Genomic DNA, 230,686 nt, shown 5'->3' with positions numbered 1-230,686 from the left:
TATTTTTACTGTTTGCGATGGTGTTTGTTTTTGCGGGGCTGGTCATTTGGCTGTGTCCGAAACCCAAAGGAGATGTCAGCGGAATGCCATCTCACTAGACACAAAAAAGCATCTCTTCGGAGGTGCTTTTTTTAGCTCTATTAAAAAATAGAGCGAGTCTATAAATGGTAGATTTTGCCTGTATTTCACTAAATAAAGCATGCCAGAATCGGGCAGATCAAATATAAAAGCGTGTAATATCAAGCAAGGAGGCTTAATACAGGGCACAGGAAAAAACGCTCTTAAACATTCAATATTATAAAACCTTATTTTTATCAAAGATTAAAAAAACTTAATACCTGAAAACAAAGAAGCTTGCATGGCAATTGCATGGATAGGCAGGCGTATATATTGGAGTTATCACGTGAATAAAAGATATTCATTTTTGTTCAGTAGTTTATTAGCAGTCGGTTTATTACAAGGATGTGGAGATGATTCTTCAGATCAGCCCAAGGACGATTCAAATACAACCCTACCCAATTTAATAGTTGATAATGACCCCACCAGTTGTAGCAAACTGGCACAGGACGGTTCAAGCGTGGTGGTCGGTTCAAACCAAAATGGTGACCCAGCAGCGCCTGAGGGTGCATCGGGTTATAGACTCGGTAACACGGTTAAATACGCAGATAAATATATGGTGGTGGCAAACACGCCACTTGCGGTAAAAGCGGGTTGTGATGTTTTAAGAGCAGGCGGTAGTGCAGTCGATGCTGCCGTTGCGGTACAAGCGGTGTTAGGTTTAGTAGAACCTCAATCGAGCACCATTGCTGGTAGTGGTTTTATGATGTATTACGACGCCAAAACCAAAAAAGTCACTGCCTACGATGGCCGTGAAACTGCACCAGCCGCAGCCAATGAATATTATTTAATTCGCCAAGATATATATGACCCAAATTCACCAGCACCTGTACCAAGTGCTCGCCGTAGCGGTCGCTCGATTGGTGTGCCGGGAGTGATGCGTTTGCTTGAACAAGCTCAACAAGAACATGGCAAACTCAAATGGGACCAGCTTTTTGGTGAGGCGATTGGTTTGGCTGATAACGGTTTCCGTATTCCGGGCCGCTTGGCAGATGCAATTGCAAGCAATGCAAACAGCTTAGCGCTTGATGCAAATGCAATGGCAACCTATTTCTACACAGATGGTTCACCTCGTAAAGTGGGCGAGACCATGACCAATAAAGCCTATGCAAAAACCCTAGAAGCCCTTGCCACACAAGGCGCAAATGCATTACACACTGGTCCAATTGCCCAAGCGATTGTGGAAAAAGCTGCACAACCATTTGGCGATGACCCAGCAAAAACTCCAATTACTCCAAGCTTGATGACCTTGCAGGATTTGTCGAACTATCAGGTTAAAAAACGCGACCCGATTTGTACGACGTATCGTGACCGTTACTATGTTTGTACCATGCCGCCTCCATCTTCGGGAGGGATTGCAGTTGCGCAAACACTAGGTATTTTAGAAAACTTTGATATGTCGCTTTACCCACCTAAGAACCCTGAAAATGAGGGTGGTGTGCCAGATGTAATGGGCGTGCATTTAGTGTCTGAGGCAGAGCGTTTGGCCTACGCCGACCGCGATAAATATGTGGCAGATACCGACTTTGTCGCTTTACCAGCGCAGGGTATTGCTAGCTTTATTGATAAAAACTACCTGAAACAACGTGCAGCACTAATTAACCCGAACCAAAGTATGGGCGTTGCACCAGCGGGTAATTTCAACCCAGCTTCGGGAGTCGACACAACTGTTGAACACGGTACAACTCAGTTCACGATTGTAGATGCCTACGGCAATGTGGTTTCAATGACATCGACTGTTGAATCGAGCATGGGTTCATTCCACATGGTAGATGGTTTCTTGCTATCGAACCAGTTAACTGACTTTAGCGCCAACCCGCTAGACAGCACGGGAGCACTGGTTGCCAACCGTGTAGAAGGGGGCAAACGCCCACGCAGTACCATGGCACCAACTTTAGTGTTTAAAGGCACCACGCCAGATGAGTTTTATATGGCAACAGGTTCACCAGGCGGCGGCACGATCATTCAATATGTAGTTAAAACTTTGGTGGGGGCATTGGACTGGAACTTAAACGCTCAGCAGGCGACCTCGCTTGTTAACTTTGGCGCGACCAATAGCAAAAACACCAATGTGGATAGCTCGAATGTACAGCTTTCTTTGCTTGATTTGATTGAAGGCTTAAAAGCAAAAGGGCATGGCGTTGCGAACACTGCGCAAACCAGTGGTATTTCAACGATTATGAAAGTAAATATAAATAATCAAAGTAAATACGCAGGTGGAGTAGACCCACGCCGTGAAGGTATTGTGTTAGGCAATGGTGCTTTATAGACCAAACTTTAAAAAAGCTGTCATTTTGGCAGCTTTTTTATGCGGCCCTTGAAAAAAACAAAAGACACTCAATTATGTAAATATGTTCATCAGTAGCAGACTGTTGATAAAATGCACAGTATTTTATTTTAGTTATGCTATGATGTTCAGACATTCATGGGGATGTTATTGGCTTCGACGCTGGTGATGAAACTCATAGATGCATGCCGAGAGCGCATTTTCTCTCGTAAATCAAATTTGCATATTTTAGTCGCAAACGACGAAACTTACGCTCTAGCTGCCTAAGGGCAGTTTGTCCGCTTCCTAGAATACTTGTGGTTTAGGAACCCGACCGTAGCGCACGCACACAAGTCCGTATAGAGTCAAGCCTCGGGGCTTTATACCAAACTTAGAGGATCGCAACTTGTACCCTGTTCGTCGGGTCACTTGGTGTTAAAACAATAGACGATATCTAAGCATGTAGTATTCTCGAGCGTAATGCTGGCGGACGCGGGTTCAACTCCCGCCATCTCCACCAAATACTTAGATCAAAGTTAATCACATATGATTAGAGTTGATCAAAAAGCCTTAAATCTTAATGATTTAGGGCTTTTTTAATGCCTTGGATTTAATCATTCTTGATTCAGCTTAATCATTGATAATCAAACTTTATCACTATAAGCTGTTATACAATTGTTATACGGTATAACACTATGCTTTCGGATGCCCAAGTAAAGTCATTAAAACCTAAAGAATCTAGATATTCAGTTGCAGATGGGGAAGGGTTAAACATTTCTGTCTTTCCAAACGGGAAAAAGAAATGGGTTCTGTCATACCGTCAAAACGGAAAGCAAAATCAAAAAATGCTTGGTGAATATCCCATTATGGGATGTAAGGAAGCTCGTCTACAAGCAAGACAATTAAAATTAGAATATCAGGGCAAGGTTGCCAATTCTCCACCAGTCCATAAAGTAGTTGAGGAATGGTTGAGTATCATGAAATCTCAGTGGACCAGCAAAAAATACTATGACACAGTCGAATATCGACTTGCATATCTAACCGAAGACTTTAAAAATCTTCCAATTAATGAAGTTGAAAGAAAGCACATATCGAAGAAAATTAAAGAAATTGTTGCAAAAGGTACTTTAGAGACAGCCAGTCGTGCATTAAGACTTGGCAAGCAGGTATTTGATTTTGCAATTGCTTCAGATTATTCAGATCGTAATCCATGTACATTGGTGGAAGATGTAATTCCAGAATATGAATCTGACAGCCATCCTTGTTTACCTGCAAGCGAGATGCCTGAATTTTTTAGACGCATGCATGCAAGCCATTCAAGTTCCATAGTTAAAATGGCGATGCTGCTAGTTTGTTATACAGGAACGCGTATAACAGAATTATTAAAAGCTAGATGGGATTCTGGCGAGCTAGATTTTGAAAATAAGGTTTGGATTATTCCAGCTGATCGCATGAAAAGAAGAAAGGAATTAATGGTTCCATTAGTGCCGCAGATTTATGCACTATTTAAGGAACTCGAAAGCGTAAAAACTGATGATGGTTATATATTTAAAAAACGTGGAAAGCCTTATGAGTATATGACCTCTGAGTCGGTACTTACCATGATTAAAAGAATGGGCTATGAAGATAAAATGGTTACCCATGGTTTTCGTTCACTTTTTTCGACCCATGCAAATGAAAGTAAATTATTCCGTGGTGAGGTGATCGATTATCAGATCGCACATGTGAATAAATCAACCAAGGCCGACAAGACAAGTAAAATTTATAACCGTGCTGAATATTGGGATGAGCGAGTAGAGCTTATGACTTGGTATGCAAATGAGGTTGAAGGATGGATAAAAGGCGCTTATTTAGCGCCTTGAATTGCAGTTTTAATTTTAGCTACGGATTGAGAAGTCCATCCTTTATAAGTTTTGGACTCTCGATCTGGCGGGAAATCCTCCAAATAATATTTTTTAAATGTATTTGGAGCCATACCGAGCTCTTTAGCTAGTTGTCTTAAAGAATACCAAGACATTTAAACCTCCTTACATTCTACGTTTGGCTTAGCCCACCAAAGAACAGGGCCATTTTCTGAATCAAATGCTGCAATTAAAAATAGTCCTTGTTCTGGTGGTTCTGGCTTCCAGTTGGGCCAAACGACTGCATCTTCCGGTATATTTGGTATTTCATCGTAATCTAATAGTTGAGTTTCAATTTCAACTCTAAGATTCACCTGAAGTTGTGCCCACTGTTCTCTTGTATAGGCTTCTGCTCCTTCTTCAATGGTGTCAAACAATTCAATATCTGGATGAAACCAATTGAAAAGGTTTTCAGGTGGTTCTATTGGCTGGATCTGATATTTAAAACCCGTCTCACTAGATCCATAAAATTGTTTTGCTTCATCAAAGCTTTTGGTTACAAGAGGGGCAGATCCTTTCTTGTAGCAATTCACAATTTCATCAAATTTAAAAACACGTTCAGCTGTCTTCAAATCAAAGCATTGATACATTGCTTGGGTGAACCAGCTTTCTACATAAAATAGATTTTTAATATGGTCCTTACGGGTACCGTGCCATTTCTGGACTTTAATAACATCATCGAAAATTTCTAAGAAAAAGTTATTACCTTCCTTCTCATGCATTTTTCTATAACGCTCTACAGCTCTATCTGCTAATTCTTTAGAAGCTGCTGGTGTTTGTTTAAGAGGGCTGTCACCTTCAGGCCGCATTGCAACGGCCCACAATGTTGATTTACTCATTTGCAGCTCCCGATTCGCATGTCTCAATTAAATTTCGAGTTTCTGCATTAAATACATTTAAATACTTATCACCATGTACTAGTGCTAAATGCAGAAACTTAAACAAAAAGAATGCTTGTTCATCTTCAGCTTTTTTATTAATTTCAAAGCCAAGTTTTCTGTAAATCTGAGCTGTACGAATAAATTGAAAACATTGCATTCCTAAAATTTCGTTTATTTCCTTTGTAGCTACTTTTGGGAATAAGACAAAATCCGTAAATTCATGATCATTTTTAAATGTGGCCAATTCAATTAAATTACTTAAGAATTGATTTAGGTCTGAAGGGGATCCTGACTGCTGGAATCGCTCAACCTCATTCTTAATCAATTCAACTTTTTCACGTTGTTTATATGCACGTTCAGTCCAGCTGGTGACAGATTTATATGCATAAGCAAAATCACTTTGTGACTCTTTTAAATCGGCTGTTAGAACTTTAATTTGTTGCTGGAGCTCAGCCACAATTTCTGGATAAACTTCACGTTTGCCATTTGCTGACATTGGACTAATTACATAGTCTTCTTCTAATTTATCCATAATTGGAACGGCACGGTTATAACTGAGGTTAAATGCACGTTGAATATGTGACGTGCTAGCTTTGTTATGATTCCTAACGAAATCTACAACTGATTTATATAATTCCATATCCATTTTTAAGCCCTCAAATATTCTTCTTTAGTCCACTCAACAAACTCTTTATAAAGCTGCTGGGCGGGTCTATTTAACCGGTTGTTGTAGTCGATTGTTATGCGGCGCCAAGCTACAGGAACGGCATAATGTTTCGTTAAAAGCATTGCTTGGTTTACTCCCTGCTGGACTATTACAAAGCCCAGCAAGTGCAAGTAGTTCGTAAAACCAAGTAAGTGCTTGTTATTCACTTTCTTGAACTGATCTTTCATATTAGAAGTTGTCTCCTAACAGATAATCAGGCTCAGCCTCTTGAGGTGCTGTAGATGTAGGATTCTCTAACTCGAAGCGGCGTTTTCTCACATACCCCATAAGCTTCGGTTGAATTTCTAGAGCACGGCTTGCCACATCAATTTCCAGCGCATCCAATGTCGTAAGGTCTGGTGCATTCTGGATCTGAACCATTAGAGATGGCGGTTCAGTCTCTACAGGCTTTTCATCCGCAAGTTCTGTTAAACGCTTATGAGTAGCTTTGAGCAAAGGGTCCATTTGTTTATCAGACCAAGTGCGGGTGTATCGATAAACTGCGTTTACTTCTGCTGGTGTTTTTGACTCTTTTACACGCTGTAGAAGTGTCTCAAGTGTCTTTTGATATTCCGTATCTTCGGTTTCTTCCTTTACATCAGGTTCAGTTATTGGTGTTTTTTCTGAATTATTTGTTGTTGAAGTTTTCACATTTGAAGATTCAATAACACTTTCAGTAAGTGCTTCATCTTCATCAGTTGGCTTATTCAGAAGTTTCAGCATATCTTCAGCAAACTCACCACCACTGACTTTGATAATCGCGCAACAATGAGCAAATGCATTATCAAAACTTGAGTGAACTTGGCCATGCTGGAGCATACGCAATTGTCCTTTTGAACCATTCCACTTAAACTGCTGTACACCTAATTCAACTGTTGGGTTTGGATAAGAGCAAGTAGAACCTTTTTCTGGAGCTTCTTTTAATGGTTCTGGTATTTCAAACTCGCCAATAAAAATCGTTCTAGGCTTAATTTGAAATTCAAATTTATCAAATACATCAAAACCAAAATCATAAGGGTTAAAAGGTTCCCAGCCATTACGTTCTGTATTATTTACTAAAAGTAATTCACCATTAGCCCAAGCAAGTTTTGCTTCGATTTTATTAAGTATTTTCATGCTGTCATCCCCGTTTTAGCCAATGTTTCAATGTCTTGTTTAACTGCTGTTAGTTTTGCTGCTTCAATTTGAGTAAGGGCATCAATGCCTAGATGCTCACAAACTGATTTCACGTCTAAACCACACTCATCAATGAATGCCTGTAATTCATCACGCTGTTCATTTGAAATTCCTTTAAACTCAGGTGGGTTCTTCCATTTCTTCTTCTCTTGATCGAAAGTGCAGTTCATTTCACGAGCACGTAACTGAATTGCATGCCACATAGGTAGGGCATATTTGTGTTCTCTATCGAGAGATTCAGTAAGCTGGTTTAGATCACCGGCGTGATTTGCCTCAGTACAAGATTGTTTAAAGTTACTCAAATCTGCCTGAGCTTTAATTTCAGCAGCTTGTACTGGTGTCAGAGTGTTAATGTGTTCTTTAGCTTGTTTAAGTAGATCAGCTAAGAAAGTAGGGGAGCTGCTTAACTCAGGTACGGGTACTTGACCAGTACAGATTTCGGCACCGCTTGATGTTGTCATTACCGCACCCAATCGACCTGAGTTTTTAGCGTGGTGAGTTGGAGTAGGATTGAAAAGAATAGTACGAATAGTATCGCCATTCTCATCAGTGGCAGAGTGGAGATAGCCCATTACGTCAGCCATGCGGTAAAGTAAATTACGGTTTTTACCGGCTAAATCTGGTCGATATACTTTTAGCTTTTCTTTACCCGCTTCCTCTTCTATAGCATGGGCAATAAACACCACATCTTTACCAAGGCTCTGCCATTTGCGAACCAAAGTCATAAACTTGTTACCAGCTAATCCTTGCGCTTTAAGGGTTAGAGTTTGGTCACGTTGTCTATTATCAGGATTTTTTAACAATTGATCTTTGATAGCATCAAGCATAGCCCCAACGGTATCAGCAACAATTGTTTGATAGTTGTCGTAAAAACTGTCCTTTAAGTTCTCAAGATCTAACCATGTGTCAATGCGTACAATGGTGCCTCTGCGAAGCTCAGGCGCTACACGATGCTGACCTTTGTCAAAGTCAAAAATTACAGGCTTGTTAGCTGTATGAGCGATGGAACTTTTACCAAGACCAGGGTCTGTATATAGGTAACAAATAACGCTTTGAACCAATAGCGTTTGTTCAGGTGTAAAAACTTCAATAGCCATAATATTTTTGCTCCTAGCGACTACCAGTAAAGCCGCGAGTACGTTTATAGTTTTTGCGGTCAGTTGAAGGAATGTGTGAGTCACCTAGATCCTTAGCTAGTTGTTTAGTGCGCTCGAAGCTAATTACTTGGGTAAGTACTTCCCATACTTTTGGATATTCAGTTTTGAACTTCTCGACATCCAAAGGCGTCTTAACTTCTTTGATGATTTTGTACAGCACAGTGCCATTTGCATTTGACGCATAAACTTGCCAGCCGATGCGAACCGAATACAAACCAGTGTTGTCACGGCCTAAGTAGGACTTGTACCCATCTGGGTGATGCTTAACTTTTTGCATGATTAAGCCACTCCCATAGATTCTTGATAGATCCAAATTTTAGGATTGCTATCAAGTTTTGCAGAAAATACCCCTGTGCCTTTGGTGCGAATAATCACGCTAAGATCATAAGCACATTGCTTTTCAGTGATTTGATGGCCTTTAGTGCCCAAGCGTCTCACAACTTGCCATGTATAAGGTCGGTGGCCTTCTTTATTGATCTCGATCACTGTTTCTAAAACGGCTTGTTGGCGTTGAGATAGATTTAGAGTTGAATTAGCCATGATTAAGCCTCCTCGATCCAATGGTTACGATCGATGTAGCCCACCAACAAAATATTTATATTTTTATGGTCATCGCGATTGGTGAAGTCGTTCCAAGGCTTTCCGCTTAGGTCTGTTACTGACTCAATAGCAAGGTTGGTAATTTCAGCAGCTGTAAAGTCAGATCCTGCTACGCCGTAGTTGTCAGGAACGCCTTCATAATCAAAAGTGACCTTTAACTTAAAGCCGTCAATGCGTATTACGCCTTCGCCTGAGTGCTCACCAGTTTTCTTAGCAGCTAAAAGTTCATATTCAGAAGCAACCATTTGCTTGCTTTCATATGAGTAATTTGAAGGGACGCTAGAATTAGCGCTACGGTATTCACAAGAACCAAGGGCTACAAGAACAGCAATAGCTGTAACGCCTGTTACCTTATGCTTGTGTGGAATTGCTTTTGCATTCATAATTGATCTCGCAGTTTGCAAAGCACATCGGAAGGTAGAAGAGTCGATGTGCTTTTTTTGTTGCCTGTGAGAAAAATATACCTGTAAGGTAAAATAAAGTAAATACCTGTGAGGTGAAATTAATTGATTATTTTTTTACTTGCTAGGTGTATTTAATGTAAAGGCCATAAAAAACCCACCAATTGGTGGGCTTAAATAATGGTTTATTAAAATAATTAATGAGCTTTTGGATGCTGCTGTGTGTGTTGGCTAGGAGGCACAATATCGGTAATAGCTGTAATACTTTCGACTTCATCCATATCAAAAGTTAAGCGTTCACCGCCGTTTACAGCTAATAGATTTAAAACATTATTATGAATGCCAATAAATTCTTTAATTGTGCATCTACCATCTTTTAAGCAAACTTGCACAAATTCAGTCGGCGTTAATTCTGCATCTGGGTCACATACTACATACCAGCCATTACGGATAGCAGGGTACATTGAATCTCCAGTTCCTTTAATTGCATATGATCGATCACCAGCAGTGTGAGTCGGAACGTACCCATCGCCAGCGTTTCCATCATACCCCATGTCTGTAAAATAACCGTCCATGCCCATCTTGCTGTATGCCTTAACTGGAACCCATCTTTTTGAAATAACTAATGGTTTTTCGATAACATTTGAGAAAAGTACAGCATCTTCACTGTCAGGAATATTATATTTTTTCTTAAATGCTTCTATGTCGAGTTGCTTAAAACTAGCAGTACCATCTAATTGGTGTGCATTTTCATTTTGAATGTCAGATTGATCAAGGTACCCACGAGGTTTATTAAAAGCTTCTTCTATTTTTAAAGCGGTTTCATCACCAATATTCTTTGTTGGATTCTTTCCAATGTATTGGCTTACCAATCCATAAGACATATCAATCTTTTCGGCGAATTCAGAACGAGTTAGTCCCGATTCCTTCATTAATTTTCTTGTATTACCAAGCCTAATTTCATGAATAGTCTTTAGTTCACTCATTTTTTCAATTCACCTCTAGCGCTGAACTCAAAATACCTAATAGGTAGAAAAAATAAATACCCTAACAGGTTGTATTTTATTTACCTTGTGGGTATATTTATTAAATATATTTACCAGTGAGGTGTATTTATGCTTACTCTTCATAGCTATTGGAGAGGATTAAGTGAGAGTGACCGTATTAAATTCTGCGAGAAGGCAGAAGTCACATATGGATATATGGAAACTCATTTAATCCATGCTCGCAAAAAACCAAGAATGGAAACAATCCAAAAAATGGTTGAAGCAAGTAATCAAAAACTAACTCACAAAAGCCTGTTTGATTTCTTTTTAGGAACATCAAAAACAGCTTAAAAACAAAGTTAGGCAAGTATTAATCGAAAGTTTCAAAAAAGAAATGTGAAGTAAATGAAGGATTTCACAATGCAAGAAATGACTCTAAGCCGAGATGCACAAATAGCACTATGGCAAATGGTAAATAAAACGCCCAATTGCACAGCAAAAGAAATTGCTCAAGCAATAGGTGACTCACATAACACGGTTTGTAATTACGGCAATCAAAACATGCCAGCCTATTTACCGAGCTTAAAAAAGCTTGAAGCTATGATTTTTTTCACACAAAACCCCGCATTGCTAAAGGTTTGGGCTCATGAGCTGGGCTTTGCTTTGGTTCCAGTTGGATGCAGCAGCTCTAAGCATCATGAGTTATCAATTTTTGAAGCAATGATGCAGCACAACATTAAAAACGGAAAAGCAAATCGTGTGGTTTATGAAGCATATGAAGACGGAATTATTACGCCGTTGGAATATGAAGAAATACACCATCTAACGCAAAACCTTATTGAGCTTATCACCGCCGTTGATCAGGCAGCTTTAAAACAAATGAAAAAATGTACAGCGGAATTAGGAAATGAAAAAGCCTGATGGTCGAGATCAGGCTTTTCAATTCAATTACTGGCTAGAGGAATCGAATATGCAAACTAATTTATCAAATCAAACTACTAAAGACAATCTGCAAGAGCAGAAACGTCAGCAAATTATTCAATCTTGGTATGAACCAGCTCTTAGAACTTTAGAAGGATTGCTTGAAGTACGTAAGCAGAATTTGCGAGACCAAAAACGTGATGAAAATAATGCAGCAGTAAAACGTGATGAGTTTATGTATGCACTTTCGGTGCAGCACAGAATGCCAATTTTCCATGCAGGTCAAATCATCTCAAGTTTATATCGGGCTAAACGGATTCGGTATTTAGGTAGTACTTTCATTCAGTTGAATGAAGGCGGTGATGCATGAATACATTTGTTGATATTGCACGCTCATTTAAGACTCAATTTGATTTAAATTTCTCTGAAAAAATCATCGTAGATTTCTTTGCGGGCGGTGGCGGTGCCAGCACAGGTTTAGAGATGGGGCTAAACAGGCCTGTTCATGTAGCTGTTAATCATAACCCTAAAGCTATTTCTATGCATGAGGCTAATCACCCACATGCTAAGCATTATGTGCAAGATGTCTTCGTAGTAGATCCAGTTGAAATATGCGATGGGTATCAAGTGGGATGGTTTCATGCAAGCCCAGACTGTACACATCATTCGCAAGCTGCTGGTGGTCAACCACGTAAAAAAGAAATACGCGACCTTTCATGGGTAGTTCTTAAGTTCGCTGGCAAGGTTAAACCTGACGTTATTAGTTTGGAAAATGTTGAGCAGATACTAAATTGGGGCCCACTTATTGCTAAACGCGACAAGGCCACAGGACGAGTTATTACTTTAGAAAAAATTGAAGTGAACGGTAGAAAGGTACATCGAGTTGCAGAACCTGGTGAACATGTACCAAGAGATAATCAGTTCTTAGTTCCAGATCCAAGAAAGAAAGGAAGAACTTGGAAACACTTTGTTCATAGCCTTGAGCGGCTTGGTTATGTTGTGGAATGGAAAAAGATTATAGCTGCCGACTATAGCGCTCCAACAATTCGCAAACGCTTATTTATGGTTGCTCGTTGTGATGGGCAAGAAATAGTTTGGCCTGAAGCTACGCATGCTAAAAAACCTAAACGTGGTCAAAAAAAATGGCGTGAAGCAGCTGAGTGCATTGATTTTAGTGATTTGGGCAATTCTATTTTTGATCGTCCAAAACCTCTTGTTGATGCGACTTTGAGACGAGTGGCACGAGGTATGAAAAAACTCGTTCTTGATGCCAAAAAGCCTTACATCGTTAAGAATGCAGTGCCATTTATAGGCAGAGATTTTAATACTAGTTTTGGTCATGCAATCGATGAGCCATTGGGTACAACAACTGCTGGATATGGTGGACATAGTTCACTTATCAGTCCAATCATAGCGCCTTTTTTAACAGAGTTTGCAAATGCATCACATCAAAGAAATTGGGGTATTTTCGAGCCTTTAACAACGATCTGCGCGCAAGTTAAGGGCGGTCATCATGGCTTGGTATCTGCTGTTTTCACTCAAGCTTATTATGGTGAAAAAAGTGAAACAGACCACCGAGCTAATTCTTTAAATAGCCCTTTAAATACTATTACTACAGAAAATCGCCACAGTTTAGTAAGTGCGACTTTAAGTAAAGAAAATCTCAATGATGCGCTGCGTGTTGCGGCGTTCTTAATCAATTACTACGGAAACGGCGATGCTCGTGACATTACGGCTCCCATAGACACCCTAACAACTAAAGACCGACTAGCTCTTGTAACTGTATGGGTTAAAGGCGAACCATGGGTAATTGTTGATATAAAAATGCGCATGCTTTACCCACGTGAATTGTACATAGCCCAAGGCTTTCCACAATCTTACATCATCGATCGTGGTCATGACGGCAAGCCCTTAACTAAAACAGAACAAGTCCATATGTGTGGCAACAGTGTTTCACCAGAGCCTATGGCTGCTATTGCCAGAGCAAATAATCCATTTATTACGAAACTAATGAAGGGGGCCGCATGAGCTTAGATGCCACTGTGTGGGCGTGGAGAGTAGAACTCCCCCAAATTAAAGGAGGTAGTAAGAAGCCAATGAAGCGCTTAGTACTACTTTCATTAGCGGATAGAGCTGGTGAAGACCATTGCTGCTATCCAAGTGTCTCACGACTATCTAAAGATACGGGTATGGACCGTAAAACGATTTTTAAAGTGATAGCAGAGTTAATCGAAGACGGTTTAATTGAGGATTCTGGCAAGCGTGAAGGGTCTACCAAACAGGTAATTGTTTATCGCTTAATCGGTGTTAAAGGCAGAGAAGAAACTGGCGAAATTAAAAGCAAACAGTACCAAAAACGGAACTCTTTAAAAGAGAGTGATAACAGTACCAAAAACGGAACAGTTCCAAAAAAGGAACAGTACCAATTTTCCGGGCAAAGAGTACCGTTTTTCCGTGGAAACAGTACCAAAAACGGTACACAGAATCTATCAATGAATCTTTCAATAGAATCTAAAAATAAAAAATCATGGCTTTGCTTTAAAAAACTTCGTGAAGAAATTTTACTTTCTGACAAGTCTGTAGATTTTGATCAACTCGTAATGGAGTCATGGTACCACCGAGAACTTAGAGCATTTGAACTCAACAATGCGTCAAAGAATCTTTGTGATGATCTTTTGATTTTCCATTTTGCTGATTGGTTACTGAATGCAAGAGCTAAATACGAACGCCGTCAAAATTCATCACAACCGGCTAAATCATTTTCTGGTGAACAAAAAAATTCAACTGGTTTAAGTCAAAAGCAGATTGCTGTCTTCGCTGACAAGCTTTCTAAACATCCTGAGTTTTCTAGCAAGTATGCCGAAGGTAACGAAAGCTATGAACAACTTGCAGCACGGATCGCAGTAAAACTCGCAGATCCTGCACAACAACAAAAATGGATGCCTTACCTCATTCAAGTTGGATTTCAACAAGGCAAAGGAGCAGCAGCATGAATAAATTCGAGATTTTGGGATGGGGTTTACTAATTTCGTTTGTAACAGCAGCGCTATGCGGTGCAGTGGCTTTGTGGTGGTTGGCGCGTAAGGAAGTAGATGAGGTGAAACAATGATTAAGGCAGAAGTTATTGTGGATGGCGACTGGTTAAAAATTGGCAATCGCAGTATTCGAATGAACCAATATCTTGACTGGGTTGTTCTGTTAGATGGGGTAGCAGAAAAACAATTTCGCTTACTTGAAGACGCTATAAAACATTGTTTGGAGCAAAAATATGATTGGTCTGTAATTCCTGCACACGTCAACTTTATGGCAACAGATGAGGATGGGATGGCATGTGGTTGGTTGGTTGAACCTCATATTGTTGGTAATGCATGGCGAAACCAATCTCATCTTTCAGCGTTTTTTAACTTAACAAAACGCCAAAACCCCTTCAGAGGTGATTGGAAAGACTCACTTGAGAAACGTCCTGATTACTTAGAGCCAGTGCTTAAGGGTGGTGCTTGATGTCATCAATGAGCCTTGCCGATTACAAACGTCTTTATGCAAAACCACGTAGCAAACCTAAGCGCCGTGTTTCAGTAAAAAAAGAACGAGTTGTAAGTGAAGGCGAGGCAACGCTTGTACAACATTTAAAAACACACAAGATCAGTTTTGAGCAGGAATACAAATTCCATCCAACACGTAAATGGAGAGCAGATTTTTTAATAACGGGTACAAAGATTTTGATTGAGGTAGAAGGCGGGGTCTGGAGCGGAGGTCGCCATACAAGAGGGAAAGGGTACATCGGGGATATGGAGAAATATAACTCTGCGTCAATGATGGGTTTTACAGTTTTACGGTTTTGCACAGAACAAGTTATGTCTGGAATAGCAATACAGCAAATTGAAATATTAATGAAGGGTAAATAGGAAGGCGATTATGTTAGTTGAAAAGTTTGATTTTATTGAGTTACTTCGCCTTGCTATTGCTCAAGGCAAAGCTGAAGGTAAGAAAATTTCTAAAGATGTTGTTTTAGGTGAATTAGCACTTTTATCACCAGCTGCAAAACTTTGGGCAACGGTTTTAGTTGAAAAGGTAGATTTTGAACGAATTGCAATTATTACCCCAGCCCAAAAACAAACAGAAACTTTTTATAGTAAGTATAATTTTAACTTTGAAACCGAGCGCCGTATTGAAGATATACCCGGTAAGGTTGAGTTCCTTCGCGGAGAGATTAAATCTGGTAATTTTTTCCGAGCGCGAAATAAATTAGCGGTAAAAATTCATGAAGAAATGGTAGAGAAAAAATTTACACCTACTAATGCTCAAGGTGATCTTACTAATCTGGCAAAAGGTATGGCTGAGATTATTTTGCGTGGCCATGTTTTTGTTAAGGCTATGTGTGGAGCATGCCAAGGAATAGGAAAACTTGAAACTTTTAATTCAAAGGGTTTTCCTGATGGGGCAAGGTTTTGTGAAAAATGTAATGGTTCTGGTAAGCGACCATATACGTTAAATGAAAAAATGAAAATTGCAGGTATTGTTGCCACCAAGACTGCATATATAAAAAGCTATCAGAAGTTTGAGTTATTTGGAGAATCTATTGTTGCAGAATGGGAAAATGAAATTAGATCGCGTATTTCACGCTCGTTTTGTTTTGAACTTCCTGATACACAAGTAACTTTTGCTTGACAGTTGGGTATACACTTAAGTATAAAGATTTCTAAAATGGGCGAAATGTAAAGTAATCGCCAGAAAGATTTTAAAAGCTCGCCAAAGGTGGGCTTTTTTATTGGCCAAAGAAAAACTCGGTTCCTAACGGATACCGAGTTTTTTTATATCGCAAGACTGGGAACGACATACTGCGGGAACAGTATGCCGATCTCTCGACAGACATAGACTGTCAAAAGCAAGCCCAGCTATCGTGCACACGATCGGTGAAGGCTACCAAAAATGTAAGCTTTTGCACAGGAAATTTTTTATGAAATCAAAACCAATAATTCCATGGCAGGGTGGTAAAAGCCGTTTAGCTAAGGATTTGTTGAGTCGATTCCCTGAACATTCATGTTATGTGGAATTATTTTGCGGTGGTGCTGCATTGTTCTTTTTAAGAGAAGATCCGGCAAAGACAGAGGTTATAAACGATTTAAATGGTGAGTTGGTAAATCTCTATCGAGTTGTTCAGAACCATCTTGAGGAATTTGTACGGCAATTTAAATGGTGTATTTCGAGCCGCCAAATATTTGAATGGGAAAATTTAAAAGTACCAGACACATTAACTGATATACAAAGAGCTGCAAGATTTTATTATCTTCAGCAGCATGCTTTTGGTGGTAGAGTTTCTGGTCAAAGTTTTGGATATGGTACAACAGGACGTTCATTTAACCTTTTAAGGATTGAAGAATTTTTAAGTTCTGCCCATTTGCGTTTAAATGGCGTTTATATTGAGAATCAATCTTGGGATAAGTGCTTTGATCGGTATGACAGGGAACACACTTTCTTTTATGCGGATCCACCTTACCTTGATACTGCTGGATATGGTGTGGATTTTTCGATTGATCAATATGAGCTGCTTTCTGAGAAGATGAATAATTGCAAAGGGAAGGTGATGCTGTCAATTAATGACCATGAAAAGATTCGTGAGATCTTTAAGGGTTTTAATTTTGCAGTTACTTCAATTAATTACTCTGTTTGTCGTGACGTGGCAGCAAAGAGTAAAAAAAGCAATGAACTAATAATTATGAATTATTAGTTTTGTTTTGCCATGATTATTGTGGCGCAAATGGCCCCGCTAAATATCGATTATTGGCGGGGCTTTTTCTTTTTGGAGCATGTATGACTGAATTTCAAAAAATCACTTATGAGATTGGACAGCTTCAAATAGAGCTTAATCATTTGGGAAGCTGTACAACGAAAGGATTATCTCAAGAACAGATCGCTCAAATAGATGAGCGATTTTTTTTGACCTTAGCAAAGCAAAACAAATTAATTGCTCGCCTAAACAATAAGCCTGAGGGCTTCTTTTAAGGAGCTTAGGGCATGGATGGGAAAGATTATTTTTGGCTTACAAGAAAAAAAGAACCTAAAACCAAACCTAAGAGTAGACCACTTCCTAAAGCTACCCAAAAGTACTTAGAGGCAGAGGAAGAATTTACTGAAACTTTAGATAATCTGGAAATTAAATATGAAAAGAAATTCCAGTTTAAATCTACAAAGCATTGGCGTTTTGATTTTCATTTAATCGAACATCGAATTTTAGTGGAAATTGCTGGCGGCCCTTGGTCGGGTGGACGTAAGGGTAAGCTTAAAAACAAAGCTTGGAGTCTTGATCGTTACGATGTGGCTGAAGAGATGGGATACACAGTAATTCGCATAGAGACGGCTTCTAGATGTCGCATTGATGAGTCTGGGCCTTTGCAGTTGCGGACTGAATACGCTAGTCAGTGGCTAAAAAATTTAAAGAGGCAAATATTTAATGGATCAGATCAGACCATTTCCTCCAACTGATTTTATAGACCAAGCAGATGAAGAGGAAGCGATACGCATAGTACCTGCGCCGGATTTAAAAAACTGGGTAGTTGCTAATTTTCTTACGCTTGGTGGACCTTTACATAATCCAGATCATGACCATATTGCTGAGCTCATTCATGACAATGAGAAGTTCTTAGCTTTTGCATGGGCATCAACTGCTTATACAAAAGCTAAGCGCATGGTGCTCGGCCAATGTGAAAAGGTTATGTTTCAACAAGGCGGCTGGAAGAAAGCCCGTCAAGAGCAGCAAATGCGTGATTGGTTCGGTTTCGTTCCAATTTACTTAATCACAATCGATGCAAGCTTTTGTGAAAAGGCAAACGATAGCGAGTTTTGTGCATTGCTTGAACATGAGCTATATCACATTGGTGTAGAGCGAGACTCGGACGGTGAGATTATTTACAGTGATCATACTGGCCTACCTAAGCACTATTTAGCTGGGCATGATGTGGAAGAGTTTATCGGTGTTGTGAAGCGCTGGGGCGCAAATGAAAAGGTTAAGCGATTAATTGAAGTCGCTAAAAACCCGCCGTTTGTTTCTGATTTAGATATTTCTAAATGCTGTGGAAACTGTGTAATTACCTGAGCCTTGAGGCTCTTTTTTTTGGCTATTTAGGTTGACGTAGGTTGACAGGATTGAGGATATGGCGGCTCTAAAAAAGGAGGTAAAACTCTTTATAGTTCGCTCACTTGCCGTATTTAATACACCCACAGAAACTGCTGAGCTCGTCAACCAAGAATACGGGATAAAAGTTACTAAACAGCAGTGTGAGAAATACGACCCAACTAAACGGGCAGGTGAGAACCTAAGCGAAGAGTTAAGAAAAGATTTTGAAAAGACTCGCGAAATGTTTTTGGGTAAGCCTGAGGCAATCCCAATTGCAAACTTAGCGGTGCGTTTACAGCGTTATGAAAGCCAATATCAAAAGCACAGTAGAAACCGTGTAGCAGCTCTAAGCATTCTTAAACAAGCTGCTGAGGACATGGGCGGCAAGTACACGAATAAAACTGAAATTACAGGCGCTGGCGGTGGTCCATTACAAAGCGAAAATATTACCTATGTGACTGCTACCGATGAGCAGGTAAGGCAGGCGATAGATGAACTCGAGAACGAATATTGATCCTGTTAAAACCAAAGCTAAGCGGATTAAGTGTGAGAAAGAACATTTATTTTTCACCCGTGCCTTTTTCTTGCCACGTATGGGCTTTAAGTTTTCGGTCAATTGGCATCATGAATATATTGCCGACAAGATTGACGAGGTAATTGCTGGAAAGGTTAAGAACCTAGTTATTAACGTTCCACCGGGTAGTGGTAAAACTGAATTACTTACAAACCTTATTTCTCGTGGGGTAGCGCGTAATCCTCGTTCACGCTTTTTGTATTTGTCTTTCTCACAGTCACTTGTTGAGGATGTATCAGCTACAGCAAGAAACATTGTTAAGTCAGAAGACTTTCAGAGTTTATGGCCTGTAAAGATCTCTACCAGTACGGACGCTAAATCTAGTTGGAAAACTACAGTCGATGGATATGATGCTGGACATGTTTATTCTGCCTCTATGGGCGGGCAGGTCACAGGTCGCCGTGCCGGTACATTAGCCAATGAAGGTTTTACCGGAGCAATCATTCTTGATGACCCATTAAAGCCTGAGGATGCATTTAGCCAGACAGCAAGACGCAAAGCTAACCGTAAGATTCTAAACACGGTCAACTCACGTAAAGCTAAATCTGATACCCCCATTATTCTGATAATGCAGCGTTTGCACGTTGAGGATCCAACTAACTTTGTGATGACCGGCAATGTGCCTGGTGTATGGGAACAGATCAGTATTCCCGCGCTTATCGATGATGAGTACATCAGTAAGTTGCCTGAAAAAATACAGAGCAAAATTCCACGTAATGTTGAGCGAGATGCGAAAGGCCGTCAAAGCTATTGGCCATTAAAAGAATCGTTACTTTCATTGCTGCAGTTGGAGAAAGGCGGCGAAGATAAAGACGGCGCCACAGTGTCACGCTATACATTTGCAAGCCAATACATGCAAAACCCTAAAAAGCTAGGTGGCGATCTTGTTAAGGCGGAATGGTTCCCACGTTATCTAGATCTACCAGTTCTTAAGTGGCGGGCGATTTGGGCAGATACGGCGCAAAAGACAAAAGAGCATAACGATTATTCTGTGTTTATATGTGCTGGTCTTGGATATGACAATAATCTTTACATCATTGACGTGAAGCGCGGCAAATGGGAAGCACCAGAGCTTTTAAAAGAGGCTAAAGCTTTTATTAATAAGCATAAGGATGGCAATACTAAGATCGGCAAACTTCGCTATATGGCCGTAGAAGATAAGGCGAGTGGTACCGGATTAATTCAATCCATATCTAAGCAGACCACTTTACCAATACGAGCGATTCAGCGAAGTACAGACAAACTTACACGAACTATGGATGTGGTGTTCTACGTTGAAGAGCGCCGTGTCTGGCTGCCATCAGAAGCACCATGGCTTTTGAACTACATTGAAGAAATTGAAGGGCTCACCGCCGATTGGACACATGACCATGACGACCAATGGGACCCAACCATTGATGCAATTAACGATTCATTAGCAAGCAAGCCAACTGTATTTGATTAGAGGAAATTATGGCTGAAGATAAAAAGTCCGATGCAATTGGCGATGCAGGGGCGTATACAAACTTTGTCTCAAATCTTGGTACCGAACGTGACAAGGCATCACACGGTTCTTTCGTTAAGAAGATAATTCCTGATGAGCAATTAGAAGCCGTGTATCAACACTGGTTGGCTAAGCGAATCGTCAACCGCCCAGCAAGTGACATGCTCCGAGCGGGTTGGTTTTACGAAGGGATTCAAGATAATGATTTATTGAAGCTTAAAGAAGCGTGTAAGGCTTTTAACTTAGATAGGGTGCTATTATCTAGTTTAGTCCTTTCTCGCTTATATGGCGTTTGCTATGTGCTTCTAGGAACTGTGGACGGCGGTGACTTGGATCAACCGTTTGATTTAAACAAGTTAGGCATTGGTCGTTTAGAGTTTTTCACGGTGCTGAAGAAAAAGCAGATTGAAGCCGATACTTCAAAATACTTGCCACCAAGTGAAGCAGGCGGTCTTTTAAAGCAACCTGAATTTTACAAGCTAAAACTTGATGGAAAGTCTAACCAACGGATCCACCACACACGCTTAATTAAATTTGCCCATGCTGATGTAGTCAATGAAGAGCCTCAAAGTATTTTGCAGGAAGTCTATGAGGATCTGCTAGATCATGCAGCTGTGAAGAAGGCCACTGCTAGCCTAGTTCATGAATCTAAAATTGATGTGATTAGAACCCCGCATTTGGTTGATAAGATCAAAGAGGATCTAAAAGGTGTAGCAGAACGTTTTCTTAGTGTCGGGTTGCTTAAAGGTCTAAACGGCATGATCGTTTTAGATAAAGAGGAGGAGTACGACTCTAAATCTTATAGCTTTGGTGGTTTACCTGACCTTATGCGTGAATATTCGATACAAACTTCTGGAGCGGCCGAAATGCCATATACGGTGTTATTCGGTCAATCACCTGCGGGTATGAACGCAACAGGCGAGCATGACACAAGGAACTATTACGACAGTATTGCAACTAAGCAAGTCTGGTCATTAAAACCTTTCATGTTAAAGCTTCTAAGAGTAATTGTTCAAACTACGTTTGGTCGTCAGATTCCAAGCTTAGACGTTGTATTTAACCCGTTATGGCAGTTAGACGGTAAGGTTCGTGCTGAGGTTGAGAAGGCTAATGCAGAACGTGACGATAAATATCTTCAAATGGGTGTCATTACAGAGCCACAGATAGCAAAACAACTTGTTATTGATGGCGTTTATTCAGTAATTGATGAAGAGCATATCAAAGGGCTTGAGACAATGGTGAAGCTTAATGACAACGATAATTCAGATCCTGAAGCCACACCTCCAGCAGGCGAAGAAGCGTAAGAAAGGTCGTAAAGCTTCTAAGCCTAGAGATGTACACGTAAATCGCCGTGTTGAGCTTTATTACACACGGCAATTACTGGCTATTTCAAAATACTGTCAGGAACAAACAAAGGACTTAGTTATTCCCACAGTAGGCCAGAATATCGGTGATGCATGGTTCTCGGACATGATGACGGCGTTTAGGGATAAGCTCACAAAATATGTTGTTGAGATTTCCCGACCATTGGCCACAAAGGTTGTGACTGATACCCAAAAGGAAGTAGACAAGCAAATTGCAGAACATACCAAATCAATTATTGGTGTGGATCTAACGCCGTTCTATCGAGCTGCTGATATTCAGGACGAGGTAGATCTAAACATCACAGCAAATGTCAGCTTGATTAAGTCTATCCCGCAGCAATACGCCGATAAGCTTGAAGTATTAATTACCAACGCTTTGCAGACTGGCCAAACAAATGAAGAGTTGGCCAAAGCTATTAAGCAACTAGGGTTATCTACTGATTATCGGGCTCGTCTTATTGCTAGTGATCAGATGGGCAAGATTAACGGCCAAATTAACCAAGCTCGACAGCTTTCAATGGGTGTCGAGACATACACATGGCAAACGGCTAAAGATGAGCGTGTGCGGCCAGACCACCAACATAAACAGGGTAAAACATTTAGATGGGATTCACCACCAGACGGTGGACATCCCGGTCAGCCTATCCGATGCCGGTGCACGGCTTTACCCAACTATGAGGATATTTTAATTGACTAATTCAAACGAGAAGTGCTGGAAGTGTGGGAAAGTCCATGGCACAAATGATGGCAGTGGTTACCAGCCTTGTCGCAATACGGACAGAAGACCAACACCACCAATCGTGTGCACACCTCCAAGAGTCAAAGTAGATGGTGTAGAAAGCTCTAATAAATTGACACCTGAGCAAATTAACCAGATCCGAGAACTTACATTGAAAAAAGTTTTTCTGTCAGTTCTTTTAATTTCAATTCCTATTCTGCTTTGGAAACTAGACGATATAATTATGGCAATTAAAGCCTGAAAGCTTCTATGAAGGATTGAATAATGGGACGTAAGAAGAAATATTCAAAAAAACGCTTTTATCGCCGTTTGAATGCAAAGCAACAAACTATTCAAGAATTTAATAAATTTGAATCTTTTATGATTGATTTAGGCAAAGGGATTGATAAAACAGTTCACTCAATTAAGGAAATGGTGAGGGGTACATTTCTCGCAATAGGTGAAATGTCTACTCAGCAACTTCAAGACCTTGAACATAAATTGAAAACTGAAAGGAAGTAAAGATAGGGCAAATAGACTAAATATTTTAACTTCACGCAAACCACCTTCGGGTGGTTTTTTATTGAGCGCAATTTATGAAAAACATTTACCGCTTCAAGGTAGGTGACTTTGCTCCGAGTGAATCCACACGCTCATTTACCCCAGAAGGTTATTTGAAATGTGTAAATGTTCGCTTGGGAAAAGCACCTCAAGTACGTCAGTACTATGCGTATGAGTTCCCAAACTTAGAAGGCTTTTCAGCAGATCAGACTATTAACGTCTATACATCCGCAGAAGAACTATTTAAGCCGGCAGCGATTAAAAGTTGGGATGGTGCTGATGCTACAGATTATCACCCACCCAAGAATGAAATTAATGCAGCCAACTGGAAGGACTATCACATTGGCTATTGTGAGAACGTCCGCCAAGAAGGCGAATATCTAGTGGGTGACTTGCTCATTAAAGATAAAGACAGCATTGATTTAATCCAAAACAATGAGCGATTAGAAATGTCGCTCGGTTATGCAGCCACATTAATTTTAGAACAGGGCACTGCGCCAGATGGCACGGTGTACCAAGCAAAATTTATTAACTTTATTGGCAATCACGTAGCACTTGTTAAATACGGGCGCTGTGGTGGTGATTGCCGCATCGGTGACGAAAAGCAAACTCCACCAGAGGGGAAAACAATGGAAGTAATTGTAAACGGTATGCGTTTTGACATTGGCGATAACAAGCCTTTTGCGGATGCATTGAAGATCCAGCAAGAGCAGCTCGAAAATTTAAAAGCTGCAAAGCTAAAAGTTGGTGATAAGCAATTTTCAATCGGTGATGAACTTAACGCAGTTCAAGCAGTTGTAGATCAATTGCATACCGATAAAACCACGCTTGAGCAGAAAGTCGGTGATTTAGAAAAAAACCAGATGACGCCTGAAAAACTTGAACAAGCTGCTGCCGAACGTACAGCTGTCATTGCCGATGCTAAAGCATTGGTGCCAACAGTTAAAACCGAAGGCTGCACATGTGAGCAAATCAAGCGCGATGTAATTGCGGCTAAAGCAGGTGATGCATTGGTAACTGCCTTATTAGGTAGCGTATCGGTAGGCGATGCTAAGCCTGATCAGATCGATACAACTTTCCGCGCTTTGTCTGCTGTGAAGTCGACTACGCCAAGTAATGCAGTCGGTGACGCATTAAATCAACAGCAACAACAGCAACAAAATAATCAGGATCCTAAAGAAAATACTGGTTATGACAAGTCTGCTGCATACAAAACAATTTAAGGGGAACTTGAATCATGGTTCAGCAATTAAATGCGGTAGTCGGTCAGCGTGGCCGTTTAACTGCCAAAGAAGTTGTACTGTCATTACCGCTTTCAGGCACAACTTTAGTCAATGACGGAGATGTGGTTGTCCGCACGACTGATGGCAAATCTGTAACGGCAGTTACTGGTGCTACACCAACACGTTTTGGTGTGGTTGTACGCCACGGCGTTGGCAAGACTGGCAAAACAGCAGCTGGGAAAGAAGCTTATAAGGCTGCTGACATGTTGCCAGTAATGTTTGACGGTGCGATTTGGGTTAAACCTACAGCGCCTATCACAGACATTACCGCTGCTGTTTATGTGAAAACTGCAAACGGTACTACAGCGGCGCCGTTGGGTTCACTTTCAAGTGCTGCTACTGACGGAACATTACTACCTGGTGCAGCATGGGAAACTGTGACTGGTGCCGATGGTTTAGCCCTCCTTAATCTACATGGAGCTTAATAGAACATGAGCAAATTAGTAAAAATGAAAGCACGCTTAACGCCGATTTCATACGCCATTCAGGCACAGGTAGGTGATGCGTTCAATATGGATGCATTGGCACAGCTTTTCATTAAGATTGAAGAGCAAAACGAAATCACTCCACAGCTTCAACAAGTTCTAGACTATGCCAAATTCATTCCAGTAACAGATGTGAAGGCTGCATATGGTGGCGGTGAAATCCTGTCACGTAAAAAAGGTGTTGGTATTGGTAAGGACCATTCAGGCACTGGTGATGACATCCCGCTTGCAGAAGTGGAATATGACACTGTCCAGTTACCTGTGAGAGTCGGCACGATTGGTTACCAATATTCAATTGTAGAGTTGGCGACAGCTCAGACAATGAACCTTGCACTTGAAGCCGACAAAGTTCAGGCTGCAAACTTGGCTGCTGAAAAACACATGTCGAATGTGGCTTGGTATGGCTACACCACAGCGAATGCAAGTGGTCAGCTCACTCAGGTAAATGGCTTTCTCAACCAGACTGGTGTAACGGTAGTGACGGCTCAATACAACTGGGCTACTGCAACAATCGAACAAGTCCTTTCAGACTTTAATAAATCGCTTGCAGATGCAGCAAATCAGTTTGATGGTGATGCATCGATTGAACCTGATACCTACATCCTTGCATCGAATCAATATTCGGATCTTTCCAACCGTATTGTCGCTGATTCTGGTGGAAAGACTTTCCTTGACTGGGTAACGGAAAAGAATATTTTCGCTACTCAAGGCAAGCCATTAACCATCCGTGGTTCTGGTCGTGGTAATGGCAAAGGTACAGCAGGTGCTGACCGTTCCATCATCTATCGTCGTGATCCGTCATGCATCCAGTTTAAAGGCAGCAGCGTTGAATTTTTGACGGCGCAACCAAAAGGCTTAGATGTGCTTGTGCCGGGTCACTACAAATACCAAGGCGTTTGGCTGAAGCGTGTTGACTCGCTTCGTTACTTGGACCATGCATAAGGAATAAAACCACATGGCTAAATATTCATACACATACAGCGGCTCTAATGCCGCTTTTGTTTTTGCAGGTGTTGCAACTTTGCCAGCAGGAATCGCCGTAGCACTTGAAGCAGCTCAGCATAAGGAACTTCAAAAGAATAAGTTTGCCAAGCATCTTGTTGAATCTGGTGAGCTTGAAATTCAAGAAATTCCAGATGAAGAAACAAAAGCAGCTGGTAGAACTGGTGGCAAAGGCGGCAAACAAAACAATGCGGCAGATGACCAACAAAAGGCTACTGATGAAGCAGCTTTGGCCGCCGTGAAAGCTGAATTAACAGCGCTTGAAGTAACGTTCAGTGAAGATGAAACTTTTGAGCAGCTACAGGCGAAGTTAGATCAGGCTAAGGAATAAGGTGGACCTATGGACGTACAAACGTTTCGCCAGAAGTTCTCGACTGACTCGAGTTTAATGTCTTTGCCAGATGAGAGAATTCAGGATGCATTAGAAGAAGCTGATCTGGTTGTATCTCAAATTGAGTTTGGGTCATTAAAGGAACGTGCTGTAGGTCTATATGCAGCACACATTCTTAAAGTTGGTACTGCAAGTGGCAATGGTGCTGCTTTTGGTACTGCATCGAGCATGACAATTGCGGGCCAAAGTGTGAGTTATTCACGATCATCGAAAGAAGCTTTCTATGATCTAAGTATGTATGGCCAGCGCTACCTTTCGTTAAAAAATTCCATTCCAATCGATGATGAAGGCACAAACCCTAATCGCTTAGGCGTTGGTGTTTTTGTTGTATAGGAGAATCCCATGCCTTTTAAATATCAGGCACCCCAAGGTTATAAACCAACAAAGGTTGTTATTGCTGGTCATAACCTAGATATCAATAACGGCGTTTTAGAATCTGAGGATGACATTATCCATATTTTAAAACCCTTAGGTTTTGAGCGTTACGTTGAAGTTGTTGAGCCTAAGAAATCGACAGCCTCTGCTAAAGAGTAAATAAGATATGAGCGATTTTCGTGTTGATAAGCAGGTCAACTTTGATGAGATGAATAATCGCGTTAGGTTTGAAATAAGACGCACGATTAACGCTCTTACTTTGCGCTTACAGCGGATTGTTCAGGAAGATATGTTGAGTGGCCAACGGCTGAACGTACAGTCTGGCCGCTTGCGTGGATCCGTTTCATCTAAAGTGGATGAGGATAAAGATTCGATAGAGGGAACGGTGGGAGCTGGTGGTGCGTTGGTACCTTATGGACCTGCACATGAGTTTGGTTTAAATGGTTCTTTGGGGGTTAAAGCCCATTTAAGAACTATTAAGCAGGCTTTTGGCCGACCTATATCACCGGTTCAAGTCAATATTAAGGCTCACTCACGGAATGTTCGTTTTAAAGAATTACGCTTCATGCGTGATTCACTGGATATTGTGGCCAAGATTGTGCCGAAAAATATTGATGCAGCAATTGAGCGAGGTTTAGCAGGTGAATAGTGAAGCAATCTATCAAGCGTTATTTGATCGGTTAAGTACAAACGTAGAAGGATTGGTTACGGTAAGTCGCCGTTTACGTCATTTTAACCATGTAACACCAGAACAGCGCCCAGCCATGTTTATTACACAAGGCAATCAACAAGAAGTACCGGAACATGGTTTAAATTCAAAAGTTGAACTAGCCGCCGAGGTTTATCTTTACATCCATGAGGCTGATAGAGATAAACCACCATCATCCCAGATGAATGTTTTCATCGATCGTGTACGTGCAGCTATTCAGCCAGACCATCCAGATGTTAATGAATGTCAAACCTTAGGAGGTTTGGTAGAGCATTGCTGGATCGAGGGCACAGTAGAAGTATATGAAGCAGTAGAAAACATGCTGGATGATCAGGCGATTGCAATTATCCCTATCCGGATCCTCACAACCAATTAACAAAACTTTCATTTAATGACCGCCTCTATGGCGGTTTTGTCATTTTAGAGAGGTCAAAATAAATGGCTCAATATTTATTTGGTGCCGGCAAGATCTTTGCTACACCGATTCAAGATGTTTTTGGGCAACCGATTAGCAACCCTACACCTGTAGAAGTAGGGGTTTTACAGTCGGTAGGTGTCGATATTAGTTTCGACTTAAAAGAACTTTTTGGTCGTGGACAATTCGCCGTAGATGCTGCACGTGGTAAAGGCTCAATTAAAGGTAAAGCATCATTCGGGCGAATTAATGGAACCTTACTAAATTCTATTTTCTTCGGTGGCGTTGTTGCTGAAGGTGGAATCGAGACAGTATCCCAAACAATTAATGGCGAAACTATTCTAGCGGGTGGATTGGTTACACCTGTAGTTCCTAATGCTGGCACATTTGTTAAGGATTTAGGTGTCACAGATGGAAAGGCTATTCCACTAAAGCGGGTAGCCTCAGCGCCAAAAACAGGAGAATACAGCGTTGATAACGCTACAGGTGCATATACTTTTGCGACTGCCGATGTTGGCAAGATTGTATTCATTAGCTTCCGATATTCCGCAACAGTAGCAGGTGGCAAGTCAATCACTGTGTCTAACTTAGATATGGGCTATACACCTGAATTTGCCTTGGATCTTCAGCGAGATTACAAGGGTAAATTCATGCACATGAATTTCTACCGCTGCACCAGTAACAAGCTTGGGTTCAGCTCAAAACAGGATGATTACGATATTCCTGAGTTTGAATTCCAGCCTATGGCTGATGATCTTAACCGTGTTTTTAAAATCGATTTATCGGAGTAATAGCAAATGCAATTTAAGCAAGTTGAAAACCCACGTGGATCTACAATTATTATTGATGGTCAGCCATTTGTATTTGCTCCATTGTCACTTGGTGCGGTTGAAAAGTTATTGCCCGCTCTTCAAGCATTTAACCCGGATGATGTTGGCACTGTGATTGATGTTGCGTTTAAGTCGCTTAAGCGAAATTACCCGGATATCACACGTGATGATGTGGCAGAGATGATTTATATGGATCAACTCACTGAGGTTATGGAAGCTGTAATGTCTGTGTCTGGTCTTAAAGGGAATGATGACAGCGCAGCAGGTGGCTCGGGGGAATAGATTGGGAGGAGTTGTACACGCATTTAGTGCTGACAATGGGTAAAGATTACGACTATGTACGTGATGAAATGGATCTGCCCAGATTAAGAGCATTAAGTGCGTATCAGCAAAGTAACCCTCCCGCACATATAGGAATACAACGCTTGTGCCGCATCTTGGAAGCATTCGCGGGAATTGAAGAGACAAACCCAGCAATAACCGTTTCAGATGATGAGGAGGACGATATGCTAGAAGTTTTAGAAAGTTTCCCGCAGGGTGGTTAAGGCCACCCTATTTGCATTATTTGTAAGCGTTGGTTAAAGTTTGTTAATTAAAACTTTATAAGGATAAATCAGTGGCTTTAACTAATTGCAAAGAGTGTGGGGCACAAGTTAGCACTCAAGCTAAAAATTGTCCAAGTTGTGGGGCTAAAGTTAAAAAGCGCTCAATTTTAAAATGGATTTTTTTAGGCTTTGTCATTCTTTTTATTATTGGGATTATTGCTGGTGGTGGTGAGGGGTCTTCTTCATCAAATAGCACTAGAGAATTGTCGCCTAAAGAAGATGCTCTTAAAAACACTGTTCTTGATTATGATTGGTCAAAAGGTGGATTTGACAGTGTCATGTTAGTTGATTTTAAAATCAAAAATAATAGCAAGTATGACATTAAGGATATAACTGTAGAGTGTGAGCACTATTCAAATAGTAAGACAAAAATCGATAGCAACAGCCGTGTAATTTATGAAATTGTAAAAGCAGGACAAACTAAAACAGTTAAAGAATTCAATATGGGATTCATTCACTCTCAAGCTGCATCTTCAAGCTGTGGAATATCTGATTTAGTCGTAATTCAATAAATAGTCTTCAAAAAAGCCCCGTAATCACGGGGTTTTTTATTTCTTTAAATTTACCTTGCATCGGCAAGGTTTTTTTATGCCTAAGAGGTGTGTATGGCAAATAATAACCGTGTCGAGGTGCATATTGGTGCCAAAACTTCCGAGTTAAAGGAAGGGATGCAAGATGCTGAAAAAATAGTTTCAGATGCTTCCAAGAAAATTGAAAGCACTGGAAATAATATCGACTTTAAACTTGATCTATCAAATATGAGATCAGAGTTAAATGGTTTTGCTTCAGGCCTTTCAGAGAAATTTAAAACTGTAGGGAACGATATTAAAAGCTCCCTTACCAGTGGTTTATCTTTAGTTAAAGGTGGTTTCTTTCTTGGAATAGGTCAAGAAATAGCGAGAAGTGCAGCAGAGGCTGTGGCAGCGATACCGGATCTAGTGTCCGCCGTTGGTAAGGCATCCAAAGAATTAGAAATTCAATCTCGGTTGGCGAATGCGAATACTACAGAGTTTCAAGAGTGGGCCTTTGCATCAAAAAAGGTAAATGTAGAGCAAGATAAACTTTCGGACATCATGAAAGATGTAAACGATAAGTTTGGTGATTTTATGCAAACGGGCGGCGGAGAAATGGCCGACTTCTTTGAAAAGATTGCTCCAAAAGTTAACGTCACTGCTAAAGAGTTTCAGGGTTTATCAGGTCCTCAGATCCTTGAAAAGTATTATCAAACATTGCAAAAAGCGAATGTTTCGCAAGCTGAAATGACTTTCTACATGGAAGCCATTGCGAATGATGCAACTTTATTAGCGCCATTACTGGATAACAATGGACAAAAATTAAAAGAGTATGCAAGACAAGCGCATGATTTAGGCGTAATCATGAGTGATGATGCAATTGCGGCTACTAAAGAGTTTAATTCGGCTCTTGAGACAGTCCAAGCAACCTTACAAGGTGTACTCACTCGTATAGCAGCGCAAGCTGCTCCAGCATTAACTGATTTAGCAAATCAATTTTTGACATTTGCAGTAGATTCCAAAGATGCCATTGATGATTCTATTAAATCAATTATTGGTATTTTTGAAAGTCTCTTTTCTATTCTGAGTGAGCAGTTCACCACCATTGCAGGAATCTGGAATGATTTAACTGGAAACATTGGAGACGATGCAAATACACAGATAAGTTTCATGGATGCTATTTCTGTAGCATTGCGAGCACTGGGCGTTGTGGTTACTGGATTTCAAGTTGGGGTTCAATCGGCTTTTGCAATTATTCGCGCCGTTGTTGTGACAGTTTGCCAAGCCCTTATTATTGCATTTAATGGTCTAATGGCTGGCTTTGATATGGTGCGCAATACCATTCAATTCGGTTTAGATGTTCTTCAAGTTAAGTTTCAAACTTTTGGTAGTGTCGTTAATAACATTCTTCATTTTAACTTTTCTGGTGCCAAGGCTGCTTGGGAAGGTGGGTTATCTCAACTTGGTGGTATTACTGAACGTTATACCAACCAAATGAAAGGTCGAATGAATGATCTGAAGAACTCTTGGAATAATGGAGCAACCACGGCGGCCAACTCTCTTGTCACAGCAGGTAAGCGGATCCTTGATGTAACAACAGCGGGTAATCAAAAGATTACTAATTATGTATATAAGGATCCAACTACCCAACTCGGCCCACCTAAGCCACCAAAATTAGCTTTAGGGTCTGCACCACCAAGCACAAACAAGGGTATTGGCACTGGCGTTAAGGATGATAAAGGAAAATCTAAATCGTCGGCAAAATCTAAAGCTGAGCAAGAGGCTAAAGAGCGTCAACGTCAAGCTGAGCAGGCAGCTAAAGCGCTTGCTGATATTCGGTATAAATATGCATCCGAAGAAAAGAAAGTCGCCTTAGATCTACAAAAGGCATTAGATGAGATTGAAAAATCTAAGATGACTGCCGATGAAAAAGCTGCTGCAAAAGTTAAGGCTGAAAAGGATGCTTCAGACAAGATCATTGCTATCCGTTCAAAAGAGTTTGAGGAATACAAAAAAGCTCGTGAAGAACAGATCGACAATTATCAACAGCAAGCACAGCGCCTTTATGAAATCGAGGTGGCACGGATCCAAGCTGAATATGATGCCAAGAAAATTTCAAATGTTCGCAAAGTTCAATTAGAGAAACAGCTCGAAGATCAATTACGTGAAATTAAGCGGCAAGGTCTATTAGAGCGTCTGGCACTTGAGAACGAGCAAACAGGCGTTACTGGCAAACAGGGTAATCAAAACCAAATCACAAACAATATTTCTGATTTAGAGACAGATCAGAAAGTTGCTGACACTAAGTCTATGGGCTTAATTAGTGATGCGGAAATGAAAGACTTTGAAGCTAAGTTCGGCGGGTTCACTTCTCGGCTTGCAAACCTTTGGGATCAGGGCATTCAGTCTTTAATGAATGGCACATTGACATGGAGCAACGCAACTAAAGCGGTATTAGCTGATATGGGTGCATTTGCCTTGCAATCGGCTACTAAAGAGCTACAAGGTTGGCTCAGAATCCAAGCAATTAAGTTAGCTAGAAAGCTTGGTTTCGTTGGTGCTGAAACGGCGGCTGAGGCTTCGGGTCAAGCGGCTCAAACGGGAGCAACAATTGCAGGAGAAGCAACACGTACCAGTGTTACTGCTGCGGGTGGTTTAGCTCGATTGGGCTTAAAAGCAGCTGAAGCAATCAAGGGAATCATGATGTCGGCATGGGAGGCCATGGCGGGCGCATTTAAAGCTATGGTGGCTATTCCATACATTGGTCCAATTCTGGCCGTAGGTGCGGGTGCTGCTGCCTTTGGCTTGGTTGCTGGTTTAGCAGGCAAGATCAAATCTGCTCGAGGCGGTTACGACATTCCATCCGGTGTAAATCCAGTTACCCAGCTGCATGAAGACGAAATGGTTTTACCTTCTCAACATGCAAATACTATTCGTGAAATGGGTAAGGCAATGCGTAGTGGGGCAAGTTTTGGAGCAGCTGCTGCAGCTGAAGGCGGAGGCGCTGGACCGACCATTAGTATTAGTGCAGTTGATGCAAAAAGCATTGAACGATTATTAAAGAGAAATGGCCGTGCCGTTGCTGGTGGTTTGCAAAGCTATGCACGTGGATTCGGTAAGAATGGAAAATAAGGGGGTGTAAGTGTCTAACGTTTTATTTCCAGAATTACCCGGTCTTGAGTGGGATACCTCATTAACTCCCATGTTCAATACCAAGATCATGACTTCAATTAATGGCCGAGAGCTCCGTGCGAGCTTTCAGGCCGCGCCGAAATATGAAATCTCGTTGTCTTACGCTTTCTTGCGTGAAAATAAAGGCAGAAAGGAACTTCAGCAGCTTCAAGGGTTTTATCTTGAACGCCGTGGGGCATTTGATTCATTTCTTTATAAGATGCCTGAGGATAATGAATTTAATTGCACGTTTGTTGGGGATGGCTCCACAACTTCATTTCAGCTTTACAAAGATATGTATACAAGCCAATTGCCTCTAGGAAATACACAAGAGCAGATTATTGGTGAAGTTGATCCCAACATGTGGAATCAAACACCGGTTAAAACAATGTGGAATACAAACCAAGAAAAGCTTATGTGGAATAACGCATCTGCTCAGATAACGGGTGACGGTAAATATGTCCTTTCACAGCCGATCGAGGAAGGTGTAGAGGTAACTGTAACGGGTATTTTTTACTATCGATGTCGTTTTAAAGATGACACACAGCAGTATGTCAACTTCATGCATAAACTTTGGAAGGCTGGAAAGGTCGAATTAATCGGATCCTTAGGAAATAAGATATGAGACAAGCTTCACCGCAACTTATCGCCTTGTTAGATGCTGATCAGTTCATCATGGCCGATTTGTACACCATAACGACCATACAGGGCATTGAGTATCGTTATACAAGCTATGACGTTAATTTAACTGTGCAGGGCAAGGAATTTCGTTCTGATGGGCCAATCATTAGCCGCGAAGGAATTAGCCTCTCACTTGGGATTGAAGTAGATAATCTATCTATCACAATTGAGACTAATGAAAGTACTAAATTTGGCGATGTGCCTGTAGCTCAGGCTTTTCACAACGGCATATTAGACGGCGCACGTTTTAAGTTAGAACGTATATTTATGGATATGTATACACCAACTGATACCAGTGCCGGTACTTTAGTACTGTTTGAGGGAAGGATTGTTGAGCCTGAACTTGATCGTTATGTAATTAATGCCAGTGTAGTTTCAGATGTAGATAATTTAAAACTTCAAATGCCTAGAAATTTATATACGCCCGGCTGTTTAAATACATTATTTGATAGCGCATGTGGCTTATTAAGTGCTGATTTTGCAGTTAATACGACAATTGCAGCAAATAGTACGCCTAGCCAAATACTTTGTGATTTAAGTCAACCTCAAGGCTGGTTTACCCAAGGGGTTGTGGAGTTTTTAGAAGGAGTAAATATTGGGATTAAAAGAACCGTACGATTGCATGAAGCAGGTTCTTTACTCCTAACTTTACCACTTTTAGAAATGCCTGAAATTGGTGAAGCAATCCGTGTTTATCCGGGGTGTGATAAGAGACTTGATACTTGTACTAACCGATTTAATAACCGTGCTCGGTTCCGTGGTGCGCCGTTTGTACCAGTACCAGAAACCTCAATTTAACAATTTTATATTCAATCAAAGCCCTGCATTTAGCAGGGCTTTTTATTTGGGAAATATATTATGGCTGTTCCTGACAAAGACGCCTTAATTGGGCCTACGGTTACTGAGGCGCAATTTAAAACCAATCTTGGTGCTATTGTTGATTTCATTAAACCTATTGAAACTCAAAGCCCCACCTATGCAACTACTGCATTATTGACAGCTTCAAGACCAGTTGAAAACCAAAGTTATGCAAAAGCATTAGATACAGGTAAAGTCTGGTATTGGAATAAGCCAGCAGGCTCACCAGTCGGTAATTATTGGACGATTACAACCTTAAGTGATCTGGATCAAGCAAAATTTTATACCGATAGCTTTGATTCCTTAAGATTCAATAAGGGGAAAGTTTTTCCATTTAAAGCCATGTCACGTAATGGAATTACAAGTGATCCTTCTACAGTCTGGAATAATTTCATCCTAGATGTTCGTGTAAATAATGCTGATCCTGCAAAGTACTACCAGATTGCTTACCAGCAGAATGGCGCATTAATTAACAACAAGAATGAATACAACTGGATCATTTACGAGTTTGACAAAGCTACTTATGAAACAAATGCTGCTGCTGTTCTCTTAGTAGACTACACAGCCGCGGGACAAGCTCAACTTGTAAAAAACGGTACTATTCAAACTGTAAATATCAAGTCCACCTTTAAACCCGAATTAAGTTTCAAAATTACTTGTGATACTTCTGCACTTCCTGCTGGTAATGTTCCGATTAACTCAACAGGGCAAGGTAGTCTTGCATGGTCTTATATTATTGACCCATCATGCTATGTGTTTGCTGATGACAACCTCCTAACAAAAGCAAAAGCACCACGTGATTGGTTAATAAATAAAGGGCAATACTATCCTTTTGTGCAATCGGCCTTTAACGGCTCAACAAGTGCAGTACCAACATTATTTTTAAATGTTTTCAAAGATTTTGAAGTAATTAATGCGGCATCAGGTTATTTCTATCAATTGGCGTATTACACCAATGGTTACGCTACACCTGGTCCAGAGCGTTGGATCGTTTATAAACGCCCGCGTACTGGCTATACCGATGCAGGTGCTACGCAAACCCAAATCGTTGATTTAACTATCCCACAAGAGACTCTTGTCAAAAGTGGCGGCATTGAGAAAATACGTCTCGTAAGCTCAGGACAAGAATTATTTGATGTAACAGTAGATACAAGTAAGCTTCCAGCATATGGCTTGTTTATTAGTGTTGCAAATGCAACTGATGCTGGTTATAGCTGGTATATGGCACCGACCAATTATCGAAAAAAGGTTACTTCGGATGCTACTGTAACCAGTTTCAATGCTTATATAAGTTATATCGCCAGCACTAAAACATTTAGCTATAGATATCGTTCAAAAGATAGAAATTACGAAATTGTTTTCGGGCCTAACGGTGCAAATCTTTTGCCTAACTTCAAGTCTATTGGATCCTCAACAGCAAATGATTTAACAGGTACTTTCAGCACGATTCATTCGTTTACCACTGATTGGCTGCCTTCTTTAGTTTTTTACGCTGTTAATAATCCAGATGATAGCAATCATGATCATTTTACAGGTGGTAATCATGCTTCAGGTGGTCAGGCTACTGGGGATCCAACTGCAACAAATGAACTGTATACAATTTTAGTTGATGGCAATGTCTTGAATATGGCTCAAGATTTTAGCGGAGCATGTAAAACGATAGATGTAAAGCTTGTTCATAAGCTGATGGCAAGCAATACGAAAACCACTAAACGTTTTTGTCTGAAGCAGATATTTGATCTTCATTTTGAAGGTTCAAATGTGGATGTTCATTGCAAGCTTAAAGCCCTCGAAGACATCATGTTGCGCTCTGATTATGGTCCTCAACTAACTACCCAAGGATTTCAGACAACTCAATTAATGCTTAATGCTCAACTGACAAATCGAATAAATTATGATGTGTCTGCTACTTCAGGTAAACGAGAAGATTTTCCTAATGCATGGGCGTTAATTTTAAAAGGAACTGGCGGGCTTTTAGCAAGCTGGATTGATCGTAATTATGGTTATGGAAATCCTAATTTCTGTGCGCCTGAGCAAGCACTAATAAGAGGTGGTACTGGTACTAACCACAAATTTTATCAATGTGCATTTCGTTCTATGTACGCTGAAGAGCAGAGAACAGATAACGGGGTAACTTATCCTCCATTCCCTGCATTGCTATTAACTCCTAGCAGTGAGGATTATAAGTGGCGCGGTGGTTATACGATACAGTCAGATAACAGCGACTCTATCTATGACTCTGTTTTGCGTTTGAATGAAATGACCTCAGTAATTAATGGGGTGGACTATTACTAAGCTCATGAAAAACCTAGAAGCAGTTGAAGAGGCGCTTACATGGCTCGGCACACCTTATCACCATCAAGGGCGTGTAAAAGGTGTAGGTGTGGACTGCGGTACATTGATTTGTGAGGTCTACGAGAAAGTAGGGCTCATGGATCATTTGGACCCAAGGCCATATCCACCTGATTGGCACTTGCATCAGATGGGGCAACGTTATTTAGAACTCATCTTAGGTGTATGTGAACAGATAGAAGGACCGCCTCAACCGGGCGACATTGTTTTATATCAATTTGGCAAGTGCATTAGTCATGGTGCAATTGTCATCGAATGGCCACAGGTCATTCACAGTTATCTCCATCAGGGAGTGATTATCCAAGATGGAACCAAAGGAAGTTTAGCCCGCCGTATAGCGGGCTTTTTTCGTATGAAGAGGCTTAAATAAATGGGTGGATTATTTGGCGGTACCACGATTAGTACTACTGATACCCGTATTAACTCAATGCGAATCCAGCAATCAGCGTACGGGCTTTGTCAGCCTCTGGTGTATGGCAAAACTCGCGTAGCTGCCAATATGTTTTGGTACGGTGATTTTCTAGCAACGCCTCACACTACGGTTGAGAAATCAGGCGGCAAAGGGGGAAGCACTAAAACTAGTAACACTACTTTTAGTTATAGTGCTTCGCTTATGCTGGGGTTATGTGAGAATCAGATTAAAAAGATTGGTTTGATTTGGGTTGATAAAGACCAGTACATACCAAAGCAAGAAGGATCTATTACCCTAGATCCAATCGACCAGCTAAAGTTTGAATTATATGATGGGAATAATAACCCTCCGTGGGGTTGGTTAGTTTCAAAGCATCCAGATCAGGCAATTAACTATCCATTTTTGGGATATGTTGCATGTGCTAATTATGAGATGGGAAATAGTGCCAGCCTTTCAAATCATAACTTTGAGGTGATTAGCACTATTACATTGTCAGAAACTATTGATGATGCTAATCCGGCTGATGTAATTGAGGACTTTATTACACATCCGCGGCACGGCGCAGCGCCTAATTTAAATATGGCTGATTTAGAAGAGTTCCGCACGTATTGCCGTGCAGCAAATCTTTTAATTAGCCCAGCATTTACTGAACAACGCCCAGCATATGAAATAATCAATGAGATTGTCGAGGCTGTAAATTGTGCTGTGGTTCCAAGTCCAGACGGATTAAAGATCCGTTCTTTTGGCGACTCTGCAATTACAGGAAACGGCGTTACTTTTACTCCGGATCTCACACCGGTTTATCACTTAACTGATGATGATTTCATTAGTGATGATGAGCCGGTACGAGTTCGACGTAGCCGTGATACTGATGCTTATAATCATGTGCAGATTGAATACATCAATCGATACAACCAGTACAACACAGAAACGACTGAGGCCAAGGACCAAGCAAACATTGAGATGTTTGGTTTACGTACGGAAGATCCAGTAGAAAGCCATTACTTTTGTGAGCCAAAAATAGCACGTCATGCGGCACAACTTCGTTTACAACGATTGCTTTATGTGCGTAATGAATATGAATTTACTTTGGGCTGGAAGTATTGCAGGTTAGAGCCAATGGATATTGTCACCATTACTGATGAAGCATTGGGCTTAAATCAATTTCCTGTACGTATTACACGTATTGAGGAAGATGAATTCGGTGAATTAACTATTACGGCTGAGGAACTTGCTGTGGGTTCAAGATCTGCCATTGAATACGATTCACAAGCATCTAATGGTTATCAAGGCGGTAACGAAGAACCAGGTAATGTGAATGCTCCAGCTATCTTTGAGCCTCCATTAGATTTAACTGATGGCAAGAATCAAGTATGGGTTGCGGTGTCAGGTGGGATTAATTGGGGCGGCTGTAATGTTTGGGCCAGTCTGGACAATACGACTTATGAAATGCTCGGCACTATTTACGGATCCGCACGATACGGGCAACTTGTAACGGCTATCGATGCAGATGATACAGCCTTGCAAGTTGAGCTAAATACAGCAAGTCGTATCTTCAGCGGTACATCACAAGATGCTCAAGCCGATCAAACCCTTTGTAAAGTTGGCGACGAGTATTTTAATTATCAAGTGGCCACATTAAACGGATCCGGTCTTTATACCTTAAGTGATGTTCTGCGTGGACGTTTTGACGATGCACAGATTCATAACGCTGGTGAGCCTTTTGTACGCCTTGATCGGGCAATTTTTGTATATCCATACAACGAAAATCTTGTGGGTAAACAGATCTTCTTAAAGTTCACTAGCTTTAATGGCCTTGAGCGCAAAGAACAGACATTAGATGAAGTAACAGCTTATAGCTATACCTTGTCGGGTGGGCGTCCTGCCGGTGTGAAAGGTCTATCGCTGCAATCGCCGTTTGTTGGTACCTCGTTTAAAGTTCAATGGCAAAGTTCAACCGGTGCAGATGGTTATCGGGTGCAAGTCTGGTCGAATGGCGCAATGATTCGTCAAGTAGATACAACGAATACGGAATATAGCTATTCGATTGAAGACGCTAAAACGGATGGTATTGGCCGAGCTTATACAATACGTGTAGCAAGTAAGAACGGCGACCAGTTCAGCACCTATGCTGAATTAAGTATTAGTAATCCGGTACCGCCAGTACTTCTAAATGTTTATACAGCTGCAACGGTAGATTCTATTACGGTGAATTGGGTGCCTAGTGAGGTACCAGACCTGAAAGATTATGCGGTATGGCTTAGCACGATTTCTAATTTTGATCCTACACAAACGCCGCCTACGTGGACCGGCACAGATTTAACAACTACTTTTGGAGGCTTACAACCAACAACTCCTTATTACATTCGTGTCGCTGTACGGGATGTATGGGAAAACACAGTCTGGAACTATACAAATCAGATTACTCAAAGTACTTCTGAAGGTTAATTTAAATTACTTATTTAGCACCCAATCGGGTGCTTTTTTTTGCCTACGATCTGGAGGAAGGCATGCATGAACGATCAAACAAATAGTGTAGTAGAAGCTGCTGCAAGTACGGCGGCTGCTACTGCAACAAAATTTACTTATGGCTATGTAGTAGGAGGCAGCTTGATCGGTGTAATAGGCAAAATTGATTGGGCCGTTGTCTTTTCAATCTTAATCGGTATAGCAACCTACCTAACAAATCTTTATTTCAAAAAAAGAGATGAGAAGCGTAAGGACGAGATTCATGCGCTTCAAACGAAGCAATATGAGCTGACTAAAAAACGTTTAAAAGGGGATAGCGATGAGCAGTGAACAAACAAGAGCTTATCTTTCATTTGCTCTTGTAGCATTAATGTTTGTATTGGTGATTGCCTTGTTTTTTGTGGAAATGCCACGTGAGAACAGCACTCAAATCAATACAGCCTTAGGTTTTATTGCGGGGGCAATGTCTATGGCTTGTGGTTATTACTTTGGTAGTTCCGAGCTAGAAAAGAAAAAGAAAACCGAAGAAACCAAGCAACTGTAATTTACTCAAACATAAAACCGCCTTCGGGCGGTTTTTTACATTTATAGGAAAGCAAAATGAACATTGAGCAATATCTTGATGATTTGATTAAACGTGAAGGCGGCTATGTTAATAATCCAGCAGATCGAGGAGGGGCAACAAAGTACGGCATTACCGAAGCAGTAGCACGAAAAAACGGCTTTAAGGGCAACATGAAAGATTTACCGCTTGATGTGGCCAAAGCCATTTATAAAAAACAGTATTGGACAGCTCCACGTTTTGACCAGGTGAATTCTATTTCTTCTGCTGTGGCTGAAGAACTTTTAGATACTGGTGTGAATTGTGGTACCGGCTTTACTAAGCCTCTTTTACAACGTGCTTTGAATTTGCTGAATAATCAGGGGAAAGGTGGTTGGCCAGATCTTACGGTAGATGGAATTTATGGCCCAGCTAGCCTAAATGCTTTAAAAATCTATTTGGCCAAGCGCGGGAAAGAAGGCGAAAAAGTACTGGTGCGAGTACTTAATATCATGCAAGGCCAGCGTTACATTGAAATTTGTGAACGTAATCCTAGCCAAGAGCAATTCTTTTATGGATGGATTGCTAACCGTATTTCACTATGAAGGCTTTGGTTTTTCTGTGCATTCTGTTATCAGGATGCACAGCTCATACTATAAATAGTAATGTGAATATTGGTATTTGTGTGAAAGCCCTTTGATGAGGGCTTCATTTAAGAAAAATCAGTTTTTTTATCAGGATTAATAATCCATTCAATTGTTAATTCATCTCTATCATCACTACGAGATATATCTTTAACATCCACAATCCTAATTAAAGCATAATATCCATTATTATTTTTCAAAACTGCAATCTCATTTTCCTTTAATGTTCTTGTTCTTGATGTGAAATCGAACGCTTCTGCATTTCTAATTTCCTTAAAAGAAGATACATTGTCTGCTAAGGCGATTGCATCTATGGAGATCTGATCGCTATATAAATGAATTGCTTCACCACTTGCTTTAGTCCATTGTGTAGCAAAGATTAGTTGATCTTTACCAATAGTAAAAATTCCATTATTTGATGAATAATTAAATGAATCTCGCCCTCTTAATCGCCTATTGCCATAATTAGGTACAGGCCATACCAAACTTGTTAAAGCCGCAACACCACCAAAAAGAACAACTAATGGTTCAAGCCTTCCACAATCTAGAATGAACCAAAAAACACTTAAGACAAGAAACATTACTGTACAAAATACACTTATTCGATATTGCCAAACAGTTAACTTATAGATCATATTTTAGCCATGTTGGTTAGAAAATAATTGATAAATATTAGAGATGTTTTTTAATTGATTTTATCTCTAAAATTGCATTTTTTTGAATTGATTTAATTTGCTCCAACGCCTTAATTATTTCTTGAATTGCTAAATCGATTTCATTCTGAATTTTATTTTCGGAAATATCTTCAAATTTATTATCTCGCAATAAGTTATTTATTGAATATCTTAAATCAAAACTCATATTTAGGTTTCTAATGATATTTTGATAAACTTCTTTAAATTCTGAGTTATCTAACAAGCTGAATTTATTAGCATTAGTCCAAGTGTTGAATCCGCTTTCATAAAATGATTCATGATGATATTCAATCAGCTCTATAAAAACTTCGAGATGGGTACCACTACTAAACATTGTTTTATATTGCGAACTATAAACTTTACTATGATACTTAAGTGAACTTAGATATCTGTTAGAGATTTCTTCCAAAATATCTAAGCGGTTTAAATATTCCAATAAGATATTACTTTTAAAATTATGATCGTGCTCTTCTCGCCAATCATTGAATAAATATGCTGCGATTCCAGCTGCCCCTAATGTGGCAATAGCACCAAAGATACTTCCAGTAGTTGAAAGGCTATCTTGTATAGCCTTTGAATTTCCCCAGTAGAAATATAAAATTCCAAAAATACAAATAAGTAGTAATAGCAATATTAACCCTATAATAAAAATACTTATGGAAATGGCACTTTTATTCATCAATCACCAACCGTTCCTAAAATAGGAATCATCTGTGGCCCAGTCATCCGAGCCTTACTAATAATCTCGACAAGTTCATCATAAGTTAAATTAAAAGAATCTTCACTATCAAAAACATAGACCATATTTTTACCATCATATTCTGGCGGTGTTGGTGGAACAAAACGCTTAGGAATAAGTGTTTGTGTTAATTGCTCATCAGTTAGTCTGGTAAAGTTCATTTTTACTTCCTTCAATAAATTACTTAACAATTGTTAGCTGATCCCACATAAATGGGTTTTTAGTGAGTTTATCTCTCGACATCGACCAAGTTCGACCGGGTATATAACAAGGACCAACACCGAGCTTTTTCTTTCCGAATTTTGTGTGCACGTTATCCAGTGTTTGCATCAATTTTTCTTTCTTCTCTATGGTTTCAAAGTCTGTGAGCAGGTCATAGGTATGGCCAGCCTTAGGTTCTAAGCCTGTTAATATGACACCGCATTTTTTATACTTGATGCCTTCTTTAAAGATATCTGACACCATTTTAACTGCTGCTTGTACAAAGTCAGTTGCGCAATCCGTTGGTTCAGAAAATGCGCCTGTAATAGACTTATTATAAAATGGCGCACTTTCATCAAATGGGCTTGATTGGACAAATACAAGTAGACAACCACATAGTGATTCTTCATCACGCAACCGTTTACATGCTTCTTGTGCATGCATTGCTATAGCTTCTTTCAAATCATCTAGCTCAGTTACTTTTGCTCCAAAGGAACATGATTTAATAATTTGTTTTTTTGAGGGCGGCGTGTCTTCAATTTCAATGCATGAGATGCCCTGCAACTCATTAATCGTTCTAGCCATTACAATAGAAAATTGCCGTTGCATTTCCCGCGCTTCAGTACAAGCTAGATCTAATACTGATTTAACTCCCATTGAATGCAACTTCTTTGCATGTTTACGGCCAACTCCCCAAACTTCTGAAACATCGATAAGTGAGAAGTAATATTCTTTATTGCACGGATCCATATTTACGAGATCGCAAACACTGTTAAATCCCGCATTCTTTTTAGCTATATGGTTAGCTATCTTTGATTCAGTTTTACTTCTACCGATACCAACACATACAGGAAGGCCTAGCCATTTCCACAATTGCTGGCGCATTTGCTGGCCAACCTTCTCTAAATCAAAGTTTCTTTCATAAGCGGTGAAATCAACAAAGCACTCATCAATAGAATATGGCTCAACTTCTTCCTCTGTTACGTATGAAGCAAGGATCTTATGAAAGCGCCGTGACATTTCGGCATACATTACATAATTGCTTGATAGCACCACTACGTTATGTTTTTGGACTATGTCCTTAATTTGGAATAACGGCACACCCATTTTTATATTTAGGGCTTTGGATTCGTGGCTGCGCGCCACCGCGCACCCATCGTTATTGCTGAGAACAATGACAGGCTTATTGTTCAAACTTGGATCAAAGACTCTCTCACATGAGACATACATATTATTTACGTCTATTAGAAAAAAGACTTTATTCTCATGTTTCATGATCTATTTCTTATCATTTTAATGATACAAGTCACAACACCCCAAATTATTAATTCTTGGCTATCCTGCAAGTAAATATTTTTATAATCTGGATTTTCAGCTTTGAGCCATTTCTTAGACTCTTCAATCATTAAGCGCTTAACAGTAAAATCATTATCAATAAGTGCAACAACAATATCCCCGTGTTTAGCATCAAGGCTCCGATCGACAATTAGTTCGTCATCAATATCAATGCCTGCATTTAACATAGATAGCGAAGCAACTTTCACAATAAACGTAGCGGTTTCATTTTTTATTAAGTGCTCGTTCATATCGAGCGCTTTGTCTATATAGTCTTGTGCAGGAGAGGGGAAGCCAGCGGAAATTTTTTCTAGAGCGTAAGGGACAAGCAGGTGAGTTGAGGGCACAACTTGCTTGATTAACAAGGCTTCAGATAAAACAGCGCCTTGTGTGAGGTACGGTTTTATCTGGATGATGGATGGTGCAATTTCGCTCATAGAATATCCCCTAACTTGAATTTGTAACACATTCAAGATGATATGCTAGAGCTGGTTTAAATTTCAAATTTAAAAAGTTGTGGATAAATAATAACTAGTCGTAACTTGTCGCGTTGATCGATGCATTTGGTCGGAAAATCAACGGCGCTAATTTGCACTTTTTTTTGGTTTGGGGAGGTAGTCAGCAGTAAATTCACCGATCGGCATTTCAAAGAAAAATTGGTGCGCGTCTTCTTTTTTACAATTTAACCAATCTTCTCTGCACTCATTAGGAATAACAATAATCGACCGTTTCTCATCTTCTGGTTTATGGAACTGACTCATGAAAGGGTGATTATCTGCATTGATAGTCAGCATAGACATAGATCTAACTTGTTGGCCATCAATCACAGTTGAATCGTAAATAGCTGCAACAGTAAATGGTAAGCCATCCTCTCGATAAATTCCCCATCTTTCCGCTTTGCCATTCACATACTTAGGCTCATAAATTTTTTCTACAGGTATTAACGCAAACTGACTTTTAGCCCATGCATGTCTAAAGCTTGGCTTTTTATCTACAGTTTCTGTTCTAGCGTTGTATGTGAACTTGGAAAACTTAAAATCATGGTTCCATGGTGGAATCATACCAAACTTTACTTGCCGCCATTCAATGTGGCCATCTTTAGAAAAAATAAGAGGGCAGTCGTAACCAGGATAAACATCGGCTTTATAGTCGAATGTAGGTTCGAAGAGATCTAGTAGGTGTACTCGGTCTTTACTAATAGGTTCATAGTTTGCACACATAGACTTTCCCCCTTTTTATTCCATCTTAGTAGTTTTTATGATCAATGGCTATTTTTGAAACTTAAGTAAAGTCATTTGAGAGTTGTTTAAAATGTTTTATATTAGCTCCAGAGTTCAACTCCTATAGTCGGACTTGAACAAAAAAGAAACTGTTGTTAATCATACTTAATCAAAATTAAATGTTATACGTGAGTTATACCAGCATGTTATACAATAAGAAACTAACTATAAAATCAATAATTTAAAATATCTGTTCAACTCCCGCCATCTCCACCAAGATTCGTGAAAAGCCCTGAAGCGAAAGTTTCGGGGTTTTTTATGTCTTATAGAATTATTACTATAATTAGTTTTCTAATAATTAATGAATATTGAAAGATTATTGCCCTAAGAGTTAAAAGTTAGCTAGTATTTATTTAGAAATTCTATGGTCTAAAGAGTTTAAATTGAAATATTTATTTCTAAGCAAATTAAATCAATAGAAGCTTATACATCTTTTAGGTATACTTACAAAAATTAACTCTTGGAAAAAATACTATTTAAAAACTAATTATGAGTATCCAAGGCACTCCTAGGTAATAGAGATAATTAATTAAAGTTGTATGAATCCTTTTTTAGCTTGGACTGGTGGAAAGCGGTGGTTAGGAAAAGTTGCTCCAGAACTTTTTAACATTGATTTTAGTGGGAAATATATTGAGCCATTTTTAGGTGGCGCTAGTTTTTTTTATGCTTTACAGCCAAAGAAAAGTATATTAGGAGACACTAATAAAGATCTAATTATTACTTATAGAGCTGTAAGAGATCATCATTTAGAAGTAGTAAACTTATTAAAAAATCATCATAAGAAACATTGTAAAGAATATTATTATTTAATACGAGATCAAATTTTTGATAATGAAGTAGAAATTGCAGCTCAATTTATTTATTTAAATAGAACCTGTTTTAACAGTATTTATAGAGTAAATTTAAAGGGAAAATTTAATGTACCTATTGGTACTAAAACGAATGTAATACAAGATCAAGATAGATGGGAAGAATGGTCTAAAAGCCTAAAAAATGCTGAGTTAGTATGTGGGGATTTTGAAAATCTTATTAATAAAGCCAAAAAAAATGATCTACTTTTTTTGGACCCTCCTTATACTGTTAGACACAATAATAATGGCTTTATAAAATACAATGAAGTTCTATTCTCATGGGCAGATCAAGAAAGATTAGCAAAGGCTGCAGAAAACGCTCAAAAAAAGGGTGTAAAAATTATAATTACAAATGCTAATCATGAATCTATAAGAGAATTATATAGTTCTTCTTTCAATATTAAAGAAATATCTAGATATAGTAGTATTGCCGCAAATGGTACTAATCGTAATAAATATGAAGAGTTAATAATTACATGTAATATATGAGGTTACTATGCATGACTTTCTAACAAAAACACGTTTTTCGGGAAATCCACTATCAATTTTAAATCAGTTTTTAGATGAAGAAAAAACTAAAGAATTGGTTAGTAGTACAGATAATTGGAAGTTTGCTGGTTATGTTATTGATATAGGATTTAATACAGTAAGAATTATTACAAGTGATCCATATAAAAAAGCAATTGGTGGAATGCCAAGGGGATCTTTTTTGATTATGGTTCCTGAGGATTTAGAAGGTATTGCTCCTCATTTTTCATTACTCAGAGTTTCGGGAGTAGCCCCAACACCATTAACTAATAGTGTTCAACAGACCTACTTTGAATTACATAAAAAGAGTATGCCTGAATTAGATAGATGGACAGTAAGTGAATTGCAATGGGGAAGCATTGATTGTGACTTATTAGGTATGTTTTATCCAAATCCTGATGATGCAAAAAAAATTGAATTTTCAGGTGATATTAACGCTGTAGTTTCTGCACATCGTTATCGTGTTTTTGCTCCTGATGAAAGGATATTAAATATTATTATCAATGGAATGGTTAAGTCTGAGCTTAACCAATCAATTGGTAAACTTAGACTTACTGAGTGCCGTTTACCTTTTAATAATGCTAAGTCAAATCTTGAAGATGTATCAGTCCAAATTTCTTTAAAAGATTTTCTTGGAGCTAGGACTGCTATGTTTGGTAAAACACGTTTGGGTAAATCAAACGTAGTTAAGATTATTGCTAATGCAACTATTGAAGCTTTAGCAAGTCAATCAGAATACAAATGTGGACAATTAATTTTTGATATAAACGGTGAATATGCTAATACAAATCATCAAAATATTTCCCTTCGAGAAATGCATAGTGAGCATTGCCAAGTCTATGCTTTAATTCAGAAGGATGAAACTCCATCAAAACCATTACGTTTAAATTTTTATACAGACCCATCTGAAGGAATGAGGGTATTAGGTAGTTTATTACAAGCTGAAGGTAACTTAAGTGGCTATGTTAAATCATTTGCCAATTTAGAACTACCTACTTTCGAACTCTGTAATAATATGGGTTTTGGAGAAAAAATTAGAGCATATCGTAAAATACAATTGTTTTGGTCTATTCTGAATCAATCAGCTTTTCAAGCTAATGAAGGAGAATTAAAAGCATTAATTCCATTTGTAGCAAATGGACCAAATGGATTTGACCCAGGCTTTACTGATGATGTCCGTTTTAAAGTTTATAGTTTTATTGATGCTGAATCTGGGACAAGTGATGGAGTTCCAGCAAGACCTAAAACACTGAGTCAAATGAAGCGAGAATATGCTTCAATAGCGAAATATGTTCTTAACTCTAAAGATCCTTTGCTTTCTACTTCAGGCCAAAAAAATGAGTTATTTGATGGTGATGACGTTGTTATGTTGACCTTTCTGAATCCTAATACAGGGCGAGGAACTCAATGGATTACAGATTATAAGAAATACCACTCACCAGATGCTCAAAATTTGATTAAACAAATTATTGATGACTTAAATGGATCTAAAACAGTAATTTTAGATTTAGGAAGTGCTGATGATAAGGTTAGAAAATACTTTTCTAATATGATTTCAACAGCAGTATTTCAAGAGCAAGAACGTAAATTTACAAGTAATAGTCTTAAATCTCACTTTGTGAATTTATTTTTTGAAGAAGCGCATAACCTTTTTCCTAGAACTGTAAAGGATAATACGGATGTTTATAGCCGATTTGCAAAAGAAGGGGCTAAATTCCATATTGGGATGATTTATTCAACGCAAAGTCCTAGTACTATTAGTCAAGAGTTATTGGCTCAAACTGAAAATTTTTTTGTAGGTCATTTATCTTCACAGGATGAAGCAAAATCCTTGGGCAAAGTAAATGTTTATTATGATGGAGTCCAAGAAGATATACTTTCATCTAAAACACCTGGCTATATGAGAATGTTAACTCAATCTCATAGATTTGTTGTACCCGTTCAGGTTAAGCATTTTGGAAGTTGAGGTTAGATTATGTATCAGACAGAAACAGCTTCTAAATTAGGTCATTTAGATGTATTGAAAAGTGAACATGTAAAAAAACTTATAGAAGAATTTGAGGCAATAAAAGCAGAAGAGATTTATTCTGAGGACAACTTGGGGTGGAAAAATTTAGAACATAAACCTTCACCTTTCAAGCTTATCTATTGTGTAGATGGATCAATTGCTTCTGTAGTAGGAGTGGGTGCAGTTAAAAAAGAATTAGCTTTTGTTAAAACTGCTCTTTTTGCTTTAGATGAATCAAGTCTAGAACATATAGATAAAAAATATCCGCACCCATTGCAGATGAAAAAGTTAATGCAAAACTCTGCTCATCTTCATTCAACTGTTTTCCCATTAAAAAATATTCGTTTAAAAGATATTAGTTTATATGACTCTGTTAGAAGAATAGTATTTGAATCATTTAATGATCCATCTCAACATGGACATATATATGAAACGTATAAGTGGTTAATATATAAGAAATGGGATCCTCGTCAGCAAAGTTATTCCCCTTCATTTCAATGTCCTTATTTGAACTGTCTGGGACAAATAACAGGTATCCCATATAATCAAGATAAAATGAATTGTCCTCATTGTCAGGGTGAAGTATTCTCTACTGATGTAATAGGCTTTCATATGGAAATGAATGAATTTTCAGCTCCTGACAGTTTAGCTACAAGTTATATGTTAATTCATGAAACTATTACATTATTCAGTGCAATTCGATTCTTTTGGGAACATGATAGAGATCAATTGTCTCATATACTCTTTATTAAAGATGGCCCTTTAAGTTTGAGAAGCCAATATTCAAAATTAGTTCCTAATATTAGAGAATTTTTGAAATTTGCCGTGGATGAAAACTCACCAATTTATATGATGGGACAAGAAAAAACAGGAGCATTTGATGATTTCTTTCAAAGTATTGAAAGAAATTTAGAACCAAAAGAGCCATCCCAAAAGTTTTCATCTTATAAGCCACTAACTCATAAATATATTCGTGAATCAGTACAATGTGCCCCATTCCGTGAAAATGAATATGGTTTAAAAACTAATTTTGGAGAGAAGGTACTAGTAAAAATTGATAGTAAAACAGCAGTCGTTTTGAATATACCGCCTTATGAGTATAAAACTAGTGAAGATGAAGATTATATCAACTTCCCTAGATCATCGGATTTGATAGGGTTAGAAAAGATTATAGAGGGGTTACATTCTTTAGTAACTGTTAAATATAAAAATGCTTTATTACCTATTGTATTAGCTAACGGTATTGCCAGTTTGTCAAGTTATCCAAGTGCAAGTGTCCTTAACTTATTTGCTTTTCAAGGAAGACAGATAGGATAAAATAATTTATAAATTAAAAGCATATTCTTTAATATGCTTTTAATAAGTTTTATGAGTATCTTTTTTGTTCACGAAAGAATTATAATAAGCTTAAATTAACTTATGTATTAAGAGAAATGGCAACAATACAAAAAAATTTAGAAATGGTAAATTTTGTCTGTAAGTTTGGAGATGCAGATTTACTTGATTTATTTGATGAAGTCGTTTACCCAGCCTTTTTTAATTTAAATAATAAAAGAAAATTTAGAGGTAGTGAGTATTACTTTAAAAATGTTGAGTTGTTAGATTTAGGGAAAGACCCTCTAGGTACAAAGAATCTTATAGCTATCGCGGGGCGCTTTATTAAGAATACAGAGTTATCGCGTGAACAGTATGAAAATGATAAAGGTGAGCTAATTAGAGATACTCAAGGAATGCCTTCAGCTCCATCCGCTATATTTGTTTTAATGCTAAATAGCCATAGACTTTTATATGTAGCAGAAACTAAATTTGCACCTAATTTGAATACTTTTAAGGCTACAGTAGATTCATTTTTTAGATCAGAAAAAAATAAGTATAATAAAAAATTAGATCGAGATGAGCAGGCAAAATTTAAAGTAAGATTTGGTTCCCCTGAGATAACAATTACACCGCTTAGTACAGAAAAAAATGTATTTGATCATTTGAGACAATTTGAAAAAATTAAAAAAGTTAAAGTGACTTTAAATGATCGAAATTCAGAGTTCAATGCTAGTAAAATGTTTGATGATATTCATCTAGCAACTAAGAAAATGAATTCAACTACATCAGTTGAATTTAAGAACCTAAAAGAAGGATTAGATAAAGAGGAAACTCCTAAGGAAATTGCTGCTGCTCTAAAACAAGATAATCAGGTAGTTAAAGTGGAAGGTATTACTCAAGATGGAGAGAATTTAACCTTAAGTAACGAGGATTTTAAACTTCAAAAGAAAATTAACCTTGTACAAGAAAATGTAAAGAAAACAGTGTCTAATATGGTAGCAGCTTTTAAAAATGTAGTTAAAAGTGGCGATGTCACAGTTAAAAAAACAGATACTAAAACACAAACTATTTTGGACAAAATAGAGCCAAAAAGTATTACAATAGTTAAAAATGAAGAAGAAACTGGTTAATGGATTTTTTTAAAGAAAGAAATCTCTGGCAAATTTATAGAGAATCGAGAGTAATTCCAATAAGTAACATTAACAAGTATATAACGTTGTTAGTGTTATTGATTGCTATTCTAAATGGTATAACACTTTCTACGAGTGAATTGTATGAAGTTATAAAATCAACTTCTGGATCTTTATTTGGAGTAATATTAACGACATTAGGTTTTTTAGTGGCTGGGTATGCAATTTTTTGTACAGTTTTACCACTAGAGCTCCAAAAGCAGATGATGGATGCTATCGATAAAGAGACTAATTTAACCTATATTAAAAAATTCCATTTTTTATTCTTACGTGTATTTTTTTATTTTGTAGTATTCAGTGGAATATTATTTGTTATTAATTTTTTTCAAGGATCTTCAGGGTTGATTTTTAAATTAACGAGTAAAGATTGTGTATTCTTTTCTATAAATTTTATAGGTTATTGCTTTATTATTAGTTTTACTATTTTTTTATTAACAGAGCTAATGTCTTTCATTTTTAATATTTTTGAATCCGTTCGTTCCGCATTAAATTGGGAAAAAATTATTGATGATAAGATTGATGATAAAATTGATGATTCAAAATAATAAGATTTTAAAAATAATAATTTAAAAAATTTACCTTACCAAGTTTTTATATTTCATTTAAATTTAACATAGCTCTTACTTCATCTATTGAAAATGCAGGTTTACGTTGATGAATGATAAAATGGCAATTAGGACAGACAGGAGCCATATCTTTTATTGGATCAACAATATATTTTTTTCCAATAGAGCTAATCTCAACCAAATGATGGACATGAATACAATTTTTACCAACGGAACCATAAGTTTTTTCAAAATCAAAATTGCATACAACACATTGGTAACCATAAAATTCTAAGCATTTTTTTCTTGCTTCTTTATTACGCTCATAAGCATTCACTACGATTTTTTTAACTGTACCTTCAGTTAAATTATCAAAGTTATCTTCCTCATATTCTTCAGCGAAAATAACAGGGCTTTCTTTTAATTTCCAAATACTTCGTCCAGCTATATCTGGTTTTTCAATAATCCCGTCACCAGCTAATTCTTGGCGTGCCCAACGAATTTCATTCTGATATAACGCTCGACCATTACGTTTTATGGACATTTCTTTATTGGTGAGTTCCCATAAAGTAGCGAATTCGGAGTATACCTCTTTAACTTCCATAGGACCTTTACTAGAAAGTAGATCAACCAACTGTGTTTTTATAACTTTGCGATGCGGTATAGGCATGTCACTCTCAATAAATCTATTTTTGAAATTTGATAGAAATTAATTGTCAATGAATATTAAAGATATTTTTAATTGATAGGTAGTGTTAGTTATACTTATAAACTATATTCTTACTTTATTTAATACTTTGATTATCTCTAGGTATCCTTGCATACCGAAATTTAATTCTGTATAGGTTTAAAGTAGAAATTATTGCAACACAAGTTAAAATAGAAATTCTAAGCACCCATAAGTTTTGGAGTGTTATTGAAAGTATGTGGGGACATACTCTGAAATTTGGGGAAATTTCAAAAGATGATTACTCCGCTGGGGAGCGGTTTAAGAAAAAGGGTAATTATCGATTCTTAAATAATTTATAAGATTTGGTTAGATCAAATGAACAACTTAATAACGAGATATTTAAATAATCTGGGGCAGTGGCATGAAGTTGCACTGACAATGACTAAAGCGATAGTTGCAATAGGGGTGTTGTGCTTAGTTGTGTATCTTTTAACAATTAGCTATATCCCTTCGGAAATCAGCTTTGGCGATACACTTATTTTTTTACTGATTTTTGCCGCGTTCTCCATTGCTTATACTGTATTAGGGTTTATGCTATTTTTCTTTGGCACATCATTAGCTCCAGTGACATATCTTGTCTTAAGTTGGGTTGATAAGTATTTACCACCTCATATTAGAATTGGGAAAAAACTTCCTTTTCCAAAAATTAATATTATTACGTTAATTGGCTCTCTTTATCTTTTATACGTTATTCACGGCATATTTTTATTGCATTGGAAAGTCAATTTATATATAGGAATTACCGTATTTTTTATCGCCTTTGCGTATTATCCTTTTTACATGAATCGGCAGAAGATTAAAGAATTTAATATAAAATTTGAAAATCTAGCAGATATTGTTGATGATCCTGATGCTAGTGAAAATCTTAAAGCATTCGCAAGAAAAAAATTAAAGAGATTAGAAACGCATATTAAAGATAGCTTAGAAATAGCTTTTTTTATTAGCTTAACTCCGCTTGTACCCCTGATTCTTATTGGTGATGTTGGTAAAATATTCCTAAATTATACTATGCAAAATACTGGGGTACGAATAGAAAAGGCAACCTTATATATTAAAGAACCTTATGCAAATTTAATTGAATTGCCAAAAACAACAACTAAGGAGCTGAATCAGTATAAAACCTTTATTTTTAAAGATGTTAAAGTGTTATTTCAAGGCATTGGTAAAAGCACTTTAGTTTCTTATACGGTAAAGGGTATGGAAAAGCAGTTAGTAATTCCGAATGAATATATTACTGTAGAGCGAAGCAAGAAAATTGAAGAGTAATTAAATTATAAAAAATAAGAAATAGTTAGAATTATGAAAGCAAGGATATAAACAATTGCTATTGTTGTTCTAGCCATAGCGTTTGCATCACTACTTTTTTCCGTAAGTGGGGGAAAAAGTGGTAATGCTGCATTTTTTAAAATAAAGAATATTAAGGCGTACCCTGCAATAAGTGAAAATACATATTCAAATCCCAACTTTCCCTTAAAGTAAGCAATTAAAGCCATTATTAACATGAATAGGGCTAAGCTCATTAAAAGATATCTCTTAGAGGGAGAGTCTTTTATAAAGAAATCTTCAATTGACATAGGAATGGCTCGCTTTGAAATATTAAATTTTAGATGGACAATTTTTTTTAAATCAACTGATTAATTTTTTTGAGCATTCTTTCTATGTAAAAATAATAGACTAAATTTTTTGATTAACATAGATACTTCAAGACAAATGGTAGGAACTAATCCTTAGAAAAGGACGTAATGAAATCATTCCCCCCAAGGCCCCCGTGCCACAACAGAACTTTAATTTTTTGCGCTGATTTAAAGTCATCTACCATTGCGACACAGAGATAAGGGAGCTAAGCCAAACGCTTAGCCCATGTCGTTTTTATCGCACCGCCGCATCACACTAAAAAAAGTAGGGGCAAAGTCCTGTGGGAGAGCAGGACTTTGCAAACTGACATGTTCTAGACGTTGCATAAGCTTATGCGAATACACTTGTTCAAGTCGTTGGTAAATACAGTCGCAACTGGCTTGGGTGTGCCCACCAGACAGGCAAATTTCTTCAAAATCCTGCTGAGTGTGAATGTCGCAGCCAGAAACGCCGTAATCGCCTATTAAAAGGCTTAAAGCCAAAATAGGTTTATAAAGTTTCATATTATTCTCGTGATAATTTTCACTAAGTTATTAATAAAAAATAAGCCGCATATATTTAAAGTATTAAAATCATTTAAAAAGGGAATAGTTAACCCGCCTGAAATACAGGAAAATAAAATGATTAAAATTTTAAAATAAAATTATTTATAAATTTAAAATATTTTAGGTGAGAGAAAGCCTAAATTTTAAATAAATAAAATTACGAGAGAGGATAGGGGATTAATATAAAAAAGGTCATGGTCAACTCCTAGAATTTATGGAGCTCTACCACCAAAGATCACCGTCAATTGATTATGGTGGTAGAACGAAAGGGGGTTAGCAGACTGGGATCCAAGGAACCAGCACGCGCGAGCGCGTCCCCCTCCCGTCCTACCGCAAAGAAAAGGGACGCAAGGGTCTAACGACTTATAGTGGAACTATAACCCGCCATGGATCTACGGTCTGCTAAAACCGACTGGCAATGTAGGCCAGCGGGACCATAATAATCATAAGTTTTTAACAGGTCAATTCAATTTAAATAAAATATTATAAAAAATTAAAATATAAATTTATATTTTAATTAAACTCAAAAGTTTATCGATTTAAATCGGTGAATTAATAAATATAATAAAGTTAAACTAAACGTTTAACCTGTTCTTAAAATGTATAACGGTAATTAATAAATACTCGATGCTGGTCCCAATATTTTCGAGACATACCATTTATTTTTTCACCTAGGTTTGCATTTTCAAACTTTGATTCATAATGCAAAAATGAATAACGCACATCTAAGTTTTTCACCCACGGCAAGGCATAACTCACCGTAAAGTCAAAGTAACGCTCTTTACCTTCAATATCACTGCTGATGTTACTTTGGTGAGCGCCAAAGCCATAAATATACTTCGCTTCGGTTTTTAAACCTTTGACGTAGTCTTTCCAGTTATATTTCAGGCGAAGGGCAACAGCGGTTTCATCGTTATTGGTAAAGTCAGGGCCAATGGTCGCAGAGGTCGGAAACGGGTTAGTGCCGTGGTCTTGCGTCAAAACCGAGTTGCGGGCGGAGTGCACGGCAAAGTTATCCTCAATCCAAAAACCATCAAACTTTGAAACGGCAATGCCGCCTTCAAGATTATTCTTGGCCACATTTACATCGACAAAATAACCATTCCCACGGTTGTTAATGTCTTGGCCTTTGACACAGTCCAGCTCGGTTTCGGCACCGCATTTAAACAGCTTGCCATCATCACGCGAGAAAAAAGCACCCGTGTTGAATGTCCATACAAGGCCATGCAAGGGCAACTTATATTGAGCAATCGCCCCATACTTTTTTAAATAATCTTTGCTATTTAAATACTCGGCATTCAGGCTCCAGTTTTTGTACTGATACTTGGCACCAAGCAAACCGACATAATCAATTCGCTCGTCATTCTCAGTCACCAGTTTTTCAAAAGAGTCCATGCTGCGCGGTTTCCAGCGGTCATAGTAAGCCATGTAAGTCTGTAGCTGATCATTCAATTGAAACTGACCACTCCCACCCGAAAAAGTATCGGGCACTGCGCGGTTATTGGTGCTTTTAAGTAATAGTGAATCGTGCAATTGGCGACCTAATTTAATTTCACCTTTGTCGCCGAGTTTTGCCTTGATGTAGAGCTGCCCTAAAGTCGCAAAGTTTTGATCGAGCTTGCCATTATTTTCAACCTCTAAAAGCTGAGCGCTAGGCTTGCCAGAGTCAAATAACTTGGTAACTGCATAGAGTGAGCCATCTACTCCAAGCCAGTCCCAAAGGTAAGGTGACTGATAATTTAACTCAAGTCCTAAGGCACTTTGTTCATATTCACTCGACGAAGGTGAAGGGTTAGCAAGCGTAGGGTGGACAGTGCCTTCATCGTTCCAATAACGGGTGTTGAGTTTTAATTCTAACTTGCCAAATTCTTGAGGAAGCTCTGCATACGCATTGCTCACACTGCCTAAACCAATACAGCCCCATAGCAAATATTTATTCATTCTAAATTCCTTTTTTAAGCATGAATAAGCCCTTTGCCTAACGCTGGGTTAGGCAAGCTTTTTATGAAATGGATGAATTAAGGAGAGAGTTTTTCGAGTACTTGGCCTTTGGTTTCAATGGCAAACAAGAAGGTCACAAGGCCACCAATGAGCGCCACAACAGCCAGCACACTAAACACATATTGAATGCCATAGCCACCAACAACGAGACCCACCATAACAGGCCCAATCGCAGAGCCAGCACGGAGCCAAGCGGTACTAAATCCAATGCCCATGGCGCGTAGGCGAGTAGGGTAAAGTTCGGCAGCGTAAAGGTATAAAGAGAATGAAATAGTCTGCAAAATGGCATAGCTAATTGTTGCGAAAATTACAACTTCCATCGCCGATTTTGCGCCTAAAACCGAGAGGCTCATGAGTGGAATGATCGCCAAGAAAAACGCTGCACTGTACCAAGGACGGCGGCCGACTTTATCAATCATTAACGCACAGATAATAGAGGCAATCACACCCACGCCTGAGGTAATCCAGCCATAACCCAAACTGGTTTGCAGCGATAGACCAAAGTGTTGTTTGTAGAGAGATGGCAGCCAAGTCACCATGGCATTGTTCACCATATACACGCAAAACCACATGCCCCACAGGGTAAAGGTACGTTTGCGGTAAATGCCACGGAACAGCTCGCGCCAGTCGGTTTTTGCCATGCCTTGCGGGTTAATTTCTTTAACCACAGGTTCAGGCAAAGTTTTACCGCTTTTGATGGCACCATCTTCAAAGCTTTTGACGACTTTATCTGCTTCTTTAAAACGACCTTTGGAAGCAAGCCAGCGTGGTGACTCAGGCAAGAAAAACCGTAAAGGAATCACCAGTAATGATGGAATTAAGCCCACAATAAACATGACTTTCCAGCCGTAAATTGGCATCAGGAAAAATGCTGCCATGCCTGCAAACATAAGACCAAGTGGGAACAAAACTTCATAGAGCAAGAAAAACTTACCGCGCTTTTCTGCACCAATAAACTCATTAATATAGGCACTTGCAACAGGCACTTCGCCACCTGTTCCAACGCCTTGTAAGAAACGGAAAATTAACAGTGACATTCCGCTCCACGCAAACAAACAGGAAATGTCCATTGCCACAAACAGTAAAATGGTAAAAGACAGCACTTTTAAACGACCGACTTTTTCGGCAAGAGAACCAAAAAAGATCGCACCGACCAGTTGCCCGACATAGCCCGCGGCAATGATCGCGCCGACATAGGCAGGAGTCAGGTGCCATTCGGTAATCAGTTGGGGTAAAGCAAAGGCAATCGCAAGAACAGTATAAGCGTCAAAAAAGGTCGCGATACCAATGGTAATACGCATAAATTGCAATCGACCAGTGACGGGTAGCCGTTCAAGTCGTGCAATAATTTCCGCATTTTTTTGATGATGACTAATTTGTTCTACATCCGCTAGATTTGTCATCTTCTATCTCCTTATTACTACATTCCTCGTAGTTTTTTTGTTCTATTTCGCACTACCTGTTCACCACAGTTTGCATGCTTTTTATTATTGTTTTTAAGAGACATGCCCGATGTTTGGCCTCAGGCAGCGTACAGGAAAAAAAGGCTAGCGTACATGCTAGCCCGAATAGAATTTAAGCAACGGCTTGGGTTAAATCGACCTTGCCAATTCCAGCTTGACGCATCGCATCATGAATTTCTTGCTCAGCACCATCTGCCAGTGGAAGCAGTGGCGAACGCACAGTAGCATGATCCAAAATGCCGCGAGCAACCAATGCATGTTTAAGCGCGACGGTGCCTTCCATGTGTGAACCGCGGTGATAAACATTGCGAGTCACTGGTAATAATTGGTCGTGAATAGCACGAGCTTTAGCGTAATCTTTGGCCTTACCTGCTTTAATCATTTCAATTAACAGTTCAGGGGCAATATTGCCGTAGCCAACCAAAGCGCCGTCTACATCAAACATGGTGTGAAGCAAATATTCATCGTGGCAGGTCAACACCTGTAAGTCTGGACGTTCACGGCGAATAATCGGAATTTCGACATCCCAGCGGCGCATGTTACGCACACCATTTTTCATGGCAAATACGCCTGGCTGTGCAGAAATATCGAGTAGAGTTTCTAGGTCGTAAGTGGCCTTCGTTGCATCTGGATATTGGAATAAAATAGATGGCAAACCACTTTCTTCATAAATTGCTTTATAGCGGTCTTGCGGTGCGCCTTTTTGATAGCCAAAACGCAACCAGCCATGTGAAGGGTAAATCAAACCTGCCGAAGCACCAGCGCTGACTGCACGTTTTGCTTCTTCTGCTGCAACCGAAGTACCTTCGAGTGTAATCCCTGCGATTACCGGAATTTTGTCATCTACCGATTTAACAAAGCTTTCGATAACCTGCATTTGTTCTTTTTGCGACAAGAATGTTCCTTCACCTGCATGCCCAAGAACAACCAAGCCTTTCACACCATCAATGCTGCCTAACCATGAACCTAAACGTTGAATTGCATTATGGTCTACTTGTCCGTCACGGGTAAAAGGAGTCACAGGTGCTGGGGTTAATCCACGTAAATCTAAACTCATAATCGTACTTCCTATACAGTGTAATTAAATATTCTCTGGTTCTTAATCTGACTTAAATCGTGTTGTAGAGAACATGATTGGAGTATAGAAATAGGTGAGCTATGTAGGAATTACCAATTCTTGAATTTCAGTTATACTGAAAATGTATGGCTCAAAATGCTACCTATTTACGATTTAGGAAGAATCGATGAATTATGAATTATGGAAAATATTTTTAGACGCGGTGGAACTCGGTAGCTTAAGCAAAGTCGCGATGCTACATAACACCAACCAACCGCAAATTAGTCGGCAAATGAACGAGCTTGAAGCCCAATGTGGTGGTCGATTGTTTAACCGAACTGGACGTGGCGTAGAACTCACCGACTTAGGCCAGCATTTACTTCCTAAAATTCGTTCATGGCTGAACGTAACCGACCAACTGAATAATGAAATTTTGCATTCGACCGATACCCCGATCGGGACGGTTCGGATTGCCAGTTTACCGTCTACTGCTCATCCATTGTTATCAACCCTCTATAAAGTGCTTCAAGAGAAATATCCCTTAATTAAACTTTCGGTGCGTGAAGGGCAAGGGGTGCATTTAGAAAAATGGCTTGAAGATGGCAGTGTCGATTTAGCCATTCTCTACCGGTTTAACCCGACACCTAAACAGGGCGATGTTTACCTTACCCAAGCCGATACCTATTTGGTCGGCTGTGAAGGAGATACGCTCACTCAGGCCAATGAAGTCGAATTTAAAGAAGTCAGTGAGTTACCTCTGGTCACGTTTTGTAGACCAAGTAACTGGCGCAATTTTTTAGACCACATGGCTTATGAAAATGGGGTAGAGCTAAATATTGTGTTTGAAGCCGACTCAATTAGTTTACAAACCCATTTGGTTTCCGAGTCTCGCATGTATACCATGCTGGGGCCGCAAGCGTTAAAGAAGGCCAGCCAATACACCCCAATTCAAGCTGCAAAAATTATTAACCCCGAGCTAAAGCGCTATATTTCTTTGTCTATTTCTAAGCACGGCTATTTAACGCCTGCGTGTAAGGCGGTGATGGAAGAAATTAGAAATCTTTCCAATTTGCTTTAAGAGAAGTGCAGCAAAGCGAGCTGGCAATTAATTCAATTTATTAAACAGTGATTTAAGTTTTACTTGAATTATTGCTTGACTTGTTTAAATGATAATTATTATCATTTGTGGGTTCCTTGTTTTGAGTCCAATTGCTGTGAACAAAACTTCTTTGCTTGTAGATCAGTTATATAGAAGTCACCAAAGCTGGCTTCACCAATGGTTGAGACAAAAATTAGGTAATACTGATCAGGCCGCAGATCTGGTTCAGGACACATTTATTAAACTGCTACAAACGCGTGATGAGTTATTCGGCATTAAGGAACCGCGTGCCTATTTGACGTCGATTGCTAAAAACCTGCTGATTGACCAAGTACGCCGTAAACGCATTGAACAAGCCTATTTAGATGGCTTGAGTCAAATGGAATATATGCTTGAAGCGGTGGCTTCACCCGAAGACCAGATGCAAATTATTCAAGCGATTAACCAGCTTTGCAAAGCACTAGAAGGGGTTTCTGAAAAAGCACAGCAAGCTTTTATTTTGCATTACCTCGAAGGCTATACCCATAAAGAAATTGCCGAGCGTTTAAATGTGTCGACCAAAATGATTCAAAAATATTTGGCGAGCTGTTTAATTCAGTGCTACCAAAACCGACAAGACATGGACGCTTGCATTTAAATGGCCATGGACAAAAGCAAACATCACCAACTGGTTGAAGAAGCCGCGCGTTGGATTGTTCAACTGAGTTCGGATGATGAAAGCTCACGAAAAACCGCCAAGCAAAAATTTGAAGTGTGGAAAAAAACTAGTGAGCAACACCGCCAAGTGGCTGCCGATATTGAACAGTGTATTGGATCAATTCAAAAACTTTCCCAAACCAGCGGACATAAAAAAGTCACTAAAGTTGCCCTTAAAGCTGGCCTAAGCTCAGGCAAAGCCTATAAACATTTGCGCGCAGGAACAGCTTTTTCTGTTGTGTTTGTTGCCATGAGTGGGGCATTATTTTATTTAACCGATACTACAGTGGCCTATGTGACTGCCGATATTCAAGGGCAATCAGGGCAGTGGACCACGCAAACCTTACCAGATGGTTCACGTTTAATTTTACGTGGTAAAAGCGCAGTTAATCTTGATTTTAAAACCAACCAGCGAGTGGTTGAGTTGGTGCAAGGTCAAATTTATGTCGATGTTGCCAAAGATAAGACCAGACCATTTTTGGTTAAAACCAGTCATGGACAAATTCAGGCACTCGGCACAGCTTTTAGTGTCAGTTATGATCCTTCGGCAACCGAGCTCAACATGTTGCACTCAAAAGTAAAAGTAGAAGCCACGCAAGTTAAAACCACCCAATTGCATGCGATTCGTCAGGCCATTGTTGAAGCAGGGCAAGCCATTAAAATGGACAAAAATGGTGTACAAAAACTGCCTGCACTGAATGTTTATAACGAACAACAAAAATGGCAAAAGCATCAGCTTATGGTAGAAAACCTGCCATTAAATCAAGTGCTACAAGAGCTAGACCGCAACTACAAAGGCAAAATTATTTTTAATGATGCGGCACTGCAACATGTGCGAGTCAATGCTGTGTTGCCTTTAGACCAAACCACAGAATCACTTAAGCTTTTGGCTACGGTTTTTCCTGACCTGAAAATTAAGCAAATTACGCCGTTTGTGGTTATGGTTTCTTTAAAATAATAAAAAATTAAATTTATTTTCGATTTTAGGTTCCACTTTTTTGAAAGTCGTTCGTCATAGTAAGTAGAAGCAATAAATATGGATCATTTTAACCAGTTGTATTGAATGATTCTTATTACTATTTACTGGGGCGGGCAAATGAAAAAAGCGGGAACGGGGCAAAAGCGGAATCGATCGATTTTTCGATTCTCAACACTGGCATTTGCCATACATGCTGTGTCGATGGGTGGGTTAGTTACACTCTCTTTGCAGCAGGCCTATGCAGAAACAGCTGGAGTTAAAAGCTATAACATTCCTGCAGGCCGTCTTGCTAACGTACTGAATCAGTTTGCCGAACAATCGGGTACTTCAATTGCAATGGATGCTCAGCAACTCCAAGGGTTGCATAGCCTAGGCTTAAAAGGCAATTTTGCTGTCGAGCAAGGTTTTGAGCAGCTTTTAAAATCAACCGAATTTAATGCTGTAAAAGTTGGGCAGGGCTACACACTCAGCAAAAAATCTACACCACGGGTAAGTTCATCTAAGGTTCAGGCCGCTAGCCTGCCGCCAAGTAGTGCCGTAATTGAAGAAGACGCATCGGTACGACTCACGCCAATTGTGGTGTACGGCAAAGAAGACCGTGACACAGAAGGCTATAACAAAGTTTATGACGCAAACCGTTCTTCGGTCTATGCGGGGAAAGACTATGTTGAGCGATTTAAAGGAACCAACCCAGCCGATGTTTTACAAGGCATGGTGGGAGTCTATAGCGGCGATGCCCGCAACAGTGGCGCACTCGACCCAAGTGTACGTGGTGTGCAGGGTGTTGGTCGTGTGCCTTTAACCATTGATGGCACCGAACAGTCGATTGCCGTATGGCGTGGCTACAACGGGGTAAACAACCGAAACTATATCGACCCCAATCTCATTGCGGGCATTGAAGTCATTAAAGGCCCATCTTTAGAGCGCAATACCACAACTTCTGTTGGCGGCGGTGTAGTCGTTAAAACGCTAGAGGCCGATGACATTGTTCGTCCGGGTAAGTCTTTTGGTGCCGAGTTAAAAGTAGAAGGTTCAACCAACTCAATCGATCCGTCTTTGCCAGACATGAGCAAAGTGGGCCAAAACTACGATGACACAACGCCTTGGATCGACATGAATGGGGCTAAATATGACCCCGATATTTATAAAAAGAACCGGACTAGAAGTGATAACTCTCATTTTTCGGGCGATGACTTGGCGGGCCGACTGGCAATTGCCACCAAGCAAGATAAATTCGATTTACTGGCTGTTTATGCAGTACGTGAACGCGGCAATTATTTTTCGGGGACACATGGCTCGGGCTACTATAAACGAGCTACGCCAGACAGCAGCCTCGATTTTATTCCTTACTTTGCCTATGCCTATCAACCGGGTGATGAAGTTCCCAACACCTCAAGTCATATGGAGTCGTGGTTATTAAAAGGGACCTATCGCCCAACCGATAGCCAGACTCTTAAACTGACTTACCGAGATACCAAAAATATTTTTGGTGAAATTATGCCATCTCGAATTGTTTGGGGTATTACGCCTGACTTGGGTGTTCCGCAGTGGCCCTTAAGCAATATTCACTCTAAAGCTTATAGCCTCGAATATAAGTTTAAGCCTGAGAATAATCGCTGGATTGATTTCTATGCCAACATTTGGCAAACCGACACCGAAAGCCAGACCTACACACGTGGGGGGTGGCCAACCACAATCGATTTTCGAGATAACACCATTATTAACACGGCAATAAGCCATTCTGACAATACGCGTAAAGGCATTACGGTCAGTAATAAAACTCGTTTGTTAGACCAGCTTGATTTGACGCTCGGTGGAAGTTTCTTAAAAGAAAAGCTGACGTCTGATGATGTGTATGGCGAATATGGCCCAAGTTATTCGCTTTATCAGGCACTGCCACGAGCAGGGCGTCGTGAGGAAAAAACGTTCGACTTTAACTTTAATTATAGACCGCTGTCTTGGTTAAGTTTTGATGCGGGCATGCGTTATCGTTCGTATTGGGCTGTTGATGACTTTTTAAATAAGTCTTTGCAGAGCGAAATTGACCCGAGTTTAAATCCGCTGTTTACCAAAAAAAGTAGGCTTAAAGAATATACCTTTGAATATCAGACCATGCCTGAGAGTTACACCTCGACTCAGCAGCGTTTAATCAATGTTTTAAAACAGCGCTATGCCACAAAAAATCCTGATTGGGATGGGCAGCTCGACACTGTGCCTGCATCAGAGAGCACGTTGTATAACATGATCTGGTCACAGAAAAATACACTGAGCTGGAAAGCCGATGCGAATGGGCAATTGTCGCTTGCAGATAATCCGTTAAACCAGCTCAATGCCTCTGGCCAAAAGTACGTCGTAACTGGCGGTAACTTTATGTCGGTGGTAGACCAAGTTCCGGTTGAGTCTGCCGACAAAGTTAAAGATAGTGGCTGGGCACCGCAATTAGGCGCCTCAATTCACCTTACGCCAAACAGCAGAATTTACGCACGCTATGCAGAGGAATATCGCTTACCAAGTTTGTTTGAAAGCACTGTCGGTTTTTCTGCCATGTTGCCATATCAAACAATCAAACCTGAACACGCTTTTAACTACGAAGTGGGTTATGTCTATGACATGCGTGATTGGTTTAGCACAGCGCGCAATGCTGACATTAAGCTCGCCTATTACTACAACAAAACCAAAAATGTGATTGAGCGTGACCAGAACCTTATTTTTACCAATATGGATGAGCAAAAGCTGTCAGGTCTAGAGTTACAAAGCCGTTTTGATAATGGTGGTTTCTTCACAGACTTGAGCGTGGCTTATAACTTAAAAAATGAAGTGTGTGACACCAATAGTGCCATTAACAAAATGATTTTAGGCGGTACGGTTCAAACCGAGCAGGGCCTTGAGTTCCGCGAACCGTATCAGCGCTGCGTCGATGACGGTTTCCCAAATGGCTACTTGGTGACTATGGCCACTCCTGAACTGAGTTTCCACGGTTTGCTTGGCGCACGCTTTTTTGATGAAAAGTTAGAGCTCGGTGCACGTGCAACATTCTATAAAGCTTATGAAAGCCCGCTACGCAAAAACAATGATGCTAGCGTCAATAAAGGTTATTACCTCAATGTGCCTTTGGCTTGGGATGACACGTGGATTTTTGATGCCTATGCGCGTTATCAGGTCGATAACTACAACACGGTTGAATTTGTCGGCAGTAATCTTTCTAACCAGTTTTATATCGATCCTTTAACTCGTAGTGCCATGGCCGCACCCGGCCGAACGATGAAAATTAGCTGGACCACTAAATTTTAAACAGAATTTGATTCCCTCTACACATACATAAAAGGGGAGTCAGGTAACGGTAAATAATAAGATTGAATGATTATTATTTACAAAAAACCGAGTAGGTTTGCAGCTGGGCCTACTCAATAAACTAAAAATAGCGAAATCGTTATTTTAAATTAAACAATAACTTAGTTTTAAAAAAGATGGAGTAACAACAAATGAAAATCTCTCAATTGTTCTTGGGTCTCGTTGCTTGTTCAACTGCATTTGCTTATGCAGGAATTGATGGTATTTCGAGTAATGAAAGTAACATCAAAATCGGTGCTGCTGCCAATGCAAACCATCCGGGTGGTGTAGCAGCGGTGTCGGTTCAAGCTGCCGGTGCACCATATAACGCTTTTACAGGTTTTAGTTCGTTAAAAGGTTTGGCTCAGGCTTTTGCTGCGCAGGGAACGAGTAATACCAATGTAACGGTTGGCAGCAAAACCTTTAATATTTCGCATATTCCAGTGTCTGCAATGCCACCTTCACACAGTGCCTTAGGTAATTTTAACTTTGGTCAGGTGGGCACACAGGAAGTCTATTTTGGTGAATGGTGGAAAGCGGGCGACACACCGGCAAGCGCGAGCCATACCGTTTACTACGCGGGTGATAACACCAATACCACGGTTCCAACCGCAGGTACTGCAACTTATACCGTTGCAGGGATTAATGGTTCTGGAAGCAATCTGTTAAGTGGTACGTTCACGGCAAATTATGGCGCGGGTACACTTGAAGGAACGCTTACCGGAACAGGTACGGCTGTTTCATCATTAAGCCTAGATGGTGTGGCATTTAACCCGGGTACTGCTGCGTTTGCAGGTTTGGCAACGGCTAACGGTACGGCTGGTGTCGACAACTCTGGTGTAGTTCAAGGTCAATTCTTCGGTGCAAATGCTTCGGCTTTAGCGGGTATTGCCCAGTTTGATAACGTGTCTTACAACACTGCATTTGGCGGTGCTAAAAATTAATGAATGCAAAAGGAATCTACATACGTAGGTTCCTTTTGTTTTTTGGGCTTTTGCTTGGTTGCTTCAGGTTTATTGTTTTATGAAACGAACGCTTTTGTGCTGTCTGACATTGTTGAGTTGTCCATTTTTATATGCCGACGAAGACACACAGCTTCGTCTCAATCAAAGCTTGGACCAAACGCTTTTACAAGAACAGCGCCAGTTTCACGAGCAGGGAACCATTCGTAGTACCGAGCAATTACCAAAACTTCAAATTAATGGACAAGAATATAGTGTTGAGCAAAATCCGAATGATCTTGCCAAGGCGTTATATTTGGCAGTCATGCAAAAACAGTGGCTCAAAGCCACGGTTTATTTAGAACATTATAAAAAATATGTTGGCTACGATCGGGCTTTAACCGACTTTGCCGAAGGGGCAGTTGCACGTTCTCAGGGTCAACTGAAATTGGCTGAACAAAAATTTCAAAGCAGCCTAAAACAACAACCTCATAATTTAATTTGTGAACTTGAGTTAGCGCGCGTGCTGTTTGAACAACAGAAGAATAAGGAAGCAGCACGCCTTTTTATTTCCATTCAAAACCAACTGAAACAAAGTGACCCTGCGGTAATCCCATCTGGGGTTTTAACAACAGTGAATACCTTTGTTCAAGCATTAAAAAAACGAGACTCTTGGCAAGGCTCGGTTTCAGCGGGTTATACCTATGTCAGTAATTTAAATAGTTCGTCTGAACAGAGCAAAACATGGACACTTTATGGCAGAGATAGTGAAGGTAATATTATCCCAGTTAGGGAAGTTACTCGTGGAACTCCTAAAGCTGAGTCGGCAACGGGTTTAGATTACGAAGCCAGTCTGATTAAACGCTATGCGATTAAGGGGCATCATGGCGTGGCTTTACGTGCGCTGGCGTTTGGACAGTCCTATAACGACCACGCGGCATTTAATGAATCTACCATCAACATTAATGCAGGCTACAGCTACTTTGACTTAAAAAATCAAATTGGGGTGAGTCCGCTTTTTGAACATAAACGTTATGGCAATGATGGTCTTTACAATGCCTGGGGTGCGCGTGCCGAGTGGATGCATTTTATCTCTGCAGATAAAGCTTTCAAGCTTGAAGCTGAGAGTAAAGATTTAAATTATCAGAAATATAAAACCCTAGATGGGGTAGAAAGCTCAGCTTTTGCTACTTTCTGGAAGATTTTTCCAGACCAGTGGACTGTTTTTGGTGGTTTAGATGTAGTCGACCATTCGACCCAAGAAAAATATATGGCTGCCTACCAGCAGCAAGGTATGCGGTTGGGCTTAAGCAAATCTTGGAGTACAGGATTTAACACTACTTTGCTGAGTTCTTACCGTTGGCGTCAGTTTGATAAATATGCGGAAACTTTCTTAGCACGCCGTCATGATTTTGAACAGAACTATACTTTTGTTGTGCAAATGCCGCGCTTTGAGTTTTATGGCATGACGCCTAATTTAACCTACCGCTATAACCATAATAAAAGTAATGTCGATTGGCTGTATTCCTACGATAAACACAACATTAGCCTCAAGCTTGAGCATCGTTTTTAGGGAATAAGTCATGAAATCAAAATCTTTATTCCCTACACATAAGCCGATGTTTATGTTGCCTTTACCACAAGGGCCGAAGCATTTTTATAAGTGCTTAACTGTAGTCGTGGTGATTGGTCTGCATGTGTTTGTTGTCTGGATGCTGAGTCATTTAATTGAACCTTATACTTTTCAAGCATCGCCAAAAGTAGATGCTTTAAAAGTAAGTTTTGTGTCATTGGCACCTGCTAAAAAGCCATCACCTGACCAGACTGAAAGTAAGCCTATCGAAAAAAGTTTAGCGCCGAAATCTACGTTAAATAGTTCGGTATCCTCTATACCTGAAAAATCAAAAAACTCGCCTACAAATGTTCAAACATTAGTGTCAAAAACTGCCTCTAAAGAGGTCATGCAAAATAATTTAAATGACAAACAGCAAGCACAACCAAAAACGACTTTAAACAATCTAGCTTCGTCTCAAGCAGCGCAGCCTACAGAACGGCGAGCGACTCATAACGATAAAAAACTGAGTTCGACAGACCTTGAACAAACGCAAACTGAGCATTTGCTAAGCAGCAATAGCGAAACCAAAAGTGGCGGCGTCAAAACACCCGCAATGCAGCAAGAATATTCCAAAGCACCGAGCACTCAAGTTGAACACGATGATGTTGTTCAGGTGAGTAGCGTGGATGTACTGAGTTTTGGCGGGCTTGACTACGATGACCGCGAGTTAAAACAACAAAATCGTTTGGTTGAGCTTCGGATTCGCATTAATGAAAAAGGGCAGCCGATTGACATCCAATTACGTCAAAGTTCAGGCATTGCCAGCCTTGATAAGCGGGTCATGCAAGCTACACGTAAATCCAGATTTAAACCCCACAAAATTAATGGTCGCGCCGTGACCATTGTTGTGGATTTTCCAGTCCAACTCAAACTCAATCGGGGCCGTTAACCGATGAGCGATATCTATTTTGCAGGAGAAAGATGATGAACTCATCTACAGAACAAATCATTAACAACAGCTTGTCTTTACGTTTGAAACAAGAAACTGCTGCTGAACACGAACGTATGCATCAATTAATGTCACAGGCAAAGGTATTTTCAAGTAAAGAAAAATACGCGCAATTTACGTTGTCTCAATATTACTTTCAGCGTGAAATTGAACATCTTTTTGAAAAAGAGGGGGTGGCAGGACTGATTCCGGACCTCGACATTCGTGGCCGCTCAAAACAAGCACTTGCCGATTTAAATGATTTGGGTATTCAACCCAATGAACAGCAATTACACAGTGAAAACGTACAGCTACCCGAAGCTTTAGGCTGGATTTATGTGTCTGAAGGTTCAACTTTAGGGGCTGCATTTTTATTTAAACAAGCTCAAAAGCATTTGGGTTTTTCTGAAACGTTTGCTGCGCGTAATTTAGCTGCCTATCCCGAAGGGCGCGCTAAAGTCTGGAAACGTTTTGTACAAGCACTTGATGAAACAGGCTTTGACCAAACCCAGCAAGACCGAGTTGTTCAAGGGGCGTTAGATGCCTTTGGATATTTTGGTCAAGCGCTTGATCAGCTTGATGAATTGAAATAATAAAAAGTGGATAAAGGGAATACCCGATATGGACAAACTCAATCAAGTAAATGCAATCGTAAAACATGAGCAGTCGCTAGCACCTGCTCAACCAGTCAGTAAGCTTGCCCGTTCTGTTTGGGCGCGTTGGGTGTTTATTGGTTTGGCTTGGTTGTGTATTGCGCTTGGCGTATTGGGTATTTTTATTCCGGGTTTACCCACCGTTGATTTTATAATTTTGGCTGTTTTCTTTGCAGCTCGAGGTTCTGAAAAACTTTATCAATGGTTTCGAAATCATCGTTATATCGGTCCACTCATTCGCGAGTGGCAAGAACATCGGCGGATTCCTAAAAAAGCAAAATACATCTCGACGTTGAGTATGAGTTTGGCTGCGGGACTGATGATTTGGACCATTCCGCATCCGTGGTTTGTCTATCCGGCAATTTTATGTATGGCAGGGGTATTGGTGTGGATGTGGCTTAAAAAATGAAAGAATTATGATTGGCACTGTTGCATAGTACGCTTCATGGTTTTTACAAAATCACGCGGTACTTCAGGGCTTTGTAAACTTAAACTGCCAAGTTTATGCATGAGTTTAGGGGAATATTGACGCTCTAAACGATGATAAATACATGTACAACTTGCACGGCTATGACCTGCTGCCATACATTTTAAATAGAAATCACGTTGAGCATTATTTTTTTGACCCGCGAAGGCAATAGATGCAAATAATAATCCACCTAGAAAAACTGAAAAATTATAAAGTGACATATATCTACTCTTGGTTGTTGTTTTTCATTATCCATATCTTGGCATAACTTTTTCAGGTTCAAAACCAATTGATATCAACTTGCGGCTTCATCATAGTTATAACAGTTTTAGAGGTCAAATTGATTTGAAGTTGAGAACCGTTTATTGTTTTAAAAACACTCAATTTTAATTGTTGCCATTTTAAAGACAGTGTTACGACATTACGCACCCTATTTTTTTACATCGTTTTTTGCTTTCATAAACACTTTAGTATTACTCATTTTTAAATCATTTATATACAACTTACTTGTTTTAAAACTCTAATTTAACAGGATATTTTATATGGCAGATACCCCAATTCAAAAAGAGACAGAAAGTACCTGGGCAATATGTCGAGATCCTGTTTTGTTGACCATGGTGGGTGGGGCAATTGATACCATTGGTTTTATTGCGCTGTTTGGTTTTTTTACCGCTCATGTTACGGGAAACTTAGTATTGGCAGGCGCTGCATGGGTTAAAGGCGGCGCTGGCATATGGATTAAGCTTGCTGCTATTCCGCTATTTATTTTGACGGTGGTGATCACGAAACTGTTAATTGACCGTAGTCAGATTAAGCACAAAACACTGTCTTATTTATTTTTATTTGAAGCTATTTTTCTATGTGCCTTTATGGTTGCAGGACTTTACTTTGAGCCATTTAAAAATCCAGATGCATTAACAGTTGCAGTAACAGGCGGGTTGGGTTTAATTGCTTTGGCTATTCGTAATACTTCCAGCAAAACCCTCATTAAAAATATTAGCCCAAGCACCATGATGACAGGTAACACTACCCAGCTTGGTATTGATATTGCCAACTTACTTAAAAACAATAATGCAGCCAATCGGGCAAGTTTTCTAAAAAGTGCCAGTATCGTGATTGGATTTGTGATTGGTGCTTTCTTGGGAGCGATTCTCTATGTCTATTTTGACTTCTGGAGTGTAGCGCCATTTATCTTACCTATTTTGTATTTCTCTTATTTAGCTTCACAGCAAAAGTTCAACCAAGCTTGATTAGAAAAAAATAACAAATTAGCCTGAATTAAAATGAGTTCAGGCTTTTTTTCGTAATAAAGGAAAATGGAAGCTGAGCCGAAATTGTTCGTTCACTGCTTTACAGGCATAATGACCAGATGGGGAATACATTCGATTAAGGAATGCACAATGACAAAGTCTTATCATTATTCAATCATAACAATAATGGCTTTGCTCAGTGGCTGTCAGGTCATTAATTTAAAAGAAAGTAATTTAAGTAACGCTTTAAAAAGTAAGAATGAAAGTATTCTGACCGACGGAACCTTAAGCCATCAAACCCAAAATTTGCTGTATTTAGTTAAAAAAGACGAAAAATCTTGTCTGCAAAATTTTGATGATTGTTTAAATAAAATTCAAAGCTTGTCTGAAAATAGCAGTCGAGAAGAACGCTATGCTGCGCTCAGTGAAATTTATTTAGCCAAGGCTTTAGACGTCGGACGTAATAGCCAATGTAATGTCATTAATAAAAGTAACAGTTGCATTGAGCAAGAGTTGGCGCTGTTTGATAAAAGCTTGCGCTATAGTTATGTCTATTTATTTGACTCTGAAGAGTCGCCATTCGATCGGGTATTTGACCATCGCCAAAATCAGGTGCGTATTTTTTATAACGTGGCTTTATCGAAGCTCATGACCACATATTTTAATCATTTAAATACGCATCGTTTTCCACCGTTGCTTAAAGCAGATGGGCATGAGTACCACGTCAATTTTGACCACGCGTTAGATGTACAAAAAATTGAAGTCGATACTTTTCGCTCAAGCTATAACATGAACTTTTCTGGCTTTAATACCGTTAACCGTAAGGATGGTTTAGGGGCAGAGTTTATTGTCGGGCGTAAAGAAAATGATGTAAATCACGGCTTCATTTTAGACCCTGATGCTTTTTACGCTCACCAGAATAATCCGAACATCCATTTACCGCGCTTCTTTCCAGTCACTGCGATTGCTTACCCAAAACAAAAAGCCACAGCAGATCAGGTCATTGCAGGAGCAGATTTAGAAATTGCCATGTTCGATCCATATCGACAAGATCGTGTAAAGGTTGAAGGTGTGGACTATCCGCTTACTGCAAACTATTCGGCGCCTTATGGGCTTTGGTTGTCGAAATATAATTTAGGTGCAGCAGGTTATTGGTCCTTAATTAATAAAGAAACCAATTTGATCATGCCGCATTTATATATGCTGGAACCCTTTAACCCGAATAAAAAAATCATTGTATTTATTCATGGCTTGGCAAGTAGCCCAGAGGCGTGGGTGAGTCTAACCAATGACATTATGGGCGATGCCGAATTAAGGAATAACTATCAAGTCTGGCAGGTGTTTTATTCAACGAATATGCCGATTTTTGAAAGTCGTTTTCAGATTTATTCTTTGCTGAATCAAGCTTTTCAAAATGTTGCTAAAGACAGCTACGCTGCACACGATGCAGTGCTGGTTGGACATAGTATGGGCGGAGTGATTAGCCGCCTATTGGTAAGTGATGCTGATGTTTCAGAGCAAGCCATGCAAAAAATGAATGAAGCCCAGCTAAACCGTTTAAAAGAAAATCCTGTGGTGCTAGAGCGTTTTCAATTCAAAGCTTTGCCTTATTTTAAGCGGGTTGTTTTTGTTTCGGCACCGCATCATGGCACTGACTACGCTGACCGATGGTTTACCCAAATTGCCCGCCGTATTATTCGTTTGCCAGCTGATTTCTTTATTGCAGTTGAAATGAGAGATGAGAAAAATACAAAACTCAGAAAAGGCTTAATTGAAAATGGGGCGAGTAATTTAAGTCGTTCTTCTAGCTTTATGCAGCTTACGCAAGCCATTCAGCCATCGTCCAGCGTGGTCTATCACTCGATTATGGGGAACATAAATGGCACGACTGATAAGTTAAAAAGCAGTGATGGGATTGTGCCGTATCAAAGTTCGCATTTAGGTGGTGAACAGTCGGAACTAATTATTAAGGGCGGACATTCGATTCAAACTACCCCAGAAGCGATTTTAGAATTACGGCGTATTTTAAGATTGCATTTAAAACAGTCACAACCTTCAAAATAGAAATTTTTGATTTAGAAAACCACTGCTGAAACGACTCAACAGTGGTTGAAATGATTAATTAAGCTGATTTTGTTTGAGCGATTTTTTATGCTCAAAATAGCTGATTGAAAAAATAATCAAGCCGACCAAATACAACACACCAGACAAAAGCAGTAAGTCTAAACCTGCCGCATAGAGTAACCAAAGTGCATAGATTGAAGCGACACTTGCAATGGCAATATGCGGCGTGCGTTTATGGCGAATGGATTCTTTAAGATAAAAAGCCGACACCAGAAAATAAGGCAGCAAAATCATCACCGATGAAATTAATAGAAGCTGGGTATAATTTTTATTGAAAAAATACACTGCAATCAATGCACCTTGCACGACAATCGTAGTCAGCCAAAGTGATGAAATGGGTACATTATTTTGATTATTCTTTAAAAATAATTTCGGGAATGCACCATTTTTTGCAGCTAAATATGGAATTTCAGTGGCGAATAACGTCCAGCTTAAATAAGACGAAGAAACTGAAATAATAAGCCCGATGGTAATAACAATCGTGCCCGGTAAACCGATCAGTTGCTGCAAAATGGTTGCCATTGATGGGTTGTGCATGCCAGCAAGCGCCTCACGACTTACCACGCCATAAGCCAATACTGTGACCATGACATAAAAACTTAATGCCAGTAACACACCTAAAATGGTCGCTTTACCAATGTCATGACGTTTTTTCGCACGCGATGATAAAACCACAGCACCTTCAATACCGGTAAATACCCAAAGGGTAATGAGCATCAGGTCTTTTACTTGCTGCCAAAGCGGAACTTTTAAAGAGAAGTCATTTAAGTTGAGTTTGAACAAATCAAATTTAAAGGCAATAAAGGTAAAGAAGATAAAAACCACCATTGGAATGATTTTGGCAATGGTTGCCAGTAAATTCACAATCGCAGCTTCTTTAATGCCTCGACTCACTAACCAGTGCACCAGCCATACAAAAATGCTTGAGCCAATCAGAGAGTAGAGCGTATTGCCTTCACCAAAAATAATATGGTCTTTGCTATCGGTAAACATGCCGACGCCTGAAAAGGCAATCACTACATAGCCGACAATACCAATGGTGGTACATAACCAATAGCCCCAAGCCGAGCAAAACCCGATTAGGTCTCCAAAACCTTCCCGTGCATAGTTATAAATACCGCCGTCAAGATCTGGTCGTTGACGCGTTAAATGCAAGAGCGTGAGGGCCAAGAAAATAATGCCGACCCCGGTAATGAGCCATGCAACAAGAAGGGCAGAGCCGTTAGCGACTTGAGCCATATTTTGCGGGAGGCTAAATACGCCTGACCCCACCATAGAACTAAAGACCAGTGCTGTAAGAGACAATAGTCCAATTTTGGCAGCAGACATGGTATTTATTCTTTAAAAAATTGAGAAAGTTCAGCAATGTGTTCTGGACCAATGCCACAACAACCGCCGACTAGACTTGCACCTGCTTTTTGCCATTGTTTAGCAAAACCAAGATAAGCTGGAGCATCTAAGTCTTTACGAATTTCATCCAGACCATCGTTGGCAGTAGCGCTTTCATCTTGCGGTGGAAAAGCATTGGCATAGGCACCAATCTGCACCGACTCTGGAATGAGTCCTTTAATTTCTTTAATCGCTTGCAAGATCACTTCAGGCTGACAGCAGTTAAACAACACTGCTTTGGCATTAGATTGTTTGATGAAATCAGCCACTTGTTGCATGTTTTCGCCTGAACGAAGTAATGCTTGTTCTTGTTTAATCTCATCTTGCAACGTAAATGACACCCAATAGTCTTTACCATCTTGTGGTAATAACGCATGTACTGTTTCAACTTCTTTTAAGCAAGATTGGGTTTCAGCGAGCCAAAAATCAACCTCTGGTGCCAATGTGTTAATGATCGGCTCAGCAAGGTTTTTAGCTTGTTCAGGTTGGAACAAGTCTGCACGGTAAGAGCCAAATAACGGCGGTAAGCAACCTGCGATTTTGACATTTTTGCCGCTTTCTTTAACTGCATTTTTTGCTTGTTCAATAGCAACTTGAATTAAACGCACGCCGTCAGTTTCAAAGCGTTCTTGGCCAATATGAAAAGGCACAACAGCGTAGTTGTTAGTGGTAATAACTTCTGAACCAGCATTAATAAAATCGAGATGTACTTCTTTTACTGTTTCTGGTGCTTCAATGAGTGCAAGCGCAGACCACTCTGGTTGACGAAACGGAGCGCCACGACGGGCCAATTCACGGCCTAAACCGCCATCTAAAATCTTCATAAATTACAACATAAAGGGAGAAAAAATATTTGATTAATCTAGCGCGTAGATGAGCCGTGTACAATCGCGAATATGCTCGATATATTTCTAAATAAATTAGATTGTTATGAATATTTTTTCTTAAAAGGAATTCTGTATATGATGTTCAGTTTTACTGATGAACTTCATGTGAAAAAGAGTGTGTATTTATTTGAAAATATAGAATAAAAAACGATCTTATAACGCGCCAAATTGTTGCCAACTTTCACCTGTGTGCTGGGTTTGATAATAGGCTTGAAGTTGTTCAAGCTGCGTAAAGTGTATGCTGCACCAAATCAATAAACTGATTAATAATAAAAGCTTACATGAGCTTCGAGTCTTGTTTTGAGAAATAAAAGCAAGCACAGCAAAAAACAGCACAGGTAAAAATATAAAGAATTGAGCAGGGGAGAAAAATAAATGAGCAGTACTGAAATATAATGCGGCTGCACTCATCAGCACATTTAAAACCGAGCATAACTTTTGATATTTACCGAGCTTAAATGCATAAGCAGTCAGAGCAAGTAACACCGCTGAGCTGACATAAATGGCTGTACCGCCAATCATCCACATATAAAACCCGCTTACCAAAAGATAAGCCAGCAGCAAAAAAAGCACGAGCTTAAAACAAAATGACAAGAGGCGAGGTGATGATTTTAAAGGCGTCATAGCGAATCTAAATATCTCAGCTGAGGTCTTAAAAAACAAAAGGACGAATCGAAATTCATCCTTTTGATATTTATTTATACATCGTCAAACTTAATTTGCTTTTGCAACTGGGGCAGTAGCAGTTTCATCGTTTGCAGCTTTGAACGGAGATGTATAGTTCAAGCCAAGTGTAGAACTTGTGTACTGACGAACTTTGTCGAGTAACACAGGATCTTTGCTTAAGTCTTGTTTATAAGAGACTACAATTTCATGAAGCTTCTGGTTCCACTTACCTTCAGTTTGCTGAGGGAAAGCTTTTTCAAGCAAGTTAAGCATGATGTATGGAGAAGTCGAAGCACCCGGAGACGCACCTAACAATGCAGTTACAGCACCATCTTTAGACGCAAAGATTTCTGTACCGAATTGAAGCGTTGCTGGTTTACCTGGTTCTTTCTTGATGATCTGAACACGTTGACCACCTTGGCTTAAACGCCAGTCTTCAGCTTTCGCATCTGGGTAGTATTTACGAAGTTCATTTAGACGGTCTTGGTCTGACATCATGACTTGGCTAACCAAGTATTTAACAAGATCAAGGTTTTCCAAGCCAACAGTCGTCATTGGTAAAACGTTGTTTTTGTTTGTTGATGCAAGTAAATCAAGCTGAGAACCATTTTTCAGGAACTTGTTTGAATATGTTGCAAATGGTCCAAACAATACATATTTTTTACCGTCGATATAACGTGTATCAATATGTGGTACAGACATTGGAGGAGCACCAAGTTCAGCACGGCCATAAACTTTTGCTGTGTGCTGAGCAGTAATTGCTGGGTTATCAGTAATTAAGAACTCACCACCAACAGGGAAGCCAGCATATTGTTTCGCTTCTGGTAAACCAGTAAGTTGCAATAATTTAACTGCTGCACCACCTGCACCAATAAATACAAAACGTGTTTTAACGTGGTCTACTTTACCAGTTTTCAAATTTTTGAAAGACACAGTCCAAGTTTTGTCATCATTTTGGCTGATGCCAGTCACTTCGGTTGAAGTCTGTAATTTGAAATTCGGGTTTTGATCTAAACGATTCACTAATTGTTTAGTGATAGAACCATAGTTTACGTCAGAGCCAACATCCATACGGGTTGCTGCAACTTTTTGACTAGGGTCACGATCGTTCATGACTAAAGGAGCCCATTGTTTAATCACAGCTGGGTCTTCAGTAAATTTCATGCCTTTGAACAGCGGGCTTTGGATCATGGCAGCATAACGCTTTTCTAAGAATTGAACGTTATCGCCCCAAACGAAAGCAATGTGTGGAACTGGATTAATGAATGATTTAGGTTCAGCTAAAACGCCTTGTTTTACCTGATATGACCAGAACTGTTTTGCTACTTCAAACTGAGAAGCAACTTTTTCAGCTTTGGCAATTTCCATCTTACCGTTTTTCTCTTCGGTATAGTTCATTTCCATAAAGCCAGAGTGGCCTGTTCCGGCATTGTTAAAGCCGTTTGAACTTTCTTGAGCAACTTGGTCAAGACGTTCATACATACGAATTTGCCAGTTTGGTTCAAGCTCGGTGAAATAAGTACCAAGAGTAGCACTCATGATGCCGCCGCCAACAAGGACAGCATCAACAACCGGCTCATCTTTTGCAGTTTCGACTTGTTTTGACGCAGTTGGTCTAAACAAGAAAACAATACCTGCAATTAAAATAAGAATGATTAATACCAGAAGGTATTTCAAAAACTTTTTCATGTAAGGGGGACCTTAAAATAAGTTATTTGAGTCACTTAAGGAGTGAGGAAACCTAGACAGCGTATCCAGACAAAAAGGATATAAATGCGAAACTGAATTCTCAAAATTAGAGAACTTCGAAAAAAATAAAAATTACTTGGGATTATCGCAAACACTCTATATTTTAGACTAATTTTGCATTGACAAGACAATTTTTATAATAAATGGGGTTCATCAAAATCATAAATATGATTTATATTTAATCAAATTGAGCTTTTGAAAGAGAGTTTAAGTTAATTATTTTGTTTTAAGTATTTGAAGTTAAAATAATAATATTAATTTGGTTAAAGTTGGATCATTTGAAGAATATTTGCCTATAAAAATAGATTAAATTTTATTTCATCCCATATTGATGTAAATAAGCTCCTTACACATGCTTATTTCCTGTCATACATAGTTCTTATTAATATTGGCTCAATGAATATGAAATTAAGGGCATATCTCTGCATAAGAAATATGCCCTTTAAGATTTTATGAGGCTACATAGAAAGGTGCAGTTGAACGTGGTAATGAGTCACGTCCACGAATCTGGTCTGCAATTTTCTCGGCAATCATAATGGTGGTTGCATTTAAGTTACCGGTAATAATCAGCGGCATAATTGAGGCATCAACTACGCGCAAACCATTCATACCATGTACGCGACCTTGACCATCTACGACAGCCATTTCGTCTTCGCCCATCTTACAGCTACAAGATGGATGGTAAGCAGTTTCTGCGTGGTTACGAACAAAGTCATCAAGCTCTGCATCAGTTTGCAAATGTTTGCCCGGGCTAATTTCTTCACCACGATATGGATCAAGCGCAGGTTGCTGCATGATTTCACGAGTGATACGAATCGCATCACGGAACTCACGCCAGTCTTGTTCCGTCGACATATAGTTGAACAAGATACTTGGATGCTCAAACGGATCTTTTGATTTCAGTCTAATACGGCCACGTGAAGGTGAGCGCATTGAACCTACGTGTGCTTGGAAACCATGCTCTTTCACTGCATTACTGCCGTTGTAGTTAATAGCAACTGGCAAGAAATGGTACTGAATGTTTGGCCATTTGAACTCATCTGAACTACGGATAAATCCACCTGCTTCAAACTGGTTACTTGCGCCAATACCTGTACCGTTAAATAACCACTCGGCACCAATGGCAGGTTGGTTATACCATTTCAAGGCAGGGTATAAAGAAACGGGTTGCTTACATTTATATTGCAAGTACATTTCTAAGTGGTCTTGCAGGTTTTCACCTACACCCGGTAAATCATGAACGACATCAATGTCCATTGATTTTAAGAAATTGCTTTCGCCAACACCTGAGCGCTGTAAAATTTGAGGTGAAGCAATTGCGCCTGCACACAGTAACACTTCGCGTTTAGCCAGAGCACGTTGTAAGTTGTTTTGATCAGCGCCAATAATGTATTCAACACCAATCGCTTGTTTTTGATTAAACAAGATTTTATTGGTCGTAGCATGAGTCAAAATAGTCAGGTTTGGACGACCTTTTGCCATATCCAAATAACCACGTGCGGTACTTGAACGGCGACCTTTTGGAGTAACCGTACGGTCCATTGGCCCAAAGCCTTCTTGTTGATAACCATTTAAGTCATCAGTACGTGGATAACCTGCCTGTACACCAGCTTCAACCATGGCATGGAACAATACATTATTGCCATTTTTCGGGGTAGCAACGGACACAGGGCCATTGCCACCATGGTAGTCATTTTCACCAATGTCACGGGTTTCGGCTTTTTTGTAGTAAGGCAAGCAGTCGGCATAAGACCAGTTTTCAAGGCCTTTATGAGTTGCCCATTGTTCTAAATCCATTGCGTTACCACGGATATAGCACATACCATTAATTAAAGATGAGCCACCTAAACCTTTACCACGACCACATTCCATACGACGGTTATTCATGTGCGGTTCAGGGTCGGTTAAATAAGCCCAGTTATAGCGACGACCTTGAAGAGGGTAGGCCAAAGCTGCCGGCATTTGTGTACGGAAATCCAAGCGATAATCCGGGCCACCAGCTTCTAAGAGTAAAACGGTGGTATCTTTGTCTTCAGTCAGACGCGCAGCAAGTACATTTCCGGCAGATCCTGCGCCAATAATAATGTAATCATATTCTTTAATATTCATAACTATCCTTTTTTTACTAACAGTTTGCCTGAGCAATCTATAAAGACTGCTCGGCATATGTGATTTAGGTTGAAGTGTTTAGAGCGATTGAGGCATTAAAAGATGCTTTGATAATCGCCAAGTTCAACTTGAATAGATTTGATACGGGTATAGTGCCCAAGTGTGGTCAAGCCATTTTCTCGGCCCACGCCAGATTGTTTGTAGCCACCCACTGGCATTTCGGCAGGTGATTCGCCCCACGTGTTAATCCAGCAAATACCAGCTTCAATTTGGTGAATAATGCGATGAGCGCGGCTAATGTCTTGCGTAACAACACCGGCAGCTAAACCAAAGGTCGTGTCGTTAGCACGACGGATGACTTCTTCTTCGGTTTCATAGCTTAAAATGCTCATGACAGGCCCAAAAATTTCTTCTTGAACAATCGCCATTTGGTCGGTGCAGTCGCTAAATACAGTCGGTAGTACATAAGCACCATTGGCAAGTTCGCCTTCTGTTGCGCGGCCACCGCCAATTAACACTTTAGCGCCTTGTTGTTTGCCTGACTCAATGAAAGACAAAACTTTTTCCATGTGAGGGAAGCTAGTGAGAGGTCCGAAGTTCGTGTCTTCAGCCATTGGGTCGCCAATGCGAATACGTTTTACGCGCTCTACAACCGCTTTTTCAAAGTCGGCTAGAAGTGATTTTGGAACGAATACGCGCGTACCGTTGGTACATACCTGACCTGAGCTAAAGAAGTTCGCCATGACTGCAATATCTGCAGCACGGTTAAGGTCGGCATCTTCACAAATAATTAGTGGCGATTTACCACCAAGTTCCATGGTCACTTCTTTAAGCGTAGAGCCAGCCGCGCTTGCCATAACTTTTTTGCCAGTTTCCACACCGCCAGTGAATGAGATTTTTTCAATCACAGGATGTTCAGTGAGCCATTGACCGATTTCACGACCCGCACCTTGCACCACGTTAAATACGCCGTCTGGTACGCCAGCTTCTGTATAGATTTCTGCAAGTTTAAATGCAGTAAGTGGGGTGGTTTCGCTTGGTTTGAAAATCATGGCATTACCCGCAGCAAGGGCAGGGGCAGATTTCCATAAAGCAATTTGAATTGGATAGTTCCAAGCACCAATACCAGCAACCACACCTAAAGGTTCACGGCGTGTATAAAAGAAACTTGATTCGCGAAGCGGAACTTGTTCACCTTGAATGGCTGTTGCAAGTCCTGCGTAGTATTCGAGTACATCTGCGCCAGTCACGATGTCGACTGTAGATGTTTCGCTAAAAGCTTTACCTGTGTCGAGTGTTTCAAGACGGGCAAGCTCATCATTTCGTTCACGAAGAATGTCGACAGCACGACGTAAAATACGTGAACGCTCCATGGCAGTCATGGCAGCCCAGATTTTTTGTCCTTGTTGGGCACTTTGTACAGCAGCTTCAATATCTTGTTCAGAAGCTTGTTGAAGAGTCGCGATTGTCTCGCCGTTGGCAGGGTTAATACTATTAAATGTTTTTCCACTGGTTGCGTTAACGTAGCGTCCATGGATATACAGTTGATGAACTTGTGCATCACTCATTTTGTCTCTCCTGCAAAGGCTTGTTCGCAAATTGAACTTGCGTTTGTACATAATCGTAAGCAATGGAACGGGCAAGGTTGCTGTCAAATTCGTTATGACGGCTTAAACTGCCTCGTAACCATAATCCATCAATCAATGCTGCCAACCCTCTAGCGGCAACACTGGCCTGTTGTTCATTCATTAACTTGAGGAAATAAAACTTCAAGTTAGAGTACAGGCGGTGATCATTAATCTTTTGCAAGCGGCTTAAGTCTGGTACATGCATACTTGCTGACCAAAAGTCTAACCAGACCCGCATTGCTTTTTCATTAACCTGACTAATGTCAAAGTTCGAGTCGATAATGGCCTTAATTTGGCTCTCTGGATGCGAATCTGCTTCTGCTCTGTACTGTTCGGTTTTACGACGCAGAACATTTAACATTTCTTGCATACAGGTATTTATCAACCCTTGTTTGTCGCCAAAATAATGGCTGACAATGCCGGTCGACAGCTCGGCTTTTTTTGCAATTTGAGCAATGGTGGTATTGGATAACCCCACTTCATAAATCACGTCGAGTGCGGCATTCATAATTTCTTCACGTCGCACGTGCTCTGGTTTTACTCTGCGTTTTGTCATGTTTTTCCACATCAGCACTTTTAGCGGTGCTTTAAATTCAGCATGTTAACTTGCAGAGCATCATAGCACTTTTTTTATCATACTTGTTATTGATTGAACGTTCAATCAATAACAAGTATGATATGTAAAAATCAATGAATTTTTGAAGATTAGCACGAGGAATAAAGCGCTAAAATCAAAAGTTCTTAAGGATAGGATGATGCGCATAAGTACATTACTTATCACGTTATTTTGAGAAAATACACCGATTGCAAGGAGCAATAAGATGGTGTTGAAAAGTGATAAATATTCTTCAGACCATATTCGGTTAAATCGTTTTGTATTTTGGAGTTCAGCCATCAGTATTGGCATTTTTGGCCTACTTTTTGTGCTGTTTCCAGAAAAAAGTCAGTTTTGGCTGACCTATGTACAAGAGCAGGTAAATCACTTTTTTGGGTGGTATTACATGTTGGTTATTGTGCTGTGTTTGGGCTTTGTCGCTTGGCTCGCTTTTTCAAAAGTAGGGCAGATTCCTTTAGGAAAAGACGACGACAAACCTGAGTTTAGTTATTTGGCTTGGACTTCAATGTTGTTCTCGGCAGGGATTGGTATTGCACTACTTTATTATGGTGTGGCTGAACCTGTTGACCATTTTCTAAGACCGCCTGAAGGTGAGTCAGGAACCATTCAGGCAGCCCGAAATGCGATGACTTATAGCTTTTTGCATTGGGGCATCCATGGCTGGGTACTCTATGCATTGCTCGGCGTCACTTTAGGTTATTTTGCTTTCAGACAAAATTTACCTCTAGCTTTGCGTTCAGCGCTTTACCCAATTTTTGGCGAGCGAGTCCATGGGTTAGTTGGTGATTTCGTCGATGGTTTTGGAATTTTAGCGACGGTTATTTCCTTGGTCACCAACTTGGGAATCGGAGCATTGGTGCTGGTATCAGGCATTTGTTATTTACTTCCGCAAATTCCTAATAACTCAGTGACCTTAATTGCTGCTGTTCTCATCATGATGAGTGTTGCCACGATCACGACAGTGGTTGGCATTGAAAAAGGTTTGGCGTGGTTATCACGTATTAATTTACGTCTGCTGTATGCCTTGCTTTTATTTGTATTTTTAACAGGTCCTACAAACCATTTATTAAATGGTCTTGTACAGAATATGGGAGATTATCTAAGCAATTTTATTGGTAAAAGCTTTGATATGTATTTATACAATCAAAAAGCCAGTGGCTGGCTAGGTTCGTGGACCGTATTTTATTGGGCTTGGTGGATTGCATGGGCACCTTTTGTCGGCATGTTTATTGCGCGTATTTCAAAAGGACGTACGATTCGCGAGGTTGTTTTAGGTGTATGCCTGATTCCTCTCGGTTTTACACTGGCTTGGATCTCGGTTTTTGGAAATACTGCCATTTACTTTATCTTGAACCAGAAACAGAAAGTTTTGGGCGATATGGTTTTAACTGATCCGGCATTGTCTTTATTTAAGTTACTCGAATATCTGCCGTTTAATCCGTATGTTGCTGGCATTGTTGTTGTAATTTGTTTCGTTTTATTTTTGACACCAGTTGGCTCTGGTACACTAATGATCGCTAATTTGTCCTCAAAAGGGGGCACCAATGATAGTGATTCACCAATCTGGTTACGCGTTTTTTGGTCTGTGGTAATTACCATTGTAAGTATTGGCTTGCTTTTAGCCGGTAGTTTTAACTCCATGCAAAGTGCTGTGGTGTTATGTGGTTTACCATTTTCAGTGATTATTTTGCTCTATATGTTTGGTTTAGCCAAAGCGTTAAAGCAAGATGATTTTGACCCTCAATTAGTGAAAAAACAGTTAGCTGTTTCAAAAGACATTTCGGTTCCGTCGAATTGTGACCAGAATAAAGTGACTGAGGTTTTATAACCCCAACCAATCACATCTATATATTATTTTTTGCGTTTAAAGTCGTCTTTTCATTGTTTTAAATAAGAGTGAAAAGACGAAATTAAATATTTTGTTTTTATTTTATTCCTTGAGGATTGTATGGCAACAGATAATCCAAGAGCAGTTGATGATTTAACATTATCTAAATCTAAAAAAGACCCGCTCAATCGTGTGGTTTTTTATTTTTCAGCTGTACTTATTTTAATTTTTTCTCTCGTCACGTTTTTGTTCAATGATTTTGCAAATAGAGTCATGAACGCCGTACTTCAGTGGGTAACCTCAACCTTTGGTTGGTATTATCTGCTTGCCGCAACGTTATATATGGTTTTCGTGATTTTTATTGCCTGTTCAAGATATGGCAGTATTAAATTAGGACCTAAGCATTCAAAACCTGAGTTTAGTTTACTCAGTTGGTCTGCGATGCTGTTTTCGGCTGGTATCGGTATCGATCTGATGTTCTTCTCGGTCGCTGAACCATTATCTCATTATATGCAACCTCCAGTCGGAGCAGGTCAAACCTATGAGGCAGCACGCCAAAGTATGGTTTGGACCTTATTCCACTATGGCTTAACCGGTTGGTGTATGTATGCCTTGATTGGCATGTCATTGGGATACTTTAGCTATCGTTATAACTTACCACTTACCATTCGTTCTGCACTTTACCCAATTTTTGGGAACAGAATTAATGGGGCAATTGGGCATAGTGTTGATACGGCTGCCGTCATCGGGACAATTTTTGGTATTGCAACGACCTGCGGGATTGGAGTAGTACAGCTGAATTATGGCCTACATGTGTTATTGGGGTTACCAGAAAATATCTGGATGCAATTTATCCTGATTGCTGTCGCGGTCGGTATTAGTGTTATTTCAGTGACATCTGGGGTCAATAAAGGCCTACGGATTTTATCTGAAATCAATATTTATGTTTCGGTTGGATTATTGCTGTTTATTTTATTCTTAGGAAATACTGAGTTTTTACTCAATGCCCTTGTCCAAAATATTGGTGACTATTTAACTCGTTTCCCTGCTTTAGCGTTACAAAGTTTTGCTTTTGAACAGCCTAAAGAGTGGATGAGCAGTTGGACTTTCTTCTTCTGGGCATGGTGGATTGCGTGGTCTCCATTTGTAGGACTCTTTCTGGCACGTATCTCAAGAGGACGTACCATTCGTGAGTTTGTATGCGGTACCTTAATTATTCCGCTTCTATTTACACTCACATGGTTATCCATTTTTGGTAATAGTGCACTGCACAGCGTTATTTTTGAAGGCAACCAAACCTTAGCAGCGACTGTGTTAGCAAATCCGGCTCACGGTTTTTATGACCTGTTAGCGCAATATCCGGGCTTTACCTTTATCGCTTCAATTGCCACCGTAACAGGGCTTTTGTTCTACGTGACTTCTGCCGATTCGGGAGCGCTGGTTTTAGGTAATTTCACGACTAAACTTACGAATATCGATAATGATGCTCCGCGTTGGTTAAGCGTATTTTGGGCAGTGGCAATTGGTTTATTAACGCTTGCTATGCTCATGACCAACGGAATTACTGCTTTGCAAAACGCGACCATCATTATGGGACTACCTTTTAGTTTTGTAATGTTCCTTGTGATGGCAGGGCTCTATAAGTCACTGAGGCTTGAAGATTACCGGCAAGCCAGTCGAAGTATGAATGCAGCTCCGGTAGTAGGCAATGTCGATATTCTGAATTGGAAACAGCGTTTAACTCGAGTGATGCATCATCCGGGAACCACTGAAACTCAACGCATGCTAGATGCAGTTTGTCTACCGGCTGTTCAGGCCGTTGCAGGTGAACTTATTAAGCAGGGCATGAATGTAGATGTGCAGCAAACGCCGCTTGAAGATGAAGAAACGCTTTTCCATCTGGATTTCACTATTCATTTGGAAGAAGAACAAAACTTTGTTTACCAGATCTGGCCTGTACGCTATAGCGCACCGAACTTCAGTCAACGTGTAAAACGAGGTAAACAGTTCTATTACCGTCTTGAAACCTATCTTTATGATGGCTCTCAAGATAACGATCTGGTCGGTTATAGTAAAGAACAGGTTATTAATGACATTTTAGATAAATATGAAAGACATATGACGTTCTTACATATTAATCGTATTAGCCCAGGGAATCGTCCATTGTTCCCAGATCCACAAGCTTAAGAGGAAAATGCATGGCTTCTCCTTATCTACATTCTTTTGCTTTATTTTTCTCGTTGCTCAATCCATTTCTAATGAGCATCTACATGATTGGCCTGATCCGTCATTCAGAAGCCAAGGTGTTTAATAAAGCACTGATTCAGGGAAGTTTGATTGCTTTTGTCGTGTTCATGCTATTTGCATGGGGCGGCGAAACAATTTTTAGTAAATATCTGAATGTACGTTTTGAAGCCTTTCAGATATTTGGAGGCCTTATCTTTTTGGTGATTGGCTATCGCTATGTTTTTCAGGGTGCCGATACGATTGGTGAAATGCGCGGTGCACCAGAGCATCTGGCTGGTACCATTGCCATGCCATTTATGATTGGTCCGGGCACCATTAGTGCTGCTGTGGTTACAGGTATTGAAATGTCAATTGGTGAGGCAGCCTTAGTGATTGCCTTCACCTTATTTTTAACCTGTAGTATTTTGATTTTGATGAAATTTTCACATGATCATTTACGCTATAAACATGCCAAGCATATTGACCGCTACTTTGATATTGTCGGTCGTTTATCTGCTTTATTAATCGGTACGATCGCCATTGATATGATCATTAATGGTGTGACTGGCGTTATTACTAAAGTATAGCGAGCGACTTATAACATCGTGCTATGCCATTAAGCGTGGAATAAAATGGCATAGCATCTTCTAAAAAAACTAAGATAAATAAAAAAAGCTTTAAAAATAATGCCTTAAAAATTTAAATTTTAAAAAACAATCAAAGATATTAAAAAATACAATGCTATGTTGTGGATTTAAGCATGTTTTTTTTGTGAATTATCAACCATAATGTTTACTGAGCTTGTTTTAAGACACAGAGTTTAGCTATGCCTACATTAGATGAAATAACCACAGCAACTGATGATCAGTCTGAATTGACGATGTCAGTTTTGATGACGCCTGATATGGCAAATTTTTCAGGTAATGTTCATGGTGGTACGATTCTAAAATTACTAGACCAAGTCGCTTACGCTTGTGCAAGTCGTTATTCGGGTGGCTACGTGGTGACTTTATCTGTAGATAAGGTAAATTTTAAAGAACCTATTTATGTGGGTGAGCTGGTAACCTTCTTGGCAAGTGTTAACCATGTAGGCCGTACTTCAATGGAAGTCGGAATACGTGTTGAAGCCCAAAATATTCAGAAGCGCACAGTACGCCATACCAATAGCTGTTATTTCACTATGGTTGCTGTTGATGAACAGGGCAAGCCATGTGAAGTTCCTCATTTGAAACTTGATACAGAGTGGAAGCGTTGCCGCTTTGAAGCAGCTGAGCACCGTAAGGTTTTACGTCTACAAGAAAACCATAACCCATCTTGTAGCATGTATAAAAAATCTTCTTAAAAAAAAGGATCGAACCGCAGCATGGTTCGATCCTTTTTCTTCTTTACTAAAATTCAGCGTCCATATTTCATTTCAGTAAAATTATCTCTGAGCTTGGAGGAGAGTGCTGAGAGAATTAACGAGTTGCAGGAGCAGCCTCAGAAGCAGAACCTACAGCATCAGATGCAGCATTTGCAGTGTTTGCTTGTTCTTGAGTTGAAACAACAACTTTTTCTTCACCAGCAGTGTTATGTGCTTGGTCGTGCTTAGAAGCAGCGAAAGTTGAAGCAGCAGTTAAAGCAAGTGTAGTAGCGAGTAAAGTTTTAGCTAATTTCATTTTATGGCATCCTTAAATTTCATTTAAAAATAAATTAAACCTAATCGTTCGTACCTACATGAAACCTGTATGGCTGAATGACTAAGCTAGGACACATGCTAAGCCGAGGTTTGGATTACATCAATTAACTTAACAATCTATTACGCCTATCTTAACAATATGAAATATACGGGCCGTTTATGTGCGGAATCTGTAAAATTAAAGGGCTTAATTACACCTTAAAATGTGTAAAAATATTTCTTATCGAATGAAAAAAGATCAATTGTGTTACGTAAAACTTACACTTTGGCATGAATTGTGAATACGCATAAATAGAATATTCCGTTTGAATTTTAATTATCAAAAGTTAATTTAGATTTTGAGTGAGATGTATATCACATATTAAGTGTTTTGGCCTGATAATTGAAAAGTATATCTTCAAAGTGAAAAATCATTTTCATGGGATTTAAACAGTGATATACCTTTCTTAGTTTTGAAACCTTGTTGATTTGAGTCGCTTGTGAAATTTATTGCCCAAAAAACTGTTCCTACCCATATTATTTCCGGTTTTTTAGGGGCAGGGAAAACCACATTATTACAGCATTTATTAAGTCAAAAGCCTAAAGATGAAGTCTGGGCTGTATTAATGAATGAGTTTGGGCAAATTGGAGTAGACCAACAACTCTTACCTCAAGATGAAGGCTATGCAGTCAAAGAATTATTAGGTGGTTGCTTGTGTTGTAGCAGTCAATTGCCTATGCATATTGCTTTAGCTCGTTTATTGAGTGAACAAAAGCCAGATAGACTCTTTATTGAACCGACAGGACTTGGGCATCCTTCACAGTTATTTGACCAACTGACCGAGCCGCATTGGCAAAGTAGTTTAGCCATGAGAGCACTAATTACTGTTGTTGATGGTAGCCGTTTGCACGATACAAATTGGGTTAAACAAAACCTTTATGAAGATCAGTTAAAAGCTGCCCAGATTGTGGTGGTGTCACATACTGATGTGATGACTTTTGAAGATGATCAGGCGCTTGAGTTATTAAAAGAAGAATACAAGCCTTATAACCAAGAGTGGATTAAAACTGAAAATGGTCAGTTAGCTTTAAATAAAATTGATGTAGCTGCTCGTTTAACTGAGCGATCTATACAGCCTTTACTTAAACTTCAAAAGCAAATGACTGAAACCGAGGTTAAGAAGGAAATTCAGCAATTACCTTATCATTATGTCGAGTCGGCACAAGGCTATATTGTGGCAGGTTGGAAATTACCTAAACGCTGGAAATTCGATTTTTATAATTTGCTAGATTTATTATGCGCGCAGCAAGACTGGCTTCGAATTAAGGGAATTTTTAACACAGATCAAGGTTGGAAAGTTTTTAACTTTAATCCTGATCAGTTTAATTATAAGTCTGGTGAAGAGGGTATTGATAACCGTATTGAAATCATTAGCGCACATCATCACGATTGGTTGGCTTTTGAAACGGCGTTACTTGCTTGTCAGCTTGAAAAATAGAGAACATTAAACCAAAGACGATTTAATGTTCTCATAATGGATTTAAGGTTTTGTATCTAACACTGCTTTGGCTTGAGCATGGTCAATATCTTTTTCCCAGTGTGCAATCACTACAGCAGCAACACAGTTACCGATTAAGTTGGTACAGGCACGAATAATGCCAATGAACCAATCTACGGACAGTAGAAGTACTAAGCCAATCGCAGGAAGGCTTGGAATAACTGACAGTGTTGCTGCAAGAATAACTAAAGCCGAGCCGGGAATACCGTGGGCGCCTTTAGAAGTGATGAGTGAAACCAGCAAAATAGCCAATAGGTCGTGAGTGGATAAATCAATATTGCAGGCTTGTGCAATAAAGATCACCCCTAAAGTTAAGTAAATTGAAAACCCATCTAAGTTAAAAGAGTAACCCGTAGGAATGACCAGACCTACCGTTGAATCTTTAATTCCCAGATTTCTGAGTTTTTTCATAATTTGGGGTAAAACAGAGTCAGAAGATGCTGTACCCAAAACAATCGCTAACTCATCTTTAAAATAAGCCACAAATTTGAAGATGTTGAGACCGGCAAGTTTTAAAATTGAACCTAAGACAACCACAACAAATAAAATGCAGGTCGCATAAAACAGTAAAACCAAATAGCCCAATTGTAGAAGTGAATCTAAACCAAATTTGGCGGTGGTATAGGCCACTGAACCGAATACACCAATCGGCGCTAAACGAATAATCAGACCCATAATTTTAAAGAAGACTTCTGAAAAAGCTTCAAGCGCCTGACGTACGAGCTCTGCCAAATGTTTAGGAATTAAAAGTAGTGATACACCAAATAAAATAGCGATGAGTAAAACTTGTAAAATATCGCCGTTTGCAAAAGCGGCAGTGAATGTTTTCGGAATAATATTGAGTAGAAATTCCGAACCTGTGTGCATTTCATGGGCGCGTTCGGTATAGGTGCTTAAATCTTTTGCATCTAAATGGCTAATATCGATGTTCATACCGACGCCCGGTTTAAATACATAAGCCACAATAATGCCTAAAACTAAAGCAATACTGGTGACCACTTCAAAATAGAGAATGGTTTTTGCACCGACTTTGCCCATTTTTTTGATGTCATTTGCACCATAGATTCCCAGTACAACGACACAAAACACAATGGGTGCAATCAGCATTTTAATCAAAGAAATAAAACCATCGCCCAATGGCTTTAAAGATAGGGAGAAATCATGAAAACCAGCCCCAACTGCAACTCCTAAAAAGAGAGCACAAAGAACCTGTAAAAATAAACTACGTTTAAGCTTCTGCCACATAAGTCATCAATTTTAGCAAGAGGAGAATATTTCTCTTTCAAGCAAAAAGCCGGCCAACTCTAAAGCAAGCAGAGCGTTTTGGAAGAATATGCAAATTTCCAATTACTATGCGGTGGATTGCTTAGTTTTTTTATAATTTTTACCTAAAATCGAGTATCCTTAGCGCCAAATTTTGGAACATATTAATCATGGCGCTTAAAGCAACAATTTATAAGGCAGACTTGAATATTGCCAATATGGATGACCATATTTATGGTGATTATCAACTGACGCTTGCCTTGCATCCTTCGGAAACTTTAGAACGTTTAATGGTTCGTTTGATGGCTTTTGCCCGTTTCGCAAGTGATGAACTTGAGTTTACTAAAGACCTTTTTGAAACTGACGAGCCAGCGTTATGGCAAAAAGATTTAACTGGTCAATTAGAAACTTGGATTGAAGTCGGTTTGCCGTCTGAAGATAAAGTTAAAAAAGCCAGTGCGCGTTGTAAAACGGTTGCGGTTGTTGTTTATGGTACACAAGTCGAAGACTGGTGGAAGCGAAACAGTAAAATTAAAACCTTAAGTAACGTTCAGGTGTGGCAAATTGCCCCTCAAAGTACAGCCGAGCTTGAACAGCTCTGTGAACGTACGATGCAACTACAATTAAATGTGATGGACAACGAGTGGACACTTTTAGGTGAAAAGGGTCAGGCAAATGTTGTTTGGACACAGTTACAGTAATTTAGAAAAGCGCAACAAATTCTACAGATTCAGTTGGTACACTAAGTACTAATTGCGATTTTAGAAATTCAGTTTAAGGGTTAAACCATGTCAAATGAATTAGAAATTATCGATTTAAAAGTAGGTGAAGGCAAAGAAGCAGTTAAAGGTGCTTTGATTACAACTCACTATACAGGTTGGTTAGAAGACGGTACTAAATTCGACTCTTCAATTGACCGCGGTAACTATTTTGAATGCGTGATTGGAACAGGTCGTGTAATTAAAGGCTGGGACCAAGGCATTATGGGAATGAAAGTTGGCGGAAAGCGTAAGTTAATCGTGCCTGCTCATTTAGCTTATGGCGAGCGTAAAATGGGTAAGATTATTCCAGCGAATTCTAATTTAATTTTTGAAATTGAATTATTTGATGTCAAAACTCGTGACTAGTGAAAAACTGAAAGCCCTTTAGGGGGCTTTCTTGTTTATATGAGCTTTAAATATAAATACATTATTAATTTATATTTTAGCTTTTTGAATATTTAAGATTATTTTCAGATTATTTGATTATAAATGCTGACTGAAAAACTGTTCATTTGTGAGCAGTGTGATATTAAGACCAACTTTCAAAAAGTTTGTGCCCTAACATCAAATTTCACATAAGTAATCTATATTGTTATTGAGACGCTATTTCATGATTATCCGCTTTGCATCTCCTTTGTTGAACATATCACTTGGCTTGGCCTTGGCAGGTTTGTCAGGCATGGCATTAGCCAAACCACCTAAACTGGACGCTTCAACACTCACGGTGATTGGTTATCATGAAATTACCGATACTAAAAATGCGTTAATTCCTCAATATGCAGTGACGACTCAACAATTTACACAGCATGTCGAGTGGCTACAAAAAAACGGGTTCCATTTTATTACGGTTGATCAGTTGATCCGTGCTCATCAGGGCAAATTCCAACTGCCTACAAAACCAGTTTTATTAACTGTAGATGACGGTTATCAGTCTTTTTATCAAAATGCTTATCCAGTTCTTAAAGCTAAAAAAATTCCGGTTGTTTTGGCTGTAGTGGGTTCATGGTTAGAGCCAAAAGCTGGCCAAAAAGTAGATTTTTCAGGGGAAGAAATTCCACGTGATAAAATCTTAAGCTGGAATGAACTTAAAGAGATGCAAGATAGTGGTTTTGTAGAAATTGCGAACCATAGCTATCATTTGCATCGTGGTATTACAGGTAACCCGCAAGGCAACTCTGAACCTGCTGCGACCACACGTTTTTATGATGTTAAAACACAAACATATGAGAACGATAAACAATATGAAGCACGAATTTATGACGACCTGAAAAAGAATAATGATTTATTAAAAGCGCATGGCTTACGTTCGCCACGTGTTATGGTGTGGCCATATGGTCGCTATAATATGCAAACTGTCCAAATTGCAAAAAAATTGGGTATGCCAGTGACCATTACACTTGATGATGGGGCAGACCATGCAAAACAATCTCTACAAAATATGAGCCGTATTTTGGTTGAAGGCGGAATGACAACTGATGATTTGGCTCAAGAAATTAAAAACCGTGAATTAAATTTAACGGATAATAATCGTCCGCAAAAAATCATGCATGTCGATCTGGACTATATTTATGATCCAGACCCGAAACAACAAGAGCGCAATTTAGGTCACTTGTTAGATCGAATTAATGGCATGGGTGTAAATACAATTTATTTACAAGCATTTTCAGATCCAGATGCGAATGGTTCTGCGGATATGGTTTATTTCCCAAACCGCCATATTCCAATGCGTGCAGACTTGTTTAACCGTGTTGCATGGCAAATTCAAACGCGTACTTCTGTAAGCCGTATTTATGCGTGGATGCCGTTATTGGCGTGGGAACTACCAAAAACTGATCCTGTTTCTAAGGACTTGGTGGTAACTCAGCAGGAAAAAGCGGGTGAACACCTTAATATGGGTTATATCCGTTTAAGTCCGTTCTCAGCAGATGCACGCCAAACTATTCGTGAAATTTATCAGGATTTAGCTAAATCAACGCCGTTTAACGGACTTTTATTCCATGACGACGTCACCTTATCTGATTATGAAGATGCAAGCCCTGATGCTTTAAAGGCTTATGCAAAACAAGGTTTACCAACAGATTTAGCAAAAATCCGTGATAACGATCAAGACTTGCAGAAATGGACTGCATATAAGACAAAATATTTAGATGATTTTGCAATGCAACTCGTTGATGACGTGAGACAATATGAACCGTTCTTGGTGACTGCACGTAATTTATATGCGCAAGTGGCTTTAAAACCATATGCAGAAAACTGGTATTCACAATCGCTTGAAGAGTCATTAAAGCATTATGATTTTACAGCTATTATGGCAATGCCTTATATGGAGCAGGTCGATAATTCAGATCAGTTCTATAAAGACATGATTGATCGCGTGAAACAATATCCTAATGGCCTCAAGAAAACTGTTTTTGAATTACAGGCCACCGACTGGCGTAAAAATGAAAAGGTACCTTCAACTGAAATGGCAGTAACAATTCATTCACTGTATCAGCAAGGAGTAATGCATGTCGGATATTACCCTGATGACCCAATCAAAGATCACCCGGATGTTGACGTAATGCATAAAGCATTTGCTGAAAAATCATCTCGTCTTGTGCCGTAGTCGAGGCTGAAACATGACAATCTTTGCTGCAATATGGTCGCATGCCTTAAAATTCGTTTTTTACTATCCATTATTCATGTCGTATTTATGGATGATGGGTGCGATCATTTTCTATTGGAGAGAACGTCAGGCTCCGCCTTACGATCAACCAGCTCCATTGGAAAGTTATCCAAAAGTCGCTGTATTAGTTCCTTGTTTTAATGAAGGGGATAATGCAGAAGAAACCATTAGCCATGCTTTAAAACTGGACTATCCTCATTTTGAAGTCATCGCGATTAATGATGGCAGCTCAGATAATACAGGTGAAGTACTTGACCGCTTAGCAGAACAACATGAAAAATTGCGTGTTGTTCATTTGGCGCAAAACCAAGGTAAAGCCATGGGGTTGCAAGCCGGAAGCTTAATGACCGATGCCGAGTTTTTAATTGGTATTGATGGTGATGCTTTACTTGATCCACATGCAGCAAAGTGGATGATTCGACATTTCCTTGAAAATCCAACGGTTGCAGCTGTTACTGGAAACCCTCGTATCCGTACTCGCTCAACTTTGTTAGGGCGTATTCAGGTTGGCGAGTTTTCTTCGATTGTGGGCATGATTAAACGTGCACAGCGTACCTTCGGTCGCTTGTTTACCGTGTCGGGTGTAATTACGGCTTTCCGTAAAAGTGCCGTTCACCAAGTCGATTATTGGTCACCAAATATGTTGACTGAAGATATCGATATTACTTGGAAGTTACAGCGTGCAGGTTGGGATATTGAGTTTGAACCGAATGCTTTGGTTTGGATTTTAATGCCTGAAACCCTCAATGGGTTATGGAAACAACGTTTACGTTGGGCAATGGGTGGTGCACAAGTATTAATTAAAAATATTGATGTGTTCACTAAACCAAAATTGAATTTTTTATGGCCGTTAATGTTTGAGCTTTGCTTAACTTTAGTCTGGTCATATTTAATGCTAGCGATGGCTTTGTTATGGTTGGTACATTTTATTTTACCAGTCCCTGCATTAGCTGTTGTGAGCTCCCCATTTTTACCGTATGGTACCGGTATTTTATTGGGGGCAACCTGTCTAATTCAGTTTGCTTTAAGCAAATGGATGGATAGTCGTTATGAACCGCATCTAGGAAAAAACTATTTCTGGATGATCTGGTATCCATTGGTCTTTTGGCTAATCACTATTTCAGCAACCATTGTGGCATTTCCAAAAGTCTTACGACGTGGAGATGAGAAACGAGCACGTTGGGTGAGCCCGGATCGGGGCATTCGCTAGAATGAAATGCAAGAGTCATGAGATTTTAAAGATCGTGCTGTATTGATGTCTGGGGAAAAACCACAGCACTTCGTTAGGTAAAGAGAGAAATGAAGACAGATTCGTTGATTATTGATTTACGCCGTCAATTACCATGGCATAAACGCTATGCTTCTACAACAAGCACAGCCATGATGTGGGCGGTTTGGTTGTTGTTGTGGCGTCCGTTCGTGTTTGTATGGCTATTGGTTGAACTACAAAAAACTCATTTGGTACACCGTTTATTTAGTGCCTTTGGTGTAGGAATTGAACATGGCCTTACCGCATTAATTGCTTGTGCAATTTGCTTATTGTTATGGAGCCATTTGCTACCTGAGCGCCGTGTCGGTGGCAGTGCACTTAAAGCAAAACAGACTGATGATTATGCGCGCTACTTCGATTTACCTGAACATGAAATTGAGCAGGGACGTAGCCAAAAAATTACAGTCGTTCACCACGATGAACTAGGTAAAATCGTGAGAGTTGAATAACGATTAGCCATAAAATAAAGCCCACTTTAAGTGGGCTTTATTTTTTTAAGAATTAAGAAGTCCAAGAATACGTTGCTTAACTTGATCGATGTAAAAATCATCATGAGTGACACGGTACATCAATATCGCTCCCTCATAATCAGCAATACTTTGTTTTGCTAAAATCTCAGCTCGATCTTGAGCAATGCAACAAGCAAAAATAGACTGAATAGCCAGTTGCCAGTCCTGAAAAATACTACGTATTTTGGCTAAAATTTCAGGTGAACCATACGCCGCTTCCATTGAAATTACCCCAATCAGACAACCATTCACGCCTTGGGTAAAAAACTGAACAGCACGTTTATGCATTTGCTCAAAACGTTCAATGGCTGAGAGTTCTGAACTTGCAGTCGTTCCAAATAAAGAATGGATTAAATATTGATGAGTACCATTTAACACCTCAAGCAAAAGCGCTTCTTTATTTGGATAATAATAATAAAAAGAAGCTTTGGTGAGGCCGCAAGCCTTTGCCAGCATATCCATGCTCGTTCCTGCATATCCATAAGTTTTGAACTGCCAAGCGCAGTGCTTAAGCAGATCTTCTTTAGTCAGTTTTTGCGGTCTCATTTCACATTATCCAAAACATAAAGCGGTTTTATAAAAAACCATCAAAAGTGGTGCGGATTTTATTCCAGATGTGTTCAGCATCTTTTTTAAAGTAGCCCATGTGGCCAATGGTTTTCATAGCAACATCTTGAGGTTGAAGACTGACGTATGAGACTTGAGCTTGTCGATAATGTTGCATAAATGCGCGACATGAAGCAGGTAAAGCCCAATCATCATCTAGGGCAGAGACTGCATAAATTGGCACTTTGACAGCAGCATATTGTTCAATTAAGTGTTGTTGTTCTGGATCAGCAAAAAAATACTTAGGGTTTTTACACCATTTACGCCACTGTTTATAAACATTGAGGGGCAAATCAGAACCCATATTAAATTTGCTCCAAGGCAAATAACCTGTCACGGCAACAATAGGTGGAAACACAATATTCCAGACCACCTGAACTTTAAAACGTTCTTTCAGTGGCATGTAGCCGTGCCAACCTGCACCTGTACCAAAGGTGTAACAGGCCAATAATTTATCATGATTAGGTAGTAGACCTAGCGCATGGCCACCATAGGAATGACCAACCATGAAAAGAGGTAATGGCTCTTTTGATAGATATTCAATTGCGCCTGCTAAATCGAGTTTGCCCCAATCTAAATAAGACATATCAAATCCTTTCAAAGATTTTGGACTCGATTTTCCTACCCCTCGATAGTCAAATGTGAATATCTGATAGCCAAATTGCATCATATATTCAGCGAAGCGACGGTAAAACTCATGTGGCACACCCGTTGCTCCCGCAACGACAATATTTGCTTTAGCTGGTGTCGTTGCAAAGTAACGTGTGCCCTTGAGTTGATAGCCATCTAAAGCTGGGAATTGTACAGTTTGGCTAAGCTGTTCATTGATTTGAGTTGCTGATTGCATTGCTTTTCTCTTTATTTTTCTAGCGTGAAGAAATTTTATTTACCTTTAAAAACAGGCGGTCTTTTTTGCAACATGGCAAACACACCTTCTTGAACATCTTCTGTGGTGAGTAAAGGTTGAAGATGGCCCTGTAATTGGCTAAAAGCAGTTTCATAACCTTCATTAATGGCTTCACGGGCAGAGGCGAGAGTGGCTTTTACAGCAAGTGGTGCAGCTTGAGCAATATGTTCAGCCAGTTCTATAGCACGGTTGAGCTCCGTACCTTCCGGGCATATCTCTGTAATCAGGTTCATATCAAAGGCGGCTTTTGAATCAAAAGAGTCACCGGTGAGTAAATAGCGCATGGCTTTGGCCCAACCTGCGGCTTGAGTAAAGCGTGCTGTAGCTCCACCAAAAGGTAAGATGCCGCGCTGAACTTCCATCTGTGCAAACTGAGTATTTTCACTTGCTAAGGCAATGTCTGCATTCAGAAATAGTTCGATACCAGCGGTGTAGCAATAACCTTGTACCGCAACAATTAAAGGTTTACTCAGTTTTCGTCCCACTGTACCCCAAGGGTTCACTTCTTCATCACTAAAATCAAAAACACCTGTAGCGAGCTTGGGTTGTAACTCAACTAGATCTAATCCGGCCGTAAAATGGTCGCCATGAGCAAAGATAATTGCACAGCGAAGAGCATCATTATTTTCATATTCGGTAAGCGCCAGCGATAAATCTTTAATCAGGTGGCTATCAAAGGCATTACGTTTTGCTGCCCGATCTAGACCAATTAAAAAAATATGTCCGCGAGTTTCACGACTGACTTTTCCTTCTTGATTTGACATTTTTCCGATGTCCTTTGTTTATTTTTAATAAGTTTTTAAACGTTCGTTTAAAAAGTGTCAAATACAATTTGTTGACTATTCCGTAAACAAAAAATAGAAGGGCGATTAAAATAAAACTAAGTTTTTATTATTAAGTTTAATGTAAGGATGAGGGAGAGAATAACCTGATGAGTGCTCTCGATCAGGTTATAAATATTATGTTGGACGACGTGAGTACATCAATAGCCCTAGGCATAACAAGGTTAAGCCTAAAATAAGATGTGAGCTGAGCTGCTCATGGTTGAACCATGTTCCCCAAAATGTGGCTAATACTGGGGTGATAATGGTAATAAGTAGCACAGTCGTTGGTTGTAGTATTTTGATGAGTTGATAATAGAAAATCATGGCAAGCACAGATGAAAAAACCGCGCTATAGAGCACTGCTAAAGAAATTTTCAGACTTGGAAATTCAGTTGGAAGATGCGACCAAAAGAAAGGTAACAAGCATACATAACCGACCCATGAGACAAGAGTAGCGCCTGTCATTTGTGTAATGGGTGGAATATGCGCTCCGACAGATTTCACGGCAAACGTCGACAAGACATAAAACAGCATCGCGATCAGTTCTAATACAATACCGATGCGGTTGAGCTGAAAACCTGATGAAGACAGCCCTAAAGTAAAACTCATTCCGACAAGAGCAATACCGAGTCCAAGCCATTGCCACACTGAAAAACGTTCGCGTCTTAATAAAAAGGAGCTAATCAGTCCGGACACTAACGGAGAGGTGCCGTAAATAATTGAAATAATGGCAGAGGGGACTTTATCTGCACCCATATAGCAAAACGCCATAGATCCAAATAAGCCAATGGCTCCAGCACAATAACTTAAAACAGCTTTTTTGCTAAAGATGAGCTTTAAACGAAAAAATCTTAGACACAGCAAGGCGATTGGAATCGCCAAACTGAATCGAATAAATAATCCCCATGCCCAGTGAATTTCTTGTACTGTCCAGACGGCCGCGAGTGGAGTAAGTGACCAAATAATGACGACAGCAATAAATTGGCCGGCTGTAGCAAGGCGAGTCGGAGATGACGATAATGCTACAACCGGCTGAATCTGCGGGGTGGATATACTCTGTTGTTCAAATAATGGCTTCATATAAAGCTCCAGAAAGTTTGGTTTTTGTGTTTTAAAAGGACATAAAAAAAGCCGCGTTTTATGGCGGCTTGTGATGAAAATCAGAGGATATATTACAAATTAAATATCTCGATTTTCGTATCTAAAGCGCCAAATTGTCCAAAATAAGGACGTCGCCAATTGACCACATAGAACTTAATCTCTGCGGCGTATGATTGACGCGCTAGACAACAATGGGGTTTAGATAAAAACATGATAAGTATATTAAAATATAGATGATATTTTTATAACATATAAATGGAAAAGTACAAATTAGATTCAAGCATGAGACATGGTTTTTTTGATTACTTTAAATTAGTAGTTTGCTTAGCTTCATATTTTTCCCATAATACCTCGTCAAATTGATCTCAATAAGCAGCTTATGTCACCTCTAGAAATCTTTGCGGTCTTAATTAGTCTCATTGGAGTTGGATTAACCGTCATCCGTAATATGTGGTGTTGGCTGTTTAATTTCTTTGCCTTTGTTTTATATGCCTATTTGTTTTACGAATTTAAATTATATGGCGAAACAATTTTGCAGTTCTTTTTTATGATCGTAAATTTTTATGGCTTTTACTATTGGTTCAAAGGAAAGCAGCAAGATCACGACATTCGAATTGAACCTATTGCTGTTCAAACCGCTATCATCCAAATGATTATTGCTGCGGTAGGTGGCTTACTGTTTGGTCTAGTTCTTAAAAACTTTACTGATGCAGCAGTACCGATGCTTGACTCACAGCTAGCAGCATTTAGTTTACTTGCAACGTATTGGACCAGCCGAAAGCATATTGCGACTTGGGTACTTTGGGTATTTGTCGATATTATTTATGTGGGCATGTTTATCTATAAAGATTTATTTTTAACAGCTGCTTTATATGCAGCATTTGTTTTGATGGCCGCTTATGGCTGGTATCAATGGGAAAAGGTTAAAAAGAAACAGAATTTATCTTCTGAGCCGGTTTAATTTGGAGAATGGTCATGTTGTTGAGCTTAGATGGTTATAAACAGCAACAGTTTGATCAAATTGCCGCAAAAATAATGGCCGAGCCAAAAGAGTATTGTGAATTTAATTCAGTCTCAGATTTTTATAATGCTGCATGGCTTAAGGATTTTCCACAAGGCAGCCAGATTTCTGCCACTGGCTTAGATGACGGTGCTGAAGAGTTTTATGCGGTTGTTCAATTTAAACAGCAGTATTTAAAATTTGATATTAAAGAAAGCGTTTCGGCACTGATTTTTCAAGATATGAATGGGAAAGTATCTAAGCGTAATTTTTAATTTAAGAAATAAAATCACAAAAAAAGCGACTTAACGTCGCTTTTTTTTTAATAAATAAATTTGGAAATTTTATTTGCTGTTTCAACAACGAGGCTTGCGATATCTTCTTTAAATGTTTTTTCATCGTAAGTAGTAATTGGGCAACTCACAGAGATAACAGCGACCATTTTACCGTTTGATTGTTTAAAAATAGGCGCAGCACAGGCTGCCATATCATGATTGTAATGACCCCAGCTCACCATGGTTTTTTGGGTTTTTACATAGACTAATCTTTGTAATAGGGTTTTTAAATTGGTTGGAGTCAGTTCAGAAAAACTATCCCAATCATCAAAGTTACGGTAACGCTGACGTACTTCAGTTTCAGGTAAATCAGACAATAACATTTGACCAATGACGGTTGCATGAGCAGGCCAGCGAGTCCCTAAGCTAATGTTGCTCGTGAAGGTTCCCATCGACTGAATGTTATTTACAAAGACAATATGAGTGCCTTCTAAAATTGAAAGGTGTACCGCAAGTTTGGTTTGGTCACGTAGTTCTTTCATTAATGGGGTCGATAAATCGAGTAATGAAAGTTTAGATAAACTGTTAAACCCAAGCTCCATGACTTTGGAATCGAGAGCATACGTTTTTTGAGATGCTTTTCTTAAATAGCCACAAGATTCGAGTGTATAGATCAGACGAAATGCACTAGAACGGTTCACTTCTAAAATTTCAGCAATTTCTGTAATGGTCATTTCTTGCGCTTGTTGGTTAAATGCTTGCAAAATAGCTAAACCCCGTACAAGTCCGGGTACTAAATAACGATCATCATTTTTTGTTGTTTCTGATTCTTGCGAATCTTCTTCAATTGCTATGCTCATTCGTGTCATTTTCCTATAAATAAAACATGATTCAATTTGGGGCATGCTGCTTTATTTTATAACTATTGTAATTGTTAAAAATGCATAAAACAATTTTTATATTCAAAACTTTGTTTCTTGTTTGAAACGTAACAAAATATTTAAAATTAATTAAGTAAATGAATTTTATATTTATTTTTACTTTGACAAAAAATGATCAAGGGTATTATGCTTAGCCTGTGTTTTGAAAATCAAATTATGTTTTGTATATAAAACAAAATGAGGACGCAAGGTATGAGTTGGATCTCAGTTTGTCAGCAGGGTGACGTTAGCGAAGATGAGCCGAAAGCCATCGAAATTGAAGGGAAAAAAATAGGCGTATTTTTCGTCGACGAAAATTACTTTGCTATCGAAAATGTTTGCCCTCATGCGTATGCCTTATTAACCGAAGGATTTATCGAAGATCAAACTGTTGAATGTCCATTGCATGAAGCAATTTTTGACATTCAAACAGGTGAGCTAAAAAGTGGACCCGGGTGTAGAAACCTATGTACTTACCCAGTTCGTGTTGAAGGACAGGATATTCAAATTCAACTCTAGTCCTCACATGTACAAGGAAGCAGAACAATGAAGACATTTAATGAAAAGTTGGCAAGCTGGATTCATGCAACGCCGGCAACCGAAGCAGGTATCAACAATATTCAAATTCCTGGTCAATCTGAATTGTTGGTTTGGCAAACACGTTATAAAGAACCAACGCTCTATGAACAAGATTTTGTAAAGAACTTGATTCAGGCATTTTCTGCGGGCGCAACAGAGTTAGATGACGTTGTTTCTGCACTTAATCAACAGGGTTTCCGCTGTGAATCTGGTGATGAATGGACTTCTGCAAGCTTTACAGAAGAAATGCAACGTTTAGGTTATTGATTCAGGGAAGAATAAAATGAACGCAATCGTATCAACTTCACAAAGCGCTGAAGAATATTTAGAACTTGGTTTACGTGACCAATGGCATCCGGTTTTAGCAAGTTGGGAAGTCGCTGCTAATCCAGTCGGTATTACCCGTTTAGGCGAAAATATTGTGGTTTGGCGTGATGCCGAAGGTCAGGTTCATGCACTTGAAGATCGCTGTCCACACCGCGGTGCTCGTCTTTCCCTTGGTTGGAACTTAGGCGACCGAGTGGCTTGCTGGTATCACGGTGTTGAAGTTCGTGCTGATGGTGTAGTTGCTGATGTGCCAGCGGTTCATGAATGTCCAATGACTGGAACTAAATGTTTAAAGAACTACCCAGTAATTGAGCAACATGGCGCAATCTTCATCTGGTTTGGTATCGATGCAAATGAACAACCAGCGCCGCTTGAGTTTCCAGAGCAACTTGCAAGCGAAGAGTGGAGTGCATTCCTTTGCCAAGCAGACTGGAAAGTAAACCATCAGTATGCAATTGATAACGTGATGGATCCAATGCATGGTAGTTATTTACATGCAACATCGCACTCGATGGCAGATGGTGATCGTACCGCAGAGATGAAACACCGTACGACCGATAATGGCTTTGTTTTTGAAAAAGAAGGTCAATTAGGTGTGAACTTCGACTGGGTTGAATATGGTTCAACAGGTGCGAGTTGGTTACGACTTTCAATTCCATACCGTAAGCAATTTGGCCCAGGTGGCGAATTCTGGATTGTGGGTTATGCAACGCCAATTGATGCCAATAATACTCGCGTATTTTTCTGGCGCTGTCGTAAGGTAAGTGGCTGGCAACGTAATGTATGGCGCTTCTTATATCGCAATCATTTAGAACAGTTGCACTGGGATGTATTGGAACAAGACCGAATTATTTTAGAAAACCTTGCACCAAATGCGCGTGAAAAAGAGTTCCTCTATCAACACGATGTTGGTCTTGCACGTTTACGCCGTTTAATGAAAAAAGAAGCTGAAAAGCAATTAAAGAAAATTGCTGCGCTAAATGCATCAAACCGTATCGAGATGCAGGAAGAAGCTCATGGCTAATGTAGCGTTGTTGCAAGGCAAAAAAGTTTTAGTGACTGGTGCTGCGCGTGGTTTAGGCCGAGATTTTGCTCAAGCCATTGCCGAGGCCGGTGCTGAAGTTGTGATGGCAGATATTTTGTCTGATTTGGTGCAACAAGAAGCACAAGCTTTACAGAAACAAGGGCTAAACGTTCATGCTGTCACCGTTGACCTTGCCAATGCAGACTCTATTGAAAATGCGGTTGCAAAAAGCGTGGAAGTATTACAAGGACTAGATGGCCTTGTGAACTGTGCGGCACTTGCAACCAATGTTGGTGGAAAAAATATGATTGATTACGATCCTGAACTTTGGGATCGGGTCATGAATATTAATGTGAAAGGCACATGGCTGATTAGTAAGGCATGCGTTCCCCATTTAAAGCAATCTGTTGCTGGCAAAATTATTAATGTTGCATCAGATACTGCTTTATGGGGTGCACCGAACCTAATGGCTTATGTTGCAAGCAAAGGTGCAATTGTTGCCATGACACGTTCAATGGCAAGAGAGTTGGGGCAGTCTAATATCTGTGTCAACACATTGTCTCCGGGGTTAACTTTGGTTGAAGCAACCGAGTATGTGCCTCAAGAACGTCACGATTTATATGTCAACGGAAGAGCGATTCAACGTCAGCAACTTCCACAAGATTTAAATGGAACAGCATTGTATCTACTGTCGGATTTGTCCTCTTTTGTGACAGGTCAAAATATTCCGGTCAATGGCGGTTTTGTCTTTAACTAAGGAGTAGTCAAATGATTACAGGGATCGAGATTTTAAAGTTTGGAGTTGAAGATAGAGCCGCTTCAAACAAGTTTTTGGCAGATTTTGGTTTAAGTCAAAGTGCTTCCGATATTGAAGGCACAGATTTATACCAAACCCAAAATGGCAGCAAGATTTATCTATTTAATTGTGATGATGACCGTTTGCCAGTTGCTATTGAGCAAGGTTCAACTTTACGTGAAGTCACTTGGGGTGTTGATAGTGCTCAAGACCTTGAAGACTTGGCAGCTCGTTTGGCTGATGTAGAAGGTTTTAAACGTTCTGAAAATACGGTTCAGTGTCTTGACCCAAATGGTATGACTATCCGTTTTGAACAAAGTTTTGTGAAAGATGTTCAAGAACTTAAAACGGAAGGAATTAACCAATACGGCAACATTCAACGTGTGAATGCAGCAAGTCCTGTCTATGAAAAAGGTCAACCTGTTGCGATTGGACACGTGGTGTTCTTTACACCAGATTTGGCAAAAACTGAAAATTTCTATATTGAAAAAGTAGGCTTTCATTTATCGGATGCCTATAAAAATCGCGGTGCATTCTTACGTTGTCGCGGTAAAGGTTATCACCATGATTTATTCTTGCTCAGTGTTCCAAATAAACCTGCTGGCTTAAATCACGTTGCGTTTGTAGTACGTGATATCCATGAGGTGATTGGGGGCGGTTTAAATATGAATCGTTCGGAATGGTCAACTTTTATTGGACCTGGACGTCACCCAATTTCTTCTGCTTATTTCTGGTACGTCAACTCACCATTGGGTGGTGCATTTGAGTACTACACTAACGATGACTATTTGACAGAAGAATGGCAGCCACGTGTAGAAGAACATCGTCTAGAGCTTTTCACCGAATGGGCGATTGAAGGTGGTCTTGATGACACAACCCGCCGTCAGGTGAAGCCTGTTTAACAGGTTTGGCTTTACAAGGAAGATGGCTATGGAAAAGATCGTAATTGTAGGTGCCGGACAGGCAGCGGGTTGGGCAGTAAGTACCTTACGTCAAAATGGTTATGTGGGCGAAATTCACGTGGTTTCAAATGAAGATCAAGTGTTTTATGAGCGTCCACCACTGTCTAAGCAAGTACTTTCAAAAGAAGCAACTTATGAAAGTTTAAATCTGTTCTCTCCTGAGCAGGTTCAAGAGTTCAAGGTTCAATGGCATAAACCGGAAATTGCGACAAAAGTCGACCGTGAGCAAAAACAGGTTCATTTAGAAAGTGGCCAAGTTTTGCCGTATGACAAATTGTTGATTGCAACCGGAAGCCGTGCACGTGTACCGGTCAATACATGGCAGTTCATTCCAAATGTTGTGACCTTACGCAATGTGCAAGACTGTGAACGTTTGGCTGAAATTTTAAAGAATGCAAAAAATGTCGCTGTGATTGGCGGTGGCTGGATTGGTTTAGAAATTGCAGCAACTGCACGTAAGCAAGGTAAAGATGTTCATATTTTTGAATATGGCGACCGTTTATGTGCAAGAAGTGTGAGTCTGGAAGTGTCTGCATTTTTAAAAAATATACATGAAGCCCAAGGTACACAAATTCATTTAGACAGCAAGAGCCTTCATTTGGTTGAAGCGCCTAATCAGAAAGTTGAAGTGGTGAATCACCCACAAAATAGTCAGTTATTTGACTGTGTTGTGGTAGGTGCGGGCGCTGATATTGCCAAAGAGTTAGGTGTACACGCTGGTCTCGATGTGAAAGATGGCATTGTGGTGAATTGTTTTGGGCAAACTTCAGATCAAAACATTTATGCCGCAGGTGATGTTGCGATTCATCCGGGCTTGGGTTATTGCATTCAGTCTTGGGCGAATGCGCAAAATCAGGCGATTGCCGCAGCGAAATCAATGCTCGGAATTGAAACTGAATATAGCGATATTCCATGGCTTTGGTCTGATCAATATCACTTTAACATCCAGATTTTAGGTACTTATCAGCCTGAAAAAACAAAGGAAGTGGTCATTCGCCAAGGCGGTGAAGATCAGGTGAGCTATTTATATCTGGACCATGAAAATCGTTTGCTCAACATGATTGCCATTAATGACTCGAAGCTAGTCAAACTGGCAAAACGTTGGATGCAAGCCAACACCGTTTTAGATCCAAAACTATTAGCAGATGCTGAATTTAATGTCATGAAGTTAAAACCGTAAACATTAAATCTGGTTCTCATTACCAAATCGAAGGAATGACACATGAGTAATGAAGAAAAAAGTGGATTGAAGCATTGGGTACCTGCTTTTGTCCTTATGGTGTGTGTGGTACTGGCATTTTTCGACAAGATTAGTATTGCGGTTTTATTTTCAGATCCTCATTTTCAAAGTGCAATGGGAATTGCTGAAGATAAGGCCAAGCTTGGATGGCTCATGACAAGTTTCTTGCTTGCTTATGGTTTTTCATCAGTCTTTCTAAGCTTTTTGGGTGACATTTTTAACCCCAAGAAAATGCTGTTCTGGAGCGTGACCTCTTGGGGTTTACTCATGTTTTGCATGGGCTTCACCACCAGTTATTCAGGCATGTTGATTTTACGTGTACTGCTCGGTTTAGCAGAAGGTCCCTTATTTGCCTTGGCATACACCATTGTTAAACAGACTTACACAGACCATCAGCAAGCACGTGCTTCTACCATGTTCTTACTTGGAACACCGATTGGTGCATTCCTTGGGTTCCCGATTACTGCAAATGTTTTAGCGCACCATGACTGGCACACCACGTTTTTTGTGATGGCTGGTTTAACAGTCATTGCCATTTTCAGCATTGTTTTTGGTTTACGTAACTTGCAGCTCAAGAAAACTGTCGAAATTGATGGTGAGAGTAAACGTACCAATTTCAAAGGCCACATTGCTAACACTAAATTGCTGCTCAGCAACAGCGCATTCTGGTTGGTGTGTCTCTTTAACATTGCGTTGATGACGTATTTGTGGGGCTTAAACAGCTGGGTTCCTTCTTACTTAATGCAAGACAAAGGATTCAATCTCAAAGAGTTTGGGATGTATTCAAGCTTTCCGTTCATTGCCATGTTAATTGGCGAAATTATCGGTGCGTTTTTATCTGACAAGTTAGGCCGCCGTGCAATTCAAGTATTTAGCGGTTTATTACTCGCGGGCATCTTCATGTATGTGATGGTCATTATGACTGAGCCACTATTGATTATTGCTGCCATGTCTTTAAGTGCTATGGCGTGGGGCTTTGGAGTAGCGGCGGTATTTGCTCTGCTTGCAAGAGTGACGACCTCAAATGTAGGGGCGACTGCGGGTGGAATATTTAACGGTTTAGGTAATTTTGCAAGTGCAATTGCGCCTGTTCTTATCGGTTACATCGTGATGCAAACACATAGTTTTAATTTAGGAATTACCTTCTTGGCTGCAGTCGCTGTCATTGGATCGTTGTTCTTAGTTCCTCTTTTAAAACGTTATTAATTCACTGTATAGGAGTTTAAAAAATGACTACACAACAATTCGAATCGTGGGCACAACCAGAAAATGCTTCTTTAGAAGATTGGTTAAACACGCGTATTGCTCGCTTTGAGACACGTAAATATGACTTTGAGGCTTTGAAGTTCCAAGCTGATTACGACCCGAAATATCGCCGTGCACAAATGCGTTACATGGGTACCGGTGCAACAGGTGTTGCAAATGACGGTAACACCGTTCCAGCAGAAAACTTCACGTTTTCAACCATGGTTCTGCCACCACAGTGTGAAGGTCCTTTGCACATTCATCACGATGTTGAAGAAGTGTTCTTTATGCTTCGCGGCGAAATTGATTTGTTCATTGAGCACAACGGCGAAAAATTTGAGACTCGTTTAAAAGAGCGTGACCTGATTTCAATTCCACCGGGTATTTACCGTGGTTTGTTTAACCCAGGTCAAGAAGATGCCTTGATGTGTGTGATGTTAGGAACAGGTAAACCAACCATTCCGAACTATCCACCAGAGCATCCATTGTCTCAAATCAAACGTTAATTGTTTGATGAAGTGAATAAAAGGAAAGAATTGAAAATGATGACACTCATTGAAAAGTTAGCAGAATTTCCGGTGAAAACCGTCACTGTTCAAGGCCAGCAGCAAGCCTATCGGGAAGCCGGTCAGGGCGAGTACCTTGTGCTGCTGCACGGCATTAGTTCAGGTTCTGCTTCATGGGTGAACCAACTTGAAGTGTTGTCTCATCATTTTCATGTCATTGCCTGGGACGCGCCGGGCTATGGCAAATCAGATGAACTTTTAACTGATCAACCCGATGCTACTGATTATGCAAAGCGTTTGGTTGAATTGTTCGATGTTTTAAAAATTGAAAAAGCAATTGTGGTTGGACACTCATTAGGTGCCTTACAGGCGAGTGCATTCGCTGCACTTTACCCAGAGCGAGTGGAACACTTGGTTGTCGCTAACTTAGCGCAAGGTTACCAGCGCCACGATGAACAAACACAAATTCAGGTTTTTGAAAAAAGACCAAAAATGTTGAAAGAACTTGGTGCTAAAGGCATGGCCGAAAGCCGTGGACCTCATTTGATTTATAAACAAGAGCCACAAGCCTTAGCCTTAGTTTCAGAGGTGATGCAACAGTTGACCCTACAGGGTTTCACACATGCATCGTACTTACTGGCATATGACGAAATACGTAATTATTTAACCCATTTAAAAGTCCCATGCACAGTGATTGCAGGGCAGCAAGATCAAATCACTCCTGCGTTAGGTATACAAGAGCTTGCTCAGGAATTGCAGTTGGAACAGCGCTTCATCATAGAAGATGCAGGACATTTAAGTTATGTCGACCAACCGCAAGCATTTAACCAAATTATGTTGACGATTCAGGAACAATCGTAAGAGAGATTAAGGATTATGAGCTTCCAAGTTGAAGGAAAAGTTGCAGTTGTTACCGGTGGCTCATCTGGGATTGGGCTGGCTGCTGTTGAAATACTGGTTGCAGAGGGTGCAAAAGTTGCTTGGTGTGGTCGCGATGAAGAACGTTTAAATGCTTCTAAGCACTATATTTTAGAAAAATTTCCACATGCCAATATTTTTACCAAAGCATGTAATGTTTTGAAAAAAGAAGAAGTTCAGCAATTTGCCAAAGACGTCAAACTCAATTTGGGCAATGTGGACATGCTCATTAACAATGCTGGGCAAGGTCGTGTTTCAAATTTTGAAAATACGCAAGATGAAGACTGGATGAAAGAAATTGAGCTGAAATATTTCAGTGTTTTACATCCGGTAAGAGCTTTTCTTGACGACTTAAAACAGTCGGCAAATGCGTCTATTACCAATGTGAACTCATTACTGGCATTGCAACCTGAACCGCACATGATTGCGACTTCATCTGCACGCGCTGCACTTTTGAACTTAACCCATTCTTTGGCACATGAGTTTACTCAATATGGTGTTCGCGTGAACTCGATTTTACTCGGTATGGTCGAATCTGCGCAGTGGAAACGCCGTTATGAAACCCGTTCAGATTTAAATCTGTCATGGGAGGAGTGGACAGGCAATATTGCAAAAAATCGCGGTATTCCAATGCAGCGTTTAGGCCGCCCAGAAGAGCCTGCACGTGCTTTAGTTTTCTTGGCATCACCATTGGCATCTTACACCACAGGTTCAGCAATAGATGTCTCGGGTGGTTTTAACAAACATTTATAAATATTAGGTGCTGTCATGAAAAAGTTGATGATGATTGGTTTTGGCGCAATGGCGGCAGAAGTGTATGCCCACTTGCCTCAAGATCTGCAACTCAAATGGATTGTCGTGCCATCTCGCAGTATTGAAAAAGTGCAGTCACAAGTGTCTTCCGAGATTCAGGTGATTTCAGATATTGAGCAATGTGATGGTGAGCCTGACTATGTTATTGAGGTGGCAGGTCAAGCAGCCGTGAAAGAGCATGCTCAAAAAGTTTTAGCGAAAGGCTGGACCATTGGTCTGATTTCGGTGGGTACTTTGGCTGATAACGAGTTTTTGATTCAGCTTAAGCAAACTGCTGAAAAAAATGATGCCCATCTGCATTTACTGGCAGGGGCTATCGCAGGCATTGACGGTATTTCTGCGGCCAAAGAAGGTGGTTTGCAAAAAGTCACTTACAAAGGCTGTAAGAGTCCAAAAAGCTGGAAGGGTAGTTATGCAGAGCAATTGGTCGATTTAGATCATGTTGCTGAGGCTACAGTTTTTTTCACAGGAACTGCCCGTGAAGCTGCGACCAAATTTCCAGCCAATGCCAACGTTGCAGCAACCATTGCACTTGCAGGGCTTGGTATGGATGAAACCATGGTTGAGTTAACTGTTGATCCAACCATCAACAAAAATAAACACACCATTGTGGCAGAAGGTGGCTTTGGGCAAATGACCATTGAACTGGTGGGCGTGCCGTTAGCAAGTAACCCAAAAACATCAACTTTGGCTGCGCTTAGCGTGATTCGTGCTTGTCGCAACAGTGTAGAAGCAATACAGATTTAAGAAGGATTTGATCATGGCAAAGGAAATTTATATTGCAGGTGAATGGCGATTAGGCCGTGGTGCAGTCATTCAAAGCCTGTTTCCGGCAGATCAGTCGGTAAACGCTGAGCTTTCAACAGCAACGCTTGAAGATGTAAATGAAGCAATTGAGAAAGCAGATCAGGCTTGGCGTCAACCAAGCTGGAGAAACAGCTTGCCGCATGAGCGCGCACGTATTCTCTACAAAGTTGCAGACATTATTGAAGCACGTGTAGATGAGTTAGCGAAATTACAAACACGTGATAATGGTAAGCCTTTAACCGAAACTCGTGGCTTGGTGATGAGCGCGGCGGCAACTGCACGTTATGTTGCTGCGGCATGTGAAACATTGAACGATGAGCTCACCACTCAACGTGCTCCAGACTTTATGACCATGAGCGTGCATGAACCTGTAGGTGTTGTGGCAGCCATTACCCCTTGGAACTCTCCAATTGCGAGTGAAGTTCAAAAGCTTGCTCCAGCTTTGGCAGCAGGAAATGCCGTGGTTTTAAAACCAGCAGAAGCAACTTCACTGATTGCTTTAGAGCTTGCCAAGATTTTTGAAGAAGCTGGCTTACCAAAAGGCTTACTCAGTGTGTTAGTTGGTCGCGGTTCTGTGATTGGTGACGCAATTGCTCAACATCCATTGGTTCGCAAAATCTCTTTTACAGGTGGAACAACCACGGGTCGTCATTTGGCACACATTGCCGCAGATAAACTCATTACCACTTCGCTTGAGTTAGGTGGAAAGTCACCAACCATCGTTTTACCAGATGCTGATGTAGAACTTGCTGCTAAAGGTGTTGCGTACGGTATTTTTAGCTCAGCAGGCCAAGCGTGTATCGCAGGTTCTCGCTTGTTTATTCATAGCAGTCTTTACGATCAGTTTTTAACGCGTTTGGTTGAAATTACCAAAGGCTTACGTGTGGGCCATCCGGAACAGGCTGGTGTGCATTTAGGGCCACTGGTCAATGACAAACATTTGCAGTCAGTTGACCGCTATGTGCAGCTTGCTAAAAGCGAAGGTGGTCAGGTTCTGATTGGTGGTGAAGCGCTTACCACTGGTGACTATGCCAAAGGAAGTTATTACTTACCGACCATTATTACGGGCTTAAATAACAGTGCTCAAACCTGTCAGGAAGAAATTTTTGGCCCTGTTTTAGTGGTTATGAAATATGACAACGAGCAAGATTTAATTTCCCAAGCCAATGACAGTTGTTTTGGCCTTGCCGCAGGCATCTGGACTGAAAGCTATCGCAAAGCTTGGCGCATCGCACGTGCGTTAGAGGTTGGAACGGTATGGATTAATACCTACAAAAAATTCTCGATTAGTGCGCCGTTTGGTGGCTTTAAAGATAGTGGAATCGGGCGCGAAAAAGGCCGTTTGGGCATTTTATCGTACATGCAACAAAAGAGTATTTATATGGGGCTGAATGAACAGCCTAACCCTTGGTGCGATTAATAAATTCAAGGACTGAAAAACAAATTTTGAGGAACAGACATGACTGAACGTGTAAATGTAGGCGAAGCAATCGCAAGAGTTTTAGAAGCGCACCAAGTTGATAGTATTTATGGTGTTATTTCCATCCACAATTTACCTATTGCCGATGCAGTAGGGCGCCGTGAAAAAATGCGCTTTGTTGCAGCACGTGGTGAAGCGGGTGCGGTTACTATGGCAGATGCACACTCACGCTTTAAAGGCTTAGGTGTAGCGTTGACCAGTACAGGCGCTGGTGCAGGTAATGCGGTAGGTTCATTGATAGAAGCAATGAATGCTGGTAGTCCTGTATTGCATTTAACTGGTCAAGTTGAGCGTGAATATCTCGACCGTGATGCAAGCTTCATCCATGAAACCAAAGACCAACTTACATTCTTACGTGCATCAAGCAAAGCAGCGTTCCGTATTACCAGTCCAGACAATGCAGTTGGTGTGATACGTGAAGCAATCCGTGTAGCAACCACGGTTCCAATGGGACCAGTAAGTGTAGAGTTACCAATTGATGTACAAGCAGCAGAAATCGATTTGCCACTTAATCTTGGTCCAGTGAAAGCACTTGAGTTGCCACAGGCAGAGCAAGCTGAAATTGATCTTCTTGTCAGTGAAATCAAAAAAGCAAAACGTCCGATTTTCTGGATTGGCGGTGGAACTTTAAATAGCGTTGCCGAAGTTAAAGCCATTGCAGATTTAGGTATTCCAGTAGTGTCGTCTACGCACGGCCGCGGTGTTTTGGCAGATGATCATCCACGTAGTTTAGGTGCTTTCCATAACTCAGCAGGTGTTGAGCAGTTATTAAAAGATGCTGACTTAATGGTTGTGATGGGTTCACGTTTACGTAGTAATGAAACAAAAACTTATTCGGTTGAATTCCCTGAAAATATTATTCAGGTTGATGCAAATCCAGTGGCTCAGCAACGTAATTACAAAATCCGAAACTTCATTTGTGGTGATGCCAAAGATGTCTTAACACGTGTGTTAGAGCAGCTTCAAGGAACTTCAAAAGTTGATGCCAATTACGATGCTGCTGTAGTGGCAGCAAAACAGGCTGCAATTGATGCACTGCGTAAGCAAATCGATCAGTACGCTTTAATTTGTGATCACTTGCGTGCAGCTTTACCTCAAGACGGCATTTTTGTACGTGACATCACCATGTCAGGTAGCACATGGGGCAGTCGTTTATTCCCTGTACAAGCACCAAATCAAAACATTCACTCACTCGCGGGTGCAATTGGTTTAGGCCTTGCAACTGCAATCGGTGCTTCGGTTGCTAACCCTGACAAAAAAGTGATTGGTCTAGTCGGTGATGGTGGCTTAATGCTGGGCATTGGTGAAATTGCAACTATGGTGCAAGAAAACACCAACATGGTCTTAATGATTATGAATGACGGTGGTTATGGCGTAATGCGTGGCATTCAAAATAACTACTTTGGTGGTCGCCAGTATTTCAATGAATTGCATACACCTGACTACAAACTCCTTGGCGAATCAATGGGTGTGAAGAGCTGGAAAGTGGGTAGCGCAGATGAGTTTAAAACGGTTATTCAAGAGGCTATTGCTTTTGCAGGACCAACCGTGATTGAGCTCGATATGAACTCGATTGGACCATTAAACTTCGCGGGTCCACCGCAAAAGAAACTGTATTAACCAGTTTGGATGGTTTAGTACATATGCGATGGGAGCTGCTAAGCCATCCTTTTTTTAGATAAATTTTTTTGTCTAAAAAACAATAAAAACGAAGTTTTACAGGTAAAACAAATAAAGTTCCAGCAGGACGCTGGAACTCAATCAAGGATGTAGAGATGAAAAAGACTTCATTGATCATGGCATTCATTGCACCGCTTACGCTGGGGGTAAGCGTCAATGCATTTGCAAAAGATTCATTGCTTGAATGGAAAAGTGATGATGGCACCGACTCATTAAAGTTAGGTGGGGTGGTTCGGTTAAATCAGCGCTATGAAGATTGGGAAGGACCGAACCGTGGTTTTGGTAAGCTCCATTTTGATATTTTCAGGGTTGATCTCAAAGGTAAATTTGATGATGCCTATATCAATGCCAGCTATATGTTTCAAGACCAACAGAAAACGTCCATTGAAAAAGCATATGTCGGCTATAACCTAGATGCGAATAACAGCATTGAAGCAGGTTTGGTTTATAAGCCTTTTACGATTTATCCTTATCCGCAAAATGGCTGGACCTATCACATTCCATTCTTTTTAGGTTATGGCAACAATATTGCACCGGGGATTAACTGGAATTATCACGACAAAGACTGGGATTTAAAACTCGGGTATTACCCGCAAATGTTAGAGACGAATTTGCGTTATTCACCTGAAAGTGCAACTTATGATGACTTGGCAGGAAATGCATTTCCATCTCAAAAAGCCTATCAAAATGAAAAACGCAATCAGGTGAATACCCGCATTGTTCGCAAGTTAGAAACTGATTTCGGTAAGCAAGAGTTCGGTGTATCGGGTGCAATTGCTCAGCTACATAATGATATTACCGACAAAGACGGCAAATATTATGCAGTCGGTTTGCACACCGAAAACAACTACAAACGCTTTAATTTACAAAGCTCGGTCATTCATTATCAATACGATGCTAAAAATCCAGATGGTGTAAATAGTGATATGACTTTAATGGGGGCGAATGGACTTACACCTGCTTATTTCATTGCTTCGGAAGGGACGATTGCCAGTTTAAATCTTGCCTATACTTTGCCTGTCACCAATATGGGTAAGCTAAAAGCCATTAAGTTTTATAATGACTATAGTTACCTTGATAAAAAACGTGATGATTGGTCCGACTCGCAAATGAACACCACAGGTATGATGTTTATTGCTTCACCATTTATGGTTTGGGCGGATTATACGTGGGGTAAAAACTCCAACATTATTGGGGGGGCAACCAACTCAACAGGTTATACCTCTGCAACCTCGCCAAACAGCGATAAATGGTTATACCGTATTAACTTTAATATCGGCTTTACTTTCTAAACTAAGCAGCAATAAAAAACCACGCAATCGGCGTGGTTTTTTATTTAATAATTTAAAGCTTTTAATATCTGTTTTTTTCAAACTTATTCCAAAATACAAAAGCAGTCACAAAGGCTAAAATTGTTAGCGCGAAAATATAATACATCGCACCAATATCACTATATTGACTGAGCCAATGCACTAAAGGCAGTGTCATACCACCAACAATCGCATAAGACAAATTATAAGAAAATGAAATGCCCGAGAAACGCACAGGCGCGGGAAACATTTTGACCATACTGCTCGACACCATGCCAACAGTACCAGAGCATAGACCCAACAACATATATAAGCCAAAAATGGTTGAATGGGCGGCATGTCCTAAACTGTTATAAAAAACTGCTGCTGTAAGTGCAACGGCAAGCGCACCGACCATCATGACTTTGCCACAGCCAAAACGGTCAGCAAAATAGCCTGCCAAAATACAGCCGACCATTTGCATGACAATGGCGGCACTTTGCATTTCAAAAGTCTGTGCGCGTTCAAAGCCAAATGAACCAATCAATAAATTTGGCATGGCTAAAATCACTACCACCACGCAGCCCGTTAAAAACCACGTAAATAACATGCCAATTGCAACGGCTGTTTTATGCGTTTTTAATACTTGTTTTACAGGCATTTCTTTTGAAATTTCTTTACGTGCCTGCATGGCTTTAAACACTGGAGTTTCTTTTAAATAAGTCCGTAAATAAAGTGCGACTAGACCAAAAATACCACCTGCAATGAAAGGAATACGCCATGCCCAGTCGTGAATCTGTCCTTCACTAAAATTCAGTGAAATCCATAAAGACATCAGCGCGCCTAGTAAAATTCCTAAAGACAGTCCGGCAGTTAGTAAACCATTTGCCAGTCCAATTTTTCTTTCGGGTACATGTTCTGACACAAAGGTCCATGCAGCTGGAATTTCACCCCCAATCGCAATCCCTTGCACTACACGCATAAGTAGTAAAAGTAGGGGGGCTAAATACCCAATATTTTCAAAGGTCGGCAATATCCCGATAAACAGAGTAGGTAGCGCCATTAGCAAAATAGAAAGTGAAAACAGTTTTTTACGCCCGACTAAGTCACCAAAATGGGCCATAACAACTCCGCCTAATGGCCTAAAAAAGTAACCTGCTGCAAAAATACCGTAAGTGTTAAGCATGGCCCAAAATGGGCTGAGTGTGCTGGGGAAAAAGAGGTCAGAAATGATTTTGGCGTAAAACACATAAATCACGAAATCGTAAAACTCTAAAGCACCGCCCAATGAAGAAAGGGCAAGAGTTCGTTTATCTTCTTTATTAAGATAGTTCGCATCCTGCAAAGTTAAGTCCTGATCCATTTTTTACTTAATTGTTGTAATTGAAGTTTGGATATTAATGGAAAAGTGAAGTAAAAGTAAATGGAGGAAATTTGTTCTATGAAGAGGTGTAGATTTTCATCACTCAAATAAAAAAGCTTTAAAACAAAAAACGCATTAGATGAAACAAAAACAGATGTAGGAATGACTTTTCTTTTGAGCTGTTCAGCGACACAATAAAACTTGTCATAGCCAGTTTAATGAGAGATTCAAAGAATGAGTGTAGTTTTACCAGTCGCAAAGCGTGGTGAAGATATCTTAAAACTGATTGCGGCTCCTGTCTCGGCAAATGAGTTAAACAGTGATTGGCTTTATCAGCTTGCTGCCGCTATGCAAGCAACTATGCTTGAACGTAATGGAGTAGGGATTGCCGCACCGCAAGTTTATATCTCTAAACGCGTCATTATTGTGGCTTCTCGGCCGAACCCACGCTATCCCGACGCACCTGAAATGGATGCTGTGGTGATGGTTAATCCTGAAATTTTAGAGTTCTCAAATGAAACGCTTTTGGGTGAAGAAGGCTGCTTAAGTGTGCCAGATGAGCGTGGACAAGTTGAACGTGCAGAAATGGTTAAGGTGAAATATTTAACACTTCAGGGTGAAGCCGTTGAAACAGTTTTCCATGGTTTTCCGGCTCGAATTGTTCAACATGAAGTCGATCATTTAAATGGAGTTCTATTTGTAGAAAGAATAATCTAATCTTCTATTTAAAGTTTTTAAAAACGTATAATGAGCTTGAAATAAATAAGCCATCGGAATTACAATACTTATATCGTGATTTTTATTTCACTAAAAAATTATAATTTTAATATTATCAGCAGGTTGTGCTGAAAAAATGATCGAAAGTGTAAATCTCCTCATTTAAGGTTACTGACCATGAAAACCCCTCTCCCAGATTATTTGGCAAATGTGATAGAAGCCTGTGAGGTAGATAATAGCGGACATCTAGCTGACTATATTCCAGAGTTAGCAAATGCAAATCCAGATCGATTAGCTTTGGCCATGTCTACGGTAGATGGCGAAATTTATTCGATTGGAGATGATGATGTTGAATTCACCATTCAATCGATTTCTAAACCGTTCGTATATGCCTATGTTTTACAACAGCTTGGCATTGATGCAGTACTTGCGAAAGTAGGGGTAGAGCCTTCGGGGGAAGCCTTCAATGAAATTTCATTGGGTAAAGACGGACGTCCGAAAAACCCGATGATTAACTCTGGCGCAATTACTGTACATTCCTTGATTCAGGTCAAGCATGGTTTACATAGCGCAGAAATTCTACGCCGTTTTATGAGCGAGCTTGCAGGGCGTGAATTAAGTTTTGATGAGTCTGTCTATGATTCGGAAGTCAAAACTGCCTACCGTAATCTTTCGATCGGTTATATGTTGCGAACTGTCGGAATTTTAGAGACTGACCCTGTCGATATTGTGAATGGTTACATTCGCCAATGTGCGATCATGGTTACAGTTAAAGACTTGGTACGTATGGGCAGTGTACTTGCCAACGGTGGGGTCGACCCTAAAACCGGAAAGCGCCTATTGAATCGATCTGTCGTTAGACAAGTGCTCAGTGTCATGATGAGCTGTGGCATGTATGATGCCGCGGGTGACTGGTTGTCGACTGTTGGTATTCCTGCTAAAAGTGGTGTAGCAGGCGGTATTTTAGGTGTGCTGCCAGGTCAGGTCAGTATTGCTGCTTTTTCTCCTCGTTTAGATGAGCATGGTCATAGTATTCGAGGCATCGATATTTTAGAACGGTTATCCCGTGACATGGGATTACATCTCATGGAAGGTACACCTTCTGCACAAACGATTGTACAAAGCCATTACCGTACAGGAAAAGATGCTTCATTAAGTGTATATGTGCTTCGCGGTGTATTGAAATTTACCGAAGCTGAAATGTTGTTGCGCATTTTACAAGATGAGACAACTGACCAAAGCACAATCGTCATTGATTTAACCCAGATTTCACTTATCCACGATGTGGGTAAACGTATGTTCTTAGAAGGCGTAGATCGTTTGATTGATGATGGCCATACTCTTGTTTTAGTGGATCCTGAACAACGATTAGATCATGCGAGAACTGGTAAAGATCGTGAGCTTCATGTCTATCACGATTTTGATGATTTGCTCGAAAAGCATGACCTACCTGCAAAAAAAAAGACTTATAGCGACATCGCAGAACTTCTAAACTGCTGAGGTGTTTTTCCTAGATGTCGCTTAAACATCGCACTGAACGCGCTGGGGTTGTTGTACCCCAGTGATTCAGAAATTCGAACAATAGATTCACCATTCGCAATTTTACTTAAGGCAAGTGCAATATGCATTTGCTGGACCCACGCCCGATAAGACAGTCCAGTTTCTTTTTGGAACATACGCATTAGGGTTCTAGAACTCGCACCAATCTCATCAGCCCAATCTGTTAAGTCTTTTGAATGGTCAGGAGTATGTAATAACTCTTGGCAAATTTTTAATAGTCGCTTGTCTTTCGGCCAAGGAATTTGAATAGGCAACAAATTGGCCCGATGGATTTCTTCAAAAATCAAAATTTGTAAAGAACGGGAAAGCTCTTGAGACGTCGCAGTATTTGGCGTGTCTTCTCGTTCAATTTCATTTAAACGAATCAAAAGCTCATGCAACAGGTTGCTTACCCGAATAATAAAGCAATGCTGACCCATTAGAGCTGCTGCATTTACTTCAACTAACGCCGTATTTAACTTCACGTGACTTAGTGAAATCACACTGTGCTCAACATGAGCAGGAATCCATAAAGCACACATGGGCGGTACAATCCAGACATTGTTCGGTGTAAACACCTGAATATTTCCTGTGGATGCATACAAAAACTGCGCACGTGTATGTGTATGAGTAGGGGTGATTTCTCGATAAGAATGCTCAGAAGATAGTCCAATCACAAGTTCAGACAAATCAGACTGAATAAGAGAATCGGACATAAACTATCCTAAAAATTGTCACTTATACAATGATTATTGGAAGATAACTTTATAAGCGACAATTTACAATAAGCATCTTACTTAGAATATTGGAGTTTTTCAGGTATGACGTCTTCAATACAATTGAAAGATGGTATTGCCAATACCGTTGCACATGATCAGCCTCAAGGAATGATTATTAAAATTGTAGGCGCCGTGGCGGTCGCACATTTACTGAATGATTTGATTCAAGCAGTGCTACCCGCTATTTATCCAATGCTAAAAGCAAACTTTTCGCTGAGTTTTGCTCAAGTTGGCCTGATCTCATTTGTATATCAAATTACAGGTTCACTGCTTCAGCCTTGGATTGGACTTTATACCGATAAACATCCAAAACCGTATCTTCTACCACTCGGAATGATGGTCACATTCTGTGGCATTATCTTGTTGGCATTTTCACCAAGCTTTGCTGTGTTGTTATGTGCATCTGCACTTATTGGAGTAGGCTCTGCAACTTTTCACCCTGAAGCTTCACGGGTGGCACGAATGGCATCGGGTGGGCGCTTCGGTACGGCACAGTCGACTTTTCAGGTGGGTGGAAATACAGGTACTGCCATTGGCCCATTATTAGCAGCGTTATTGATTGTTCCATTTGGGCAGCATGCAGTTGCGGGCTTAGTAATATTTGCACTTTTAGCGATTTGGGTTTTATTTGGCGTAAGCCGCTGGACGGTGAGTCATGCTAAAAATCAGGTAGCTACACGTGCAAATCAAGCACAAAGTAAATTGCATGGCCGTAAGCTGATCATTGCTTTGAGCACAATTAGTTTATTGATGTTTGCTAAATTTACCTACATTGCCAGCATTAGTAACTACTTTACTTTTTATCTTATTCAAAAGTTCCATATCAGCATCCAGACCGCTCAATTGCATTTGTTTGCATTCTTAGCTGCTGTTGCTTTAGGTACATTTGCTGGTGGCCCAATTGGTGACAAAATTGGTCGTAAAGCTGTTATTTGGGTTTCATTTGTGGGTATGGCGCCGTTTGCATTAATGATGCCGTATGCAAACTTATTTTGGACAACAGTTTTCTCAATTATTGCAGGTTTGGTGTTGTCGTCTGCTTTTGCTGCAATGGTGGTTTACGCACAAGAAGCTGTTCCGGGCCGTGTGGGTATGATTGCAGGTTTAATGTTTGGTCTTATGTTTGGGGTAAGTGGTATTGCCGCAGCAGGGTTGGGACATTTAGCTGATATTAACGGCATTGAATGGGTATTTGGTTTATGTTCATTCCTGCCATTACTTGGGTTTGCCACCGCATTTTTACCAAACACAAAAGTTAAATAAAGGAAAAGACTCTCAGTTATATTCAGCTGAGAGTCTTTTTTAGATAAATATAGTGTCAATTCAAAAGACTATTTTTGAATACCAAACTTAAATACGGTGACACTGTTATAAGTTTGATTTGGGTTCAAACGTGTAGAAGGGAAAGATGGTTGATTCGGACTATCTGGAAAATGCTGCGTTTCTAATGCTAGCGCATCTGCTTGTCGATAGAGTACGCCATTTGCCCCAGCAATATTTCCCAGTAAATGATTGGCTGTATACATTTGAACGCTTGGTTCAGTAGTCAAGACTTGCAGTGTCCGTTTAGATTTTGGGTCAAAAACATGAGCAGCAAGATTTAACTTTCCTTGAGACTTTTGATTAAGTACCCAAGTTTGGTCATAGCCATATCCATAGGCCAATTGCTGATGATTCGCTCGAATATCTTTCACAATTGCTTTAGGCGTTCGAAAATCAAAAGGTGTACCTGCAACCGAAGCTATTTCACCTGTGGGTAAAGAGTTTTGATCGGTTACCAATATACGGTCTGCATTAAGTTGTACAACATGATCGAGCACACCATAAGGGTTATTGCCAGCGCCTGATAAGTTGAAATAACTGTGGTTGGTGAGATTGACGACTGTCGGTTGATCAGTTTTAGCTTTATATTCGATCTGGAATTCATTTTGATCTGAAAGACTGTAGATCACTTCTACATCTAATTTCCCCGGAAAACCTTGATCACCATTTGGACTGGTTAACTTAAGAGAAGCTTTAACGGTTTCACCTTTAGAAACCAAGGGCTTAACTTGCCAAACACGTTTATCAAAACCCGGATTACCGCTATGTAATGAATTCGGTCCATTATTTTTTTCAAGATTATATGTTTTTCCATCTAAGCTAAATTTAGCATTGCCAATACGATTCGCATAACGGCCAATTAACCCACCAAAATGAATGCCTTCCTTAGTATCAGTAACTTCATAGCCTTTTAGGTCATCGAAGCCTAAAACAATATTATTTTGTTTACCTTGTGCATCGGGAGTCAAAATCTGGGTAATTACCCCACCAAAACTAATAAAAGAAACCGAGACTCCTTTGTTATTGCTCATGGTGTATAGATCAACTTTTTGACCATCTTGAGTTGTGCCGTAGGGTTTTACGTTTAATGTTGCTGCATTTGTAATTTGCGCAAAGCTATAAAGGGTGAAACTTAAAATTACTAATTTTTTCATGCTTATACTCTATTTTTTAATCGTAGGATTGGATGAATATAAGATTGATTTTTCGTCTTTTTAAAGAGTTTTTTATTATATATAGTGTTAATGATGATTAGCGCTGTTAACTCTAATTATTGAACAAACTGGCACTAATCCTATTAATAAAACTCAACGGTAAGCTATTTTATGAATCATCCCGACTCGGTTTTAAAATTTTCACTTGGTCTTAATGGCTTGTCATTTGACATAGATAATCAAAATATTCAACTCGAACAGGGCTTGGGGTTTGTTGATTCAAAAAGTATCGGCCATGGTGTTATTGATGAACTTGCTATCGAAAAGATGATTTATTTTATTGAAGAAATCATCGAGTCAAAGCCACTCAGAAATCTAAAGATAAGTGGTGTAGCTGTTACGTCTGATGCCGCTATGACACACCTCAGTCAGTTATTTTTTAGTGCAAAAAAGAAAATCAGCCGTATTGAGCTTGAGCATGGATTCAATGATTTTATTGAGCGTTTGAGCTATTACATAAACCAAGTAGCTCCAGATCAGCTTTATATTTTTACTTACTTTGTATTTGTTCGAGAGATGATGCATCACTTAAGAGTTGAGGAAATTCAGATCCTTTAAGAAATGACTTTCTCAATCCGCCAACTCATCATAAATCCAGTTTAAAAAAAGCTCAATTTTAGGAATAAATTGATGCGTTCGCGGATACACCAAATGATGAGCAGAAATAGGAATCGATAGCTCATCTGCAAAAACTCTAACCAACTTTCCAGAGTCCAAATAATTTTGAGTAAGCAAATTACTTTCTAAAACAAAACCTAGCCCATGTGTGGCTGCTTCAAGTGACATATAAGAGCGATCAAAACTCAAAGTATAAGGAAATTCAGGAATGCTTAAACCCTGATGGGCAAACCATTGTGGCCAAGTAACCAAGGTTGAGCGCGATAAAATCAGTTCTTTTTTTAATAAATCTTGAGGTTTATTTACTGGACTGCGTTCAAGTAGTTTGGGGGATGCAAGTACTTCTAGCTTTTCATTACGAATCGTTCTGATTTCTACCCCTGTCCAGTTGGGCAAACCATGACGAATATCAATATCGATCTTATCGCGAGTAAAGTGCAAATTTTCATAAGAACACGAAAGATTGACCTGAATCATTGGAAATTTTTCTTTAAATGATTCAAGGCGAGGCAGTAACCAGAGCAAACCAAAACTTGGAGATGAGTGAATATATAGACTGTCTTTAGGACTTTTATCGGCAGCTTTTTCAGTCGCTAACATTAGGTTATGCAAAATGGTCGTAACGTCTTGAAAATAGCGTTCGCCAGAAGGGGTAAGCGTCACACCACGAGCACCACGAATAAATAAATTCTGCCCAATCATTTCTTCAAGCTTAGCAATTTGGTGACTTACTGCCGAAGGCGTGAGATTCAAATGCTCGGCTGCCTTGGCAACATTGCCGAAACGGGCGGTTTGTTCAAAAGCCTGTAATGTTTTAATTGAGGGCATCTGGTTGAAATTGTTTTCACTACTATCCATGAAATGATCCGTTTTTATCCATAAACCTTATTTAAAAATAGCATAGGCATGAATTTTTTTCATGTCTTGTTGAATTCGAGCTGATTGCTGGGTTTTGTGAAAAAAGAGATTCTAAGTCAGAACTCAGGATATAAAGCGTAAAAGAGGATTGAACATGTTACTACAAGGAAAAGTGGCATTAATTACCGGTGCAGCATCAGAGCGTGGAATTGGGCGAGCAACCGCAGAAATCTTTGCACAACAAGGTGCCAAAGTCATTATTGTTGATTTAGATATTACTCAAAGCCAAAACGCTGCAAAGGCACTTGGTGAAGGACATTTAGGTCTTGCTGCAAATGTTGCAAATGAAGAACAGGTCAAAGCAGCTGTTGAACAAGCACTAGAGCACTATGGCAAGATTGATATTTTAATTAACAATGCTGGCATTACTCAGCCAGTTAAAACCCTTGATATTCAGCGCAATGACTATGATCGTATTTTAGACGTCAGCCTGCGTGGAACACTGATTATGTCTCAAGCTGTTATTCCATCCATGAAAGCAAATGGAGGTGGAAGCATTGTGTGCTTATCTTCAGTTTCAGCTCAACGCGGCGGTGGTATTTTTGGCGGGCCACATTATAGCGCTGCTAAAGCAGGCGTGTTAGGTCTGGCAAAAGCGATGGCTCGTGAGTTTGGTGGTGACCAGATTCGTGTAAATTCTCTTACGCCGGGTCTAATCCATACTGATATTACTGGCGGTTTAATGAATGATGAACGTCGTCATGACATTCTTGCAGGTATTCCACTTGGCCGTTTAGGTAAAGCGCAAGATGTTGCAAATGCAGCATTATTTTTGGCAAGTGATCTGTCAGCTTACTTAACTGGCGTAACACTCGATGTAAATGGTGGCATGCTGATTCATTAACGCTTGTCATTTAAAAACTAAAAATAGAATGATGGTCACAAGAGGATACTGTGGCCAAATGTAAAGGGATTCGCATGATGGATACAGTATTTTCATCTGAAGTAGATACAACGGTTCGTAAATCGGCGTATCGAAAAATTGCATTTCGGCTTATGCCATTTTTAATGCTTTGTTATTTTTGTGCCTATTTAGATCGGGTAAATGTGGGTTTTGCCAAGCTCCAAATGATGAGCGATTTACAGTTTAGTGAAGCTGTATATGGGCTAGGCGCAGGGATTTTCTTTATTGGTTATTTTCTTTGTGAAGTACCAAGTAACATCGTACTTCACAAGGTAGGCGCAAGACGTTGGATTGCCCGTATCATGATTACATGGGGCATTTTGTCTGGCTGTTTTGCCTTTGTTCAAACCGAATGGCAATTTTACACCTTACGTTTTTTGCTTGGTGTTGCTGAAGCTGGTTTGGCTCCGGGATTATTACTCTACCTCACTTACTGGTTCCCGTCTTACCGCCGTGCACGCATGACTGTACTTTGGTTTATCGCGATTCCAATTTCAGGAATGATTGGTGGGCCACTTTCAGGCTTAATCATGGACCGAATGAGCGGTGTACATGGTTGGTTTGGCTGGCAATGGATGTTCCTTATTGAAGCCATTCCTACTGTGCTCGTGGGTCTATTGGTACTCGCTGTTTTAAAAGATTCAGTTCAAGACGCCAACTGGTTAACTCAAGACGAAAAAAACTTGGTGAAGCAAGAGCTTGCTCAAGATAACCAGCACAAAGAAGGTCATGCTAGTGTCAAAGAGTTTATTGCGGATAAACGGTTATGGTTACTCGCAGGCATCTATTTTTGTGTAGTGATGGGCCAATACGCCATTACCTTTTGGTTACCAACTCTTATTCGCAACTCAGGCATTAGTGATAACTGGCATATCGGTTTGCTCACCAGCCTGCCTTATATGTGCGCGATTGTAGTTATGATTTTGGCAGGACGTAGTGGTGACCATTTCCAAGAACGCCGTTGGCACTTAATTATTCCAATGTGTGCAGGCGCTATAGCACTCACATTTGCGACCTTATTCGCTTCAAATCTAACCCTCTCTTTAATTTGCCTTTGCATCGCAGCCTCAGGTGTGCTGACGGCATCCTCTTTATTTTGGATGTTACCGACCAACTTCTTGGGTGGTGTTTCTGCAGCGGCAGGTATTGCAGCCGTCAATAGCTTCGCCAACCTCGCAGGCTTCTGCTCACCTTATTTAATTGGTTGGGTCACCACCAACACATGTTCAAATGCAATCGGCATGTTCTTAATCACAGCAGTATTAATTTTCGGTGCCAGCTTGGTTCTGCGTGTTCCGGCAAAATTGGTCAACCGTTAATAAGGAATAGTAAATGACAATGTTAAATATTAATAAAGCAGGCCAAATTGCCGAGTTGCAACAACGTGCCTACCACATTCGCCAACATGCTTTACGCATGGGGCAAGTACAAGGCCAAGGCTATGTTGGACAAGCTTTGGGTGCAGCAGATCTACTGGCAGTATCTTATTTCCATGCGATGAAATATCAGCCAGAAAACCCTGAATGGGAAGGCCGTGACCGTTTTTATCTCTCTATTGGGCACTATGCGATTGCACTTTATGCAGCCTTAATTGAAGCAAAAATTATCCCGCTTGAAGAACTTGAAACCTATGGTGCAGATGATAGTCGTCTACCGATGTCGGGCATGGCTTCATATACACCGGGCATGGAAATTACAGGTGGTTCATTGGGGCATGGTCTTGGAATTGCGGTCGGTGCATGTTTAGGACTGAAACAGAAAAAGTCGGATGCTTTTGTTTATAACTTACTGTCCGATGGAGAGCTAAATGAAGGCTCAACATGGGAGGCAGTGATGTCTGCTTCTCATTGGAAACTAGATAACTTGATTGCCATTATTGATGTGAATAATCAGCAGGCAGATGGGCACTCCAGCGAAATTTTAGCGTTTGAACCCATTGTAGACCGTTGGCAATCATTCGGTTGGTACACCCAACGCGTAGATGGCAACAACATGGAAGCTCTGCTTGAGGCATTCGATCAGGCACGAAACTATAAGGGAACATGCCCACGTGTCATTATTTGTGACACCAAAATGGGTAAAGGGGTGTCGTTCTTGGAAAGCCGCGAAAAAACACACTTCATTCGTGTTGATGAACATGAATGGGACGACGCTTTAAATATTTTGACCCACTACGGACAGTAAGGAGTACACCATGAGCCAGTTAGCTAATCCTCCTAAGAAAAAACTAACCACTTCGGCAATGATTGCTTCTATTGCTGCTGAGGGCCAACCGACCAAACCAGCACCATTTGGACATGCACTGAATGCCTTGGCAAAAGAGCGTGATGATATTGTGGGCTTATCAGCAGATTTATCAAAATATACAGACCTGCATATTTTTGCTAAAGAAAATCCAGACAAGTTTTTCCAAATGGGCATGGCAGAACAACTTTTGATGAGCGCAGCAGCAGGACTTGCTCGTGAAGGATTTGTTCCCTTTGCGACCACCTATGCTGTGTTTGCATCACGGCGTGCCTATGACTTTATTTGTATGGCGATTGCGGAAGATAATCTGAATGTCAAAATTGTGGCGGCACTTCCGGGCTTAACCACAGGCTACGGCCCAAGCCATCAGGCGACTGACGATATTGCGATTTTTCGTGCAATGCCGAACCTAATGATCATTGACCCTTGTGATGCCTTAGAAATCGAACAAGCGATTCCACAGATTGCTGCTCATAATGGGCCCGTATATATGCGTTTATTGCGTGGACAAGTTCCATTAGTGCTCGATAAATACAATTACCAGTTTAAATTAGATAAGGCACAGGTGATTAAACCGGGTAAAGATTTACTTATCATTTCGACTGGCTTATTGACCATGCGTGCACTTGAGGCAGCCGAAGAGCTTGAAAAAGAGGGCATTGAGGTTTCAGTGTTACATGTGCCTACAATTAAACCTTTAGATGAACAAACTATTTTGGATGAAGTCGCTAAATGTGGCCGACCTGTTTTAACTGCCGAAAATCACTCAGTCATTGGTGGGTTAGGGGAAGCTGTCGGGTCCTTACTTTTAAGAAATGGTCAACATCCTCGTTTTGACATGATTGGTTTGCCAGATGCATTTTTAGATGCAGGGGCATTACCCACTTTGCATGATCGATATGGTATTTCAACTGAAGCAGTTAAAGAGAAGATTAAGTCACATTTGAAGTAGAAATATTTATTAAGTCTCTCAGCTCTAGAAATGTTGGGAGACTTTTTTGAAGTTTTACGAAAGTATATAAGGGGAGATTTTTATAATTATTAGGTAAAGTAATTGATATTTAATAAAATTTTTACAATACTTGTCATTGGGTTCTAAGTTCAGCATTCATTTAATAGTCTAAATTTAATAACTTTTAATACTTTAAGAAATATATAACTAAGTTTTATAGCAGTGATTTTTTTTTAATGGTATAAAACAATTATCTCGATAAATTGTAGTGCTATTTTTATGGATATTTTTGATTTTATTAATAATTATAAAAATCACCCAGTATTATTTATAGGTACAGGCTTTAGTCTCCGATATTTAAGTAATTCATATTCTTGGGAAGGTTTGTTAAAAAAAATTGCATTTGAATTAAAAGGAAATAATGAATTTTTCCATGATTTAAAAGGTCAAGTATATGATAGACGTTCAGGTACTTATGATTTTATGAGGTTAGCTTCATTATTACAGGAAGAATTTAATAATCAGATATCCGCTGATCGCAATGGTAAATTTAAAGAAATTAATGATGAATATTATAATAAAAGTGATGAAGGAATCACATCGGATAAGTTTAAAATATATATTTCAAAATTATTAAATGAGCTTAACATAAAAGAAGAAAAGAGAGAGGAATTAGAAGTTTTTAATTTACTGTCAAAAAATATATCTTCTATTATTACAACTAATTATGATAATTTGATTGAGGTTGTTACAGAGTTTGATCCTTTAGTAGGCAATAATATTTTACTTAGTAATCCGTATGGTTCAGTGTACAAAATTCATGGTAGTGTAGAAAATCCAGAAGAACTAGTCTTTACATCTGACGATTATTCAGAATTTGATCAAAGATATGATTTGATTCGTGCACAATTAATATCTTTATTTGTGCATAATCCTATAGTCTTTATAGGGTATAGTGTCAATGATGTTAATATTAAAAAAATTCTAAGTACTATTTATAAATATGTTCAACTCAACTCTACTCAAGCGGAATTGATAAGAAATAATTTTTTATTGGTTGAATATCAAGAAGGTTCTGATTCATTAGAAATACTAGATCATGATATTGATGTTGATGGAAATACTTTAAGAATTAATAAACTTAAAACAGATAATTACATTGAGTTATATCGTGCATTAGAATCTTTAAGCTTGCCTGTATCTACATATGAGATTAGACGTGTACTTGATAATGTTAAAGATATTACTTCGGGAGGAACAATAAAAGTAAGTATTGCTGATGATATTGATCAACTAAAAAACTCAGAAAGAATTTTAGCAATTTCTCCAAAATCTAAGCCAACTATTGAATATACATATACAGATTCTTCACAGTTGATTATTGATTACTTTGAAATTATTGATAATAAAAGTGAAAATCTAGTTAAGCTTATTGATGAATTTCCTGTTTCAAGGACTCATTGGTTTCCTATTTTTGGATTTGCAAATATAGTTCCCGATTTATTTAAGGCCGAAACATTGAAAACACAGCAACGAACTAAACTTGCGAATAATTTTAAAACAAATATGAGTAGATTCGATAGTCTTGGTTTAAAAAATATTAATGAAGTATTAATAGCTGAAAATATTCCTGAGAGTTATAAAATAGAGTATATTTTTTATAAAATATATAATAATTCTTTTGATTTAGATGATTTAAAAGAATACCTATTAAAAATAAATGGAGATTTAGATTCTAATTATAAAAAATTGTTATGCCTATATGATTTTAAAAAATATGAGAATTAATAAAAATCCCCTCAATTGAGGGGATTTAATATTGTTACTTAAGCTTAAACAATCGAATCATCTAAATTCGGTCCTAACCAACGCTTCGCTTCATCAAGTGTCCAACCTTTACGTTTTGCATAATCTTCAAGTTGGTCTTGAGAGATTTTGCCTACGTTAAAGTATTCACTTTGTGGATGAGAATAATAGAAACCACTTACTGAAGATGGTGGCATCATTGCAAAGTGTTCAGTTAGTTTAGTACCGATTTTGTCGGTAGAGCCTAACCAATCAAATAACACTGCCTTTTCAGAGTGCTCAGGGCAAGCAGGGTAGCCCGGTGCAGGGCGAATACCGACGTATTTCTCTTTAATCAGTTCTTCATTGCTGAGCTGTTCATCAGCTTTATAGCCCCAGAACTCTTTACGAATGCGTTCATGTAAGTGTTCGGCAAAAGCTTCAGCAAAGCGGTCAGCTAATGACTGCACTAAAATTGCAGAGTAGTCATCACCTTTGGCTTTGTATTCATTTGCCAATTCTTCTGCACCAAAAATCGATACAGTGAATCCGCCTAAGTAGTCCTGCTGCTCACGGTCAGCGCGAATGTAATCTGCCAAAGACAAGTTTGGTTTACCTGTGACTTTGTCAGATTGCTGACGTAAATGCTCAAAGGTATGTGTAACCTTTTGACCCGCTTCATCAAATACGCTGACGGTGTCCGCATCAGTGCGCTGAGCAGGGAACATACCAAATACAGCACGTGCGTCAAAAAGGTTGTTGTCGATAATATCTTTCAACATTGCTTGAGCTTGGTTATACAGATCAGTTGCCGCTTCACCAACCACTTCATCTTCTAAAATTTTCGGGAACTTACCTGCCAAGCTCCAAGAAATGAAGAATGGTGTCCAGTCAAAATAATCTACGAGTGTTGCAAGTGGGTAATTTGTTAAGACCTGTGTTCCCAAAAGATTTGGTTTTGGTGGCACGTAGCTTTCATCAATTTTAAAACCATTCTCAACCGACTCTTTATAAGTCAATTTTGCAGCTTTTGGCTGTTTATTGGCTAAGCGCTCACGGATTTTGGCATATTCAGCCCGGTGCTCTGCAATAAAGTTTCCACGCATTTCTTTTGAAAGAAGGGTAGTTGCGACACCCACAGCACGTGAAGCATCGGCAACATAAATCACTGCATCGTTTTGGTATTGAGGGTCAATTTTTACTGCTGTATGTGCTTTTGAAGTTGTTGCACCACCAATCAATAAAGGAATGTTAAAGCCTTTACGCTGCATTTCTTTCGCAACAAACACCATTTCATCTAAAGATGGCGTAATCAGACCTGATAATCCAATGATGTCACATTTTTCATCAATTGCAGTTTGCAAGATTTTCTCGCAAGGCACCATCACGCCAAGGTCAACAATATCGTAACCATTACAGCCCAGTACCACGCCTACAATATTTTTACCAATATCGTGTACGTCGCCCTTAACAGTTGCCATCAGGACTTTACCTTTAGATTGGCTACCTGTTTTCTCAGCTTCAATGTACGGGTTGAGCCAAGCTACAGCTTGCTTCATAACTCGTGCAGATTTCACAACCTGAGGTAAGAACATTTTGCCTGAACCGAACAAGTCACCAACAACGTTCATGCCGTCCATCAAAGCGCCTTCGATTACATCTAAAGGACGTTTGGCTTTTAGGCGAGCTTCTTCTGTGTCTTCGTCAATGTATGTGGTAATACCTTTGACTAATGCATATTCAAGACGTTTCTCTACAGGTTCGTTACGCCATTCAAGGTTTTCTGCTTCGCGCTGCGCACCACTATGACCACGGAACTTTTCAGCGACTTCAAGTAGTTTTTCAGTAGCAAGTTGACCAGATTCACCTTGGTTCTGGTTTAAAACAACATCTTCAACTGCATCTTTGAGTTCTTTAGGAATATCGTCATAAATTGCCATTTGTCCGGCATTTACAATCCCCATAGTCATGCCTTGTTTAATGGCATGATATAAGAACACAGAGTGAATCGCTTCACGAACAGGCTCATTACCGCGGAACGAGAATGAAACGTTCGATACACCACCAGAAATCATGGCGTGAGGTAAGTTTTGTTTAATCCAACCTGTGGCTTCAATAAAATCGACGCCATAGTTATTGTGTTCTTCAATACCTGTTGCCACTGCAAACACGTTCGGGTCAAAAATAATATCTTCAGCAGGGAAGCCAACATCGTTAACCAAAACGTCATAAGAACGTTTACAGATTTCGCGTTTACGCTCAGCAGTGTCGGCCTGACCAGTTTCATCAAAGGCCATCACAATAATTGCAGCACCATATTGGCGACACAGGCGAGCTTTTTCGACAAACTCGTCATAACCTTCTTTTAACGAAATCGAGTTAACGACAGGTTTACCTTGTACGCATTTTAAGCCTGCTTCAATGATTTCCCATTTCGATGAGTCAATCATGATAGGCACACGTGAAATATCTGGCTCAGATGCCACAAGGTTTAGGAAATGTACCATCGCATTTTGCGAATCGAGCATCCCTTCATCCATGTTAATGTCGATAATCTGAGCGCCAGCTTCCACTTGTTGCTGTGCAACTTCTAAAGCTTCGGCAAAGTTTTCTTCACGAATTAAGCGTAAGAATTTTTTTGAACCAGTAACGTTGGTACGTTCACCGACGTTAACGAACAATGAGTCATCATAAATATTAAATGGTTCTAAACCACTTAAGCGACAAGCTGGCTTAGTTTCAGGAATTTGACGTGGTGCAATGTCTTTTACAGCATTGGCAATAGCACGGATATGGTCTGGCGTCGTACCACAGCAACCGCCGGTAATATTGATCAAACCACTTTCTGCAAATTCTTTTAAGAAGGCAGCAGTTTGTTCTGGTGTTTCATCATATTCACCAAAAGCGTTTGGTAAGCCAGCATTTGGATGAGCAGAAATGAACGTATCAGCAACATCAGACACGGTTTTAACGTGAGGACGCATAGCATCTGCACCAAGGGCACAGTTGAAACCAATTGAGAGTAAGTCACCATGGCGTACAGAGTTCCAGAACGCTTCAGCAGTTTGACCTGTTAAAGTACGACCTGAAGCATCGGTAATAGTCCCTGAAATCATGAGTGGTAATTCATGACCAATTTGCTTAAAGACTTCTTTCACCGCAAAAATTGCAGCTTTACAGTTTAATGTATCAAAAACGGTTTCAATCAGAATGATATCTGCACCGCCTTCAATCAGCGCATGAGTTGCCTCAATATAGTTTTCTTTTAGCTCATCAAAAGTGATGTTACGAAAGGCAGGGTCATTTACATTAGGTGAAATTGAACAGGTACGCGATGTTGGACCGAGTACACCTGCTACAAAACGCGGTTTATCTGGAGTCGAATATTTTTCACAAGCTGCTTTAGCTAAACGTGCTGCTTCACGGTTAATCTCTGGAACAAGATCTTCCATGTGGTAGTCAGACATTGAAACACGCGTGCCGTTAAAGCTGTTGGTTTCAATAATGTCTGCGCCTGCATCAAGATAAGCTTCATGAATACCTTGAATGATTTCGGGTTGAGTCAGCACAAGAAGGTCATTGTTACCTTTTAGGTCTTGTGCCCAATCGGCAAAACGCTCACCACGGTAGTCAGCTTCTTCTAATTTATGGCGTTGAATCATGGTACCCATCGCACCATCAATAATCAGAATGCGTTTGGCAAGAAGCGCTTTTAGGGTGGCAAGCGTAGACATAAAAAACCCCGATATCGTACAAATTTAAAAATGCGGCGCTATTGTAACAGAATAGTTGCACAATTGATGAGCTATAACGACCCACCATTCACTTGTAATAGATTCATTAAAAAACGGCTTTTATGACAAATAGAGACTGTTTTTTCATCAAATATTCATAAAATGATCATGATATTGAAATATTTCATCGCCAATATTCCTTTTTATGACAATTATGCTGTTTAAAAAATAAGCATTCGGGTAATTTTTTATATATTTTTGCTTTAAAAATAGTCATAAATAAGGAAGATATAAATTGATTTAAATTATTGTATTTTAATAAAAAAATAAATTTCATAGAGGAAAGGTGCATCAAATGAGGTCAAAATATGAAAAATTGACTTCATCAGGCGCCGCTTTGTCATATAATTGTCATAATTTAATTTAAGAATACAGAGGATTTTTTTATCCTCTTACCGTCTGCATGAATTCTAATCTACCCCCTGTTTCGGATTCAAAACTTGCGGCAAACCTGCAAGTCAAATCGACGAATGTACATGTCCCGACACCTAAGTTTTTTATGCCGGTGTTTCTGACGATTATTGTTGCAACACTTATTTATATTGGATTTCAGGTGAGTGCTGATTTAGCACATGTACCACCTTTGAGTCTTTATTCGGTTATCCTTTTATCTACTGCACTCTTGATTGCTTTAGGCTTTGAGTTTGTAAATGGCTTCCACGATACTGCAAATGCAGTAGCAACAGTGATTTACACCAATGCTTTACCTGCACCAGTTGCAGTCATGTGGGCAGGTTTTTGTAATTTTCTTGGGGTAATGGTTGCAAGCGGCGCAGTCGCTTACGGCATTATTGCATTGTTGCCTGTTGAACTGATTATGAACATGGGTAGCGGTGCAGGTTTCGCAATGGTTTTTGCGCTTCTAATTGCTGCGATTCTCTGGAACTTAGGTACTTGGTTCTTGGGTATTCCTGCTTCTAGTTCTCATACCTTGATTGGTTCAATCTTGGGCGTAGGCATTATGAACCATCTGTTGAGTGCATCGACTGGCGTAACGACCAGCGGTGTTGATATGGATCAGGTGATTAAAGTCGGTAAGGCATTATTATTTTCGCCTTTAATTGGTTTTGCTTTTGCAGCGATTGTATTCTTATTGGTTAAAACTGTTTTTAAACGCCAATTAGAATTATTCCAGCCGCCAGAAGGTAATAAACCACCACCAGCAATCATTCGTGCAATTTTAATCTTTACCTGTACAGGTGTAAGTTTTGCACATGGTTCTAATGACGGTCAAAAAGGTATGGGTCTCATCATGCTGATTTTGGTTGGTCTGGTGCCGTTGGCTTATTCATTAAATAAAAACCTTGATACACAACAAGTTCAATCATTCCATCAGCTTTCTTCTCAAACTGCCGTATTTTTGAATCAAAATCAGCCAGAATTAACTGATGAAAAAGCACGTCTTATTCTGACTAAATACATTCAAACTAAACAGCAAACTCCAGAAGTAGTGCCTGCATTGGCAAGCATGACTGACCACTTGGGTGAGCGTGTTTCTAGCTATAGCAACTTAAAAGATATTCCAGAAGCTGCAATTAGCGAAATTCGTAATGACATGTATTTAAGCACCACTTCGTTTAAGCGCTTGGATAAAGCAAATGCATTACCAAAAATGGATCAATCACAAGAAAAACTTGTGAAAGAATACCGTAGTAGCTTAGATTCATTCTTACAATACATTCCAACTTGGGTGAAAGTAGCAGTTGCTTTGGCACTTGGCTTAGGCACCATGGTTGGCTGGAAACGTATTGTTGTGACTGTAGGTGAGCGTATTGGTAAGCATCATATGACTTATGGTCAGGGGATGTCTGCTGAGCTTGTAGCAATGAGTACAATTGCAGCTGCTGACGGTTTAGGTATGCCGGTTTCAACAACACACGTTTTAAACAGTGCTGTTGCGGGTACCATGGTTGCGAATAAATCAGGCTTAAACTTCAATACAGTGAAAACAATTTTATCTGCATGGGTATTTACACTTCCTGCAACAATCTGTTTATCAGGCGGTTTGTACTGGTTATTCTTGCAGTTTGTATAAACGCATTTAAAACATTAAAGCCACTGTAAACAGTGGCTTTTTTATTTGTTTCTTTTAAAGTTCAGTCTATTTTCATGTACATTCAATTATAAATTAACAAGTCGTTATAAGGCGTCAAACAGCTTTAAAAGCTGAGCTTAAACTTTTTATATCAGGATAGATTATGGATGCGGTTCAAATAGATCAGCTAAAACAACAATTTCCACTTATTGAGACACTGCAAGCCTATAAAGAGACATTTTGGTTTACACCTCATCGCTATCCTTTAACAGAAGCTTTAGAAAAAGTTGGACTCACAGTAGACGATGTAAGTGACGCGGAAGCAAGGCTAGCGCGTTTCGCACCTTATTTAGCAAAGGTATTTCCTGAAACTCAAGCACAACATGGAAAAATTGAATCAGATATTGTTGAAATTCCGAAAATGCAGCAAGCACTTTCTTCAACAGAACAAGTGCTACTGAGTGGAGCATTCTGGCTAAAAAAAGATAGTCATTTACCTATTTCAGGTTCAATTAAAGCCCGTGGTGGTATTTATGAAGTCTTGGCTCACGCCGAAAAATTGGCAATTGAGGCAGGGCTTCTTAAGTTGGAAGACGATTACACTAAACTCGACCAAGACGCATTTCGCACGTTTTTTTCTAAGTATCAAATTGCAGTAGGTTCTACAGGCAACCTTGGGCTTTCAATTGGCATTATGAGCGCCAAACTGGGTTTTAGAGTCACAGTCCATATGTCTGCCGATGCGAGACAGTGGAAGAAAGACAAACTGCGTTCACTGGGCGTCAACGTGGTGGAATATGCTAGTGACTATGGCGTAGCGGTTGAAGAGGGACGAAAAGCCGCAGAACAAGATCCACACTGCTTTTTTATTGATGATGAAAACTCGAGAACATTATTTTTAGGCTATGCCGTTGCAGGAATCCGCTTAAAACAGCAATTTGAGCAAAAACAAATTAAAGTTGATGCTGAACACCCATTATTTGTTTATTTGCCTTGTGGCGTCGGTGGTGGCCCAGGTGGCGTGAGTTTTGGGTTGAAACTGGCTTTTGGTGAGCACGTACATTGTATTTTTGCTGAACCAACCCATTCGCCTTGCATGTTACTTGGTGTGCACACAGGCTTGCATGATCAGATTTCAGTAAATGATATTGGCATCGATAATGTTACCGCCGCAGATGGACTTGCAGTAGGGCGTGCTTCAGGTTTTGTTGGACGTGCTATGCAACAGTTAATTGATGGCTATTACACCATTCATGATGAACGTTTGTATGAACTCATAGCACTTCTGAATCAAACTGAAAATATTAAGTTTGAGCCTTCAGCAGTGGCAGGCATGATGGGGCCGTATTATGTCCAGACTAACCCTGATTATTTGGCTGTACATCAACTATCAGCTGAGCAGTTACAGCAGGCAACCCATGTAATATGGGCGACAGGAGGCGGTATGGTGCCGCCTGATGAAATGCAAAAATATCTATCACATTTTCAAAATAAATAGATAAACACAGAAAAAAGCCCAATTATAGAATTGGGCTTCAATCAAATTATTTTTTAGAGGATTTTCCAAAAGGTAGTTTTTCGGTTGCAAAGCCATAGATTGCAGCAAAAGGCAGGGCAGTTCTTGCTAAATAAGCAACACGCCACAATCCACCGTGGTTGGCACCTTCCATCATAAGTTCAAGCGGATGGTCTAGCTCAGTTTCAGGATTTGCTACAGAAGATTCATTTCTTAAGTCATGAATCCAGATTGCAGCCATAATTGCATTGGTAGTTTCAGGGCTAAATGCTTCTACATCAAAAAGTTCTGCACCATTAAAGGCTGCTTTCAACAATGGATTTTTAGTCACAGAATGAGTCGTTGTTGATGGTGCAATATTAATGCTCACGTGTTGTCCTTGATGGCGGGCCAAAATAGCACGCCATTGTTGAATGCGTTTTGCCAAAGCATAGTTTGGCCCTTGTTCAACAACTAGACAGTCGGCAATGCCATAAGTTTTTCCATTTTCACAAGCAATTAAGTCTTGATAAGGTGCTTGGAAAAAACGATTTAAGGAAAGTGTAGAAACACCTTTCACTGCCAATTTTTGTAGTTTTGTGCGTGATTTAAATTTTTGTTGAGCAGCTTTTGCTACTTCTTTAGGAACTGCATAAACATCGGTTGGCGTACACATAAACATAAGGCTCGTATCAGACTTATGTTCGCTCACAAATTGCATGATGCTATCCATTGCCATGGACACGCGAACATGCTTTTCACCATCTAAATAGGCGATTGCGGCCAAATCTAACTTTTGTGGAAACTGCACTAGCCACTGTGCAATTTCTGGTAATTGAGTCAATAAATTTGCACCCAATTTATCCTTTAGTTCAGAAGCTTTTGCTGAGGAAGCAATTTGTTCAACGCTTGGAGCAATGAGTGTTGCGTTTCCTTGTTGAATCGTATTTAAAATTTTGCCCCAGACACGTGGGTTTGGTAAGTCGACAGCAATAATATTCGCTTTCCATTTGGCTAACCAAGGTAGAGGACCAGCTTCTGAAGCCGCACCAAACAACACCATGGTACGGTCAGATAAATCAAACCATTCTGGATGAGCAGTAGCTTCACGCAAAGCTTTTGCATGGCTTGGTTCAATAATACCAGCCTCTTCCCAACGTTGAATTTGGTCTAGTAAGCTTTGTCCACTGAGCTTTTGCCCTTTGTAAGGAACATACCACTCTGGGGCTGCAACACTTTCACCTTTAAGTTTTACTGTATGAAGGGGTGTAGATGAAGCAATATGAACCGCATCTTTTAAAAGGTAATGCTTACTATCACGATAGTAGTCAAAAAGGTGGTGAGCTTTATGCAAGCCCTGCTTAGCAATAGTAATTGGGTTGCTACTATTTGAGATGCCTTGCTTAACAAGCGCTTTAAAATAAATAGGGTAGTTTTTTCGCCAGTTTTTTTCATTCAACACTTGTTGCGCGGTTTTATTATCTACAACAGATAAAGCCTCTGACAAAATCTCTTGGCCTGTAAGAGATGTGCTTTGTTTTTTTGTTGAGGCGTGTACTGGAAATTGTAGACCTTCGACTTGACTTGTGCTGGACATAAAATATCTCGTTATAAGACTGGGTTAATATACAGATGTATACATTATCTATGCCAATGAAAGGAAACGAGTGGCAATAACTGACAAAATAATATTGAATATTTATGTGATGAAACTTGAAAGAGCAATTTTTTATGATAAATCCATCTCATTTTGACCTTAATTTTTTTTCACATTTTTTAGAACATTTTTATAGACTTACGTTACATAAATGATTATTTTGTATGAAGCAAATACATCAGTTTTAACCTGAAGGTAAAATGTTCAAAATGTATCAATAATACAGATGCAGAAATGATTAAAAACTAGACTTTTTTCTTAAAGGATAAGAGAAGTCAGACGGAATAAGAAAGAATTGGGGTGAAACTAGATAGAAGACAACGTAAGATTGTCTTTTAAAAATCTTGGGGATATGGTGATTTTTTTACACCATAATTTTCTAGTTTCATCCCATCTATTTTTGGGTTGGAACCCACTATTTTTGTACTCAGCTTATCATTCAATTAAACTCTATTTCTTTAACGTAACTTCAAAATTACTTTAAGAATGAGTGTTTCTAACAGCGTCCTTTTTTAGCTTGTCCTGGTGGGCAAAAGTCTCCGGGATGATTGTGATAAGGTGAATCTGGATCAATCACAATACTACCTTCCCGTGTATGAACTGCACAGGCTGATAATGACATTGTGAAAATTGCTGCTACACAAAGAAATAATGCTTTCATCATGTTCTCACTTTTTTATCATTCTCCTTTGTACTATAGAAATATATTGATTATTTTTCGACCTACTTTTCGTTAAAAATATATTTACTAATTCTAATCAAAAGAAACTAATCAGATCTTAAAATTGTTCGAAAGCCAACGTGGGTTGCTGCTAAATCAAAGTCTTGCGGATAACGACTACTGTTTCGATAACGCGAACAATAATTTTGAGCACATAGAAAAGATCCGCCTTTAATTACATATTGTGTACTCGCAATTTGTTGTTGTCTTAAATCAGAATAATTTCCCATATGTTGGTCATGAGCACCTTGATAAGGAGAGGATGTCCATTCCCATACATTTCCAATCGTATCAAATAGTTTGAAATTATTTGCCGCAAAACATCCAACGGGTGCTACATCTTTAAAGTGATCTTGATTTAGGTTTTGAAAAGGGAATTCACCTTGCCAGTAATTTGATTGTGGATGTTGATGTTCATCGGTAGGCGCTTGATGTAAGGGCGTATCAGTTTTTGAGTTGGCTTTAGCTGCATATTCCCATTCTAGTTCTGTTGGTAAATCATGTCCGAGCCAGACTGCATAATGTTCAGCATCGTTTTTACTTACATATCGCACAGGCTCATTAGGATTGGCTAAGGCACCTTTACTGCCATTTGGCGTTTTCCATGTATATCCTGATTTTAACTGCCACCATTGCTGTGGATGTTGAGGGTCTGGTGAAAAAACAGCAGCCTGCTTTTGTTTTTCGGCATCGGTAATATAGCCCGTTGCTTTTATGAAGCTCGCAAATTGAGCAACCGTAACTTCTGTTTGATCAATCCAGAATCCTTTGACTTCTCTTTGTTTTTTTCCAAAATTAAGTTCATCGGGATAGGCTTTCTCAGAACCAAAATTAAAATGCCCATCGGTAATTAAAACCATGCCAGCTGTAGGTTGTTTGAGCCAACCTTGGGGTAGTCCAGTATAGTTTTTACACTTTTCAATAGAACCTAGGTCAGCTAAAGACGTTGGCTGTTGAGGTGAGGGTGCTGATTCAGAAACTTTTGAAGATTGGTTACAGCCTGTCATAAAAGACAGGCTGATTGTGGTAACTAAAAATAGTTTTAATCTCATTTGGCGTTATATTCCTGCACACCATTTTTCTCAGTATATTTTTGATAAACCGATAACAACTCTTGCACTTTTGCTGGGTAAAGTTGTGCAACATTGTGCTTTTCTCCACGATCAGTGGCAATGTTATACAACTCCCAAGTTCCTGTGCCTAACTCAGGGCGCCCTTGAACTGCAATTTTCCATTCACCTTGTTTTGCATATTTGCTGCCATGTAATTCATCGGCAAAACTAAAATTTGCAGGGCGAATGGTAGTGGTTTTATTTTCAAGTAAAGGCTTCCATGAAATCCCTGATGGTGTATTAATGGTACGACCATTGTATTGGCCTTGAGGTACTGGAATATGAGCATATTCTAATAGGGTTGGGAAAACATCGAGTACAGATGCAAAGCTATTATTGGTTTCTTCTGCTTTTTTCTGATTTGGTAATTTCACAATAGCAGGGGCAGTGGTTGCACCTTCACCAGCTGTATCTTTCCATAAATGAAATGGTGCCGCGCTGACCTCGGCCCAACGTGGTCCAATATAGTGATATGAAGTTGGTGTTCCCACATTTGCTACAGAGTTATCAAAACCAGATTCACTACCATATCCGCCACGTACAAAACCTTCAGCACCGTTATCGGAAACAAAGAAAATTAAAGTGTTGTCATAAAGATTATTTTGTTTGAGGTATTGAATAATGCGGCCGACGTTAGCATCGAGGTTTTCTACCATGCCTGCATAGATTTCCATTTTACGGGCTTCTAGTGCCTTTTGTTCAGTTGTTAACTCATCCCATTTTCCATATTTTTGTGGGGCATTTTGAGTTGCAATTAGTTCTGCTGCCTCAAAGTTTGCAGGGATAATTCCAAGCTGTTTTTGCTTAGCAATACGTGCGTTACGAATAGCATCGTAACCAACATCATAAACACCGCGATATTTTTCACGGTATTCAGCAGGTGCTTGAATTGGCCAGTGAGGCGCCGTATAGGCAGCATAAGCAAAGAACGGTTTGCCACTATTTTTGCCTGATTCTAAGTAGCTGAGTAATTTATCGGTAAAATAATTTGTCGAGAAAAAGTCATCAGGCAAAGCTGAAACAGGAATAATTTGGCCATCTTCTGTATAAGTTGAATTTCGTTTAAACGCACTTGGCGCTTGCTTAAAGTGGTGATCTAAACCTTGTAATAAAGTAAATGAATGATCAAAACCTTTTGCATGTGCATTTGTTTCTGGAGTTAGCCCTAAATGCCATTTACCGCTGATGTACGTGCGGTAACCATTATCTTTAAGTACTTGTGCAATCGATAGAGAACGTTCATTTAAATATCCCTCGTAGCCTGGTTGTCCTTTTAAATGTTCCGGTGTGAGTTCAGCCATAGCCCCAATACCAGCTAAATGATGATCAGTACCAGAAATGAGCTGAGAGCGTGTTGGAGAGCAGGTCGGGGCAGTATGATAATCCGTTAAAAGGCGGCCTTCTTGAGCCAAACTATCAATATTAGGGGTGTGAATTTCACCACCAAAAGCCCCTAAATCTGAATAGCCTAAGTCATCAGCCATAATAAATAAGATATTCGGTTGCTTAGGTGTGGTTGCTACATTTTCTTGATTATCGTTGTCATTACATCCAGCTAAAGATAAGCTAAATAAAGCAATGGAAAGGCTAGATAAAATTGCTTTGTACGTCATTGTATCATCTGAATTATTAAAAGAATTGGCACGAGTTTAATCAGATGGTTTTTGCAATCAAAACAAAGAAATGATCAAAGATAATCAGAAAAAAGACTGAGAATTTATAGTGATAAATTAATGAGAAAAAAAGAAAAGCCCACAAAGGGCCTTTCTTTAATTTATTTTGTTTAGAAAGGAAGGCGAGTCAGTTGGTCTAAGAAATGCGGAATAACTTTTGGTTCAAGTAAAATTGTTACGATGATTCCGTAAGCCGCACCCCATAAATGAGCACTATGGTTAATATGGCTATTACCGCGCTTACCAGCCCAAATACTGTATGCCACATATAAAATTGCAAAAATAATAGCGGGCACAGGAATAAAAAATACGAAAATCAGCTTCCACGGCTGGAATAGGATATAAGCAAATAACACTGCCGAAACAGCACCTGAGGCGCCTAGGCTGGCCCAATTCGCATCATTTTTATGCTGTAAATAGCTTGGTAAAATCGCGAAGATTAAGCCACCTAAATAGAACAACACAAAACCCATGTCGTAGAAATATTGGCGATAAAAACTTTCAATAATACTGCCAAAGAAGAACAGGGTAATCATGTTGAAAAGTAGATGTGTTCCATCGGCATGGATAAAGCCATGAGTAATGAAGCGATCAATCTGTCCACGTTGCATTGCAGGTGGCCAAAAAATCAGCCGGTTCATCACGTTTTGGTTGCTAAAAGCAATTAAAGAGATAATGACCGTAATAATAATAAGAGTAACTGTATGGTTAAATGGCAAATGCAACATAAGAAATATTTAAAAAATGATCAATACTGGCTCAATAATGCCATTAAAAACTTAAGTTGAAACCCTGTTGTGTATAAATCCGACAAATTTAGTTGATTTTTTTTAAATCCACCTCATCTTCGGTTAATATAAAGGCATCAGCTTGAGGAATATTGTTATGTCGACTGAGAACACCAACACTGCTGTTGCAGAAGAAATTCCAAACCTTTTGATTACACCATCTGCACAAGAGTATTTGCACGATTTATTAACGAAGCAAAATACTCCGGGAATTGGCGTTCGAATTTTTGTTGAGCATCCAGGTACGCCACGTGCCGAATGTTGTATGGCATATAGTGCGCCAGAAGAAGTGATCCCAACAGATTATAAACAGGACTATCCTGATTTTCCTGCGTATATTGATGCACCATCTATTCCATATCTTTTAGATGCTGTAATCGATTACAACAAGGACCGTTTTGGTGGTCAGCTCACTTTCCGTGCACCAAATTCTAAGGTTCCACGTGTTGGTCCAGATGCATCAATTGAAGAACGTATTACTTACATTCTTCAAGCAGAAATTAACCCAGGCCTTGCAGGGCATGGCGGAAATTGTAGCTTGGTAGAAGTACAAGATGACCCAGAACATGGTTTAACTGCTGTATTGAAATTTGGTGGTGGTTGCCAAGGTTGTTCTGCAATTGACGTGACCTTGAAACAGGGCGTTGAAACTACTTTAAAAGAGCAGATTCCTGAGCTCCAACGTGTGGTTGACCAAACTGACCATACGCAAGCAGAAGGTGCTTATTTCAAATAATTAAATTATTTGAAAAGTGACATAAAAAAGCCTCGCAATGAGGTTTTTTTATTATTCAATATAAATAATGATAATTATTATCAATATCATTTGTAATTTTATTTAGATTTGTTACAATGCCGAACTTAAAATGAGAGATGTTTAATAAATCAATATATTGGGAATACTTATGTCGAAGCGTATTATCCAGTCAGTGCTTTCTGTTTCAGTACTGGCAAGTATGATGTCTATGGCTTATGCTGCACAAAATGAGCAAGAACAAGCTGAACAAGCATTAGAAAAGCCTGCTGAACCTGTGAAATTGGAAACAATTTTCGTAACTGCTGAAGAGCAAGTGAAGCAATCGCTCGGTGTGTCGGTTATTACCAAAGAAGATTTAGAAAAACTACCAGTTCGTAATGATATTTCTGACTATGTACGCCGTATGCCGGGTGTTAATTTAACAGGCAATAGTGCAACGGGGCAGCGTGGTAATAATAGACAAATTGATATTCGTGGAATGGGGCCTGAAAACACGCTCATTTTAGTGGATGGAAAACCAATTAACTCTCGTAATTCAGTTCGTTATGGCTGGAAAGGAGAGCGTGATACACGAGGTGATTCAAACTGGGTTCCAGCAGAGGCAATCGAATCGATTGAAGTTTTACGCGGACCAGCCGCAGCTCGTTATGGTTCGGGTGCAGCAGGTGGTGTGGTTAACATCATTACTAAAAAAGTGACGAATGAAACCCATGGCTCATTAGAGTTTTATACTTCACAACCTGAAGACTCTAAAGAAGGTGCATCAAATCGTGTTGGCTTTAACGTAAGTGGGCCATTGATTAAAGACGTTTTGTCTTATCGTTTATATGGTAATTACAATAAAACAGAAGCTGACGATGTCGATATTAATAAATCAATAGGCAGTACCGCAGCTGGCCGTGAAGGTGTTAAAAATAAAGATATTTCAGGCCGTTTAGCTTGGCAGGCAACAGATCAACAAACTGTCTTACTTGATGTATCTTCTAGCAAACAGGGTAATATTTATTCTGGTGACTCTCAGTTAAATGCAAATGCTGAAGCAGATGCGATTCTTTCGGAACTTATTGGTAAAGAAACCAATACCATGTACCGCGATAGTTATGCATTAACGCATGAAGGGGATTGGTCTTGGGGTAAAAGTAAGTTAGTTGCTCAATATGATAAAACTCACAATAAACGTCTTCCTGAAGGTCTGGGCGGCAGCACAGAAGGAAAAATTAATAATCTGGATGACAAAGCCACTTCACGCTTAGAAACTCTTCGGTTAAATGGTGAAGCCAATATTCCTTTTGAATATTATGTACCACACGTATTAACACTCGGTACTGAATGGGTTGAAGACAGATTTAAAGATAATATTTCGACAAATCAGGGAGCAGACAGTAGCGGTTCAGGTTACGGCGATCAATTAGCTAAAGGCAATCGCAGTAAAATGGAATCACGTATTGCTTCTGCATATATCGAAGATAACTTAAAACTTACCGACAGCACTGATGCCGTAATAGGTTTGCGTTTCGATGATCACAGCAAATCTGGTTCTAACTGGAGCCCAAGCTTAAACATTACTCAAAGACTCAATGATTATTTCACTTTAAAAGGTGGGGTAGCAAAAGCGTATAAAGCACCAAACATGTATCAAAATGCCGAAGGATACTTACTCAGTACGAACGGCAATGGTTGCCCGGCCAATATTGAGTCACGGTGCTTGTTGCAAGGTAATGGTGATTTAAAACCAGAAACTTCGGTAAACAAAGAGCTCGGTATCCAGTTCCAAAAAGATATCGTGAATGCGAGCTTAACTTGGTTCCGTAACGACTATAAAGATAAGATTGTGGCCGGTACAAATGTTGTCGGAACAGTTGATGGTTCAAGCACCAATGCAAATACAGGAGCTGTGACCAATACCAAGTGGAATATCTTACGCTGGGAAAATACGCCTAAAGCATTAATTCAAGGTTTTGAAGGAAGTTTGGGGTTAGACTTTGGCGATATTCGTTGGACCAATAACTTTACTTACATGATGGACTCGAAAGATAAGCAAACGGGTAACCCATTATCTTTAGTGCCAAATTATACGATTAACTCGATTTTTGATTACGACATTACAGATCAGTTAGATGTGAATTTTGTATTCACTCAATATGGCCGTCAAAAATCTCGCCAGTTCGCTGAAAATAGACTCGAATCGGGCATTGGTTCAGGTGGAACAAATTCTGCGATTAAGCCAAGTACTGTAAAAAGCTATAGTACTGCTGGAATTAATGTTGGTTATAAAATTTCAGACAATATTAGTACGCGTGTTGGCGTAAGTAACTTGTTTGATAAACAAATTTTAAGAGACAGTAATTCGATCAGCCAAACCTACAATGAGCCAGGTCGAGCTTATTACGCTTCTTTAAAATATTCTTTCTAATCAAGACAAATAACAAAGGCGCTTTAAGCGCCTTTGTTATTGATAATATTTAATGCTTTTTCAGAATAATAAAATTTCTCTAAATACACGCGAGCACGACGTCTTAAATGTCCCGTTGTAACTAATTGCTGTAATACAGGCACAAGCAACTGAGTCAGTTCATGTTGAATTAAACTTTCATTAATATTGAGATCACGCAGTAGCAAGTCAAAATTACGTTCCTGATTTCGAACATACCACGTGTAAACACCATCATGGACTTGTTGTTTGAGGTAATCAGTTTGACGAATGTGATCCCAAATCTCGTGTCCTAAACCTACAGTTTTTGATAAATCTTGAACTTCTACATAGTTTTTCAAGACAGAAAGTGGCATAGATTTAACTTTATGCCAAACATTTGCCTGAAAATGATAGAGCTTGTCATTGTCAAAATGTTGGTTTAAAACGCGCTCACTCATTTGACTTAGTTTTAAAATATTCTTTTGCAAATAATGATTAATCGTGTCATCTAGATTTGAATCAGTCACTGTTTCTAGAACAGATTTCCCCATTTTCATAAAACGGCCTACACCCGGCACACGTTTTGACATAGATTCATCTAAGTAATCATGCATTGTTTGTTGAATCAATTGAGTCAAGAGTGCTGAAAATGCAGGATTATTCACAATCGTTTTAATGATTTTTTTACGATGCTCTTCTTTACTTGCAACGTATTGCGCAATTCCATCAATTGTTAAAACAGGAATAACATCTTCAATTGTTGTATTTTCATTGGCTGGATGAATAAGTGCAAAGCGAATATGTTCTGCAATTTGTTCAAGCAGAAAATCAGAAGCAGGAGTTTCTAAAATCTGTTTTTGAATCAGCTGCTGGATTTGTTCAAAGGTCCAGAGGTGTTGTAGTTGCCGACTACCCAACCAATGATAAAATTGCTCAAATTCTTGTTGAATAATTTGGGGCTGAGCAAATTCCTCATCTAAAAAATCAAGATGAGCTTCAATGAGTTTTTCTATAAGCGGTTGGGTAGACATAAGGTCTCACAAGTCCGAAGTTTTATTTAAGGTGTAGTCGTTTTTAAAGACTGATTTGTTTCTACTTTCAGTAAAAACGGTACATATTGTTGAATAACCAGCTGCTCGGCTTCCAATATTGGCATATGGCCGACATTCTCTAAAATAACTGGAGGCTGGGCATTCTTTAAAAGTCGTTTTAGTTCACTTGCTACTTCTACGTTAATAATCTTATCTTGCTTGCCCCATAAAATCAGTGTTGGTGCATCGATTGTCTTGGTAAGAACTGCAAATGAATCTGGCGTGTAGACTTTATTGAGTGCAATAAGCTGATCAACCAGTTTTTGCGTTTGAGGCGCCTGATTAATCATCAGCTTTTCTTGAGCTTGAAGGAACTCTTTAGGAATAAATGGAGGATTAAACATGGTTTGCTTTAACAAATAGTTAAAGTCACCTTTTTTTGATACTAAAAGTTGTTTTAAGTAGGCTGGATCTTTTAGATAAATTGTATTTGCAGAGCGGAAAATACCGCCACTATCAACCAAGAATAGACTTTTGGTTTCAAAAGGATATTGTCCAGCATAGAGTAGGGCAATTGAACCACCAAGTGAGTGGCCAGCAATGTGAATTGGGCCTTTTAAATTTGCAGCTTCAACAAATCGACGTAACTTTTCGGCAAGATTAGGTACTGAGTAGTCGAAATCCTGTGCAACTAAGGTTTCACCACTACCAGGTAAGTCTGGAATAATAACGTGGTAATTTGCTGTGAGATAACGTGCAACTCGGTTCCAGTTATCACGACTCCCTCCTAATCCATGAATAAGAAGCAATGTCGGTTTAGCCGTAGAACCATCTTCACTATATGACCATGTCACCTCGCCAACTTTTAAACTTTTACTTTGTAAACCTGCCCAACTGCGCTCTTGCTGTAAAATATTCTGAAAGTTTATATCTATGGTATCAGCTGCTTGCGTCTGAAAAACACCTGTTATTGTTGTAAGGCTACAAGCCAAGGCAAGTACTATAGCTGTTTTCTTTATGGTCGTTTTGGTTGATACAAACAGCGTCGTCATAAGATTTCATCCTTGAGGCATAAGCGAGTTTGAAAATTATTGAAAAACTTTGCCAATGAGTCATTTGCCAAATGATCAAAAGGAGAAAAATTATAGTCAATCCGAGAACCAATGTATGTCTATTTTTTCGCTAAACAGTAAGGAATTTGCGATAAACATTACATTCAAATAGAGATCGTATTTTTAAATTTTTTCCTGGAAAAGGATTTAATTTTTTGTCAGTGACATTCAAATTTTGACACATTAAAATGATTTCCAACCTTGAAAAAACAATGGAAATATAAAATGCCTACCGCGCAAGAAGTTTTAGATCGTCTGAAAGCTGGTAATCAACGATTTGTAAATGGAAATAGTTCCCTTGCAAAAACCTTATCGCATCATGAACGCGCTGAAATGGCAAAGGATCAAAATCCGTTTGCGATTGTATTAGGTTGTTCAGATTCACGTGTTCCAGCAGAAATGGTATTTGATCAAGGTCTTGGTGACTTATTCGTAATCCGTGTTGCTGGTAATGTGGTTGCTCCATCACAAGTTGGTAGTGTTGAGTTCGCGGCAGAACGCTATGACTGTCCAGTTGTTGTTGTATTAGGACATAGTCATTGTGGCGCTATTCAGGCGACAATTGATACGTTAATGAATCCTGATCACCCGCCATCATCTAACTTAATGTCGATTGTGAACCGTGTTCGTCCGTCAGTTGAAATTTTAATGCAGACTGATTTAAAAAATGATTTGAAAAAACTTTCATGTCATGCGGTACGTTCAAACGTTTTTGCTTCGGTCAATCAATTACGTCATGGTTCGGCTGTGTTAGAGAGCCTGATTGCGAAAGGTGAGTTGATTGTTGTTGGTGCAGAATATTCGCTAGAAACTGGTGAAGTAACCTTCTTTGATTTCTGATTATATTAATAATAATGCTTAAAACTAAAAGGTGCCTACAGGGCACCTTTTATATATGGATAAGCTAAATTAAGTAATTTTGATTGTGCTTGAGCATTTGGATGAATCAAGTCATTTTGCATAAGCTGTTTTTGACCTGCGACTCCATCAAGAAAAAATGGTAGTAATTTCACCTGATATTTTTGGCTGACAACTTTATAGTTATTTTCAAAAGCTTTGCTATACGCAGCCCCATAATTTGGCGGAATTTTCATGCCAAAAAGAATAACTTGGGCTTTTTGTTTCTGACTTAACTGAATGAGCTGATCAAGATTTTTTTGAATCATTTGAGGTGGTTGACCACGTAAGCCATCATTTCCGCCTAATTCAATCACGACCACATTGGGCTTATAAGTCTGTAATAGCTTAGGTAATCGGGCTAAAGCGCCGCTGGTTGTTTCTCCACTAACACTTGCATTGACCACTTTGTGTTGTTTGGGATACTGTTGGTCTAAGCGTTTTTGCAGTAATTGTACCCAACCTTGTTTGGGATCAATTCCGTAACCGGCACTAATACTATCTCCTAAAATTAAAATAGTTTTCGCCGATACAAGCATAGGCAGCATACTTAATGAGATGAGCATGATGCTTTTAGAACCAATCAAAAAAGATTTATACATTTGTACTTCGACCCTGATTCTGAATACATAGGACTTTTTACATCATGCCACAACCCATCATTGCTGCCCATCAAGTTACACAAACTATTCAGATTAACCAAAATCAGTTTACGATTTTAAAAGATATCGATTTAGAGATTTTTGAAGGGGAACAGGTGGCAATTACTGGGCGTTCTGGTTCAGGTAAATCAACATTATTGGGAATTTTGGCAACTTTAGATCAACCCTCTGAAGGTGAAGTTTGGCTGTGTGGTCAAGCTGTTCATCAATTAACAGAGGAACAACGTGCCCAAATCAGAATGCAGCATATTGGTTTCGTATTTCAGTCTTTTCAACTTTTACCTCAGTTGAGTGCGCTTGAAAATGTGATGTTGCCTTTACGATTACGTAAAGATTTTGATTATAAAACCGCCGAGAAAAAAGCTTTAGATTGGTTGCATCGAGTAGGTCTTAGTCGTCAGGTTGAACAAACGCCTAAAGTCTTATCTGGAGGGGAGCAACAACGCGTGGCGATTGCACGAGCTCTTATTGCAGAACCACAAATTATTTTTGCGGATGAACCTACCGGAAACTTAGATGGTCAGACAGCACAAGAAATTGAAAGTTTGCTCTTTGATTTAAACCGAGAGTTAGGTACGACTCTGATTTTAGTGACCCATGATCGTAATTTGGCTGCTCTTTGTCAGCGCCATGTTGAGTTAGATGATGGCCGACTAAAGACAGTACAGGGTGGTTAAATTATGCGTAATCTTCTAAAACCACTTTTGCTACAAAGTTTTCGTACGGGTGGATTATATTTACTCATTATTGCTTTATCGCTTGCGATTAGCGCAACCACAGCCCTGAAATTTAGTAATGACCAAGTTAAAAATGCAGTCAGTCTGCAAGCTTCGCAAATGTTAGGTGCTGATTTAGTTCTGTCGAATAACGAGCCTATCGAACAGCCATGGAAACAAAGAGCAGAGCAGCTTGGTTTAAAGCAAACCAATGTCACTCTATTTAGTTCTATGGCTCATACACAAGATCAGTTTGTTATGGTCAATGTAAAAGCGATAGAACCTGCATTTCCACTCAGAGGACAGCTTGAAATTGCGCCAAAAACTCAAGCGATTCAATCTGGTGAAGTCTGGCTAAGTCAAAGAGCTGCGGACTTATTAAAAGTAAAAAGAGGAGATATTGTTTCTATTGCTGACGGTACCTTCCGTTTTAGCGGCGTGATTGTGCGTGATTCAAATCAAGAGCTCGGTTTTTCAGGCTTTTCACCTACTGTGATTATTCATCAAGCTGATATTGCTAAAACGCATGCAATTCAAACGGGCAGTAGAATCGATTATCGACTGTTAATGTCTGGTCAACCTGAACAAATTCAGAGCTTTAGTAAGCAATTTAAGCAACAGCATCAACCTTCTAAAGAAACAGATGAAGCGGCGGGTCTACGTTTACGTGATGCGAGTGAATCAAATAGTCGGTTATTACGCCCGCTTGAAAACCTAGATACCTTTTTGCAATTAGCCAATATTTTAACGATTTTGTTGTGTGGAATTGCCATCGCTTTAACGAGTCAAAGATATGTTCAGCAAAACCAAGATCATATTGCACTTCTTAGATGCTTAGGCGCTAGTAAGTTCCAAATTTTATGGGCCTATATTGGATTGCTTTGTATTGTCAGTGCGATTTCAATTGTGATGGGCAGCCTATTAGGTTTAGTCATGGGGTATGGACTGCTGCAACTTATGCTGCAATTGATTCCTCAATTAGAGTTAAGTTTTTCGCTAATACCACTTTTACTTGGTCCTTTACCAATCGCTATTTTTACGAGTGTGATTGTGCTGCTCGGTTTTATTTTGCCAAGCATTTGGGAGCTTTTAAATACACCTCCAATTCGGGTGATTCGCGAAGAAGTCAAATCTCGAAAATCATTATTCTTTATGTTTTTTGCTGGCATTAGCAGCCTGATTGTTTTTAGTTTGGTGTTGAGTGAAAACTTGATGCTCAGCATTATGGTTTTGGCTGCGATTATCGTGCTTTGTATTTTGTTGTATACCGTTGTTTGGCTCGTGCTTCGTAGTTTAAAAAAGATGAAAAATCGTTTGTCTTTTTATATTCGTTCACCCTCACAAAGTGCCTTACAAATTACTGCACTGGCTTTAGGCTTAAGCCTCATTACTGTATTAAGCGTATTAAGAACAGATTTATTACAGCGTTGGCAGCAACAGCTTCCTGAAGGAACCCCGAATCAATTTGTATATGGTTTACCTCCATTCGATTTAAAACCTTTTGAGCAGCAATTAAAGCTACATGGTTGGCAAAGCACGCCGCTATATCCAAATATCCGAGGCCGACTGGTAGCAAAGAATGATGTACCTTTTTCAGAAGAAGCCATTAAACAAAATAACTCTTTGCGCCGTGAATTGAATTTAACGCAATCAAATCAATTACCGAATGACAACGCAATTACAAAAGGACAAGCTCAGTTTAATGGCGTGGGACAAGTTTCAGTCGAAAGTAAAACTGCCGAAAGTTTAGGAATCCAAATTGGAGACAAGCTGACCTTTAGCCTGCCCGAAGGTACATTACAAGCCAAAGTTGTGAATTTTCGGAGTGTAGAGTGGGAAAGCTTTAGCCCTAACTTTTTCTTTATTTTTTCTCCTAAAACTTTAGATGAAAATGCTGGAAGTTATTTAGGCAGTTTTTATGTACCTAAGCAAGACCAACCAAAAATGATCAATATTATTCAGCAATTTTCAAATACAGTATTTATTGATGTGGATCGAATCTTGGATGAAGTAAAACGCTTAATGAATGTCTTGGTCAAAATAGTGACTGTACTGGCAGCGTTGGTAGGTTTTTCAGGCGTATTGGTACTGATTGCATGTTTAAACCTATTAATGGATGAGCGACGCCGTGAGGTTGCTTTGTTACGCTCATTTGGTTTATCTAAAAATAAAATGAAGCAAATGCTTAGTTTTGAGATTGGGTTTCTTGGTCTGTTAGCAGGCATAATTGCCTGCTGTTTTGCGGAAGTGATTAGTGCGATTGCCAGTTATAAAATGAATATGGCAATACAGTGGCATTTTGAAATATGGCTGATTTTACCTCTTGGCATGATGCTGATTTGTGCGTTGATAGGTCGTTATCGACTCGGTTATCTTTGCAACTTACCACCTTTACAAAGCTTAAGAGAATTAAATCAGCTGTAACTTAAGGGATAATTCCAGGATTTTGGATGATGATTTCATGCCATAACGGAAGTAAAGGTGAGTTGAGTTGTACACAGTACATATAAAAACCACCCGTAATGATTACTGCGCCTAATAAGCCTAAAATCTTGAGCACACTTTTAAACTTACTGACGTAGCTTAAGTACCACATCAGTGCAAGAAATGCCCCAATAACCATGCCGCCAATATGTGCGGCATTATTAATACCAGTTGCGACAAAACCAAAAATAAGGTTGATTGCCATAATCATTATTAATGCTTTTTTATCGAGTATGTAGGCTTGATGTGGAAGTGGTGGAAATAAGGAAAGTACTGTTAACGCAGCCCCTAATCCCATTACGGCGCCTGAAGCACCTGCACTGACATGAGGAAGTAAGCTCTGGTCAAAATGTTGCAGTAATTCATGTCCATTTTGAATGGTCATATAACTACTTAAAAGGCTACCAAATAAGCCAGCAAGTAAATACATGCCTACAAAATAGAAGCGACCAAATAGTGACTCGGCAACATTACCGAAAATATATAAGGCCCACATGTTGAGCATGAGATGGACTAGACCAAAATGAAAAAACATGCTGGTAAATAGACGTTCAGGCTGCCCAGAAAAAGTAAGTGGTGTAAAATCAGCTCCCCAATGAATAGCATCTTTCATGGCTGGGTCACTAATATCGACTCCAGATAGAATTTGCCAGACAAACAAACCTACATTGATTGCGATGAGCAGGGCGGTCAGCCACCAAGTTTGTACATTGAGTTTACGATTAATGTGCGGAGGCTGATATTGAGTCATGCTATGCTTTTGTTATATATGAACATGCTTTACAGCTTAACATGAAAAAAGTTGAATACAGGAGATCAGGACGAACATGAAAGCTTTTATTGTTCGCGTGTTGTTAATTTTTATTGGGGCGATTCTCCTTATTCAACTTTGGATTTTTTCGAGTTTGGTTTGGTGGCGGACACATGAAGTGGATACGACCATGTTCATGCGAATTGATTATTGGTCTGATACATCAGAGCCAATTGTCCATCAGTGGTTGGATTATGATGATATTAGCGATAATTTTAAACATGCGATTTTAGCAGGCGAAGATGCAAAATTTATCCATCATCATGGCTTTGATTGGCAAGGCATTCGTTTTGCCCTCGAGCGAAATAATGAAGAGGGTGAAGTAGTTGCGGGTGGTTCTACCGTGTCTCAACAGCTTGCAAAGAACTTGTTTTTATACAACAAACGTTCATTTATTCGTAAAGGCCAAGAAACGGTCGCGACTTGGATGATGGAGCGGATGTGGTCAAAACGCCGAATTCTTGAAGTGTATATGAACTCTGTTGAATTCGGTAAGAATTTGTACGGTGTTGAAGCAGCCGCTCATCATTATTATGGTAAAAGTGCTAAAAGCTTAACGCGTGAACAAGCTGCTTTCTTAGCTGCGTTATTGCCTGATCCGAAATATTATCAAGATCACCGTAACGATCATAAACTACAATATAGAAAACGCGTTATTTTACGTTATATGAATAGCACCCAGATTCCTGAATAAAGCTGTTTTAAAGATGTGTAAATTTTTTAGTTTTTACCAAATTGTCATATTTTTGCAGCATACTGGTTTACAGAGATTTTGGCTGGATAGAGAATAGAGTTAGACATGAATACAGCGATTACAGCAACAACGAACCCAATAGAATACAGTTATAATGACCGTTATATAAATCGTGAATTGTCTATTCTTGACTTCCATTTGCGTGTATTGGAGCAAGCGGTAGACCCTTTACATCCATTACTTGAGCGAATGAATTTCTTGCTCATTTTTTCGCGTAATCTCGATGAGTTCTTTGAAATTCGTGTTGCGGGAGTGATGGAACAATTTTCTCTAGGCAATGAAAGTCGTAGCCCTGATGGCCTTACCCCAAGACAGGTTTTACAAAAAATCTCTGAAACTGCTCATGCTGCGATTGAGCGTCAATATCGAATTTTAAATGAGGAAATCTTACCTAAGTTACGTGAAGAGGATATTTGCTTCCTACGTCGTGGTGAGTTAACTCCAGCGCAATCTGCTTGGGTGAAAAAATATTTTCAGGAACAAGTTGCACCTGTATTAACACCAATTAGCTTAGATCCAGCACATCCGTTTCCTCGACTTGTTAATAAAAGCTTGAACTTCATTATTACGCTTGAAGGTAAAGATGCTTTTGGTCGTCAAATTGATTTGGCTGTCGTACCTGCGCCACGTTCATTACCTCGCGTTGTACGCCTACCAGACGAATTAACAGGTGGAAAAGAACATCATGTGATGTTATCGGCAATTATCCATGAACATGTGTCTGATTTATTCCCAGGAATGACAGCAACTGGTTGTTATCAATTCCGTGTGACACGTAATGCAGACTTGGCCCTGAATGAAGATGTTGAAGACTTAGCTAAAGCATTAAAAGGTGAATTAAGTTCTCGACGTTTTGGCCGTGCAGTTCGTTTGGAAGTAACCCATAACTGCCCACAGCATATTTATGAGTACTTACTGGAAGAGTTCGATTTAACTGATGAGCAATTATATAAAGTTGATGGCCCAGTAAATTTAGCTCGTCTGGTTTCAAACTTTAAACGTCCTCATTTACGTTATGACTCGCATACGCCAGTTGTGCCTAAAGTGTTTAAAAAGACTGAGAGCATTTTCTCGGCAATGCAGAAACAAGATATTTTACTGCATCATCCGTTCGAATCTTTTGCTCCTGTAATTCAGCTACTTCGCGAAGCTGCTCGCGATCCGCAAGTATTAGCAATTAAGCAGACGTTATATCGTAGTGGTGCTGATTCTGAGATTGTGCAAATTTTGGCAGAAGCGGCGCGTAATGGAAAAGAAGTTATTGCCGTTATTGAATTACGTGCTCGCTTTGATGAAGAATCAAATATTGAAGTAGCAAACGTTTTACAAGAAGCGGGGGCGGTCGTTGTTTACGGTATTGTAGGTTATAAAACTCACGCCAAAATGATTATGGTGGTGCGCCGTGAAAATAATAAATTGGTACGTTATGTTCATTTAGGAACGGGTAACTACCATGCGATGAATGCCCGAATTTATACCGATTATGGTCTCATGACCACAGATAAAGATCTGTGTGAAGATGTACACCGTATATTCCAAGAGTTGACCGGCATGGGCAAAATGGCGAAATTGAAAAAGCTATTACATGCACCGTTTACCTTACATGCTCAGCTCATTAACTTTATTGATGAAGAAATTGCTAATGCTAAAGCAGGCCGTAAAGCTCAGATCATTGTTAAAGTAAATGCATTAACCGAAGTCCAGTTAATCAATAAATTGTATGAAGCTTCTCAGGCGGGTGTTCAAATTGACCTGATTATCCGTTCGATTTGCTGCTTACGTCCAGGTTTGCCGAACCTGTCAGAGAATATTCGAGTGCGTTCAATTGTAGGACGTTTCCTTGAGCATACTCGTGTTTATTACTTCAGTAATAACGGGGATGCACGTATTTACTGTTCAAGTGCAGACTGGATGGACCGTAATTTATTTAATCGTGTAGAAGCGTGTTTCCCTGTTGAAGACCCTGCATTGAAAAAACGTATTTATCAACAAGGTTTGGTAAATTACTTACAAGATAATCAACAGGCTTGGTTGCTACAAGGTGATGGTACTTGGATTCGTGCTGAGCCAGCAGAGGGTGAAAAATTGCATAATGCTCAAAGAGCATTATTGGAAATCATTAAATAATGAACTTTTAAGACTAAATAAAAGCCGACTTTTTGTCGGCTTTTTTAATTGACTGAAATTCAAAGTAATTTAGTTAGTTTTTCTAAATGGTTGCTGGATAAACGATAATAATTTGAAGCACTGCAATATGTTTTGAAAATATGTGATTTTTTACATAAAACATTGAATTTTAAAAATATACAAATCACGAGAAATCTACTTTAATACGCCGCATTAAATATACTTAACTTTGGTAAATGAATAAGATGCAATGCTTTATTAGAAGTTTACTTATTAAAATACTTTTGGGGATAATACCAGTGACCGCTTACGCAGATCAGAAGTGTTATGGGGATATCATCGTATTTCAAAGATTTGATGATCAAGCGATATATCCTTATTTTGTAAATCCTTCTAATGATAAAGCTAACAAAAGTGGAGAGAAAAATAAAAAAATAATCATCCAAAAAAGAAAACCAAAGCAAGATGAGTTTTTAGCCCAAAAGAAAGTTGAAGATGTTCACACCAAGAAAATAGAAGAAAAGAAAAATTTTGACAGTAAAAAGCAACTTGATGCAGCTGTCGCTAAAGAAATCTTGGAAAATGGTGAAAAGAAATGGATGGTGCAAGTTGTGCTAGCATCTAATCAAAATAAGGCAAATATGGTTCAGTCGCAGTTAGAAGCAAAAGGGTATAAGGTTGTAACCAGTGCAACGACTAAAGGCATACGGGTCATGGTAGATCCTGCAAATGACTATGCCATTGCACAAATTATTAGAGAAAAAATTATTGCTGATAATAGTTTGAATATGCCATCTGCTTGGGTGTTTAAGTGGGCATCCTTAACACCGCAATAAAATAAAAAGGAGTCCGAAGACTCCTTTTTTATTCATGTATTCTTGTGGTTATTTTCTGCATAATTTGCAGTAATACATCGAACTCACTTTGCAATGGTGTACTTTTACGAGTCACTAAAGCTAAAGTACGGCTCGGAGCATCTTCAATTGGTTTTGCAGTAATCTGATCATTAAACTTGATCATACTATTTTCAATTGCAATTTCTGGTAAAAGCGTAAAGCCTAAATCAGAAGAAACCATTTCAACTAACGTTGGTAAAGAACTTGCTTTTAAACGGTTGTCGTTTTTACGCTCACCGATCGGGCATGCACTTAAAACGTGGTCACGTAAACAGTGGCCTTCTTCAAGCAAAATTAATCTTGATAAATCAAGATCATCTAGAGAGTTTGCTTGAAGAGCATTTGTATCTTGCTTACTACATACAAGGTACAAGTTTTCTTTCGAAATTTCAGCGACTTTTAGGCCTCTAGTGTCAAACGGAAGAGCAAGAACGATCATGTCTAGATTACCGTGTTCTAAACGCTCTACAATTTTTTCACTTTGTGCTTCATGCAAATGCAGCTGAATTTTAGGTAACTGCTGATGCACTTCATCAAGTAACCGTGTCAGGATAAAAGGTGCAATTGTTGGAATAACACCCAAATGCAAATCACCCGTTAACGGCTCACTCATTTCACGGCTCAAACGCATTAAATCTTGAGCATCTGCTAGTAGTACACGGGCGCGAGCAACGACTTGTTCGCCTAAAGGTGTTAAACGCACATTCTGGCGATCACGTTCTACCAAAACGCCACCTAATAACCGTTCAAGCTCCATGATGCCGCCTGATAAAGTCGATTGAGTGACAAAAGAGCGGCGTGCTGCTTCAGTAAAATGCAAAGTTTCCGACAACGTAACTAAATATGATAGCTGTCTTAATGAGGGTAATGCAGCCATAGTGTCCTAGTCTGATGATTTAAAATGATGCGCAAATAAACCGCTAAGCTGTGGAATAAAATGTGCAGGGATATCATGCCCCATTCCATCAATTAATTCAAACTTAGCACCGGAAATTGCTTTTGCTACAGCCTTACCGTGGCTAGGCGGAAGTAAGCGATCGCGAGAGCCATGTAGGACTAAAGCGGGTTGCTTAATTTCACGGTCGAGTTGTAGTAAAGAGCCTGTACATAATATTGCTAAAAACTGTTGAAGTACACCAGCAGGATAGTAGCTACGCTGATAAAGCTTACGCGCTGTTTGTATTGCTTCAATCTGGTTGAAATAACCAGGTGAACCAATCAATTGAAATAGTTTTAAACTATGATTAACAATACCTTCTTCGTCACGTGTCTCGGGTTTACCAATTAAACTCAAAAGTTGTTTCGGAAAAGGAGGTGGTAGAAAAGGCTGGTTATTGCTTGTAAACATAAGCCCCAGCTTCTCAACCTTTTCTGGATATTTTGCTGCAAGAATTTGAGCAATCATCCCACCCATTGATGCACCAATTACATGCGCTTTGTTCACGCCTAAACGATCAATCAGCATCGATACATCATCTGCCATATCATGCAGAGTATAAGGTGCACCCTGATTACCTAGTCCAAGTGCAAAGCGGCCCATCAATTTGACAGTATTTAAGCGTTTACCTTCATGACGTACTTTTGAAGAAAGGCCAATATCACGGTTATCAAAACGAATAACACGAAATCCTTGATCAATCAGCGATTTACAGAAAAAATCTGGCCAAAAAAGCATTTGGGCGCCAAGACCCATAATCAGCAAAATGGTTGGATGCTCTGGCTTTCCACCGACTTCTACATGTAATTCAATTCCATTGCCTAAGTTGACTTTGGTTTCTTGCATGAAAGATGTATACGGTGAAATGTTAAACTGTAAGGCGCTATTCATGTTATTCATTCCTTAAAGGAATACTCTCTAACTGAGTATTCCTGATACAAACCTTATGCTTGGGCTGGAATAAGATCTGGAACAAGCTTTGTTAAAGTTAAGCGTTGTTTACCTGCGGTTGCACCTAACAATACAAAACCACGCAATGTTCCTTCATTGTCAATTGCTTTGGCAAGCATACCATCGTCGAACTCTTCTGTTTCCCAGTTCACTTCTACATCAACCGGAGCTGGCAAAACTGTAAGTGGAGCGGCTGGTGTTTTTACTGCCACTGGCATAGCAGGGTAGTGCACAGCAGTTTGTTGTCCGCTGAGTGTTTTAGCGAGAGCACGAGCCTGTTGCATAATCGGCATTACATATGGAAGTAAAGTACCGTTTACCTCTGCGCAATCCCCAATTGCGTAGATGTCTGCTTGATTTGTTTCCAGTAAGCCATTGGTAATAATTCCACGGCTCGTTTGAATATCTGCACTTTTAGCAAGTGAAATATTTGGCTGTAAACCAATCGCAGAAAGAACAAGGTCCGCAACCAATGTTTGTCCGTTTGCGAGTGTTATCGCATAGTCTTCGCCATTATTAATTTTACTTACTTTTTCAACCGTGGTTCCAAGTGCAAATTTTACTCCAGCTTCCTCAAGATTTTGCTGGAAAGCAGAAGCAATATGTCCTGGAAGTAAACGGCCTAATGGTTGAGGAGCCAAATCAATCACAGTAATGTCATATTCACTATGAAGTAAGTCGTTGGCAAATTCACAACCAATTAAACCAGCACCCAAAATAACAACACGCTTATCTTTACGCTGAGCTAGATTTTCACGGAAAGCGCGGTAATCAATCAATGAGTTCACGACATGAATGTCGTCGCTACCATCGCCTGCAATTGCAAGGCGAATTGGGTTAGCACCTACGGCTAAAATCAGTTTTGAATAGGGTTGATTCGACGTTACGCCATCTTTTTCTAAAACAAGCTCATGGCGTTCAGCTAAAATCTCTTTTACAAAAGTAAAAGGCTCAATACGCATATTGAGTTGAGTACCCATTTTAGCAGCATCACCTAAAGGAATTTGTTCTGGTGCTTTTTTACCTGCAAATGCATTTGATAATGTTGGCTTTGCATAGTTCACTGCATCATCCGCACAAATCATCACAAGTTCTTGCTCTGGACTAAGCTTACGGAACTCACGTGCTAAGGTATAACCCGCCATGCCTGATCCGATAATGACGATAGGATGCATTTTTTTCTCCAGAGTTAGAATTATTTATTTAATACGGTGATTGGTAATATTCGTAAAAAAGACCATGTCTATCATGGCCTTCTACTTTACGCTCTTAGATTTCGATCATTTCGAAGTCAGCTTTTGAAACGCCGCAATCAGGGCAAGTCCAGTCATCTGGAATATCTTCCCATTTTGTTCCAGCTGCAATGCCGTCTTGTGGCCAACCTTCCGCTTCGTCATAAATCCATCCACAAACGATACATTGATATTTTTTCATGAGACTCTCCGCACTGATAAGTTTGCTCAAAGCTGCCTTTCAGTAAAACTATTCCATCTATTAATAATGTAACTACGATCCGGTCAATAATAACCAATGTGCCTTTGATCGGATATCAAATTTTTACGCAGTTCTACATTCAAAGTAAAGTAAATAACGGAGTTTAATCATTCGTAAGCAAAGATGAATGGCAGGTTAGGACAAATAAGTGGTTATTTAGGCAAAACTTCGCCATAAACTAATAATAATTAATGCATTCTTACAGTTAATTTTATTTGTGAAAATATCATGAAATAAAGAGTGCCAAATTATTTAAAAAATTCATCTCATATGAAAGCTAAATAACAACAAACTACGATGCTACAGAATGTCATTATTAAAACCGAAAATTAAAATTTGCTGTCATTAAGACGGTATAAATCAGGGAAGTGAAATATGGAAAATTTAGTATATGAAGTGGAAATTGATGCTCCTATAGAAAAAGTGTGGGACATACTTTGGAATAGTGAGACATATAACGCTTGGACGAAATTCTTTGCACCAGATTCCTCTATGCGTACTGACTGGCAAGTAGGTGGAAAAACTTATTTTCTTGATGGCGAAGGAAATGGGATGGTTTCTACAATTGAACAAATGCAAAAACCAGAAATATTGATTTTTAAACATTTAGGAATGATTAAGGAGGGTAAAGAAGATTTAGAAAGTGAAGAAGTTAAAGGTTGGAGTGGTTCCCTAGAAAAGTATTTTCTAAACCAAAAAGATAATATAACCACTTTAAAGGTTGAATTGGCCACCTTGCCCGAATATATGGGCATGTTGAAAAGTGGCTTCGTTCAAGGTTTTGATGTGGTTAAAAAAATGGCAGAAGCAAAATAAAGCTTTTTTTAATCACATATAAACCAGTTTCTTATAATCAAATGATAGAAATCTAGGCTAAATATTTTTTATAAATTTTTATAATCAGATCATTAATTCGAGAAGGATAGGCTAAGCGATGATGTCCACCTTCAAACGTTTCAATATTCATGTAGGGTGCAAGTTTTTCTTGAACCTGATACATATCAAGTTGCTCATCTCCTAATTCTAAATAGGCCATTTTAGGATTAGAGAGCATGAGTTCATCTTCAGAAAGCTGAGGGTAGTCTGCCCGAAAATTAGGGGTAAGACTTGGATTTGCCACAATCACTGCTAGTTTATGTTGAGCAGCAGTTTTTAGTGCCCAATAGCCTCCAATGCTATGGCCCACCAATAAATCTGGTTTGATCGTCTGAATAGCCTGATGGTAAAAGTACTCAACAGATGCATAACTTAAGTTACGATAATCGACGTCAATACAAAATTTTTCAGGATGTAAAATGGCATGGAACTTTGTCGATTCTCGGGAAGAATCCAAGCCATGTAAAAATAGAATTTTCATTATTTACGACACAATCTCATTGATAAAATAAAAGGCAAATCGGGCCTTTTGAATATCGAGGTTATTTGGATTTTTTTATATTTTACTAAATGCTTTAAAAAATGATCTTAGCGATTGGTCTAAGTCACTTTGCCTTTAAAAAGTAGTGTTTTGTTCTATAAAATTGTCTTTTTTCATTTTTGTTTGATTGAAATCATTCGAAAAACTTCCGCAATCTGTTAGGATATAGCACTTAATTTTTACTTAATCGAGGCAGAGATGACGCAACAAAACGCTCAATCGACTTCTGAACCAACTATTTCCGAAAACGATTTAATTGCACAGCGTCATGCCAAATTAAAGCAAATCCAAGATGTTGCGAAGGAAACTGGAAAGAGTCCTTGGCCGAATACGTTTAAGCGTGAACACTACGCAGCTGATCTACAAGAACAATTTAAAGATCAGTCGAAAGAACAAATTGAAAGCGCTGAGCATGTCTATGTAAAAGTGGCTGGCCGTGTCATGTTAAACCGTGGTTCTTTCATGGTTATTCAAGATATGACAGGTCGTATTCAGCTATATGTTGACCGTAAAGGTTTACCAAAAGATATTCTTGAGACCATTAAAGGTTTAGACCTTGGTGACATTATTGCTGCTGAAGGTTATATCGGACGTTCAGGAAAAGGTGACTTATATGTTCATCTTGAAGGTTTTGAACTTCTTACAAAATCTCTTCGTCCGTTACCAGATAAATTCCATGGCTTAAATGACACAGAAGTTAAGTACCGTAAACGTTACCTTGACTTAATTGTGAATGAAGAAACACGTAAAACTTTTGAAATCCGTGCCAAAGTTGTTGCAGGTATTCGAGCATTCTTAAACAATGAACGTTTCATGGAAGTTGAAACGCCAATGATGCATGTGATTCCGGGTGGTGCGTCTGCGCGTCCGTTTGAAACACATCACAATGCTTTGGATATGCCTTTATTCCTACGTATTGCACCTGAGCTTTATTTAAAACGTTTGGTTGTTGGTGGTTTCGAACGTGTGTTTGAAATTAACCGTAACTTCCGTAATGAAGGGGTATCAACGCGTCACAACCCTGAATTTACGATGATTGAATTTTATCAAGCTTATGCTGATTATAAAGACTTGATGCAATTAACTGAAAACATGCTTGAAAAGTTGGCTTTGGATATTCTGGGTACAACTGATGTGCCTTACCAAGGTGAAGTGTTTAGCTTCAAAGGGCCATTCAAGAAAATCTCTATGTTTGATGCGATTTTAGAGAATAACCCACAATTTACACCTGAAAATGTTGGTGACCGTGAGTTCCTTGCTCAATTTATTCGTGAAGAATTAAAAGAACAAGTTAAGCCTGGTTTTGGTTTAGGTAAGCTTCAAACGATCGTATTTGAAGAAACTGTTGAAACCAAGCTTCGTCAGCCTACATTTATTACTGAATATCCAGCTGAAACTTCTCCACTCGCTCGCCGTAATGATGACAATGCACATATTACTGATCGTTTTGAGTTTTTCATTGGTGGCCGTGAATTGGCAAATGGTTTCAGCGAGTTAAATGATCCAATTGATCAAGCTGAACGTTTCCAAGCTCAGGTTGCTGAAAAAGACGCTGGTGATGATGAAGCAATGCATTACGATGCAGAATTTGTTGAAGCGCTTGAGTATGGTTTACCTCCTACCGCAGGTGAAGGTATCGGTATTGACCGTTTAGTTATGTTATTTGCCGATGCTCCAAGTATTCGTGATGTAATTTTATTCCCTCATATGCGCCGTAAAGAAGGTTAATCTTCCAAAGGCAAAAAGGCAGTATTTATACTGCCTTTTTTTATTACTTTTATATCTCAAAAACTTACCTATCTACACTAATCTTAAAATAGCGTTAAAAAATGTAATTGCACAGTTTAACAATTGCAAAGTTGTGATAAAAAATTTAAGGTGTTGCTCATAAATAACTTTGAGAATTGGCTGGCATGTTTCTAAGAAAAACACTTTCGATTGCAATATTGGCAACTGCTTCATCCGCTATTTTTGCACAAGGTTTAGTGCTAAATAATGAGGACTTGCGTACAGACTTAAACTGGTTGAATCAACAAGGTGTTATTAACATCAGCACCTCAACTTGGCCGTTAAGTGGTGATGAAATCCAGAGAGCACTCTCTCAAGCACAAGTGACGCATCCAGCTCAACAAAAAGTTATTAATTCAGTTCTTAATGCATTAAAAGCAGATAACGATACGGTTAAAGTGGGCGCTTTTGCTGAAACCGATATCAAAAATATTCCGCAAGCATTCGGTGATAACCAAAAAGCTCAATATCAAGGTTCTTTAGAGTTTAATGCGGGCGGTGAAAACTGGGATGCAAAAATTCGAGTAAATGCAGAAAAAGACCCACAAATTGATAATGGTCAAGATGTGAATGTTGAAGGCTCATATGTTGCTGGTAAACTTTGGAATCAGTGGGTAGTTGCGGGGCAAATTCCAACATGGTGGGGTCCAGGCCATGATGGTAGCTTAATTCGTGGTGATGCTAGCCGTCCGGTTTATGGTGTAACAGCACAACGTGCAGTGCAAAATGCTTTTGAGAGTAAATGGTTATCTTGGATTGGACCGTGGCAATATCAGGCTTTTGCTGGTCAATTAGATGATTATAAAGCAATTCCAGATGCTAAGTTATTAGGTTTGCGTGTAACTGCAAGACCATTACCATATTTAGAACTAGGCGCTTCTCGAACTTTGCAATGGGGTGGTGAAGGGCGTTCAGAAAGTTGGAATTCTTTATGGAATGCCATTAAGGGAAATGATAATGTCTATGATGCATCTGAGGATAGATCTAACCAAATAGCAGGATTTGATGCCCGTTTAAATCTGCAAACTCTTTTAAACGCACCTGTGGGTGTTTATGGTCAATATGTAGGGGAAGATGAAGCTGGCTTACTTCCTTCTAAAAAAATGTATTTAGCAGGTGTTGATTATTCTTCTAGCTATAATGATATGCCTTATCAGCTCTATGCTGAATGGGCTGACACGCGTACAAATAACGATGTGAAAGGTATTTCTTATAATCATTATATCTATAAGGATGGCTATTACCAACATGGTTACCCATTAGGCCACGCGATGGGTGGTGATGGACAAATGTACTCAGTGGGTGGTGATATCCGCTTTGATGTAATGAACCGTTTAAGTGGTCGTGCAATGGTGGTTAAAGTTAATCAATCTAACTTGGCAATCAATAAAGCATTCCCTAAAGACGATGAAATCAAAGCCCTTGATTTAACTTGGACGCATTACATCAAACCTGATCTTCCATTAAAAATTAATGGTTGGGTAAGTGATTCTGATCTAGAAGGTAATGACGCAGGTGCATCTATTGGAATTGAAATTCCATTAGAACGTAAAATGTTCGGTTTCTAAGAATAGATCATGTTTTAGAAAAGAGAAGCGATCAAAGCTTCTCTTTTTTTATGGTTTTTAGAGAAATATAAAGACTAGAACATGATTTGCTTAAGTTGGCTACACAAGCTACGATTGCAAAGTTACGCAAGTGAATCAGCATATTACATGTATATGATGAAATCGAATATCAATATGAAAAAACAAGCAAAAGGAATCGGTTTTAAATCACTATAATGCATAACTAATGCTATAAGCCATATAAAGGCTTGTGGTTGGATTATCTATCACGAAAAATTGGAGTTGTTATGGCACTCGTTCCTCCACATGGTCTTCTAGGTGGTGGTTTAATACTACTTCTAGATTTTATGGGCAAAATGGATAGAGAAGGACGTGTTCATGACTGAATCAAGACTCACACATCTCAAGCAACTTGAAGCTGAAAGCATTCATATTATCCGTGAAGTTGCTGCTGAATTTGAAAATCCAGTCATGCTTTACTCAATTGGTAAAGACTCTGCGGTAATGCTTCACCTTGCATTAAAAGCATTTTATCCAGCGAAACTTCCATTTCCTTTATTGCATGTAGATACAGGTTGGAAGTTTAAAGACATGATCGCGTTTCGCGATAACATGGCAAAAACGCATGGCTTTGATTTAATCGTTCATCAGAATAAAGAAGGTCGTGAAGCTGGAATTAATCCATTCGATCATGGTAGTTCAAAATATACAGATATTATGAAAACCCAAGCTTTAAAACAGGCTTTGGATAAATATCAATTTGATGCTGCTTTTGGTGGTGCACGTCGTGATGAAGAAAAATCACGCGCGAAAGAACGTGTTTATTCATTCCGTGATAGTAAACACCGTTGGGACCCTAAAAACCAGCGCCCTGAACTTTGGAATCTTTACAATGGTAAAGTGAACAAAGGTGAAAGTATTCGTGTATTCCCTTTATCTAACTGGACTGAGTTGGATATCTGGCAATATATCTATTTAGAAAATATTCAAATCGTTCCTCTTTATTTCTCTGCTGTTCGCCCAGTAGTAGAGCGTAGCGGTACATTAATCATGGTTGATGATGAACGTATGCGTTTAAAAGAAGGTGAAGTTCCACAGATGAAGTCTGTACGTTTCCGTACGCTTGGCTGTTATCCATTAACTGGTGCAGTTGAGTCTGAAGCAGATACGTTACCTGAAATTATCCAAGAGATGCTTTTAGCCACGAGTTCTGAGCGTCAAGGTCGTATGATTGACCATGATGAAGCGGGCTCAATGGAAAAGAAAAAGCAAGAAGGCTATTTCTAAGACAATTTCTAAATTTGTGGAGTTTGAGCAATGTCTCATCAATCAGAATTAATCAGTCAAGATATCTTGACCTATTTAAAGCAACATGAACAAAAAGACCTTCTGCGTTTTTTGACTTGCGGTAACGTAGATGATGGAAAAAGTACACTTATTGGGCGTCTACTCTACGATTCAAAATTGATTTACGAAGATCAATTACAAGCTGTAACGCGCGATAGTAAAAAAGTAGGAACCACAGGTGATGCACCAGACTTGGCATTACTTGTAGATGGCTTACAAGCTGAGCGTGAGCAAGGTATTACCATTGATGTGGCTTACCGCTATTTCTCAACTGAAAAGCGTAAGTTTATTATTGCTGATACCCCAGGACATGAGCAATATACGCGTAACATGGCAACAGGTGCGTCAACTGCTGATCTTGCAATTATCTTGATTGATGCGCGTTATGGTGTGCAAACTCAAACTCGTCGCCATACGTTTATTGCTAGTTTACTTGGTATTAAAAATATCGTTGTTGCTATCAATAAAATGGACTTGGTTGAGTACTCTCCTGAACGTTTCACTGAAATTCAGATTGAATATGATGCTTTCGTAAGCCAATTGGGTGACCGCCGTCCAGCTAATATTCAGTTTGTACCGATTTCTGCTTTAAATGGTGATAACGTAGTAAATGTTTCTGAGCATACAGCTTGGTACAAGGGTCAAACCTTGATGAGCATTCTTGAATCTGTGGAAATTAGTCGTGAATCAAACAAACACGAATTCCGTTTCCCTGTTCAATATGTGAACCGTCCAAACCTCGATTTCCGTGGTTTCGCTGGTACTGTCGCTTTAGGTGAAATCAATGTTGGTGATGAAATTGTTGCATTACCATCAGGTAAGCGCTCAACAGTTAAAGAAATCGTAACATTCGATGGAAATCTGGACCAAGCTATTGCGGGTCAAGCAGTTACATTAACATTGAATGATGAAATTGATATTAGCCGTGGAAACGTATTAGTACGTGCAGGCGAACAACCATTAATTTCTCGCAGTGTTCGTGCTTCAGTAGTATGGATGAATGAACATCCACTGGTGAAAGGCAAGTTGTACAACGTTAAGATTGGTACTCAAACGGTCCCTGCCAAAGTAACTAACATTCACTATCGTGTGAATGTGAATACGCTTGAGCATACTCAAGTTGAAGAGCTTGAATTAAATGCAATTGCAGATGTTGTTGTTGAGTTTGATGCACCAGTCGTATTTGATCAATATCAAGACTCACGATACACAGGTTCATTTATTTTCATTGATCGTTTAAGCAATGTAACGGTTGGTGCGGGTATGGTTGAGTCTGCGGTAGAGTGGACTGCACATAGCAATCCAGTTACTGCTGAAGATCGTGCTGCACGTTTAGGTCAAAAACCTGCGGTGATTGGGATTTCTGCACAGTTAATCGAGAAAGCTCAAGTTTTAGAGAGTTTATTGATCCAACAAGGTGTAGTTGCGATTGCAAAAGCCAACTTAACTGCTGAGCAAATTACTTTATTGCGTGAGACAGGTGTTGTGGTTATCACTACGGCTGTGGATGGCACAGATACAGAAGTCACTGCTGAAACCGTTGAAGAGGCAGCTGAAAAAGTTGTGGAATTAGTCCGTCTTTAATAGACTGAATTGATTTTGAAAAAACCCGCGTAAGCGGGTTTTTTTATTGGGTTTAGAAAATACTTTGAGTTTTTAAAGTTAAATATTCTCTTAAATCTTTAGGATAGCTCTGAATCATCTTTAAAAATATATCACGGTCGCCTTGATATAAGGCGCGTGTTGCTTCTTCGTAATTTGGCATATTACCCAACATGGCAGACATAAAACGGTCGATGGCTTGTTTAGCGAGCATAATATTACCTTCAGAATTTGGGTTATTTAACTCTTTATCAATCAACTTACGAATTACTGCTGATGCACTCGCACTTTGTTGATCTAACCAATCCCAATGTTTTTTCTGTAAAGTGATTTCACGAGAAATTACTCCGAGTTTAGGTCGTCCAACTTTTTTAATTTCTTCCGGTTCAGCATAACGTTGTTGAAATTCTTGTTCCGAACCAGAAAGATCAAGATCAATTTGTTGACCTGTTTGATCATTAAAAATCAGAATATTTTCCGTTGTTTTCGGAAGATCTGTGAGTTTTTTTGCAAGTTCAACTAGGGAGTCGCTCGCAATAAGCGTGCTTCCAGTGAAAGCAGTATAGGTGATTTTAGTATTCATTTTAGCCATATATTTTTATCTGGGTAAAATAATATTACCAGGGTAAAATTATTTTGGCAAATAATTAATTTTATAACCAAAGAATTATTTGATTTTATGAGTGTTGTCTATGAAGTTAAGACTATAAAAATAGTCAAGATAATAGGCTATTTAAAATTTTATTCGGCTTTAATAGTGCTTTTATGAGACAATGTTTTTTTTATTTTTGTGTATTAGGACTCCCATGATTGAGCAATCTCCTGAATCTTTAAGCGATATCGAAATTTTAGACATTTTACAGTCTATGAAAAAAGATAAGCTGGATACGGAAGCAAATGAGATTATCCGTAATGGGGGGAAAGCTGGGCGTCAAGAAGCACATAAACAGGCTTTAGTTGCGTTGAATGCAAACTTTGAAGAAAAGTTTGTAGAAGCTGCTACGCTGGCATTAGGCTTGAATTCAGGTCAGGCGAAAAAGATTCGTTATAAAAAAGACCGTATCCGTATTTTTAAAGCACGTGGTATTGATTATTTAGCTATTGATGGTGCAGAAACCGCTCAGGTTTTAGCTCAAGTTGCTCAAGCGATTAGTCGTGAAGACGCGATTGTGACTGAAGGTCTACACAATATTTTTCCATTTTGGAAAGAAGGTTGGCCAATGGTTCAGTTTGATAATGCTTATAAAATTTTAGAAGAAGACATTACATTGCATTTTCAAATTGTGTTAGATCACTTAATTGAATATGTACAGAAATAAAAAAAAGCCCCGATTGGGGCTTTTTTATTGCATATGAATAATTAAAGCGTACTAAAGAGTGGGAAAACACCAATTACTAAAGCAGTACCCATTAATACCATACAAGTTATGAATGCCCACTTTAAAGTGAACTTTTGATGGTCGGCAAAATCGACTTTAGCAAGACCACATAACAAATAGGTTGATGGAACAAGAGGTGATAGCAAGTGTACAGGTTGACCTACAATCGAAGCGCGAGCAATCGCTTCTGCACTAATACCATAATGTGAAGCAGCTTCAGCAAGAATAGGTAAAACGCCATAGAAGAAAGCATCATTTGACATAAAGAAGGTCAAAGGCATACTCACTAAAGCTGTGATCGGTGCAAGGTATGGACCCATGCTTGGAGGAATCATTGCGACGAATTCTTTAGACATCGCCTCAACCATACCTGTGCCAGATAAAATACCTGTGAAAATACCTGCTGCGAAAATTAAGCCCACAACAGCTAAGACACTGTCTGCATGCATTGCAATACGTTTTTTCTGCATATCAACATCTGGGTAGTTAATGAGCATTGCAATACAGAACGCTATCATGAACAACACAGACATAGGCAAAATGCCTTTGATCAAAGCAATCATAAGAAGGATTGTGAGCACCATATTTACTTTGCGTAAATGTGGGCGAGTCGCTTCAGGATCTTTCGATACAGTAATGTTATCACCATGGTGAGTTTCAAGTTCAATAACGCCTAAACGTTTTTGCTCGTAACGACCATATAAGTATGCCAAGAAGAATAACCAACCAATACTAATGATCATAGGGATAATCATTGGTACGAAAATGTGGCTTGGGTCAACTTGCAGGGCGCTTGCAGCACGAGCTGTAGGGCCACCCCATGGGGTTAGGTTCATTACACCACTACATAACAGCATAAGTGCAGTCATGATGAGGGTATTCATTCCTAAGCGTTGATAAAGTGGCAGCATTGCAGCTACACAAATCATATAGGTTGTAGAACCATCACCATCTAAAGAAACCATTGTGGTTAAGAACACAGTTCCTAGTGTGATTTTTAGAGGATCACCTTTAACCTTTTTTAAAATCCATTTAACCGGTGGATCGAAAAGACCTGCATCGATCATTAAGGCAAAATATAAAATTGCGAATAAAAGCATTACGCCAGTTGGCGCTAATTTTTTGATGCCATCCAGCATCATCTCACTGAGACCTTTGAGTTCAATGTGACTTAAACTTTCAAAGTAGTGACCTAGGCCCCAGGCAACAAGAGAAAAAATAAATGGGATGAGAATTAAAGCAATAATAGGGCTTAAACGTTTGGACATGATTAAGTACATGAAGCACAAAATCATGCCAACACCAAGTAATGTCAGCATACAATCAATCCTTTGCCTATAGTTTTACTGAACAAGTTTATTCAAAACTCTGACCTTGGTTATTCTTATTAATTTTTATTAAAAAGACAAATAATATATTTAGTTTATTTGGTTAATATATATTCAGTTGGAGGGGTATATTTAGGCGAAATACTGAACATATATATTAAGATTATAATAAGCTTATAATAAATGTGATTCATTATATTAGATTATAAAGGTTTTATAAAATTAAAAATTATATGATATTTTTTTAAATTATATATGGTTTGATGGGGGAAATGAGAAGAAGAACCATTTAAAGACTTGCTTTGAGCTAAGTTCCATAAGATCTGAGGTAATGTAAATTGGGACTTAACTGCTTAGTGGTAATTGAGATATATAGATTATTCTATTATTTTTCAGTATTTAAGATTTAATATAAATGATGATTTAAATAATATTGCTTTTAGATTAAAAGAGCAACTTGAATTTATGAATCTAAAATAATTATTACACATATTTGAAAAATTTATTTAGATTTAAAAAAATACCCCACATAAAATTGTGAGGTATTTAAATTAATATAAATCAGTTGTCATCAATTGATGAATGTACTTCAGTTTGTTCTAAAATTCGAGTTACAAGAAGTTGGTCAATTTTAAAATGATCGACATCGACTACTTCAAACTTGTATCCACCGAATTCTACAAAATCTGCCGGACGTGGAATTTTGCGTAGGCGGTACATCATGAAGCCTGCTAAAGTTTCATAATTTTCTTCATCAGGCATTTCATCAATTTCAAGTGCGTGTCTTAAGTCATCAATTGGTGTGCTGCCATCAATTAACCATGAGTTATTATCACGTTTAATGATTTGTTGCTCTTCATCAATTGGAGTGACCCAGTCGCCCATAACCGTAATCATAATATCGCTTAAAGTAATAACACCTACGACAAGCGCATATTCGTTTATCACAACCGCAAACTTTTCTTTCGTAGAGCGGAAACGATCAAGTAATTCCGAGAGGGTTAGGGTGTCAGGAATCATCAAGACAGTACGAATGGTTGATTCATTCAATTGAGTTGGAGATTGGTTGTTTAAAATGCGAACAAGAAAGTCTTTGGCATCGACGTAACCAATGACTTGATCAATATTTTCATTACATACCAAAAATTTTGAATATGGATACTCTGCTAATTTTTGGCGAATGCTATCTTCATGTTCATTTAAAGTGAAATAAACAACATTTTCACGTGTAGTCATGCTCGAAGGTACGTTACGTTCTTCTAATTCAAAAACATTCTCGATAAAGTGATGTTCTTGTTTCTGAAGTACGCCTGCTTGAGCACCTGCATCCATTACTGCTGAAATATCATCAAAAGTAATGTTGTCTTCTCGCGTTGTATTCACTTTGAACAAACGGAATAGCAGGTTGGCAATTGCGTTAATTCCCCAAGCTAAAGGTTTGCAAATCTTAATAAAAACCTGAATTGGGTTAATAACACTAATTGCAATTTTTTCAGGTGCAATCATAGCCAAACGTTTTGGCATAAGATCGGCAAATAAAATAAAGAGTGAGGTCACTAAGGTAAAGGAGAGGGCAAAACCGATCGTTTGTGTCCAAGGGCCTGTGTAAAAGCGGTCTACTAAAGTGACGAAATAAGGACGAAAAGCAGCTTCACCCAAAATACCGCCTAAAATTGCAACTGCATTTAGGCCAATTTGAGAAGCTGCAAAAAAGTCGGCAGATTGTTCTTGTAAATCTAGTACTTGTTGGGCGCGTTCTTCACCCGCTTCGGCTAGAATTTTTAGTTTAACTTTTCTGGCACCTGCTAGTGCAATTTCAGTTAAAGATAAAAAGCCTGCTCCGATGATAAGCAGTACGATGATAATGATATTTTGAAAGAGACTCACAAATCACCTGAGGTTCATCATTATTATGACTATGTTTTAACATAAAAAAGCGCTGAGGTAATCAGATTGATTGCTCAGCGCTTGAAGATAGGACAATTAAATTAAAATTTATTTAATAGTGAGAAAATTGTGAATTATTGGTTAGAAATTCACGGTTTTCTTCTTCAATCATTTGACGAGCAACAAATAAGATAAGTTGGCGCAGCCAGCGATGAGCAGGGTGATGATGTAACAACGGACACCAAGCCATTTTAAGTTCGAACTCTGGAATATAAAAAGGAGGATCCTTTATAACCAGTTTAGGATTCTGTGTTTGTAGGCGTGCCATACGTGTTGGTAATGTAGCAATAAGATCTACATTTTGAGCAAGTAATGCAGGCATTTGGTAGTGGCGAGTAAATACAGAAATTTTACGACGTTGACCAATACGTTCTAATGCTTGATCAATCCAGCCTAAACCACCTTGTTTGTCGGGGTTTACACCAAAACCTACACCCATACCTGTTTTAGAAACCCAGATATGTTGCGCATCTAGATAACTTTTAAGATTCAAATGGGTTACAGCAGGGTGTTTATCGTTCAAAATACAACTGAAACTATCACGCCAAACTAAAACCTGATGGAAACTTTGCGGTATTTCATTAAATCTATTAATTGCAAGATCAACTTTACCTTGTTCCATATCTCTATAAGACACATCACTCGGTGTAAGAAAATCAAGAACAACGTTTGGAGCTTCAGAGCGGAGCGCTTTGACAAGACGAGGAACTAAAGTTGCCTCAGCATAGTCAGATGTCATAATGCGGAAAACGCGATTACTTGTATAAGGGCGGAATTCGGTACGGGGTTCCAAAATCATGGAGAGATCAGAAAGGGCATCACGAATACGAGGCTGTAATTCAAGTGCGCGTTCTGTTGGAGTCATGCCTTCGGACGAGCGGATAAGAAGGGGGTCATTAAATAAATTACGCAAACGACGTAAAATATTACTCATTGCAGGCTGAGTTACCCCAAGCTGTTCGGCTGCGCGTGTAACATTTTTTTCACGAAGAAGTACATCAAGATATATTAATAGATTAAGATCTACTCGCTCCAGATTCATAAAAAAAATACCGAAAATAAAACCCTGAAATTGTTTCAAATTATGCCATATCTAATAACTATTGTGTGAAAAAATGATGAGAAAAACGACATTTTTTGTAGGAATTAAGTAGGGGGGAGAGGTACTTCAAAGGCTCGATTTTATTGTCTTTGCTACGTTTTTAAGTATGAAGGAGATAAATAGAATATATTTATATATAACTAACCACTTTCTAGCATGTAAATTGACTTTTTACATTGGCAAAAATAGCCTAATTTACAATTGACTTTTTAAATTAAAAATGGCTGGAAAAACTTCAAAAATTGTATAAAAATAAGACTTACTAGGTTTTTAGAATAAAACTCTATACTCCTTTAGAATAATTTTATTTTTATAAACAAAGTGTTAATGTTTTTTGTTTTATCTATAATATCGATTTATCGGTATATTTTTTAAATAAATACTGAAGATTAATAAAGGATATTGGATTAATTGATTGGCTAAGTCTAAGCTGTGTTCATGACGAAGCAGCTGGTGTCATAAGAAATTTAAGTACATGACTCTAGGCTTCAATCGATGAAATCCTAAAATGAATACAGGACAATATCATGACTACATATCAAACAGCGATTGATGCAATCCGCGAACTAAAAGCAAAATTCGGTAGCACTTGGCGCGATATTAGCCCAGAAGATGCTGCACGTATGCAAATGCAAAACCAATTCAAAACTGGTTTAGATATTGCTAAATATACAGCTGCGATTATGCGTCGTGATATGGCTGCTTATGATGCTGACTCTAGCAAATACACTCAATCATTAGGTTGCTGGCACGGTTTTATCGCACAACAAAAAATGATTGCGAACAAAAAATACTTCGGTACGACTGAACGTCGCTATATCTACCTTTCTGGTTGGATGGTTGCTGCTCTTCGTTCAGAATTTGGTCCACTTCCTGACCAATCTATGCACGAAAAAACTTCGGTACCTGCATTAATCGAAGAAATCTACACTTTCTTACGTCAAGCTGACGCAAAAGAATTAAACGATTTATTCCGTGCGCTTAAAAAAGCAAACGAAGCTGGTGATACTGCTAAAGCTGCTGAAATCACTGCTCAAATCGACGGCTTCCAAACTCACATTGTGCCAATTATTGCTGACATCGATGCTGGTTTCGGTAACGAAGAAGCGACTTACTTACTTGCTCGTAAAATGATTGAAGCTGGTGCTTGTGCTCTTCAAATCGAAAACCAAGTATCTGATGCTAAACAATGTGGTCACCAAGCTGGTAAAGTAACTGTTCCACACGAAGACTTCATCGCTAAAATCCATGCATTACGTTATGCATTCTTAGAAATGGGTCTTGATGACGGTATCATCGTTGCGCGTACTGACTCAGAAGGCGCTGACTTGACTCAAAAAATCCCAGTGGTTAAAGAGCCAGGTGATATCGCATCTCAATACATCAGCTACTTAGATACTGTTGAAATTGATATTGCTGATGCTCAAGAAGACGAAATCTTGATCAAACGTAATGGTAAATTACACCGTCCTAAGCGTTTAGCTTCTGGTTTATATCAGTTCCGTGCTGACACACAAATTGATCGTGTTGTACTTGACTGTGTATCTAGCCTTCAAAACGGTGCTGACCTTCTTTGGATCGAAACTGCGACTCCAAACGTAGAAGAAATCGCACACATGGTTAATCGTGTTAAAGAAGTTGTTCCAAATGCTAAGCTTGTTTATAACAACAGCCCATCATTCAACTGGACTTTAAACTTCCGTCAACAAGCTTACGACCGTTGGGTTGCTGAAGGTAAAGACGTTTCTGCATATGACCGTGCTAAATTAATGAGCGCTGAATATGATAATACTGAATTAGCTGCTGATGCAGACGCTAAGATCCGTACATTCCAAGCAGATGCTTCTCGTGAAGCAGGTGTGTTCCATCACTTGATCACACTTCCGACTTACCACACTGCTGCTCTTTCTACACATGAGCTTGCACAAGGTTACTTCGGTTCTGAAGGTATGTTGGCTTATGTTGCTGGCGTACAACGTAAAGAAATCCGTGGTGGTATCGCTTGTGTTAAACACCAAGCAATGGCGGGTTCTGACATCGGTGATGATCACAAAGAAATCTTCTCTGGTGACAACGCTCTTAAAGCACATGATGATGCTAAAAACACAATGAACCAATTCGCAGCTCACTAAGAATTGATTTCAAAAGAAAACCCGCTCACATGAGCGGGTTTTTTTATATTAAAAATAATTATTTTTTCAAAACATAATGCTCAGCTAAAGAGCCTTCAATTTTCTTACCTTCCATATCTAAAGCAGTTGCCGTATTTTCACCAATAAAGAATTTACGGTTTTGTCCTTTATCATCTAATGTAATGACTGAAGTATTATCTTTGTCAAAAGTAAATGTACCATGGGTTTCAAATGGTTTCTTATCACCTTTGCCAAGATAAGTTTCAGTCAATTCATAAGTTTTATCATCTTTTAACTCTAAATCAGTTTTGATGCCTTCACAGTCTGCACATGGAAGAGTGCCTTTATATGTGCCATTCCAATCTAGTGAGTTTTCAGCTGTATGAGCAGTATCTACTGCATTGTTATTCGCTTCAGTAGTTTGTGCTGGAGCAGAAGCTTGTGTTGTTGTATCGGCTTTATTTTCGTTTTTGCTACAAGCAACAAGAAGGGCACTTACAAGTGCAACTGATAATAATGTTTTTTTCATGATGATCTAAACCTCGGAAAATAAATAAAAAAGCAAATAACAGGCTATGAAATATAAGAGCTTAATAAAAGTTTAAGTATGTAATTTAATTTTAACAAAAGGTAAAGTGAGTAAATTTTGGAATAATTATTAAAACAAAAATAAAAAGCAGGTATCCACTAAAACGATTTAATGAATACCTTATAAATTAGGGTTGTGCTGAAACTCCACCTAAAGAGTCACATGCTGATTTATAGAGTTCGTATTGTTGCTTTAAAACTTCATCTAGCGGCATGTCGAATAATTCTTCACCATTTTTGTAGCTCTCTACGTATGAAGTTGCTTTTTCTTTGCTTACCGCTAAAGATTGCTGGTAATAAGAATTAATCGAGCTTGTTGCAAGCTGGCTTGTCTCTACATTTTTACATTCGAAATTGTGCAGGATCTTTTCTGCACGTTTGACCTCACTAGATTGGCCAAAAATACACCCAGTTAAAAAGACAAGTGGGGTTAACACGAAAAAAAGTTTCATGGAGAGCAAGTATAGAAGCAACGGTGGGCGCTATTGTATAAACAATTCCATAAGTTACTGTGGTTTTATGTTAGACATTGATGATTTTTTAACTCATTAAAATCGAAAAATTGTATCTAATTTTATCAGTTGGCTTATTTTCATATTTGGTGCGTATTTTGCTTATAACTTTAAGCACTTATTTTGAACATATGAACCAGAATGAATCAGGTACAAACGTTTTCAAAAAACTCTTTAGCACCATTTTGGTATGCGCGATTAGAGCTCGGATTTTGTTTTGAAAATTCACGCACCATAATGAGTCACAGAAAGCACCATGGCCCTGTTAGGGTGCAAAAAATGCTCTGGCCTGAAAGAACGGGTGTATGTCATGCCATTATTGTTCATCCTCCAGCAGGAATTGCAGGAGGAGATCATCTGACGTTTGAAATTGAAACCAAAGATCAAGCTCATGCGGTAGTAACTACTCCGGGCGCAGGGAAATGGTACAAAACCAATGGTAAGCAAGCTTTTCAACATATTCAATTGCATGTGAAAGATCAGTCCATTTTAGAGTGGGTTCCACAAGAAACGATGCTGTTTGATGGAGCTTTAGCACATTCAGAAACTCATATTCACCTTGATAATGCTGCGAGTTTTATTGGCTGGGATATGTTAGTGCTTGGGCGACAGGCACGTGCGGAGCTCTTTATTCAAGGTAGTTATCACAACCAGTTTAAATTGTGGCGAGAACATAAGTTATTGGTTGCAGATACATTGTATTTTGAAGGAGAAGATCGTTGGCTGAGTTCATGTTTGGGTATGAATAATCAAGCCGTAATGGGAAGCTTTTGGGCAGCCGCTCCCGAAAAGTATCGCTCAGCTTCTTATTTAGAACAGCAGTTAGAACTCATTCGAGAATTGATGATGCGTATGCAAGCACCTGTCACATTAACATTATTGGATGATGTAGTTTCGGCTCGTTTTCTGGGAAATGATGTCCGACATTGTCATGATGCTTTTGCGGCTATACGAGCAAGATTAAGACATTATTGGTTTGATTTAGATGAAGAATTTCCAAGAATTTGGAAAACTTAAGTTACGTTAAATTGCGTATTTAAAAAACAGTTAAAACAAGTATGCTACTTTTGAGCACGTATTTTGCTTAAACAATATAAATGCAATTTAGGAAAGAGAAATGGAACTCAATCCAACAGAAAAAGATAAGTTACTCATTTTTACTGCAGGTTTAGTGGCTGAGCGTCGTAAAGCGCGTGGATTGAAACTGAATTATCCAGAAGCTATTGCTTTTATTTCAGCAGCTTTACTTGAAGGTGCACGAGACGGTATGACGGTCAGTGACTTGATGCATTACGGTACTACCTTATTAAAGCGCGAAGATGTGATGGATGGGGTGCCAGAAATGATTGCTGAGGTTCAGGTTGAGGCAACTTTTCCAGATGGTTCGAAATTAGTCACAGTCCATCAGCCAATTGTATAAAAGGAACGCTTATGATCCCTGGTGAAATCATTACTCCAGATGCTGATATTGAACTGAATGTTGGGCGACAAACTTTAAAAGTTGTAGTTGCCAACATTGGTGATCGACCTATTCAGGTGGGTTCCCATTTTCATTTTTATGAAGCAAATGATGCATTACAGTTTGATCGCGAAATGGCGAAGGGTTTTCGACTGAATATTGCAGCTGGTACAGCAATTCGTTTTGAACCGGGACAAACTCGAGAAGTGGAGCTTGTTGCTTTGGTCGGTAAACGAGAGGTTTATGGTTTCGCAGGTCGCGTCATGGGCAAGTTGGATTAAACATAACAACGATAATGAAAGAGATGAGTAATAAGTTATGAAAATGTCACGTCGTGCATATGCTGAGATGTTTGGTCCAACGGTTGGTGATCGTATTCGTTTGGCAGATACAGAGCTCTTTATTGAAGTTGAGCAAGACTTAACGACTTATGGTGAAGAAGTTAAATTTGGTGGCGGAAAAGTTATTCGTGACGGAATGGGGCAATCACAGCTTTTAGCTGATGAAGTTGCTGATACGGTCATTACCAATGCTTTAATTGTGGATTGGTGGGGAATTGTTAAAGCTGACGTGGGCTTAAAAAATGGCCGAATTTGGAAAATAGGAAAAGCTGGAAATCCAGATATTCAACCAGACATTACGATTCCTTTAGGGGCTGCAACAGAAGTGATTGCAGGTGAAGGGCAAATTTTAACTGCAGGCGGTATTGATACCCACATTCACTGGATTTGTCCTCAACAAGTTGAAACTGCGTTAATGTCAGGTACAACAACCATGGTCGGTGGTGGTACAGGGCCTGCAGCCGGAACCTCGGCAACGACAGTGACTCCCGGTCCTTGGCATATTGCGACCATGTTACAGGCGATTGATGATTTGCCTATGAATATTGGTCTATTAGGGAAAGGAAATTTGAGTTTACCTGACCCAATTCGTGAGCAAATTAAAGCTGGAGTAATTGGTTTAAAGCTGCATGAAGACTGGGGTTCAACACCCGCAGCTATTGATAACTGCTTGAGTGTGGCAGACGAGTTTGATGTGCAGGTGGCGATTCATACAGATACTTTAAATGAAAGCGGTTTTTTAGAAGAAACTTTAGCTGCATTTAAAAATCGTACGATTCATACATACCATACCGAAGGTGCGGGTGGTGGGCATGCACCTGACATTTTAAAAGCGATTGGGCAAAGTAACGTATTGCCATCTTCAACTAATCCAACGCGACCTTATACGATTAATACCATTGATGAGCATTTAGATATGCTCATGGTTTGCCATCATTTAGACCCAGCAATTGCTGAAGATATTGCTTTTGCAGAAAGCCGTATTCGCCGTGAAACTATTGCTGCCGAAGATATTTTGCAAGATTTAGGCGCGATTGCCATGATGTCTTCGGACTCTCAGGCGATGGGGCGCGTAGGTGAAGTGATTTTACGTACTTGGCAAACTGCCCATAAAATGAAAATTCAACGTGGTCCTTTAGAGGGTGACAATGAATTTCATGATAACAATCGCGTTAAACGCTACATTGCTAAATATACGATTAACCCAGCAATTACCCATGGTCTAAGCCATGAAATCGGTTCGATTGAAGTCGGGAAACTTGCTGATTTAGTGTTATGGAAGCCAGCCTTTTTTGGTGTGAAACCTTCGATGATTATTAAAGGTGGCATGATTGCAGCAGCACCGATGGGTGATATTAATGCTTCAATTCCGACACCTCAACCAGTGCATTACCGTCCAATGTTTGGTGCCTATCCACGTGGTGTTCATAACACTTGCATTACCTTTTTATCTCAAGTCGCAATCGATGAAAAAGTTGCTGAGAAGCTAAATCTTAAAAAGTTAATCAGTCCGTGTAAGAACACGCGTGCAATTACCAAAGCCGATATGAAACACAATACATATTGTCCAGTTATGCATGTTCACCCTGAAACTTATGAAGTGCGAGCTGATGGTGAACTATTAACGTGTGAACCTGCTGATGTGTTACCCATGGCACAGCGTTATTTCTTATTTTGACGAATTTATAGAGATGATATGTCTCATTACTCTAGATATGAAAGAAATAAATAAGGAGAGAAAAGCTAAATGAAAATTTACACCCAACGCCTTGAACATATTTCTCCTGATCAAGCATTTGAAACGGTTGAACTGACTTTTGATACCCGCCAAAAATCCCGCTTTCGGGCGACTTTAGCAAGTGGTGTAGATATTGGCGCTGATTTACCACGTACTGGCATTTTGCGTAGTGGTTCATATATTGCAACTCAACAAGGTGATGTACTACGTGTAGATGCTAAGCCTGAACGTCTGATGCAAGTCAGTGCAGCAAGCGATTTTGATTTGCTTAAAGCGGCCTATCACTTAGGTAACAGACATGTACCATTAATGTTGACACCTACAGCTTTATATTTTGAGCCTGATCATGTGCTTGCAGAAATGGTAGAAGGACTGGGGCTTACAGTTTCAGAAACTGATCATCCGTTTGAACCTGAAAGCGGTGCCTATGCACAGCATAGTCATGACCACCGCTTAAGCCCAATCAAAGCTTTGCATCATGTCCATTCATAACGCAGCGCAATTACTTCAATTGCTGACATTGTCTTCTACGGCATTGCCAGTTGGAGCATATTGTTATTCACAAGGTGTAGAAACAGCCATCGATATTGGCTTAATACACGATGAAACCTCAGCAATTGCTTATTTCGAAGAAGTGCTGGAAATGCTGTTAGTACGGTTTGAGCTACCAGTATTAAAACGTCTTATTCAACATCATGATGACCAAGATCAGTTTCTGGTTTGGGCAAATTTATATAAGGCAAGTCGTGAAACTAAAGAGCTTTTGGCAGAGTCTCAACAGCTGGCATTTTCTTTGAATGCGTGGATTAGAGATGTTTTAAAAAAACCTGTTGAAGTTAAAAAGCAGTTTGGTTTTGTGCCTGTCTATGCACAGCTCTGTGGTCGACTTGGACTTAACGATGTTGACGTGCTCACAGCTTATACCTTTACTGTTTTAGAAAATCAGGTTCTGGCTGCGGTAAAAACTGTACCTTTAGGGCAAATGGCCGGACAAAGAATTTTATGGCACTTACATGGTTTGGTGCCCCAGGCTGTGGAAAAAGCCTTGCAACTTGTTGATGAGCAATTGAGTAGTGCTTTACCCCGTTATGCAATGCTGAGCATGAAACACGAAACACAATATTCACGGTTATTCAGATCTTAAGTTTAGGAAAGAAGGATAAAAATCATGACAGAACGTAGTCCATTACGAGTTGGAATTGGCGGACCGGTAGGTTCGGGTAAAACTGCGCTTACACTTAATTTATGTTTAGCCTTGCGTAATAAATACAACATGGCTGTGGTGACAAATGATATTTACACCAAAGAAGATTCAAACTTTTTAACCCGTAACGAAGCGATGTCGCCAGATCGTATTGTGGGTGTAGAAACAGGTGGTTGCCCTCATACAGCAATTCGTGAAGATGCTTCAATTAACTTGGCCGCAATTGATGATTTGTGTGAAAAGTTTGAAGGCTTGGAGCTTATTATTATTGAAAGCGGTGGCGATAATTTAGCTGCAACATTTAGTCCGGAGCTTTCTGATTTAACTCTATATGTGATTGATGTGGCAGGTGGAGAAAAAATCCCTCGTAAAGGCGGGCCGGGTATTACCAAATCAGATTTACTGATTATTAATAAAACTGACCTTGCACCAATGGTCGGTGCAAATCTTGATGTGATGGATCAAGATGCGAAACGCATGCGCGGAGAAAAGCCATTCTTATTTTCAAATATGAAAACCCAAGATGGTCTTGAAGAAATCATTCAATTTATCGAGAAGCAAGGGCTGTTTAAAGCTTAAGGAGAGATTATGAACTTCATTAAAAAATGGGGCATAGGGCTCCTTGCATTATTGCCGGCACTTGCAATGGCACACCCAGGACATGACCATGAACATTTTGGTTTTATAGCGGGTTTTATTCATCCATTTACTGGTTTAGACCATTTAATCATGGCTTTGGCTTTTGGTGTTCTACTCTGGTCGGCAGCTAAGCAATGGAAAATTGCAGGTGTCATAACTTTAAGTGTAACCCTCATTATTGGCTTTTTAATCGGTGCTCAAGGCTTAGTCCCTGTAAATGTTGCTGAATATGGAATTATTGCTTCTTTAGTCGTTACAGCAATTGCACTATGGACAAAATCAAATCGGATTTTACCTATCGCTGTGGCATTCCTTGCAAGCTTTCATGGCGTAGCGCATGGTGTTGAATTAGCACACTCAGGCCATGTTGTTGCATTAGTAATGGGTATGGTTTCAGCTATGGCTTTAATTTATTGTGGTGGCTTAGCATTGGGTGCTGCACTTACACGATATGTGCCATATGGCAAAAAAATTGTTGGCGCCTGTGCAGCAGTTGTTGCAGTGATTGGATTAAGTTAGTCATTATTTCAAAAGTAAAAGGTAGCTTTAGGCTACCTTTTTTATTCAGCTACTTTTTGATAAAGCCCTGCGTGAACGGTACCAGCTTTCGTTGTTTTAACTTGTTGCCATGTTGAAGGGAGAAGAAGTTGAGATAAATCTCGATCAGCTTCAACATAAATATACCCATTCTTTTTAATATGGGGTTCAGCCAAGTTTGAAAGTTCTTGCCATAAATCTAGACTATAAGGTGGGTCTAAAAACACAACATCGAATTGTTCTTTTAAACGGGGTAAAGCTTGCTGAGCAGTTGCATTGATTAAATGACAATTTTGGGCTTTTAATAGCTCAACATTATCTTTTAAAAAACGTGCCTGAGTTTTGTCTGGTTCAATCATATAAACTGACGCAGCACCACGTGACAACGCTTCAAAACCTAATGCGCCAGAGCCTGTACAAACATCGAGGACATGTGCATTTTGAATATCCCACATGAGCCAGTTAAATAGAGTTTCGCGGACTCTGTCTGGAGTTGGGCGTAAGCCCTCAATGCTAGCGAAGGGAAGTACTCGTCTTTTCCATTCGCCACCAATAATGCGTAATTGGTTTTTCATTATTCATCGACCTCATTGGTTGCAGGGCGAGCTGGTGTAGCCTGTGGTGTTGAGGCTGCGGGTGCAGTTGAAGTAGCTGATGCTGGAGTAGAGCTAGCAACTTCGCCGCCGCTTGATAGCTCACCTGGCTTAATTCCAGCGGTCATTAGTCCACCATTGACTTGATGGTTTGCTGGTCGGACTGGGTTTTTCTTACGAGTTAATAACCAGTAATCAAAAATAGGTCTTGCAAGTTGAGCAGCAGAACCACCATGACGACCATTTTCCCAAATCACGGCAATCGCAATTTCTGGCTTATCAGCAGGTGCAAATCCAACGAATAAACCATGGTCAAGTTGGCGTTCGCTCAGGGCTGCTTCATTGTAGCGTTTACCCTGTGCAATACTTTTAACCTGTGCAGTTCCTGTCTTTCCTGCAATTTGATAGAGAGGTGTACGAATGCCTCGACCAGTACCTGATTGAATTACATCAATCATGGCATCGCGCATTTGAATCCAGTCTTCATCTGTTCCGTTGAAGTTGATTTTGCCATCAGGTGCATTACGTACAGTAAATGGTTTTGCACCATGCGTTGCACGTAAAACATGAGGGGTGACATGAGAACCATGATTGGCTGTAATTGCAGTCGCCATAGCTAGTTGTAAAGGTGTAGCTGTAAATGCACCTTGACCAATACTCACAGAAATCGTTTCACCTTTCATCCATTTGGCTTTGCGAGTACGCATTTTCCATTCAGGATTTGGGTAAAGACCTTCACTTTCACTTGGTAGATCGACACCTGTTTTTTGACCGAACCCAAATTGACGCATCCATTGGTTCATTTGATCAATACCCATTTGATGGGCAAGAATATAAAAATAGGTGTCACATGACATAATGATGGCTTTATGCATGTTTACAATTCCATGACCAGTTTTTTTCCAGTCGCGGAACTTATGCGAATCGCCAGGTAAGTGGAAATAGCCTGGGTCAGAAATGGCTGTTGACCAGTTTACAATACCGTAGTGTAAACCACCCATTGCTTCCATTGGTTTAATGGTAGAACCTGGAGGATATGCACCTTGTACCGCACGGTTATAAAGCGGTTGATCTAAATTATCACGTAAAGAACTATAATCTTTATGGTTAATACCCGTCACAAATAAATTAGGGTTGAAGCTTGGACTAGATACTAAAGCCAGAATTTCACCAGTACGGGGGTCGATGGCAACAATGGCGCCACGACGGCCTGCGAGCTGTTGAGATGCAACAACCTGTAAACCATAATCTAAAGATAAATAGAGGTCATTGCCGCGAGTAGGATCTTTACGGCCTAAATGGCGCAATATGTTACTGTGAGCATCTGCTTCAACAGATTCGTAACCTGGTGTTCCGTGTAGCAAATCTTCATAACTTTTCTCAACGCCAATCTTTCCAATTAGGTTGGTTCCAGCATATAAATCTTTATCAATACTTTTTAATTCTTTATCGTTAATACGCCCTACATAACCAATCACATGAGCAAATAACTCACCGTGTGGATAGTAACGGGTCATCTGTGTTTCGATTCTTACGCCGGGAAATTTATATTTAGCTTCACTGAACTTGGCAATGTTAGCTTCGGTTAGATTAAGTTTAATTGCGACACGTTCAGTTTTTCGAGCTGTTTTTATACGACTTTTGAAACGGTCAATATCTTCTTGTGTTAAATCTAAAATAGGCTGTAGCTGCTCAACAACACCCTCCACATCTTCTACATCGGTTTTACTTAAAGTTGCTGTAAAAACTGGATAATTATCTGCTAGTAATACACCATTTCGATCATAGATATAACCACGAGCAGGTGGAAGTGGCTGCAAGCGAATTCGGTTTTTATCTGATGCGGTAGAAAATTCGTCGTAGTGAAAAATTTGCAGATAAGCGTATCTGCTAATCAGTACTAATAAGCAAACGATAACAAGACCTACGGCAAAAAAAATTCGTCCTCGATAAATGCGCTTTTCTTGCTGGATATCTTTTAAAGGAAAGTGCTGCTTCATAAGGATCGACTTAATGACATAGGGTGGAAAAATAGCTGCTTATTCTAACGCAAGAGCGTTTAAAATATTGCATAATTTTCAAAGTTTCCGTGCATTTCGATAAGATACGTTTTGACTTTGCAGACAACAAAATTGTAGATACTTGTATATAAGAAGCAAAATAATTCTGTTAAAGTCTCTCATTCAATAGAATAGGGTTGTTCTCACCATACGATTAGGGAAAATGGAGAAAATAATGAGAAAAATTTATCCCTTACTTGCAGTTCTGACGGTAAGCAGTTGGGCTCATGCTCAAGACTATTCGTTTCTTCCGGAAGCAAAATTAGTAGGACATACTGCATCTACGTGGAATGTGGGTGCCGGTTTTACACAAAAACTATTACATTTAAACGGCGAATGGGTAAACCCTTATGGTATCGCCTATGCCAAAGTTGGCGCATTTTTGAATGGTGACAAAACTGCTGGTGGCCAAGTCGGGTTTCGATATCCGTACTATCTTACCGGCACAGATAAAAATGGTTACTATATTGGTTTTTATGCTGGGCATCTCGATAGTAAAGAGGTCGATGGTGATTATAAATCCCGTTTAGGCGCTGGTGTCGATTTGGCCTATGTATTGTTGAATTCAGAAAGAATTAGTACTTTTAGTGTGGGTATTGGCGCGGCGGAAAAACTAACTGACCAGAACGGAGCAGTTGCTGCGGATACTAAACCACAGATTCAATTTTCTTATTCTCTAAGTTTTGGTTTATAAAACAAAGCAGTTTATCTTTAACTCGCCATAAGCAGAGCACAAATAAATACGAGAGTCTTACATGTTAGAGTACGTCAGCGGATTGTGGCAGACCTTTTTACACAGACCTGATTTTTGGGCCGTTTTGAGTATCATTCCAGTCACTGCCTTTGTTACATGGGCACACGTTTGGATGGCTTTGAAAATGGTGTTTTACCCAATTAAATTTTGGGGATTCCATTTAGGTCCATTACCCGTAGGTTGGCAAGGTATTGTGCCACGTAAAGCTGGACGTATCTCGGGTATTATTACCGACAATACATTATCTAAGTTAGGTTCATTGCGTGAATTTTTAGAGGCAATGGACCCTGAAGATATGGCACGCATTATTGGTGAGCAGGTTGGATTTGAACTTGAACATCTGATTGATGAAGTCATGATCGATCGTAATGCTGTTCTTTGGGAAAATTTACCTTATTCAATTAAACGCCGTATTTATGCACAGGCGCATAAACAATTACCCGGTGTATTAAGGGAATTAGTGACTGAGCTGACCATGAATGTCGAGTCACTGGTTAATATGCGTGAAATGGTGGTTAGCCAGATGGAAGGTGACCGCCGTTTAATGGTACGGATGTTCTTAAAAGTTGGGCAAAAAGAAATCAACTTTATTTGGCATATTAGTGCTTTAATTGGAATGTTCTTTGGTATTTTCCAAATGATTGTTTGGTTTGTCGTACCTTGGCACTGGACTGTACCGTTTTGGGCTTCAATTTGGGGCTTTTTAACGAACTGGATTGCGATCTGGATGGTATTTAATCCGATTGAACCACATTATATTCGTTACCCACAGATTTTTAGATTAACAAAAGATCGTAAGTTCCCTTGGATTGTACCCGTTCTTCGAATTGGGACTTATAATTTCCAAGGTGCTTTCATGAAGCGTCAAGAGGAAGTCTCTGACGTGTTTTCAAGCGTAGTAACAGAAGATTTAATTACGTTAAAATCGATTATGACCGAAATGATGTATGGGCCGCGTAAAGATAAGACCCGCCGCATTGTGAAGCGTCATATTAACGAAATTATGGAAACACCGTTAGTTCGTACATCTTTACAGCTTTCTTTAGGGCCAAGAGAGTACGCAAGATTAAAGACGGACTTGATTGATCGATCAATTGAAATTACGATGGGACCCGTATGTGACCCAGCGCTGAACGCAAGCCGGGCACAGAAGATTTTTCAAATGTTTAAAGAGCGTATTCGCGAACTGACACCAAAAGAGTTTCAGAATTTATTGCGTCCTGCATTTCAGGAGGATGAGTGGATTCTTATTGTACTAGGTGGGGTAACCGGATTTATTGCTGGTACAATACATTTGTTTGTGGCTTTCTTATAATTCGACGTCGGGCAGGATCTATTGAAGATTAACGAGACTTTTTCTGCCGGACTTCATATTCATTGTTTTAAATGAGGATGTTTTTTATGCGCATTATTTTACTCGGACCACCTGGAGCAGGCAAAGGGACTCAGGCTCAGTTGATCTGTAAGCGCTACAATGTCCCACAAATTTCAACCGGTGATATGCTCCGTGCTGCAATTCGTGAAGGTACTGAATTAGGTCTAAAAGCTAAAAGTGTAATGGAATCTGGTGGTTTGGTTTCAGATGAACTTATTATCGGTTTAGTAAAAGAACGTATTGCTCAGCCTGACTGTGTAAATGGCTGCATTTTCGATGGTTTCCCACGTACGATTCCACAAGCTGAAGCTTTGGAAAAAGAAGGGATTAACATTGATCACGTGATTGAAATTGATGTTCCTGACGAAGAAATCGTACAACGTCTTTCTGGTCGTCGTCAGCATCCAGCTTCTGGCCGTGTTTATCATACAGTTTACAATCCACCTAAAGTGGAAGGTAAAGATGATGAAACTGGTGAAGATCTTGTTCAACGTCCAGATGACCAAGAAGAAACAATCCGTAAACGTTTAGCTTCTTATCATACAGAAACTGAGCAATTGGTTGGATTCTATCAAAGCCGTGCTGCATCTGGTGAGAACGCACCGACTTATGACAAGCTTGATGGCTTGCGTACAATTGAAGATGTACAAAAAGATTTGTTCAACATCTTAGACAAATAATTTAATATTGTTTGTGATAAAGAGCCCTCTTTGTGAGGGCTCTTTTCTTTCATTCAGTGCAGGAGAACAATATGAAAATCATATTGATTTTGGTGGTATTGCTAAGTCTGGCACTTGTTATATTTTTAAGTTATCAGAGCTATAAAATGCTTAGACAGGTACAAAAACAAGCAAAAGAAGGGCGTAACGAGAAAAAACGTCTAAAGTAAGATTGACTGGGTATATTACCTATACCCAACCATATTTTTAAGCTTCAATATTTTTAATAGCAATTTGCTTTTGTGCACCAAATTCAAAGCGATCAGGCCAGTTGCAAACATCTGCAACTACACATTCAGCACATTTAGGTTTACGGGCGATACAACAATAGCGGCCATGCAATATGAGCCAGTGATGTGAATCTAAAATAAATTCTTTAGGAATGACCTTAATTAAACGGTGTTCAACTTCAAGTACATTTTTACCTACGGCTAAACCAGTTCGATTTCCCACTCGGAAAATATGGGTATCGACAGCCATAGTCGGTTGTCCAAAAGCTGTATTTAAAACAACATTTGCGGTTTTACGTCCGACGCCCGGTAAAGCTTCCAAGTCTTTTCTGTTGCTTGGAACTTCGCCGTTAAATTGTTCCATTAAAATCTTACAGGTCTTAATGACATTTTCGGCTTTAGCGTTGTAAAGGCCAATTGTTTTAATATATTCCTTTAATCCATCTACGCCTAAGTTGTAGATTTTTTCGGCTGTATTAGCCACAGGGTAAAGTTTATCAGTTGCCTTATTCACACTCACGTCGGTTGCTTGAGCTGACAACATAACTGCAATGAGTAACTCAAAAGAAGATGAGTATTTTAACTCGGTTTGAGGAGAGGGCCGTTGTTCACGAAGGCGTTCAAAGAAAATTTGAATCTGCTTTTTCGTCATATTTTTGACAGCCATTCAGACCTCCTGTAATTGCATGAGTTGCTGTTGTAGTTCTTCGAGTTGAAGACGTTTTTTAGCATCTTCACGTACACCTAGCTGTTTTTCCAGTTTCTTAATTTGTGTACGAATTTTAGCTAACTCAATTGTAGTTTTAGCATCAGTTGGCACAGTCTCTTTAGGTTTCTCAATGATTTCAATTGAAGGTAATTCATCAAGTGCCTGAGAAAACTGCGCAAACAGTTGAGTATCTATTTCAGCACGTACCACAGGCCCTTTACGGTGGCTACGACGCTTTTCTTCACGCTGAATATGAGCGTAATAGCGTTGTCTTAAATCATTTTGTTCTGCGGTACGCTGTTGTTCATTTGGTAAGGCTTGAGTGTCTTCGACCAAATCAATGCAATCTACGGGACATGGTGGAATACATAACTCACAACCTGTACATAAGTCCGTCAAGATAGTGTGCATGAGCTTACCACTGCCAATAATAGCATCTACAGGACAAGCACTAATACATTTGGTGCAGCCAATGCATTCATCTTCACGAATAATTGCTTTCATGCGCTGCGGTCGGCCATCTGTTTGTACGGGCCATACGCTACTTTCTGCAGTTAATGGAGAGCGATTTAATAGATTTGCGAGTGCATCAGCAACAGGTTGTCCACCTGGAACACATTTATTTGCTTCTTCACCTTCAGCAATCGACTTTGCGTAGGGTAGACATCCATCACGATGTCCACATAGACCACATTGTGTTTGTGGTAATAACGCATCAATCTCGCGTATGAGAGAAATAGATGAATTCATAGTGGGCAAATAGCTTGGTTAAAACGATGCGATAATGAAGAAAAAGCTAAGTAAGGTCAATGGATTTTAACGAATTTATCGGGTTTTTAATTGACCTAAAATGTCGCTAATTCTGCACAATAATAGATCAATAAAAGTGAAAAGTTAAATGACTATTTCTTATCTTTGAGTAGTTTTTATAAAAATAAGTTTTTGATAATTAAGGTTAATAAAATAATTTAAAATAACTATTGTTAAAATTGATGGAAAGGGATTTAATATTTTGCTGCTAAATGATGCATTTAATAATGTATTGCACCAATTTAATTCATTACTATGCTGAGGACCGTGCATTGAAATATAACAACCTGAATGAATTCCTGAATTACGTGCAAGCGCGTGATCCGCATCAACCTGAGTTCTTACAAGCTGTCGAAGAAGTCATGACGAGTTTGTGGCCATTTATTGAAAAAAATCCGGAATATGCAGAGCAGGGTTTGTTAGAACGCTTAGTTGAACCTGAGCGTGTGATTCAATTTCGTGTTTCATGGATGGATGATCAAGGTCAGACTCAAGTTAACCGAGCTTTCCGTGTTCAATACAATTCAGCAATTGGTCCATTCAAAGGGGGAATGCGTTTCCATCCATCGGTCAATCTATCAATTTTAAAATTTTTAGGTTTTGAGCAGACTTTTAAAAACTCACTTACCACTTTACCAATGGGTGGGGGGAAAGGTGGTTCAGATTTTAACCCTAAAGGTAAATCTGATGCTGAAATTATGCGATTCTGTCAGGCATTAATCATTGAGCTTTATCGCCATTTAGGACCAAATACTGATATTCCTGCGGGAGATATTGGTGTGGGTGCACGTGAAGTCGGTTATATGGCAGGCATGATGAAAAAGCTGAGTAATGACACCGCTTGTGTCTTTACTGGTAAGGGAATTTCATTTGGTGGTAGCTTAATGCGTCCTGAAGCAACTGGCTATGGCACGGTTTATTTTGCAGAGGAAATGCTCAAAGCGCGTGGACAATCTTTTGCTGGTAAAACTGTTTCAGTATCTGGCTCTGGTAACGTTGCACAATATGCAGCAGAGAAGGCCATGTTCTTAGGGGCGAAAGTTGTTACTTTATCTGACTCTAATGGCACAGTTTATGTAAAAAATGGTTTTACAGATGAGTTGCTTGTTGAAGTCATGGAGCTGAAAAACGTTAAGCGTGGTCGTATTTCCGAGTTTGCTTCTAAACATGGTTTTGAATATTTTGAAGGAAAAACGCCTTGGCATATTCCTGTCGATATTGCTTTACCATGTGCTACGCAAAATGAATTAACAGGTGAAGATGCTAAAACGCTTATTGCAAATGGTGTAATTTGTGTAGCTGAAGGCGCTAATATGCCATCTACACTTGAGGCAGTTGAACACTTCATTGAAGCTAAAATTTTGTATGCACCAGGAAAAGCATCTAATGCGGGTGGGGTAGCAACATCTGGTTTAGAAATGTCTCAAAATGCAATTCGTTTAAGCTGGACACATGCTGAGGTCGATGAGCGTCTACATGCAATTATGAAAGACATTCATGCCAATTGCGTAAGATACGGTACTAAAGAAGATGGTACTGTTAACTATGTTGATGGTGCCAATATTGCAGGCTTCGTGAAAGTTGCCGATGCAATGCTTGCTCAAGGTATTTTCTAAAAATAGAAATAAAAAATCCGATGCAAAAGCATCGGATTTTTTTAGTCTAAAAACTTATTTTTAGGTTTTTTAACTAACTCTTGCTCAACAACCATATCTAATACATCAGCTTGACTAGATTGGTCTGCTGCCGGGTTTTTCACTTCAAAACGTTTTACACGTAAAATTACGCGTTGATCTGGATTGTGTTCAAAACCTTCAATTTGGCCATAATATAATGACCAGTTTTTGTCAGCGTAAGTTTTAACGCCTTTGTCATCATATTTAATTTCACGAACTTGCATACAAGTTTGTGGTGCAACACCAGTACATGATTTAGTTTGTGGAGCAACTTCTAGGAAAACAGTTTTTCCTTCAGATTGATATTTTGCTTCAGGTGTCATTTTACCAGTAAAGGTATATTTTTGACCTTGAGCATCAGATACCGTTAGTGTTGGTTGGTCAACGTTTGTGGTGTTGAGTTCAAATGGAATCGCACGTTTTTGGAAAAGGCTGCTAGAAAATTGTTCCTGTTTCATTAAAGCAGGTTCACACGCCATCATTGTTGACATTACATCAGCAGTTACGATGGTATTGTTTTCAACTTTCCAAGTTGTTCCTTGGCGGTTACAACCCGTTGCGATTGATAAACGGTCGTTGGTAAAGTTAAGAACGATAGGTTTTTTTGTATTTTCAGGCTGATAAGACCAAGAGTAGTCTGTTAAAGCTTGAGTATTCACTGCTTTTTGACCTTGGAAAATATGCTTTTGACCAGTTTTGTCTGTCACGCTTAAAATCACCTGACCATTATTGTTGCTAATTTCGATTGGTAATTTTGCGTCACTAAAGATGCTATTCGACAATTGTTCTTGTTTCATTAAATCATCTTGGCAAGCCATCATTGTTGAAACAAGGTTAGATGTAACAAGTTGGTTACCTTCAACTTTCCAAGTACCGCCTTGGCCATTACAACCTGTATTGATTGCTAATTTGCCATCTGCATTAAAGTTAAGGATAAGTGGTTTAGAAGCTTTTACATTTTGATAAGTCCAAGCATATTCACCTAAAGTGGCTGCAAGGTTTTGTTGTTGCTCAGATACAATTGGAGCAGGAGTAGTGGTAACTGTTTGACACGCCATCAAAGAAAAAGGTAATAACGCAAGAATTAAATATTTAATTTTCATTTAAAAAAACTTCAAGTAAAAAAACAACAGCAATAAGCTTAAAACATTCTTAAAAAAAGAAAATGTAAACATTTGATTGTTTCGGTTTTTAAAATGTATAAGTTTGTAAGTTATTCTAATTTTCAACAAAAATAATGGTATACCCCGCAAAACGGGGTATTTGCTAATAATTAATCAAAACGATAGATATCCATGCCTAGCGAGCCCATTGTGAAGCTACTGTGAACAATCGTAAAACGATTGCCTGTGCCCATAGCAAAAAACAACGGGGCAAAATGTTCAAGGGTCGGATGATTACGTTTTACATAGGGCAATGATTGCCAGTCTAGTACACCATCATAATCTTGATGGGTAAGTTTATTCACAACAGCATTTCTAAAAGTTGAGGCCCATTCTGGAACTTTAGAGTTATCTCCTTGCCAAGATAACTCTGCAAGATTATGAGTGATACTGCCTGAACCAATGAGTAAAATCTGTTTGTCACGTAAAGGTGCGAGTGTTTGTCCTATGCGATAAATTTCTTGTGCGCTTAAATTAGTTGGCAAAGAAATCTCAACCACAGGAATGTCAGCATCAGGATACATATGCAATAGAGGCATCCATACGCCATGATCACGAGGGCGCGTACTATTCGCATGTGCAACTAAATGAGCATCTGCCAGTAATTTTAAGATTTCTTCAGCAAGTTCTGGTTGCCCAGGTGCGCTGTAGCGAATTTCATATAACTCTTTAGGAAAGCCGCGGAAGTCATGCCATGTTTCAGGACGAGTCGAAATACTCACTTCAAGTGCTTTACTTTCCCAATGCGCAGACATCACAATGATTGCCTTTGGTACGGGAAGATTAGCACCTAAGCGGTGTAGAGCAGGGCCTACTTGTTCTGGATCAAGTGCAAGCATGGGTGAGCCATGTGAAATAAACAGTCCGGGAAGGGTTTGTAGTTCCATTGCATTACACCTGAGTTAAAAAGCAGAATAATAGTTATTATGCCAAAATCAGGACATGTTAAAAGTATCCTGATTTCAACGGATTGTTCCTAAAATGAAACGGATGTTGTTTTTATGCACGGTGATAAGGATGATTATGATTAATAGTCATTGCCCGATATAGTTGCTCAATGAGTAAAACACGTACTAAAGGATGGGGCATTGTAAGTTTTGAAAGTGACCAATGCCATGCGGCAGCTTTACGTACTTGATCTGATAAACCATCTGGTCCACCAATAGCGAGTGCTACATCATTGCCTTCAAGCATCCACTGTTTCATGGTGTCAGCCAGTTTCTCTGTGCTGAGTTCTCGACCACCGACTTCTAGGGCAATTAAAGTTTCATTGGGTTTTAAAGCATTCAAAATGCTTTCACCTTCAATTTGACAATATTTTAAAATATCCGCTTCTGAATCATTCTTACCACGTTTGGCCATAGGAAGTTCAATGACTTGAGTTTGCACAAAAGGTTGAATACGTTTGAAGTAATCTTCAAAACCAGTGAGAACCCAAGCAGGCATTTTTTGACCAATGGTCAGAATACGAATTTTCATATTATCTATTCATTTAAAACAGCTGGCGCATTATACCTGAGGAAGAGATAAGTTCGTGGTAGTAAAATAGGCATAAAAAACGCAGTCCAAAAAACGGTGTTGGACTGCGATCAAATGATCATCTGTCTGGAGTTCAGATGATCATAGAGAATAAAACAAGGCTATCTATAAAATAATAGATAACGAAGAATACTTAATTTAATTAAATACTCTTAATACCTATTATGAGGATGGTTGGATATTTTTCAATCAAATTGTGTAACAAAAAAAAGAGAGCCGAAGCTCTCTTTTTTCGTATTTTAATTAGTGACGTGCTGCTTTTGAACCTTCCACCGGTTTTACAATCGGTGTTTTAGGTAAAGGCTTTGGCATCGAAACTAATGCTAAAGGTAAGATGTCATCAATACTTTTCACAGCTTTGATTTCTAAACCTTCTTTAACATTGGCTGGAATTTCTGCCAAATCACGAACGTTATCTTGTGGAATAAATACAAGTTTAATTCCACCGCGGTGTGCTGCAAGAAGTTTTTCTTTTAAGCCACCAATACGCATTGCACGACCACCTAAGCTTGTTTCACCAGTCATTGCAATATCAGGACGAATCGCAATACCTGTAAATGCTGATACAAGCGCAGTTGTTAATGCTAAACCAGCAGATGGACCATCTTTTGGTGTTGCACCTTCTGGTAAGTGAACGTGTACATCAGTTTCTTCAAAACGAGAAGCTTCAATACCTAGCTCATCGGCACGTGTGCGTACTAAAGTCATTGCTGTGGTAATAGACTCTTTCATTACGTCGCCGAGTGAACCAGTTGTAATGAATTTACCTTTACCTTTGACAGCTGCAACTTCAATAGTAAGCAACTCACCACCTACAGATGTCCAAGCTAGACCATTTACGCGGCCTACTTGCGCTTCATCTTCTGCAATACCAAAGTCAAACTTGTGTGGACCTAAGTATTCTGGAAGATTGGCAGAAGTCACATCAAGTTGTAAGTTTTTAGACTTTTTACTTACTGCTTCTTTTACCACTTTACGCGCAATTTTAGACACTTCACGTTCTAAACTACGTACACCAGCTTCACGTGTATAGCGCTGAACAATGTCACGAATCGCTTCTTCATGAATTGTTAACTCTTTTGCACGCAGACCATTGTTCTTAATTGCTTTTGGAACAAGGTAACGTTCAGCAATGTTAACTTTTTCATCTTCGGTATAACCCGGTAGACGAATAACTTCCATACGGTCAAGCAATGCCTCAGGAATGTTCATGCTGTTTGCAGTACAGATAAACATCACTTCAGATAGGTCAAGATCAAGATCTAAATAGTGATCGTTGAACTTACTGTTTTGTGATGGATCTAATACTTCAAGCAATGCAGAAGCAGGATCACCACGGTAGTCTTGTGCCATCTTGTCGATTTCGTCGAGTAAGAACAGTGGGTTCTTCACGCCAACTTTTGTTAAAGACTGCACGATTTTACCTGGCATCGCACCAATATAAGTACGACGGTGACCACGAATTTCAGCTTCGTCACGTACGCCACCGAGTGCCATACGAACAAACTCACGACCTGTTGCTTTCGCAACTGATTCACCAAGCGAAGTTTTACCTACACCAGGAGGGCCTACTAAACATAGGATAGGACCTTTGAGTTTTTTAACACGAGACTGAACAGCTAAGTATTCAACAATACGATCTTTAACATCATCTAAGCCGTAATGATCTGTATCAAGAATCTCTTGAGCTTTCGCAAGGTTAATGCTGACTTTGCTCGCTTTATTCCACGGCGTATCTAAAATTACTTCTAGATAGTTTCGTACAACAGCCGCTTCACTAGATGCAGGTTGCATTGCTTTAAGCTTACGGAACTCAGCTTCAGCTTTTTTACGTACGTGTTCAGGTAAATCAGCTTCAGTAAGACGTTTTTCTATTTCAGCAACGTCATCTTCAGCGCCACCATTCATGTCAGAAAGTTCACGTTGAATGACTTTCATTTTTTCATTTAGAAAGTATTCACGTTGGTTTTTTTCCATTTGGCGTTTTACGCTGTCATGCAAAGTTTGTTCAATTTGCTGTTCGGCAGATTGATTAACCAAGTAGCTCATAAGCTCTTGCAAATGTGCTTCAAATTCATCGTGCTCTAAAAACTTCTGTTTAATTTCAATATTTAGAGGTACACGTGTTGCCACGAAGAACATAAGCTGTAGCAAGTCTTCAATTTTATTAGCAGCTGCAACGAGTTCACGTGCATTACGTAATTTTGCTTCAGCATATTGAGCAAATAAATTACGCAACTCTTGTAAACGAGTCTCTTGAGTAGCTTTATCTACGTTAATTGTCATTGGACTTAAGCTATGCTCAGCAGTCAAATGGCTATCTTCATCGATAATTTTTTCAAGCTTAGAGCGCTGTAACCCTTCAATCAGTACTTTGATACAGTTTTCATCATTCTCATGATTTACGACCTGAACAATCTTAGCGACAGTTCCGTACTGATAAAGGTTATCGTGATCAATATCTTCTGTAAGCGAATCTTTTTGCGCAACTACAAATACTAAATTGTCACTGTTACGAGCCACATCAACTGCATTGATCGATTTTTCACGACCCACGAATAACGCAATTTGCATGTGTGGGTACACCACTACATCACGTAACGCTAAAAGTGGTAATACACTTGGAACCTGAGGCTCTAAGTCAGTTTTTTCATTCATAATAAGTTCAGACATGGGCACTCCTAATGAGTGACAACGAGGTTGCCATGTTTTTTATAGTGATGTGTATTTCAAAAATTACAAGGGCCTCTCTATAGAAAATGTGGAAAAAATGACTAATTTGGTCAACTTTTTTATTAAAATATTATGAATCAACGGATTAATTCTTAAGAAGAATAAAATTTTGTAGAAAGGATAGGTAATTTAGCTTAATAATTATGAAATATTCATATAGTAAAAAAGACGTTTGGATGGAAAATAACCATTTTCTTATGTCGTTTATCGGCATTGTATAATTAACAATAATGCAAAACTTATTTAATATTGAACATTAAATAGCCGTGTTACTATAAGTTGGTAAATCGGTCTGTCACGTAGAAGTAACCATCCTTAGGGTGGTTACTTTTTCGTTTTAAGGGACTAAAAAGTAAAAGGATATATTTTAAGTTTTATAAATTTTCATATAAATATTATCTTTTAAAACAATAAATATGTTGAGGGGTGAGTAAAGCATCTAAGGGTTGATCCCAGCTTTGACGTTTTAAAGTATGCTCAATAAATTGAAATTGATGAGCCATTCCCAAACGATAAGGCTTATGTTTTGCACTAGCCAATGTACGGTCATAATAGCCGCCTCCCATACCAATACGCGTACCGTATTGATCACAAGCTAAAAGTGGCATTAACAGTAAATCAAGTTTTGATACATGTTTTCCTCTTGTTGCCATGGGTTCTTTCATACCCAATGGATGATGAGAAAAACGTCGATTAAAATATTGGTTTCTAGATATTTTTACCCAAACTAAATGTTGATTCATAGAACAAATCATAGGTAAATAAACTTGTTTATTTTTTTGAAAACATAACTTTATGATCAGATCTGTATGAACTTCTCCGAAGGCGTGCAGGTATAAACCAATTTTTTTTGATGAATGAAAAATAGCAAGACTGTTTAAATGACGCAGAACATTAAGCTGAGCTTTTTTTTGCTCTAAGGGGGACAAAGAGCGCCTTTTAGATCTTAAATTTTTTCTAATAAAACTAAGTTCATTCATGTGTAAATCTAACAAAGATTTGAGGTCTGTCGAGCAAAATTATACCTATTTTTCTTAAGTTTTATGGAAATAGAGGACTAATTAAGAAATAACTTTAAATTTACTTGATGCGAAGTATGTTCTTTAGCGATAAAAAATTCTATTTCTTTACGTATTACCAGTATTTATTTACATTTAATCAGATAAGAATATTTAAAAGGATGAATGTGAAATTGTTAAGCCTATGAAGTTAAAAATTTTAACCATTACAATAAGCGCCGTATTGATGCTAGGCGGGTGTACAAAACAAACAGAACCTGAAGCTGCTGAAGTTGACTATAAAGCTCAATTTGAAGAGTCTGACCGTAAAATTGGAGAGTTTTTAGATCAACTGGATAATCCGAATACACCACAAGAAGTTAAAGTCAAAATCTTGTGCCATGATTATCCTGAGGTTTATAAGACCCAATATATGCCTGCATTAATTAAAATTTCACCTAAACCTTATACCGAAGAAAAATTATTGTCAGATTTGAAGAGTGCAACTGATTACTACAAAGATGCCTTTGCAATTCGGTGTAACCAATAATTAATTGATGTTTTTAATCTCAAAAAATCCGATAAGTGTGAATTGATTGGCATTATTAAGTTGTGGTAAATTTCATTTTGTCTTTATAGTTGTTAATTTAGGGGGGGCTAGATATGGAAATCTTGAAATTCTTACAGAGTTTTAATACGGTTGGTACTTACTTAACGATTGCTTCAACTGTTTTAGCTGGACTTATTATTTATTTTTATGTGATTAATCCAGCGTAATCTTTTAAAAAGAAATAGTAAGAAATCTTCTATTTCTTTTTTTATAATTAAATTTTGTTATAAATTTCAAACTATAAAAATAAGGTAGGGTCATGAAGTTTAAATTATTTTTTCTTGGTTTTTTAGCTTTAGGATGTCATGCCGACGACAATGTAAGTGATCCTGATATTTGTAATGTAGTAAAAAAAGTCGCTTATACTGTCATGGAAGCACGTCAACAAAAAGTTCCATCTCAAGATCTGCAACAGATAGCGAATGGTCTGGAAGATCCAAAAGCCAAACAACTTTACCAAGATCTAATTAATTCGGCTTACTCTGCCAAAGTATTTAGAACCAGTTTCTTTAAAAGAAAGGCAATAGAAGATTTTCAAACAGGCTGGTATGAAGAGTGTCTGAGTAGAAATAAAAAATAATATTAGAGAGGGCGGAGTAGATTAATCAGCTAAGCTGCAATTTAATGTTTAAAAAGAAAATTTTAGACTGAAAGGTCTGTATGGAGAGCTAAATTAAAATAAATATTTTGAATTTTTCTTAAAGCTAAAACTAAATGCTCCGAAGATGCCGCTGCATGTGTCGTTACCCTGAACCCGATGAGTTCAAGGTGGACGCGACGTATACTTGCTGGGTTTCCTACACGAGGGTAGGCATACACTCTAAATATACAGAACACATCCATAAGTTTAAGTATCGGCAGGGGAATAGACCCGCTGGCGAACATCCCAGAGACAGTTTAAGTATAACCGATCTGACCATGTTGGCAATCACCTAAACCTCTGGAACTGTAAACTTAGTTTGCGTTTGATGAAGCTTTGTACATTAACAGGCATAAAGTAATTTCAATTACACTTAATAGTGCCAATAAAAAACGCCTTGCATCTATTATTCATAGAGCAAGGCGTTTTTGTATAGATAATTTATTTAAACAATTTGTTCAACATCATCCAATATCGTTTGCAGTAAACGTTCACAGTGAGTGTATTCTTGCAAAGACTTATTAAGGCTCAGTACTTCTTGAGTCAATTGTAGAGCAACCATAATGACCAGTTTGTTGTGCTCAACACGTGGAGCACTACGACGCATCTCATTAAATTTCTCATTGAGAAGTTCTGCTGCGCGTTCAAGTTCATCTTTTTTGTCTAAAGTAGTCGCGAGTCTAAAGGTCTGCTCAATCAGCCTAAGCTCTACCATGACTTGTTCACTCATGATTGGGTCTCCTCACCAGTTTCAGCATTAGGATGGGCAAGCTGCTGAATTTCTTGAGCATGCTGATCTTGAGCAGTGCCTAAAATTCCTAAACGTTGAATAATCGCTTCAACTTTTGATTTAGCAAGCTCATTTTTTTGTAACAAACGATCACGATCTTGTTGTAAATCATGAAGCTCTTGTTGAGTTTGGCGCTGGTGGGCTTGTAACTTTTCTTTTGCAACACGTAATTCATTACGTTCGGCAAGAATTTCTTGAAAACGATTTTTTAAATCAGTCGTACTTTTTTCTAATCGGCTATAACGTTCCGCAAGTGTGTTAGCATCCTGATTCAACTGTTGAAATTGACCTTTTAACTGAGATAGTTGCTCAGTTACCGACTCAATTTCCTCTTGTTTTTTAGTGATAATACTATTTTTTTGCACAACTTGTGCGTGATGCTCTGTTTCAGCCAGTTCTTTAGCTTCTGAGAGTGCCGCATGTTCACTCTCTAAATGATGTAAGCGTGTTTTTAATACGCTAATATGCGCTTGTAGCCGCTGTAATTGTTCTAACATAACGAGGTCGCACAGAATTGCAATCAAAGGTAATATATACAAAGTATAGAGATTGGATAAACGAATGCAAGACGATATTTCAGGCTGGACAGATTGGAACGCTCATTTTGAAGGAATTGAAGAAATTTCAAGCCCTAGTGAGTTACATGGTCTATTAACAGGTATTGTTTGTGTGACAGAAGCGCCAACGCGTGAACAATGGTCACAAATTTTAACAACCCTTAATGTGCCAGAGTTAAGTGAAGATGCTCTAACGCTTTTAACTGATGAAGCAGAAGATGTTATTCATGCGTTATCTGAAGATGAATTAGATTATTTACCTATGCTTCCTGACGATGACCATCTACTTCAAGAGCGTGTACAAGCTTTATCAGATTGGTGTGCAGGCGTTGTATTAGGTTTTGGATTGGCATCGGGTCATATTCGTCCAGATGAACTTGAGTTGATTGAGAACCTTCAAGATATTGCAGCAGTCGAATTTGAAGACTCTGACAATGATGAAGAAGGTGAAAGCAGCTACGAAGAGTTATATGAATTTGTACGCTTAATTCCTGTAAGTTTGTCTATTGGCAGAAAAAAAATTACTGTAGCTGAAAGTTCTTTATTGAAAAAATTTCATGCAAAAAGTAAATCTGCTGCTGTAGACACAGAACAAAATATTGTAGAAATGTTTACTCCACATCGCCCAAGCTAATTGAGGCGATGTGTTATTGGTTGTATTTTATTTTTTGACTTTAAAATTCTAAATCAAGTAGATCATTATGAAATTGCCTCAAGCTGATTTTCGACATCGTAGAGACCGTTTGGCAGAAAAAATGGGTCCAAACAGCATTGCAATTATTGCAACACGTGAGGAAATGTACCGTAATCGTGATGCGGATTATAAATTCCGTGCCGATAGTAGTTTTTTCTATTTGACGGGCTTTGCTGAGCCTGAGGCAGTTGCTGTCATTGAAACCTTCGACGATGAAGAATATAGCTATAGTCTTTTTTGCCGTGAACGTAATCGCGAGATGGAAATCTGGAATGGTTTTCGTGCCGGAGTTGATGGTGCAGTTGAAGACTACGATGCTGATGAAGCATATGTAATTGATTTGCTTGATGAAGAAATTATTGAAAAATTATTAAATAAAGAGCGTCTTTATTATCGGATTGGGCACGATGCTGAGTTTGACGCGCGCGTGAGCCAGTGGATTAAAAAAGCAGATGCCGAGCACCGACATGAAAACGCTCCCGCTCAATTGCTACAGCTCGACCGTATTGTTGATGAAATGCGTTTAGTTAAGTCACCACAAGAACTTGAGCTAATGCAAATTGCTGCAAATATTAGTGCTGAAGCGCATACGCGTGCGATGCAAACGGTACACCCAGAAATGATGGAATATGCTCTTGAAGCTGAACTCAATTATATTTTTGGGAAAAATGGTTGTGTTCCGTCTTATAACAGTATTGTAGGCGGTGGGGCTAATGCTTGTGTTTTACATTATGTTGAAAATAACAAGCCACTCAAAGATGGTGATTTAGTCTTAATTGATGCTGCATGTGAATATGAATTCTATGCTTCGGATATTACCCGTACTTTTCCGGTCAATGGTAAATTTAGTGCTGAGCAAAAAGCATTATATGAAGTTGTATTGGCTGCCCAATATGCAGCGATTGACGCAGTTCGTATTGGTAATTCATACCGTGAACCTCATGAAATAGCAGTTAAAATTTTAACTGAAGGTCTAGTTAATTTAGGTTTGCTCAAAGGTGATGTTAACGAACTCATTGAAACCGAAGCATATCGTCAGTTTTATATGCATGGCACAGGTCATTGGCTAGGAATGGATGTACACGATGTCGGGTCTTACAAAAAAGGAGAAGACTGGCGTCAATATGAAGAGGGTATGGTCATTACAGTTGAACCTGGTTTATACATCGCACCAGATGATGAAACTGTAGATGAAAAATGGCGTGGTATTGGTATCCGTATTGAAGATGATGTGGTCGCAACTTCGAAAGGACCACGAGTTTTAACTGCTAATGTGGTTAAAGATATTGCAGATATTGAACATTTAATGGCGCAAGCTAAAGCATAATTAAACGTATTCGCCAAAGGAGCAAAACTCGATGCAACAACAAGTGATTATTGTAGGTGGGGGAATGGTGGGTTTGAGCCTTTCACTCATGCTCGCGAAGGCTAATATTGCGGTAAAGCTATTAGAAGCTGTGAAATACCCAAACTATGATGATCAAAATGTTGCTCCTTACCATTCGAGTTTTGATGCGCGTAATACGGCTTTATCGCGTCGTAGCGTACAGATTTATCAGAAGCTAGGGTTATGGGATGCATTACAGCAACATGCGACCCCAATTTTGCAAGTCCACATTACTGAGCAAGGCAGTTTTGGTAAAGCACGTTTAATTGCAGAACAAGAGAAAGTCGAAAGCTTTGGTCAGGTAATTGAAAATGCTTGGCTTGGTCGTGTGTTGTTAACTCAAGTGCGTCAGCAACCTTTGATTGAACTCATTGATGGTGTACAGGTTACCGCTTTAACTCAAGATGCCGAGCAAGTACATATTCAAGCTTTGCGTGGTGAGGAAACTTTAAAACTTGAGTCAAAATTATTAATTGCAGCTGATGGACGTGATTCTTTTTGTCGTCAGGCAATTGGCGTGGGTGTGGATGTTCACGATTATGATCAGGTTGCAATTGTGACTACGGTTCAGACATCCAAACCACATGAACAGATAGGTTTTGAACGGTTTAGCGCATTAGGTCCTTTAGCCTTATTACCGTTACCGGGTGAGTACCGCCGCTCAGTGGTATGGCCTGTGAAAAAAGGCACTGAAAATGAATGGTTGGGCGATGAAAATGACCAGCACTTTTTAAGTGCCTTGCAACAAACTTACGGCGACCGAGCGGGTAAATTTGAAAAAACAGGTAAACGTTTTAGCTATCCACTTTCGCAAGTGCTTGCACATAAACAAGCTGTGGGCCGCGTTATTTTAATGGGTAATGCAGCACACACAATTCATCCGGTTGCAGGGCAAGGTTTTAATTTGTGCTTACGTGATGCAGATGTTTTAGTACGTTATTTAGTGAACCAATTAACTACTTCTGATGATTTAGGTAACCCTGATAACTTACTGGCCTATGAGCAAGCTCGTTTATCAGATCAGCAGCGCGTAATTAAGTTCTGTGACACTGTAGTTCGTGGTTTTAGTAACCAAAATCCATTATTAAAATTAATTCGTAATACGGGATTAATTGCGTTTGATGTCATTCCAGGTGTAAAACCATTGGTGGCTAACTATGCAATGGGGTTAAAAGCATGAGTGAAGTGTTGGATGTCGTCATTGTTGGTGGTGGATTGGTTGGTGGTTTAACTGCTTTATTACTTGCGCAAGGTGGCGTACAACCCACAGTGCTTGATGCGGCTCCGGTGCTTGATGTTGAGAAAACATTAAGCGTGATGAATCCACGTGTTTTAGCACTTAGCCAAGCGACCATTCATTTGCTTAAAACGGTAAATGTTTGGGATGATCTCGCACGCCAAATGCCTTATACAGGCATGCAGGTCTGGAATCTTAATGGCTACGGTGAAATTAATTTTGGTCAAGACTCTGCACGTCAGCCTTTAGCTGAGCAAGCCTTGGGTTCTATGGTGGAGCCCAGTGTACTGAATGTTGCTATTCAGCAAAAAATGTTGCAGCAGCTTACAGATTACCGTACTCAAGTTCGTGTTACACGTATTGAACAGGGTGTTGGATGTTGGCATATTCAATTAGCAGATGGTACTACACTTAAAACTAAACTGCTTATTGGTGCAGATGGTGCGAATTCATTTGTGCGCGAACAGGCTTTTATTGACCTTGATGTACTAGATTACAAACAAGCAGCCATTAGCTGTGCAATCAGAACAGCAAAGCCTCATCATTATGTTGCCCGCCAAATTTTCCTACCTACTGGACCTTTGGCATATTTACCAATGGCAAGTCTTGAAGAAACGGAAAATGGATATTGGCAATCGATTGTCTGGACACTACCAGATGATTATGCCGATGAATATTCAGCTTTAAACGATGCCGCCTTTATGCAGCTTTTAACTCAAGAAAGTCAACACATGTTGGGTGAGGTGTTAGAGGTTCGTTCAAGAGCACAATTTCTGCTCAAAGCTCGCGCTGCAAAACAATATGTAAAAGCAGGTTTAGCTTTGATTGGTGATGCGGCACATGTGATTCACCCACTTGCTGGGCAAGGGGTAAATATTGGCTGTCTTGATGCCGCAGTACTGTGTGATGTATTGCTTCATGATTTAAACCGTGGAGTATGGGCTCATGAGCAAACTTTATTGCGCTATGAACATCGCCGTAAAGGTCAGAATGATGCAATGATGCATAGCATGTCGGCAATTGGTTGGCTTGAAAGTAGTGAGCTATTTCCAGTCGTGTGGGCTCGCAATATGGGGCTTAAGCAAGTTGAGCTGACTCCGGTTTTAAAAGACCGATTTATGCAACAAGCAAATGGTTTAGGGGCTTTACAAAGTACCCGCTATAGGCATTAAAATATTTACTGGGTCTATACTCTACTGAGTGAATTAAATACCAGTAGATATTTTTTGAACAATCATTTATATATCATTACCAATTTGGTCATAAAAGATACGGAATTGACCAATTTGGCTCTTTGCTAAATGCAAAGAGATTGCTAAATTTCTGAGGTCTTGGAACCATAGCGATGATGCAATAAAAATCATTGTGGGGAGTGTGAAATGTCAGATATCAATGATTATGAAGATGCAGAAGATTCTGCTGTAGATGAAGATGAAGCGAAAGCAGCCGAAAGCGGTGCAGCTGATGAAGAAGCAGGCAGTTTGAGTGATACTGACCTTGCTGAGGCAGAAACGCTGACTGTAACTGCTAAACAGAAACAGCGCCAAGCGTTGGAAGATGAAGTTGCTGCATTTTTAGCTCGAGGGGGTAGAATTACCGAAGTTCCTCCTGATGAACATAGCGACCATTAATCTTAAAAAAGCATCACATGAGTGGTGCTTTTTTATTTGTATGAACTTATCAAAATAGGTTTAAGGCGAGCTTTGCAGTTCTTTTAAAATCCCACATTCATCTACTGTTCGATTGGTAGAGCAGTGCTGTTTTAAATCAATTAAAGATTCTTTCAAAAGTAATAAACGTTCAATTTTTTCAGATACTTCATTTAAGTATTTATCTACTAAATTATCAATTTTTGTACATGCCTGTTTAGGCTGAGTTTTCATTTCTTTTAACGTTTTAATATCACTGAGTGATATATCTAATTCGCGGCAATGCTTAATAAACAATAGGTCGTTGAGGGTCTGCTCGGTATAAACACGATAATTATTTTCTGAACGTTGGATACGGTCCAACACACCTACTTTTTCGTAATAACGGATTGTATCAATTGGAACATCCGCTTTTTTTGATAATTGACCAATAGAAAGACTCATAAGGCTTGACTCTGGAGCTACTCAAGGGTTTTTAATCACTATAAAAGAGTTCTTGAGGAAATAAAATGGCTGGATGTGGTTGTGCTTCAACATGTTCTCCTTCAAAAAAAGTGAGTCCGCGTTTTAGAAAAGCGTTATGGATTGCTTTAGTGATCAATGCGTTGATGTTTGTGGTAGAAATATTGGGCGGTTATAAGGCTCAATCTGTTTCGCTATGGGCCGATGCATTAGATTTTGCCGGAGATGCAGCAAATTATGCATTATCTTTAGTTGTGCTTTCGATGAGTTTATATTGGCGCGCAACAGCTGCATTACTTAAAGGAATAACGATGGCAGCTTTCGGTATTTTTGTTATTGCAAAAGTGGTCTGGTCGTATTTTTATGGCGTTTCACCCGAACCAATGGTCATGGGAGCAATTGGCGTGATGGCTTTAATTGCTAACGTTTCAGTCGCGCTTATGCTCTATGCGTACCGTGATGGAGATGCCAATATGCGTTCAGTTTGGCTCTGTAGTAGAAATGATTCTATTGCCAATATTGCTGTGATTTTAGCAGCCGTTGGCGTATTTGGAACAGGGAGTGTATTTCCAGATTTATTTGTTGCCTTTGTAATTGCTTACTTGGGTGTGTCTTCTGGTTATGCTGTCATAAAACAGTCTCAGCAAGAAAGAAGACAGTCAAAACTGGTGTTGGGTTCTCAAGCATAATTTTGAGCGCATAAAAAGTACCATTCAGACATGGTACTTTTTACTGTTTGAATGCATTAGATGAGAAGTGATATTGCAATACTCCACATAACACAACCAATAATGAAATCTAAGATTTTCCATGCTTTAGGATTGATAAATAATGGTTTTAATAATCTTGCGCCATAACCTAAACTGAAAAAGAAAATCCAAGAGGCAACAATGCTGCCCAAAGCAAAACTAATTTTGTCTTCTAGTTGGGTTGCAACTGAACCAATCAGAACAATGGTATCCAAATAGACATGTGGGTTAAGCCAAGTAAAGGCGAGACAGGTCACTAGTGCTTGAGTTAAAGTCTGTTTCTGGCTGTTATCAAGCTCCATACTCTGGGTGGTTTTTAAGGCAGCATAGAAAGCTTTCGCACCGTAGACCAATAAAAATGTTGCCCCTAAATATTTAGCGACCGTAATTAAGATGGGTGATGCTGTCATGATTTCGGCAAAACCTAATACACCAAAAGCGATTAAAATCGAGTCGGACAGCGCACAAATTAAACATAGCCAAAATACGTATTGCTGTTTAAGACCTTGTTTTAGAACAAAAGCATTTTGAGCTCCAATTGCTACAATAAGCCCGCTACCAATACCGAATCCTTTAAAAAATATACTAAGAGAGAACATAACAATAAGATGAAAAAATCAGATGTGGGAATTATCTGACTTTTTATTAAGAAATAAGTAAAATTAAGAATATTTAGGTCTGGCTAAAAAAAATTTAGGTTTGATATGTTAGATAGCAAACAGTGTGAAGCCTTTCTTGCAGTCGCAGAAGTGGGAAGTTTTGATGCAGCAGGTGAGCATTTATATATTACGCCCTCGGCAGTATCTTTACGTGTGCAAGCTTTGGAAAAGTATTTAGGCCAAATTTTAATTATACGTGGGCGGCCATGTGCACTTACACAAGCTGGGCAAACGTTATTGCAACATTTACGTCATACGAGATTAATGGAGCAAAACTTATTACAAGGTTTGATGGGGAAATCATCGGAATCGGAATTCTATAAAATTGCTCTAGCGTCCAATGCAGATTCGCTAGCGACTTGGCTTTTACCGAGCATTCAGCAAACACTTTTTAAAGAAAAAATAGTCTTAGAACTAAAAATTGATGATCAATCGCATACGCATACTTTATTAGAAACAGGACAAGTCAACGCGTGTATCTCGGCAGAAGAGCAGGTCATGTCAGGTTGTTTAGCTCAACCACTCGGAAAAATGCGTTATAAAATGTTGGCTTCGGCTGAATTTGCTGCTGATTGGTTTAAACATGGCGTAAACCGAGAAACTTTAAGAAATGCACCAGCTGTCATTTTTAACCATAAAGATCTTATGCATTCAGAGGTATTACTGAAATATTATGGGTTGCCTTTGCAGAGCTATCCTTACAGTTTTATTCCAGCTACAGATGCCTTTGTGAAAGCAATCCAATTGGGTTTAGGATATGGCATGGTTCCTGAACTACAGGTGCAATCTTTGTTAACCAATGGAACTTTAGTGGATGTTATACCCGAAGCTGAGCTCGACATTCCGTTATATTGGCACCATTGGAAAAGGCAGTCTAAGCAGTTAGATGCACTAACGGAGACTATTGTGGAGTCAGCGAAACACATATTGAGATAGTCTTTACATCTTTTTTCTTAAATGACGATTCGAAATATGCTGAATATAAAACTCTATATCTTGTTCTAAATAACCTAAAAGTTGTCCAACTCTTCGTTCAAGTTCTATACATTTTTCAAAATTAGTTTCTTTAAATAAAGTTTCAATACACATCATGAGTTCATTTAAATCTGCTAAAGTTGCATCTTTATAGATCAGCATAATTGAAAAGGGTAAAGGTAGAGAAGTTTCGATATCTTCACTCAGCATTGATAAAGTACCTCGTTCGAGATGCTTTAAAAAACTGATAGGTAGGATTTCATAGAAATAAGCGATAGATTTCTTGCCTGAAAGTAATAATTCTAGTTCTTGCCCTTCATGGGGGCCAAGTTTGCCTATTTGTTGAGTCATATTAGTACTCTTATTCTTATATTTTATTATGCAAAATTAACAGATGGTGATGACAAAGAGTCTGTGTCATCACCATATCTAATTAAAAAATTAAGATTGAGTTAACTCGAGCGCACGTTGATAAGCGACTTTTTTCTTAATTCCTGTTAAATCAGCAGCAAGTTGAGATGCAGCTTTAACAGATAAGTCTTGAAGTAAACGCTTTAACAGTTCATCTAGTTTTTCTTGTTCTAGATCTGTTTTTGCAGCTGCACCACCCACAACCACTACAATTTCACCTTTTTCTTGGTTGTGATCATTTTCAATGAAGCTGACCAAATCTTTTAAGGTCATTTTTTTGATGGTTTCAAAGGTTTTGGTAATTTCACGTGCAAATCCTACAGGACGGTCTTCACCAAATACCTGAGCCATATCTTTAATAGACTCTAAAATACGATGAGGTGCCTCATAGAAAATTAAGGTTTGGGTTTCATTTTTAAGTTTTTCTAATTGAGAAATACGTTGTGAAGCTCTAGATGGTAAAAATCCTTCAAAGCTAAAACGGTCACTTGGTAAACCTACCGCGCTTAAGGCAGCAATAGCAGCACATGCACCTGGCACTGGAACAACTTTAATACCGTTCTCTTGAGCAGCACGGACTAATTTAAAGCCTGGGTCACTGATGAGCGGTGTACCTGCATCACTAATTAAAGCAATGCTATCGCCCGCAAGTAATTTTTGGACTAACTGCTCAATTTTATTGCTTTCATTGTGATCATGACATGCAGTAAGTTGAGTCGATATATTATAGTGCTTAAATAATTGTGCTGATTGGCGAGTATCTTCGGCAGCTACAATAGAAACTGATTTTAAAATATCAATTGCACGGAAAGTCATATCATCTAAGTGCCCGATTGGGGTGGCTACAACAAATAACTGAGCACTCATTTGGTTTTACTCCGTACAGATAAACAATTTTAATCGGGTAGTTTACCCGAAATTATGATTTGGGCGTGAACAATGTCTGCTAGCTTGAGCTTTTCGAAAATGATCTGATTTTCATTTGTTCGATTTGGATCTGATATGTCAGATGAATTTAAGAAAATAACTTATTTATAAAAACATCTAGAGATGCTTTTCATTGGGGAAATTAAAAATGTTATTGGCGCAACAGTTGGGGAAATGGGCAGAGCAAACTGCTTTAAACCTTTTACAAGCACAAAACTATGTATGGGTCACAAGTAATTATCATTCACGCCGTGGCGAAGTTGATTTAATCGTCAAAAGAGGGCAAGAGTTAGTTTTTGTTGAAGTAAAAGCACGCACTATAGGAAATTATGGACAAGCTTGTGAAATGGTAACGTGGACAAAACAGAAGAAAATTATCAAAACTGCGATGCGTTTTTTACAGCGCTATCCATCTTATCAGGATTTTTATTGTCGTTTTGATGTGATTTGTTTTGATTTTCCACAGAAAATTGCAAAAACAGTACAGCATGACTTTTCAAAATTCCATTATGATCTGCAATGGATCGAAAATGCATTTACTTTGGATTAAGAGTTCATTACTCTTTTGAGCAAATTTAAGTCTGATGCTTTATGATCAAGCCAAGAAATTGATAGGAGTCTGGTGGAGTGTTAAACCGTATTGCTGTAACAATGCTTTGTGTCGCAAGTTTATCAGGTTGCGCAAGTTTTATTTCTGGTGGAACAGGCACAGCTCCAGTGGGCACAGATAGCGGTGTCCGCAGTCTAGGCCAAGTATTCATTGACTCTTCAATTAAACGTACGGCGAATATCAACATTTATAAACTTGATCAACGTTTCAAGCAGTCACGTATTAATATTGAAAGCTTCCACAGTACAGTTTTATTAACTGGCCAAGTGCCAGACCCGTACTTGAAACAATTGGCAGAAGACAATCTTAAAGCCATGAGTGATGTGAAAGCTGTACATAACTATATTACGGTGGGTAACAAAGTTAGCTATAACACCATCATGCAAGATGCGGGTGTAACAGCAAATACACGTGCTCTTTTAATGAAAGCGCCAGTTGTATCGGACAGTAAAGTACTTGTCCATACTGAAGATGGTGTTTTATATGTGATGGGCCGTTTAAATACTGCTGAAATTAATGATTTAAATAATGTGCTTCAAAATGTTGGTAACGTGACCAAAATTGTGACGCTCATTGATAATGTTGATTTGGCGCCTGCTCCAGCAGCGAGTACTGGTAGCACAACGACTACACCAATTATTAATAATGTCATTGCTCAGCCAACAGTTCAAACACCTGTTGCAATTGATCCTGACCAAACAGATCCTGCTTCGACTGCACAGTAATATATGAATCTGATTGAACAACTACAAAGCAAAATTGAACAGGCGCGAACTCTCTATAAAGAGTTCCGCCTGTATGATTTGGGGAGTTTTGCTTTAAACCGTTTTACGCCAAAAGATGGTTTTGAACAGGTTCCAAATGTTCGTTATGGGCTAAAGCCTCGCCACCGTTTGGATATTTATAGATCTGTTAAAAGGCTATCTCATCAACCTCTTATCGTGTTTGTGCATGGTGGGGCGTGGCAACATGGTAATAAACGAGATTACCTTTTTATTGGTGAGACCTTTGCCAAAGAAGGCTATGACGTTGCTGTGATTAACTATCAGTTAGCACCTAAAAATATTTTCCCAAGTTTTGTTGATGACCTGACTCAGGCATTGAATTATTTGCATCAAAACCAAGACAAGCTAGAAATCTCTACAGAAAATGTTGTGCTTATGGGGCACTCAGCAGGGGCATTTAATGTGATGTCTGCTGTTTATCATCCAAAACCCACCACTATTCAATGTTTGGGCAATATCAAAGCGATTTTTGGTTTAGCTGGACCGTATCATTTTGATTACAAGGGCGATCCACTGGCCGAAGATGCTTTTGACCAAAGTATTTCTTATCAAGAAGTGATGCCATACTATTTCGTCAATCAAAATAGTATTAAACATTACTTACTTATGGCTGAAAATGATCAACTTGTAGGCAAAGAAAATACTTTAGATTTGGACCGAGCTTTAAGACAAAGTGGAAATCACAGCCATATCGCTGTGATTCCTAAAACTGGACATATTACAATTTTGGCTAGTCTTTCTAGTTTTATTAGTCATTATTTTAGAACGAAAAGAACGATCTTACATTTTCTTGAAGAAGTGTTTTAAACGATAATCTCGTTTAAAACACGGCAGATTACCCAGCTTGGGTAATCTGCATAATCATTGAATGAGCAATACTGCCTTTAAAGGGAATTTCAGGTAATTGATCAATTTTGAAGAATTGTGCATCTGCAATTTCTTCTTCTTGCAGTTTAATTTCACCAGACTCATATTCTGCTCTAAACGCAACCATAAGGTTACTTGGGAAAGGCCAAGGCTGACTTGACATATATTGAACATTTTTGAGTCTTAGGCCTACTTCTTCAAAAGCTTCACGTTGTACAGCTTCTTCAAGCGTTTCACCGACCTCGACAAAACCTGCAATCAAACCATACATATTGGTTTTATTGTGGACTGACTTCGCTAGCAATATTTCATCATCACCTCGAGTAATGACCGTAATAATGCATGGGTTTACACGAGGGTATTGGTGATAGCGACAAGAAGGGCACACCATTGCATATTCAGTTGGATGAACTTCTGTTGGGTGTCCGCAGTGACTACAAAACTTATGATTGCGTCGCCATTCAAGTAATTGTACAGCGCGGCTTGCTTGCAAGAACTGTTCTTTCGACCAACTTGTAATGAGTTGACGAATTGGAACCAGTTGTAAGCCTTCGGGAATGGGTTCCTCAGCAAGCAAGTCACGTGCAATGACCTGCTCATCATGAGTGAAAAGTAAATCACTTGCTAACTTTTCGACTTTGGGTAGTTGAAGGTTTTGATCAACCAGTAATTGTTGATGATGAAAAATATAAGCAATTGATAATTCAGACATTAAGCTGCCTTTTCTTGAAGTTGTTGACTACTCGACAATGCTACATTAAACATGGATTGTAGAACAGGTTGTTTATTTTTTAAATTGTCAACCAACATGTCAAGGCCCGCTAATACGTTAAAAATACAGTGAATTTGGTCTGTATTAAAAGGCTGGTTTTGCTCAAGTTGTTGTTGAACAAATTGAGCAGTTTGAAGTAAAGCATCTTGTTGAATGGCACTTCCTAGGAATTCGGCCGCGCCTGCTAGCTCTTTTAGTGAACCTGCAATTGCTTCAATATTTTGTGTCTGATCATTTGCATATAATGTAAGACTCTGACAAATAAAATCAATTAGATTTTTTGTCTCGGTGAGTAAGGCTTGATGTGCCTCATCAAGGCGATCTAAAGAAATATTCGTATTGTTCACATTAAGTTGTAAGCGACTAGACGTATATTGGCGGACCAAAATACCAATTGAGTTCATGGCAGACAAAATGCTGTCCATAAGCTGCTGTGCATAGTTTTCATTACTTAATATATTGAGCTGACTTAAACTGCTCGCTTGTTGAGAAAGCTCAACTGAGGCTTCATCAAGGTTAAGTAGTTTGAATGTATATGCGAGCTGTAAAAGACTCGTTTGCAATTGTTGTGCTTTTTCAGTCGACATATTTTGATAGTTATATTCAATATCGTTACGCACTTTGTTCATTTCGCTCAAAATTAATTGGCTGACTGCGTGCATGGTGTCGAAATCAGGACCAAAAAGGTGGCGGCTTAAAACCAGTAGTTGCGTATCTGTCGGTGTTTCATCGCCTATATGAAGTTGGTTGCGAATATGGTGAGCAACCTCATCTTCTTGAGCGATAACTATACTTAAAATATCTGCAAGTGCAGGTAAATCAGGCTTGAAAGTTTCCGGCGTTGCTAAGAACTGACCAATATAACTTTCAACATTAATGAGTACACGTAGGCGTGAATCATTTAAAAGCAGGTTATCAATATGGTCGAAAGCATAATTTACGAGTTGCCAATATTGTTGGCTTGGCTGGTGTTTTGCCAAGCTGACCAAATAGGTACCGATCAGTTTAAAAGCCTGATAATGATGAGTAGCTTCAGTTTTATTTAAAAATTGATGTAGCGATAGTTTATAGAGTTGATGAATAAACTGAGTTTTTTCATTAATGAATACTTCTGGGAATGGAAGTTCAAGCGAAGCATTTGCAAGTAAAGGCGCAATCGCTTGCCCAGAAGAGGTCAGTGGTTTATTTAAAGCTAATTCTAAATTATTTAAGGTATTAAGAAGAAACTGAGGAACTTGTAATTCACGCAAGCAGATAAACTCAATATATCGTTTTACCATGGTCGTGCCTTCACTCAGCGCAACGACATCATCGGTATTAATTTGCGTTGGTTTCGCAATAATTTTTTGCATCAGCTCAGTTGAATATTGAGTGATTTTTGCAAGATAGGGGATATCAATTAAACGTAGGACTTGAGTGCATTGCTTAAATTGTTCTAATGCATCATCAATACCAAAAGGGAGCGTTTGTTCTTCAATTAAAGTGCTTACTGCACCTTCAACCAGTTTTATTGAGCGATCAATTTCATGTTTGATGATGAGTAAAGCTGTTGGATCGAAATGAATCGAAGTATGCTCAGACATAAACGTTCCCCTTTGAAAAAAAATCAATTGTTATATTCGTAGTGCTCGGTAATTTGAGCTAAAAATCTATGTGACTAATATAACTTAACTTACAAAGGGGAAAAGCTAAAAACGCTAAAGAATCAAAAATTTATTTTGCAAAAAGGCAAGGTTCTCCATGTTTTTTCTCAAATTCTTTGACCCAAGTCTCATGTGTATTTAGCTCTTCTTCAGAAGGGTAAATAACTGGTAGGTCAATTTGAATCCTAGTTTTATTTGTTGTGTTCTGGCTATTTTCACTTTGGGATAAGGCATCTATATCAAAAGAAACCTGTCCACCTGTCATTGCTAGGTAAACGTCTGAAAGAATTTCAGCATCGAGTAATGCACCGTGGAAGGTACGGTCACGTGCTGGAATTTCATAACGTCTTACAAGAGCATCAAGCGAGTTTTTTTGTCCAGGATGTTTGCTTTTTGCTAAAGCTAACGTATCTGTTACCTCACATACTTCGGAAAGCGCGGGAAGGCCAGCGCGTCTAAACTCCATATCTAGGAAGTTCATATCGAAGGTTGCGTTATGCGCAATAATCTCTGCGCCTTTTAGATAATCAAAGAGCGTGTCGGCAATTTCCGCATAGAGCGGTTTATCTTTTAAGAAATTATCACTGATACCATGGATATTTTCTGAGTCACCCACTGGTTTTTGCGGGTTAATATAAATATGAATTGAGCTACCGGTAAGTTTCCGGTTAATCATTTCAATAGCGCCCACCTCAATAATTCGGTCGCCATCTTGGAAATAAAAACCAGTGGTTTCCGTATCGAGAATCAGTTGTCGAGGCCCTTGTAATTGTAATTTGGCTTCAGTCACAACAATTTGAGGATGAATATTATTAATGGATTGCTTACTTTCTGGTTCAGCAGCTTCAACTTCAATAACTTCTTCTTCCACAATAATCATCTCAACTTCTTCGGGCTGTTCAAGATCAATATTATCTTCTTCGGCTACTTCTGCCATATCAAACCCAAAAGGGTCATCAAGCAACCAATCCTCTTCAGGCTTTTTTATATCTTGCAGAGCAGTCGCTTGAACTGTTTTTTTTTGAAGTGCGGTTTGATCGGCTCCGATATTTGCAAGCTCATCGGCCATTTCGTTGCCTGCATGTCCAGCATGGCCTTTAATCCAGTTCCACTCAATATTTCTACCTGCACATACAGCATCTAATTTTTGCCAAAGGTCAGGATTTTTTACATCTTTCCAGTTTTTCTTTTTCCAGCCATGAATCCATTCAGTAATGCCTTGCTTCACATAATTTGAATCTGTCCAGATAATTAAGTGAGCATCGGGTGGGCAAAATGAAACACCCTCAATCGCAGCAGTAAGCTCCATACGGTTATTGGTTGTCTCAGGTTCACCGCCAAATAATTTATGCTCACCCTGCTCGGTAATGACATATGCGCCCCAACCACCTAAACCCGGATTGCCACGACATGCACCATCAACATACAGTGTGATTGTTTGAGACATAAATCGAAACCTAAACTAAAAGAAAAAGAACTGAATATGGTGTATTGTATACGCAAAAAGTTCGGTTCCATCGTTACAAAGCAAGGTTTTTTTAATTTCTTGTAACATTTCCATGCAAATGACATCAAATTATTGCCTTGTCTATCTTGCACGCTTTACTACAATGGCATCGAAGACCTAGGGTTTGTGGCCAGACCCCAAAAAAATATTACGCGAGTTGTTTGGAAGTTTTTATGTATAAACCAACCACATTTGTGTGGCAGCCATCTGCGGCATCATTGTTCAAAATTACCGTACTTAGCTCTGCTTTAGCTGCGTTGGGTATTACAACAGGCTGTTCATCGACTCCGCAATCTGCAAAAACCTCAAAATCGAAACAGGTCAGTGGTGCAGGTTATTTAGATGCGAGTAGTCTTGACTCTTTGGAAGACTTACTTTCAGCAACCGATATGCGCGCTGTAGAAGGCGATCGTCTGCTTATTTTGAAGCATGGTGATGTCTGGAAGCGTATGTCTGTTGGTTTCAAAATGGACTTGAATCATTGGGATTCACGTATTGAAGCTCAGCGTAGCTGGTTTATTTCTCGTCAGCCTTACCTTGATCGCTTGAGTGCTCGTGCCAGTCGTTATTTGTACCATACTGTGAAAGAAGCTGAACGCCGTGGCTTACCGACAGAACTTGCATTATTACCGGTAATTGAAAGTTCTTATGACCCAGCTGCAACAAGTAGTGCAGCAGCAGCGGGCCTTTGGCAGTTTATTCCAAGTACTGGCCGTATTTATGGCTTAAAGCAAACAGGTATGTATGATGGGCGCCGAGATGTGGTTGAATCGACTCGCGCAGCTTATGAGTTTTTAGGAAGCCTTTATAACCAATTTGGTTCTTGGGAACTTGCATTAGCTGCTTATAATGCTGGCCCTGGACGTATTCAGCAAGCGATTAACCGCAACCAAGCTGCTGGTTTGCCAACTGATTATTGGTCATTAAAATTGCCTCAAGAAACAATGAACTATGTTCCACGTTTCTTAGCTGTTGCTCAAATTATTAAAAATCCAAAGGCTTATGGTGTAGAACTACCACCTATTGCAAATAGACCCCATTTCCGTGAAGTGACTTTATCTGCACCTTTAACGTTAAATGAAATTGCTTCTACAGCAGGATTAAGCCGTGCAGAACTTTATGCATTGAACCCAGGATATCGTGGTGAAGCAGTAGACCCTGCGAGTCCAATGCGTATTTTGATTCCAGCAGATTTAAGTCCTTCAATTGATAATAAATTAAAAGGGAAAAAAACGGGTGGTAGCTCAGGTTGGTGGGCAAATGCAACTTCACCATCTACACCTACAACTGTTAGTCCTTCTACTACAGTGACAACAAGAACAACACCAACCACACAAGTTCAGCCAGTTAAACCTTCTTCACCAGTGAAGAATACTTCAACGATTTCAAAATCTACACCACGTGGTTCAGATGCGTTAGCTGCTTTTGCAGCATCCGCGGATGTACCAAGTGCGCCGCGTATTCCTGTAGCTGTGACCAATGCAGCTAACATTACGAAGCCTGTTAAGATGGAGCCACCAATTTCGGCTGCAGAGCGCGAAAAGATTTTAGCGGCAGTTCGAGCTGAAGGTGAGAAAGAAACAGTTCAGCAAGCTTTAGAGCCACAACCAACACAAGCTGAAAAAGATCAGGTGGTTGCTGAATTAAAAGCAATTGCACCAAAAGGAACTGAAATTGTCGATCCGTATGATGGCAAAATTAGGTTAACTGCAATTCAGACGAGCCAGTCAGTTGCAGAGCAACAAGGTAAAGAGGTCAGTAGAGGTTTTGCTTACCCAAAAACTTTAGCTGAAGACGTGACCGTAGCGAACTCTGAGGACGGACAACGTAATAAAGACAAACCTTACATTAAGACTGATACTGATGTAGTGGTTGTACAGCCTAAAGGTAAGCGCAGTACTTATACCGTTTTACCGGGTGACACGTTGGCCGTTATTGCAATGAAAAATGGCGTAAACTGGCGCGATGTTGCGAAGTGGAACCAGATTGACCCTGAAAAGACGTTATATGTAGGTTCAACGCTTTACCTCTATGATGCTAAACCGCAAGAAACTCAACCAACATCGAAAAGTACAGCTAAACCAGATGTATATGTAGTTGAAGCTAATGACAGTTTAAGCGGTGTTGCTAATCAGTTTAATTTGTCAGTAAGACAATTGGCTGAATATAACGATTTATCAGTAACAGATGGTCTGTTTGTTGGGCAAAAATTACTGTTAAAAGAGCCGAAGAATAGTCGCTCAAGTACGAAAGTTGAGCCGAAAGCAGTTCAAGCAAATGCAAAGCGTATAGCAACGAAAAGTTATACTGTGAAGCGCGGTGAATACCTTAAATTAATTGCAGATCGTTATGCGCTCTCTAATCAAGAACTTGCTGAATTAACGCCAGGTTTATCGGCTGGTAGTAACTTGATGGCTGGCCAAAAAATTAATGTACCTACACAAGATATTTCTGTAGATGAAGTTGCTGAAACTAAAACTTCTAGTAAATCTGAGAAAGCTGCTGTTAGTATTTCTTATAAAACAGAAGGCTATAAAGTACAGCGCGGTGATACTTTATCGAGTATTGCAACGAAATCAAAAATTAGCCTAGCTGAGTTAGCCGAGTTAAATAACCTAAAAGCAAATAGCCATGTACAGCTTGGTCAAACGATAAAAGTACCAGCAGGGTTAAGTGTTCCAGAACAATACGTTGTAAAGTCGGGTGATAGCTTAAATGCGATTGCAAGTAAATATAACTTACAAACAGGTTATTTGGCTGACTTAAATGGTTTGTCTCGTACTGCTGGGTTACGTGCTGGTCAACGTTTAAAACTCACAGGTACAGTTGAAGAAGAAGCACCAACTAAGCCTTCTAAAAATACTAAAGAAGAAACACCAGAAACTTATACAGTTAAATCTGGTGATAGCTTAGGTAATATCGCTAACCGTTACCACTTACAGTTGGACTACCTTGCTTCATTAAATGGTCTTTCACGTACCAGTAGCGTTCGTGTCGGGCAACGTTTAAAGCTAACAGGTGATGTACCTACAGTAGAAACAGCTAAAGTAGACACCAAGTCTTCAACTAAAACAGTTGTGGCTGGTAAAAACACTGAAAGATATACTGTGAAATCTGGAGAGTCTTTAAATAGTATTGCGAGCCGTGCAGGCATTTCAGTTCGTGAACTTGCTGAAATGAATGCATTAAAAGCGAGTGCTAATTTACAGCGCGGTCAAAATATTGTGATTCCAAAAACTGTTGTGGAATACAAAGTGAAGCGTGGTGATACATTAATTGGTCTTGCTAGCAAATATGGTTTAGAAACCAATTTCTTGGCTGAGCTGAATAATTTGACACCTTCTACTCAGCTTCGCATTGGTGATGTTATTAAAGTGCCTAATTTATAAAATAATTAGCAACTTATGCATAAATCATCTTTTCAACTGAGCCTGCTAGTCGGGCTCAGTGTCGTTTCGCATGCAGTTTTTTCGGCACAGCAAACCACTTCATATATAGCGATTCATTCCAAACCTAAATATTTAGGAATGTTGGCTATGCCATATGCAAACCCGAATGCTCCTAAAGGTGGTCTGTTAAGTCAGGCAGCTCAAGGAACTTTTGATAACCTCAATAGTATGAATGGTAAGGGGAATGCTACTGAGGGCGTTAATTATCTTTTTGATACTTTAATGACTCAATCATTAGATGAGGTCGGGGTTTTATATCCGCTTTTAGCTGAGAAAGTGAGTTATGACCCAGAAAAAACGCAGTCTGTTACTTTCTATTTAAACCCTAAAGCGCGTTTTAGTAATGGACAGCCAGTCACAGCGGCAGATGTTAAATTTAGTTTTGATGCCTATCAGACGAAGTCCAATTTAGGTTTACAGATGTACCTTGCTGATTTGGCAAAAACAGAAGTAATAAACGCCCATCAGGTAAAGTTTAGTTTTAAGTCTACCCATAATCCTAAAATGCCATTCATTTTGGCAACCTTACCGATTTATTCAAAAGCAGATTGGCAAAAAAGAGATTTTAGGCGAATTACCCTACAACCGATTATTGGTTCGGGGCCATATGTAGTTGAACGAGTTGATGCAGGTAGAAGCATTAGTTATAAAAGAAACCCAAATTATTGGGCAAAAGATTTGCCTATTAACAAGGGGCGTTATAATTTTGACCGATTAAAATATGTCTATTATCGAAATTGGGATATTGCTTTTGAAGGATTTAAATCTGGGCAATACACTTTGCATGAAGAAACTAATCCTAAAAAATGGGTAACAGATTATCGTTTTCCTGCCGTAAAAGCTGGACTGGTTACTCAATATAAGTTTCGTCACCATAACCCGATTGCCACTGAAAGTTATGTTTTTAACACCAGACGAAAACCTTTAAATGATATTCGTTTTAGACAAGCCTTAACCTATGCCTATGACTTTGAATGGCAAAATAAAGCTTTGTTTTATGGTCAATATCAACGTCTTCAAAGTTATTTTGAAAATAGTGAATTAGCAGCAACAGGTCGACCTTCAAAAACTGAATTAGACTTGTTAAAACCGTTATTGCCTAAGTTATCTCCACTCATGCAACAAGGTGTTTTAGCAAACTGGAAATATCCAGTGTCGGATGCAAGTGGGTTCAACCGTCAGAACTTGTTAACAGCCAGACAATTACTCATACAGGCTGGTTATAAAGTTAAAGAAGGGCAATTATTTACGCCAGAAGGAAAAAAAGTTCAGCTTGAGTTCTTAATTCAGCAAGATGGTAAACAACGAACACTTTTACCTTTTATTCGTAACCTAAAAAAGTTAGGCATTGCAGTTAATTTGCGTCAGGTCGATGCTCCGCAATATTTAGAAAGGACTCGTCGTTACGATTTTGATATGACCACAATGAATCTGCCGCAATCTCTCAACCCGGGCAATGAACAAACTCAGTTTTGGGGAAGTATCGCCGCAGCGCAGGATGGGAATTATAATTATGCAGGTATTCGCAACCCAGTAATTGATCAAGTGATTTCAAAACTCGTTGCAAGTAAAAGCCGTGAACAACAGATTATTTATACTCGCATTCTCGATCGATTGCTTAGAGCTGGTTATTATCAAATTCCGACCTATGGTAAAGGTGAAAACTGGTATGCTTATTGGAATATGTATCAACAACCTAAAGTTAAACCAGCACTTTCTTCCGGAATAGAATATTGGTGGAGTGATGCAAACAAAGCCAAAACAGTTGCCAAATATTTACATCAACAATAAAAAGCACCTGCCATAAAGGAAATCCTGTTATATGGGTTCATATATTCTGAAGCGACTTCTTTTAATGATTCCCACATTGTTTGTCATTTTATTGATTAACTTTGTGGTTGTGCAAATTGCACCGGGTGGGCCAGTTGAGCAAGCAATACATCAGGCACAAAGTGATTTGGGAGTTGGTCGTGCATTGAGTGCAGAAACTTATTATCAAGGTGCTCAAGGTTTAAGCCCTGAAATGGTTGAGCAAATTAAGGCTCAGTACGGCTTTGATCGTTCTGCCCCTGAAAGATTTTTTCTAATGTTAAAAGGCTATTTAACTTTAGATTTTGGGCAAAGTTTCTTTAAAGATAAACCAGTCGTGCAATTGTTGTGGGAAAAAATACCTGTTTCGATTTCACTTGGACTGGTGAGCACTTTTCTGATTTATTTAATTTCTATTCCGCTGGGAATTAAGAAAGCAAAACAGCAAGGCTCATGGTTTGATCGGTCCACCTCGTTAGTTCTTGTAGTGGGATATGCTGTACCAAGTTTTGTATTTGCCATTTTGTTAGTTGTTTTTTTTGCAGGTGGCTCTTATTTTCAATGGTTTCCCTTACAAAATTTAGTATCAGATAACTTTCATCAACTTAGTCTTTGGGGCAAAGTTACCGATTATTTATGGCATATGACTTTGCCACTGATTACGATGGTATTAGGCGGTTTTGCCAGTTTAACCTATTTAACTAAATACTCATTTTTAGAAGAACTCAATAAACCTTACGTTTTGGCAGCCTATGCAAAAGGTTTGAACAGCCAACAGGTCTTATATAAGCATGTTTTTCGTAATGCCATTTTAGTTGTGCTCGCAGGCTTGCCAGAAGTGTTAGCGGGCATTTTCTTTGTGGGTAATCTGTTTGTAGAAATTATTTTCCATTTAGATGGGGTGGGTTTGTTGGGCTTTGAAGCAATTGTCCAGCGTGACTATCCTGTTATTTTTGGGGTTTTATTTTTCTTTACTTTATTTAGCCTAATTTTACGTCTCATATGTGATGTGTTGTACCAATGGATTGATCCACGAATTCACTTTGACGCACAAGGAGGCAAGTAATGTCTCTGATTGTGCGTACACGATTACAGCGTTTTAGACAGCATAAATTGGGCTGGGCCAGCTTCATTTTATTTAGTCTGATTTTGATTTTGTCATTAGCGGCGGAGTTGATTGCTAACGATAAACCGCTGTTAGTGAAGTATGAAGATTCTTACTATTTACCCGTGTTAAAAACTTATCCTGAAACTGCGTTTGGTGGGGTGTTTGAAACAGAAGCTGATTATAAAGACCCCGCCGTACAAGCGCTTATTGAGGCTAAAGGATGGGTAGTTTGGCCGCTCATTCAATTTTCATATCAAACTTCCAATTTAGATTTGGCCGTTCCTGTACCTTCACCACCCTCCAAGCAAAACTGGTTGGGAACAGATGATCAAGGAAGGGATGTTTTCGCCCGTATTCTTTATGGATTAAGAGTATCGTTGCTTTTCGGTTTAGCCTTAACATTTTGTTCCGCTTTATTTGGAATTACCGTAGGCGCCATTCAAGGTTACTATGGCGGTTGGGTAGATTTATTAGGACAACGTTTGGTTGAGGTCTGGAATGGCTTACCCATGCTTTTTATGGTCATGATTTTAGTCAGTATGTTTGTTCCAAATGTATATTGGCTCTTTTTCATTATGTTATTTTTTGGCTGGACCGTTTTGGTGGGTATTGTCAGAGCAGAATTTTTGAAAGCTCGCCAATTGGATTATGTTCGTGCAGCCCAAGTTTTGGGAGTGACCGATCGCGCTATTATTTTTAAGCATATTTTGCCCAATGCGATCAGTTCGAGTTTGTCTCAGTTACCTTTTATTTTAACAACCAATATTAGTGCTTTAACTGCTCTTGATTTTTTAGGGTATGGACTGCCACCCGATGCAGCCTCATTAGGCGAGTTATTGTTGCAAGGTAAAAATAATTTAGATGCGCCATGGCTAGCAATTTCAGGCTTTTTTAGTCTGGCTATTGTTCTTTCACTTTTAATTTATATTGGGGAGGCGGCCCGTGATGCGTTTGACCCAAGAAAATAATTTAAATATCACCTCAACGTTATTAAAGGTAGAACATCTTTCGGTTCAAACCAAAGACCAAAAGATTCTATTAGAAGATCTAAATTTTTCCTTAAGTGAAGGTGAAACACTCGCTATTGTGGGCGAAAGTGGTTCAGGTAAATCGATAAGCTGCTTAGCAATAATGGGATTGCTACAACAAAAATTAGAAGTAACGGGTCAGGTCTGGATTGGCTCAAAAAATATGCTTGAGTTAGATGAAATAGCTCAATCAAATTTACGTGGTCGTCAAATCGCTATGATTTTTCAGGAGCCTGCTAGTGCGTTAAATCCGCTACATAGGGTTGAAAAAATCATAGGGGAAAATCTTCTTTTATCAGGTTTTTCAAAACGCGAGGTTCGACAACAAATAGTTGAACTGCTAGAAGATGTGGGAATTGTTGAACCAGAACAACTTTTAAAACGCTATCCACATGAGCTCTCTGGTGGACAAAAACAACGTGTCATGATTGCGATGACATTAGTGCTTCAGCCTAAAATTTTGATTGCTGATGAACCTACGACTGCGTTGGATGTGGTCTTACAGATACAGATTTTAGAGCTATTAAAATCTTTACAAGCAAAATATGGAATGGCACTTATTTTAATTAGCCACGACCTAAATTTAGTACATCGCTATGCTGAGAAACTGATTGTATTGCAAAGTGGGCGTGTAGTAGAGCAAGGTGAACTGAGCCAAATCTTTGCAAACCCTAAAACAACTTATACAGCACAGTTATTAGATCATGATTTGGGAAGTGTAGAGTCTAGACCCGTTCAACAGAATGTTTTATCAGTTCGACAGCTCAGCGTGCAATTTCCTATAAGAAAAGGAATTTTAAATCGTATTCAAGGATATTTCACCGTAATAGAAGATTTGAGTTTCGATCTTGCTCAAGGTGAATCACTTGGAGTGGTTGGTGAAAGTGGTGCGGGTAAGTCATCTTTAGCCCTTGCTTTGGTTCAGCTTGTTAAGAGTAAAGGGCAAATTGTTTTTTTAGAGCAAGATTTGAATCAGTTACAGCCAAAAGTGCTACGATTGATGAGATCAGATTTTCAACTTGTATTCCAAGACCCATTTGGCAGTTTAAACCCTCGTATGACGGTGGGGCAGATTATTGCTGAAGGTTTAAAAGTGAAAGCAGTGGCTGATAACGAGATCAAACAGGAAGTTGAATCAGCTTTGGTAAAAGTTGAATTAGCTGAAGATTTTCAACATCGTTATCCTCATGAACTTTCAGGCGGTCAACGTCAACGTGTGGCCTTAGCTAGAGCTTTAGTGGTTCAGCCGAAACTTTTAGTTTTGGATGAACCTACATCGGCTTTAGATCGGACCACGCAAAAAGCTATGATCAAGTTGTTGCGACAATTACAGCAAAAAGAGCAGTTAAGTTATATTTTTATTAGTCATGATTTAAATATAGTGAAATCACTGTGCCATAAAGTGATGGTATTACGTCATGGCAAAGTCGTTGAGTACCAGGAAACAGAACTCCTATTTTCTAAACCGAAAACTGAATATACCAGACAGTTAATTAAAGCATCTCTTTAAAAAAATAAATCTTAATTATTTGTTTTTTAATGAAATAGTTTTAATTTTTAACTTATGCAAAAAGTTGCATATTTTTATATTCTTTAAAATTGACATGTGCTATTGTCAGTTATCGATTATGTCTTGACACGCTCTATAACTCATTTAAATTAGAGCAATTGCTCTAAAAATCAAAAAAAGAGGTTAACCATGAACCAGATTGCACAACCCATCACAATTCGTAATACCACCTTTAAAAACCGGATTATTAAAGGTGCGATGAGTGAGGCGCTTGCAAATTATGAAGGCCAACCAAATGATTTACATTTGGGCTTATATGGTGCTTGGGCAAAAGGTGAACTTGGCTGTGCCATTACGGGCAATGTCATGGTAAATGCTGGAGCAAAAAATGAACCGGGTGTTGTGGTTATTGAAACTGAACGTGACCTTGATCGCTTAAAAGAGTGGGCGGCCTTAGGTAAAAAACATGGCATGGTGCAATTGATTCAATTGTCACACCCAGGTCGTCAGTGTCCAAAAGGTTTAAATAAAGAAACCGTTGCACCATCGGCAGTACCTTTTAGCCCAGCTTTAGCAACCATGTTTGGAACGCCACGTGAACTTATTCATGATGAAATTCTAGATATTATTAAACGTTTCGCGACAGCAGCTCAGATCTGTGAAAAAGCAGGTTTTGAAGGCGTGCAATTGCACGGCGCACATGGTTATTTAATTAGTCAGTTTTTATCGCCATTAACCAATAAGCGTACAGATCAGTGGGGCGGTTCAGTTGAAAATCGTACTCGTTTTTTACTAGAAGTTTATAAAGCGGTACGTGAAGCAACCTCTGAAAATTTTATTATTTCAGTGAAGCTTAACTCGGCTGACTTCCAGCGTGGCGGTATTAGCGAAGAAGATGTGATTTCAGTGTTTAAAGCAGTAGACGAAGCGGGTATCGATTTAATTGAAATTTCAGGCGGCACTTACGAGGCACCAGCAATGGCTGGAGCTAAGGCCGACAAACGTAAAGCAAGTACGATTGCACGTGAAGCATACTTTTTAGATTTTGCTGAGAAAATCCGCCAACATGTTAAGTGTAAGCTTATGGTGACAGGTGGGTTTCGTACCGTCGAGGGCATGAATGCTGCACTCGCAAGTGGTGCATGTGACTTTATTGGTATTGCTCGCCCATTTGCCGTGGAAACCGATTTAACAGAACGTTTAATTGCAGGGCAAGACGTGCGTTATGCCGTAAAACCGATTAAAACAGGTTTACCTTTTGTCGATAAAATGGCAATCATGGAAATCATTTGGTACGCCGCTCAATTTAAAACCATTGGCAAAGGTAAAAAGCCAAATCCCAAACTTTCACCACTTGTGGTGTTTTTAAATTATGCCAAAGGCAATATTAAAGCGGTGATTCAAGGACAAGTGAATTCGCGTAAGTCAGCTTAAAAAATAAATACGCCATTTCAGCAAATGAAATGGCGTATTTATTTTTCCAGCTAAAAGAATAATTCATAAACAGTTGAATTGTGCATGGTTTATCTAAGGTAGGTATATAAAATAAATGTATTTGCACTATAAGTAATAAAAATTAAGAAATATAAAAATAGATGGACTTAAACAATTATAAATTACAGTCTAAAATAGAGCATCAAATACATAAAACAATAGCTTTTAAAATCAAACAAATAATTTATAGCTAGCCGTTTTTAAATTGTATTTTTAAAGATCAGTTGGTTTTTTTGATGTTTATCAAGGGGAAGTTTAATGTCTATGCTTGTCGGCATGGTTTTTTTGACCATAATTATATTGGCAATTTTAAGTGTTTTAAAGAAAGGGGAAACTAAAAATCGAAATGCAAAACGTAACCTAATCAAGGGAAAGCGCATCATTACCATGAATGAACAACTGACTTTTATAAAGCTAAGAAAAGGCTTGCCTGAACATATTATTTTGGCACAAGTTGCTTTTGTGCTTTTATGACAGCACAAGGATATGCGACACGTAATTTGTTTAATCGCAAAGTTGCTGATTTTGTTGTGTTGGATAAAGCATTTAATATAGTTGCTATTGTTGAGTTAGATGATTCTAGCCATAAGGGGAAAGAAAATTTTGATGCAGAGCGAGATGCTTTGATTCAAGAAGCTGGTTTTAGAGTTATACGTTATAAAAGAACACCAGAGCTTGCACAAATACATGCTGATTTTAATATTTCAAAAATTTCATTAGCTCAAGTTTCAATAGAACCAGATTTAACAAAAACAAAGTTAGTTGCTGATGCAATAATTATTGAGAAAGATGATCCAAGTGTACAACCCACTCAATATATTGATGAAGTAAAGTTGAAGTCTTGATTTTGAAAATAAAAAATTTATCTCATGGATGAAATTTGAAGTGAGATAAATAATTTAAAGAAATGATTCTTTATAGAAAGAATATGGCGTCCCTACGGGGATTCGAACCCCGGTTACCGCCGTGAAAGGGCGATGTCCTAGGCCTCTAGACGATAGGGACGTTGAGGATGGCGGTATCTTAAGAAGCCGCCACCAAACTGTCAAGTAGGTAAGGAGACAGTTTGTTCAAAATATAGCAAAACAGTTCAGCAGTCTTCTGAGTATCGTATAAAGCAGAGTGTGCTTCTTTACCATCGAACTCAATTCCAGCTTGAATGCAGGCTTTAGCAAGGACGGTTTGTCCAAACATAACAGCACTTAAAGTAACTGTATCCATGACTGAAAAACTATGAAAAGGGTTCTGGTTTTTTGTGCTTGTACGCGCAATTGCAGCTTGAACAAAACCAAGATCGAAATGGGCGTTATGACCGACCAATACTGCATGCGTACAGTGTTGCTGTTTACGAACTTCATTGACTGATTTAAAAATACGGCGTAATGCAGTCCGTTCATCTTCAGCCATTGCTATACGCATTGGATTGAATGGATCAATACCAATAAAGTCTAGCGAACGACGGTCGAGGTTAGCCCCCTCAAACGGGTTAATGTGCGCATGAAATGCTGGACCAGGGACAAATTGTCCCTGAGCATCATACACAATTGGAATGCACGCAATTTCTAGCAATGCATCTGTCTGGGCATTAAAACCTGCCGTTTCAACGTCAACAACAACAGGTAAGAAGCCACGAAAACGTTGGCCAATGACCGGGACAGAGGTTTCTTGTGTCACACTTTTCTCCATTGCAGCGTTTTCCCGGCATGCAGCGGGATAATTTTTTGATCATCTAAATAATCAAAAGATTCTGGGACAAGATTATCTTCTTTTACCAAAGTAATGGTAGAAGTATTACGTGGTAGACCGTAGAAGTCTGCGCCAAAATGGCTAGCAAAACCTTCTAAGCGCTCTAATTTACCCACTTGGTCAAATGCTTGGGCATAAAGCTCAATTGCATTAGGTGCACTATAACAGCCCGCACAGCCACACGCATTTTCTTTTGCATTTTGTGAGTGAGGAGCGCTATCTGTACCCAAGAAAAATTTAGGGTTACCACTCGTTGCAACTTCAAGCAAAGTTGTTTGATGTGTTTGACGCTTTAAAATTGGCAAACAGTAAAAATGCGGTTTAATGCCACCGACCAACATATCATTACGGTTAAATAATAAATGCTGAGGAGTGATTGTTGCCGCAACATTACGGTCATGCTCTAAAACAAAATGAGCCGCATCGCTTGTTGTAATGTGCTCAAGTACAACTTTAAGTTTTGGAAACTGTTTTAAGAGTGGGTTGAGTACTTCGTCAAGGAAACGCTTTTCACGGTCAAAAATATCGACATGGTTATGAGTTACTTCACCATGAAGTAATAACGGAACTTGATGTTCTTCTAATTGTTCAATAACTGCATAAACCTTACGAATATCACTCACACCATTATCAGAATTGGTGGTTGCGCCCGCTGGATAAAGTTTAATTGCATTTACATGTCCAGATTCTTTAATTTTACGAACTTCGTCTGGTGAGGTGAAGTCAGTAAAATAAAGCACCATACGCGGGTCAAAATTGAGACCTTCTGGAACATGAGCAAGAATACGTTCACGGTAAGCCAGCGCTTCTTCCACAGTTTTTACAGGTGGAACAAGGTTTGGCATACAGATCGCACGAGCAAACTGTTTAGCCAAATCAGGTACAGTACGTTTTAATGCTAAACCATCACGTAAATGTGCATGCCAGTCATCTGGCTGGAGCAGGGTAATAGAGTCCAAGGCAGTTCAAACTTCGAAATAAAACAAATGATAATCGATAAAGTGTGAAAATGGTAACGAGAATTACGGACAAATGGCAAAATAAAGCGCAAGAGGCCTCAAAAAATAATGTTATATTTTGTTAATGTGTAAGAGGTAGGAATCGGGTAGTGGTAAATAGGGGAAATGTACAGGAATTACTCAAAGCAAAAGAAGAAATAGAATATCTGGTAACTTTACATACCCATCGTTATGCCAACACACCTTTGCCTCATCAATTAGAAAAAAAGTTCTGGTGCTTAAATCTTGAACGAACTAAACAAAATATCTCCAAATTTTTAGCAAGTGGCGTTCTCACCTATCTAATTTTTATTTTATTAGCGCTCCCTACAGACTACTTAGTGATTGGCGTACCTTACATTACTTGGGACTTTATTTATTGCTTACTGAGCGCAATTAACATTGCTTGTGCGCTGCTGCTATTTTGGGTTTTTGCCAAGTTTAAAAAACTCACTGAATATTTTTACATCGCTGCGTGCGGGATTGTATTTTTTACCATTATTTTCAATGCAATGTTACTGCTGAGTGTTGGAAATATCGCTCTTAAAAATCAGTCGATGTTGCTACTTTCTTTTTTATATATGCTCGGATTTATTTTAAGCGGTATAAAGCCTCTACATATGCTTTATGTAGGTTTAACAGCAGCAATTTTTGTTTTTTCTTCATTGATTTTATTGCAAGCGAATTGTGACTATATTGCTTTGGGGCGCGCACTGTTTGGTAGCTGTATTTTAGGGTTTTCAATTAGTACGATGCTTACGTCTAGGGAAAGAAGTCTTTTTTTAAATAATCAGCTTGCTGAGCTTAACGAAAAGATTTTGCGTATTGAGGCATCTGAGTTGCTTCATTTAAGTCAGCAAGATGCACTCACTAAAATTTCTAATCGACGTACTTTCGATGAGATGTTCGATTTTTTTTACTATCGTGCAAAACAAGAACAACGTCCATTGGCCGTTTTATTCATTGATATCGATTTTTTTAAAAACTATAACGACTTTTATGGG

Annotated in this window: 228 protein-coding genes, 1 tRNA gene, 2 other RNA genes and 1 pseudogene (2 of these 232 only partly in view); 147 read left to right on the top strand and 85 right to left on the bottom strand. The window is 39.2% G+C overall.

Annotated elements, in window-relative coordinates; genetic code table 11:
* The 4 genes from AOLE_RS15135 to AOLE_RS15125 all read left to right on the top strand — a co-directional run.
* Nucleotides 1-98, top strand: partial view of a DHA2 family efflux MFS transporter permease subunit gene (locus AOLE_RS15135; protein WP_013198748.1) — the end only. The gene continues 1,429 nt to the left of window position 1, outside the view; 98 of the gene's 1,527 nt are visible here — the last part of the coding sequence; its start codon lies beyond the left edge, outside the window; it ends in the stop codon at nt 96-98.
* A 305-nt stretch (nt 99-403) separates the two neighbouring features.
* Nucleotides 404-2,386 carry a gamma-glutamyltransferase gene (ggt, locus tag AOLE_RS15130; RefSeq protein WP_013198747.1) on the top strand — a complete coding sequence of 661 codons (1,983 nt, stop codon included), beginning with the start codon at nt 404-406 and terminating at the stop codon, nt 2,384-2,386.
* Between the two features lie 158 nt (nt 2,387-2,544).
* Nucleotides 2,545-2,903: a transfer-messenger RNA gene (ssrA, locus tag AOLE_RS20060) on the top strand.
* A 175-nt stretch (nt 2,904-3,078) separates the two neighbouring features.
* The gene (locus tag AOLE_RS15125; protein WP_013198746.1) at nt 3,079-4,245 is read left to right on the top strand and encodes a tyrosine-type recombinase/integrase; all 1,167 of its coding nucleotides are present in this window, start codon (nt 3,079-3,081) and stop codon (nt 4,243-4,245) included.
* Here the strand turns inward: AOLE_RS15125 and AOLE_RS20520 are convergent.
* The 10 genes from AOLE_RS20520 to AOLE_RS15080 all read right to left on the bottom strand — a co-directional run bounded on the left by AOLE_RS20520 (nt 4,230) and on the right by AOLE_RS15080 (nt 10,191).
* The gene (locus AOLE_RS20520) at nt 4,230-4,400 is read right to left on the bottom strand and encodes a GntR family transcriptional regulator (RefSeq protein ID WP_013198745.1); all 171 of its coding nucleotides are present in this window, start codon (nt 4,398-4,400) and stop codon (nt 4,230-4,232) included. The genes AOLE_RS15125 and AOLE_RS20520 overlap by 16 nt on opposite strands.
* The gene (locus AOLE_RS15120) at nt 4,401-5,123 is read right to left on the bottom strand and encodes a hypothetical protein (protein ID WP_013198744.1); all 723 of its coding nucleotides are present in this window, start codon (nt 5,121-5,123) and stop codon (nt 4,401-4,403) included. It abuts the gene before it with no gap.
* Nucleotides 5,116-5,811 carry a DNA translocase FtsK gene (locus tag AOLE_RS20780; protein WP_013198743.1) on the bottom strand — a complete coding sequence of 232 codons (696 nt, stop codon included), beginning with the start codon at nt 5,809-5,811 and terminating at the stop codon, nt 5,116-5,118. Before AOLE_RS20780 ends, AOLE_RS15120 begins: the two co-directional genes overlap by 8 nt.
* Nucleotides 5,812-5,813: 2 nt before the next feature.
* Complete coding sequence (locus AOLE_RS15110) at nt 5,814-6,059, bottom strand: hypothetical protein (protein ID WP_013198742.1); 246 nt, start codon at nt 6,057-6,059, stop codon at nt 5,814-5,816.
* Between the two features lies 1 nt (nt 6,060).
* Nucleotides 6,061-6,987, bottom strand: coding sequence for a hypothetical protein (locus tag AOLE_RS15105; protein ID WP_013198741.1), 927 nt, complete (start codon nt 6,985-6,987; stop codon nt 6,061-6,063).
* Nucleotides 6,984-8,144, bottom strand: coding sequence for an ATP-binding protein (locus tag AOLE_RS15100; protein WP_013198740.1), 1,161 nt, complete (start codon nt 8,142-8,144; stop codon nt 6,984-6,986). Before AOLE_RS15100 ends, AOLE_RS15105 begins: the two co-directional genes overlap by 4 nt.
* A gap of 13 nt (nt 8,145-8,157) precedes the next feature.
* Entirely contained in the window at nt 8,158-8,481 is a 324-nt protein-coding gene (locus AOLE_RS15095; RefSeq protein ID WP_013198739.1) for a hypothetical protein, read from the bottom strand.
* A gap of 2 nt (nt 8,482-8,483) precedes the next feature.
* Nucleotides 8,484-8,744: a hypothetical protein gene (locus tag AOLE_RS15090; protein WP_013198738.1), complete on the bottom strand. Its 261-nt coding sequence runs from the start codon at nt 8,742-8,744 to the stop codon at nt 8,484-8,486.
* Nucleotides 8,745-8,746: 2 nt separating this feature from the next.
* Nucleotides 8,747-9,187, bottom strand: coding sequence for a hypothetical protein (locus tag AOLE_RS15085; RefSeq protein ID WP_013198737.1), 441 nt, complete (start codon nt 9,185-9,187; stop codon nt 8,747-8,749).
* 215 nt (nt 9,188-9,402) lie between these two features.
* Complete coding sequence (locus AOLE_RS15080) at nt 9,403-10,191, bottom strand: LexA family transcriptional regulator (RefSeq protein WP_013198736.1); 789 nt, start codon at nt 10,189-10,191, stop codon at nt 9,403-9,405.
* Between the two features lie 129 nt (nt 10,192-10,320).
* Between AOLE_RS15080 and AOLE_RS15075 the strand changes: the two genes are divergently transcribed.
* From AOLE_RS15075 to AOLE_RS14880, 39 genes are all read left to right on the top strand, one after another.
* The gene (locus AOLE_RS15075) at nt 10,321-10,542 is read left to right on the top strand and encodes a hypothetical protein (protein WP_013198735.1); all 222 of its coding nucleotides are present in this window, start codon (nt 10,321-10,323) and stop codon (nt 10,540-10,542) included.
* Between the two features lie 69 nt (nt 10,543-10,611).
* Complete coding sequence (locus AOLE_RS15070) at nt 10,612-11,112, top strand: phage regulatory CII family protein (RefSeq protein ID WP_013198734.1); 501 nt, start codon at nt 10,612-10,614, stop codon at nt 11,110-11,112.
* Between the two features lie 49 nt (nt 11,113-11,161).
* Nucleotides 11,162-11,482, top strand: coding sequence for a hypothetical protein (locus AOLE_RS15065; protein WP_035331624.1), 321 nt, complete (start codon nt 11,162-11,164; stop codon nt 11,480-11,482).
* The gene (locus AOLE_RS15060; protein WP_013198732.1) at nt 11,479-13,140 is read left to right on the top strand and encodes a DNA cytosine methyltransferase; all 1,662 of its coding nucleotides are present in this window, start codon (nt 11,479-11,481) and stop codon (nt 13,138-13,140) included. Before AOLE_RS15065 ends, AOLE_RS15060 begins: the two co-directional genes overlap by 4 nt.
* Entirely contained in the window at nt 13,137-14,105 is a 969-nt protein-coding gene (locus tag AOLE_RS15055; RefSeq protein WP_013198731.1) for a helix-turn-helix domain-containing protein, read from the top strand. The genes AOLE_RS15060 and AOLE_RS15055 overlap by 4 nt, the downstream gene beginning before the upstream one ends.
* The gene (locus AOLE_RS20310) at nt 14,102-14,221 is read left to right on the top strand and encodes a putative phage replication protein (RefSeq protein ID WP_013198730.1); all 120 of its coding nucleotides are present in this window, start codon (nt 14,102-14,104) and stop codon (nt 14,219-14,221) included. The genes AOLE_RS15055 and AOLE_RS20310 overlap by 4 nt, the downstream gene beginning before the upstream one ends.
* A complete protein-coding gene (locus tag AOLE_RS15045) occupies nt 14,218-14,613 on the top strand; it encodes a hypothetical protein (RefSeq protein ID WP_013198729.1) in 396 nt (131 codons plus the stop codon). The genes AOLE_RS20310 and AOLE_RS15045 overlap by 4 nt, the downstream gene beginning before the upstream one ends.
* A complete protein-coding gene (locus tag AOLE_RS15040; RefSeq protein ID WP_013198728.1) occupies nt 14,613-15,017 on the top strand; it encodes a DUF559 domain-containing protein in 405 nt (134 codons plus the stop codon). Before AOLE_RS15045 ends, AOLE_RS15040 begins: the two co-directional genes overlap by 1 nt.
* Nucleotides 15,018-15,027: 10 nt before the next feature.
* Nucleotides 15,028-15,780 (top strand): hypothetical protein, encoded by a 753-nt coding sequence (locus AOLE_RS15035; protein WP_013198727.1) that lies wholly within the window; start codon nt 15,028-15,030, stop codon nt 15,778-15,780.
* Between the two features lie 289 nt (nt 15,781-16,069).
* Nucleotides 16,070-16,840, top strand: coding sequence for a DNA adenine methylase (locus AOLE_RS15030; protein ID WP_013198726.1), 771 nt, complete (start codon nt 16,070-16,072; stop codon nt 16,838-16,840).
* 83 nt (nt 16,841-16,923) lie between these two features.
* Nucleotides 16,924-17,115 (top strand): hypothetical protein, encoded by a 192-nt coding sequence (locus AOLE_RS15025; protein WP_013198725.1) that lies wholly within the window; start codon nt 16,924-16,926, stop codon nt 17,113-17,115.
* A 12-nt stretch (nt 17,116-17,127) separates the two neighbouring features.
* Nucleotides 17,128-17,595 (top strand): hypothetical protein, encoded by a 468-nt coding sequence (locus AOLE_RS15020; protein WP_013198724.1) that lies wholly within the window; start codon nt 17,128-17,130, stop codon nt 17,593-17,595.
* Entirely contained in the window at nt 17,564-18,205 is a 642-nt protein-coding gene (locus AOLE_RS15015; RefSeq protein ID WP_013198723.1) for a putative metallopeptidase, read from the top strand. The genes AOLE_RS15020 and AOLE_RS15015 overlap by 32 nt, the downstream gene beginning before the upstream one ends.
* A gap of 58 nt (nt 18,206-18,263) precedes the next feature.
* Nucleotides 18,264-18,740 (top strand): DUF2280 domain-containing protein, encoded by a 477-nt coding sequence (locus AOLE_RS15010; RefSeq protein ID WP_005068136.1) that lies wholly within the window; start codon nt 18,264-18,266, stop codon nt 18,738-18,740.
* A complete protein-coding gene (gene terL, locus AOLE_RS15005) occupies nt 18,718-20,244 on the top strand; it encodes a phage terminase large subunit (RefSeq protein WP_013198722.1) in 1,527 nt (508 codons plus the stop codon). The genes AOLE_RS15010 and terL overlap by 23 nt, the downstream gene beginning before the upstream one ends.
* A gap of 8 nt (nt 20,245-20,252) precedes the next feature.
* Entirely contained in the window at nt 20,253-21,587 is a 1,335-nt protein-coding gene (locus tag AOLE_RS15000; protein WP_013198721.1) for a DUF1073 domain-containing protein, read from the top strand.
* Complete coding sequence (locus tag AOLE_RS14995; protein ID WP_013198720.1) at nt 21,532-22,344, top strand: phage head morphogenesis protein; 813 nt, start codon at nt 21,532-21,534, stop codon at nt 22,342-22,344. The genes AOLE_RS15000 and AOLE_RS14995 overlap by 56 nt, the downstream gene beginning before the upstream one ends.
* Nucleotides 22,345-22,650: 306 nt before the next feature.
* Nucleotides 22,651-22,887 carry a hypothetical protein gene (locus tag AOLE_RS14985; RefSeq protein ID WP_013198718.1) on the top strand — a complete coding sequence of 79 codons (237 nt, stop codon included), beginning with the start codon at nt 22,651-22,653 and terminating at the stop codon, nt 22,885-22,887.
* A gap of 74 nt (nt 22,888-22,961) precedes the next feature.
* Complete coding sequence (locus AOLE_RS14980; protein WP_013198717.1) at nt 22,962-24,149, top strand: DUF2213 domain-containing protein; 1,188 nt, start codon at nt 22,962-22,964, stop codon at nt 24,147-24,149.
* Nucleotides 24,150-24,163: 14 nt separating this feature from the next.
* Nucleotides 24,164-24,634 (top strand): structural cement protein Gp24, encoded by a 471-nt coding sequence (locus AOLE_RS14975; protein WP_013198716.1) that lies wholly within the window; start codon nt 24,164-24,166, stop codon nt 24,632-24,634.
* 6 nt (nt 24,635-24,640) lie between these two features.
* Entirely contained in the window at nt 24,641-25,636 is a 996-nt protein-coding gene (locus AOLE_RS14970; protein WP_013198715.1) for a DUF2184 domain-containing protein, read from the top strand.
* A 13-nt stretch (nt 25,637-25,649) separates the two neighbouring features.
* A complete protein-coding gene (locus tag AOLE_RS14965) occupies nt 25,650-26,027 on the top strand; it encodes a hypothetical protein (RefSeq protein ID WP_013198714.1) in 378 nt (125 codons plus the stop codon).
* Between the two features lie 9 nt (nt 26,028-26,036).
* Entirely contained in the window at nt 26,037-26,420 is a 384-nt protein-coding gene (locus AOLE_RS14960) for a DUF4054 domain-containing protein (RefSeq protein WP_013198713.1), read from the top strand.
* Nucleotides 26,421-26,429: 9 nt separating this feature from the next.
* The gene (locus tag AOLE_RS14955) at nt 26,430-26,621 is read left to right on the top strand and encodes a hypothetical protein (RefSeq protein ID WP_013198712.1); all 192 of its coding nucleotides are present in this window, start codon (nt 26,430-26,432) and stop codon (nt 26,619-26,621) included.
* A 7-nt stretch (nt 26,622-26,628) separates the two neighbouring features.
* A complete protein-coding gene (locus tag AOLE_RS14950) occupies nt 26,629-27,111 on the top strand; it encodes a hypothetical protein (protein WP_013198711.1) in 483 nt (160 codons plus the stop codon).
* Nucleotides 27,104-27,547, top strand: coding sequence for a hypothetical protein (locus AOLE_RS14945; protein ID WP_013198710.1), 444 nt, complete (start codon nt 27,104-27,106; stop codon nt 27,545-27,547). Before AOLE_RS14950 ends, AOLE_RS14945 begins: the two co-directional genes overlap by 8 nt.
* Before the next feature lie 62 nt (nt 27,548-27,609).
* Complete coding sequence (locus AOLE_RS14940; RefSeq protein WP_013198709.1) at nt 27,610-28,377, top strand: hypothetical protein; 768 nt, start codon at nt 27,610-27,612, stop codon at nt 28,375-28,377.
* A gap of 6 nt (nt 28,378-28,383) precedes the next feature.
* Nucleotides 28,384-28,698: a hypothetical protein gene (locus AOLE_RS14935; RefSeq protein WP_013198708.1), complete on the top strand. Its 315-nt coding sequence runs from the start codon at nt 28,384-28,386 to the stop codon at nt 28,696-28,698.
* A 35-nt stretch (nt 28,699-28,733) separates the two neighbouring features.
* Complete coding sequence (locus AOLE_RS14930; protein ID WP_023274307.1) at nt 28,734-28,961, top strand: hypothetical protein; 228 nt, start codon at nt 28,734-28,736, stop codon at nt 28,959-28,961.
* 71 nt (nt 28,962-29,032) lie between these two features.
* The gene (locus AOLE_RS14925; RefSeq protein WP_013198706.1) at nt 29,033-29,533 is read left to right on the top strand and encodes a zinc ribbon domain-containing protein; all 501 of its coding nucleotides are present in this window, start codon (nt 29,033-29,035) and stop codon (nt 29,531-29,533) included.
* A 93-nt stretch (nt 29,534-29,626) separates the two neighbouring features.
* Nucleotides 29,627-32,665: a hypothetical protein gene (locus AOLE_RS14920; protein WP_013198705.1), complete on the top strand. Its 3,039-nt coding sequence runs from the start codon at nt 29,627-29,629 to the stop codon at nt 32,663-32,665.
* Between the two features lie 10 nt (nt 32,666-32,675).
* Complete coding sequence (locus AOLE_RS14915; RefSeq protein ID WP_013198704.1) at nt 32,676-33,329, top strand: DUF2460 domain-containing protein; 654 nt, start codon at nt 32,676-32,678, stop codon at nt 33,327-33,329.
* Nucleotides 33,326-34,183 (top strand): DUF2163 domain-containing protein, encoded by an 858-nt coding sequence (locus tag AOLE_RS14910; RefSeq protein ID WP_013198703.1) that lies wholly within the window; start codon nt 33,326-33,328, stop codon nt 34,181-34,183. Before AOLE_RS14915 ends, AOLE_RS14910 begins: the two co-directional genes overlap by 4 nt.
* A 60-nt stretch (nt 34,184-34,243) precedes the next feature.
* Nucleotides 34,244-36,538, top strand: coding sequence for a hypothetical protein (locus AOLE_RS20775; protein ID WP_013198702.1), 2,295 nt, complete (start codon nt 34,244-34,246; stop codon nt 36,536-36,538).
* Nucleotides 36,539-36,542: 4 nt separating this feature from the next.
* Nucleotides 36,543-36,965 (top strand): C40 family peptidase, encoded by a 423-nt coding sequence (locus AOLE_RS14900; protein ID WP_035331621.1) that lies wholly within the window; start codon nt 36,543-36,545, stop codon nt 36,963-36,965.
* Nucleotides 36,966-39,455, top strand: a complete 2,490-nt coding sequence (locus tag AOLE_RS14895) for a phage tail protein (protein ID WP_013198700.1) — start codon at nt 36,966-36,968, stop codon at nt 39,453-39,455.
* A gap of 66 nt (nt 39,456-39,521) precedes the next feature.
* Entirely contained in the window at nt 39,522-39,806 is a 285-nt protein-coding gene (locus AOLE_RS14890) for a phage holin (RefSeq protein WP_013198699.1), read from the top strand.
* Nucleotides 39,796-40,020 carry a hypothetical protein gene (locus tag AOLE_RS14885; RefSeq protein WP_013198698.1) on the top strand — a complete coding sequence of 75 codons (225 nt, stop codon included), beginning with the start codon at nt 39,796-39,798 and terminating at the stop codon, nt 40,018-40,020. Before AOLE_RS14890 ends, AOLE_RS14885 begins: the two co-directional genes overlap by 11 nt.
* 56 nt (nt 40,021-40,076) lie before the next feature.
* Nucleotides 40,077-40,622 carry a glycoside hydrolase family 108 protein gene (locus AOLE_RS14880; RefSeq protein ID WP_013198697.1) on the top strand — a complete coding sequence of 182 codons (546 nt, stop codon included), beginning with the start codon at nt 40,077-40,079 and terminating at the stop codon, nt 40,620-40,622.
* A gap of 107 nt (nt 40,623-40,729) precedes the next feature.
* Here AOLE_RS14880 and AOLE_RS14875 read toward each other — a convergent pair whose 3' ends face one another.
* The 6 genes from AOLE_RS14875 to AOLE_RS14850 form a co-directional block, all read right to left on the bottom strand.
* A complete protein-coding gene (locus AOLE_RS14875) occupies nt 40,730-41,296 on the bottom strand; it encodes a hypothetical protein (RefSeq protein ID WP_013198696.1) in 567 nt (188 codons plus the stop codon).
* A 37-nt stretch (nt 41,297-41,333) separates the two neighbouring features.
* On the bottom strand, nt 41,334-42,035 hold the full coding sequence (locus tag AOLE_RS20770; RefSeq protein WP_013198695.1) for a hypothetical protein: 702 nt from the start codon (nt 42,033-42,035) through the stop codon (nt 41,334-41,336).
* Nucleotides 42,035-42,256 carry a hypothetical protein gene (locus tag AOLE_RS14865; RefSeq protein WP_013198694.1) on the bottom strand — a complete coding sequence of 74 codons (222 nt, stop codon included), beginning with the start codon at nt 42,254-42,256 and terminating at the stop codon, nt 42,035-42,037. Before AOLE_RS14865 ends, AOLE_RS20770 begins: the two co-directional genes overlap by 1 nt.
* A 19-nt stretch (nt 42,257-42,275) precedes the next feature.
* Nucleotides 42,276-43,571 carry a Y-family DNA polymerase gene (locus AOLE_RS14860; RefSeq protein ID WP_013198693.1) on the bottom strand — a complete coding sequence of 432 codons (1,296 nt, stop codon included), beginning with the start codon at nt 43,569-43,571 and terminating at the stop codon, nt 42,276-42,278.
* Entirely contained in the window at nt 43,568-44,068 is a 501-nt protein-coding gene (locus AOLE_RS14855; RefSeq protein ID WP_013198692.1) for a LexA family protein, read from the bottom strand. Before AOLE_RS14855 ends, AOLE_RS14860 begins: the two co-directional genes overlap by 4 nt.
* 147 nt (nt 44,069-44,215) lie before the next feature.
* Nucleotides 44,216-44,851, bottom strand: a complete 636-nt coding sequence (locus AOLE_RS14850) for an SOS response-associated peptidase (RefSeq protein ID WP_013198691.1) — start codon at nt 44,849-44,851, stop codon at nt 44,216-44,218.
* A 599-nt stretch (nt 44,852-45,450) separates the two neighbouring features.
* Between AOLE_RS14850 and AOLE_RS14845 the strand changes: the two genes are divergently transcribed.
* From AOLE_RS14845 to AOLE_RS14825, 5 genes are all read left to right on the top strand, one after another.
* Nucleotides 45,451-46,251, top strand: coding sequence for a DNA adenine methylase (locus AOLE_RS14845; protein WP_013198690.1), 801 nt, complete (start codon nt 45,451-45,453; stop codon nt 46,249-46,251).
* A 7-nt stretch (nt 46,252-46,258) separates the two neighbouring features.
* Nucleotides 46,259-48,256, top strand: coding sequence for an ATP-binding protein (locus AOLE_RS14840; RefSeq protein WP_013198689.1), 1,998 nt, complete (start codon nt 46,259-46,261; stop codon nt 48,254-48,256).
* A 9-nt stretch (nt 48,257-48,265) separates the two neighbouring features.
* Nucleotides 48,266-49,615, top strand: coding sequence for a hypothetical protein (locus AOLE_RS14835; RefSeq protein ID WP_013198688.1), 1,350 nt, complete (start codon nt 48,266-48,268; stop codon nt 49,613-49,615).
* 116 nt (nt 49,616-49,731) lie between these two features.
* Nucleotides 49,732-50,745: a hypothetical protein gene (locus tag AOLE_RS19575; protein ID WP_013198687.1), complete on the top strand. Its 1,014-nt coding sequence runs from the start codon at nt 49,732-49,734 to the stop codon at nt 50,743-50,745.
* Nucleotides 50,745-51,350 carry a hypothetical protein gene (locus tag AOLE_RS14825; protein WP_013198686.1) on the top strand — a complete coding sequence of 202 codons (606 nt, stop codon included), beginning with the start codon at nt 50,745-50,747 and terminating at the stop codon, nt 51,348-51,350. Before AOLE_RS19575 ends, AOLE_RS14825 begins: the two co-directional genes overlap by 1 nt.
* A gap of 46 nt (nt 51,351-51,396) precedes the next feature.
* On the opposite strand, the gene AOLE_RS14820 is transcribed toward AOLE_RS14825, so the two are convergent.
* A complete protein-coding gene (locus tag AOLE_RS14820; RefSeq protein ID WP_023274305.1) occupies nt 51,397-52,020 on the bottom strand; it encodes an HNH endonuclease in 624 nt (207 codons plus the stop codon).
* A 375-nt stretch (nt 52,021-52,395) separates the two neighbouring features.
* On the opposite strand from AOLE_RS14820, the gene AOLE_RS14815 reads away from it, so the two are divergent.
* Nucleotides 52,396-53,346 (top strand): APC family permease, encoded by a 951-nt coding sequence (locus AOLE_RS14815; protein ID WP_013198684.1) that lies wholly within the window; start codon nt 52,396-52,398, stop codon nt 53,344-53,346.
* Nucleotides 53,347-53,351: 5 nt separating this feature from the next.
* On the opposite strand, the gene AOLE_RS14810 is transcribed toward AOLE_RS14815, so the two are convergent.
* The 5 genes from AOLE_RS14810 to AOLE_RS14790 form a co-directional block, all read right to left on the bottom strand.
* The gene (locus AOLE_RS14810; RefSeq protein ID WP_013198683.1) at nt 53,352-53,654 is read right to left on the bottom strand and encodes a hypothetical protein; all 303 of its coding nucleotides are present in this window, start codon (nt 53,652-53,654) and stop codon (nt 53,352-53,354) included.
* A gap of 279 nt (nt 53,655-53,933) precedes the next feature.
* Nucleotides 53,934-54,218: a hypothetical protein gene (locus tag AOLE_RS14805; protein WP_013198682.1), complete on the bottom strand. Its 285-nt coding sequence runs from the start codon at nt 54,216-54,218 to the stop codon at nt 53,934-53,936.
* 636 nt (nt 54,219-54,854) lie between these two features.
* Entirely contained in the window at nt 54,855-56,201 is a 1,347-nt protein-coding gene (locus tag AOLE_RS14800; RefSeq protein ID WP_013198681.1) for an OprD family outer membrane porin, read from the bottom strand.
* Nucleotides 56,202-56,278: 77 nt separating this feature from the next.
* A complete protein-coding gene (locus tag AOLE_RS14795; RefSeq protein ID WP_013198680.1) occupies nt 56,279-57,664 on the bottom strand; it encodes an MFS transporter in 1,386 nt (461 codons plus the stop codon).
* A gap of 172 nt (nt 57,665-57,836) precedes the next feature.
* A complete protein-coding gene (locus AOLE_RS14790) occupies nt 57,837-58,781 on the bottom strand; it encodes a dihydrodipicolinate synthase family protein (RefSeq protein WP_000050879.1) in 945 nt (314 codons plus the stop codon).
* A 187-nt stretch (nt 58,782-58,968) separates the two neighbouring features.
* Between AOLE_RS14790 and AOLE_RS14785 the strand changes: the two genes are divergently transcribed.
* From AOLE_RS14785 to AOLE_RS14745, 9 genes are all read left to right on the top strand, one after another.
* A complete protein-coding gene (locus AOLE_RS14785) occupies nt 58,969-59,859 on the top strand; it encodes a LysR family transcriptional regulator (RefSeq protein ID WP_013198679.1) in 891 nt (296 codons plus the stop codon).
* Nucleotides 59,860-59,995: 136 nt separating this feature from the next.
* The gene (locus tag AOLE_RS14780; protein ID WP_005303210.1) at nt 59,996-60,517 is read left to right on the top strand and encodes a sigma-70 family RNA polymerase sigma factor; all 522 of its coding nucleotides are present in this window, start codon (nt 59,996-59,998) and stop codon (nt 60,515-60,517) included.
* Nucleotides 60,518-61,534, top strand: coding sequence for a FecR family protein (locus AOLE_RS14775; protein ID WP_013198677.1), 1,017 nt, complete (start codon nt 60,518-60,520; stop codon nt 61,532-61,534). It abuts the gene before it with no gap.
* A gap of 138 nt (nt 61,535-61,672) precedes the next feature.
* On the top strand, nt 61,673-64,846 hold the full coding sequence (locus tag AOLE_RS14770; protein ID WP_035331613.1) for a TonB-dependent receptor domain-containing protein: 3,174 nt from the start codon (nt 61,673-61,675) through the stop codon (nt 64,844-64,846).
* A 191-nt stretch (nt 64,847-65,037) separates the two neighbouring features.
* Nucleotides 65,038-65,829, top strand: a complete 792-nt coding sequence (locus AOLE_RS14765; RefSeq protein ID WP_013198675.1) for a Slam-dependent surface lipoprotein — start codon at nt 65,038-65,040, stop codon at nt 65,827-65,829.
* A 79-nt stretch (nt 65,830-65,908) separates the two neighbouring features.
* Nucleotides 65,909-67,399: a porin family protein gene (locus AOLE_RS14760; protein ID WP_013198674.1), complete on the top strand. Its 1,491-nt coding sequence runs from the start codon at nt 65,909-65,911 to the stop codon at nt 67,397-67,399.
* A 10-nt stretch (nt 67,400-67,409) separates the two neighbouring features.
* A complete protein-coding gene (locus tag AOLE_RS14755; RefSeq protein ID WP_013198673.1) occupies nt 67,410-68,330 on the top strand; it encodes an energy transducer TonB in 921 nt (306 codons plus the stop codon).
* Between the two features lie 32 nt (nt 68,331-68,362).
* Nucleotides 68,363-68,962, top strand: a complete 600-nt coding sequence (locus tag AOLE_RS14750; RefSeq protein WP_081399189.1) for a biliverdin-producing heme oxygenase — start codon at nt 68,363-68,365, stop codon at nt 68,960-68,962.
* 28 nt (nt 68,963-68,990) lie between these two features.
* Nucleotides 68,991-69,431, top strand: coding sequence for a YbaN family protein (locus tag AOLE_RS14745; protein ID WP_013198671.1), 441 nt, complete (start codon nt 68,991-68,993; stop codon nt 69,429-69,431).
* 5 nt (nt 69,432-69,436) lie between these two features.
* Here AOLE_RS14745 and AOLE_RS14740 read toward each other — a convergent pair whose 3' ends face one another.
* Entirely contained in the window at nt 69,437-69,712 is a 276-nt protein-coding gene (locus tag AOLE_RS14740; protein WP_013198670.1) for a hypothetical protein, read from the bottom strand.
* Between the two features lie 321 nt (nt 69,713-70,033).
* Here AOLE_RS14740 and AOLE_RS14735 point away from each other — a divergent pair, with 321 nt between their 5' ends.
* A complete protein-coding gene (locus AOLE_RS14735) occupies nt 70,034-70,741 on the top strand; it encodes a YoaK family protein (protein WP_005303224.1) in 708 nt (235 codons plus the stop codon).
* Nucleotides 70,742-70,891: 150 nt separating this feature from the next.
* Nucleotides 70,892-72,805 carry an esterase/lipase family protein gene (locus AOLE_RS14730; RefSeq protein ID WP_013198669.1) on the top strand — a complete coding sequence of 638 codons (1,914 nt, stop codon included), beginning with the start codon at nt 70,892-70,894 and terminating at the stop codon, nt 72,803-72,805.
* A gap of 54 nt (nt 72,806-72,859) precedes the next feature.
* Here the strand turns inward: AOLE_RS14730 and AOLE_RS14725 are convergent, their stop codons facing one another.
* The 7 genes from AOLE_RS14725 to betI form a co-directional block, all read right to left on the bottom strand.
* Nucleotides 72,860-74,194, bottom strand: a complete 1,335-nt coding sequence (locus AOLE_RS14725) for a basic amino acid/polyamine antiporter (protein WP_013198668.1) — start codon at nt 74,192-74,194, stop codon at nt 72,860-72,862.
* A 5-nt stretch (nt 74,195-74,199) separates the two neighbouring features.
* Nucleotides 74,200-75,078 carry a homocysteine S-methyltransferase family protein gene (locus tag AOLE_RS14720; protein WP_013198667.1) on the bottom strand — a complete coding sequence of 293 codons (879 nt, stop codon included), beginning with the start codon at nt 75,076-75,078 and terminating at the stop codon, nt 74,200-74,202.
* A gap of 216 nt (nt 75,079-75,294) precedes the next feature.
* Nucleotides 75,295-75,765, bottom strand: a complete 471-nt coding sequence (locus AOLE_RS14715; RefSeq protein WP_023274303.1) for a hypothetical protein — start codon at nt 75,763-75,765, stop codon at nt 75,295-75,297.
* 90 nt (nt 75,766-75,855) lie between these two features.
* Nucleotides 75,856-77,496, bottom strand: coding sequence for a malate dehydrogenase (quinone) (gene mqo, locus AOLE_RS14710; RefSeq protein ID WP_005303233.1), 1,641 nt, complete (start codon nt 77,494-77,496; stop codon nt 75,856-75,858).
* 510 nt (nt 77,497-78,006) lie between these two features.
* Nucleotides 78,007-79,665, bottom strand: a complete 1,659-nt coding sequence (betA, locus tag AOLE_RS14705) for a choline dehydrogenase (protein ID WP_005303235.1) — start codon at nt 79,663-79,665, stop codon at nt 78,007-78,009.
* 95 nt (nt 79,666-79,760) lie between these two features.
* Entirely contained in the window at nt 79,761-81,233 is a 1,473-nt protein-coding gene (gene betB / locus AOLE_RS14700; protein WP_013198665.1) for a betaine-aldehyde dehydrogenase, read from the bottom strand.
* The gene (gene betI, locus AOLE_RS14695) at nt 81,226-81,849 is read right to left on the bottom strand and encodes a transcriptional regulator BetI (RefSeq protein ID WP_013198664.1); all 624 of its coding nucleotides are present in this window, start codon (nt 81,847-81,849) and stop codon (nt 81,226-81,228) included. Before betI ends, betB begins: the two co-directional genes overlap by 8 nt.
* A gap of 265 nt (nt 81,850-82,114) precedes the next feature.
* Here betI and AOLE_RS14690 point away from each other — a divergent pair, with 265 nt between their 5' ends.
* The 4 genes from AOLE_RS14690 to AOLE_RS14675 all read left to right on the top strand — a co-directional run bounded on the left by AOLE_RS14690 (nt 82,115) and on the right by AOLE_RS14675 (nt 87,305).
* Entirely contained in the window at nt 82,115-83,737 is a 1,623-nt protein-coding gene (locus AOLE_RS14690; RefSeq protein WP_004794056.1) for a BCCT family transporter, read from the top strand.
* 120 nt (nt 83,738-83,857) lie between these two features.
* A complete protein-coding gene (locus AOLE_RS14685) occupies nt 83,858-85,924 on the top strand; it encodes a choline transporter (RefSeq protein WP_005303243.1) in 2,067 nt (688 codons plus the stop codon).
* Nucleotides 85,925-85,935: 11 nt separating this feature from the next.
* Nucleotides 85,936-86,550 carry a MarC family protein gene (locus tag AOLE_RS14680; protein WP_004794054.1) on the top strand — a complete coding sequence of 205 codons (615 nt, stop codon included), beginning with the start codon at nt 85,936-85,938 and terminating at the stop codon, nt 86,548-86,550.
* Nucleotides 86,551-86,789: 239 nt separating this feature from the next.
* On the top strand, nt 86,790-87,305 hold the full coding sequence (locus AOLE_RS14675; RefSeq protein WP_005303245.1) for an acyl-CoA thioesterase: 516 nt from the start codon (nt 86,790-86,792) through the stop codon (nt 87,303-87,305).
* 115 nt (nt 87,306-87,420) lie between these two features.
* On the opposite strand, the gene AOLE_RS14670 is transcribed toward AOLE_RS14675, so the two are convergent.
* Nucleotides 87,421-87,621, bottom strand: a complete 201-nt coding sequence (locus AOLE_RS14670) for a hypothetical protein (RefSeq protein ID WP_000761577.1) — start codon at nt 87,619-87,621, stop codon at nt 87,421-87,423.
* Between the two features lie 499 nt (nt 87,622-88,120).
* Between AOLE_RS14670 and AOLE_RS14665 the strand changes: the two genes are divergently transcribed.
* Nucleotides 88,121-89,119 carry a CobW family GTP-binding protein gene (locus AOLE_RS14665; RefSeq protein ID WP_013198663.1) on the top strand — a complete coding sequence of 333 codons (999 nt, stop codon included), beginning with the start codon at nt 88,121-88,123 and terminating at the stop codon, nt 89,117-89,119.
* Nucleotides 89,120-89,161: 42 nt separating this feature from the next.
* On the opposite strand, the gene dctA is transcribed toward AOLE_RS14665, so the two are convergent.
* On the bottom strand, nt 89,162-90,424 hold the full coding sequence (gene dctA / locus AOLE_RS14660) for a C4-dicarboxylate transporter DctA (RefSeq protein ID WP_004794051.1): 1,263 nt from the start codon (nt 90,422-90,424) through the stop codon (nt 89,162-89,164).
* A gap of 188 nt (nt 90,425-90,612) precedes the next feature.
* Between dctA and AOLE_RS14655 the strand changes: the two genes are divergently transcribed.
* The 5 genes from AOLE_RS14655 to pgaD all read left to right on the top strand — a co-directional run bounded on the left by AOLE_RS14655 (nt 90,613) and on the right by pgaD (nt 95,587).
* Nucleotides 90,613-91,143 carry a YaeQ family protein gene (locus AOLE_RS14655; RefSeq protein ID WP_005303252.1) on the top strand — a complete coding sequence of 177 codons (531 nt, stop codon included), beginning with the start codon at nt 90,613-90,615 and terminating at the stop codon, nt 91,141-91,143.
* An 87-nt stretch (nt 91,144-91,230) separates the two neighbouring features.
* The gene (locus AOLE_RS14650; RefSeq protein ID WP_002117532.1) at nt 91,231-91,569 is read left to right on the top strand and encodes an FKBP-type peptidyl-prolyl cis-trans isomerase; all 339 of its coding nucleotides are present in this window, start codon (nt 91,231-91,233) and stop codon (nt 91,567-91,569) included.
* A 244-nt stretch (nt 91,570-91,813) separates the two neighbouring features.
* Entirely contained in the window at nt 91,814-93,808 is a 1,995-nt protein-coding gene (gene pgaB / locus AOLE_RS14645) for a poly-beta-1,6-N-acetyl-D-glucosamine N-deacetylase PgaB (RefSeq protein WP_013198662.1), read from the top strand.
* A gap of 13 nt (nt 93,809-93,821) precedes the next feature.
* On the top strand, nt 93,822-95,078 hold the full coding sequence (gene pgaC, locus AOLE_RS14640) for a poly-beta-1,6-N-acetyl-D-glucosamine synthase (RefSeq protein ID WP_004794047.1): 1,257 nt from the start codon (nt 93,822-93,824) through the stop codon (nt 95,076-95,078).
* Between the two features lie 89 nt (nt 95,079-95,167).
* Entirely contained in the window at nt 95,168-95,587 is a 420-nt protein-coding gene (pgaD, locus tag AOLE_RS14635; RefSeq protein ID WP_005303256.1) for a poly-beta-1,6-N-acetyl-D-glucosamine biosynthesis protein PgaD, read from the top strand.
* A gap of 45 nt (nt 95,588-95,632) precedes the next feature.
* Here pgaD and AOLE_RS14630 read toward each other — a convergent pair whose 3' ends face one another.
* The 4 genes from AOLE_RS14630 to AOLE_RS14615 all read right to left on the bottom strand — a co-directional run bounded on the left by AOLE_RS14630 (nt 95,633) and on the right by AOLE_RS14615 (nt 99,064).
* The gene (locus tag AOLE_RS14630; RefSeq protein ID WP_013198661.1) at nt 95,633-96,193 is read right to left on the bottom strand and encodes a TetR/AcrR family transcriptional regulator; all 561 of its coding nucleotides are present in this window, start codon (nt 96,191-96,193) and stop codon (nt 95,633-95,635) included.
* A gap of 28 nt (nt 96,194-96,221) precedes the next feature.
* On the bottom strand, nt 96,222-97,100 hold the full coding sequence (locus AOLE_RS14625) for an alpha/beta hydrolase family protein (RefSeq protein ID WP_013198660.1): 879 nt from the start codon (nt 97,098-97,100) through the stop codon (nt 96,222-96,224).
* A 35-nt stretch (nt 97,101-97,135) separates the two neighbouring features.
* Nucleotides 97,136-97,924, bottom strand: coding sequence for a crotonase/enoyl-CoA hydratase family protein (locus AOLE_RS14620; protein ID WP_013198659.1), 789 nt, complete (start codon nt 97,922-97,924; stop codon nt 97,136-97,138).
* Between the two features lie 195 nt (nt 97,925-98,119).
* Nucleotides 98,120-99,064, bottom strand: coding sequence for a DMT family transporter (locus AOLE_RS14615; RefSeq protein ID WP_013198658.1), 945 nt, complete (start codon nt 99,062-99,064; stop codon nt 98,120-98,122).
* A 400-nt stretch (nt 99,065-99,464) separates the two neighbouring features.
* Here AOLE_RS14615 and pnuC point away from each other — a divergent pair, with 400 nt between their 5' ends.
* The gene (pnuC, locus tag AOLE_RS14610) at nt 99,465-100,046 is read left to right on the top strand and encodes a nicotinamide riboside transporter PnuC (protein ID WP_013198657.1); all 582 of its coding nucleotides are present in this window, start codon (nt 99,465-99,467) and stop codon (nt 100,044-100,046) included.
* 14 nt (nt 100,047-100,060) lie between these two features.
* Nucleotides 100,061-100,360 (top strand): hypothetical protein, encoded by a 300-nt coding sequence (locus AOLE_RS14605; protein ID WP_013198656.1) that lies wholly within the window; start codon nt 100,061-100,063, stop codon nt 100,358-100,360.
* A 47-nt stretch (nt 100,361-100,407) separates the two neighbouring features.
* Here the strand turns inward: AOLE_RS14605 and AOLE_RS14600 are convergent, their stop codons facing one another.
* Nucleotides 100,408-101,220: an IclR family transcriptional regulator gene (locus tag AOLE_RS14600; RefSeq protein WP_013198655.1), complete on the bottom strand. Its 813-nt coding sequence runs from the start codon at nt 101,218-101,220 to the stop codon at nt 100,408-100,410.
* Between the two features lie 273 nt (nt 101,221-101,493).
* Between AOLE_RS14600 and AOLE_RS14595 the strand changes: the two genes are divergently transcribed.
* The 14 genes from AOLE_RS14595 (at nt 101,494) to AOLE_RS14530 (ending at nt 114,949) form a co-directional block, all read left to right on the top strand.
* Nucleotides 101,494-101,799, top strand: a complete 306-nt coding sequence (locus AOLE_RS14595) for a non-heme iron oxygenase ferredoxin subunit (protein WP_002117586.1) — start codon at nt 101,494-101,496, stop codon at nt 101,797-101,799.
* A gap of 27 nt (nt 101,800-101,826) precedes the next feature.
* Nucleotides 101,827-102,126, top strand: coding sequence for a recombinase-like helix-turn-helix domain-containing protein (locus AOLE_RS14590; RefSeq protein ID WP_005070730.1), 300 nt, complete (start codon nt 101,827-101,829; stop codon nt 102,124-102,126).
* Nucleotides 102,127-102,142: 16 nt separating this feature from the next.
* Complete coding sequence (locus AOLE_RS14585; protein ID WP_013198654.1) at nt 102,143-103,210, top strand: aromatic ring-hydroxylating oxygenase subunit alpha; 1,068 nt, start codon at nt 102,143-102,145, stop codon at nt 103,208-103,210.
* On the top strand, nt 103,203-103,967 hold the full coding sequence (locus AOLE_RS14580) for an SDR family oxidoreductase (RefSeq protein ID WP_013198653.1): 765 nt from the start codon (nt 103,203-103,205) through the stop codon (nt 103,965-103,967). Before AOLE_RS14585 ends, AOLE_RS14580 begins: the two co-directional genes overlap by 8 nt.
* 11 nt (nt 103,968-103,978) lie before the next feature.
* Complete coding sequence (locus tag AOLE_RS14575) at nt 103,979-104,908, top strand: VOC family protein (RefSeq protein ID WP_013198652.1); 930 nt, start codon at nt 103,979-103,981, stop codon at nt 104,906-104,908.
* 28 nt (nt 104,909-104,936) lie between these two features.
* Complete coding sequence (locus AOLE_RS14570) at nt 104,937-106,148, top strand: NAD(P)/FAD-dependent oxidoreductase (protein ID WP_013198651.1); 1,212 nt, start codon at nt 104,937-104,939, stop codon at nt 106,146-106,148.
* Nucleotides 106,149-106,190: 42 nt separating this feature from the next.
* A complete protein-coding gene (locus tag AOLE_RS14565) occupies nt 106,191-107,414 on the top strand; it encodes an MFS transporter (protein ID WP_013198650.1) in 1,224 nt (407 codons plus the stop codon).
* A gap of 23 nt (nt 107,415-107,437) precedes the next feature.
* The gene (locus AOLE_RS14560) at nt 107,438-107,959 is read left to right on the top strand and encodes a cupin domain-containing protein (protein WP_013198649.1); all 522 of its coding nucleotides are present in this window, start codon (nt 107,438-107,440) and stop codon (nt 107,957-107,959) included.
* A 36-nt stretch (nt 107,960-107,995) separates the two neighbouring features.
* On the top strand, nt 107,996-108,820 hold the full coding sequence (locus AOLE_RS14555; RefSeq protein ID WP_013198648.1) for an alpha/beta fold hydrolase: 825 nt from the start codon (nt 107,996-107,998) through the stop codon (nt 108,818-108,820).
* A gap of 15 nt (nt 108,821-108,835) precedes the next feature.
* Complete coding sequence (locus tag AOLE_RS14550; RefSeq protein ID WP_004703156.1) at nt 108,836-109,630, top strand: SDR family oxidoreductase; 795 nt, start codon at nt 108,836-108,838, stop codon at nt 109,628-109,630.
* Nucleotides 109,631-109,645: 15 nt separating this feature from the next.
* On the top strand, nt 109,646-110,437 hold the full coding sequence (locus AOLE_RS14545) for an aspartate dehydrogenase (protein ID WP_013198647.1): 792 nt from the start codon (nt 109,646-109,648) through the stop codon (nt 110,435-110,437).
* Nucleotides 110,438-110,450: 13 nt separating this feature from the next.
* Complete coding sequence (locus AOLE_RS14540) at nt 110,451-111,917, top strand: aldehyde dehydrogenase (protein ID WP_013198646.1); 1,467 nt, start codon at nt 110,451-110,453, stop codon at nt 111,915-111,917.
* 39 nt (nt 111,918-111,956) lie between these two features.
* On the top strand, nt 111,957-113,597 hold the full coding sequence (locus tag AOLE_RS14535; RefSeq protein WP_013198645.1) for a thiamine pyrophosphate-binding protein: 1,641 nt from the start codon (nt 111,957-111,959) through the stop codon (nt 113,595-113,597).
* Between the two features lie 155 nt (nt 113,598-113,752).
* Nucleotides 113,753-114,949: a hypothetical protein gene (locus tag AOLE_RS14530; protein ID WP_013198644.1), complete on the top strand. Its 1,197-nt coding sequence runs from the start codon at nt 113,753-113,755 to the stop codon at nt 114,947-114,949.
* Nucleotides 114,950-115,010: 61 nt separating this feature from the next.
* On the opposite strand, the gene AOLE_RS14525 is transcribed toward AOLE_RS14530, so the two are convergent.
* Nucleotides 115,011-116,309 (bottom strand): MFS transporter, encoded by a 1,299-nt coding sequence (locus AOLE_RS14525; protein WP_013198643.1) that lies wholly within the window; start codon nt 116,307-116,309, stop codon nt 115,011-115,013.
* Nucleotides 116,310-116,543: 234 nt separating this feature from the next.
* Here AOLE_RS14525 and def point away from each other — a divergent pair, with 234 nt between their 5' ends.
* Nucleotides 116,544-117,026 carry a peptide deformylase gene (def, locus tag AOLE_RS14520; protein WP_004703146.1) on the top strand — a complete coding sequence of 161 codons (483 nt, stop codon included), beginning with the start codon at nt 116,544-116,546 and terminating at the stop codon, nt 117,024-117,026.
* Nucleotides 117,027-117,203: 177 nt separating this feature from the next.
* Nucleotides 117,204-118,526: a glutaminase gene (locus tag AOLE_RS14515; protein WP_004703144.1), complete on the top strand. Its 1,323-nt coding sequence runs from the start codon at nt 117,204-117,206 to the stop codon at nt 118,524-118,526.
* Here AOLE_RS14515 and AOLE_RS14510 read toward each other — a convergent pair.
* The gene (locus AOLE_RS14510) at nt 118,493-119,281 is read right to left on the bottom strand and encodes an AraC family transcriptional regulator (RefSeq protein WP_013198642.1); all 789 of its coding nucleotides are present in this window, start codon (nt 119,279-119,281) and stop codon (nt 118,493-118,495) included. The genes AOLE_RS14515 and AOLE_RS14510 overlap by 34 nt on opposite strands.
* Before the next feature lie 105 nt (nt 119,282-119,386).
* On the opposite strand from AOLE_RS14510, the gene AOLE_RS14505 reads away from it, so the two are divergent.
* Nucleotides 119,387-120,607 (top strand): MFS transporter, encoded by a 1,221-nt coding sequence (locus AOLE_RS14505; RefSeq protein ID WP_013198641.1) that lies wholly within the window; start codon nt 119,387-119,389, stop codon nt 120,605-120,607.
* Between the two features lie 68 nt (nt 120,608-120,675).
* Here AOLE_RS14505 and AOLE_RS14500 read toward each other — a convergent pair whose 3' ends face one another.
* Complete coding sequence (locus AOLE_RS14500) at nt 120,676-121,821, bottom strand: aldose epimerase family protein (protein WP_013198640.1); 1,146 nt, start codon at nt 121,819-121,821, stop codon at nt 120,676-120,678.
* Between the two features lie 171 nt (nt 121,822-121,992).
* Here AOLE_RS14500 and AOLE_RS14495 point away from each other — a divergent pair, with 171 nt between their 5' ends.
* Nucleotides 121,993-122,439, top strand: coding sequence for a hypothetical protein (locus AOLE_RS14495; protein WP_013198639.1), 447 nt, complete (start codon nt 121,993-121,995; stop codon nt 122,437-122,439).
* Nucleotides 122,440-122,451: 12 nt separating this feature from the next.
* On the opposite strand, the gene AOLE_RS14490 is transcribed toward AOLE_RS14495, so the two are convergent.
* Nucleotides 122,452-123,327, bottom strand: a complete 876-nt coding sequence (locus AOLE_RS14490; protein WP_081399358.1) for a LysR substrate-binding domain-containing protein — start codon at nt 123,325-123,327, stop codon at nt 122,452-122,454.
* Nucleotides 123,328-123,511: 184 nt separating this feature from the next.
* Between AOLE_RS14490 and AOLE_RS14485 the strand changes: the two genes are divergently transcribed.
* From AOLE_RS14485 to AOLE_RS14465, 5 genes are all read left to right on the top strand, one after another.
* Entirely contained in the window at nt 123,512-124,261 is a 750-nt protein-coding gene (locus tag AOLE_RS14485; protein WP_013198637.1) for an SDR family NAD(P)-dependent oxidoreductase, read from the top strand.
* Between the two features lie 77 nt (nt 124,262-124,338).
* On the top strand, nt 124,339-125,640 hold the full coding sequence (locus AOLE_RS14480) for an MFS transporter (protein ID WP_013198636.1): 1,302 nt from the start codon (nt 124,339-124,341) through the stop codon (nt 125,638-125,640).
* A 19-nt stretch (nt 125,641-125,659) separates the two neighbouring features.
* Nucleotides 125,660-126,505 carry a transketolase gene (locus tag AOLE_RS14475; RefSeq protein WP_081399357.1) on the top strand — a complete coding sequence of 282 codons (846 nt, stop codon included), beginning with the start codon at nt 125,660-125,662 and terminating at the stop codon, nt 126,503-126,505.
* 10 nt (nt 126,506-126,515) lie between these two features.
* On the top strand, nt 126,516-127,520 hold the full coding sequence (locus tag AOLE_RS14470) for a transketolase family protein (RefSeq protein WP_013198634.1): 1,005 nt from the start codon (nt 126,516-126,518) through the stop codon (nt 127,518-127,520).
* A 279-nt stretch (nt 127,521-127,799) separates the two neighbouring features.
* Nucleotides 127,800-129,308, top strand: coding sequence for an SIR2 family protein (locus tag AOLE_RS14465; protein ID WP_013198633.1), 1,509 nt, complete (start codon nt 127,800-127,802; stop codon nt 129,306-129,308).
* Between the two features lie 44 nt (nt 129,309-129,352).
* On the opposite strand, the gene metH is transcribed toward AOLE_RS14465, so the two are convergent.
* Nucleotides 129,353-133,039, bottom strand: a complete 3,687-nt coding sequence (metH, locus tag AOLE_RS14460; protein ID WP_013198632.1) for a methionine synthase — start codon at nt 133,037-133,039, stop codon at nt 129,353-129,355.
* Between the two features lie 463 nt (nt 133,040-133,502).
* On the opposite strand from metH, the gene AOLE_RS14455 reads away from it, so the two are divergent.
* Nucleotides 133,503-135,134 (top strand): inorganic phosphate transporter, encoded by a 1,632-nt coding sequence (locus AOLE_RS14455; RefSeq protein WP_023274301.1) that lies wholly within the window; start codon nt 133,503-133,505, stop codon nt 135,132-135,134.
* A gap of 163 nt (nt 135,135-135,297) precedes the next feature.
* Nucleotides 135,298-136,632: a D-serine ammonia-lyase gene (locus AOLE_RS14450; RefSeq protein WP_013198630.1), complete on the top strand. Its 1,335-nt coding sequence runs from the start codon at nt 135,298-135,300 to the stop codon at nt 136,630-136,632.
* Nucleotides 136,633-136,678: 46 nt separating this feature from the next.
* On the opposite strand, the gene AOLE_RS14445 is transcribed toward AOLE_RS14450, so the two are convergent.
* From AOLE_RS14445 to AOLE_RS14425, 5 genes are all read right to left on the bottom strand, one after another.
* Nucleotides 136,679-138,226 carry a hypothetical protein gene (locus tag AOLE_RS14445; protein WP_013198629.1) on the bottom strand — a complete coding sequence of 516 codons (1,548 nt, stop codon included), beginning with the start codon at nt 138,224-138,226 and terminating at the stop codon, nt 136,679-136,681.
* Nucleotides 138,227-138,782: 556 nt separating this feature from the next.
* Nucleotides 138,783-138,947: a hypothetical protein gene (locus AOLE_RS20035; RefSeq protein ID WP_016138934.1), complete on the bottom strand. Its 165-nt coding sequence runs from the start codon at nt 138,945-138,947 to the stop codon at nt 138,783-138,785.
* Between the two features lie 107 nt (nt 138,948-139,054).
* Nucleotides 139,055-140,059, bottom strand: coding sequence for an SUMF1/EgtB/PvdO family nonheme iron enzyme (locus AOLE_RS14435; protein WP_013198627.1), 1,005 nt, complete (start codon nt 140,057-140,059; stop codon nt 139,055-139,057).
* Nucleotides 140,056-141,732, bottom strand: a complete 1,677-nt coding sequence (locus AOLE_RS14430) for an arylsulfatase (RefSeq protein WP_013198626.1) — start codon at nt 141,730-141,732, stop codon at nt 140,056-140,058. The genes AOLE_RS14435 and AOLE_RS14430 overlap by 4 nt, the downstream gene beginning before the upstream one ends.
* A gap of 170 nt (nt 141,733-141,902) precedes the next feature.
* A complete protein-coding gene (locus tag AOLE_RS14425) occupies nt 141,903-142,520 on the bottom strand; it encodes a rhomboid family intramembrane serine protease (protein ID WP_013198625.1) in 618 nt (205 codons plus the stop codon).
* Between the two features lie 157 nt (nt 142,521-142,677).
* Between AOLE_RS14425 and nfuA the strand changes: the two genes are divergently transcribed.
* Together nfuA and AOLE_RS14415 are read left to right on the top strand one after the other, a co-directional pair.
* Nucleotides 142,678-143,316: a Fe-S biogenesis protein NfuA gene (gene nfuA / locus AOLE_RS14420; RefSeq protein ID WP_005303330.1), complete on the top strand. Its 639-nt coding sequence runs from the start codon at nt 142,678-142,680 to the stop codon at nt 143,314-143,316.
* Between the two features lie 169 nt (nt 143,317-143,485).
* Nucleotides 143,486-145,750, top strand: a complete 2,265-nt coding sequence (locus AOLE_RS14415) for a TonB-dependent siderophore receptor (protein ID WP_013198624.1) — start codon at nt 143,486-143,488, stop codon at nt 145,748-145,750.
* 23 nt (nt 145,751-145,773) lie between these two features.
* Here AOLE_RS14415 and AOLE_RS14410 read toward each other — a convergent pair whose 3' ends face one another.
* Together AOLE_RS14410 and AOLE_RS14405 are read right to left on the bottom strand one after the other, a co-directional pair.
* A complete protein-coding gene (locus AOLE_RS14410) occupies nt 145,774-146,781 on the bottom strand; it encodes a hypothetical protein (RefSeq protein ID WP_013198623.1) in 1,008 nt (335 codons plus the stop codon).
* A gap of 26 nt (nt 146,782-146,807) precedes the next feature.
* Nucleotides 146,808-147,833, bottom strand: coding sequence for an alpha/beta fold hydrolase (locus AOLE_RS14405; protein WP_013198622.1), 1,026 nt, complete (start codon nt 147,831-147,833; stop codon nt 146,808-146,810).
* A gap of 285 nt (nt 147,834-148,118) precedes the next feature.
* Between AOLE_RS14405 and AOLE_RS14400 the strand changes: the two genes are divergently transcribed.
* Nucleotides 148,119-148,733, top strand: coding sequence for a carbonic anhydrase (locus AOLE_RS14400; RefSeq protein WP_004793989.1), 615 nt, complete (start codon nt 148,119-148,121; stop codon nt 148,731-148,733).
* A gap of 35 nt (nt 148,734-148,768) precedes the next feature.
* Here the strand turns inward: AOLE_RS14400 and AOLE_RS14395 are convergent, their stop codons facing one another.
* Complete coding sequence (locus AOLE_RS14395) at nt 148,769-149,392, bottom strand: arylesterase (protein ID WP_013198621.1); 624 nt, start codon at nt 149,390-149,392, stop codon at nt 148,769-148,771.
* Nucleotides 149,393-149,436: 44 nt separating this feature from the next.
* Here AOLE_RS14395 and AOLE_RS14390 point away from each other — a divergent pair, with 44 nt between their 5' ends.
* Together AOLE_RS14390 and AOLE_RS14385 are read left to right on the top strand one after the other, a co-directional pair.
* On the top strand, nt 149,437-150,129 hold the full coding sequence (locus tag AOLE_RS14390) for an ABC transporter ATP-binding protein (RefSeq protein ID WP_005303339.1): 693 nt from the start codon (nt 149,437-149,439) through the stop codon (nt 150,127-150,129).
* Between the two features lie 3 nt (nt 150,130-150,132).
* Nucleotides 150,133-152,592: an ABC transporter permease gene (locus tag AOLE_RS14385; RefSeq protein ID WP_013198620.1), complete on the top strand. Its 2,460-nt coding sequence runs from the start codon at nt 150,133-150,135 to the stop codon at nt 152,590-152,592.
* A gap of 1 nt (nt 152,593) precedes the next feature.
* On the opposite strand, the gene AOLE_RS14380 is transcribed toward AOLE_RS14385, so the two are convergent.
* Complete coding sequence (locus tag AOLE_RS14380; RefSeq protein WP_013198619.1) at nt 152,594-153,403, bottom strand: rhomboid family intramembrane serine protease; 810 nt, start codon at nt 153,401-153,403, stop codon at nt 152,594-152,596.
* 76 nt (nt 153,404-153,479) lie between these two features.
* Here AOLE_RS14380 and mtgA point away from each other — a divergent pair, with 76 nt between their 5' ends.
* On the top strand, nt 153,480-154,157 hold the full coding sequence (gene mtgA, locus AOLE_RS14375) for a monofunctional biosynthetic peptidoglycan transglycosylase (protein WP_004793982.1): 678 nt from the start codon (nt 153,480-153,482) through the stop codon (nt 154,155-154,157).
* A gap of 105 nt (nt 154,158-154,262) precedes the next feature.
* The gene (ppk1, locus tag AOLE_RS14370) at nt 154,263-156,344 is read left to right on the top strand and encodes a polyphosphate kinase 1 (protein ID WP_005303345.1); all 2,082 of its coding nucleotides are present in this window, start codon (nt 154,263-154,265) and stop codon (nt 156,342-156,344) included.
* Between the two features lie 59 nt (nt 156,345-156,403).
* On the opposite strand, the gene AOLE_RS20030 is transcribed toward ppk1, so the two are convergent.
* Complete coding sequence (locus AOLE_RS20030) at nt 156,404-156,532, bottom strand: hypothetical protein (RefSeq protein ID WP_081399186.1); 129 nt, start codon at nt 156,530-156,532, stop codon at nt 156,404-156,406.
* A gap of 57 nt (nt 156,533-156,589) precedes the next feature.
* Between AOLE_RS20030 and AOLE_RS14365 the strand changes: the two genes are divergently transcribed.
* Nucleotides 156,590-157,180, top strand: a complete 591-nt coding sequence (locus AOLE_RS14365) for an SPOR domain-containing protein (protein WP_013198618.1) — start codon at nt 156,590-156,592, stop codon at nt 157,178-157,180.
* 28 nt (nt 157,181-157,208) lie between these two features.
* On the opposite strand, the gene oxyR is transcribed toward AOLE_RS14365, so the two are convergent.
* The 4 genes from oxyR to rubA form a co-directional block, all read right to left on the bottom strand.
* Nucleotides 157,209-158,117, bottom strand: a complete 909-nt coding sequence (gene oxyR / locus AOLE_RS14360; protein ID WP_004793979.1) for a LysR family transcriptional regulator OxyR — start codon at nt 158,115-158,117, stop codon at nt 157,209-157,211.
* Nucleotides 158,118-158,123: 6 nt separating this feature from the next.
* A complete protein-coding gene (gene estB, locus AOLE_RS14355) occupies nt 158,124-159,068 on the bottom strand; it encodes an esterase EstB (RefSeq protein ID WP_013198617.1) in 945 nt (314 codons plus the stop codon).
* A 53-nt stretch (nt 159,069-159,121) separates the two neighbouring features.
* The gene (gene rubB, locus AOLE_RS14350) at nt 159,122-160,303 is read right to left on the bottom strand and encodes a rubredoxin reductase RubB (RefSeq protein ID WP_013198616.1); all 1,182 of its coding nucleotides are present in this window, start codon (nt 160,301-160,303) and stop codon (nt 159,122-159,124) included.
* Nucleotides 160,304-160,397: 94 nt separating this feature from the next.
* A complete protein-coding gene (gene rubA / locus AOLE_RS14345) occupies nt 160,398-160,562 on the bottom strand; it encodes a rubredoxin RubA (RefSeq protein WP_000760495.1) in 165 nt (54 codons plus the stop codon).
* Between the two features lie 435 nt (nt 160,563-160,997).
* On the opposite strand from rubA, the gene AOLE_RS14340 reads away from it, so the two are divergent.
* Nucleotides 160,998-161,438, top strand: a complete 441-nt coding sequence (locus tag AOLE_RS14340) for an SRPBCC family protein (protein ID WP_013198615.1) — start codon at nt 160,998-161,000, stop codon at nt 161,436-161,438.
* Between the two features lie 52 nt (nt 161,439-161,490).
* On the opposite strand, the gene AOLE_RS14335 is transcribed toward AOLE_RS14340, so the two are convergent.
* Entirely contained in the window at nt 161,491-161,979 is a 489-nt protein-coding gene (locus AOLE_RS14335; RefSeq protein ID WP_004793973.1) for a YqiA/YcfP family alpha/beta fold hydrolase, read from the bottom strand.
* A gap of 258 nt (nt 161,980-162,237) precedes the next feature.
* Between AOLE_RS14335 and lysS the strand changes: the two genes are divergently transcribed.
* The 5 genes from lysS to cysN all read left to right on the top strand — a co-directional run bounded on the left by lysS (nt 162,238) and on the right by cysN (nt 168,326).
* On the top strand, nt 162,238-163,767 hold the full coding sequence (gene lysS, locus AOLE_RS14330; RefSeq protein ID WP_004793971.1) for a lysine--tRNA ligase: 1,530 nt from the start codon (nt 162,238-162,240) through the stop codon (nt 163,765-163,767).
* Between the two features lie 185 nt (nt 163,768-163,952).
* Complete coding sequence (locus AOLE_RS14325; RefSeq protein ID WP_013198614.1) at nt 163,953-165,395, top strand: capsule assembly Wzi family protein; 1,443 nt, start codon at nt 163,953-163,955, stop codon at nt 165,393-165,395.
* A 254-nt stretch (nt 165,396-165,649) separates the two neighbouring features.
* Entirely contained in the window at nt 165,650-165,781 is a 132-nt protein-coding gene (locus tag AOLE_RS20025) for a hypothetical protein (RefSeq protein WP_002117520.1), read from the top strand.
* Nucleotides 165,774-166,682, top strand: coding sequence for a sulfate adenylyltransferase subunit CysD (cysD, locus tag AOLE_RS14320; protein WP_000140408.1), 909 nt, complete (start codon nt 165,774-165,776; stop codon nt 166,680-166,682). The genes AOLE_RS20025 and cysD overlap by 8 nt, the downstream gene beginning before the upstream one ends.
* A gap of 30 nt (nt 166,683-166,712) precedes the next feature.
* Nucleotides 166,713-168,326: a sulfate adenylyltransferase subunit CysN gene (gene cysN, locus AOLE_RS14315; protein ID WP_013198613.1), complete on the top strand. Its 1,614-nt coding sequence runs from the start codon at nt 166,713-166,715 to the stop codon at nt 168,324-168,326.
* Between the two features lie 52 nt (nt 168,327-168,378).
* On the opposite strand, the gene AOLE_RS14310 is transcribed toward cysN, so the two are convergent.
* The gene (locus AOLE_RS14310; RefSeq protein ID WP_023274299.1) at nt 168,379-168,936 is read right to left on the bottom strand and encodes a DUF2239 family protein; all 558 of its coding nucleotides are present in this window, start codon (nt 168,934-168,936) and stop codon (nt 168,379-168,381) included.
* Between the two features lie 214 nt (nt 168,937-169,150).
* On the opposite strand from AOLE_RS14310, the gene AOLE_RS14305 reads away from it, so the two are divergent.
* On the top strand, nt 169,151-169,663 hold the full coding sequence (locus tag AOLE_RS14305; RefSeq protein ID WP_004793963.1) for a hypothetical protein: 513 nt from the start codon (nt 169,151-169,153) through the stop codon (nt 169,661-169,663).
* Between the two features lie 41 nt (nt 169,664-169,704).
* On the opposite strand, the gene AOLE_RS14300 is transcribed toward AOLE_RS14305, so the two are convergent.
* The 3 genes from AOLE_RS14300 to AOLE_RS14290 form a co-directional block, all read right to left on the bottom strand.
* Nucleotides 169,705-171,042 carry a CitMHS family transporter gene (locus tag AOLE_RS14300; RefSeq protein WP_013198611.1) on the bottom strand — a complete coding sequence of 446 codons (1,338 nt, stop codon included), beginning with the start codon at nt 171,040-171,042 and terminating at the stop codon, nt 169,705-169,707.
* 570 nt (nt 171,043-171,612) lie between these two features.
* Nucleotides 171,613-172,938, bottom strand: a complete 1,326-nt coding sequence (locus AOLE_RS14295; RefSeq protein WP_004793961.1) for a hemolysin family protein — start codon at nt 172,936-172,938, stop codon at nt 171,613-171,615.
* A gap of 112 nt (nt 172,939-173,050) precedes the next feature.
* The gene (locus AOLE_RS14290) at nt 173,051-174,040 is read right to left on the bottom strand and encodes a LysR family transcriptional regulator (protein ID WP_004703082.1); all 990 of its coding nucleotides are present in this window, start codon (nt 174,038-174,040) and stop codon (nt 173,051-173,053) included.
* Nucleotides 174,041-174,627: 587 nt separating this feature from the next.
* Between AOLE_RS14290 and AOLE_RS14285 the strand changes: the two genes are divergently transcribed.
* On the top strand, nt 174,628-176,232 hold the full coding sequence (locus AOLE_RS14285; RefSeq protein ID WP_005303365.1) for an isocitrate lyase: 1,605 nt from the start codon (nt 174,628-174,630) through the stop codon (nt 176,230-176,232).
* Nucleotides 176,233-176,290: 58 nt separating this feature from the next.
* Here the strand turns inward: AOLE_RS14285 and AOLE_RS14280 are convergent, their stop codons facing one another.
* Both AOLE_RS14280 and AOLE_RS14275 read right to left on the bottom strand, forming a co-directional pair.
* A complete protein-coding gene (locus AOLE_RS14280) occupies nt 176,291-176,761 on the bottom strand; it encodes a copper resistance protein NlpE (protein WP_005303368.1) in 471 nt (156 codons plus the stop codon).
* Nucleotides 176,762-176,948: 187 nt separating this feature from the next.
* Nucleotides 176,949-177,272 (bottom strand): hypothetical protein, encoded by a 324-nt coding sequence (locus AOLE_RS14275; protein ID WP_013198610.1) that lies wholly within the window; start codon nt 177,270-177,272, stop codon nt 176,949-176,951.
* A 201-nt stretch (nt 177,273-177,473) separates the two neighbouring features.
* On the opposite strand from AOLE_RS14275, the gene AOLE_RS14270 reads away from it, so the two are divergent.
* The 8 genes from AOLE_RS14270 (at nt 177,474) to AOLE_RS14235 (ending at nt 183,232) form a co-directional block, all read left to right on the top strand.
* On the top strand, nt 177,474-178,349 hold the full coding sequence (locus tag AOLE_RS14270; RefSeq protein ID WP_043961871.1) for an urease accessory protein UreD: 876 nt from the start codon (nt 177,474-177,476) through the stop codon (nt 178,347-178,349).
* A 100-nt stretch (nt 178,350-178,449) separates the two neighbouring features.
* Nucleotides 178,450-178,752 carry an urease subunit gamma gene (ureA, locus tag AOLE_RS14265; RefSeq protein ID WP_002117495.1) on the top strand — a complete coding sequence of 101 codons (303 nt, stop codon included), beginning with the start codon at nt 178,450-178,452 and terminating at the stop codon, nt 178,750-178,752.
* Between the two features lie 11 nt (nt 178,753-178,763).
* Complete coding sequence (locus AOLE_RS14260) at nt 178,764-179,072, top strand: urease subunit beta (RefSeq protein WP_013198608.1); 309 nt, start codon at nt 178,764-178,766, stop codon at nt 179,070-179,072.
* 37 nt (nt 179,073-179,109) lie between these two features.
* On the top strand, nt 179,110-180,810 hold the full coding sequence (gene ureC, locus AOLE_RS14255; protein ID WP_013198607.1) for an urease subunit alpha: 1,701 nt from the start codon (nt 179,110-179,112) through the stop codon (nt 180,808-180,810).
* Nucleotides 180,811-180,879: 69 nt separating this feature from the next.
* Entirely contained in the window at nt 180,880-181,362 is a 483-nt protein-coding gene (gene ureE / locus AOLE_RS14250) for an urease accessory protein UreE (RefSeq protein ID WP_009386594.1), read from the top strand.
* Nucleotides 181,349-182,014: an urease accessory protein UreF gene (locus AOLE_RS14245; RefSeq protein WP_013198606.1), complete on the top strand. Its 666-nt coding sequence runs from the start codon at nt 181,349-181,351 to the stop codon at nt 182,012-182,014. The genes ureE and AOLE_RS14245 overlap by 14 nt, the downstream gene beginning before the upstream one ends.
* A 24-nt stretch (nt 182,015-182,038) precedes the next feature.
* Entirely contained in the window at nt 182,039-182,653 is a 615-nt protein-coding gene (gene ureG / locus AOLE_RS14240; RefSeq protein WP_002117800.1) for an urease accessory protein UreG, read from the top strand.
* A 9-nt stretch (nt 182,654-182,662) separates the two neighbouring features.
* The gene (locus AOLE_RS14235; RefSeq protein ID WP_013198605.1) at nt 182,663-183,232 is read left to right on the top strand and encodes a HupE/UreJ family protein; all 570 of its coding nucleotides are present in this window, start codon (nt 182,663-182,665) and stop codon (nt 183,230-183,232) included.
* A 41-nt stretch (nt 183,233-183,273) separates the two neighbouring features.
* Here the strand turns inward: AOLE_RS14235 and rsmD are convergent, their stop codons facing one another.
* Together rsmD and mrdA are read right to left on the bottom strand one after the other, a co-directional pair.
* Complete coding sequence (rsmD, locus tag AOLE_RS14230; RefSeq protein ID WP_013198604.1) at nt 183,274-183,825, bottom strand: 16S rRNA (guanine(966)-N(2))-methyltransferase RsmD; 552 nt, start codon at nt 183,823-183,825, stop codon at nt 183,274-183,276.
* Nucleotides 183,825-185,843: a penicillin-binding protein 2 gene (mrdA, locus tag AOLE_RS14225; RefSeq protein WP_013198603.1), complete on the bottom strand. Its 2,019-nt coding sequence runs from the start codon at nt 185,841-185,843 to the stop codon at nt 183,825-183,827. The genes rsmD and mrdA overlap by 1 nt, the downstream gene beginning before the upstream one ends.
* A 235-nt stretch (nt 185,844-186,078) precedes the next feature.
* Here mrdA and AOLE_RS14220 point away from each other — a divergent pair, with 235 nt between their 5' ends.
* The 4 genes from AOLE_RS14220 (at nt 186,079) to AOLE_RS20910 (ending at nt 188,921) form a co-directional block, all read left to right on the top strand.
* Entirely contained in the window at nt 186,079-186,597 is a 519-nt protein-coding gene (locus AOLE_RS14220) for a hypothetical protein (RefSeq protein WP_013198602.1), read from the top strand.
* A 61-nt stretch (nt 186,598-186,658) separates the two neighbouring features.
* Nucleotides 186,659-187,972, top strand: a complete 1,314-nt coding sequence (locus AOLE_RS14215; protein ID WP_004793941.1) for a membrane protein — start codon at nt 186,659-186,661, stop codon at nt 187,970-187,972.
* Nucleotides 187,973-188,058: 86 nt separating this feature from the next.
* Nucleotides 188,059-188,712, top strand: a complete 654-nt coding sequence (gene adk / locus AOLE_RS14210; protein WP_005303386.1) for an adenylate kinase — start codon at nt 188,059-188,061, stop codon at nt 188,710-188,712.
* 71 nt (nt 188,713-188,783) lie between these two features.
* Nucleotides 188,784-188,921 carry a hypothetical protein gene (locus AOLE_RS20910; RefSeq protein WP_013198601.1) on the top strand — a complete coding sequence of 46 codons (138 nt, stop codon included), beginning with the start codon at nt 188,784-188,786 and terminating at the stop codon, nt 188,919-188,921.
* 37 nt (nt 188,922-188,958) lie between these two features.
* Here AOLE_RS20910 and nth read toward each other — a convergent pair whose 3' ends face one another.
* Nucleotides 188,959-189,648: an endonuclease III gene (gene nth, locus AOLE_RS14205; protein WP_005048343.1), complete on the bottom strand. Its 690-nt coding sequence runs from the start codon at nt 189,646-189,648 to the stop codon at nt 188,959-188,961.
* Nucleotides 189,649-190,440 carry an RnfABCDGE type electron transport complex subunit B gene (locus AOLE_RS14200; protein ID WP_013198599.1) on the bottom strand — a complete coding sequence of 264 codons (792 nt, stop codon included), beginning with the start codon at nt 190,438-190,440 and terminating at the stop codon, nt 189,649-189,651.
* A gap of 272 nt (nt 190,441-190,712) precedes the next feature.
* On the opposite strand from AOLE_RS14200, the gene gdhA reads away from it, so the two are divergent.
* Nucleotides 190,713-192,116, top strand: coding sequence for an NADP-specific glutamate dehydrogenase (gene gdhA, locus AOLE_RS14195; RefSeq protein ID WP_081399185.1), 1,404 nt, complete (start codon nt 190,713-190,715; stop codon nt 192,114-192,116).
* A 41-nt stretch (nt 192,117-192,157) separates the two neighbouring features.
* Here gdhA and AOLE_RS14190 read toward each other — a convergent pair whose 3' ends face one another.
* The 5 genes from AOLE_RS14190 to AOLE_RS14170 all read right to left on the bottom strand — a co-directional run bounded on the left by AOLE_RS14190 (nt 192,158) and on the right by AOLE_RS14170 (nt 198,591).
* Nucleotides 192,158-193,279 carry an META and DUF4377 domain-containing protein gene (locus AOLE_RS14190; protein WP_013198597.1) on the bottom strand — a complete coding sequence of 374 codons (1,122 nt, stop codon included), beginning with the start codon at nt 193,277-193,279 and terminating at the stop codon, nt 192,158-192,160.
* Between the two features lie 170 nt (nt 193,280-193,449).
* A complete protein-coding gene (locus AOLE_RS14185) occupies nt 193,450-194,226 on the bottom strand; it encodes a DODA-type extradiol aromatic ring-opening family dioxygenase (RefSeq protein WP_004793935.1) in 777 nt (258 codons plus the stop codon).
* Between the two features lie 112 nt (nt 194,227-194,338).
* Entirely contained in the window at nt 194,339-194,818 is a 480-nt protein-coding gene (gene rlmH / locus AOLE_RS14180; protein ID WP_004793934.1) for a 23S rRNA (pseudouridine(1915)-N(3))-methyltransferase RlmH, read from the bottom strand.
* A gap of 303 nt (nt 194,819-195,121) precedes the next feature.
* Nucleotides 195,122-197,551 carry an endopeptidase La gene (gene lon / locus AOLE_RS14175; protein ID WP_005303397.1) on the bottom strand — a complete coding sequence of 810 codons (2,430 nt, stop codon included), beginning with the start codon at nt 197,549-197,551 and terminating at the stop codon, nt 195,122-195,124.
* Nucleotides 197,552-198,006: 455 nt separating this feature from the next.
* Nucleotides 198,007-198,591 (bottom strand): 5-formyltetrahydrofolate cyclo-ligase, encoded by a 585-nt coding sequence (locus AOLE_RS14170; RefSeq protein ID WP_035331474.1) that lies wholly within the window; start codon nt 198,589-198,591, stop codon nt 198,007-198,009.
* A 223-nt stretch (nt 198,592-198,814) separates the two neighbouring features.
* On the opposite strand from AOLE_RS14170, the gene AOLE_RS14165 reads away from it, so the two are divergent.
* From AOLE_RS14165 to AOLE_RS14160, 3 genes are all read left to right on the top strand, one after another.
* Nucleotides 198,815-199,159 (top strand): hypothetical protein, encoded by a 345-nt coding sequence (locus tag AOLE_RS14165; protein WP_005303401.1) that lies wholly within the window; start codon nt 198,815-198,817, stop codon nt 199,157-199,159.
* A 113-nt stretch (nt 199,160-199,272) separates the two neighbouring features.
* Entirely contained in the window at nt 199,273-199,386 is a 114-nt protein-coding gene (locus AOLE_RS20015; protein ID WP_004793930.1) for a hypothetical protein, read from the top strand.
* A 92-nt stretch (nt 199,387-199,478) separates the two neighbouring features.
* A complete protein-coding gene (locus tag AOLE_RS14160) occupies nt 199,479-199,799 on the top strand; it encodes a hypothetical protein (protein ID WP_013198595.1) in 321 nt (106 codons plus the stop codon).
* A 132-nt stretch (nt 199,800-199,931) separates the two neighbouring features.
* Here AOLE_RS14160 and ssrS read toward each other — a convergent pair.
* The 3 genes from ssrS to AOLE_RS14150 form a co-directional block, all read right to left on the bottom strand.
* Nucleotides 199,932-200,115: non-coding RNA, 6S RNA (gene ssrS / locus AOLE_RS20010), on the bottom strand.
* 189 nt (nt 200,116-200,304) lie between these two features.
* Nucleotides 200,305-200,589 carry a cell division protein ZapA gene (locus tag AOLE_RS14155; protein WP_003652859.1) on the bottom strand — a complete coding sequence of 95 codons (285 nt, stop codon included), beginning with the start codon at nt 200,587-200,589 and terminating at the stop codon, nt 200,305-200,307.
* Nucleotides 200,586-201,146, bottom strand: a complete 561-nt coding sequence (locus tag AOLE_RS14150; protein ID WP_003652857.1) for a hypothetical protein — start codon at nt 201,144-201,146, stop codon at nt 200,586-200,588. The genes AOLE_RS14155 and AOLE_RS14150 overlap by 4 nt, the downstream gene beginning before the upstream one ends.
* Nucleotides 201,147-201,210: 64 nt before the next feature.
* Here AOLE_RS14150 and AOLE_RS14145 point away from each other — a divergent pair, with 64 nt between their 5' ends.
* The 5 genes from AOLE_RS14145 to AOLE_RS14125 all read left to right on the top strand — a co-directional run bounded on the left by AOLE_RS14145 (nt 201,211) and on the right by AOLE_RS14125 (nt 206,155).
* On the top strand, nt 201,211-201,840 hold the full coding sequence (locus AOLE_RS14145; RefSeq protein WP_013198594.1) for a UPF0149 family protein: 630 nt from the start codon (nt 201,211-201,213) through the stop codon (nt 201,838-201,840).
* A 67-nt stretch (nt 201,841-201,907) separates the two neighbouring features.
* Nucleotides 201,908-203,227 (top strand): Xaa-Pro aminopeptidase, encoded by a 1,320-nt coding sequence (pepP, locus tag AOLE_RS14140; protein ID WP_004793925.1) that lies wholly within the window; start codon nt 201,908-201,910, stop codon nt 203,225-203,227.
* Nucleotides 203,228-203,258: 31 nt separating this feature from the next.
* A complete protein-coding gene (gene ubiH / locus AOLE_RS14135) occupies nt 203,259-204,467 on the top strand; it encodes a 2-octaprenyl-6-methoxyphenyl hydroxylase (protein ID WP_013198593.1) in 1,209 nt (402 codons plus the stop codon).
* Complete coding sequence (locus AOLE_RS14130; protein ID WP_013198592.1) at nt 204,464-205,696, top strand: FAD-dependent monooxygenase; 1,233 nt, start codon at nt 204,464-204,466, stop codon at nt 205,694-205,696. The genes ubiH and AOLE_RS14130 overlap by 4 nt, the downstream gene beginning before the upstream one ends.
* A 207-nt stretch (nt 205,697-205,903) precedes the next feature.
* A complete protein-coding gene (locus tag AOLE_RS14125; protein ID WP_005303414.1) occupies nt 205,904-206,155 on the top strand; it encodes a hypothetical protein in 252 nt (83 codons plus the stop codon).
* A gap of 60 nt (nt 206,156-206,215) precedes the next feature.
* Here AOLE_RS14125 and AOLE_RS14120 read toward each other — a convergent pair whose 3' ends face one another.
* Nucleotides 206,216-206,617, bottom strand: coding sequence for a MerR family transcriptional regulator (locus tag AOLE_RS14120; RefSeq protein ID WP_013198591.1), 402 nt, complete (start codon nt 206,615-206,617; stop codon nt 206,216-206,218).
* Nucleotides 206,618-206,682: 65 nt separating this feature from the next.
* Between AOLE_RS14120 and AOLE_RS14115 the strand changes: the two genes are divergently transcribed.
* On the top strand, nt 206,683-207,324 hold the full coding sequence (locus tag AOLE_RS14115; protein ID WP_013198590.1) for a cation transporter: 642 nt from the start codon (nt 206,683-206,685) through the stop codon (nt 207,322-207,324).
* A gap of 56 nt (nt 207,325-207,380) precedes the next feature.
* On the opposite strand, the gene AOLE_RS14110 is transcribed toward AOLE_RS14115, so the two are convergent.
* Nucleotides 207,381-207,983, bottom strand: a complete 603-nt coding sequence (locus AOLE_RS14110; protein WP_013198589.1) for a LysE/ArgO family amino acid transporter — start codon at nt 207,981-207,983, stop codon at nt 207,381-207,383.
* A gap of 105 nt (nt 207,984-208,088) precedes the next feature.
* Here AOLE_RS14110 and AOLE_RS14105 point away from each other — a divergent pair, with 105 nt between their 5' ends.
* Nucleotides 208,089-208,979 (top strand): LysR family transcriptional regulator ArgP, encoded by an 891-nt coding sequence (locus AOLE_RS14105; RefSeq protein ID WP_013198588.1) that lies wholly within the window; start codon nt 208,089-208,091, stop codon nt 208,977-208,979.
* Nucleotides 208,980-208,982: 3 nt separating this feature from the next.
* Here AOLE_RS14105 and AOLE_RS14100 read toward each other — a convergent pair whose 3' ends face one another.
* Both AOLE_RS14100 and rsmI read right to left on the bottom strand, forming a co-directional pair.
* On the bottom strand, nt 208,983-209,369 hold the full coding sequence (locus AOLE_RS14100; RefSeq protein WP_013198587.1) for a hypothetical protein: 387 nt from the start codon (nt 209,367-209,369) through the stop codon (nt 208,983-208,985).
* Between the two features lie 90 nt (nt 209,370-209,459).
* The gene (rsmI, locus tag AOLE_RS14095) at nt 209,460-210,296 is read right to left on the bottom strand and encodes a 16S rRNA (cytidine(1402)-2'-O)-methyltransferase (protein WP_013198586.1); all 837 of its coding nucleotides are present in this window, start codon (nt 210,294-210,296) and stop codon (nt 209,460-209,462) included.
* A 208-nt stretch (nt 210,297-210,504) separates the two neighbouring features.
* Between rsmI and AOLE_RS14090 the strand changes: the two genes are divergently transcribed.
* From AOLE_RS14090 to AOLE_RS14080, 3 genes are all read left to right on the top strand, one after another.
* On the top strand, nt 210,505-210,906 hold the full coding sequence (locus AOLE_RS14090; RefSeq protein WP_003652834.1) for a YraN family protein: 402 nt from the start codon (nt 210,505-210,507) through the stop codon (nt 210,904-210,906).
* A 77-nt stretch (nt 210,907-210,983) separates the two neighbouring features.
* Nucleotides 210,984-211,691 carry a BON domain-containing protein gene (locus AOLE_RS14085; protein WP_005303429.1) on the top strand — a complete coding sequence of 236 codons (708 nt, stop codon included), beginning with the start codon at nt 210,984-210,986 and terminating at the stop codon, nt 211,689-211,691.
* Between the two features lie 3 nt (nt 211,692-211,694).
* Complete coding sequence (locus AOLE_RS14080; RefSeq protein ID WP_013198585.1) at nt 211,695-212,558, top strand: alpha/beta hydrolase; 864 nt, start codon at nt 211,695-211,697, stop codon at nt 212,556-212,558.
* A gap of 28 nt (nt 212,559-212,586) precedes the next feature.
* Here AOLE_RS14080 and nudC read toward each other — a convergent pair whose 3' ends face one another.
* The 3 genes from nudC to dnaQ form a co-directional block, all read right to left on the bottom strand.
* Nucleotides 212,587-213,330 (bottom strand): NAD(+) diphosphatase, encoded by a 744-nt coding sequence (gene nudC / locus AOLE_RS14075; protein ID WP_013198584.1) that lies wholly within the window; start codon nt 213,328-213,330, stop codon nt 212,587-212,589.
* Nucleotides 213,330-214,973 carry a hypothetical protein gene (locus tag AOLE_RS14070; protein WP_013198583.1) on the bottom strand — a complete coding sequence of 548 codons (1,644 nt, stop codon included), beginning with the start codon at nt 214,971-214,973 and terminating at the stop codon, nt 213,330-213,332. The genes nudC and AOLE_RS14070 overlap by 1 nt, the downstream gene beginning before the upstream one ends.
* A gap of 130 nt (nt 214,974-215,103) precedes the next feature.
* Entirely contained in the window at nt 215,104-216,480 is a 1,377-nt protein-coding gene (dnaQ, locus tag AOLE_RS14065; RefSeq protein WP_013198582.1) for a DNA polymerase III subunit epsilon, read from the bottom strand.
* Nucleotides 216,481-216,713: 233 nt separating this feature from the next.
* Between dnaQ and AOLE_RS14060 the strand changes: the two genes are divergently transcribed.
* The 7 genes and pseudogenes from AOLE_RS14060 (at nt 216,714) to AOLE_RS14030 (ending at nt 227,783) form a co-directional block, all read left to right on the top strand.
* Nucleotides 216,714-219,929 carry a lytic transglycosylase gene (locus AOLE_RS14060; RefSeq protein ID WP_013198581.1) on the top strand — a complete coding sequence of 1,072 codons (3,216 nt, stop codon included), beginning with the start codon at nt 216,714-216,716 and terminating at the stop codon, nt 219,927-219,929.
* A gap of 15 nt (nt 219,930-219,944) precedes the next feature.
* Nucleotides 219,945-221,780 carry an extracellular solute-binding protein gene (locus AOLE_RS14055; RefSeq protein WP_035331470.1) on the top strand — a complete coding sequence of 612 codons (1,836 nt, stop codon included), beginning with the start codon at nt 219,945-219,947 and terminating at the stop codon, nt 221,778-221,780.
* Nucleotides 221,781-221,811: 31 nt separating this feature from the next.
* A complete protein-coding gene (locus tag AOLE_RS14050) occupies nt 221,812-222,864 on the top strand; it encodes a microcin C ABC transporter permease YejB (RefSeq protein WP_013198579.1) in 1,053 nt (350 codons plus the stop codon).
* Complete coding sequence (locus tag AOLE_RS14045) at nt 222,864-223,874, top strand: ABC transporter permease (protein WP_013198578.1); 1,011 nt, start codon at nt 222,864-222,866, stop codon at nt 223,872-223,874. Before AOLE_RS14050 ends, AOLE_RS14045 begins: the two co-directional genes overlap by 1 nt.
* Nucleotides 223,849-225,444, top strand: coding sequence for an ABC transporter ATP-binding protein (locus tag AOLE_RS14040; RefSeq protein WP_081399184.1), 1,596 nt, complete (start codon nt 223,849-223,851; stop codon nt 225,442-225,444). The genes AOLE_RS14045 and AOLE_RS14040 overlap by 26 nt, the downstream gene beginning before the upstream one ends.
* Before the next feature lie 189 nt (nt 225,445-225,633).
* Nucleotides 225,634-226,878 carry an NADH:flavin oxidoreductase/NADH oxidase family protein gene (locus AOLE_RS14035; protein WP_013198576.1) on the top strand — a complete coding sequence of 415 codons (1,245 nt, stop codon included), beginning with the start codon at nt 225,634-225,636 and terminating at the stop codon, nt 226,876-226,878.
* A gap of 318 nt (nt 226,879-227,196) precedes the next feature.
* Nucleotides 227,197-227,783 (top strand): annotated as a pseudogene (locus AOLE_RS14030) (DUF2726 domain-containing protein).
* 84 nt (nt 227,784-227,867) lie between these two features.
* Here AOLE_RS14030 and AOLE_RS14025 read toward each other — a convergent pair.
* The 3 genes from AOLE_RS14025 to pyrC form a co-directional block, all read right to left on the bottom strand.
* Nucleotides 227,868-227,943, bottom strand: a tRNA-Glu gene (locus AOLE_RS14025).
* A gap of 18 nt (nt 227,944-227,961) precedes the next feature.
* On the bottom strand, nt 227,962-228,624 hold the full coding sequence (gene rnt, locus AOLE_RS14020; protein ID WP_002117536.1) for a ribonuclease T: 663 nt from the start codon (nt 228,622-228,624) through the stop codon (nt 227,962-227,964).
* Nucleotides 228,609-229,643, bottom strand: coding sequence for a dihydroorotase (gene pyrC, locus AOLE_RS14015; protein ID WP_004793881.1), 1,035 nt, complete (start codon nt 229,641-229,643; stop codon nt 228,609-228,611). The genes rnt and pyrC overlap by 16 nt, the downstream gene beginning before the upstream one ends.
* A 149-nt stretch (nt 229,644-229,792) precedes the next feature.
* Between pyrC and AOLE_RS14010 the strand changes: the two genes are divergently transcribed.
* A protein-coding gene (locus AOLE_RS14010) for a GGDEF domain-containing protein (RefSeq protein WP_005303451.1) crosses the window boundary here: on the top strand, nt 229,793-230,686 show its 5' portion. It continues 369 nt past the right edge of the window; 894 of the gene's 1,263 nt are visible here — the first part of the coding sequence; it begins with the start codon at nt 229,793-229,795; the stop codon falls past the right edge of the window.

Source organism: Acinetobacter oleivorans DR1 (assembly GCF_000196795.1).
Taxonomy (GTDB): Bacteria; Pseudomonadota; Gammaproteobacteria; order Pseudomonadales; family Moraxellaceae; genus Acinetobacter; species Acinetobacter oleivorans.
Note: the sequence above shows the minus strand (reverse complement) of the source record. Positions and strands in the feature narration are given on the sequence as shown.

What these genes read in the sequence shown, in the direction of transcription:
- AOLE_RS14060 (WP_013198581.1), top strand. Translation starts at nt 216,714, where the DNA reads ATGTATAAACCAACCACATTTGTGTGGCAGCCATCTGCGGCATCATTG.
- AOLE_RS14535 (WP_013198645.1), top strand. Translation starts at nt 111,957, where the DNA reads ATGACTGAACGTGTAAATGTAGGCGAAGCAATCGCAAGAGTTTTAGAA.
- lysS (WP_004793971.1), top strand. Translation starts at nt 162,238, where the DNA reads ATGACGCAACAAAACGCTCAATCGACTTCTGAACCAACTATTTCCGAA.
- AOLE_RS14835 (WP_013198688.1), top strand. Translation starts at nt 48,266, where the DNA reads ATGTATCAGACAGAAACAGCTTCTAAATTAGGTCATTTAGATGTATTG.
- AOLE_RS14975 (WP_013198716.1), top strand. Translation starts at nt 24,164, where the DNA reads ATGGTTCAGCAATTAAATGCGGTAGTCGGTCAGCGTGGCCGTTTAACT.
- AOLE_RS14715 (WP_023274303.1), bottom strand. Translation starts at nt 75,765, where the DNA reads ATGACGCCTTTAAAATCATCACCTCGCCTCTTGTCATTTTGTTTTAAG.
- ureC (WP_013198607.1), top strand. Translation starts at nt 179,110, where the DNA reads ATGAAAATGTCACGTCGTGCATATGCTGAGATGTTTGGTCCAACGGTT.
- AOLE_RS14795 (WP_013198680.1), bottom strand. Translation starts at nt 57,664, where the DNA reads ATGACAAATCTAGCGGATGTAGAACAAATTAGTCATCATCAAAAAAAT.
- AOLE_RS14365 (WP_013198618.1), top strand. Translation starts at nt 156,590, where the DNA reads ATGCAATGCTTTATTAGAAGTTTACTTATTAAAATACTTTTGGGGATA.
- AOLE_RS14995 (WP_013198720.1), top strand. Translation starts at nt 21,532, where the DNA reads ATGACAACGATAATTCAGATCCTGAAGCCACACCTCCAGCAGGCGAAG.
- AOLE_RS14900 (WP_035331621.1), top strand. Translation starts at nt 36,543, where the DNA reads ATGAAAAACCTAGAAGCAGTTGAAGAGGCGCTTACATGGCTCGGCACA.
- AOLE_RS14145 (WP_013198594.1), top strand. Translation starts at nt 201,211, where the DNA reads ATGCAAGACGATATTTCAGGCTGGACAGATTGGAACGCTCATTTTGAA.
- AOLE_RS14415 (WP_013198624.1), top strand. Translation starts at nt 143,486, where the DNA reads ATGTCGAAGCGTATTATCCAGTCAGTGCTTTCTGTTTCAGTACTGGCA.
- terL (WP_013198722.1), top strand. Translation starts at nt 18,718, where the DNA reads ATGAACTCGAGAACGAATATTGATCCTGTTAAAACCAAAGCTAAGCGG.
- betI (WP_013198664.1), bottom strand. Translation starts at nt 81,849, where the DNA reads ATGACAAAACGCAGAGTAAAACCAGAGCACGTGCGACGTGAAGAAATT.
- mrdA (WP_013198603.1), bottom strand. Translation starts at nt 185,843, where the DNA reads ATGAAGCAGCACTTTCCTTTAAAAGATATCCAGCAAGAAAAGCGCATT.
- pgaD (WP_005303256.1), top strand. Translation starts at nt 95,168, where the DNA reads ATGAAGACAGATTCGTTGATTATTGATTTACGCCGTCAATTACCATGG.
- AOLE_RS15090 (WP_013198738.1), bottom strand. Translation starts at nt 8,744, where the DNA reads ATGGCTAATTCAACTCTAAATCTATCTCAACGCCAACAAGCCGTTTTA.
- AOLE_RS14165 (WP_005303401.1), top strand. Translation starts at nt 198,815, where the DNA reads ATGAAGTTAAAAATTTTAACCATTACAATAAGCGCCGTATTGATGCTA.
- AOLE_RS14790 (WP_000050879.1), bottom strand. Translation starts at nt 58,781, where the DNA reads ATGAGTTTAGATTTACGTGGATTAACCCCAGCACCTGTGACTCCTTTT.
- AOLE_RS14505 (WP_013198641.1), top strand. Translation starts at nt 119,387, where the DNA reads ATGACGTCTTCAATACAATTGAAAGATGGTATTGCCAATACCGTTGCA.
- AOLE_RS14425 (WP_013198625.1), bottom strand. Translation starts at nt 142,520, where the DNA reads ATGTTGCATTTGCCATTTAACCATACAGTTACTCTTATTATTATTACG.
- AOLE_RS14235 (WP_013198605.1), top strand. Translation starts at nt 182,663, where the DNA reads ATGAACTTCATTAAAAAATGGGGCATAGGGCTCCTTGCATTATTGCCG.
- AOLE_RS14960 (WP_013198713.1), top strand. Translation starts at nt 26,037, where the DNA reads ATGGACGTACAAACGTTTCGCCAGAAGTTCTCGACTGACTCGAGTTTA.
- AOLE_RS14855 (WP_013198692.1), bottom strand. Translation starts at nt 44,068, where the DNA reads ATGAGCGAAATTGCACCATCCATCATCCAGATAAAACCGTACCTCACA.
- AOLE_RS14310 (WP_023274299.1), bottom strand. Translation starts at nt 168,936, where the DNA reads ATGGCTAAAATGAATACTAAAATCACCTATACTGCTTTCACTGGAAGC.
- AOLE_RS14895 (WP_013198700.1), top strand. Translation starts at nt 36,966, where the DNA reads ATGGGTGGATTATTTGGCGGTACCACGATTAGTACTACTGATACCCGT.
- rlmH (WP_004793934.1), bottom strand. Translation starts at nt 194,818, where the DNA reads ATGAAAATTCGTATTCTGACCATTGGTCAAAAAATGCCTGCTTGGGTT.
- AOLE_RS14530 (WP_013198644.1), top strand. Translation starts at nt 113,753, where the DNA reads ATGAAAAAGACTTCATTGATCATGGCATTCATTGCACCGCTTACGCTG.
- AOLE_RS14730 (WP_013198669.1), top strand. Translation starts at nt 70,892, where the DNA reads ATGACAAAGTCTTATCATTATTCAATCATAACAATAATGGCTTTGCTC.
- AOLE_RS14155 (WP_003652859.1), bottom strand. Translation starts at nt 200,589, where the DNA reads ATGAGTGAACAAGTCATGGTAGAGCTTAGGCTGATTGAGCAGACCTTT.
- AOLE_RS14600 (WP_013198655.1), bottom strand. Translation starts at nt 101,220, where the DNA reads ATGAGCATAGCAATTGAAGAAGATTCGCAAGAATCAGAAACAACAAAA.
- AOLE_RS14515 (WP_004703144.1), top strand. Translation starts at nt 117,204, where the DNA reads ATGAAAACCCCTCTCCCAGATTATTTGGCAAATGTGATAGAAGCCTGT.
- nudC (WP_013198584.1), bottom strand. Translation starts at nt 213,330, where the DNA reads ATGTCTGAATTATCAATTGCTTATATTTTTCATCATCAACAATTACTG.
- AOLE_RS14680 (WP_004794054.1), top strand. Translation starts at nt 85,936, where the DNA reads ATGGCTTCTCCTTATCTACATTCTTTTGCTTTATTTTTCTCGTTGCTC.
- AOLE_RS14965 (WP_013198714.1), top strand. Translation starts at nt 25,650, where the DNA reads ATGGCTAAATATTCATACACATACAGCGGCTCTAATGCCGCTTTTGTT.
- AOLE_RS14510 (WP_013198642.1), bottom strand. Translation starts at nt 119,281, where the DNA reads ATGTCCGATTCTCTTATTCAGTCTGATTTGTCTGAACTTGTGATTGGA.
- AOLE_RS14110 (WP_013198589.1), bottom strand. Translation starts at nt 207,983, where the DNA reads ATGTTCTCTCTTAGTATATTTTTTAAAGGATTCGGTATTGGTAGCGGG.
- AOLE_RS15070 (WP_013198734.1), top strand. Translation starts at nt 10,612, where the DNA reads ATGCAAGAAATGACTCTAAGCCGAGATGCACAAATAGCACTATGGCAA.
- AOLE_RS15110 (WP_013198742.1), bottom strand. Translation starts at nt 6,059, where the DNA reads ATGAAAGATCAGTTCAAGAAAGTGAATAACAAGCACTTACTTGGTTTT.
- AOLE_RS14620 (WP_013198659.1), bottom strand. Translation starts at nt 97,924, where the DNA reads ATGTCAAATCAAGAAGGAAAAGTCAGTCGTGAAACTCGCGGACATATT.
- AOLE_RS14885 (WP_013198698.1), top strand. Translation starts at nt 39,796, where the DNA reads ATGAGCAGTGAACAAACAAGAGCTTATCTTTCATTTGCTCTTGTAGCA.
- AOLE_RS14745 (WP_013198671.1), top strand. Translation starts at nt 68,991, where the DNA reads ATGGACAAACTCAATCAAGTAAATGCAATCGTAAAACATGAGCAGTCG.
- AOLE_RS14690 (WP_004794056.1), top strand. Translation starts at nt 82,115, where the DNA reads ATGGTGTTGAAAAGTGATAAATATTCTTCAGACCATATTCGGTTAAAT.
- AOLE_RS14675 (WP_005303245.1), top strand. Translation starts at nt 86,790, where the DNA reads ATGCCTACATTAGATGAAATAACCACAGCAACTGATGATCAGTCTGAA.
- AOLE_RS14625 (WP_013198660.1), bottom strand. Translation starts at nt 97,100, where the DNA reads ATGCAATCAGCAACTCAAATCAATGAACAGCTTAGCCAAACTGTACAA.
- AOLE_RS14850 (WP_013198691.1), bottom strand. Translation starts at nt 44,851, where the DNA reads ATGTGTGCAAACTATGAACCTATTAGTAAAGACCGAGTACACCTACTA.
- AOLE_RS20775 (WP_013198702.1), top strand. Translation starts at nt 34,244, where the DNA reads ATGGCTGTTCCTGACAAAGACGCCTTAATTGGGCCTACGGTTACTGAG.
- nfuA (WP_005303330.1), top strand. Translation starts at nt 142,678, where the DNA reads ATGTCGACTGAGAACACCAACACTGCTGTTGCAGAAGAAATTCCAAAC.
- AOLE_RS14150 (WP_003652857.1), bottom strand. Translation starts at nt 201,146, where the DNA reads ATGTTAGAACAATTACAGCGGCTACAAGCGCATATTAGCGTATTAAAA.
- pnuC (WP_013198657.1), top strand. Translation starts at nt 99,465, where the DNA reads ATGTCACCTCTAGAAATCTTTGCGGTCTTAATTAGTCTCATTGGAGTT.
- dnaQ (WP_013198582.1), bottom strand. Translation starts at nt 216,480, where the DNA reads ATGTCTCAAACAATCACACTGTATGTTGATGGTGCATGTCGTGGCAAT.
- AOLE_RS14100 (WP_013198587.1), bottom strand. Translation starts at nt 209,369, where the DNA reads ATGACTCAACAAATAGGCAAACTTGGCCCCCATGAAGGGCAAGAACTA.
- AOLE_RS14930 (WP_023274307.1), top strand. Translation starts at nt 28,734, where the DNA reads ATGGGTAAAGATTACGACTATGTACGTGATGAAATGGATCTGCCCAGA.
- AOLE_RS15065 (WP_035331624.1), top strand. Translation starts at nt 11,162, where the DNA reads ATGCAAACTAATTTATCAAATCAAACTACTAAAGACAATCTGCAAGAG.
- AOLE_RS14950 (WP_013198711.1), top strand. Translation starts at nt 26,629, where the DNA reads ATGAGCGATTTTCGTGTTGATAAGCAGGTCAACTTTGATGAGATGAAT.
- AOLE_RS14115 (WP_013198590.1), top strand. Translation starts at nt 206,683, where the DNA reads ATGGCTGGATGTGGTTGTGCTTCAACATGTTCTCCTTCAAAAAAAGTG.
- AOLE_RS15030 (WP_013198726.1), top strand. Translation starts at nt 16,070, where the DNA reads ATGAAATCAAAACCAATAATTCCATGGCAGGGTGGTAAAAGCCGTTTA.
- AOLE_RS14125 (WP_005303414.1), top strand. Translation starts at nt 205,904, where the DNA reads ATGTCAGATATCAATGATTATGAAGATGCAGAAGATTCTGCTGTAGAT.
- ubiH (WP_013198593.1), top strand. Translation starts at nt 203,259, where the DNA reads ATGCAACAACAAGTGATTATTGTAGGTGGGGGAATGGTGGGTTTGAGC.
- AOLE_RS14340 (WP_013198615.1), top strand. Translation starts at nt 160,998, where the DNA reads ATGGAAAATTTAGTATATGAAGTGGAAATTGATGCTCCTATAGAAAAA.
- AOLE_RS14300 (WP_013198611.1), bottom strand. Translation starts at nt 171,042, where the DNA reads ATGCTGACATTACTTGGTGTTGGCATGATTTTGTGCTTCATGTACTTA.
- AOLE_RS14450 (WP_013198630.1), top strand. Translation starts at nt 135,298, where the DNA reads ATGGATGCGGTTCAAATAGATCAGCTAAAACAACAATTTCCACTTATT.
- AOLE_RS14540 (WP_013198646.1), top strand. Translation starts at nt 110,451, where the DNA reads ATGGCAAAGGAAATTTATATTGCAGGTGAATGGCGATTAGGCCGTGGT.
- nth (WP_005048343.1), bottom strand. Translation starts at nt 189,648, where the DNA reads ATGGCTGTCAAAAATATGACGAAAAAGCAGATTCAAATTTTCTTTGAA.
- AOLE_RS14495 (WP_013198639.1), top strand. Translation starts at nt 121,993, where the DNA reads ATGAATCATCCCGACTCGGTTTTAAAATTTTCACTTGGTCTTAATGGC.
- AOLE_RS15085 (WP_013198737.1), bottom strand. Translation starts at nt 9,187, where the DNA reads ATGAATGCAAAAGCAATTCCACACAAGCATAAGGTAACAGGCGTTACA.
- metH (WP_013198632.1), bottom strand. Translation starts at nt 133,039, where the DNA reads ATGTCTACGCTTGCCACCCTAAAAGCGCTTCTTGCCAAACGCATTCTG.
- AOLE_RS14630 (WP_013198661.1), bottom strand. Translation starts at nt 96,193, where the DNA reads ATGAGACCGCAAAAACTGACTAAAGAAGATCTGCTTAAGCACTGCGCT.
- AOLE_RS14670 (WP_000761577.1), bottom strand. Translation starts at nt 87,621, where the DNA reads ATGAAATTAGCTAAAACTTTACTCGCTACTACACTTGCTTTAACTGCT.
- AOLE_RS15020 (WP_013198724.1), top strand. Translation starts at nt 17,128, where the DNA reads ATGGATGGGAAAGATTATTTTTGGCTTACAAGAAAAAAAGAACCTAAA.
- AOLE_RS15055 (WP_013198731.1), top strand. Translation starts at nt 13,137, where the DNA reads ATGAGCTTAGATGCCACTGTGTGGGCGTGGAGAGTAGAACTCCCCCAA.
- AOLE_RS14940 (WP_013198709.1), top strand. Translation starts at nt 27,610, where the DNA reads ATGGCTCAATATTTATTTGGTGCCGGCAAGATCTTTGCTACACCGATT.
- AOLE_RS14080 (WP_013198585.1), top strand. Translation starts at nt 211,695, where the DNA reads ATGAATCTGATTGAACAACTACAAAGCAAAATTGAACAGGCGCGAACT.
- AOLE_RS14920 (WP_013198705.1), top strand. Translation starts at nt 29,627, where the DNA reads ATGGCAAATAATAACCGTGTCGAGGTGCATATTGGTGCCAAAACTTCC.
- AOLE_RS14735 (WP_005303224.1), top strand. Translation starts at nt 70,034, where the DNA reads ATGGCAGATACCCCAATTCAAAAAGAGACAGAAAGTACCTGGGCAATA.
- AOLE_RS14120 (WP_013198591.1), bottom strand. Translation starts at nt 206,617, where the DNA reads ATGAGTCTTTCTATTGGTCAATTATCAAAAAAAGCGGATGTTCCAATT.
- AOLE_RS15010 (WP_005068136.1), top strand. Translation starts at nt 18,264, where the DNA reads ATGGCGGCTCTAAAAAAGGAGGTAAAACTCTTTATAGTTCGCTCACTT.
- AOLE_RS14555 (WP_013198648.1), top strand. Translation starts at nt 107,996, where the DNA reads ATGATGACACTCATTGAAAAGTTAGCAGAATTTCCGGTGAAAACCGTC.
- AOLE_RS14070 (WP_013198583.1), bottom strand. Translation starts at nt 214,973, where the DNA reads ATGTCTGAGCATACTTCGATTCATTTCGATCCAACAGCTTTACTCATC.
- AOLE_RS14335 (WP_004793973.1), bottom strand. Translation starts at nt 161,979, where the DNA reads ATGAAAATTCTATTTTTACATGGCTTGGATTCTTCCCGAGAATCGACA.
- ureE (WP_009386594.1), top strand. Translation starts at nt 180,880, where the DNA reads ATGAAAATTTACACCCAACGCCTTGAACATATTTCTCCTGATCAAGCA.
- AOLE_RS14890 (WP_013198699.1), top strand. Translation starts at nt 39,522, where the DNA reads ATGAACGATCAAACAAATAGTGTAGTAGAAGCTGCTGCAAGTACGGCG.
- AOLE_RS14760 (WP_013198674.1), top strand. Translation starts at nt 65,909, where the DNA reads ATGAAACGAACGCTTTTGTGCTGTCTGACATTGTTGAGTTGTCCATTT.
- AOLE_RS15000 (WP_013198721.1), top strand. Translation starts at nt 20,253, where the DNA reads ATGGCTGAAGATAAAAAGTCCGATGCAATTGGCGATGCAGGGGCGTAT.
- AOLE_RS14550 (WP_004703156.1), top strand. Translation starts at nt 108,836, where the DNA reads ATGAGCTTCCAAGTTGAAGGAAAAGTTGCAGTTGTTACCGGTGGCTCA.
- mtgA (WP_004793982.1), top strand. Translation starts at nt 153,480, where the DNA reads ATGAAAGCTTTTATTGTTCGCGTGTTGTTAATTTTTATTGGGGCGATT.
- AOLE_RS14045 (WP_013198578.1), top strand. Translation starts at nt 222,864, where the DNA reads ATGTCTCTGATTGTGCGTACACGATTACAGCGTTTTAGACAGCATAAA.
- AOLE_RS14220 (WP_013198602.1), top strand. Translation starts at nt 186,079, where the DNA reads ATGAGAAAAATTTATCCCTTACTTGCAGTTCTGACGGTAAGCAGTTGG.
- AOLE_RS14130 (WP_013198592.1), top strand. Translation starts at nt 204,464, where the DNA reads ATGAGTGAAGTGTTGGATGTCGTCATTGTTGGTGGTGGATTGGTTGGT.
- AOLE_RS15040 (WP_013198728.1), top strand. Translation starts at nt 14,613, where the DNA reads ATGTCATCAATGAGCCTTGCCGATTACAAACGTCTTTATGCAAAACCA.
- AOLE_RS14170 (WP_035331474.1), bottom strand. Translation starts at nt 198,591, where the DNA reads ATGAATGAACTTAGTTTTATTAGAAAAAATTTAAGATCTAAAAGGCGC.
- AOLE_RS14435 (WP_013198627.1), bottom strand. Translation starts at nt 140,059, where the DNA reads ATGAGATTAAAACTATTTTTAGTTACCACAATCAGCCTGTCTTTTATG.
- AOLE_RS20520 (WP_013198745.1), bottom strand. Translation starts at nt 4,400, where the DNA reads ATGTCTTGGTATTCTTTAAGACAACTAGCTAAAGAGCTCGGTATGGCT.
- gdhA (WP_081399185.1), top strand. Translation starts at nt 190,713, where the DNA reads ATGATGCATTTAATAATGTATTGCACCAATTTAATTCATTACTATGCT.
- rsmD (WP_013198604.1), bottom strand. Translation starts at nt 183,825, where the DNA reads ATGAAAAACCAATTACGCATTATTGGTGGCGAATGGAAAAGACGAGTA.
- AOLE_RS14405 (WP_013198622.1), bottom strand. Translation starts at nt 147,833, where the DNA reads ATGACGACGCTGTTTGTATCAACCAAAACGACCATAAAGAAAACAGCT.
- AOLE_RS14840 (WP_013198689.1), top strand. Translation starts at nt 46,259, where the DNA reads ATGCATGACTTTCTAACAAAAACACGTTTTTCGGGAAATCCACTATCA.
- AOLE_RS15035 (WP_013198727.1), top strand. Translation starts at nt 15,028, where the DNA reads ATGTTAGTTGAAAAGTTTGATTTTATTGAGTTACTTCGCCTTGCTATT.
- AOLE_RS14720 (WP_013198667.1), bottom strand. Translation starts at nt 75,078, where the DNA reads ATGAAGATTTTAGATGGCGGTTTAGGCCGTGAATTGGCCCGTCGTGGC.
- lon (WP_005303397.1), bottom strand. Translation starts at nt 197,551, where the DNA reads ATGTCTGAACTTATTATGAATGAAAAAACTGACTTAGAGCCTCAGGTT.
- AOLE_RS15045 (WP_013198729.1), top strand. Translation starts at nt 14,218, where the DNA reads ATGATTAAGGCAGAAGTTATTGTGGATGGCGACTGGTTAAAAATTGGC.
- AOLE_RS20310 (WP_013198730.1), top strand. Translation starts at nt 14,102, where the DNA reads ATGAATAAATTCGAGATTTTGGGATGGGGTTTACTAATTTCGTTTGTA.
- AOLE_RS14980 (WP_013198717.1), top strand. Translation starts at nt 22,962, where the DNA reads ATGAAAAACATTTACCGCTTCAAGGTAGGTGACTTTGCTCCGAGTGAA.
- AOLE_RS14765 (WP_013198675.1), top strand. Translation starts at nt 65,038, where the DNA reads ATGAAAATCTCTCAATTGTTCTTGGGTCTCGTTGCTTGTTCAACTGCA.
- AOLE_RS14215 (WP_004793941.1), top strand. Translation starts at nt 186,659, where the DNA reads ATGTTAGAGTACGTCAGCGGATTGTGGCAGACCTTTTTACACAGACCT.
- AOLE_RS14475 (WP_081399357.1), top strand. Translation starts at nt 125,660, where the DNA reads ATGTTAAATATTAATAAAGCAGGCCAAATTGCCGAGTTGCAACAACGT.
- pgaC (WP_004794047.1), top strand. Translation starts at nt 93,822, where the DNA reads ATGACAATCTTTGCTGCAATATGGTCGCATGCCTTAAAATTCGTTTTT.
- AOLE_RS14500 (WP_013198640.1), bottom strand. Translation starts at nt 121,821, where the DNA reads ATGAAAAAATTAGTAATTTTAAGTTTCACCCTTTATAGCTTTGCGCAA.
- AOLE_RS19575 (WP_013198687.1), top strand. Translation starts at nt 49,732, where the DNA reads ATGGCAACAATACAAAAAAATTTAGAAATGGTAAATTTTGTCTGTAAG.
- AOLE_RS14465 (WP_013198633.1), top strand. Translation starts at nt 127,800, where the DNA reads ATGGATATTTTTGATTTTATTAATAATTATAAAAATCACCCAGTATTA.
- AOLE_RS20780 (WP_013198743.1), bottom strand. Translation starts at nt 5,811, where the DNA reads ATGGATATGGAATTATATAAATCAGTTGTAGATTTCGTTAGGAATCAT.
- betB (WP_013198665.1), bottom strand. Translation starts at nt 81,233, where the DNA reads ATGAGTGATGCACAAGTTCATCAACTGTATATCCATGGACGCTACGTT.
- AOLE_RS14185 (WP_004793935.1), bottom strand. Translation starts at nt 194,226, where the DNA reads ATGGAACTACAAACCCTTCCCGGACTGTTTATTTCACATGGCTCACCC.
- AOLE_RS20035 (WP_016138934.1), bottom strand. Translation starts at nt 138,947, where the DNA reads ATGAAAGCATTATTTCTTTGTGTAGCAGCAATTTTCACAATGTCATTA.
- AOLE_RS15120 (WP_013198744.1), bottom strand. Translation starts at nt 5,123, where the DNA reads ATGAGTAAATCAACATTGTGGGCCGTTGCAATGCGGCCTGAAGGTGAC.
- AOLE_RS15105 (WP_013198741.1), bottom strand. Translation starts at nt 6,987, where the DNA reads ATGAAAATACTTAATAAAATCGAAGCAAAACTTGCTTGGGCTAATGGT.
- AOLE_RS14560 (WP_013198649.1), top strand. Translation starts at nt 107,438, where the DNA reads ATGACTACACAACAATTCGAATCGTGGGCACAACCAGAAAATGCTTCT.
- AOLE_RS14880 (WP_013198697.1), top strand. Translation starts at nt 40,077, where the DNA reads ATGAACATTGAGCAATATCTTGATGATTTGATTAAACGTGAAGGCGGC.
- AOLE_RS15015 (WP_013198723.1), top strand. Translation starts at nt 17,564, where the DNA reads ATGGATCAGATCAGACCATTTCCTCCAACTGATTTTATAGACCAAGCA.
- adk (WP_005303386.1), top strand. Translation starts at nt 188,059, where the DNA reads ATGCGCATTATTTTACTCGGACCACCTGGAGCAGGCAAAGGGACTCAG.
- AOLE_RS14785 (WP_013198679.1), top strand. Translation starts at nt 58,969, where the DNA reads ATGAATTATGAATTATGGAAAATATTTTTAGACGCGGTGGAACTCGGT.
- AOLE_RS14200 (WP_013198599.1), bottom strand. Translation starts at nt 190,440, where the DNA reads ATGAATTCATCTATTTCTCTCATACGCGAGATTGATGCGTTATTACCA.
- ureG (WP_002117800.1), top strand. Translation starts at nt 182,039, where the DNA reads ATGACAGAACGTAGTCCATTACGAGTTGGAATTGGCGGACCGGTAGGT.
- AOLE_RS14455 (WP_023274301.1), top strand. Translation starts at nt 133,503, where the DNA reads ATGAATTCTAATCTACCCCCTGTTTCGGATTCAAAACTTGCGGCAAAC.
- AOLE_RS14190 (WP_013198597.1), bottom strand. Translation starts at nt 193,279, where the DNA reads ATGAAAATTAAATATTTAATTCTTGCGTTATTACCTTTTTCTTTGATG.
- AOLE_RS14800 (WP_013198681.1), bottom strand. Translation starts at nt 56,201, where the DNA reads ATGAATAAATATTTGCTATGGGGCTGTATTGGTTTAGGCAGTGTGAGC.
- estB (WP_013198617.1), bottom strand. Translation starts at nt 159,068, where the DNA reads ATGAATAGCGCCTTACAGTTTAACATTTCACCGTATACATCTTTCATG.
- dctA (WP_004794051.1), bottom strand. Translation starts at nt 90,424, where the DNA reads ATGTGGCAGAAGCTTAAACGTAGTTTATTTTTACAGGTTCTTTGTGCT.
- AOLE_RS14380 (WP_013198619.1), bottom strand. Translation starts at nt 153,403, where the DNA reads ATGACTCAATATCAGCCTCCGCACATTAATCGTAAACTCAATGTACAA.
- AOLE_RS14590 (WP_005070730.1), top strand. Translation starts at nt 101,827, where the DNA reads ATGAAGACATTTAATGAAAAGTTGGCAAGCTGGATTCATGCAACGCCG.
- AOLE_RS14245 (WP_013198606.1), top strand. Translation starts at nt 181,349, where the DNA reads ATGTCCATTCATAACGCAGCGCAATTACTTCAATTGCTGACATTGTCT.
- AOLE_RS14810 (WP_013198683.1), bottom strand. Translation starts at nt 53,654, where the DNA reads ATGTCAATTGAAGATTTCTTTATAAAAGACTCTCCCTCTAAGAGATAT.
- AOLE_RS15080 (WP_013198736.1), bottom strand. Translation starts at nt 10,191, where the DNA reads ATGAGTGAACTAAAGACTATTCATGAAATTAGGCTTGGTAATACAAGA.
- mqo (WP_005303233.1), bottom strand. Translation starts at nt 77,496, where the DNA reads ATGAAAAAGTTTTTGAAATACCTTCTGGTATTAATCATTCTTATTTTA.
- AOLE_RS14685 (WP_005303243.1), top strand. Translation starts at nt 83,858, where the DNA reads ATGGCAACAGATAATCCAAGAGCAGTTGATGATTTAACATTATCTAAA.
- AOLE_RS14770 (WP_035331613.1), top strand. Translation starts at nt 61,673, where the DNA reads ATGAAAAAAGCGGGAACGGGGCAAAAGCGGAATCGATCGATTTTTCGA.
- AOLE_RS14740 (WP_013198670.1), bottom strand. Translation starts at nt 69,712, where the DNA reads ATGTCACTTTATAATTTTTCAGTTTTTCTAGGTGGATTATTATTTGCA.
- AOLE_RS14395 (WP_013198621.1), bottom strand. Translation starts at nt 149,392, where the DNA reads ATGTATAAATCTTTTTTGATTGGTTCTAAAAGCATCATGCTCATCTCA.
- AOLE_RS14260 (WP_013198608.1), top strand. Translation starts at nt 178,764, where the DNA reads ATGATCCCTGGTGAAATCATTACTCCAGATGCTGATATTGAACTGAAT.
- AOLE_RS14570 (WP_013198651.1), top strand. Translation starts at nt 104,937, where the DNA reads ATGGAAAAGATCGTAATTGTAGGTGCCGGACAGGCAGCGGGTTGGGCA.
- AOLE_RS14275 (WP_013198610.1), bottom strand. Translation starts at nt 177,272, where the DNA reads ATGAAACTTTTTTTCGTGTTAACCCCACTTGTCTTTTTAACTGGGTGT.
- AOLE_RS15095 (WP_013198739.1), bottom strand. Translation starts at nt 8,481, where the DNA reads ATGCAAAAAGTTAAGCATCACCCAGATGGGTACAAGTCCTACTTAGGC.
- AOLE_RS14725 (WP_013198668.1), bottom strand. Translation starts at nt 74,194, where the DNA reads ATGTCTGCTGCCAAAATTGGACTATTGTCTCTTACAGCACTGGTCTTT.
- pepP (WP_004793925.1), top strand. Translation starts at nt 201,908, where the DNA reads ATGAAATTGCCTCAAGCTGATTTTCGACATCGTAGAGACCGTTTGGCA.
- AOLE_RS14545 (WP_013198647.1), top strand. Translation starts at nt 109,646, where the DNA reads ATGAAAAAGTTGATGATGATTGGTTTTGGCGCAATGGCGGCAGAAGTG.
- AOLE_RS14650 (WP_002117532.1), top strand. Translation starts at nt 91,231, where the DNA reads ATGTCAAATGAATTAGAAATTATCGATTTAAAAGTAGGTGAAGGCAAA.
- AOLE_RS14385 (WP_013198620.1), top strand. Translation starts at nt 150,133, where the DNA reads ATGCGTAATCTTCTAAAACCACTTTTGCTACAAAGTTTTCGTACGGGT.
- AOLE_RS14875 (WP_013198696.1), bottom strand. Translation starts at nt 41,296, where the DNA reads ATGATCTATAAGTTAACTGTTTGGCAATATCGAATAAGTGTATTTTGT.
- AOLE_RS14325 (WP_013198614.1), top strand. Translation starts at nt 163,953, where the DNA reads ATGTTTCTAAGAAAAACACTTTCGATTGCAATATTGGCAACTGCTTCA.
- cysN (WP_013198613.1), top strand. Translation starts at nt 166,713, where the DNA reads ATGTCTCATCAATCAGAATTAATCAGTCAAGATATCTTGACCTATTTA.
- AOLE_RS14585 (WP_013198654.1), top strand. Translation starts at nt 102,143, where the DNA reads ATGAACGCAATCGTATCAACTTCACAAAGCGCTGAAGAATATTTAGAA.
- rsmI (WP_013198586.1), bottom strand. Translation starts at nt 210,296, where the DNA reads ATGAGTGCTCAGTTATTTGTTGTAGCCACCCCAATCGGGCACTTAGAT.
- AOLE_RS14565 (WP_013198650.1), top strand. Translation starts at nt 106,191, where the DNA reads ATGAGTAATGAAGAAAAAAGTGGATTGAAGCATTGGGTACCTGCTTTT.
- AOLE_RS14445 (WP_013198629.1), bottom strand. Translation starts at nt 138,226, where the DNA reads ATGTCCAGCACAAGTCAAGTCGAAGGTCTACAATTTCCAGTACACGCC.
- ureA (WP_002117495.1), top strand. Translation starts at nt 178,450, where the DNA reads ATGGAACTCAATCCAACAGAAAAAGATAAGTTACTCATTTTTACTGCA.
- AOLE_RS14470 (WP_013198634.1), top strand. Translation starts at nt 126,516, where the DNA reads ATGAGCCAGTTAGCTAATCCTCCTAAGAAAAAACTAACCACTTCGGCA.
- AOLE_RS14580 (WP_013198653.1), top strand. Translation starts at nt 103,203, where the DNA reads ATGGCTAATGTAGCGTTGTTGCAAGGCAAAAAAGTTTTAGTGACTGGT.
- AOLE_RS14480 (WP_013198636.1), top strand. Translation starts at nt 124,339, where the DNA reads ATGGATACAGTATTTTCATCTGAAGTAGATACAACGGTTCGTAAATCG.
- AOLE_RS14305 (WP_004793963.1), top strand. Translation starts at nt 169,151, where the DNA reads ATGATTGAGCAATCTCCTGAATCTTTAAGCGATATCGAAATTTTAGAC.
- AOLE_RS14490 (WP_081399358.1), bottom strand. Translation starts at nt 123,327, where the DNA reads ATGCCCTCAATTAAAACATTACAGGCTTTTGAACAAACCGCCCGTTTC.
- rubB (WP_013198616.1), bottom strand. Translation starts at nt 160,303, where the DNA reads ATGCATCCTATCGTCATTATCGGATCAGGCATGGCGGGTTATACCTTA.
- AOLE_RS14595 (WP_002117586.1), top strand. Translation starts at nt 101,494, where the DNA reads ATGAGTTGGATCTCAGTTTGTCAGCAGGGTGACGTTAGCGAAGATGAG.
- AOLE_RS15075 (WP_013198735.1), top strand. Translation starts at nt 10,321, where the DNA reads ATGCTTACTCTTCATAGCTATTGGAGAGGATTAAGTGAGAGTGACCGT.
- AOLE_RS14955 (WP_013198712.1), top strand. Translation starts at nt 26,430, where the DNA reads ATGCCTTTTAAATATCAGGCACCCCAAGGTTATAAACCAACAAAGGTT.
- AOLE_RS14525 (WP_013198643.1), bottom strand. Translation starts at nt 116,309, where the DNA reads ATGGATCAGGACTTAACTTTGCAGGATGCGAACTATCTTAATAAAGAA.
- AOLE_RS14615 (WP_013198658.1), bottom strand. Translation starts at nt 99,064, where the DNA reads ATGAAGCCATTATTTGAACAACAGAGTATATCCACCCCGCAGATTCAG.
- AOLE_RS14845 (WP_013198690.1), top strand. Translation starts at nt 45,451, where the DNA reads ATGAATCCTTTTTTAGCTTGGACTGGTGGAAAGCGGTGGTTAGGAAAA.
- AOLE_RS14605 (WP_013198656.1), top strand. Translation starts at nt 100,061, where the DNA reads ATGTTGTTGAGCTTAGATGGTTATAAACAGCAACAGTTTGATCAAATT.
- AOLE_RS14160 (WP_013198595.1), top strand. Translation starts at nt 199,479, where the DNA reads ATGAAGTTTAAATTATTTTTTCTTGGTTTTTTAGCTTTAGGATGTCAT.
- AOLE_RS20770 (WP_013198695.1), bottom strand. Translation starts at nt 42,035, where the DNA reads ATGAATAAAAGTGCCATTTCCATAAGTATTTTTATTATAGGGTTAATA.
- AOLE_RS14485 (WP_013198637.1), top strand. Translation starts at nt 123,512, where the DNA reads ATGTTACTACAAGGAAAAGTGGCATTAATTACCGGTGCAGCATCAGAG.
- cysD (WP_000140408.1), top strand. Translation starts at nt 165,774, where the DNA reads ATGACTGAATCAAGACTCACACATCTCAAGCAACTTGAAGCTGAAAGC.
- AOLE_RS14815 (WP_013198684.1), top strand. Translation starts at nt 52,396, where the DNA reads ATGAACAACTTAATAACGAGATATTTAAATAATCTGGGGCAGTGGCAT.
- AOLE_RS14750 (WP_081399189.1), top strand. Translation starts at nt 68,363, where the DNA reads ATGATGAACTCATCTACAGAACAAATCATTAACAACAGCTTGTCTTTA.
- AOLE_RS15025 (WP_013198725.1), top strand. Translation starts at nt 16,924, where the DNA reads ATGACTGAATTTCAAAAAATCACTTATGAGATTGGACAGCTTCAAATA.
- AOLE_RS14970 (WP_013198715.1), top strand. Translation starts at nt 24,641, where the DNA reads ATGAGCAAATTAGTAAAAATGAAAGCACGCTTAACGCCGATTTCATAC.
- AOLE_RS14285 (WP_005303365.1), top strand. Translation starts at nt 174,628, where the DNA reads ATGACTACATATCAAACAGCGATTGATGCAATCCGCGAACTAAAAGCA.
- AOLE_RS14035 (WP_013198576.1), top strand. Translation starts at nt 225,634, where the DNA reads ATGAACCAGATTGCACAACCCATCACAATTCGTAATACCACCTTTAAA.
- AOLE_RS14935 (WP_013198708.1), top strand. Translation starts at nt 28,384, where the DNA reads ATGCAATTTAAGCAAGTTGAAAACCCACGTGGATCTACAATTATTATT.
- rnt (WP_002117536.1), bottom strand. Translation starts at nt 228,624, where the DNA reads ATGGAGAAAAGTGTGACACAAGAAACCTCTGTCCCGGTCATTGGCCAA.
- oxyR (WP_004793979.1), bottom strand. Translation starts at nt 158,117, where the DNA reads ATGGCTGCATTACCCTCATTAAGACAGCTATCATATTTAGTTACGTTG.
- AOLE_RS14410 (WP_013198623.1), bottom strand. Translation starts at nt 146,781, where the DNA reads ATGTCTACCCAACCGCTTATAGAAAAACTCATTGAAGCTCATCTTGAT.
- AOLE_RS15100 (WP_013198740.1), bottom strand. Translation starts at nt 8,144, where the DNA reads ATGGCTATTGAAGTTTTTACACCTGAACAAACGCTATTGGTTCAAAGC.
- AOLE_RS14825 (WP_013198686.1), top strand. Translation starts at nt 50,745, where the DNA reads ATGGATTTTTTTAAAGAAAGAAATCTCTGGCAAATTTATAGAGAATCG.
- AOLE_RS14805 (WP_013198682.1), bottom strand. Translation starts at nt 54,218, where the DNA reads ATGAAACTTTATAAACCTATTTTGGCTTTAAGCCTTTTAATAGGCGAT.
- rubA (WP_000760495.1), bottom strand. Translation starts at nt 160,562, where the DNA reads ATGAAAAAATATCAATGTATCGTTTGTGGATGGATTTATGACGAAGCG.
- def (WP_004703146.1), top strand. Translation starts at nt 116,544, where the DNA reads ATGAGTGTAGTTTTACCAGTCGCAAAGCGTGGTGAAGATATCTTAAAA.
- AOLE_RS15060 (WP_013198732.1), top strand. Translation starts at nt 11,479, where the DNA reads ATGAATACATTTGTTGATATTGCACGCTCATTTAAGACTCAATTTGAT.
- AOLE_RS14090 (WP_003652834.1), top strand. Translation starts at nt 210,505, where the DNA reads ATGTTATTGGCGCAACAGTTGGGGAAATGGGCAGAGCAAACTGCTTTA.
- AOLE_RS14400 (WP_004793989.1), top strand. Translation starts at nt 148,119, where the DNA reads ATGCCTACCGCGCAAGAAGTTTTAGATCGTCTGAAAGCTGGTAATCAA.
- AOLE_RS14270 (WP_043961871.1), top strand. Translation starts at nt 177,474, where the DNA reads ATGAATCAGGTACAAACGTTTTCAAAAAACTCTTTAGCACCATTTTGG.
- AOLE_RS14910 (WP_013198703.1), top strand. Translation starts at nt 33,326, where the DNA reads ATGAGACAAGCTTCACCGCAACTTATCGCCTTGTTAGATGCTGATCAG.
- AOLE_RS14050 (WP_013198579.1), top strand. Translation starts at nt 221,812, where the DNA reads ATGGGTTCATATATTCTGAAGCGACTTCTTTTAATGATTCCCACATTG.
- AOLE_RS14775 (WP_013198677.1), top strand. Translation starts at nt 60,518, where the DNA reads ATGGCCATGGACAAAAGCAAACATCACCAACTGGTTGAAGAAGCCGCG.
- AOLE_RS14430 (WP_013198626.1), bottom strand. Translation starts at nt 141,732, where the DNA reads ATGACGTACAAAGCAATTTTATCTAGCCTTTCCATTGCTTTATTTAGC.
- betA (WP_005303235.1), bottom strand. Translation starts at nt 79,665, where the DNA reads ATGAATATTAAAGAATATGATTACATTATTATTGGCGCAGGATCTGCC.
- AOLE_RS14055 (WP_035331470.1), top strand. Translation starts at nt 219,945, where the DNA reads ATGCATAAATCATCTTTTCAACTGAGCCTGCTAGTCGGGCTCAGTGTC.
- AOLE_RS14575 (WP_013198652.1), top strand. Translation starts at nt 103,979, where the DNA reads ATGATTACAGGGATCGAGATTTTAAAGTTTGGAGTTGAAGATAGAGCC.
- AOLE_RS14865 (WP_013198694.1), bottom strand. Translation starts at nt 42,256, where the DNA reads ATGAACTTTACCAGACTAACTGATGAGCAATTAACACAAACACTTATT.
- AOLE_RS14390 (WP_005303339.1), top strand. Translation starts at nt 149,437, where the DNA reads ATGCCACAACCCATCATTGCTGCCCATCAAGTTACACAAACTATTCAG.
- AOLE_RS14755 (WP_013198673.1), top strand. Translation starts at nt 67,410, where the DNA reads ATGAAATCAAAATCTTTATTCCCTACACATAAGCCGATGTTTATGTTG.
- AOLE_RS14860 (WP_013198693.1), bottom strand. Translation starts at nt 43,571, where the DNA reads ATGAAACATGAGAATAAAGTCTTTTTTCTAATAGACGTAAATAATATG.
- ppk1 (WP_005303345.1), top strand. Translation starts at nt 154,263, where the DNA reads ATGAATACAGCGATTACAGCAACAACGAACCCAATAGAATACAGTTAT.
- AOLE_RS14105 (WP_013198588.1), top strand. Translation starts at nt 208,089, where the DNA reads ATGTTAGATAGCAAACAGTGTGAAGCCTTTCTTGCAGTCGCAGAAGTG.
- AOLE_RS14280 (WP_005303368.1), bottom strand. Translation starts at nt 176,761, where the DNA reads ATGAAAAAAACATTATTATCAGTTGCACTTGTAAGTGCCCTTCTTGTT.
- AOLE_RS14820 (WP_023274305.1), bottom strand. Translation starts at nt 52,020, where the DNA reads ATGCCTATACCGCATCGCAAAGTTATAAAAACACAGTTGGTTGATCTA.
- AOLE_RS14655 (WP_005303252.1), top strand. Translation starts at nt 90,613, where the DNA reads ATGGCGCTTAAAGCAACAATTTATAAGGCAGACTTGAATATTGCCAAT.
- AOLE_RS15125 (WP_013198746.1), top strand. Translation starts at nt 3,079, where the DNA reads ATGCTTTCGGATGCCCAAGTAAAGTCATTAAAACCTAAAGAATCTAGA.
- AOLE_RS14290 (WP_004703082.1), bottom strand. Translation starts at nt 174,040, where the DNA reads ATGAATCTGGAGCGAGTAGATCTTAATCTATTAATATATCTTGATGTA.
- AOLE_RS14985 (WP_013198718.1), top strand. Translation starts at nt 22,651, where the DNA reads ATGGGACGTAAGAAGAAATATTCAAAAAAACGCTTTTATCGCCGTTTG.
- pgaB (WP_013198662.1), top strand. Translation starts at nt 91,814, where the DNA reads ATGATTATCCGCTTTGCATCTCCTTTGTTGAACATATCACTTGGCTTG.
- AOLE_RS20015 (WP_004793930.1), top strand. Translation starts at nt 199,273, where the DNA reads ATGGAAATCTTGAAATTCTTACAGAGTTTTAATACGGTTGGTACTTAC.
- AOLE_RS20910 (WP_013198601.1), top strand. Translation starts at nt 188,784, where the DNA reads ATGAAAATCATATTGATTTTGGTGGTATTGCTAAGTCTGGCACTTGTT.